This window comes from Mesorhizobium sp. M0478 (genome assembly GCF_040321305.1).
Taxonomy (GTDB): domain Bacteria; phylum Pseudomonadota; class Alphaproteobacteria; order Rhizobiales; family Rhizobiaceae; genus Mesorhizobium.
This window is the reverse complement of the sequence record NZ_JAMYRH010000009.1, coordinates 57,672-253,964: the sequence shown is the minus strand read 5'-3', so window position 1 is coordinate 253,964 and position 196,293 is coordinate 57,672. Positions and strand designations below refer to the sequence as shown.

The window sequence follows — 196,293 nt, the reverse complement described above, 5'->3', positions numbered from 1 at the left end:
GCCGCGCCAACCAATCCGCTTGGCGCTGCGGCGGACGCATAGGGGGAGAGAAGTGTCACCTATGTATCCGGTTCAAAGTGTTACCCATCTATCGGCTGGACACCGGCAGGCGGACGAGGAGCAGCGCCAGCCTCTGAAATGATTGCCTTGTTGCCTAAGCCCTTGCGCCCTGTGCAGCGCGGCATACCTATAGAGGATACTGCCCACGCATATCTGCCAGGATGACCGCATGCCGATCGATCCCGTTTCCCCGCTCTTGCGCTCCGTCGTTGGCGTGCGCGCCATGGTTCCCGACGATGCCTTCACGGCCAATGCCCTGGGCACGCGCCGGGAAGGCAGCGGCGTCGTCATCCGCGGCGACGGGCTGGTGCTCACCATCGGCTATCTCATCACCGAGGCCGAGGAGGTCTGGCTGACCGACCAGGACGGCCGCGTCGTGCCGGCGCATGCGCTGGCCTATGACCAGGAGACAGGCTTCGGCCTAGTGCAGGCGCTGGCGCCGCTCGGCCTGCCGGCGGTGGCGCTGGGTGACGCCTCGAAGGCGAAGATCGGCGACCCCGTGGTGTTTGCCGACGGCACCGGCCGCTCGGTCAAGGCACACATCGTCACCAAGCAGGAATTCGCCGGCTATTGGGAATATCTGCTCGACGAGGCGATCTTCATTGCCCCGGCGCATCCGTCCTGGGGCGGCGCGGCGCTCATCGGCCAGGATGGCAGCCTGCTCGGCATCGGTTCGCTGCTTTTGCAGATGAGCCGCAACGGCGAGGTCGCCGACATCAACATGGTCGTGCCGATCAACCTTCTGACCCCGATCCTCGACGATCTCCTGACGCGCGGCCAGGTGGCGAAGCCGCCGCGCCCATGGCTCGGCGCCTTCTCGGCCGAGTCGAACGGTGCGGTCGTGGTGATGAGCGTCGCCGAAGGCGGCCCCGCCGCCAAGGCCGGCCTGCGCCAGGGCGACATCATCTCCGACGTGCGCGATGGCGAGGTCGACGGTCTCGCCGATTTCTACCGCAAGCTATGGCAGAATCCGGCGGGTTCGGAGATTCCTCTCAGGGTCGTGCGTGACGGTCGTGAGACTTGGCTGCGAGTGAAATCCGCCGACCGAAACAGCTTTTTGAAGAAACCGCATCTGCAGTGAAGCCAATCTCCCCCCAAGTGGGGGAGATGCCCGGCAGGGCAGAGGGGGGCGCGAAGGATCGCGACCTCTCAATCTATATTTTCTGACAAGAATCGCGGGATAAACGTGGCTGACACTGGCCGGTGCGTTGGCGGGACAGCGGCCCCCCTGCCGGCCATCTCCCCCACGAGGGGGGAGATTGGCTGCCCCCTCAATCCCCGCATACCCTAAAAGGCGTCCCCGTGTCCCACTCCGCGAAGGGCACGACCTGGCCTTCGACAGACACGATACTGTTCACCTTGCTGTCATCATCCTGCGTCTGCATACTTTTGCCCTTGCCGGTCAGCACGTCGTAGTCGCAGCTGCTGTAGACGACAACGGACTGGTATTTGTAATGGTCATAGGCAACGCCGGCGACGACGAAGGCCTCGTTGCGCCAGGCGATGGTCAGCGTCATGTCGGTCCGCTCGCCGGGGCCGATCAGCCCCGGCAGATAGATCTTGATCGAGCCGTTGGGCAGCAAGGTCAACTCCGGTTCGATGCCGGAGCCCTCATAATGCGGCTGGTCGTAGTCGTTCCATTCGCCGTAGACCTGCTCATGCACGACGCCGGCGGGTTTCAGAAAATTGTACTTTTTGTCCCTCAGGAAGAAATGCATGTCCATGGTATCGTCTTCGGGCTCGGTCTCGACGATCATCGCCAGATCGGCGGCGCCGTCCCCATTGAAGTCGCCGGTCAGCGCGGTGATGATCTTCTGGGTTTCGATGGGTTCGGCGAGCGCCGAGGCCGGCAGCAGAAGGATGAGGCCGAGTAACATCGATCGCATGGCATTTCCCCCGAATTGCAGTCTGCCTTGCCCGGCTCGACCAGCCGGGAAACTGCCATGAGCGCCGGCTTGGGCGCAAGCCGGCTCGCAATAGGCTAGGGGGTATCGACGCCGCTGACGGAAACTGGCATCGACAGCCGATACAGCCGGCCCGGCAACAACGAGGTGATGATGGCGCCGTTCAAGGTCGATCCCGACAAGGTTCATGAATTCCCCGATCCCGACAGTTTTTACGCCTGGCTGCGCGAAAATCATGCCGGCGAGAGCGAGGTCTGGATCAAGGTCCACAAGGTCGGCTCGGGCCTCGCCTCGATCACGCCGAAGCAGGCCATCGACGTGGCGCTGTGCTTCGGCTGGATCGACGCCATACGCAAGCCGCTCGACGACAAGAGCTTTCTGCAGCGCTACACGCCGCGCGGCAAGAAGAGCATCTGGAGCAAGATCAACATCGACAATGTCGCCCGCCTGGTCGAGGAGGGCCGCATGACCGAACACGGGCTGAAACAGGTCGAGGCGGCCAAGGCCGACGGCCGCTGGGACCGCGCCTATGCCTCAGGCAAGGACATGAAGATCCCTGACGATCTGCAGGCCGCCATCGACGCCGAGCCGAAGGCGAAGGAGATGCTGGCAAAGCTTTCCGCCCAGAACCGGTTCGCGCTGGCGTTTCGAACGCACAACATGAAGACGGAGGCGGGGCGCAGGAAGAAGATCGAGGCTTTTGTCGAGATGCTGAAGCGCGGCGAGACGATCTATCCGCAGAAGCGGTGAGGCGACGGCAAGCGGCTGCCATGGCGCGCGCAGCTAAAAACCCGCGTGTGAGGTTCTGGCCTCCCTTTCTCGGACATAACCTATTGTTTTTACGGTATTTTCCACTCGGCGTGTGGGTGATAGATGCGATAGTGGAAAAAACATAGCAACTTATTGTTAATTAAGAGTTTTCCACTATGTTAACTTGATCCTGGCTTAAGAGTGGAAAACGATGCTGAGAGAGTTGACCGGCGAGCAGCGGCGCCAACTCATAGATACGCAACAGGTCTACGAGGCCTGGCAGCGTGCTGATGACCAGCGCCAAAGGCGCTTTGCAGGCAGCATGCGCTGGGTTGAGCGCAGCGGTGCTGAATACCTGCTGCGGAAGGTCCGGCAGGTCGAGAATTCACTCGGGCCGAAAAGCAGCCAGACGGAGAAGGCGTTCGCTGCGTTTTCCGAGGGCAGGGTGCAGAACAAGGATCTGCTGGCAGGTCTGGCCGATCGCCTGAACGGCCTGGCGAAAGTCAATGTGGCAATGGGGTTGGGCAGGGTACCGGCCATCGCCGCACGGATATTGCGGCGGTGCGCCGAAACAGACCCGCTGGGCAAGCAGTTGCTGGTCGTCGGCACGAATGCGCTGTTCGCTTACGAGGCTCTGGCGGGCGTCCAGATCACCAGCGGTCTCACGGCAACCGGCGACATCGACCTGCTCTTCGATTCCCGACGCCGCATCAGCTTCGTGACCGGCGAGAGGGTAAGCCAGTCCGGCCTGATAGGCGTGTTGCGTAAAGTGGACAGGTCCTTCAAGCCGCTCCAGCCCCGGGCCTTCAGGGCAGCGAACCGTGATGGCTATCTGGTCGACCTGATCCGTCCGCGGGCAAGACATGTCCTCAAGGACAACGCCACTACCTCGATTACACAGCTTGCCGACGACCTCGACAGCGCACCCATGAAGGGGCTGCAATGGCTCATCAACGCCCCGAAGGTGGAGGCTGTGGCGATCGATGAGCGTGGCTATCCCGTAAGCATGCCGACGGTCGACCCTCGAATGTTCGCTCTGCACAAGGCTTGGCTGGCCACGCGGCCTGATCGGTCTGCGGTCAAGGCAATGAGAGATCGTGAACAGGCGGAAGCGGCTGCACGCATTGCCACGGGCTATCTTGCGCTTCCGCTGGACAGCGAGCATCTCAAAGGGCTTCCGGGGGCACTGCTGGACGCTGCGGCCGCAACGCTCTCTCTGCCTGGCCCGAGCGGCTTTTCCGAAGACTCTCCAATTGAGCCCGACTGGTAGCGGCCGCGCTAGCACGCCATGCTACGAAAATAGCATTCTCGCCTCGCGAAATGTGATGCTACGGTTCCCGGCGCACCCAGGGCGGAGGGGTTGCCAAGAGGAGAAGTGGCGGGCGCTGGCCCGGATTTCAGCGAGAACCGGACGGAGTTGTTGAACCATTGCAAGGCCGCCGCGTTTTCCAGCGTCGGCCACAAGGGAGGAACCACCTGTGAAAGCATCCTATCTCGTCTCAGCCGTGCTGCTTGCGGCGACTGCGATGCCGGCGGCGGCCGGCGAAATTTCCGACGGCAAGGTCAAGATCGGCATCCTCAACGACCAGTCGGGCGTCTATGCCGATTTCGGCGGCAAATGGTCGGTCGAGGCCGCCAGGATGGCGGTCGAGGATTTTGGCGGCAAGGTGCAGGGCGCGCCAATCGAGATCGTCAACGCCGATCACCAGAACAAGCCCGACATTGCCTCCAACATTGCGCGCCAGTGGTACGACACCGAGCAGGTCGACGCGATCATGGAACTGACGACATCCTCGGTGGCGCTCGCCGTCCAGGGGTTGTCCAAGGAAAAGAAGAAGATCGACATCGTTACCGGAGCGGCATCGGCCGACCTGACCGGCAAGCAATGCTCGCCCTACGGTTTCCACTGGGCTTACGATACCCACTCGCAGGCGGTCGGCACCGGCGGCGCGCTTGTGCAGCAGGGCGGCGACAGCTGGTATTTCATCACCGTCGACTATGCCTTCGGCTATTCGCTGAAGGAGCAGACCTCAAAGGTTGTTGAGGCAAGCGGCGGCAAAGTGCTGGGCGAGGTGCGTTACCCCTTGGGATCGACGGATTATTCCTCCTTCCTGCTGCAGGCGCAGTCCTCCGGCGCCAAGGTTATCGGCCTTGCCAATGCCGGCCTCGACACCTCCAATACCATCAAGCAGGCGGCCGAGTTCGGCATCGTCGCCGGCGGCCAGCGGCTGGCAGCACTTCTGTTCACGCTTGCCGAGGTGCACGGCCTCGGACTGCAGGCGGCGCAGGGCGTGGTGCTCACCGAAGGGTTTTACTGGGACCGCGACGACAAGAGCCGCGACTTCGCCGGGCGCTTCTTCAAGCGCACCAACCGCATGCCCAACATGATCCAGGCCGGCACCTATTCGGCGGTGCTGCAATATCTCAAGGCCATCGACAAGGCCGGCACCGACGAGACCGAGGCGGTCGCCAAGCAACTCCATGAAATGCCCGTCGACGACATCATCAACGCCAACGGCAAGGTACAGGCCGACGGCTCGATGGTGCACGACATGTATCTCTATCAGGTCAAAAAGCCCGAGGAGTCGAAGAAGGACTGGGACTACTACACCTACCTTGCGACCATTCCGGGCGACAAGGCCTTCATCAAGGCTGAAGACAGCGGCTGCCCGCTCGTCACCAAGTGACGCTGGCGCAAGCCGTGGCCGTCCAGCCGGACGGTGCCGAAATCAAGCCGCGGGTGGTGCTCTCCGCCCGCGGCCTGCGGCGCGATTTTGCCGGTTTCGTCGCCGTCAACAATGTCGACCTCGACGTCCATCACGGCCAGATCCATGCACTGATCGGGCCGAACGGCGCCGGCAAGACGACGATCTTCAACCTCTTGACCAAGTTCCTGCAGCCGAGCAGCGGCAGGATCGAACTGTTGGGCAACGACATCACCCGCACCGCGCCGGCCAGGGTGGCGCGCATGGGTCTCGTCCGCTCGTTCCAGATATCGGCGATCTTTCCGCATCTGAGCGTGCTCGACAATGTCCGCGTCGCCTTGCAGCGGCCGAGCGGGCTCGGCTTCCAGTTCTGGCGCTCGCTGGCCGCGCTTGACCAACTGACTCCACGGGCGCGCGAACTGCTTGCCGTCGTCGGTCTCGACGATGTCGCGCATCGTCCGGCCGGCGATCTCTCCTATGGCCGAAAGCGCGTGCTCGAGATCGCCACCACGCTGGCGCTCGACCCGAAAGTGCTGCTGCTCGATGAGCCGATGGCCGGCATGGGGCACGAGGATGTCGGCGTCATTTCCGGCATCATCCGCTCGCTGGCAACGGACCGCGCCGTGCTGATGGTCGAGCACAATCTCACCGTCGTCGCCGACCTCTGCGACTGGATCACCGTCATGCAGCGCGGCCAGGTGCTCGCCGCCGGCGACTACGCGACGGTGAGCAACGATGAGCGCGTCAGGGTCGCCTACATGGGGACCGAGCAGGGGGACCGAGCATGAGTGAGCCGCTGCTTGCCGTACGCGATCTCCATGCCTGGTATGGCGAGGGCCATGCGCTGCATGGCGTCAACCTCGACGTTTTTCGCGGTGAGACCGTGACGCTGCTCGGCCGCAACGGCGTCGGCAAGACCACAACGCTGCGCGCCATCATGGGGCTGGTCCGCAAGCGCAGCGGCAGCGTCGCCTTCGATGGCAGCGACCTGATGCGCCTGCCGCTGCATCGTGTTGCCCATCGCGGCATCGGCTTCGTGCCGGAGGAACGCGGCATCTTCGCCACGCTCACCGTCGACGAGAACCTGATCCTGCCGCCGGTGGTGGCCAAGGGCGGCATGAGCGTCGACGAGATCTTCGATCTCTTTCCCAACCTCAAGGAGCGCCGCAACAGCCCCGGCACCAAACTCTCCGGCGGCGAACAGCAGATGCTGGCCATCGCCCGCATCCTGCGGACGGGCGTGCAGATGCTGCTGCTCGACGAGCCGACCGAGGGCCTGGCGCCGGTCATCGTCCAGCGCATCGGCGAACTGCTGGCGACCTTGAAAAAGCGCGGCATGACCATCCTGCTCGTCGAGCAGAATTTCCGCTTCGCCGCCCGCATCGCCGACCGCTTCTATCTGATGGAGCATGGCAAGGTGGTGGAGGGTTTTGCCGTAAGCGAGCTTGCCGCTCACACGCAACAGCTGCACGAGGTGTTGGGGGTATGATGACGACAGCCCACGGCAGTACCCCCACCCCGCTGCTGCGCAGCGACCCTCCCCACAAGGGGGAGGGTGGAGGGCCACCGCCCTACCTCCCCCTTGTAGGGAGGTCGGACCGAAGGTCCGGGTGGGGTACGTGCCGCACAGACGCATCCCGCTTGCAACACCCTCGGTGACGCCATGACCATGATCTTCGGCATCCCCGTCCAGGCCTTGCTCGGCCAGATGCTGGTCGGGCTGATCAACGGCTCCTTCTACGCCATGCTGAGCCTCGGCCTGGCCGTCATCTTCGGCCTGCTGCGGATCATCAATTTCGCCCATGGCGCACTCTATATGCTCGGCGCCTTCATCGGTTACCTGCTGCTCGTCCATCTCGGCATCGGCTACTGGCCGGCGCTGCTCCTGGTTCCGCTCATCGTCGGCGTCTTCGGCATGGCGGTCGAGCGCGTGGCGCTGTCGCGGCTCTATCGCCTGGATCCGCTCTACGGGCTGCTGTTCACCTTCGGCCTGGCGCTGGTCATCGAAGGCGTGTTCCGTTTCTACTACGGCGTGTCGGGCAACCCTTATGCCGTTCCGGCGCAGCTTGCCGGCGGCACCAATCTCGGCTTCATGTTCCTGCCCAACTATCGCGGCTGGGTGGTGGTGGCCTCGCTCATTATCTGCATCGGCACCTGGCTCCTGATCGAAAAGACCAGGCTCGGCTCCTATCTGCGCGCCGCGACCGAAAATCCCGAGCTGGTGCAGGCCTTCGGCGTCAACGTGCCGCTGCTGCTGACGCTCACCTATGGGCTCGGCGCGGCGCTCGCCGGCCTTGCCGGTATTCTCGCCGCGCCCGTCTACCAGGTCAGTCCGCTGATGGGCTCCGATATCATCATCGTCGTCTTTGCCGTCGTCGTGGTCGGCGGCATGGGTTCGATCCTCGGGGCCATCGTCACCGGCTATATGCTTGGCCTCGCCGAGGGCCTGACCAAGGTGTTCTATCCCGAGGCGTCGAACCTCGTCGTCTTCGTCATCATGGCGGTCGTGCTGCTCCTGCGCCCCGCCGGCCTGTTCGGAAGGGACGCCTGAGATGAGCGAGGCAACCCTTCACCAACAGCGCACCGCCGCCTCCGTGCGGCTGGAGCGGGTATTGCTGGCATTGGCCATACTGGCGCTGATAGCCGCGCCCTTCTTCGTCTATCCGATCTTCCTGATGAAGATGCTGTGCTTCGCGCTGTTTGCCTGCGCCTTCAACCTGCTGCTCGGCTACACCGGGCTGTTGTCGTTCGGCCACGCCACCTTCTACGGCGCCGCCGCCTATTTCTGCGCCTACGCCGTCAAGGCATGGGGCTGGCCGCCCGAGGCCGGCATCCTGCTCGGCACCGCCGGAGCGGCCGTGCTCGGCCTGGTCATGGGCTTCCTCGCCATCCGCCGGCAAGGCATCTATTTCTCGATGATCACGCTGGCGCTGGCGCAGATGTTTTATTTCTTCTGTGTCCAGGCGCCGTTCACCGAAGGCGAGGACGGCATACAGGGCGTGCCGCGCGGGCATCTGTTCGGCATCGTCGATCTCAACGTCACGCTCAACATGTATTTCGTCGTGCTTGCCGTCTTCCTCATCGGCGTCTTCGCCGTCTGGCGCATCGTCAACTCGCCCTTCGGCATGATCCTGCGTTCGATCCGCGAGAACGAGAACCGCGCCATCTCGCTGGGCTATTCGGTCGGCCGCTACAAGCTCGCCGCCTTCGTCATGTCGGCAGCCCTTGCTGGGCTTGCCGGCGCCACCAAGGCGATCGTCTTCCAGTTCGCGACGCTGACCGATGTCACCTGGCAGATGTCGGGCGAGGTGATCCTGATGACACTGCTCGGCGGCATCGGCACCATGGTCGGTCCTGTAGTCGGCGCCGGCCTGGTAGTCGGGCTGGAAAACACCCTCGCCACCTCCGGCTTCCCGGTGACCATCGCCACCGGCCTGATCTTCATGATCTGCGTGCTGGTCTTTCGCCGCGGCATCGTCGGCGAGATTTACGCGCGCTGGCTGGCGCCGGCCAACGGCGAGGAGGGCCGCGATCAATAGGTGATGGTCACCACCACCGTGTCGGTGTAGACGCCGGCCGAGGGCGTCGTCTGCGGCGGCACGCGGCCATAGACGGTGAGCGCCTGGGCCGTACCGGTTCCGGTGCCGGCCACCGTGCTTCCCGGCGTTCCGGCATCACCCCAGGGCTGCGCGCGCGCAATGTCCTTGTAGAGGCCGTAGGTGACCCGCTCGCCGCCCTTCGACATTTTGCGATTGGTCGGCGTGCCGCCTGTCGTGCCGCCATTCAGGGAGACCGTATAGGCGGTCGACGGCGTGCAGGTGACCGAGACCTGGCCGGTGGCATCGGCATTGGCGTCGAGCACGCCCTTGGAGCCGAAATCGATGTTCTGGGTGGCGACCAGGCAGTTTGCCGCGACCGTGGCGTTGATGGTGAAGGTCGGACTGGTGCCCAAGTTGCCCGCGCCGGTGTTGCAGCTGCTGCTCAACAGGGTTGTCCGGGAGCGGAACTCGAGTTGCCCGCCCGAAAATGTCGACAGATAAGTGCCCGGCGGAACGGTCGCCTGGCCGCCGGGAACCCGGCCATAGAGCGTCAGGGTGTCGATTGAGTTGCCGAAGAGATTGGGGCTCAGCAGCAGCGGTGGCGGGCGCGAGGCATAGGCCCAGTTATAGGTGCCCCAGACAACGCTCATTGCGGGGTCTGAATAGAGTTGATAGTTGAGGCTGTTGACGCCGCTCGCCATCTGCCGGGCCGCCGCCGAGGTTGCACCGCCGGTGCCGGCGGCAATATGCGGACAGACCAGGACGGGCAGCAGCAATGGCAAACTGCCGCTGCAAGTCGCGGTGAAGGTGGCTGTCGATGTCGCCGCGGTGCCCGACAGCGTGTCGATGAGGCCGAAATTCAAACTGGTGACGGTGTAACTGCAGCTCTGCGCCCGGGCGAGCGACGGGAGCAGCACCAGCAGCAGGGCGATGATTACGGCGCGCAGCATTTTTCCTCCAGCTCTCATTGGCACACCACGTTCCCGATCACCACTTGCCGGCCGCGCGCCGCCTCGAAGGGAAACTCTGCCCGGCATGAACCGCCGTCAGCGCGCTCGACCTGCACTGAATTCTGCTTGCCGAGGCCCTTGATGTAGGCCTGCCCGTCATAGCCGACGACAAAGTCTTCAGTGCCGCCATCGACGCGTCCCGACAGTCCGGCTTCGAGCGGCGTTCCGCTCGAGTCGACCAGCGTCACCAGCGCGGCCTGCGCCGCCTCGGACACGCCGAACTTCAGCACGACGCCGTTGCGGTCGGCTGGGACGACGGTCTCCTTGGTAGCCGGGACATCCGCGTCGACTGGTAGATTCTTCGGGTCGATGGAGACCGTGTTCAGCTCATAGGAGTTGAGCCCGGTGACCAGGATGCGGCCTTTGCTGTCGGTCCTGCCTACCGGCCGGTTCTGATGCAAGACCTCGACATCAGGCGTGCCGACATCGACAACGGCAAAGGCATCGTCGATGCGGTTGGTGGCGAACACCCCGCCGCCTGCGACCGCAATGGCGCCGTCCATCTGGCCGGTCACGCGAAAGTCCTTGTCGAATTGCTGGGCGCCGGCCTCGAAACGCGCAAACGGCGCGCGGTAGCTGACCGCTGCCGAACGATTGGGGACCTCGCCCTCCGAGGTGCGCAGCCGCCAGCCGATGCTGCCGTCCTCGGCCCGCTCCGATTTGGCGAGGTCGGCAGTGACATTGAGGCCCTCAGGGCCTTGCTCGACGCCTGTCGACGCCGAGATCTCGTCGTTGAACGGGATCGAAATCCCGGCGAACACGCCATAGCTGCTGTCGTCGTCGAGATCGGCGAAGGCGGTGGCATAGAGCGTGCTGCGCTTGAAGATCGCCTGGCTGTAGGACAGGCCGACGATCTGGCTGTTTTCGCCCTCGGCGCTCTTCAAATGCGTATAGGACAGGTTAAGGCTGGAGAAATCGATCGGCATCGGCACGCTGAGCGTCACCTGGTCGACCGAGCGCGGCACGCCAGCGCTGAAACGGGTGAAGTCGTCGGGGTCGAGAACCGGCTCCGCCGTCACCGAGGCGATGTCTTCATAGCCGCCAAAGGCCCGCTGCATGTGGGCGTTGATCGCCCAGCCGTCATAGCCGAATTCGACACTGGCATCGACCAGCGAGCCGGTGCGCCGGTCATGATGGCTGCCGGCGACCGCCAGCGAAGCCGCGCCATATGCCCCGAGCGGGAAGGCAGCACCTATGCCGCCATTGATCAGATCGGCGCCGCCCTCGGCATGGGCTTCCAATGTCAGCCGGTCGGTCACGCCGTAACGCGCGCTGGCGACCCCCATGACGCGGCCGTCATAATCGTCGGAGGAGATGCCGAAATTGCGCCGCGCCATCCCTGCCTCGACGGAAAAGTCGAGCAGTCCCTGGCGCAGCAGCATGCTGGAGGCATAGAACGGCAAGGTGGCCGTGGTCTCGCGGCCGAGGCTGTCGCGCAGCACCACCTGCGCCTGTCCGGCGCCCGTGAACACCGGCAGATTGGTGACCTGGAACGGCCCGGGCTGGATGTCGCCGGAATAGGTGCGCACGTTCTGCGTGTAGACCTCGAGCGTCGACGGCACCGCCGCCGTGCCGCCGAAGGAGGGCAGGGGTAGCGTCACCAGGTCCGATCGCAGGTGGAAGTTGCGTTGCGCCTGGATGCCGCCGAGATAGATCGGACGCGTCCACGACAATCCACCGGAGATGAAGTCGCCGGCGCGGTAGGTCATCAGCCGGTCGGGGTCGGAATAGCTCCATGTCGTGTTGAGCCGCGTGAAGCCGCCCAGCCTGCCGTCGGAATAGCCGGCGATGAAGGATTGGCTGAGCGTTCCATAGGGGCTGAACGCGCGCGCATCGAAGCCGCCGGAAACGCCTTGGAACAGCTCGACGTCCTTGTCGAACAATGTGTTGGAGCTGGCAAACAGCGAATAGTTGAGAACCGCGCCCAAGCCCGATTGCGGCGCCGGCCGGTCCTGCAAGCGCAAGCCGAGATCCACCATGCGCGCCTCGCGGCTGTCATTGGCGGCGGTGACGTAGAGGCGCTGGGCTACCTCATCGATCCGAAACGAAACGTCGGCCAACTGGTCGAGCCTGACCAGGCCGCCGGCGTCGGCTATGTCCTCCGGCGGTTTCAGGCCGACCTCCTTCAGCTCTTGGGGCGCCGCCGCCAGCCCACCATCCGGCATCTCGATAAAATTGCCGACCAGCTTGGTCGAAACGTCGTTGATGAACACCTCGAGATAGAGGCTGCGGCCCGCTGGTAAAACGGAAGCCGGCTGTTCGAGGTTCGTCACGGCCGGAAATTCCTGCGAACGCACCGCCAAGCAAGGTGTGAAAGTCGCAACCGCGACGATGACAGCGACGCTACTTGCCCTTGACGGCAACGTTGGCATCGAAGGGTCCAAGATCGCTCTGTGCCTTCAAAAGCACGGAGCCCGCGGACAGTGATTTGCCGCTGCCGATCGGCCACTGCATGGTCGCGCCGCCCAGGACATAACCGACGAGCCCGTTTCGGTTGCCGAGCTTTTTGCCGTTCTGGGTCAGGGATAGGTTGGACAAGCGGAGACGACTTTCACCGGTATTGCTGGCTGTCAGCACAAGACTGCCGCCCTTGCGCGAAACACTCCAGGCGACTGCCGGCGCGGCCGCATCGGCGTCGCGGAAAAACACCGGCACGGAGTAGCGCAGCGCGAGCGCGACCGTACCGGCCTTCTTGCGCGACGGGTCGGGTAACTCGTCGACGATGACGCGGTAGCTTTCCTCGGCCCGCACCGGCGCCTTGCTGACGCGCACGACGCGAACCACGTATTGGGCATTGGGTCCGAGTTTGGTCGATGGCGGGCTGGCGACGACGTCGGTAGTCGGCGTCAGCGTCTCGATCCCGCCAGCCTGGCTCCAGGCGAAGACGCGTATCTGCACATTGATCGGCCGCTTGGGGTCATCGTTGCTGAGGTTGAGAACCGCCGAGGCGTCGGGCGAGATCAGCTCGAGACCTGTCGGCGCCACCCTGAGCGAAGCGGCTTGTGAGAGACCGGCGCACAGCAACAGAACAGCCGTGGCTCCGATGCATGAAAGCATGGATCGCATGATCGTCCTCGTGTTGGTATCGATTGTCAGTACGTTATGGTGATCGCAACGGTGTCGGTGTAGAGGCCCGCCGCCGGTGTCGTCTGCGGTGGAACACGCCCGTAGACCGTCAGCGGCTGAATGGCGCCGTTGCCGGTTCCGCCGACCGTGTCGGTGGGGATCGTGGTGCCCCAAAGCTGCGTCCGGGTGCTTTCCCTGTAGATGGTGTAGTCGATCGTCGCCGACGCCGGCCCGGTCATCTTGCGAACAGCAACCGTTGCGCCCGCGCCCGCTCCGGCGCTCAGACCAACATTGTAGGACTTGCCGGTCGTGCATTGCACGTTGATGGTGCTGGTCTGGTCGACATTCGCATCAATGACACCGTGCGAGCCGAAATCGAGATCGCTCGCCGTCTGCACCTTGCATTCGTCGGTAATCGTGATGCGGACATTCATGCTGCCCGTCGCGGTCGCGGCGATCGCGGGCAGGATGGGAAGCAGCGACGCTCCCGCCAGCAGCGCATATTTCAGCAATCTCATGCGTGTTTCCTCCGTCGGGCAGACCGTTCCTCGCAACACAGTCTTGACCCGGATTTCACTCCTACAGCTCCTCCGCTGCATGCTTCGCAAGACATCAACGATACAGTAATGTCAGAAGCGAACTGTGCAATGATTATTACAACTTAGATTCGGATTACGACAGCGAATAACTTCGGTATGTATTGGATAATTTTGGTTAATATTTGGTTAACAGAGATGAAATGGACATTTTTCCGAAGTGAAAGTTCGTCTGTCGAAAATTTATTTTGCTTCTCGTGCCGAAAAGGCGAAAATATCCGGCGAATCATCTTGATTTTGTAGAGTCTCACCTGTCGTCCTTTATTATCGATATTTCCCGGCGTGCACCGGCGCCAAGCAGCCATCGCCATATAGCCGCGCGGGTGGCTGTTCCCGCCTGTCCAAGCCTTGCGATCATGCTGACAGGGCCGCATTCGCCAAAACCGTGTTCCGCCCGGCCCAAGCATGGCCGTCCCGGCTGAGATAAATCCACCGCCGTCGGATCGCGGCTATGCGAATCATTCTTGCCACGCTGACCCCGATTTCTTCGGCGGCGCATCGGCCGGACGGGAGATGCGCCTGTTGTCCCTTGGAGCCATGATCGTACGGCCGGTAGCCGCGCGGACCGGCTGCCAGACGTCAGAAAAGGAAGAACGATGAAGAAGACCTATGAAAAGCCAAAGCTCGAAAAGCGCCAGAAGCTGTCGCGCGTGACGGCTGTCGCCGGCCCATCAGTGACCAGTGAGAGCTGACGCCGTCGACCGGCATCGAACCACCAGCGGACAAGGAGAGCAGTCATGGATCAGCATGCGAACCCGTCACCCGGCTTCAGGCGCAATCCGGGCAAGGTGATCACCGTCGAGCCCTTCAACGGGCGTGTCGTCGTGTTTGCAAGCGGCAACATCATCGCTTCCTCGGCAAAAGCCAAAATGGTGACCGAGCCGCCCCATCCCTTCTCCTTCTACATCCCGTTCGAGGACATCGACTTCCGCAAGCTCAAGAAGACGGAGCGGTCGACGCTGTGCCCCTACAAGGGTGACGCCAGCTACTGGAACGTGCTGCCGGCGGGTGAAACCGGCAACGACGCGATGTGGGCCTATGAGCAGCCTTTCGACGAGATGACTGAAATTCGCGACCACGGCGCCTTCTACCCACACCGGGTCACCATCGACGCCGCGCCGCGCTGAGCGCCTCATGCCTGTCGCCCAAAAGTGCCCAGCGTTTTTGGAGCCGACGACAGGCATGAACAGAGGAATTTTTCAGATCAGCCAAAGCTGTCCTCACCCGGGGGCGCAGCGGTTTTGCGGCAACGGCATGCCGAAACGAAGACAAAAGGTCATGGACGAAAAGCAGAGAGCAATTCTCGACGAAATCCCGCGCCTGCGCCGCTATGCGCGCTCGCTGCTGCGCGACCGCGATTCCGCCGACGATCTCGTCCAGGACTGCCTGGAGCGGGCGCTGCTGCGGCTGGACAACTGGCAGACGGGAGAGAGCCCGCGAAAATGGCTGTTCACGATCATGCATCATCTGTTCATCGACCAGATGCGCAAGGTGAACCGGCGAGGCGAGGCCTCGATGCTGCCGCTGGAGGCCGGCGAGGTGCAGGCCTCTCCCGCCGACCAGCTGGAGAATGTCGCGGCCCGCGAGATCATCGACGCGCTGCAGGCGATCAGCCCCGACCGCCGTGCCGCGCTGACCATGGTCGCCATCGAGGGCTTCTCCTATGCCGAGGCCGCCGAGATGCTCGGCGTGCCGGCCGGCACGCTGATGTCGCGCATCGCGCGCGGCCGTGAGGAACTGCGCGGCCTGCTTGAGGACAATGCGCGCCGCCGCGCGATAAGGATCGTCGAGCCAGGCCCGGGCAGGGCGGTTCCAATCAGGGCGCCAATGGCATGACGAGCCCCAATCGCATGATGACGCCTTACGGCATGGTCCGGCACGATTGCAGGCCTTGTCCGCACTGTGGGCGCGGCGCACCCGGTAACGCTTTCTTCTCTGCTTGCGTGCATAGTGGCGGCGACGGAGTGAGCGAAACCAGGGCATGGCTGAAGAGAAAATACGCAACGGCGAATTCTGGGCGCTTGCGCTCGAACGCGCTCATCTCGGCGTATGGGACTGGGATATTTTGAGCGGCGACTGTTTCTATTCGCCAACCTGGTCGCACATGCTGGGTTATGAGGATGGCGAGCTTGCCAACAGCGACGACCTCTGGCTGAAGCTGACGCATCCCGACGACCGCCAGCGGGCGCTGGCCAGCGGAGAGCGGCACATTTCCGGCCTGACCGCCTCGATCGAGACCGAGCTACGCCTCAAGCACAAGGACGGCCACTGGATCTGGGTGCTGGACCGCGGCGGCATTGTCGAGCGTGACGAGACGGGCAGGCCGGTCAGGCTGATGGGCGTGCAGACCGACATCAGCCGGCAGAAAGAGGCGGAAGCCGAACTGGAGCGGGTCAATGTGCGCTTTCGCCTGGCGCTGGCGGCCAGCGGCACCGGCATCTGGCATCACGATATCGACGCCAACAAGAGCTATTGGGACGCCCGCACCAGGGAGATATTCGGCCTGGTCGCCGACACCGACGAGGTGGCCGCCGACCTCTGGCATTCCTATCTGCACCCCGACGACAAGGATGCCGCAGAGCGCGCCCATCTGGCGCCGCTTTCGACCGACGGCGTCGTCGCCGCGCAATACCGCATCGTCAGGCGCGACGGCGAAATCCGCCATGTCGAATCGCTGGTGCGCTTCATCGCGGCGCCTGAGACAGCGGGCCAGATTCTCGGCACCGTGCGCGATATCACCGAGGACAAGAAACGCGAGCGGGAACTCGCCTACGCCGCTCACCACGATGCGCTGACGGGCCTCTTGAACCGTGCCGCCTTCGACCGGCTGCTGGCCGTGCACATCGCCACCGAGCGGGCTTTGCCGCTGGCGGTGTTTTACGTCGATCTCGACTACTTCAAGGCGCTCAACGACTTCGCCGGCCACGCCGCCGGCGACCTGGCGCTGAAGGGTGTGGCCGCCGGTATTCTGGGCTGCCTGCCGGCATCGGCGCGTGCCGCGCGCCTCGGTGGCGACGAGTTCGCGCTGCTGGTGCCCAATTGCCAATCGGCCAAGGCCGAGGCGCTGGCCGGCGCGATTCTTGCGGCGGTCCGTGACGCCGACCTCGGACTGCCGGCGACCTCGCGAAAACTCGCGGCCAGCATCGGCATCGCCTTCGTCGAGGACACCACCACCACGGTTGCCGATGCGTTGGCCTGCGCCGACGACGCCTGCTATGCCGCCAAGGCGGCCGGGCGCAATCGCTTCGCGGTGTTTTCGGCCGATGCGGCGTCGGGCTCCGGCGGCCTCAACGCTGCGCGTGTCGCCGCCGACACGGTCGACGCCATGGATGAAGGGCGGCTGAAACTGTTCGGCCAGGAAATCCATCTGCTCGGCCAGCCCTGGCAGGAGAGCCGCCATGTCGAGGTGCTGGCGCGGCTTGCCGGGCGCAATGGCAAGCTGATCCCGCCCAACGAATTCATTCCGGTCGCCGAGCGCTTCGGCATTGCCTCGCGGCTGGACCGCTGGATCATCAGGACAGCGCTTTCGCAGCATGGCGAGGCGATGCGCTCAGGCGCCATCTTGCTCGGCTTCAACCTGTCGGCGCAGACGCTGAGCGATCCGCTGCTATGGGATTTCGTCGACGCCGTCATCGCCGAGACCGGGGCGCCGCATTCCGGCATCGGCTTCGAGATCACCGAGACCGCGGCCGTAACCAATTTCGACGCCGCCGAGCAGTTCGTGCGCAAGGCGCGCGAGCGGCAATGCCGTGTCAGCCTCGACGATTTCGGCGCCGGCATGAGCTCGTTCGAATATTTGCGGCGCTTTCCGGTCGATCAGATCAAGATCGACGGCTCGTTCATCGAGAATATCGCGGAAAGCCGTTTCGACCGCGAGATCGTCTCGGCCATAGCGGGCATCGCCAAAAGTCTCGGCTGCGCGGTGGTGGCCGAAAAGATCGAGCAGCAGGAAGCGCTCGACATTCTGCGCGGCATGGGCGTGGCCTATGGCCAGGGTTTTCTGCTGCACCGGCCGGAGCCGCTTGAGGCGATCGTCGCGCGGGCCGGCGAACAGTCACCATCCAGCGGACAGTCACCGGAAAAGCGCTTCGGCTGACGGCTTGTCATCGCCCGAGCTGGCGACTTGTCCGGCTAACCGGCGTCGGCCTTTTCCTGCTTTCGCTGCGCCGCCTCCTTCTTGCGGCGCAACACCTCGTCGGTGCCGACAAGGTCCTTCGAGCCGCCGGAAATGGCGGTCGAGACGACGGCGGGCGGATCGCTGGCCGGAAAACTGTCTTCGAGGCCTGATTGCAACTGCTCCTCGAGCGTCTGCGGGTTCTCGGAGCGGCCTTCGGCGCGGCGCTCGCCAACGGCTTCGACATCGCTCTTGGTGTCGGGGTGAGCGCGGGCTTCCGATATCGTCGACACCACCAGCTCGATGGCGAACTCTTTCATCGCCTCGGCTTGCGGCCCATCGACATCAGAGTCTTCGATCAGGCGGATGAGCGACTTTTCCAGGGCGCCCAGTTCCTTGACGCCCTGACACCGCGCCAGACGCTTGGTGAGCGAACCGAGCAGCGCCGGGGCAAAGGTCGAATAGGCAAGCCTGCGTGTGTCGTCGACCTGCTCGGGATGAAGCTTTTGCAAGGACATAGATGCCTCCAGTCAATCAGCCGTGCAGCTTCTGCCGCTGGCCCCTCCTTAGGAAACAGAGGGGAGGGCAAGAGGTTCCATACAGTCCTCGACAGGGTCGACGAGTTCAACTCCACAGCGACGCCATGGTCAGCGACGCTTCGAATATCTGCTCCCTGTTCTCGTTCAGCATCTTGACGGTGATCCGCCGGTGGTCGCCCTCCGGTATCTCGTCGCGCGCCACATCGTGCAATATGCGTAGCGCTTCGGCTCCCGCGCGCTCCCGGCTGGGAAAAAGCTGCCCCTCTTCGTCAATCTGGGTCTCGGCGTTGTACAAGTCGAAGTAGAACCGTTCCATGTGTGCAAGGATCCCTGCGTGAGAACGCTAAGGCGCATCGCGGTTGAAAGGACAGGCGACGCGCTTCAGGTCTGTGTTTTTATGCATGTCGTTGTCTCAAAATCGGGGCCATTTTTGAGCGACATGGATTAAATCCCAACCCGCACCCATGGTTCCATGCGACTGTGTCCTGAGCAGATTTCCTGCCAGGAGCCGTCGCCGTGCCGGCCGATTGCAACCGCACCCGATCTCCGGCGTTGGGCTAGGCCACGAATGTCCACGAAATCTCGAACTGGATCCTCGATGCTAGAACCGCTTTATCTCAACCTTGGCCAGCATGACGCTTTGTCCGAGCAGGAAAAGGGGCTGCTGGCCGCCGCCATGACCATCGAGATGGATTTTGCCACCGGTCAGGACATCGTTTCCGAGGGATCGAGGCCAGGCTACAGCACGCTCATCATCGAGGGTCTGGCGGCGCGCTACAAAGTGCTGGAGGATGGCGGGCGCCAGTTCACCTCGTTGCAGGTGCCAGGCGATTTTGTCGATTTGCACGCCTTCCTGCTCAAGACAATGGACCATGGCATTATAGCTTTGTCGCCATGCCGGGTGATCGCCGCCGACCACAGTCGGCTAAGGACGATCACCGAACAGGCGCCTCATCTCAGCCGCTTGCTTTGGCTGGACACGCTCGTCGATGGCGCCATCCATCGGGAATGGATCGTGGCCATGGGCCGGCGGTCCAAGACTTCGCATCTGGCGCATCTTGTGTGCGAGCTGTTCGTGCGGCTCCAGGTCGTCAAGCAGACCAACGGCATGAGTTTCCGGCTTCCCCTGTCGCAGGCGGAACTGGCCGATGTGCTTGGGCTTTCGGTCGTCCACATGAACCGGGTCATCGGCGCGCTGCGCAAGATCGGTGTGATCGGCTGGGCGAATTACATGGTGACCATTCTGGACTGGCAGCAACTGGTGGAAATCGCCGAGTTCGACCCGACTTATCTCAGCATGAACCGCGAGCCGAGATAGGCTATCCGGCGTTCGCCATGACATCGCCGGCAATCCGTCAGCCGGTCTTTCAACGATGCCCATCCAGCGACGCCAATTCGTCGAGCATGGCAAGGGCGGCACTTGGCTTGGCCGGCTTCAGCAAGCCCTGTTGGGCGGCGGCATTCTGGAAAGCGGCAAAGGCGATGTCCGGGCGGCAAATGCCGTTCAACGCGTCGTCCACCAGCCTGTCGGCCGCCTTGTAGGCCGCCGTCTGCTTGTTCTTCCATGTTCCGCCTAGCGCCCTCCTGGCGTCGGCGATCGACGACACCGTCATCGCGCTTCCGTCCACGAATCTGATCGTCAGGGGCAGAAAACGGCTCATGCGCTCACCATCCAAACCATTCGCGTCTCGCCCGGATCGATCTCATCACTTGCCTCCTTGAAAACGGGATCGCCATAAACGAGGAAATCACAAACTGGTTGCAGCCCGGCGAGCTACATGTTGCTTGCCGGCCAGATCGGCCGATGCGGACGATAAGGCGGCCGCGGCGCCGGCTTCAACGGGATGTCGGCGAGCGAGTTGCGGATCGGCCTGTACAGTATCGGCGAAGACGCGGCGCGGCGGTGCAGTACCGCGGCAGACAGTTTGGCAATCAGATTTCGAACGTCCATGGGACACCTCGAGCGCGTTGAGAGTCCCCCCATGGCGATCACCTACCACCTCACCCCCACCATCCGCATTTAACTTTGATATAGGCCGGACGAATACGCGCCGCGCGCAATGTCTGCCGCCGAGATTCTGCCGATCCTCGGCGGCGGCTATTGAGGGCGGCGCCAGGCTGGCGGTCACGCATCCCAGCAGCGACGTCGCAGACGCTGCTGCAACCGGATGAATTTTCGTGCATTCTTGTGCATGGCCACAATGCTTCGAACCGACACGCCGGCAAAATGCTGCTCCTATTGCGGTTCGCGAGAGCATGACTACGAGGATTGTCCGAAGCGCAAAGCAGAGGCGGAGCGGCAGTGGGAAGGCCAGGCAAAGCCCGGCGCCGAATCCGAGGCGACGGCCGAAGTCTAGCTTGGCTCGAACAGCTCGATCACGTTGCCGGACGGGTCTTCACAAAGAATCTGTCGCCCGCCCGGACCTTCGACGATCTGGTTGCGGAACCCCACGCCGGCCTCGCCCATCTCAGTCACGATTGCCGGCAATTGCTCGACCTCGAGCACGAAGCGGTTCCATCCGCCCGGCTCGGGTGTCCGGCCGTCCGGCATCGGCCTGGCTGCCGACGCCAAGGGACCGGCGAGCCAGAGCGAGAGGTCGCCGCGCGTCAGGATGGCCATCGCCGGACCGAATTGCTGCTTCAGCGCGAAGCCCAGATGGCTCGTATAAAACGCGATGGACAGATCGACATCGCGGACCAGATATCGGACGGACACCATTCGCAGGCTCCCTCACAAACGCCCCTCCCGAGAGATAGCTGGCGGGACAAGTCGGGGCAAGCCCGCGCGCACGCTTCGGGCGCCTACGGTGCGATTGCGTGGTCGGCCTGTCTGTCTCTCACGAAGGCCGTCAGCAGCTCCATTCCCGCCGGCCAGTCGCCCAGCCCGCTATTGCTGTTGATGTGACCAAGCGGCCCGGCGATGTGCAGTTCGCTGCCCCATTGTGTGGCTTTCTCACCGGCATAGCCGTTCGGATCATAGGGATCGTCGGTGCTGGCCACGATCAGCGAGGGGAAGCGAAGCGGCCCGCGCGGCGTATCGGCGAAGGGAATTCCGTAAGCGGGATAGACCGGCGAGGCCGGGTCGGGAACCGCAACCAGAAACGCCCCGCCGATCCGACGGCTCGACACCGCCTGCCAATGCGCGACCAGCAGGCAGCTGAGACTGTGGGCGACGAGCACCGGCGGGGTCTTTGCCTGTGACACCGCGACGTCCAGCGCCGCCACCCAGTCGTCGAAATCCGGCAGCTCCCAGCTTGCCGGGCTGAAGCGGCGCATCGCCGGGTTGGCCTGCTGCCAGCGTGTCTGCCAGTGGGCCTCGCCCGATCCGCCGCTGCCCGGCAGAATGATGAAGTCGGTCATGGAAAATCCTGTTTCTTCGCCGCAGATGATGCCCTAATCCTAGGGCTTCTCCTTGTTCGCGGAATGAGAGATCATCGGAAAGCGACGAAGAATTCCGATGGATTGAAGGTGTTCATGGCAAACGGCGATTACCGGCCACGGCTCGACCCGACCGACATGGCGATCATCGAGATCATGCAGGAGGACGGCCGCATCGGCATTTCCGAACTCGGCCGCCGCGTCGGCCTGTCCCAGCCCGCGACGTCGGAGCGGGTGAAGCGGCTGGAGGAGCGCGGCATCATCGCCGGCTACCGGGCCGCGATCGATCCCACCGCCCTTGGTCTCGGCACCATGGCCATGATCCGCCTGCGCACCACGCATGAGCACATCCAGACCTGCCTGAAGAAATTCGCGGCCATGCCGGAAGTGGTTGAGGTGCTGCGGGTGACCGGCGAGGATTGTTTTCTGGTCAAGGTGGTCGTCCCGTCGCCGCCCGACCTCGAAAGCATCGTCGACGCCATCGGCCGCTACGGCGCGGTGACGACCAATGTGGTGCTTCGGGCCGAGCCGCCGAAGCGGCTGGGGCGGGAACTGATGGCGAAGCTCTGAGCGGCCACGCGCGGCAAGAGGATTGCAAGCGCCTCCTTTTGCGAGGTCCGGCTTTGCCGGGAAAGAATTTCGCGGGCTGGTGTAGGATCGGAGGCGTGGCGCCCGTCCTTGGGACGAACCCGTTGCAAACCTTTGGAGAACATCATGGAAGCCGTTCAATCGCCGTGGCAGACCGCGGCCATTCTCATCGCCCGCCTGACCCTGGCCGCCATGTTCGCGATGGGGGCAGCGTTCAAGTTCATGGATATGAACATGACCGCCGGCTACATCGCCGCCGCCGGCTTCCCGTTCCCGCTGTTTCTGGCCTGGTGCGCCGCGATCCTCGAAACGCTGCTGGTGATCGCCTTGCTGACCGGAGCGTTCTTCACGCCGGCCGCCGTGGTCGCCGCCGTCTACGTGGTCTTCCTAGGCTTTGCCTTCCACGGTCCGTCGCACTGGGCCGGCAACCAGGCCGAGTTCGGCGCCTTCATGTCCCATTTCCCGTTCGCCGCCGGCCTGCTGTTTGCCGCCGTGCATGGACCGGGCAGCGTGCTTGCCTCGAAACTTGGCCGAGGGTGAGGCCCCGCGTCGGCAGACCGCCTCACATCTGGTCGTTGTAGGGTTCCTTCATCTGGCCGACCATGCGGGCCAGTTTCGAGAAGGACGGCATGTCCGCCTCCGGCTGGCATTGATTGGCCAGTTCCAGCAGTCTGATCGGAAAGTTGACGGCGTCGCGGTTGGACTCCGACATGCCGTCGGACCGCTCCTCGCCGGTTTCGATGGCCTCGGCCTTGCGCAGCGCGATGTCGATATCCTCGACCGTGAGCAGGCCCTTGCGCACCAGCACCTGATTGATCGAAGCGACGGCCATCAGCAGGCCTTCGAGTTGCAGATTGGCGACGTTCATTGCTGTTGCTCCCATTTGGCTCACGCTCAACGCATGAGCCGCTGTTACGATCCGGACGGGGATGCAAGCGATAGGCGTCGGCCGATGGCCTGCGCTACTCTTCCATCCAGCGGCGGCCATATTCGGCCCACAGCGCCTTGACCTCCCGGCTGCCGAGGCGCGGGGCCGAGCCGTCGCCATAGGCGATCGAAACGCCGCTGATGTCGTAATGGGGATGGGCGTCGATGACGAAGCGGATCGCCTCGCCGAGCGGCCTTCTGCCGATGACCGGATCGGCCTGGCCTTGGCCGACGCTGCGAACGCCCGAAACAGTGGCTGGCGCTTGCCGCATCCTGAACACGGATGCCATGGCTGGTTTGTCCATCCCGCTCTCCCCCGAGTTGGAGTGGAATGATTCCATAAGAGCCAGCTAATGACCAGTCGCTAGACGGCCTGTCGAAGGCTGCGTCTTGTATCCTGCAGCCGGTTGAAGGACTGTTCAGGCCAGCGGATCCGCCGCCGGCGGCCTGGCGGGAAGGCCGAGCCTTGTCCGCTCGTCGTCGGCAAACTCCTCGGCCGCTTCCTGGGCCATGAACAGATGCTGGGTCACCGTGCCATTCTCGGCAACCAGCACCGCCCATTGGCGGCGGTCGACACGTTCCACGCGAACGTCATTGGGCTCTCCGGCCACCACGATCGTCCTCCAGCAGGCGTACGGCACGGAGGGGGCGTGCCTTTACGCCTTGGTCTTGCTCTTGGCCGGCGCCTTGGCGGCCGGCGCCTCGGGTGTCCTGATGCCGAGCCCGAACTCCTTTGCCAGCTCCGATCGCTTGGCGGCGTAGCTGGGCGCCGTCATCGGATAGTCGCCGGGCAGGTCCCATTTGGCGCGATAGGCTTCCGGCGTCATGCCATGGGCGGAGCCGAGATGACGCCGCAGCGACCTGAACTTCTTGCCATCCTCGAGGCAGTAAATGAAATTCGGCGTTACCGAGCGCTTGCGGTTGACCGCGGGCTCAGGCGCAGGTTGCGGCGGAGCAACGGGATTGTCCACGGCCGCGAGCGCTGCATTGACGCTCTCGATCAACGCCGGCAGGCTATCCGGAGGCACTGAATTGTTGCGCACGAATGCCGCGACGATGTCGGCGGTCAGATTTATATTTCGGATTTTGTCCTCAGACATGGCTTCTTTTGCCCCCTTGATGCCAAAGGGCAAATTATCAGACAACATCCGCCGACGGCATGGCACTTTAGAACATATGCATATGACTTGACGCCGGATGTGGTAGCGCTAGCATCGCCGAGTCTCCGATCGATGTCGATGTAGGAATTATTTCCTGACATATCTTGACCGGTGAGGGCAGCTATGCTATAATTTTTTCATGGTGCTGATTTGCGCCAGCAACCCGCCGCCGAGGCGGGTTTTTGTTTCATGCCGGCTTGGAAACAATAACGGCCAGTGAGGCGAGTTTTCCCTCGCTCAGGCTGCTTATGTAGTTGTTTCGCCGACGCACGAACTCGGCGCCGAGCACGATCTCATTGGCCTGCTGCTGGGCGGGCGAGGGCACGATGCCGGAATTTGCCCGTTTCAACGCCAGCTCGACGTGATCGCCGGTTTCGTCGATGACATCGTCGACCCGGAATCCGGCTGAAGCAAACAGAGCCTTCAGGGTCTCGCCGTCGACAAGATGGCTGGCCGCCGACGACACCGCCCAAGGCAAGGGATAGTGAGGCTCGCCGTCCGCCAGCACCGCCTCGGTCCAGACAAGCCTGGCTTTCGGCTTCAGCACGCGCCACGCTTGCCCGATGACCGCCGCCTTGTCGGCGATATTCATGCCGACATAGAAGCAGATTGCCGCGTCGAATGTGTCGTCTGCAAAAGGCAGCCTTGTCGCATCGGCCTCATGGAAACGCACTTTGTCACTGAGGCCGCAGAACTCGGTCAATCGGCGGGATGCCTCGACGAACACCTGCGTCAGGTCGACGCCGTCGACGCTGCACCCATAGGTCTCGGCAAGGAACCGGGCCGGGCCGCCAATGCCGCTGCCGATGTCCAGAACCCGATCAGAAGCGGAGGGCGCAAGACGCGCGGCATGGTCCTGCGTGGCGATCAGCTCGCGGCCATGAAGCTGGTCGAACGGATAGAGTTGTTCGGCCGCGAGGCTGCCGGCCCTGGCGTCCGGCACAGCCGACAGGATGCGCTCGACGATGCCGCCGCTGCCATAGTGACTGGTCACATTGCTCATTGCGCTCTCCGACGAGACGCAGCATCCCATCGATGCTGCCCTTGCGCAATGCGCGGCCGCGCCAAGACGCGGCTTTGACCGAAGTAGGAATTAGTTCCTTTTTTGCATTGACGGGTGAGGGCAGCTTTGCTATGATTTGTCCATGGTGCTGATTTGCGCCACCGACCCGCCCACGAGGCGGGTTTTGTTTTCCTGATGCCCACAACGTGCGGATATCGGATGTCGGCGGGACAGCACCCCCCTCTGGCCTGCCGGCCATCTCCCCCTCAAGGGGGGAGATCGGACTGCCGCCTTGCTTTCGCCAATCGTCAGCGCTGCAAATTGGTCGCGACCCTGGAGCTGCCAATCTCCCCCCTTGAGGGGGAGATGTCCGGCAGGACAGAGGGGGGCGTGAAGGAACGCTATCCTCGGTTCATTCTGCCTTATCCGCGAGGCCTCCCTTGTCCAACCGCTATGCCACCATCATCACCGACGATGACGGCCGCGAGGTCGTCAGCGCCATTGGCGTGTTCGAGGGCGCTGCCCCGCAGGCGCGCATCGGCCGTATCGAGCCGGTCGTGCCGGGCGTGCTGATCGGCATGGTTCGCGGTGGTCCTGTCGATGCCATCGGCGGCTTCGGCTTTCCGAGCGGCGCGCACGACGCAAGGGCGATCGCCAGGGCAAGCCTGAAAGCCGCGTCTGCCGGAAAGCGCCACGCGCCGGCCGCTGATGCAGCCCGCAAGGCCGCCCCAAAACGGTCAGGGCCAAAATCGGCACGGCGCAAGTCCGGCAAGATCAAGTCCGGCAAGATCAAGCGGGCAAGGCCGGCAAAGCAGGCGAAGCAGGCAGCGACCGCCGAGCCCGCCGGGATCTCGGATCATGGCTGACCGGACGGCGCCGCGTTCTCGTCCTGGCCGCAAGGCGACTGCCGCCGCTGCCAAGCCGAAGCGGACGAAGAAGACGCTTGGCGATGATTTCCTCGACGCGGTTCGCGCCGATTTCCGCGCCCATGGCGCCGGCGTGATTGCCGCGGTCCGGGCCGACAAGCCCGACCAGTATCTGAAGATCGTGCAATCGGTGCTGCCCAAGGATCTGGCCAAGGATTTGCATGTTTTATCTGACAATCTGGAAGCCCTGAGCGATGACGAGATCCGCCGCCGCATCCGTGGCCTCGAAGCCGTCCTCGGGCCGTTTGGCGACCAGCCTGAAGACGCGCCGCCACTATCTGGCGCTGCTGCAGGAGCTGGACCGCAGGCGCAGGACTAACCAGCTTGCCGCCTACCGGCCTTATCCCAGGCAGGCGCAGTTTCACGCCGCCGGCGCGCAGAACCGGGAACGTCTGTTCATGGCCGGCAACCAGCTGGGCAAGACCAGGGCCGGCGGCGCCGAATGGGCCATGCATCTCACCGGCCGCTATCCCGCGTGGTGGCAGGGCAAGACCTTCGACGCCGCCGTCAGGCTATGGGCTGCCGGCGTGACGGGCGAGGGCACGCGCGACAACCCGCAGCGCGTGCTGGTCGGCCCGCCGCAGCAGCAGGCGGCATGGGGCACCGGCATGATCCCCGCCGATGCCATCCGCCAGACCACGATGGGCCGCGGCGCGCCGGGCGCGCTCGACAGCATCGTGGTGCGCTGGGGCGGCGGCGGCGATGTGCAGGCAGATGAGTCGGTGCTGTCGTTCAAGAGCTATGAGAAGGGCCGCGAAAAGTGGCAGGGCGAAACCCTGCACGGCGTCTGGTTCGACGAGGAGCCGCCGCTCGATATCTATTCCGAAGGCCTGACCCGCACCAACGCGACGGGCGGCATCACCATCGTGACGTTCACGCCGCTGCTGGGCATGAGCGACGTGGTGTTGCGGTTCTTGACGGCGCAGGAGGTTCTCCCTTCCCCCCTTGTGGGGTGAGCAGCTGGTTCGCGAAGCGAATCGTCGTGCCAGTGGCACGACGAAAGGCCGGCGAATGCCGGGACGCTGCGGAGCGGCGGGGACCCGGCAGGTTGGATCGGCCACCACCCGGCCCTTCGCAGGCTCAGGGCGTTCGAAGCTCGAAAAGCCAAGCAATTGGCTTTTCGTCCGCCACGCGGACCGCTTCTCACCCCACAAGGGGAGAAGGTAAGAACCGCCACGCCCGGCGCAAATATCGTGCGCGGACAACATCATACGACATTACTTTGAATCAGTTCGGCAGGCTCTACGTCCTGTCACGTCGCTATCTTGACCTCGAGATCAGCGGTGCCTCAGGCGATTGCCGGCAATGATGATTGCCATACGGCGTGGTGCGATATCTGGTTGTGCTCGATGCAATCGGTTGCCAGTTTGCTGATTTCAGGATCGGCGGACGCCTGCGCCCATTCGACGAACGCGTCAACAACGACCAACCTCGCCCGGCTGGCCAGCCCCAGGCCGTAACGGCGCACTACCGGCTCTGAATGGTCGAGCATCGCACGGATCATGCCTGATTCATCATCTCGCCATTGCCCGGAGATATCGGCGATCGCCGAAAACGGCGTTTGCGGCCTGAGCAACGCGGCGTGCTGACGCGCAAGCTTTAACTGCCAGTCTTTTGCAAAGCGCACAAATTTGACGGCTCCCATGCGTACACCATCGTGATAATCATCAAGGGCAAACAACGCCTGCGCGAGATGCTGACCATCGTTCCGCGTACTGCATCGCAAGATAGACTCCACGGCATCGAAGCGCGTGCGCGGGTTGCTGTCCCCAAGCAGCGCGGCCAGTTCACCCACCATCGAACTTATGTTCTGGTTTTGAAAGGTGGCAATAAACGCACCCGCCGCTCGCGTCTCAGCATTGGCAGATGTCAGCAGGAGACGAAGGCTTTCCAACGGCACCGTCTTGCCGAGCTCGCCGAGAAGGTCGTTGGCAAGCGCGCCATCGTCATCATGCGGGGACGACAGCAGCCGCTCCAGCATCTCCTGACCTGTCATGGCATTTGTCGATTTGCCGAGTGGCAGCAGGATCTTACCGCCTTCGCTGAAAAAAAGATGAGCAACCTCGCTGTCCTCGGCGGACAGGCGCATCGCCTCGAATAGATCTGTCATGGCAAAGAGTGGCTGTCCCACCCGCGTAGAGTACAGGCCGCGCAGAATGCACCAGCCCAGACGCATCGATGTCGCCGATGCACGGCAAGACCTACCGCATAAAGCGATAAAGGAAAAGATGAGAGCGAAGCTTTCCCGTTTCGGCGCGTTGCGGAATCGCGAACCGCGACTAGACTGGTGGCCAGGTTGTCGAGGAACCAAGTCCATGAACAGGCGGCAGGTATTGACAGGCGGTTTGTCGTCGCTTGTCGTGTCGCCGGCGGGTGGTGCTGAGGTATCAAAGCCCCAGGTGCCCAAATGGCGACCCTCGTTTTCACAACCCATCGATCGCATCGAGGAACGGTTCGGCTATTACTTCGACAGAGGCCGTGACTTTGCCATCCTTGAAAACGGCACCTGCGTGCTGACGGAAGCCGGCCTGTCCGATGAGGCGGCAGCCATGGCCGCCACCCAGACGCTTGCCATGATTTGCAACTATCACCCGGACATGAAGCCGTCCGACATGGATGATGGCAACGTGCTGGTCAGCTACAATCATCCAGCCTTCAATGTCGTGTTTTCCGACGTTGCGAATGCGCATTGGCAAGAGATCGAGGCCCGCCACCAGGATGGGCTGGCTACGGGCGAGGTGCTGATCACGCCGCTGGGGCAGAATGTGTTCGATGAGCTCGGCAAAAAGGCGCTGCTTGGCAGGTGCTACATGTTCATGGATGCGCAGGCGCCAAAGGTGATCCGCATCAAACCCAGTTGATAAGTCGAATCAGGGATATTTGGTGCCCGCAAGCTGCCTGGCACGACCCTCGGCGGTTGGCGATTTGCGCGTTAATGGGCCGCACAATATTTTCTCTCGACCGGTATACTGATATATATAGAGCATACAGGATTGATTGGGAGTGTCGGGGACGCAGACCTCGCGTTTGAACCCTGTTCCTGGATCGGTACGGGTTCTGCAGATTTTTTTACTCGTATCGTAAGGAACATTCGCCTGGCTGGTGCATGCCGATGCACTGGCGGCAATGGCGACAACGATTGCAATCCGAATCATGTGTTCCCCCAAGTCTTGGGTCAGCTTCGCATTGACGAGCGGTGGTATCAACGGCCACACTCTATTGGAGCATGCTTGCATGACCCGTCACGTCACCTTCATGACCATAGACGACGCCGAACACTATTCGCCGGACGAGCGCGCCGCGATCGTTGCCGCCTATCCCGAGCATGAGCGCGAGGCGCGTGCGCGCGGCGTTCCGGTGCTGGGCTCCGGCCGCATCTTTCCGATTGCCGAAGAGCTGATCGCTTGCGAGCCGTTCCGGCTGCCGCGCTACTGGCCGCGGATCGGCGCCCTCGATTTCGGCTGGGACCATCCGTCGGCCGCGGTCGAGCTGGCCTGGGATACGGAGGCCGATGTCGTCTATATCTCCAAGGCGGCGCGGGCCTCGCAGCAGACGCCGGCCATGCAGGTACTGGCCCTGAAGCCGTGGGGCGAGTGGCTGCCCTGGGCCTGGCCGCGCGACGGCCGCCGCGAGACGCTGGAAGGGGCGGGCACCGCACTTGCCAGACAATATTCCGCGCATGGGCTGAACATGCTGTCGGGCCACGCCCGCTTCGCCGACGGCTCGGTCTCGGTCGAGGCCGGGCTGATGGAGATGCTCGACCGCATGCAGTCCGGCCGCTTCAAGGTGTTCTCGTCGCTGCTGCCCTGGTTCGAGGAATTTCGGCTTTACCATCGCAAGGACGGCAAGGTGGTGAAACTGCGCGACGATTTGATGGCCGCGACGCGCTACCGCAAACTGACGCTCGCCTATGTCAGCGGCGCCGGCACTTTGCCGACGGTGGCCAACGGCATCTGGCTGATGTTCGACCGTACCGGCGACAGAGGCGCCGACGGGACGGGAGTAGGAGATTTTTTGGGGCCTGCGTCTTCGGCAACCGACAATATTGTCACTTTCGCGGGCACCACGGGCAAGGTGGGGAAGGATAGTGGGATCGCGGTGTCCAGCCTGGCGCCGAAGGCCAGCCCGACATTTACCGGGACGCCAACGGGGCCGACCGCAGCGCCTGGAACGAATACCACGCAATTGGCTACAACGGGGTTCGTCAAGGCTGGGTTTGATCTGAAACTTGATAGCCGACCTAACCTCGGTGTCGTCGCGCAGACGATCACCGATTGGAACAACGCCCTGGACAACGGCTGGTATATGGCCTCGGCGGCGGCTAATGCGCCAGACGGCGTAAATTGGTTCCTGGGGTTTGTGGAAGCGCACGGAAGCACTGGCTACCGGACGCAGACGGTGCATGATTTCGTCAACGACACTACGGTGGCAGACCAAAAGCTATGGCGGCGCAGGCAGGCTGGCGGTGCCTGGGGAGGATGGATCAAGCTGCAATGGTCGCAGGCCGAACAGGATGCACGCTATGTCCAGTCGTCCACGGCGTTGCTTCAGAAGTTTTATGAAAGCCCGCAACAGACCATCACATCCGGCGGGTCGCTGACGTTGGCTCATGGGCTGGGGGTGAAGCCGAAGCTCTATGCGGCCTTCATTCAATGTACTACGGTTAATTCGGGGTATTCGGTTGGTGACGAGATACCCATTAACCCATCTCTCAATACAACTGATGCGACCGCTCAAGCTATTAGCATCGTGCCAGATGCGACCAATTTGAATGTACGGATTGGTAATGCTGCTGGCGCACTTAAAGTCCTTAACAAGGCTGGAACAGGTTTTAACGACATAACGAACGCTAGCTGGAAACTCGTTGTGAGAGCGTGGGCCTAGCTTGCGAAATGTGAGCAACGGTCTAAACGTTGGAACATGCATATTACTATTGCAGTGCAAGGCAAAATTCCCTGTCGAGGCTATGGCGGCACCCAGCGGCAAATCGATTGGCTCGCCAGCGCACTCGCATCTCTCGGACATGAAATCACACTCATTGCCGGAGTGGGCTCCACCCATCCGCGTTGCGAGGTCCGGCAGGCCGCGTCAGTAGTGGAATGTCTGGGGGCGATCCCTATCAATACTGACATCGTGCATTTCAACGGCTGGTACGATGTAGAAAGCCCATATCGTGCGCTTTACACTCTGCACGGCTATGTTCCAAACGCCCCGAGGAAGGGGCAAAATTACAGCTTCGTCAGCGCCAGTCACGCGCATCATCATGATCGAGAAACGTTTGTTTACAACGGCTTCCCTGTGGATGCCTACCGGCTGGCAGATCGGAAAGGTGAGCGGCTGTTGTTTTTGGGCGGTATCGCGAGGGCCGGGAAGGGCCTCAACCGGGCCGTCGATCTGGCGAAGAAATTTAACTTCGCTCTCGATATTGCGGGTGGCTCGAGGTGGAAGTTGCTCGGGCGCAGCCAAACCCGGAAAGAGTCTCTGTTCTTCAAGAGCTTATCGCGGCGCTACCGCTTCCACGGCACTGTTGATGGCGAGGAAAAGCTCCGATTGCTCGGCGAGGCGTACGCCTTCCTTAACCCGATCTCCTGGGCAGAGCCGTTCGGCATGGCGGCGGTCGAAGCAATGCTGTGCGGAACGCCTGTGCTGACCACTCGGTGCGGTGCGCTTGCCGAAACGGTCGATGCAGACAGCGGGCGTTTCTTCGAAACCGATGATGAGTTTGCTCACGGTCTCAATGAGATCAACAGCATTTCCGCGCGAGCATGCCGTGAATCGGCAGCCGAAAGATTTCCGATCCAGAAAACCGCAACGGCCTACCTGGAACTCTATAAGCGCATCCTTGACGGCGAAGTGCTTCCGTGAGCCCGCTTTAGCCGCTCCATCCAAAATTCCTATCCGGTGAGGAAGCGTTATAGCTGGCCAACCGACATGCCGTCGGCACAAACAGGATCAACAGGACACTCGTCTCCTTTGCGTGATCTGTGACTGGCTAAAATCTCCGAGCTAAATTCCACAATCTCCAGAGGTTACCCATGGACCGCAACTTCGCGCGGGCGCTTGCGCTCGTCCTCAAATCGGAAGGCGGCTGGTCCGACAATCCGGCCGATCCCGGTGGCGCTACCATGAAAGGCGTTACCATCGCCAATTTCCGCCGCTACGTGAAGGCGGATGCCAGCAAGGCCGATCTGCGAGAGATCAGCAACGCTCAGGTGGCGACGGTCTATCGCCGCTTCTATTGGGACGCGGTAGCCGGCGCCGAGCTTCCCGGCGGTGTCGACTATGCTGTCTTCGACTTCGCCGTGAACAGTGGGCCGGGCAGGGCGGCTAAATATCTGCAGGCGGCAGTTGGCACCGCACAGGACGGCAGGATCGGCCCGGCCACGCTCAAAGCTGTGGGCGCCAGGCCACCGGGCGCAGTCATCGACGATCTTTGCGATGCCCGCCTGGCATTCCTGCGGCGGCTGCCGACCTGGCCGGTTTTCGGCAAGGGTTGGAGCGATCGCATCAGGTCGGTCCGTTCCCAGGCGCTGTTGATGTCGGCACTACAGCCCGCTCCGGCACCTTTGCCGGGCTCCCCGACCCTGCCATCAGCGCTCTCGCCGAAGCCCGGCAGTGCGATGCCGCCGGTGTCTACCGGCGGGCGCGTCAGCCCCGTCGAACGCCTGCCGTTCTGGCGTGCGCTGCTTCAAATCCTGAAATCGATTTTCGCAAGGAGTTCGACATGATCGCCGTCTTCATCCGCATCGGCTTGCGTTACGGCGCCGGTGTTCTGGTCGCGCGTGGCCTGCTCGGCGCCGACGACGCGGCGGCATTTTCTTCCGACCCCGACATTCAAGCTGGTCTGGAGATCGCCGCCGGTCTCGCCATCGCCTCGGTCACCGAGACCTGGCACTGGTTGGCCCGCAAATCCGGCTGGGAGCACTGACATGGAAGGGTTTCAACAACTGCTCATCGCCTATCTCGAAGCCGCGAAACCCTATGCTATCGGCTTTGCCGCCGGGCTTGTCGCCGGGTGGCTGCTGTGAGCGCGCTCCTCGCCGTCCTGCTTGGCAACAAAGCGCTGCTGGGCTTCCTGGCATCGGTCATCGCCGCCCTTTGCTGGGGCGCTCACCAGCGGCTGGCCGGCGCCAGGGCCGAGCGCGGCAAACTGGCGGCCGCTGAGGCCGCGGCGCGCGCGGTCGCTGAGCAGGTGCAGAACGACGTCGGCGCACTGCCGGCGGACGCTGTTCGAAAGGAGCTGAAATCATGGGCAAGGGACTGATGCTTGCGCTGCTTGTGGCGCTTGCCGGGTGCACGACTGCTTCGGGCGGCTTCTGCGCGATTTCGAGCCCGCTGCGCCTGTCGGCCGAAGCCGTCGACGTCCTGTCGGACGCCGAGGCGAGAGCGCTCCTGGCGCACAACCGCAAGGGACAAAAGCTCTGCGGATGGAGGCCTTAGCCGATGCACAACCTCTTCGACATGCTCGGCATCAAGGGGCCGGTCGTCGCCGCCGGGCTAGCTGGCGGCGTGCTGCGAGCACTGTCGCGCCATCGCTACAAGCTGCGCGAGATGATTGCCTCGCCGATCTGCGGGGCGCTGGCGGCTGCGTATCTGACGCTGCCTGCCGTCGCCTGGTTCAGGGCAACCGGCATGCCTATCCCCGATCCGGCCGACGACACCACGACGCTCGCCGCCGCCTTTTTGATCGGCGTCTCGGCCATGTGGATTTCCGACATCGTCTTCGAGGTCCTCGTGCGGCGGTTCGGCTCGGCCGGCAACGAGTGATGCACTTGAGATGCTGGAAGAAGCCAGCGACAATGCCTACCTAAGGAGCAATCCAATGGAGGTATGATATGGCGACGTCCACCGAACGTGCAGTCCTTGCCGGCGGCTGTTTCTGGGGCATGCAGGATTTGATCCGGCGCTGTCCCGGCGTGATCTCTACCCGCGTCGGCTATAGCGGTGGCGATGTGCCCAACGCCACGTATCGCAACCACGGCAGCCATGCCGAAGCCATCGAGATCGTTTTCGATCCGGCCAGGATCAGCTTTCGCACATTGCTCGAATCCTTTTTCCAGATCCACGATCCGACCACCAGGAACCGCCAGGGCAACGATGTCGGAATGAGCTATCGCTCGGCGATCTTCTACACCAGCGACGAGCAGAAGCGCGTCGCCGAAGACACCATCGCCGATGTCGATGCCTCTGGACTGTGGCCGGGCAAGGTCGTCACCGAGCTTGCGCCGGCGGGCGATTTCTGGGAGGCGGAGCCAGAGCATCAGGACTATCTCGAGAAATACCCCAACGGCTATACCTGCCACTTTGTCAGGCCGGGCTGGAAGCTTCCGGTCCGCGAAAAGGCTGTTTCGTAACGCAGCCGCTATCGTCTGCTTATCTGGCGGTCGAACTATTCTTCCGCGCGATCGGTATGCCGGCCGCCTCGTAGAGGTGGCCGTGCTCGGGCTGCCCATAGACGAACGCGCCGTGGACGGGTTTGTCGTCGACCTCAGAGTCTGAGAACGCGACGGCCTCGATCTTCTTTGTTCCGGTCAGGCTCTGGTTTCGAAGATAGGCGAAGGTTCGCACCGCTTCTCCAACAATTCGATCGAGAAACGGCTTTGGCCGCCTCCCGGGCCGTCGCACGAGGCTTGGAAAGCGCTCTCGTCCCGAAACAAAATGGTGCTGTGCGCAAAGCGCCGGCATGATCTGATAGATTCGGTTGAGCGAGCAGGTCATGAATCCTGGGTGAAAAAGAACGAAGTCGACCTCTCCTCTCAGATGCATGGTCCTGCGCAGCAATCTTTGCGCTGCCGATCTGGAGAGGACATAGCCTGCGGCGCCCGCGTGCAGCCCATAAAGTCTGGCAAGCGAAAACCCATCATCGAGAGCGACTTCCTTGCGTCCGACCCTCACTTTGGCAAAATGCGTTTCCAGCTTGATCACATCGGCATCGCGTGGCACCCATCGATCGGAAGCAAGCAGCGAGCCGGCGCCAGCGCCGAAAACGACGTCGTCCTCGAAAACCGCGCCATATTGATCCGCGCCGTTCGCAACGATCTCCCAACACGAGCGGTGGCTCAGGAAACAGCAAACCTCAGCAGCGCTCAGCGGGCTTTTGGCGACAGAGCAGCAATCGGGGCAATCAATGGCGGAGACACGCTCAAATGGTACTCCGATCCGGCCGAACTCGGACGCGACATGCGCCAGCCGATCGCGAGAACGATCAAGATTGATCACCAGACACCTCATCAGCGCCCCCTTTGTCCGGTGATCAGTGAATATCACGTTCCCGTTATTGCACAAAATTTGCTTACGTGCGGGGCAGTGGGTAGCGGCGTACGTGCCGCCGGTTGATTTTGGAGGTTGGGTGGACATTGACTGCATCCCCGGCGAGGCGCGAGGCTTAACCGTGCGCGGATAGACGAGTCGAGTCGCCGTAGAAGCCGAAGAATTGCCGGCCGATCATGTATCCAAGCGCGACGACCACAAGGGGAAACAGGGCGGGCGCCAGCCGACCAAGAGCGGAGGTCTTTGGCTGTTGCCTGGAGATGGTCGTGGGCGCATTGCCGAGATTCTTGGTCATCCAGAATAGTAGCAAGCGCTGATTAACGATTCCGTAACCCGGTCGAGGCCGCCGCGGCTTTTTGCGTTTCTGGCGCGACCTTGACAATGCCCAGCCCGTGACGCAACTGGGCCGTCTTGAGAGCATTGTGAGGCAAGGTCAATGCGGCCGATTCAGCGTCATGTCGATTTGGTTTGCACCGGCGCTAGGTCGTCGGCCGGCACCGGCCGCCCACAGGACGAAGTCCTGCACGCCTCGATCGATCCCGAAATGCCTCCCGTCCATTTTCGCGCGACCCCTACACTCCGCATCGTTGACGGCGAAGCGCTTCCTTGACGACCGGCGATCCAATCCTCTTCGTCGGCTTCCCCGCGGTCGGCGACTTCGTCCGTTGCCATTCCGCCATCCAGATCATCGCTGCGCGATTTCCTGATCGCCCCATAGATGTCGTCACCTCGCCTGTCGCAGCGCCGCTGGCGCGCCTGATGCCGCATGTCAGGAAGGGCTGGACGCTTGCCAAGCGTCATCAGCGCCCCGGTTTTGGCGAGCGCAGCCGCCTGGTTGGCGAGTTGCGCAAGGAAAATTACCGTACGGCCTATCTGATGACCAGCAGCACCAAGGCGGCGCTGATGGCGTTCATGGCCGGAATAGAGGAGCGCATCGGCTATCCGCAGGAGTTGCAATTCGGCCTCCTCAATCGCTTCCCCGCCGGCTGGTTGGCGCATCTATGGGCCTTCGGACCCCGCAAGACGCGGCTCTTCGAGGAGGTTTGCTCGATTGCCTCGCTTGGCGAAAAGCCGGCTGCGGGCGCAGAGTGGCCGGCGCCCCGGCTTGTGGTCGATCCGGCCGAGTTGGACGATTGGCGCCAGCACAAGAAGATCGATGCCGGCCGACCGGCCCTGGCGCTCTATACTGCCGACATTGAGAATTTCCGCTCGTGGCCCGTCGAGCGCTTCATTTCGATCGCCAGAGACCATCATGATCGCGGCTGGGCAATCTGGATTGTAGGCGGACCGCGCGAGCACGCCGGTGCCGCAAAAATCCGCGCCGCCATTCCTGAGGCAATCGACTTCACCTCGACCCCGTCGATTGCTGACGCGATGTGCCAAATCGCTGCGTCGACCATGTTCCTCGGGGTTGATGGCGGGATTTCCCACGCCGCCGCTGCCCTGAACGTCCCATGCGCGCTCATCTACGGGCTGAATCGCCCCTATGTGCATGGGCCCGTAAACAACCATGTTCGCTTTATCGAACCGCCGCTTTCGACGCCCAGCTGGGTCAAGGACACGCGGGGCATCAGCGAAACTCGGGTGAGGGAGGCTCTGGCTGACATCTCAGCCGGTATCGCCAACTGACCAATGGTCTCCCCGGCCCCAGGCGTCTGGTTAAAAACGCCCCGTGGGGGCAACCATCGCCGCGTTTCGGTTACCCCATGGCCCTGCGGCTTTCGGGCTCGTGATTGCCGACCCAATGTGCACGGATGCGGTCGCTGGCTTCAAGGTAGGCCATGTCGATGAGATAAGTCAGAAGCTTCTCGCCGTCGGCTTCGGCTTTCTGCCTAAGCTCCCGCAGTATCCCTTGCGCGAACTGCAGGTTCTCCATTTTGCTCGGCTGGTCCATCGGTGCCCCCCAACGTCTGCGTATGAACTTTGCGCTGGCTATGCTTGCATGAAGATTGCCGTGAAGTGGATATTGCACGTGCGGACCGCAATCCTGCGAAGGCGCTGGCTGCATGAAAGCCGCCCCATCCGGCTTCAAGATTCGCTACACTATGTGACGGAAACAAAATAAACAAAGCGTTCTTTTGTACAAGTCAGGAAGGTTCCTCCAGTTCACACCACGAGATACTTGGGCAGCGTAGTTGACGTAACGATATTGCGTGGTCTTAAGCTCTCGTTTCCAAACAAAACGTACCATGGTTGCAACCACAAGACGAATTCCAGCTGACCGGGCCGCTCCGTAGTCAATCGCCGCTTACAAACGGCACCGGGTCTCAGCCCAGGGCTTTGGCCAACCCATCGTTCCACGGCAGCGCAGGCCGGATGATCTACCGCCCGCCTTGGCTGACGCCAAGGCGGGCTTTTTGCGTTTGGCTTCTACCGGGTGAAATGTTGTCGGACCCGGCCCTGTCGGCATCGGGCGGTTTCGAGAACGATTTCCTGCCTGCCGGCTGTCTGCGCCGCTCGCGCTAGGCCGACTTGCGTTGCGGCAAGCTAGACGGCGTCTCGACACCGTCAGAAATCGGTTCGGCTGTCCGGTTTGTCGGCTCGTCATCGACCCGGTCGTGCTCGATTTGCCGGGCGGCAGGCAAGGGTTGCAACCAGTGCTCACGGCGATTGACCCAGAGTTCATAGCTGGGCTCCAGCCCTTCGGTGGGCACCTCATCGAGGCTGCCAATCGTCACTTCCACCTCATTCTCACGAACCAAAGGGACCCGGCCGCCGCAGGTGGGACAAAAACTTCTGTCGCCGTAGCTGTTGACGATACCCGTCGTTTCGAACGCCTCGAGCGGCCACACTGCAAACGCCGAAAAAGCCGACCCGCTAGCCTTGCGGCAGTCCTTGCAATGGCAAAGGCCAATCCGAAAGGGATCTCCCGTCACCGAAAACTGGATGCCGCCGCACAGGCAGCTGCCGCTCCGCCTTGTATCATTGGGCATGACCGCTCCTCCATCTGGTTGGGCATCACACCGCTACATCTTGCAGCGCCATGCGCACAATCAATTCACGCGCGGCGCAAGGGTTCCATGTCGCCTCGCGCAATGCATCGTCTGAACCCGGGAGCGCCATGGCAACGACCGCCGCAAGGCTGCTGGATATGTCAGTTCGGGAAATCGAACACCGGTTCCCGGCACCAATAGACACGGCACTGGCCATCACGTGTCGGAACGGAGGCAGCGACCGGCACCTCCGGCCAGTCGCACTCGTTGCCGTATTGGCGGACATAGCGATCGTAAGTATTCCGGCCGGTCGTCAACACCGCCGAGTGATGGCTCTGGATCAGGTGCTGCGTCTCCTCGCAGCTCATCGAACGCGTGTCGGGTCGGGCGTAGGCCGTGCTTGTTGCTGCAAACAACGCCGTTCCAATGATCCATGCGATTGTTTGGGATGTCATGGCGATCCTTATCCTAAAATACGGCCAGGTATTTCAACAGCGAAATGATGCCGATAATGATGACAACGATCTGCGCGATCTGCCTCGTGCGGCCATCGAGCGGCAGACGCTGGATGAGATAGAGCACCAGGATGATCACAAGGAAAGTGATCAGAACGCCGATAAGTACCGATGAAGCCATGTCCCTCACTCCGTCTGGCTACGTCTGAGAAGAGTACGCAGCGGCAAACGCTCTGGCCCTTGATTGGTTCCTGTCGATGCGAAGCCATCGGCGCAGCGTAAAGGCTGCGAAACAACGTTCCGCGGCCTTTGAAGCTGGATGCCGATCAGGGCCTGTTTGCCGCAATGTTGTCGTTTGCCATCGGCGACACAGTTCCAGGCAACTTGTTGCTGGCGTCAGGCGGGGCTAACGGGAGAACCGCCTCGGGTTGACGAGCTTCCGACAAAGACGGCCTGAGTTGCGCTTCGTTGTCGACATTTGCGCGAGCCCTGAGATCCGGCGCCGCCCGGCGGGTGATCGCCTTTTCTGAGGAGAACAATTGCCGTCCCAAGGGGACGACGGGAACCGAAACCTCGCACGTGCATCTCAGCTACCGCGGAACGGGCAAATCGAGCAGGTGGGGAATTTGGGGTAGGGGAATACGTCATCCAACATGCGGGGATTGGAATCCCAGGTGTCGGGCCCGCCAGTTTGTTGGAAGCGTTGCCCGTTGCAGCCTACACCATCGACACACAGGGCCGCATCACCTTCTACAACGAGGCCGCCGAACCTGAGTGGGACGACGCGCCGCGGTTTTGGCTCCGTCGTGCTCAAGCGGGTTGCACCACAAGCGCTTAGCGGCACCGGACAACTGGAATTTGGGGAACAAGGCGTCGTCTGGACGCTCCAGGCGCCGCTGCGCTCGGTCCAAATCTCTCTCGCGGATTTTGTCGATTGAAAGAGCGGGTCGCGCCTTAGGACAATCCCAGCAGGGGAGCGGTTTGGCCGCCTGTGGTGTCGGAATTGCCGATGCCAGACAGTTCGTGCTTATCGTCGGCAAGCGAAGTCAATCTCCCCGCCTCGACGGAGGTCAGTCCGTCCAATTCCATCACCGCGCCGTAGAGTTGGGCCGTCTGCATCACAAGCCGCTCGACATCTTCAAGGGCGACGTTCTCGTCCAGGTTACGCAATCGTATGTCCTCGGCAACCACCGCAATATTGACCATTCCGCGCGAGCGCAGCGCGCCCAGGACCCGTGAATTGAGATCCTCCCGTAGCCGAGCCGAATATCCGTAGCGCATGGAAACCTTCCTTTCAGGAGCCGGTTGTCCCGTCGTGGTCAAGATGCGCCAACGACCTTCCGATGGCAAGAAGAATATAAAATATTCTCAGGTAAATCAAGTAGTTAGCAGACTGCGCGGGTTGTGCTATCGGCGTGTCTTCCTCATCGTTGGTCTTGTATGTGAGTCACCCATCAGCCTCTCTTGACGCGCTGCACGGGGACCCCTAGCTATACTGCAATTGAGACACATACTAACTCACCATATTTTTGGTCTTGACGGTTGGAGGCGCGAATGGCCGAGCTGGAACGACCCGAGCGACTGCAGATCATGCTGACAGCCGAGGAATTGGCTGCCTTGGAAAACTGGCGCTTCGAAAAGCGCATGCCAAGCCGGTCCGCGGCGGTGCGGGAACTGCTGCGGCGCGGCCTGGATGCGGATGGATTCCTGACTGCGGGACAAGGAACTAAGTCTCAGGACTTTGGAATTCTGGGCAGCAGTGTGACTGGCGACGGCCAGTCGGGCGAGTAATCCGACGGCGGTTAGCCAACAATCGCTTTTTCTGGAAGTGCCGCTACCAATTTATTGCAGTGGCGGAAACGCAAAGCGGGTCGGCTCTCGGCAGGGTACTGGTCTCAGCAGGGTACTCTTGGCGTATGGTTGCAAAGCCCGCTCCGGTTCGCCGGAGCGGGCTTTTTGCGTTTTCCGAACAGGAAATGGTCGCGATCGCTTTCAGATACGCTCAAGGTTCTCTTCGCACTCCATGCACGTGACGCTGTGACCGGGGCACCTGAGCCGGTGTGTTCCTCCAGGGCAGCAATGGCCGTTCGAGCTCGCCCACCGGGCACAGACAAACACCTTGCGGGTTCCGTGGCATTGTGGACATTCTATCGGACGCGCCAGCAGAGCCTCGTTTTCCGAGACACGGCATTCCCTCTCAAGAACCTGGACCATCTGAAACCCCAAGGCCGAAATACGGCTAAGCTATCCATACCCGGAAAGCCTAAATTAGAATTTAATCACATAGATCACGAGCCTTCCGAGGGGGAAGTTTCGCGGATGGCGATCTCAGTCCGCCGCAGTCCGCCGCGCGTGTCTCATTCCCAATTTCGGCCGTCTCAAGATCAAGCTCCGGTTGCTCCCGGCATCGGTCGACCCGCGATTTTGCCCACCGATTTTCGCATTCGGATCGTTATAGGCTTTCGCTTTGCTGGAGCGGCGTTAAAGCTGCCCGGCAAATGCCTGAGCGGGAACAGTCCGTTCCTGCGTCGGTTCGTTTGGACAAGGATGTCTGCCAATGACATTGATGGGCGCAGCGGCACTTTTGATCCTTGTCCTGACTTATGCCGGCGTCGCAGTCGGGCGTATTCCAGGCCTCCGTCTCGACCGGGCAGGGATCGCCTTGCTGGGGGGGGCGGCGATGATCGCCATCGGCGCACTCAGTATGGAAGATGCCTATCGCGCCATCAATTTCGACACCATTACGCTGCTGCTCGGCATGATGATCGTGGTGGCGCATCTGAAGGTGTCCGGCGCCTTCCGGGCGCTTGGCGCCTACGCTATCGAGCATGCGCACGCGCCTTTCGTGCTGCTGGTGATGGTGACGCTGTTGACCGGCGTGTTGTCGGCGTTCCTGGTCAACGACGCCATCTGCCTGGTCATGGCGCCGATCGTCGTCCACGTCACCCGTGTCATCAATCGCAATCCCATTCCCTATCTGATCGCCACCGCCACCGCGTCCAACTGCGGCAGCGTCGCCACCATCACCGGCAACCCGCAGAACATGGTCATCGGCGCGCTGTCGGGAATTTCCTACCCAGCCTTTTCGGCCGCCCTGGCGCCGGTTGCCCTCTTCGGCCTCGTCGCGGTCGTCGTCATCGTGCGCATCGTCTACCGCGCCGAATTCGCCCGCCCCGCCGATCTCAACCCGGAAGTCTATCGCGGCCGCATGCTGCCGGGACAGGTGCTGAAGGCGGTGGTTGTCTGCATTGGCCTGGCCATCGCCTTCTTCGCCGGCGTTCCGGTTGCCAAGGCAGCGCTCATCGGCGGGGCCATCCTGCTGCTCACCCGCGCCATCAAGCCGGCCCGCATCTACCGCGAGATCGACGGCCCGCTGCTGTTCATGTTCGCCGGCCTGTTCATCGTTGTCGCCGGCGCCGAAAAGACGCTGCTGACGCCCGACATCATCGCCTCGGCCAAGAACCTCGGGCTGGACGACGTCTGGCGTCTATCGGGCTTCACCGCGGTGCTCTCCAACATCATGAGCAATGTTCCGGCCGTGCTGGCGCTGCGGCCATTCATACCCGGCCTTGAAAACCCCGGGCGTGCCTGGCTGGTGGTGGCGATGAGCTCGACGCTGGCGGGCAACTTCACCTTGCTCGGCTCAGTCGCCAACCTGATCGTCGCCGAACAGGCGCGGGCGGCCGGCACGCAGCTGTCCTTCTCAGCCTTCTTCAAGGTCGGCCTGCCACTGACGCTGCTGACCCTTGCCGTCGGGACGGCATGGCTGGCGGCTGGATTCTAGAGCAATTCCAGGAAAAAGTGTGAAGCGGTTTTTCGGTCCGGAATTGCGTCAAAACAAAGAGATAGCGTGTTTCGCCGTCTTCATTAAACGATGAACGCTCTAGCGGATAGTCGCCGATCCTGACCTTGCCCGAACCAGCGTTGCAGCGGCATGTCCGGCCGCCTCGACATAGTCGGGGTTGCGGTGGATCAGCATGATCGAGAACGCGCCGTCCATCAAAAGCACGATTTCGCGCGCCAGGGTCTGCGGCTCGTCGACGCCGTGGCCTGTGAGTTCGCCGGCCAGCCAGGTCTCGAAATTCTGCTTATGCCGCGCCCCCGCTTTAACGGCCGGGTGTCCGGGCATGGAAGCGAGTTCGGCTGCCGTGCGCAGAAAGCCGCAGCCTCTCCATTTCGGGTGCTTCGCCACGCGCGCCAGATTGGTGAAAATCGCCTCGACCTTGCGCTCGACATCGCCTTCGGCCGTCTCGAACCAGCCGGCCATCTGCTTGAGGTTCGGCTGGTCGCGACCGTCGAGATAGGCCGCGATCAAATCGTCCTTGCTCTTGAAATGATAGTAGAGCGTGCGCTTGGTCAGCCCGGCTTTTTCCGCCACTGCATCGACGCTGACGCGGCCGATCCCCTCGGCATAGAACAGCTTCGTTGCGGCATCGACAATGCGTTTGCGGGTGGGGTTCGGTGCTTCGCTCATAGGGCAAGTATACCGACTAGTGAATATACATACAACCGAAAGCCTGATCCTCTCCGGTCGACAAACACAGGGAAGGAAAAGACATGACCGAGCTTGTGCTCACCGAGGCCCGCGACGGGATCGCCATCCTCACACTTAATCGGCCGGAAAAGCTCAACGCCTTGAACTATGCGCTGATTGATCGCCTGCTTGCGCTCCTCGATGCCGCCGAGACCGACGATGCCATCCGCGCCATCATCCTCACTGGAGCAGGAGCGCGCGCCTTCTCCGCCGGCGCCGACATCCTTGAATTCTCAGGCAGCGTGGCCATCGGCGTCGACGTTGCCCTGCGCGACTTCGTCATGCGCGGACAGCGGCTGACTGCAAGGCTGGAGGCATTCCGCAAGCCCGTCATCGCCGCCGTCAACGGCATCGCCTTCGGCGGCGGCTGCGAGATCACCGAAGCCGTGCCGCTCGCTATCGCCAGCGACCGCGCCTTGTTCGCCAAGCCTGAGATCAACCTTGCAATGCCGCCTGCTTTCGGCGGCACGCAGCGGCTTCCGAGGCTGGCAGGGCGCAAGCGGGCGCTCGAGCTGCTGTTGACCGGCGATTGGTTCCCGCCGCCGCGCGCCCTCGAACTCGGCCTCGTCAATCAGGTGGTGCCGCATGAGGAGCTGATGCCCGCCGCAATTGATCTCGCCCGGCGCGTGACCAGGCATTCTCCTGCAGCAATTGCCTCGATCCTCACAGCAGTGGCGCGCGGCCTGAACCAGAGCATCGCGGATGGCTTGGCTGTCGAGGCCGAGCAGTTCGCCCGCATGGCTCCGACCGCTGATCTGCGCGAAGGGCTGGATGCCTGGATCGCACGCCGCCAGCCGGGCTGTCACGGCTCGTGGACGCACATCACCCGGCCGGATGAAGCCAGGCGAGCCTCAACGCAGCAGGACGGGCTTGCGGACCGCGATCAAGGCGCCGTCACGGCCAGATGACCTTTCATGTTGGGGTGGAAGCGGCAGAAATAGTCGACCGCTTCCGCCTTCTGCAGGGTCAGGCTCGCTGTTGACTTCGGCGGGATCATCACTTCCCAGCCGCCCTTGACGGTAGCCGTGTGGGCGAACACGTCATTGTTCACCCACTTGATCGTGTCGCCGACCTTCGCCTCGACGGTGGTCGGCGAAAAGACAAGCTTGTCGATGGTGACCTGGATGGTTTCGGCCTGCACGGGTGAGGTCCCGAAGACCAGCGCCAGTGCAATCCATAGCAGCCGTTTCGACATGGCCTGGTCCTTACTTCAGCATACCTGCAACATGCTCGGCGTGCTGTTCATGGCCCTGGAAAATCTTCAGGCCGGTCTGCAGCAGGCTCTTCAACTCGGCATTGCTGGCCGATGGGATCAAAAGGGTTTCAAGCGCGCCGTCGACCTGTTTGTGGTAGGCGATCTCGTTGTCGACATAGGCTTTGTCAAAGGCTGCGCCGTCGAGTTTGGCGAGCTTCGCCCGCTCCTCGGCCGCAGCCTTGGTCAGCGCCTGGCTGGTTGCGTTGTCTTCCGGCGTCACCTTCAGCTTCTTTACCAGTTCCAGTGCCTGCGCGTTGACCGCTTCGTGGTCGCGCACCATGTCGTTGGCGAAATCCACGACCTCCTTGGTCTTCGATTTCTTGATCGCCTGCTTGGCGGCTTCCACATCGATGACGCCTGCCGTGTAGGCGATGTGGGCGATCTGCGGGTCCGTCGGCTTGTCGGCGGCTTGTGCGAGCGGGGCAGCGCCAAGCAGCAGCAAGGCAGCGAGGGCGGCGGTGTGTCGGGTAAGCATGGCATCTCCTTCGCCCGGACGCGGGATCGCGCCGGGCCATGTTTTTCAGTTGACGGTCATTGGATGCGCAGCGGCGGCAAACGTTCCCGGGGAAATCGGCCAAATCAGCCGATGATCAGCTCTCCAGGCCGAGCCGCTGCATGACGGCGCTGGTCAGCCTGTCGCAGCGCCGGCCGGCAAACGGGAAGGCGTCGAGCAGCACCGGCCCGATCTGGTCGTCGAGTGCCTTACGTACCAGGGCGCGGGCGCGGTGTAGCCTTGTCTTGACGGTTTCCGGCCGCACGCCAAGCAGCTCGGCGGTCTCCTCGATACTGAGCCCCTCGATAACCCGCGCCACGAACACCGTCCGATAAACATCGGGCAGGCTGTCGGTCGCCCGTTCCACCAACTCGAGGATCTGCCGCTGCGCCATCGTCCGCTCCGGATCGTCGCTGGGATTGAGGGGGAACTGGATGATTTCGGCTTGCGGGTTTTTCGCCACCGTCCGCCGCCTTTTGCGCAGACGGCCGAGCGCCTCGTTGATGACGATGCGCGACAGCCAGGTGGCCAATGAGGACTCCCCGCGAAAGGCATCGAGATGGGCAAAGGCTCTGACATAGGCCTCCTGGACGATGTCCTCGGCTTCGGCATCGTTGCGCACCACCCCGCGAGCGATGCGATAGAGCCGCTGATTATGGGTCTTCATGATGATGCAGAAGGCGTTGCCTTCGCGTGCCAGCGCGCGGCGCACGAGAAGCATCTCGCTTGAAGCAGCCGTGGGCATTGGTACAGACATAGCAGGCATGGCCAGTTCCTCGATCCAATCCCCGTCCGAAACCTCGATCAAGACATTGGATGACATCGCCGGCAAAAGGTTCCCGGCCATTTTCGCCCGGCTCCGACGGCGCCTAGAATACTGCTTCCGCCAGCGGCTTGTCAGCAGCCTGCACTCGCGCCGTGGCCGCAAGCAGGTCGGTCTGCGTGATCAGGCCAAGGATGCGGCTGTCCCCGTCCACGATGATGACTGCATGGGTGCGGCCGTCGGTGAGCACCGGTAGCAGGGCCATGGCGGGCGTACCGGCGGCGGCGGTCGACGCTGTCGACGTAACGCTTCCGACGGCTTCGTCGGCTCGCGCCAATTCCCTCAATCCAACGGTGCCGACCAGCCTGGCGTCCTTGTCGACAACCGGCAGCGTGCGGATATTGTGGTCGAGCAGCAGATGACGCGCCCGATCGGCGGACGCGTGTTCATTGACCGAAATCACGTCGCGCGACATGATGTCCTCGCACAACATGGTTCGGTGTGCGCGCATCGTCGCTTGCAGTTCGACCTGTCGCAGCAGCTGTTCGAGATCGTTGCGGTCGATGTCGAAGGTCTCGTCGAGCGCAGCCAGCGCGGCATCGATGTCCTCGGCCCGGAAGCCGATGCGCTCCTGAGCCGGCGGATCGATGGTTCCGTGCGTGCTTTTCGGGGCAGGGGCCGGCACATGCGGGTAGCTGCGTCGCGACAGCCTGTGGAAAGCATAGCCGAGCGCGACCAGCATCATGGAGTTCAGCGCCACCGGCACGAACGGAAACAGGAAGCCCGCACCGATCACGGCCGGCCCGCCGAGCACGGCGGTCAGTGCGGCGGCTCCGCCCGGCGGATGCAGGCAGCGCGAGAACGACATGGCGGCGATCGCCATCGCCACGGCAATGCCCGTGGCGAGAACGGGCTGATGGACGAAATGGGCCACGATCACGCCGACCAGCGCCGATATTGTATTGCCGCCGATGATCGACCATGGCTGCGCCAGCGGGCTTGCAGGCACCGCAAACAGCAGCACCGCCGACGCCCCCATCGGCGCCACCAGCAGCGGCACATGCGGGCCGTTGCCAAGCACCAGCGCGCCGATCGCGCCGGTCAGCGCAATGCCGATCATCGCCCCGATGCAGGCGATGAGGCGCTCGCGCAGCGTCGCGCCGGCGAGAATGGGGACAAAGAGACGAAAGGCCATGGCAAGCTCAGTCCGGCTGGAATTGTGCGCGCAGCGCCTGCAATGGCGTTGGACCGACGATTTTGAAAGTCAAACCGATCCGAAAATGCGCGCGTTGGGGAAATAACATTGCGCTTGGTTGACCGATGAGCGGCTTTGCGAGGTCGATCGTCCTACGAAAGTCGCTCGCCAATCCTTTCAACGGGTTAAGCCGGCTAGCGGAATCAGCTTGGCAAGTTTGCTGGTGTCATGCCGCAGCGGCCGCTTCCAGCCCGCGCAGGATATCGGCCTTGAGGTCCTCGACATCCTCGAGCCCGATCTGCAGCCGGATCAGCGGGCCGTCATAGGGGCCCTTGGCGACGGTACGGTCGCCGAGGAAGACCGGCACGGCAAGGCTCTCATAGCCGCCCCAGGAATAGCCGAGACCGAAGATTTTCAACGCATCGAGGAAGGCATGCTGCTGTCTCTGGCCGCCGCCTTTGAGCACGATGGAAAAGATGCCGCTCGAGCCGGAAAAATCACGCTTCCACACCGCGTGGTCGGGGTGGCTGGGGAGCGCCGGGTGCAGCACGCGGGCCACGCCGGGCTGGCCTTCAAGCCAGACGGCAATGGCAAGCGCGCTCTTTTGATGGTGATCCAGCCGAACGCCCATCGTGCGCAGGCCGCGCAGGACTTGGTAGACGTCGTCGGGGCCGGCGCAGCAGCCCATCGTGTAGAACGTCTCGCAAAGCTGCTTCCAGCAGTTGGCATTGGCAGACACTGTGCCCAGCAGCACGTCCGAATGGCCGGCCGGATATTTCGTCGCCGCATGGATCGAGATATCGACGCCGTGGTCGAGCGGGCGGAAATAGAGCGGCGTTGCCCAGGTGTTGTCCATCATGACGATGGCGCCCGTTTCATGCGCGGCCTTGGCGATCGCCGGAACGTCCTGCACCTCGAAGGTGTTGGAGGCCGGTGATTCCGTAAACACGACTTTGGTGTTCGGCTTGATCAAGCTGGCGATGCTGGCGCCGGCATGCGGAGCGTAATACTCGACCTCGACACCCAGCCGCTTCAGCATCGTGTCGGCGAAATTGCGGGTCGGATGGTAGACGGAATCGACAATCAGGATGTGATCGCCTGCCGAGAGAAACGCCAGCAACGGGACGGTCACCGCCGCCAGGCCCGACGGCACGATTATGGTGCCGGCGGAGCCTTCCAGCGCGTCGATCGCATGCGCCAACGCATCGGTGGTCGGCGTGCCGCGTGTGCCATAGGTGTATTTCTGGCTGCGAGCCGCCATCGCCGACGCATTGGGATAGAGCACGGTCGAGGCATGCACGATCGGCGGATTGACGAAGCCGAAATAGTCGTGCGGATTGTTGCCCGAATGGGCAAGCCGCGTGTTTCTACCCATTTCGTTGCCGTCAGTCGCCATTGCTCTTCGCCTTGTGGTGAAAGCGCTAGCCATAGAGCGGCGGCATTGGCCGTGCAACAGCGGGCGCCCGCCAGGCGGTGCCCTTTGCATAGGCCAATTCCCCCATGAATAGTCTGGAATGCGTGGCGATCCAGAGCCGCGGATTTCATGAGTGGATGTGGATTAGCGTCGACGGACTTTGCCGGTTTTATTTGCGGGGCTCGCTGCTTTCCTGATGCTGTTGTCTGCAATTCAGGCATTTGCGGCAATTGGTTTTCAAAGCTGTCGTGAAACGGTCATTTCCCTTGACCTCACAGAGATAATCGCCTTCGATGCAGTTCGTGAATGGGAGGGGCCGGGCGTCGGTTACGACGCGGGGTTCCGGGAATGAGCCGGATGGGAGCCGGGTTCACGCGGGAAAAGATCAGGATTTGCCTGAGGATCAGGGTTTACCTGAAAACAGAAAAGGGTCTGTGGGTTATGAAACACATTGCAATTGGCATTCTCGGCGCCGCTGCGCTTGGATGGATGGCTTCGGCCGCGTCGGCGAGCACGCTCGACGACGTCAAGGCGAAAGGCTTCATCCAGTGCGGTACCAACACAGGTCTTGCCGGCTTCGCTGCGCCTGACGACAAGGGTGAATGGAAAGGCATCGATGTGGATTTCTGCCGCGCGGTCGCGGCCGCCGTCTTCGGCGACGGCACCAAGGTCAAGTTCACGCCGCTCAGCGCCAAGGAGCGCTTCACCGCGCTGCAGTCGGGCGAAGTCGACATCCTGTCGCGCAACACCACCTGGACCATCAATCGCGATACGGCACTTGGCCTGAACTTCGTCGGCGTCACCTATTATGACGGCCAGGGCTTCATGATCAACGCCAAGAAGCTGCCGGGCGTCAATTCGGCGCTGCAGCTTTCGGGTGCGGCAGTCTGCGTGCAGAGCGGCACCACGACCGAGCTCAACCTCGCCGACTACTTCAAGGCGAACAAGATGGAGTACAACCCGGTCGTCTTCGAAAAGCTTGAAGAGGTCAACGCCGCCTATGACGCGGGCCGTTGCGATGTCTACACCACCGACCAGTCGGGTCTCTACGGCATCCGCCTGACGCTCAGCGCGCCGGCAGACCATGTCGTGTTGCCCGAGATCATCTCCAAGGAACCGCTCGGCCCGGCCGTGCGCCAGGGGGACGACCAGTGGTACCACATTGTCAAGTGGACCTATTTCGCGCTGCTGCAGGCAGAGGAACTGGGCATCACCCAGGCCAATGTCGACGAGATGAAGACCTCGGACAACCCGGAGATCAAGCGCGTGCTCGGCCAGGAACCCGAAACCAAGATCGGCACCGATCTCGGCGTTAGCAATGACTGGGTCGTCAACATCGTCAAGGCAGTCGGCAATTACGGTGAGATGTTCGAGCGCAATGTCGGCACCGGCAGCCCGCTGAAGATCGCGCGCGGCATCAATGCGCTGTGGACCAAGGGCGGCCTGCAATACGCGCCACCGATCCGCTGATCGAAATGCGATCCGGAAGGCAGATTGTCTGCCTTCCGGTTTCTCTTTGCAGGGGATGGGCAATGGCGTCGCAGGAAGTCCTACGCGAGGAGCCGAGCCGCGGTTCCTTCATCAACGATCCAAAAGTCCGTGGAGTTGTCTTCCAGGCGGTGGTTGTCGTCTTGCTGGTGGCGAGCGTCTGGTGGATTGTCCACAACGTCATCGACAATCTGCAGCGCCTGCACATTTCTTCCGGGTTCGGCTACCTGAAAAGCCGTGCCGGCTTCGATATCTCAGTCAGTGCCATCCCTTACAACTCGGACGACACCTATGGCAAAGCCATTGTCGTCGGGCTGATCAACACCCTCATCGTCGCCGTTGCCGGCATCATCACCGCAACCATCATCGGCTTCATCGTCGGCATCGGCCGCTTGTCGCACAACTGGCTGATCCGCAAGATCTGCACGGTCTATGTCGAGATTTTCCGCAACATCCCGCCGCTGCTGGTGATCTTCTTCTGGTATTCGGGCGTGCTGGCGGTCTTGCCCGTGGTGCGCGAAAGCATCAACCTGCCATTCGGCTCTTTTCTCAACCAGCGCGGCTTCTATCTTCCTCGTGCCATCTGGGGTGATGGCTCCTGGCTGATCTTTGTCGCCTTGCTTGTCGGCATCGCCATGGCATGGTTCGTCGCCCGCACGGCGCGCCAGCGGCAGATGGCGACCGGTCAGCAGTTTCCCGTGTTCTGGACGTCCCTGGCGCTGATCGTCGGCCTGCCGCTTCTGGCCTATGCGCTGAGCGGCTTTCCCCTGACCTTCGATTTTCCGAAGCAATCGACCTTCAACCTGGCCGGCGGTTTCCACATCGGGCCGGAATTCCTTTCGCTCTATCTGGCGCTGTCCTGCTACACGGCCTCCTTTATTGCAGAGATCGTGCGTGCCGGCATTCTCGGCGTCTCGAAGGGCCAGTCGGAAGCGGCTGGTGCTCTGGGATTGCGGCCGGGATCGATCCTGCGGCTTGTCGTCGTGCCGCAAGCCATGCGCATCGTCATCCCGCCGCTGACCAGCCAGTATCTCAACCTGACCAAGAACTCATCGCTGGCCATCGCTATTGCGTACCCGGATCTGACGGCGACCGCCGGCACAGTGCTCAACCAGACGGGGCAGGCGGTCGAAAACGTGCTGATCATGATGGTCGTCTATCTCGTCATCAGCCTGGTGACGTCGGCGGTCATGAATGTGGTCAACGCCAGGATGGCGCTGGTGGAGAGGTAAGGCCATGCAGGAACACGATACCGCCTGGGTGCGGACCGAAATGGCCCTGGCGCAACAGGCGCCGGCCGGCGTGCGGGGCCCCATCGCCTGGGTCCGCAAGAACCTGATCGGTTCAGTGGGCGACACCATCCTGACCGTACTGGGCATCGCACTGGTGGTGATGATCCTGCCGCCAATCATCAACTGGGCCTTCATCAGCGCCCAGTGGGTAGGGTCCGATCGCTCGGTATGCGCCACGGCGGCGCAAGGCGGCGTTCAGCCGGATGGCTGGTCCGGCGCTTGCTGGGCGTTCGTCAACGCCAAGTTCGGCCAATTCATGCTCGGCCGCTATCCTATTGAGGAGCGCTGGCGGCCGATCCTGGTCGCCATACTGTTCGTGGCGCTGCTGGTGCCGCTGCTGATCCCGCGCGTGCCGCGCAAGGGGCTGAACGCGATCCTGCTTTTCCTGGTGCTGCCGATCGTCGCTTTCGTGCTGCTGGTCGGCGGCATGTTCGGCCTGCCGCATGTGGAGACGCAGCTATGGGGCGGCCTGCTGGTGACGCTCAGCCTGGCCTTCGTCGGCATTGCAGTGTCGCTGCCGTTCGGCATCGTGCTGGCGCTCGGTCGGCGCTCGAAGATGCCGATAGTCAAGATGCTGTGCGTTATCTTCATCGAATTCGTTCGCGGCATCCCGCTGATCACCGTCCTGTTCTTTGCCAGCGTCATGCTGCCGCTGTTCCTGCCCCCCGGCGTTTCCTTCGACAAGTTCCTCAGGGCGCTGATCGGCTTCTCGTTGTTTGCCGCCGCCTACATGGCGGAGGTGGTGCGCGGCGGTCTGCAGGCGATCCCCAAGGGCCAGTATGAGGGTGCGGATTCGCTTGGTCTCGGTTACTGGCAGAAGATGAACCTTATCGTGCTGCCGCAAGCGCTGAAGCTGGTCATACCCGGCATCGTCAACACCTTCATCGGCATGTTGAAAGACACAAGCCTGGTTATCATCATCTCGATGTTCGACCTGCTCGGTGTCGTCAAGCAGAACTTCTCCGATCCCAACTGGGCGACGCCGCAGACCACCAAGTCCGGCCTGATCTTCGCAGCCTTCGTCTTCTGGCTGTTCTGCTTCGGCATGTCGCGCTATTCGATGTATACGGAACGCCGGCTCGACACCGGCCACAAACGTTGATGCATGTCGCCCAAAAGTGTTTAGCGGTTTTGGGACAACGACATGCATCATAGCTAAAAGACAGAACAAAAAGGGGAACCTGCCATGGTCATAGAAAACGCCGTCAGCGCCGAAGAGATCAAGGTCGATGCCAAGAAGATGCACATCTCGACCACCGATGTCGCAATCGACATCATCGGCATGCACAAATGGTATGGCGAGTTCCATGTGCTGAAGGACATCAACCTCAAGGTGATGCGCGGCGAGCGCATCGTCATCTGCGGTCCTTCGGGCTCGGGCAAGTCGACCATGATCCGCTGCATCAACCGGCTGGAAGAGCACCAGAAGGGCAAGATCATCGTCGACGGCAAGGAACTCACCAACGATCTCAAGAAGATCGACGAGGTGCGCCGCGAGGTCGGCATGGTGTTCCAGCACTTCAACCTGTTCCCGCATCTGACCATCCTGGAGAACTGCACGCTGGCGCCGATCTGGGTGCGCAAGACGCCGAAGAAGCAGGCCGAGGAAATCGCGATGCACTTCCTCAAGCGCGTCAAGATCCCCGAACAGGCCAACAAATATCCGGGCCAGCTGTCGGGCGGCCAGCAGCAGCGCGTGGCGATCGCGCGTTCGCTGTGCATGAACCCGCGCATCATGCTGTTCGATGAGCCGACCTCGGCGCTCGATCCAGAAATGATCAAGGAAGTGCTGGAGACGATGGTGGGCCTGGCCGAGGAAGGCATGACCATGCTGTGCGTCACTCACGAAATGGGCTTTGCCCGCAAGGTCGCCAACCGGGTGATCTTCATGGATCAGGGCCAGATCGTCGAACAGAACACGCCGGCCGAGTTCTTCGACCATCCGCGCCACGAGCGCACGAAGCTGTTTCTGTCGCAGATCCTGCACTGAGCATTTTCATGCGAACCAAAAGAGCCCGGCCGTAATGCGGCCGGGCTCTTTTGCTATCTGGGGTCGGGGTTGATCTTCTCCATTGAAACGCCAGGGAAACACAAGGCCGCCGCCGCATGAGAAAAGACCTGCGTTTCCTGGCCATGCTGATTATCGTGGTCGCGCTCGCTGCCACGCTCGGCACGCTGGTGCCGCGTCCGCTGTGGCCGGCGTCAGCGGCGGGTGAGGGCACGCGCCATATTCTGGTGCTGGAGAATCCGATCCACACCGACATCGCCATTCCCGTCGATGACGAGGTGCGCCGGCGCTTCCATTTCCTGGTCGCTGCCGGCATCCCTGTCGACGCCCCGGAAGTGAGCTACATCGTCTTTGGCTGGGGCGGCCGGGCCTTCTATCTGGAGACGCCGAGCTGGTCGCAGCTGAAAGCAGTGCCCGTCCTCAAGGCGCTGACACTGGACGCCTCGGTCATGCATGTCGATATCGCCGGGGCCATCGCCGAGCCGCACCCTGCTGTCACCGGTTTCGACATCGATGAGGAACGTTTTGCAGCGCTGCTCGACTATATCGACGCGAGTTTCCAGCAAGGGCCGCATGGTCCGGTCGTCATCGAGAACGCCGCCTATTCCAGCTTCGACCGCTTCTTCGAGGCGAACGGCCATTTCAACGCGCTTGTCGGCTGTAACACCTGGACAGCCGCCGGCCTGCGCACCGCCGGCCTGCGCACCGGCTGGTGGAACCCGCTGCCGGCCTCGCTGGGCTTGTCGATGCGGTTTTATAACTAGCAGTCCTTCATCGCACCGCGACAGTGTTGGATCTTTTGAAGTCAGCGGGACAGCACCCCCCTCTGGCCTGCCGGCCATCGCCCCCGCAAGGGGGGAGATCAGCCGTTTTGCCCGCGGCGCTCCTGCTGCGACGCCGGCGATTTTGGCGAAGGCGACGGCGACATCCAATCTCCCCCCTTGCGGGGGAGATGTCCGGCAGGACAGAGGGCGGTGGGAAGGATCGCTAAGTCGACGATCTAGACTGCCGAGCGTCCGCTCGCCATCCATAGAGCCAGTCGAGGTCGGCGGCGAGCTTGTCGGGCGAGCGCATGGCCAGGAACAGATTGCGGGCGATCGCCACCGGGCCGGCAGCATGCCAGGCGAGGCGGTTTACGGCCCCACGACGCGCGGCCTTGGCGACACGCGGCCGCCGAAGATTTTCCCAGATTTGAAAACTTCTGGGCAGATCGCCAGGGAAATCGGCGATAGCGTCGGCAAGCGTGATGGCATCTTCTATCGCCATTGCCGCGCCCTGTGCGGCAAACGGCGTCATCGCATGCGCAGCGTCGCCGATCAGCGCGATGCCCTGCGGGCTCGTCCACCGCTGTTGTTCGACGGTGTGGATCGGAAAGGCCGTCCATGGGCCGGCCAGTGCCACAAGCTTCGTCAGGCCCGGCGCGGTGCCGCGCAGGGCAGCCGTGAGGATCGCGGGATCGGCATGGCCCGACCAACCTTCGGCCATGCGCTCACCCTTGGTGAAGGCGGCGAGATTGAAGGCCCGGCCTTTGCTGACGGGATAGGCGACCATGTGGAAGCCTGGATGCAGGAACGTGGTGACGCAGTCGGCGGCGCCGATCGCGGCAAAGGCCTCTCCGGCCGCACCGTCGCCTGCGATTGTAGCCCGCCAGGCGAGTTCGCCCGAAAAACGGCTTTTGACGAAGTCCTCGCCTGCGAGTTGCGCCCGGACCGCCGACCAGACGCCATCGGCGCCGATCAGGAGTTTGGCGCCTGCCTCGATCTCGCGGCCGTCCACTTCGGCGGTCACGGCGACATATTGCGCGTCTTTGACGATGCCGGTCACGCGGGCGCCGGTGATGAGCTCAATCTCCGGCCGTTCAGCCATTTGCGCCAACAGCGCTGCCTGCAGATCTGCGCGGTGAGCAACGAGATAAGGCGACTGCCAGCGCGCTTCGGCGGCGTGCCCGAGCGGTACCCGCGCCAGTTCGCGCAGCGTCCCGGCGTCCTTGAGCACGACCGCTTCCGGCCGCAACGCTGCGGGCAGCAGTCGGTCGAGCACGCCGAGTTTTCCAAGAATGCGTGTTGCGTTGGGCGAAAGCTGGATGCCGGCGCCGGCCGCTTCGAGGTGCTGTGCCTGTTCGATAAGCTTTACCGGATAACCCCGTCCAGCGAAGGCAAGGGCAGCGGTCAGCCCGGCGATGCCGGCCCCGGCGATTATGACCTGCCGGGACCTGATGTCTTCCATCGGGCTTGTCGCGGAAGGATCAGGCGGCCTGGTCGATATAAAGGCAACCAGCCGGCAGCGTTTCCGTCGCCCTCAGCTTCGCCGAATAGCGGTAGAGCGTCGAGCAATACGGGCAGACCTTTTCATTGTCGTCGCCCATGTCGAGGAACACATGTGGGTGGTCGAAGGGCGGGTTGGCGCCGGTGCACATGAATTCCTTGACGCCGATGTCGATTGCCGGATGGCCCGCATCGTTCTGGAAATGGGGAATGGAACCGCCTGCCATCGTCGTCTCCTTGATCTCGTCGAAAAGCATCTGGAACATAACAGGCCTGTTTGCAAGATCGATGAAATGAAACTGTCGCAAAAGCCTGTCAGAGGATACGTTGAGCCGGTTAAGTGCATGTCCCTGAAATCGGAACGGTTTTCGCCGAAGGGTCATGCGTCACAAAAGCGTGTTAGAGGCATGGCACGTCCAACGGCGCTCCAAGGGACGGTTGGCGGGGAAGAGCAGGAACCATGAACGAACTGAAGCCGGTGCAGAGCGAATTCATCAATGTCGAGGTGGCGAGCCCCGAGGGCGGCAACCCCGATCGGTTCGTCAACCGTGAGTTCTCCTGGCTGCAGTTCAACCGGCGTGTGCTCGAGGAATCGCAGAACGAGCACCATCCGCTGCTCGAACGCGTCCGTTTCCTGTCGATTTCGGCCGCCAATCTCGACGAATTCTTCATGGTCCGCGTCGCCGGCCTTGCCGGCCAGGTGCGCGAAGGCATTGCGCTCAAGAGCCCCGACGGCCGCACGCCGGAGCAGCAGCTGGAACAATTGCTGCGCGAGGTCGAGCGGCTGCAGGAGGACCAGCAGAACAGCCTTTCGGCGCTGATGCTGCTGCTCAATAAGGAAGGCATTGAGAGCATCACCCGCGACGCACTGACCAAGGATGAGAAAGTCTGGCTGGAAGACCATTTCCAGGACCAGGTTTTCCCGGTGCTGACTCCACTGTCGATCGACCCGGCGCATCCGTTTCCGTTCATTCCCAATCTCGGCTTCTCGATGGCGCTGCAATTGCGCCATCGCAAGAATGGCGAGGAGATGAGCGCGCTTCTGCGCCTGCCGGTGGCGCTGAAGCGCTTCATCCGTCTTCCCGACCGCAAGCAGCACGTTCGCTTCATTCCGCTGGAGGAGGCTGTCGGCCTCTATATCGGCAAGCTGTTCCCCGGCTATGAGGTCAAGGGTTCCGGCACCTTCCGCATCATCCGGGACAGCGATATCGAGGTCGAGGAAGAGTCGGAAGATCTCGTGCGCCTGTTCGAGACGGCGCTGAAGCGGCGCCGCCGCGGTTCGGTCATCCGCATCGAATTCGACAAGTCGATGCCCGGTGAATTGCGCGAGTTCGTCGCCGGCGAGCTTGGCGTCTCTTCGAGCCGCATCAGCGTTCTGACCGGCCCGCTGGCGCTCAGCCAGATTTCCGAGATCGTCGCCGTGCCGCGCGACGACCTGAAGTTCACCCCCTACAATCCGCGCTTTCCCGAGCGCATCCGCGAGCATGGCGGCGATTGTTTCGCGGCCATCCGCGAGAAGGACATCGTCGTCCACCACCCCTATGAATCCTTCGACGTGGTGGTCCAGTTCCTGCGCCAGGCAATGGCCGACCCGGAGGTGGTGGCAATCAAGCAGACGCTCTACCGCACCTCCAACGACAGCCCGATCGTGCGCGCCTTGGTCGACGCGGCCGAGGCCGGCAAGTCGGTGACCGCCCTGGTCGAGCTCAAGGCGCGCTTCGACGAGGAAGCCAACATCCGCTGGGCGCGCGACCTCGAACGCGCCGGCGTCCAGGTCGTGTTCGGCTTCCTCGAACTGAAAACCCATGCGAAAATGTCGCTCGTGGTGCGGCGTGAGGACGGCAAGCTGCGCAACTATGTACATCTCGGCACCGGCAACTACCATCCGGTGACCGCGCGCATCTACACCGACCTGTCCTTCTTCACCACCGATCCGACGATCGCGCGCGATGTCGCCCAGCTGTTCAACTTCATCACCGGCTACGCCGAGCCGACCGATGAGATGCGGATCGCCATCTCGCCGTTTACGCTGCGCAGCCGTATCCTCAAGCACATTGCCGACGAGGTCGCCTACGCGCTGGCTGGCCGTCCGGCGCGCATCTGGATGAAGATGAACGCGCTCGTCGATCCCAACATCATCGACGCGCTCTATGACGCCAGCCGTGCCGGCGTTGAGATCGATCTCGTCGTGCGGGGCATCTGCTGCCTGCGGCCGCAGGTGCCCGGCCTGTCGGAAAACATCAGGGTCAAGTCGATCGTCGGCCGCTTCCTCGAACACAGCCGCATCTACTGCTTCGGCAACGGCCATGGCCTGCCGTCGGACGAGGCGATCGTCTACATCGCCTCGGCCGACTTGATGCCACGCAATCTCGACCGCCGCGTCGAGACTATGGTGCCGATCACTAATCCGACGGTGCATGAACAAATCCTTGGCCAGATCATGCTGGGCAACATCATGGACAACCAGCAAAGTTTCGACGTATTGGCTGACGGAACCTCCCGGCGCGTCGTGCTGGAGGAGGGTGAGGAACCGTTCAACGCGCAGGAATATTTCATGACCAATCCGAGCCTGTCGGGACGGGGTGACGCGCTGAAGTCGCATGCGCCCAAGCGCATCGCGCAGTTCAAGCGTCGCAAGAAGAACACCGGCTGATGATTTCAACGTCCCAAGGCCGGCTGCAGGATCGCCGGCCGCTGTCCATCATCGACATCGGCTCGAACTCGATCCGCCTTGTCGTCTATGAAGGGCTGGCGCGCTCGCCTACCTTGCTGTTTAACGAAAAGATGCTGGCCGGTCTCGGCCGCGGCATCGTTTCGACCGGCAAGCTCGATCCCGAGGCGGTGACGCGCTCGATGGAGGAGTTCCGCCGTTTCCGCGCGCTCTCCGACCAGGCGGGTGCGGAGCACATGTTTGTGCTGGCAACGGCCGCGGCCCGCGAAGCGATCAACGGACCCGACTTCATCCACCGCGCCCAGGATGTGCTCAAGACCGAGATCCGCGTGCTCACTGGCCGGCAGGAGGCGCATTATTCAGCGCTTGGCGTCATTTCGGGCTTCCACCCCGCCAATGGCATTGCCGGCGATCTTGGCGGCGGCAGCCTGGAGCTTATCGACATCAATGGCGAGGCGATCGGCGACGGCATCACGCTGCCGCTGGGTGGCCTGCGGCTGCAGGACATGGCCAGGAATTCGCTCGCCCAGGCGGCAAAGATCACCCGCGACGAACTGGCGCGCGCCAAATTGTTGAAGGGCGGGCTGGGACGGCCCTTTTACGCCGTTGGCGGCACCTGGCGAAACCTTGCCCGGCTGCACATGGAAATGACCAACTACCCGCTTGGCGTCATGCACCACTATGAGATCGGTGTCGAAAGCGCCGCCAATTTCCTGAAGCAGGTGGCGAAAGGCGAGATCGAGAAGGTCAAGGGCATCGAAGGTGTGTCGAAGAACCGCCGTTCGCTGCTGCCCTATGGCGCGGTCGTGCTGCAGGAGATCATGGCGGCGATGCAGCCGTCGAAGATCATCGTCTCGGCATTGGGCGTGCGCGAAGGGTTTCTCTATTCGCTGCTCGACCCTGCCGAGCAGAAGGCCGATCCGCTGGTCTCCGCTTCGGAGGAACTGGCGCGACTGCGGTCGCGCTCGGTCACCCATGCGCATGAGCTTGTCGAATGGACGGACAAGACCTTTGCCGCCTTCGGCATCGACGAGACGGAGGATGAGGCGCGCTATCGCCACGCTGCCTGTCTGCTGGCCGATATAGGCTGGCGCGCACACCCGGAATATCGCGGCAAGCAGTCGCTCAACATCATTGCCCACGCCTCCTTCATTGGCGTCGATCACCCCGGCCGTGCCTTCCTGGCGCTGGTCGGCCTGTTCCGCCACGAAGGCGTGTTCAACGATGCGGCGCCGGAAATCCGCGGCCTGGCGACGCCGCGCTATCTCGAGCGCGCCCGCATCCTGGCGGCGGTGCTGCGCGTCGTCTATCTGCTGACTGCGGCCATGCCCGGCGTCATGCCGCGGCTGAAATGGGAAAACCGCGGCAATGGCACGTTGGCGCTGGTGCTGCCGGCCTCACTTTCCGATCTTTACGGCGAACGCCCGGCCGGACGGCTGGCGCAACTGGCGCGGATCACCAACCGCCGGCTGGTGCTGGCGGTCGAGGGTGGGCAGAGCGTGTCGGTGAAGTAGGCGCGGCCTGACAGCAAAACCATGTCGTCGTCGAACTCGCGTTCGAGGACCGGCTTCCTCAGTCCGTCGCTGCTTCGCAGCGCCACCTTCCCCTCCGGAGGGAAAGGAAGGGAGCCTCGTTGGAAAGCGTTGGCGGCAATAGGCTCGCGCCCTTCCTCTACCCCGTCGATCGGGGGAGAGGTGGCTCGGCGAAGCCGAGACGGAGTGGGGGTCGACCTGCCTCGGGCATCGATGGTTCAACCGGGACGATATTTGACGATATCAGACCGCGGCGCGGCGCCCGTCGATCGACCAGGCCCCGGCGCCGGCCATGGCTAGCGCCAGGAATCCACCGGCGATAGCAATATCCTTCATCAGCATCTGCTGGTGCAGGAAGGTGAGCATCGGGTCATCGCCGCCCTGGCCGTAGTGGCCGATGGAGCCCGCAACGATGCAGAAAGCGGCAAGAAGTATCGCAACGACCGGCGTCTGAAAGCCGACCAGTATCAAGAGACCGGCAATCAACTCGAACAGCCCGGTGCCCCAGGCGGCAAGCGTCGGCAATGGCATGCCGAGGCCGGCGAAATAGCCGGTCGTCCCGGCAATGTCGGCGAGCGCGTGGTAGCCGGAGGGAACGAGCAGGGCGGCGAGCAGCAGCCGGGAAATCAGAAGCAATGCATCGCGGGGCATGGTGATCTCCGTTGTCTGTCCGCCGGCTGTTTCGAGACCGATCCTAGCAGGGATGGGACGAGCGTGCGCTTGGGCAGACAACGAAAAAGCGGCGTGGAAAATTCCACGCCGCTTTTTTCAGGCTTGGGAAGGGAAAGCTCAGCCGCGCTTGGCATCGATCGAGTAGGCGCCAGGGCCCGAGGAAGCCAGCAGCAGGAAACCGCCGGTGATGGCGACGTTCTTCAGGAAATGGATCATCTGGTTCTGGTCGGCCCAGCCGGTATGGGCGACAAAGGCCGAGGCGATGGTGAAGACCGCGAGCACCCAGGCGGCGATGCGGGTCTGAAAGCCAACGAGCACGGCAAGGCCGCCGAGCAATTCGATCAGGCCGACGACAATGGCCGTTACGGTCGGCACCGGCAGGCCCATGGCGCCGAAATAGCCGGCGGTGCCCGAAATGGCGGTGAGCTTGCCGAAGCCGGAAAGCAGGAAGATGGCGGCGAGCAGGATGCGGCCGAGCAGGATGGTGGTGGAACTGTTGGACGCGATGCCGGCGCCGGCAGCGGAAGTGTTGATGGACATGGTGGCTCTCCGAAAAGGGTTGATGTCCCGTCAGATAGACCAAGCCGACTGTTCACCAAAGCCGCCAGTCCGGCGACACATTGTTCACAGGACGTACATTTCGGGATCGTTCGACCGACGCAAAATTCTTGTCGCGGCCAGCAGCGGCGGGAGCAAATTGTCCCGCCACAAATTCGGATTTCTAGTTGACGCAATCCCCAAGAAGAGGGCTGCGCGCTTCCCGAGGAAACGCAAGGCACTTTCCCTGGAATGGCTTAACCCGGATGCGTCATGTCCTCCGGCCGCACCAGCCGGTCGTAGTCTGCCTCGCTGACCAGCCCGGTGGCCAGTGCTTCCTCGCGCAAGGTGGTGCCCTTCTTGTGCGCGGTCTTGGCGATCTTGGCGGCATTGTCGTACCCGATCGTCGGCGCCAGCGCGGTCACCAGCATCAGCGAGCGGTCGAGCGCGGCTTTGATGTTGTCTTCGCGAGCCTCGATGCCGACGACGCAATTGTCGGTGAAGGAGATCGAGGCGTCGGCCAACAACTGCACCGACTGCAGGAAGTTGTAGGCCATCAGCGGGTTGTAGACGTTGAGCTCGAAATGGCCCTGGCTGCCGGCGAAGGTCAGCGAGGCGTTGTTGCCGAACACCTGCACGCAGACCTGCGTCAGAGCCTCGCATTGGGTCGGGTTGACCTTGCCCGGCATGATCGAGGAACCCGGCTCGTTTTCCGGCAGCGACAGTTCGCCGAGGCCCGAGCGCGGGCCGGAGCCGAGGAAGCGGATGTCGTTGGCGATCTTGAAGAGGGCGGCGGCCGCCGCGTTGATGGCGCCATGCGAGAACACCATGGAATCGTGCGCGGCGAGCGCCTCGAACTTGTTCGGCGCGGTGACGAAGGCAATGCCGGTAATGTCGGCGATGCGCGCCGCCACCTTTTCCGCAAAGCCGACCGGCGCGTTGAGGCCGGTGCCGACGGCGGTGCCGCCCTGCGCCAGTTCCTGCAGGCCGGGCAGCGTCATCTCGATGCGCTTGATCGAAGAGGCCACCTGCGCGGCGTAGCCGGAAAATTCCTGGCCCAGCGTGAGGGGTGTCGCGTCCTGCGTATGGGTGCGGCCGATCTTGATGATGTGGGCGAAGGCCTTCGTCTTGACCTCGAGCGCAGCGTGCAGATGCTTCAGCGCCGGCAGCAGATCGTGCACGATGCGCTCGGCGCACGCGATGTGCATGGCTGTCGGGTAGGTGTCGTTCGACGACTGGCTCATATTGACGTGGTCGTTAGGGTGCACCGGCTTCTTCGAGCCCATGACGCCGCCCAGAAGTTCGATGGCCCGGTTGGAGATCACCTCGTTGGCGTTCATGTTGGACTGCGTGCCCGAGCCGGTCTGCCAGACGACCAGCGGGAAATGATCGTTCAGCTTGCCGTCGATCACCTCTTGCGCCGCCTCGATGATCGCCTTGCCGACTGCCGGATCGAGCCGCTTCAACTCCATATTGGCTTCCGCCGCCGCTCGCTTGACGATGCCGAGCGCACGCACGATCGAGGCCGGCTGCTTTTCCCAGCCTATCCTGAAATTGCCGAGGGAACGCTGCGCCTGCGCGCCCCAGTAACGGTCGGCGGCAACCTCGATGGGGCCGAACGTGTCGGTTTCGGTTCTGGTCCTGGCAGCGGTCACTTGTCTCTCCGACGATCGAATTCGGCAACGGCGTATCGCGTTGCACAATGGCCTTCAAGCAGAGATTGCGGCCGGCAGGCAGTAAATCGGTTGAAGCAGTAGCGCCGCCCTTCGGAATCCTGCACCCTCCACTTTCGTGTGAAGGAAATTGCTCCTCAGTGCGGCTTGATCCCATAAAGTGGACGGAAACTTGCGGATTTAGCTCGATGAGATCATGTCGAGCTGGCGGATTGCTCTACGCAAACTTCCCCGAGGATCAGCAATGCGCAATTCACGTCTACCTACTCTACCTACGAGCGACGCTGCCACACAAACTACCATCCGTGCCGGCGTCTCACTGGCAACAGCAGCGATGAGGTAGCTTATGCACTTGTCCTTCTGTTCAGTTTCCGTCCAAAATCCGGCATCGCATCCGGATCGAGCTTCGGATCGCGAAGCGAGAATTTCAAGTCCACCCTGGGAGCGCCTCCACATGGCCTCGGAGTTTTCCAAGATGCATGGTGGCAAGGTCGAAGCCGTCTCGACGTCGCAAGTGACGCTCTTTGTCCTCCGTATTTTGCTGAAAGCGCGCCTGATCGCGGACCGTCAGCTCGGAACCTTTTTCCTCCAACGGCGCAGCTTTGTCCTGAGATAGGATCTATAGCCGAACGGAAGTGTTCGCCGTCCGGAAGGCGTGCTTGTCCGCGCCTCCAGACGCTGGCGCACGACGCTCATCAGTCTGCAGAACGCGGGTGTTTCCAATGATTGCACCCGTTTGACGAGATTGTCGGGCAATGGCTTTGAGCGCCAGTCGAAATAAGCCTCGTAGTCTTGCGGCGTTGCGATCAGGTGCTGGAGATAGGCTGCAAGATCGCTGGCGCTGGCGAAGGCACTGGCGTCAATAAAGGAGTGCTCCGGAACGAACTCGTCCACATTGGGAGCGCCAAGGTAGATCGGCACCGTGCCCGCCATGAACGCGTCATAGATTTTCTCGGTGACATAGTCGGCCTCGATCGAGTTCTCCATGGCCAGGCAGAATTTGTGCCGCGCAATGGTTTCGATCTTGGTCTTCGAGCCCAGATCGGGGCCAGAGACCGATCGGTTGTGGCGATATCGGCCATAAGAATCGATCTTGATGTGGCGCGCCAGTTCGTTCGCCAAATCGACACGGCCGCTATAATTCAGGCCGGCCGACTGGAAGAGTGCGACCGGCGCTTCTTCCGTTTTCGGCACGATTGGTCTGGCCAGCGCATCTTTCCACCACACCGCACGCGGAAGGTAGGGTACCCAGACATCGGACCGGGATTCATGCGTCATGATGATATCGAAGTGCCGCATGAATTTGGGGTCGGCAAGTCGCTTGTAGTTTTGGCCGCATTCCATCGACCAGGCGACCCAATATTGACCAGGGTATTTGTAGGCATCGCCAACTTCGCGAAAGTTCGGAATATGGAAGACGACTGCCGCGGCCTCGGAAATCCGTCGTTTGTCCAGTGTCCACCGCCCGGGCATTTCGCACTGTATCGACGCGATATCGACGGGTTTGCTGAAGAACGTTGTGTAGAAGAGGATCAGTGGATCGATAGACGGCATGGCACCACGAATGTCTGAAGCATTGCTCAATCTGCAGACAGACGCGGTATCGGAAGTTTGGTCAAGTGCTCCGCTTGTTCGAGGCCGAGGGCCGTCCAAACGGTCACCCCGCCGTATACCCGCCATCGATCGCGAAAATGCCGCCGCTGGTCCACGCCGCCTCGTCGCTGGCGAGATAGACGGCGATGCCGGCAAGATCGCTGGTCTGGCCGATGCGGCCGAGCGGGTAGCTGCGCTCGACATAGGTTTTCAGCTCGGCTTGCGCTGCCGCCGGCAGGTTGTCGATCGACTTGCGCCGCATGGCGGTGTCGACCGTGCCGGGCGCAATCGCATTGACCCTGATGCCGCGCGGACCAAGCTCGAAGGCCAGCGACTTGGTCAGCGAATTCAGCGCGCCCTTGGACAAGGAATACAGGCTCGACGGCCGCTTCGGGATCATCTTGTCGGCGAAGTAGGACGAGATATTGATGACGGAGGCGTTGGCGCCGAGATGCGGCAGCAGCCGCTGGGTAAGGAAGAACGCCGCCGTCACATTGAGCGCGAAGGATTGCTGGAATTGGTGCTCGGTGACGGTCTCGAAAGGCACCAGATAAGCGACGCCGGCATTGTTGACGAGGATGTCGAGCGGGCCGGTTGCTTTCGCGCGATCGACCACGGCATCGATGCCGGACGAGGTCGAGAGATCGGCCGACTGGGTGCCGACGTTGCCCGCCGCCGCAAGTGTCTCGCGGGCGGTCTCGAGCTTGCTGGTGTCGCGACCGACGATCAGCACGTCGGCGCCCTCGCGCAAGAAAGCTTCCGATATCGCCAGGCCGATGCCGTCCGAGCCGCCGGTCACCAGTGCTCGCTTGCCAGAAAGTCTCATTGAAGGCCAAGTCGCATCGAATGCTCTCGCTGTTGCCCGCGTCACGAAGGCAATGCCGATCGGCGAGGGCGGTCAAGCCGCCGGCCTATCGCTCAGTATGAACTTCGGTTGGCCGCGTGCCGATCCGGTTACCGCAGCAGCGACTGCGACGTCGGCGTCAGGCGCAAGGTTTCGGTCCGCCAGGTCACATCGGCCGCTTGCCATTGGGGCGAAGCGGCAACTGCGGCTTCGTAACTGGCATGCGCCTCGGGACTGTCGAAACCCGTCACCGCGATAAAGACGTTTTCGCTCAAGCGCACCGGCAGGCGGGGAAAGCTGTTTTCAGCGTGCTCGGTGATGAAGGCGCCAAGCAACCGTCCGCCGGCGCCGATAAGGACCGGAACGGCGTCCGTTTCGAAATTGCCGGCGAAATCGGCTTCGGCGCCAGACCGCAGATGATGAATCTGGATGACAACAACACCGGTCAAGCCATTGTCTGCGCTCAACTTTCCATCCGCCGGCATGGCGCCTCGCTGCGAGCCTGACAGATCGAAGCCGGCGCCTGGCCATGCCGGCTTCAAGAGCAGTACATCGTCGGAATCGATCATCGTCGCATTGGCGGCGTCGCGGTGCGCCGTCCACACCGGCCCGTCATAGAAGGCGGTGAGCGCCTGCTTCCGCGCTTCCATGCCACCGAAGCCGCGCAGCCAGACGAACATGTCGGGGCGGTCGAGGTCGCGGAACTGTCCGATGATGGTCATGCCGGCGTGTTCCTGGCCTTCGATGAACCGACTGTCGAAGATGTCGATCAGCGTCTCGCGCCGGCCCGGCTTCAGCGTGTACTGCCGCAACTCGACGACAGGCGAAGCGAGCAGTTTTGCCGCCGCAGGCGCATTCAGGGGTACGGTCATTGTGTCGTCTCCAAAAAACAGGATGATCATCCGGTTTATAAAACAGACCGGTTGTCCTGTTTTGTCAATCTGCTATCGTTGGCAAATGTCAGCAGAGATTGCTCGGGCTCCGAAAGGGCCGCCGCGAAAACGCACCAACGATCCCGAAGGGCTGCGCAACAAGGTGCTCGATATCGCCGAAGCGTCGTTCCAGGCGCGTGGCTATCATGCATCCGCCCTTGGCGAGCTGATGACGACCGCAGGCGTCAGCGGCGGCGCGCTGCATCATCATTTCCCGACGAAGAAGGCGCTCGCTCTGGCGGTGATCGAGGAGCGCGTGGCAGCGGCCCTCGATGAAACCTGGATCAACCCTGTACGGGCGGCAGGCTCGGCGCGCGAAGGCGTGCGCGCGGTGTTCGAGGCGGTGGCGACCGAGCTTGAGCAGCAAGGCTTCGTGCGCGGCTGTCCGCTCAACAATCTGGCGCATGAACTGTCGCTCGCTGACCCGGATTTCCGCGCCGCTCTGGACGATATCTTTGCCGGATGGCGTCAGGCGGTTGCCGACAAGGTGCGAGCCGACCAGCAGTCGGGGAGGGAGCAGGGCACCGACCCCGAGCGCTTTGCGGCACTCGCCATCGCCGCCTATTCCGGCGCCATGTCGATGGCCAAGGCGGCACAGGATGCCAGCGTGCTGCGCGATTGCCTGGCCGAACTTCAGGGTAGCTCAACGCCGCCATTCCCGAGCAGAGCGAAGCGGCGTAGCAGGATCCTGCTGCGGCCGGGAAAACCTTGAGGCCGGAACTGCGCTGTTCTAGTTGGAAAGCGGCTTGATCGTCTCGTAACCGTTCACCGATTCCGCGCTGGTCCCTTCGTCGTAGCGCCGGGCGAGGGACGCTTGCAGATCAGGCGCATAAAGCGCGGTAAATGTGTCCAGCGTTTCGCCGGCGCCGTTCTTGAAGGTCTCCGTGACCGCCAGCACGTTGTATTTGCAGCCGCCGACACTGAACGTCTCCTTGCCCTTGACGACCAGGCTCAGCGTCTTGGTGCTCTTCGGCTGCTTGTTCGGCGACAGCTCGACGAATTCGATCGTGCTCTTGGCTCCCGTCTTCAGCGGAAACAGTTTTCGCAGATCGGAAAACGGGATCGTCGCCACCCGTCCGGTATCGCTGTCGCGAAACACTTCGACCAGGCCGGCAAACAGGAACTGTGTCTGCGGCGATTGCGATTCGTAGGTGTTGGCAACGGAGACCATGCCGCCGGCCACCGGCCGAAACTCGCTGCGGACGCCGGGCATTTCCAGAACGAAGCCGGCCTTGGCCGATTTTGCGTCGACACAATCGGCGGCATGCACCGCAGCCGCCGGCAGCAACCCAGCCAGCACCACGCCTATCGAAACGGCTCTCATGAAATCCTCCCCTCTGCTTGTATTTGCTGCGCGCCAGCATGACCCAAGAAATGCCAGAGCCTCAGTGCCGTGTCGACCTGCCATTCCTGGCAACTGGACGGTGGGGCGCCGGCTGTGCTGAATTTCAGGTCATGAATCGCAAGCTCGTCCTCTCCCGTCGCAATTTCCTCGCACAGGCAGCCGGCCTTGCCATGGCTGGCATGCTGCCGCGCGCCGCGCTTGGCCAGACCGGCAAGCGCATCCAGCCCATCGACGCCACCTTTCTGTTCATCGCCGATGTCCATGCCTGCCGCATGTCGAGCGGCCTCAGCCCCAACTGCCTGGAGGAAGGCAAGACCGATGCCGCGCTGTTGCGCAATGTCGCTGTCCTCAATGGCTTGGCCGGCCGGCAATGGCCAGTCGAGATCGATGGCGTTGCAACCCGCCTGCGTTCGGCCGGCAGCCGCATCGATGCGCCGCTCGGCCTCGTTGTCGGCGGCGACATCACCGACGATGGCGGCGGCCAGATCACCGAGCCCAGCGAAGGCACGCAACTGTTGCAGTTCAGCCAGCGCTATCAACAAGGCGTCGGCCCGGACCGCGTGCACATGCCGGTCTATGTCGGCCTCGGCAACCACGATCTCGACCAGAACGGCTCGCCGCCCCATGTCGACTGGTATCGGCGTGAACTGCGCGACTATGTCGAGGTCAACCACCGCCCCGGCGTGTTCTTCAAGCCGCCGGTGCCGGCCACCGAATACGATGTCGACACCGACTGCTATTCCTGGGACTGGGGCGGCCTGCATCTCGTCCAGACCCACCGCTTTGCCGGCGACACCGGCCACGGCGCGGTGAGCAGCCTGCCGTGGCTGAAGCAGGATCTGGCGACCTACGCGGCGGATGGCCGTCCCGTCATCCTGTTCCAGCACTATGGCTGGGACACTTTCTCGGTCGAGCGCTGGGACCCGGCCAAGCGCACCTATGACGATGACGGCGCAGGCGCGCCGCACTGGTGGAGCGAGGCCGACCGCCAGGCGATGCTGGCGGCGCTGAAGGGCTACAATGTCATCGCCATCTTCCATGGCCATCAGCACGAAGTGCCTATGATCTACAAAAGCGATGGCCTCGACCTGTTCAAGCCGAAGGCTGCCTATATGGGTGGCTTCGCGCTGGTGAGGGTAACCGGGGACGGCATGGACGTGGTGCTGGGCGAGGCGGCGGGCGACCGGGGCGGGGTCAAGTTCACCAGCGCCTTCAGCAAGAGCCTCAGCCTCTGACAAGAAAAAGGCGGCCTTGAGCCGCCTTCCTCATTGCCTGCAAGATCGAATCAGAGCGCCTTTTTGATCTTGTCCTTCACGTCGCCATAGACCTTCTGCACCTTGCCGGCGGTCTTGTCGGCCGTGCCTTCGGCCTGGGTCTGCCTGTTGCCGGTCGCCTTGCCGCCGACCTCCTTGACCGAGCCCTTGACCTGCTTGGCCACGCCGGCAACCTGATCCTTGTTCACCATCTTTGCATCTCCTGGGATTCCGGGGATTCATTCGCAGGAGGCAAACGGGCCGGCTTGGCTTAGGTTCCCTGGGCGGCGATCATCGTCGCATCTGGTCGCTTATATGGTCGCCGAAACGCTTTGCCGCGTCGTATCGTGTGACTAATGTGACGAAATTTTGGGGAGACCGCCTTGGCTGTATTTACGCTCATCATCGCCAACAAGTGCTTTTCGTCCTGGTCGCTGAGGCCATGGGTGGCGATGAAGCATCTGGAGATCCCGTTCGAGGAAGGTTTCGTGCGCCTGCGCACGCCCGAGACTTTTGCCGCTCTGGCGAAAGTCTCGCCCACCGGCCTTGTGCCAGTGTTGAATCACAATGGCAGGATTGTCTGGGAAACCCTTGCCATCCTTGAATATCTGGCCGACCTGTTTCCGGAGAAAAAACTTTGGCCGCAGGATATCGGCGCCCGCGCCTTGGCTCGCTCGGTGGCGACCGAGATGCATTCCGGCTTTCGCGAGGTGCGCTATGGCTGGCCGATGAATTTGCGCCGGCCGAAGGGCCACAAGCCGCTCGACGCCGAAGGCGAAATGCAGCGCGCGCGCATCGAAACGATCTGGCGCCAGTGCCGGGAACAATACGGCAAAGGCGGCCCCTTCCTGTTCGGTCATTTCACCGCGGCCGATGCCATGTATGCACCTGTCGTCACCCGCTTCGACACCTATGGCGGCAAGCTCGCGCCCGACACGCGCGCCTACGTCGACGCCGTGTTGGCAACGCCGGCGATGCGGCACTGGTATGCGGAAGCAGCGAAGGAGACTTGGCCGGAACCCGGCCCGGACGAATAGGACCACTAATGACATCACGGTGAGTGACCGATGGCCAGCAATGATGGACCGCGTGAGACTACCGCGCCAACAATCTTCCACTGCCGGCTGATCCCGCCTCGGCCGGACTTCGCCTTCACCCTGACGGAGGAGGAGAGGGAGTTGATGGGCCGGCATGCCGACTATCTGCGCGGCAAGCTTGCCGAGGGCGCCATGATCCTGGCCGGGCCGGTCGCCGACCCGGCCGGCCCTTGGGGTCTGCTGATCCTGCGTGTCGGCAGCGAAGCCGAGGCAAGAGCGGTCACCGACGGCGATCCGGTGTCGAGCTCCGGCCGCGGTTTCCGCTACGAGATCCTGCCGCTGATCAGCGCGATCCTGTAGGCGAGCGTAAGTTTAAGGAAAAGTGTGCAAACGGTTTTCCCTTGGGAATTGTGTCAGACAACGGCACATACAAGAACGCCTCTCGCACCGTTTAATGTGCGGGAGGCGTCCTTTTGCCAGCATTACCGAGATTGCTCTCTGAATTGCTGACACCACGGAAATGCGCCGGCTTGCGATTGGTTCCGGGGCGTGAAATATTTTTTGGGAACGCCTTGCGCTCCGCCACCTCGTCAGTTGAGGCTTATGCCTCAGGCATCCTCAGGTTGAATTTGGGCTGCGGCCAAACCAGAAATTGACTCGGCGCTAAGAGAAGTCTATAAGAAATATGTCGATATTTGTTTGACCGACTTTTGTTATCCGCGCATGATGCGCGCCTTTGACGAACTTCCCCATCAAAAATCGAGACAAAACGCTGTTGTGCAGTCGCACGATGGTGAACGAATATTTGCCAGGGAAAGGGTTCTTCATGGCCACCGGCACAGTGAAATGGTTCAACGCCACCAAAGGTTTTGGTTTTATTCAGCCTGACGACGGCTCCGCCGACGTTTTCGTCCACATCTCGGCCGTAGAGCGCGCCGGCATGCGTGACATCGTCGAGGGCCAGAAGCTTGGCTACGAGATGACCCGCGACAACAAGTCGGGCAAGATGTCCGCCGACCAGTTGAAGGCGGCCTGATAAGGAATTCGGCCTTCCGGTGACCACGGATGTACTGGCACCGATGAAAGGCTGAAAGGAGCGCCTTGCGCATCCAACTGGATGCGCGGCGCTTTCATGGAAGGTCAGGCGGTGCCTGGCCTTTTTCATTTTGTGCGTCGTGCCGCTAAAAGTGCGCCGCACGCCGGCCGGAACGTGCTAAGGGACGCTCCAGCAATCTGAACCGCCCATACTGCCCCGCTGCCGTATTGCTTTGGTCGTAATCGAAGACCGCTCTCGCTCTATCGGCACCAGGCTCCCGACAGGAGAAAGTTTTGACCACTCAATCCAAGACCGCCGACCAGGCCGGCTCGCTGTTCAGCAAGACGCAAACCCAGTCGATGTCACTCAACCGCATCCTGTCCGAGCGTGATGCCGTCAGCGAGGCGCGCGAAGCCAAGACCGCGCGCTTGCGCGAACTGCGCAAGGAAAAGGAAGCCGACGACATGGCAGCGGCCGCAGTCCTTGCGGCGCTGCCGAAGCGGGCAGGCAAACGCTGATGGCCACCAAGCGCGTACCGCCGACGCCGATCGATGCCGATGCGACCATAGCGTCCATGGTCCCGGGCCTGGACAAGCCGGTCGAATATGTCCGCCGTGTGCTGGAAAAGCTCGAGCGCTGCAAGCGCGCGCATGGCGATGCCCAGGTGCGCGTCGGCGTGCGCGGCCGTGCCGAAGCCCCGAACTATCTGGTCGAATATGTCCGCGAGGACAAAAGGACCCAGGAGCGCGTGACCTACCAGGATGCCGCCTATAGCGGCAGCACGCATCGCGAACTGGCGGCGCACCACATTGCCGAGGCGAGGAACTGGTCGCCCGAGGAAATGAACATCACAGCGGTCTCGGCGCTGATCGGCCGCTTGCGCAATCCGCGCGCACCATCATCCCGCTTTTCCGACGAGGACTGACATGGCCATAAAGTTTTCCACCAAGGACCAGCCGGCAGCGCCGGCTGCTGCCACTGCAAAGCAGGCCAAGCCCGCTGCCGCGCCGAAGGCCGCCGAACCGTCGGCAACCGATCTGTTCGAGGCGCCAGCCGCCACGCCCAAGGGCAAGGCAGGCAAGAAGAAATAGCGCCTTGCCGCACCAAGCCGATCGCAATCTCGCAGCACCTGGGCTGGTCGCGTTGGCCGCCAGGGATATCCGGTCGTCAAAACAGGACGACCAGCCGGTTTTCGATTGCCAGAGCTGCGGCGCCTGCTGTTCCTACTCGGCCGAATGGCCGCGCTTCTCGACCGAGGACGATGCGCAACTTGACCGGATTCCGGAAAAGTTCGTGTCCGCCGACCTGTCCGGGATGCGCTGCGAGGGCGTGCGCTGTTCGGCGCTTACGGGCGAGATCGGCAAGCACACGGCCTGCGGCATCTACGAGATCCGCCCGGACGTCTGCCACGCCTGCATGCCTGGCGGCGACGATTGCCTGATGGCGCGCAAGGCGCACGGGATGCCAACGATCTAGCCGACGCCCACCTTGCCTGATCCCACATCCCCCGATAGCTTCCACTACGGGCAGGGCGTTGGAGGAACCATGAGCATCGAATTCCTGTTGACGTCGCTGATCGTCGTGGCTTCGCCCGGCACCGGCGTTCTCTACACGCTGAGCGCCGGGCTTTCGCGAGGCACGCGCGCCTCGATCACTGCTGCATTCGGCTGCACGCTTGGCATCATCCCACATATGGCCGCCGCCATCACCGGCCTGGCGGCGCTGCTGCACACAAGTGCTGTCGCCTTCGAGACGCTGAAATATCTCGGCGTCGCCTATCTCCTCTACATGGCCTGGAACACGCTGAAGGAGAAGGGCGGCCTGAGCGTCGATGAAAACGCGGCACCCCGCTCGGCAGCCAAGGTCATCACCTCCGGCATCCTGATCAACATCCTGAACCCGAAGCTGTCGATCTTCTTCTTTGCCTTCCTGCCGCAATTCGTCAGCACGACCGAACCGAACGCATTTGCCAAGATGCTGGAGCTCTCGAGCGTCTTCATGCTGCTGACCTTCGTCGTCTTCGTCGCTTACGGCATCTTTGCCGCCTCGATCCGCAGCCATGTCGTGTCGCGGCCGATGGTGCTGACCTGGATGCGCCGCACCTTCGCCGGCGCCTTTGTCATGCTCGGCGCCAAGCTGGCGCTGGCTGATCGATAGAACAGGAGCTGCCAGGCCTCGGCCTACTCTTCGTCGGTTCCGGATCCGGTCCGGATGCCTAGACGCCAGGCCGAGGGCGGAAGGCCGATCATCTTCTTGAAGGCGCGGCTGAACGCTGCCTCGGATTCGTAGCCGATTTCAGCGGCGATGCTGGCCATGTTGCTGGAGCCGGCGCTGAGCAGCTCCGAGGCGATCTGCATGCGCCATTTGGCGAGATAATGCATTGGCGGCATGCCGACCAGCCTGGTGAAGCGTTCGGCGAGCACGCTGCGCGACAGCGCGGAGTCCTTCGCCAGCGCCTCCACCGTCCAGTTATGCGCCGGCCGGTCGTGGATCAGCGCCAGTGCCCTCGCCAGGTGCGGATCGCGCAGGCCAGCCAGCCATCCCGTGGTTTGTGGCGGCAGCGATTCCAAGTAGCGGCGCAACACGTCGACAAACATCAGTTCGCTCAGTTTGGTGAGCACCGTTTCACTGCCTGCGCGCTTTTGCGCCACCTCCGTGACAGCCAGGTTGATGAACTGGCTGAGCCAGCCGCCATCGCCTTTGGCATCTCCGGCCTTGATCACCGACGGCAAAGCCTCGAGCAGTGGATTGAAAGGCTGTGCATCACAGGCGAGATAGCCGCAAACCAGCCTGGCCGAGGCCGCGCCGTCGCCGGCGCAGTTGATGTAAACCGGCATCCGGCCGGCTGTTGCGATGTCGAGAACGTCGGCTGTCGGCGGATCGGCGCGCAACGCCGGATTGCTTAATGTGCGGGTCGCTCCTGGTGAAGACGACGACTTCGCCGGCCTCCAGCGCGATCGCTTCCTGGCCGACGATGCGCGCGAAGCAGCGACCGGCCGTTACCACATGGTAGGAGATCAGATGGTCCGCACCGGGCAGGATCTTCGGCCGGATGGACGATGGCGCCGGCGAGCAGACGGCCCACGGCTCGTGGCCCTCAATGTCAAAAAACGTCGCGCCGGTAAGGCGTACCGTCCTCAACAGGTCAGACAGAGCATCCCCGGCCATTCCGTTTCGTCCCGCACCCGGCTAGCCGGTGAGCCATCCCTTTCGAGTTCCGGACGCGCTGTCAAGCGAGGCGGACGCCGTATCATTCAGTTCGCGGCCAGAACTCCTAAACCTGCACCGGTGCTCAAGCGCTGCCGAGAGTGGGCGCTGAGTGCTGTCGAAACCAACCAGGGACAAAAGTCATGACGGTACATAAGGGCGGGTGTTTTTGCGGCGCCGTGGAAATCGAAGTGCACGGAGCCGCCGAGGCAATGGGCTATTGCCATTGCGGTTCTTGTCGATCGTGGTCGGCGTCTCCCGTGAACGCATTCACGCTGTGGAAGCCTCAGAACGTCAAGGTCACCGGGGGCGCGGAGTTCCTGTCCGGGTTCGAGAAGACCGAAATGAGCGATCGCCAGTTCTGCACGAAATGCGGTGGTCATCTGATGACCGTTCATCCGCCGCTCGGCCTGGTCGATGTCTATGCGGCAACGATACCAGGCGTGAAATTCACGCCTGGGGTTCACGTCAACTACGCTGAGACCGTGCTGCCGATGAAGGACGGGCTGCCCAAGCTCAGGGACTTTCCGGCTGAGCTCGGCGGCTCCGGCATCGCGGTGCCGGAATAAGGGCCCGGCCACTGCTCGCCATTTTTGACAACGACAATTCAAGACAGGAGATTGTTCATGGAAATCGCAACATTTCGCGCCACGCAGGAGCCGATCAAGGATCTCTATCGCAGGGATGCGAAGGCCGCGTTCCTCACCTTGAAGGCCAAAGGCGTCGCCGACGCGTCCACCGTCACCTGCCAGGTCGAGACCGGACGCGGGCTGGCGCTTGCCGGCATCCATCCGATGGCCGGGGGCAGCGGCCAGGAACTGTGCTCCGGCGACATGCTGCTGGAGGCGCTGATCGCATGCGCCGGTGTCTCGATGCGCGCGGCGGCGGCCGTGCTCGAAATTCCGATCAGGTCCGCCGAAGTTTCCGCGGAAGGTGACGTCGATCTTCGCGGCACGCTCGGCGTGACTGCGGGTGTTCCAGTGGGCTTCAAGGAAATCCGCTTGCGGTTCGACATCGACACCGACGCTCCCCAAAGTCAGCTCGACCAACTGCTCGAACTCACGGATCGCTATTGCGTGATCTTCCAGACCATCCAGAACAGTCCCAGCACCACGGTGAAGCTGCACCGCGTCATCCAGTGACCAGAAAACCGGCCCGGAAACTCGACTTGAGCGAGATTCCGGGCTGGGAACGGTAGTGCCGTATCGGGCAACGCTTCTATCCCTTGACGTAACCCATCGCCTCGACGATCAGCCCGTCCGCGACACGCATCAGGTTGACGCCGCGGATGGAGTTGCCGTCGGCCATGAAGTAGCGCCAGCGGATCGTCGCCCGTTCGCCGGCGACGAAGGTTTCCTCGAGGTCGAAGCGCGTGCCGGGCTGGGTAGCGATCGCCGACCATAGGTCAATGCACGCCTCTTTGCCGGCATGGCGGGCGCCGTCCGGCGCCGGCACGGTGTTTTCGATAACGCAATCCTGCGCCACCAACTCGGCAAGCGCGGACGGATCGTGCAGCTGGAACACATCGTTGAAGCGATGCATGATCTCGGCCGTCTGCCGGGACAAATCATTCCCGGCTGCGTCCATGATAAGCTCCTGTTTCATCATATTCTCCCGGTTTCATTGATCTTTGACGGCTTTGACCAGCACGGCCTTTAGGGCGATCTGAGGCACGCCGGCCAAGGCGCGCGAGACGAGGCAAGTCGCCTTGGCCGACTGCGCCAGGCGTTCGAACTCGTCTTCGGCGAGATCCGTGACCTCCGCCTCCGTTTCGAGCTCGATGCGGGTGATCGTCGGCCCGGCGGCGGTCGCGCCGAGATGCACCTTGGCGACGGTGCGGATGGTGCGGGCGACGTGGCCTTCCTGGCCGAGGATGAAGGTCAGCGCCATCGAGAAGCAGCCGGCATGTGCTGCCCCGATCAGCTCTTCGGGATTGGTGCCCGGACCGTTCTCGAACCGCGACGGAAAGGAATAGGCGCCTTCGAAGACGCCGCTGCCAAGCCGCAGACGGCCGCCGCCTTCCTTCAGCGTGCCTTGCCATTCTGCGGAAGCTTCACGGATGGTCATGGTCGTTCTCCTGGTTCGGGGTTGAAAAGCGGGCAATTGGGTCAGGCGCAGTCGATGACAACCTTCCCGAACACGTCGCCCTGCTGGAAGTGGCGGTACGCTTCGGGGGCTTCGGCAAAGGGGAAGACCCTGTCGACAACGGGCTTGAGGCGATGCTGCGACACGGCGCGCAGCATGGCCTCGAGATTGCTGCGGCTGCCGACGAACAGGCGGCTGATGGTGGCGAGGCTGCGCTGATAAAGCGCTGCCGGCATCTCGATCGATCTGCCACTGGCGTCCTGCAGCGTCAGCAGCACGATGTGTCCATAAAGCGTGCTGGCAATCAGCGACTGCGCGAAGGTGGCCGGGCCGCCGGTTTCGACGACGAGGTCGATGCCGCCTGTCTGCTCGCGCGCCCAGCCGCCCCATTCCGGTATGTCGGTGCTGGAGACAACGAGGTCGGCGCCCAGCGCCCGCAGCCTGTCGGCCTTCTCCGCGCGCGATGTGATGGCGACAACCCGGCAGCCGAGCAACTTGGCGAACTGCAGAGCAAACAGCGAAACGCCACCCGAACCGATGGTGAGAACCCATTGACCAGGCTTCGGAATCCGGGTCCCGGTCACCGCGTTCCAGGCCGTCACGCCGGCGCAGGTCAGCGTCGCCGCTTCGTGCCAGCTCAGATGATCGGGCAGTCGCGCCGCCCATTGTTCGTCGAGCACGGCAAACTCAGTCAGCATGCCGTCAAGCGTACAGCCGAGCTGGTCGATCAGACCGGCATTGATGCGGCCATCGATCCAGCGGGCGAAGTAGCTGCCGGTGACGCGGTCGCCGACGGCAAAACGGGTGACGGCATCGCCGATTGCGACGACGTCACCGGCTCCGTCGCTCAGCGGCACGATGCCTTGCCGCGCCGGCAAGGGATAGGTGCCGCCAAGGATCATCGTGTCGCGCCGATTGAGCGAGGCGGCGCGGACTCGCACCACGATCTCATGCGGTTTCGGTTCCGTCCGCGCCTCGTCGCGCATCGCCAGGGATTCGGTTCCACCAAACCCTTCGAGACGGTAGCTGCGCATGTCACTCCCCTTAATAGTATATAGACTGATCCACATATTATATAGACCGATTGTCATATTCTTGGCAAGGCCTATAATGCGTCACTGCTGACAGAGGTTGACATGGCCAACGACACCCGCACCCGCATACTCGAGACCACAGGCTTGTTGCTCAGGCAGCGCGGCTATCACGGCACCTCGCTCAACGACATTCTGGGCGCCAGCGGGGCGCCGCGCGGCTCGCTCTATTTTCATTTCCCAGGCGGCAAGGACCAACTGGTCATCGAGGTGACGCGCAACAGCGTTGCCGACGTCACGAAAAGGCTGGGCGAAGCACTGGCAGCCGAGAGCGATCCTGCAGTGGCCGTCCATCACATCTACCAGTCGGTCGGGCGCATGCTGGAGGACAATGATTTTTCGCTGGGTTGCCCCATCGCGCCGGTGGTGCTGGATTCACCCACCGATGTGCCGGAACTGGCGGAACTCTGCCGATCGGCTTTCGAGCAATGGATCGGCTTGCTGCGACAGGCCTTTGTCAGGGCAGGAGTGCCCGAACGCCGGGCGCATGCCCTGGCACTGCTGGTCGAATCCTCGCTGGAAGGGCTGATGGTGATTGCGAGGGCCACCCGCGATCGTGGCCCGGTGCTGGTGGTGGCCGACGAGGTGGCGGCGCTTGTCGAGCAGGCGGTGCTTGCAGGCAAGGTTGCGCGGCAGGCGGACAGCGCCGCCTAACCATCCGCTTTCCAAAACAAAAAGGGCGCCTCTCGGCGCCCTTTCCGTATGCATAAGCCGGATAGCTTGGATTAGAAATCCATGCCGCCCATGCCGCCCATGCCGCCGCCGCCCATGCCGCCAGGCATGCCGCCGCCAGCAGACTCCTTCTTGGGAGCCTCCGCGATCATGGCTTCGGTGGTGACGAGCAGGCCGGCGACCGAAGCCGCGTCCTGGAGAGCGGTACGAACGACCTTGACCGGGTCGACGATGCCCATGGCGATCATGTCGCCATACTCGCCGGTCTGGGCGTTGTAGCCGTAGGTCGCGCCCTTGTTGTCGAGGATCTTGCCGGCAACGATCGAAGCTTCAGCACCTGCGTTCGAAGCGATCTGACGGGCCGGAGCCTGCAGTGCACGACGAACGATGTTGATGCCGGCAGCCTGGTCGGCATTGACGCCGGTGACCTTGATGTTGGCCGAAGCGCGCAGGAGAGCGACGCCGCCGCCTGCAACGATGCCTTCTTCCACGGCCGCACGGGTCGCGTTGAGGGCGTCATCGACGCGGTCCTTCTTTTCCTTGACTTCGACTTCCGTCGCGCCGCCGACACGGATCACCGCAACGCCGCCGGCGAGCTTCGCCAGACGTTCCTGCAGCTTCTCCTTGTCGTAGTCCGACGTGGTCTCTTCGATCTGCTGCTTGATCTGGGCAACGCGGCCCTGGATCTCGGCCTTCTTGCCGGCGCCGTCGACGATGGTGGTGTTCTCCTTGGAGATCGACACCTTCTTGGCGCGGCCGAGCATGTTGAGGCCGACATTCTCGAGCTTGATGCCGAGGTCTTCCGAGATGACCTGGCCACCGGTCAGGATGGCGATGTCTTCCAGCATGGCCTTGCGGCGATCACCGAAGCCTGGCGCCTTGACGGCGGCGATCTTCAGGCCGCCGCGCAGCTTGTTGACGACCAGCGTGGCCAGAGCCTCGCCTTCGACGTCTTCCGAGATGATAAGAAGCGGCTTGGAGGTCTGCACGACGGCTTCGAGAACCGGCAGCATGGCCTGGAGGTTGGACAGCTTCTTCTCGTGCAGGAGGATGTAGACGTCCTCGAGCTCGGCAACCATCTTGTCGGCGTTGGTGACGAAGTAGGGCGAGAGATAGCCGCGGTCGAACTGCATGCCTTCGACGACTTCCAGCTCGGTCTCGGCGGTCTTGGCTTCCTCAACCGTGATGACGCCTTCATTGCCGACCTTCTGCATCGCTTCGGCGATCATGGCGCCGACCGACTCGTCGCCATTGGCCGAGATCGTGCCGACCTGGGCAACTTCCTCGGAGGTCTTGATCTTCTTGGCAGCCTTGCCGAGAGCCGCAACGACTTCGGTGACGGCCAGATCGATGCCGCGCTTCAGATCCATCGGGTTCATGCCGGCGGCAACGGCCTTGTGGCCTTCCTGGACGATCGACTGCGCCAGAACGGTCGCGGTCGTGGTGCCGTCGCCGGCGATGTCGTTGGTCTTCGAAGCAACTTCGCGGACCATCTGCGCGCCCATGTTTTCGAACTTGTCTTCAAGCTCGATTTCCTTGGCGACGGTGACGCCGTCCTTGGTGATGCGCGGTGCGCCGAACGACTTGTCGATGACGACGTTGCGGCCCTTGGGGCCGAGCGTGACCTTCACTGCGTCGGCGAGGATGTTGACGCCGCGCAGCATGCGCTCGCGGGCGTCGCGGGAGAATTTTACGTCTTTAGCAGCCATTTTTTAGCTCCTGGCAGGGGGCTTGCGATCAAGCCCGAAATTAGTTGACGGTGAGGCCGATGATCAGCCGATGATGCCCATAATGTCGGATTCCTTCATGATCAGAAGGTCTTCGCCATTGAGCTTGACTTCGGTGCCCGACCACTTGCCGAACAGGATGCGGTCGCCGGCCTTGACGTCCAGCGGGACCAGCTTGCCGGCTTCGTCGCGAGCGCCGGAGCCGACGGCGATGATCTCGCCTTCCTGCGGCTTTTCCTTTGCCGTATCCGGGATGATGATCCCGCCGGCGGTCTTGGATTCGGATTCGACCCGGCGTACGACCACGCGGTCATGAAGCGGGCGGAACTTCGACTTTGCCATTTTTTCTTCCTCGAATGAGAACGGTGAGAGCTGTTCCTCGATCCGGCGGTGCCGGATGTGCGTTAGCACTCACCTGGGGAGAGTGCTAACGTGCGCTGAAATAAGCGCGTGGCTTTCGAGAGTCAAGGCGAACGGTGAGCACAATTGTGCCAATTGGAGCCGTGCCGCGATCCGACGGCAGACCCTACCGGCGCCGCGGCGATTTAAGCACCAGAAGCGGGCATCGTTCCGCCAGCCCATAACCCCCTGTCGGCGCGAGGCGGACACTGTCAAAAAACCGGCTCGCCTCTTCGACCAGCGTCGCCGCCGGGGCGAAACTGTAGACAGTCTGCGAATTCGCATAGACATCGATGGTGCCGATGACCGGCATCTCCCATCCGGTCGTCGCGGCAAGGGCCTCCCGGTCGGCAAACAGCGCATCGAAGGCGTCGAGGATCGCCCGCACCGGAATGGCGCGGTCGGGATCGCCGCCGGCACAAGCCATGGCAATGCGCCATTTGAGTTCGTGGAAGGTCGCGACACCACCGGACAGCGTCAGCGCCCGGACCTCCTGCAGATCGTCCGGCACCTGAGGGCTTGCATAGGCGCGCAATGCAGCCCGCCCACCGGACTTCAGCACACGCGCGATCTCGGCAAGCAGCGCCTGCCGTGCAACCGAGGAGTCCAGCGCCGACAGGCAGCCGTCGCCGATCACCGCCCCGGCGCTTTCGTCGCCCAGCGGCAACTCCAGCCAGTTGCCGATCACCGCCTTGCGTGAGGCGGTATCGCCCGGCCAGATGCCCGATATCATGGCAGTGGACTCGTCGATCGCGAGCATGGTCCTTCCGAGGCCGGCAAGCTCCGGCGTGACCCCGAGCAGCACCACATCGACTGATTGCAGGCTAAGTTCGCGCTCATAGGCGGCGACAGCTTCCGGGGGCGGACACAGCGGCGACCCGAGAAGCCGCCAATGACGGCGAATTGCGTCCCAATGCTCAGTCATGCGGAACGGTTTGGGGAAAGGCTGGACATATTTCCTTCCAGGCTGTTGGTTGCCTTGCGAGTTACCTCATGCAGGAAAGGCCATGGCCCGCATTGCCGTCATAACGCATGAATTTGACCGCTTCCAGAGCCGGCGGGGCCTCCTGCTGCGCCAGGACAGCCCCTACATGCTGTTCGACGTCCTGGCGGAGCTGAAACGGCGCGGTCACTCCGTGCAGATCATGCGTGGACCCTCGGCAAGTCATAACGCCGATATTGCCGTCCTGCATGTCGACGCGACAGTGACGCCATCGGACTATGTCGACTACGCGCGCGGATTTCCGATTTGTCTCAATCTTGGTGCAACCGACATTTCCAAGCGCCGCATCAGCGGTGCGATCCTCGAGGAGGGTGCCAACTGGAGCGGCCAGGTCATCGTCAAGAGCAACCTCAATCATTGGGGGACGCCCGAGGAGCAGCTCAACCGAAAATCCGTTCGCGCCGGCAAGGCAGTGCCTTTCCCGGGCGCGCAGACCTTCGACCGTTATCAGGTGCATGCCTCGCTGGCCGATGTGGCGCCGGAGATTTTCAGGCGTGCCGACCTGATCGTGGAAAAATTCATTCCCGAAATCGAGCCCGACGGGTTTGCGGCGCGGTTCTGGATATTCTGCGGCGATCGGGAGCGCTGCACCCGCTATGTCTCGCCGCAGCGCCTGGTCAAGGGCGACGACACCGTCCGCCGGCAGCCGGTTGCGGTTCCCGACGAACTGCGCGCCTTGCGTCGGAAGCTGGGCTTCGACTATGGCAAATTCGACTTTGTCGTGCATGAGGGCAGGGCCGTGCTGCTCGATGCCAACAAGACCCCAGGTCGCGCCAGGAACCTGTCGAAGATTGTTGCCGCCGGCACAGCCAACCTGGCCGACGGCTTCGAAAACCTCATCCACCAGACCGGACGGGGTCGAATCGGGCGCTAGAGAAACAGTCCCAACTGCGTATGGATGATCGACCGGTAGTCCTCGATGGTGTGGCGGCTTTCCTCCTGGTTCTGGGTCAGCGCCATGCGCACGACGCTGCCGGCCAGCTGGAAGATCAGGAAAACCATACGGCCGAACTCATTGCGTCGCTCTGGCGCGAGAAAGGGGCCGACATGGTCGCAGAACATCGTCGCCTGGCGCCGGGTTTCGGCGATGTCGAGATTCTTCAGCGCCTTGTCAGCCTGGATGGCGTTTTGCAGGTCCTGAATGGCGGGGTCGCCGGCGACGCGCTCATAGTAGTCGTCGAGCAGCCGGTCGGCCGCAGCGATAACGTCGCTCAGCCCGCCGACGTCGGCAACGATCGCGGCAAGCCGGGCGCGGCTCACTTCGGAGAATCGCTCGTAGAGCATTGCCAGGATCGCCGACTTGTTGGGGAAGTAATGATAGACGGTGGCGATCGGCCCGCCGGCCTGTGCGCCGACTTCCTTCATGGTGACGGCGTCGATGCCTTTCTCTCCGATCAGCCGCATGGTCGTCGACAGGATGGCGTCGATGCGCTCGCGGCTGCGCTCCTGTTTGGGCCTGCGCCTCGGTTCGGTCGTCATCTGCACTGCTTCGTTCATGCCGCCATCCTCTCGATCGCCCAGACCATTCGATCGCCAAGACCATCCCCAGCCTTGTTGGTGCCAAGTCCCGCTACTGATTGACAAACGAATATGATCGAGTATCAGTTTCTAAATGCTGACAGACTGTCAGTTTTTTTGCCGTCAGGCAAGGACGTTGGGAGGCGACCGTGACTTCTGCTGGTAACGCGGATGCCGGGAACGGCGACTGGCTGGTCGGCAACCCCACTGGGGCGCAACTCGCCTCGGCATTGTGGATCGGCTCGGTCGGGCTGCTCATTCTCGGGCTGCAGCCGGTGCTTCTCGGCGCGCTCTACACCGAAGGGCATGTCAGCGGTGACGAACTCGCGCTGGTCGCCACGGCGGAGATGATCGCCATCGGCATCGGATCGGCGGCCATCGCCATGATGCTGTCCGCCCACAATATGCGCTTGAAAAGTGCCGTCCTTCTGCTCTTGCTGGCGCTGGCGAACGGGGCGACCGCCCATGCGCTGACCTCGACCTCGCTGATTGCCGCCCGCGCGGTGGCGGGCCTCGCCGAGGGTGGGCTGGTGGCGGTCGCCACGGAACTGATCGCCCGTTCGCGCCGGGCCGAGCGCATCGGCGGCTTCTTCGTCACCCTTCAGACCCTGGCGCAATGCGCCCTTGCCCTGCTGCTGGCGCTTTACGTCATCCCGGCCGCCGGATCGGCAGGCGGCTTCATCGTCCTTGCCGTCGTCTGCATCGCTTCGGTGGCGGTCGCCTTCATCGTCCCCGATAGCTATGCCGACCTGCCCAAGGAGGAACAGTTCAGCAATGTGCTGACCGTTCCTTCGCTTGCCGCTTTGCTGTGCGTCTTCTGCTACTTTATGTTCTTCGGCTCGGTCTGGGCGTTTCTCGAGCCGCTTGGCGCACAATACGGCATCGATGGCCGCAGCGTCGGCCTGATCGTCTCGGCCAGCCTGGCATTGCAGGTGCTGGGCGCAATGACGGCTACCGTCTTCGAGGCGCGTATCGACTACCGCTTCGCCATCGTGGCGATCGGCGTGGTCGCCGTCGCCAGTTCCGTGGTGCTCGCCGGCAGCCCCGGCCTGACGGTTTTCTGGGTCGCGGCCTTGATCATGGGCTTCATCCTTCTGTTCATCGTGCCCTATCAGATCCGGCTGGCGATCACCGCCGACGAGACGCGCACGGCCGTGCTTCTGGTGCCGGCGGCCCAGCTTTTCGGTCTGGCGATCGGCCCGGTCGCGGCATCGCTGCTGATCGACGGCAAGGATTTTCGGCCGGTGCCGGAATTTGCCGCCGCCAGTGCTGCGGCCAGCGTTGTGCTGCTCGGCCTGTTCGTCCTGATCGCACGGCGCCGCCCGCCATCGCCTGAGACACGACCGGGGGAGCATCTCCTCGATACTTGACTAAGTCAAATAAATGACCGATCGTTGATGGGCAGGAGGCTTCCCATGACGATCCATCATCAACACGGCAAGGAACGCATCGACGCGGTGCGGGCTTTCAACCGCTTCTACACCCGCCAGATAGGTCTGCTCGACGAAGGCCTGCTGAAAAGCGCCTTCTCGCTGACCGAGGCGCGGGTGCTCTACGAACTGGCGCATCGCGATGGCCTGACCGCCAGCGATCTCATCCGCGATCTCGGCCTCGACGCCGGTTATGTCAGCCGGCTCCTGAAGAAGTTCGAGCACCTGCAGCTGATTGCGCGCGCGCCGCTGGCGTCGGATGCGCGGCAGTCGTCGATCACGCTGACGCCGGTGGGCCGGCAGGCCTTCGCGCCGCTGAACCGGGCTTCGCACGACCAGGTCGCGGCCTTGCTGGAGCGGCTTCCTGCTGCCGAACAGGACCGGCTGGTCAAGGCCATGCAGACGGTGCAGCAACTCCTGGGCGACAGCCCGGAGTCCAAAGTGCCGTATATGCTGCGCCCCTTGCAGGTCGGCGACATCGGCTGGGTGGTGCGCCGCCAAGGACAGATCTACGCACAGGACTATGGCTGGGACGAAACCTACGAGGCGCTGGTCGCCGAAATCCTCGGCGCCTTCGTAAAATCCTTCGATCCAGAATGGGAACGCAGCTGGATTGCCGAACGGCAAGGGGAGGTGGTCGGCTCGGTCTTCGTCGTGCGCAAATCCGACGCGGTGGCGAAGCTGCGCCTGCTCTATGTCGAACCATCGGCGCGCGGCCTCGGCATCGGCAAGCGGCTGGTTCAGGAGTGCATCGGCTTTGCTCGTGCCAAGGGCTACACGACGCTGACCCTATGGACCAACGACATCCTGACCGCCGCCCGCCACATCTACGAGAGTGCCGGCTTCAGGCTGGTGGACGAAGAGCGCCATCACGCCTTCGGCAAGGATCTGGTCGGCCAGAACTGGAACCTGGAGCTGTAGCGCCTTTTCACCGGAAGAAGGCAAGATCGCGCGCAAACGCTCTCACACTCTAACCGGAATCCATATCTCCAGCCCGCCATTGCCACTGCGCGGATCGAACTCCGGGCCGTAGCGTTCGAATTCGGGGCCGTCGGCTATATCGTGCCCCGAGGCCGGCAGCCATTTGTTCCAGATCGTGTTGACGGTGCGGCGGATCGTGGAGATGTGCTCGGCATGGGTGAACACGGCGTATTTCTGCGCCGGCACGCGCACCCGGGAAAGCTCCTTCGGCAGGTCGGAGAAATCCAGCACTTCGACGCCGGCGATGTAATCGAAATTGCCGGCATCGTCGCCGTTGACGCAGACGCCATAGGCGACGTCGCCGGTCTCGCCCGGAATGTTGCCGATATAGGGACCGAAACGCTGCCACTGCATCGGAATGGCAGCGCTGGTCTCGCAGCTGTAGCGTTCACCGAGCCCGGCAATGAGGAAGGGGCGGCCGGTCTCGAAGCGCGGCGGCGGCAGTGAGGCGAGGAAGGACTGGTCCATCAGGATCGGCTCCACGAGGTCGAGATTGCTGAGGCTGCCCTGCGCGCGCACCAGTTCCGGCGTCGTGCCGAACTGGTCGCGGAAGGCACGGGTGAAGGCTTCGTGCGAGGCGTAACCGGCATCGAGCGCGACCGCGAGGATGTCGGGCGCGCCGGAGGCCAGCTTGCGCGCCGCTTCGGTCAGCCGGCGCGCGCGCATATAGCCCATCACCGAACGGCCGGTGGCGGCGCTAAAGGCGCGCGTCACATGAAAGCGCGAGACGCCGCTGCTTTGCGCGACATCTTCAAGCGAGATCGCTTCCGGCAGATGGCTCTCGACAAACCACAGCGCTTTCTCGGTCGGGTTCATAGGTCTCCTCGCATTTGACGGCACATTTTGTCGGCTTTTTGCGAGGCCAGTTTGATCGAAATTGCGCCTGTCGTAAAATCGAAGGGCGCTGGTCGACTGTGGCAGGTCACCATCGTGGAAAGCCGTTGCTGGGCGGCCTCGGCCTGGCTCGCTGGGACAATATCTGGGCGCGCTAGGTGCGGGCACCACCCTTGCCTATGCGCTGTGGAACCACCGCCGGCTCGATGCCTTCGCCGCCGGCGAAATGCCGCCGAAAGCCTAGGTGTGCCGGTGGCGAGGACGCGCAAGACGACCTTTCTTCTCACGGCGTTCTCGACGGCAATTCACGTCTCGGTCGGGAGGTCATCCGCAACCGTTATTGACTGTGCCATGACCGCATCTGCATGGCTGCCATCCCTCTTTTTCGGCTCTGGTGCAATGCGGCGCCTTGAATGGTAAGCACGCTTATAATATATACCGCTCATGGTTTCCGACGGCATAGATAGATTGGGCTTTTTGATCCACGACGTGCAGCGCCTTATGCGCAAGCGCTTCGAGGCGCGCGCCAGCGGACTTGGCCTTTCCTCGGCACAATGGCGGCTTCTGGTTCGCGTTGCCAAGGAGGCGGGCGTCGCCCAGGCTCGCCTCGCCGAACTTCTCGAAATCGAGCCGATCAGCGTTTCACGCCTCGTCGACCGGATGGAGGAGGGCGGCTGGATCGAGCGGCGCTCCGACGCAACTGACCGGCGCGTGCGTATGATCTTCCCGACAGCCAAGGCGAACGCGGCCTATGCCGAGGTCAAAAGCCTTGCTGGCGAAGTTTATGAGGAATCGCTGGTCGGCGTTTCGCCGGACGACCGCCGCGTCCTTATCCGGGCGCTGGACACCATCGTGCAAAACCTGGCGGACGGCGAGACGTCGTCCTTGAAGAGTACGGAAGGGGCAGCAGCATGAACGCGGCAGCCAAGCTAGACGAGAATGTAACCAAGATCGAGACGCCGGCAAAGCCGGCCGCCGAAGCGCCTGCACAGCCGGCCGCAGCACCTGTCGCGGTGGCTCCCCCGGTTCAACCCGCTCCGGCTCCGGTCAAGAAGCGCCGCCTCGGCCGCTTGCTGCTGATGGTCGCCCTGCCGGCCGCGCTGGCCATTGGTGGCGGTTATGTCTGGGTGACCGGCGGCCGCTATCAGGAAACCGAGAACGCCAATTTGCAGCAGGCCAAGGTGTCGATCGCCTCGGACACCGCCGGCCGCATCGTTCAGGTCGGCATCTCGGACAATCAGCAGGTCAAGCAGGGCGATGTGCTGTTTGCCATCGACCCCGAGCCCTACCGGATCGCGTTAGCCCAGGCCGACGCGGCGGTCGCAGTCGCACGCGTCGGAATCGAACAGCTGCGCGCCGCCTACAGCCAGGCACTGGCGCAGGAAAAGTCCGATGCCAGCCAGGTCGACTACGCGCAGTCGCAGTATGACCGCGCCGCCGACCTTGCCCAGAAGGGCATCAACGCCAAATCGTCGCTGGACGAGGCCAAGAACGATCTCGACAAGGCCAGGCAGCAACTGGCCGTTGCCGAGCAAGGCATCATCAGCGCCAAGGCGGCTCTCGCCGGCAATCCCGATATCGAGACCGACAAGCATCCGACGGTGATGGCCGCACTCGCCGCGCGCGACAAGGCCGCCTACGATCTGGCGCAGACCACGGTCAAGGCGCCGGCCGACGGCGTCATCAGCCAGGCCTCCTCGTTCAAGGTCGGCCAGTATGTCGGTTCCGGCACGCCGCTGTTTGCGTTGGTCGAGACCGGCGACACCTGGATCGATGCCAATTTCAAGGAAACCCAGCTTACCCACATGAAGCCTGGCCAGAAGGCCGAGATCGTCGTCGACACCTATCCGGGCAGAACTTTCGAGGCCACCGTCAAGGCGATCGGCGCCGGCACCGGCGCGGAGTTTTCGCTGCTGCCAGCTCAAAACGCGACCGGCAACTGGGTCAAGGTCACGCAGCGCATTCCGGTGCGCCTGGAGCTGACCGATGCCGACGCCAAAATGGCGCTGCGCACCGGCATGAGCGCCTCGGTTACGGTGGATACCGGCGTTGCCCGCGGCTTCCCCGCTATCTTCGGCCACGCCACCGCAGGCGAAGCACAATAGACTGTGAATGGACCGTGATCTCGAAAAGCAGGAACACGGCCCGGCAGAACGCCCGCCGCAGGCGAGGTGAAGTTGAGATGACAGGATCGGTCCGACGGCAGGTTGAACGAGGGGTGGATTGGACCGGGCCGCATCGCGGCCTGCCCAGAACCTGGACCATCTCGGCGCCCATCCTTCGGACCTTGGATTTCCGGGCGGCAAGCGCCTGATGTGTCGAGACCTTCGATCGATGTAACCCCCACATCGATAGATCGCGTCCCACCGCGATGAGGGTCTCTTCACCAGAGAAGGCCTCGCCGCCCGGAAACCTAATGTACACGTTTTTGTTACCTGTCGGAAGTTCCGCATCATGACCACACCAGAACCTTTCAAGGAAGTGCCGCATCGCGGCCTGATCACTGTGGCGCTGATGCTGGCGACGGTCATGCAGGCGCTCGACACCACGATTGCCAATGTCGCGCTGCCGACCATGACCGGCGACCTCGGCGCGTCGCCCGACAACATCAACTGGGTGTTGACCTCCTACATCGTTGCCGCCGCGATCATGACGCCGGTGACCGGCTGGCTGGCCGACCGCTTCGGCCGCAAGGAACTGTTCCTGGCGGCGGTTGTCGGCTTCACCGTGTTCTCGATGCTGTGCGGCATTGCCTGGAGCCTGGAGAGCATTGTGTTCTTCCGGCTGATGCAGGGCGTGTTCGGCGCAGCCATCGTGCCGCTGTCGCAGACCTTCCTGCTCGACATCAACCCCAGGGAACGCCACGGCCAGGCGATGGCCATCTGGGGCGCCGGCATCATGCTAGGGCCGATCCTGGGTCCGACGCTGGGCGGTTGGCTGACCGAGAATTTCAACTGGCGCTGGGTGTTCTTCATCAACTTGCCGGTCGGCATCATCGCCTTCCTCGGCATGGCAGCCTATTTGCCGGTCGTTGCCCGGCGGATACGCAGCTTCGATTTCTTCGGTTTCGCCATGATTTCGCTCGGCGTCGGCGCACTGCAGCTGCTGCTCGACCGCGGCGGCGAGGTCGACTGGTTTTCCTCGGTCGAAATCTGGATCGAGCTTGCTCTTTCGATCACCGGCTTCTGGGTGTTCATCATCCACACACTGACGGCGGAACGTCCTTTCATCGACCCCAAGATCTTCCTCGACCGCAATTTCGTCACCGGTCTGGCCTTCATCTTCGTCATGGGCGTGCTGATCCTGGCCTCGATGTCGCTGCTGCCGCCGATGCTGTCGACCATCTTCGGCTATCCGACCGTCACCATCGGCGTCGTCCTGGGGCCGCGCGGTGTCGGCACGATGATTTCGATGCTTGTCGTTGGACGGCTCATGAGCAGGATCGACGCCCGCATCCTCGTCGTCATCGGCTTTCTGCTCACCGCGCAGTCGCTCTACACCATGTCCTCCTTCACGCCGCAGATGGACAATTGGCTGATCCTCAGCTCCGGCGTCATCCAGGGCCTGGGCATGGGCATGGTGTTCGTGCCGCTGTCCACGGTGGCCTTCGCCACGCTCGACGTGCGCTTCCGCACCGACGCCACGGCCCTGTTCAGCCTGGTTCGAAATCTCGGTTCGTCGATCGGCGTGTCGGTGGTGACGGTTCTCATGGTGCGCAACACGCAGGTCAATCACACCGAACTGTCGGCTTTCATCAACCCGTTCAACCCCAATTTGTGGGCGGCCTCGCCGGCGGCAGCAGGCGGCGATCCGACGGCACTTTCGCAGGTGGACCGCATGGTCAACATCCAGGCGATGATGATCTCCTACGTCAACGACTTCAAACTGCTGATGGTGATGACGCTGGTTGCCATTCCGTTTGTCTTCCTGCTGCGCAAGCCGAAGACCGCTCCGGCCGGCGCGGCCGCTCCTGCCGCGCATATGGATTGAGGCGGGCGCCGGTAGCGCTGGCAGCAAGCTGGTTGCCCCTGATGATTTGTTGCTCGGATGATCGTCAAAACCCGCGTGTGCAAAAGAATATCGATAATGAGCCGTTGGAAGTTGATTTGAAATGACATTTGCACCTTTGGTATCTTGTTGCTGACGCCTCCAATTCCGTTACAGTTCATCTTGAATTAGCACATCTGTAACATTGTCAGTCGACTTTCATTTGGCACGACAGAGGCCCTTTCTTGTTTCAGGTGCCAAACCGGAGGAGGTCTGTTTGGTCACGAAGTCATCCAGAAGATCCGTCGGGGCGCGCGGGCGGGTGGGCGTAGCCGCATTGGCAAGACTGGCTGACGTTTCCTACAATACGCTCGAGGGAGAACTTCGCACGACCATTGCGGGTCTCGAAGGGCAGACCCTGCGCTTCGAGACTGCGATCGAGAATATTTCGCAAGGCATCTGCTTTTTCGATGCCGATGAACGGCTGATCCTGAGCAACCGGCGCTATGCGGAAATCTACCGCATTGCGCCCGAGGAATTGCGGCCTGGCGTGACACTGAGCGAAATAGTCGAACGCCGCGTCGCCGCTGGCACGGCGGCGACGGCCGCCGACACCTATCTCGCAACGGCTCGCTCGATCAATTCGGGCAAGGCTTCGCGGCTCTGGACCGCCAAACTTGTCGATGGTCGCACAATCCAGATCCGTAACCAGCCCATGCCCGATGGCAGTTGGATCGCCACGCATGAGGACATCACTGAACTCCTCGCCAATCGGCAGATCGTCGACGAGCGCATTTCGCTGCAGGCGCTGATCGACTGGGTGCCCGATTATCTCTGGGTCAAGGATACGCAAAGCCGTTTCGTCGTGGTCAACAGCGCCCTTGCGACCGATAGCGGCCGCAACAAGACCAGCGACATGATCGGTTTGACCGATTTTGATCTCCACCCCCCGGAAGTTGCGCGGAAATTTCGCCTGGTCGAGCAGCGCCTGCTCAAGAGCGGACAACCAGTGATCGACGCGGAAGAGTTTGTCGTCGATGCGTCGGGGAACGGCAAATGGCTTTCGTCGACGAAGGTGCCGTTGCGCAATCGCCAAAATGAAATCTTCGGCCTGGTTGGCATCGCCCACGACATCACCGCCCGCAAGCAGGCGGATGTCCTTCGCAGCGGGCAGGCGCAGATCCTCGAAATGATTGCCACGAGCGCGCCGCTGGAGGACGTGCTCGACCGCCTCATGCGCTTCGTCGAGGCTCAGTTGAAGGGGATATTCGGTTCCGTCCTGCTGCTCGACAAGGACGGCATTCATTTGCGTCACGGTGCGGCGCCGGGCCTGGCGAAAGCCTATACGAGCGCCATCGATGGGGCGGCCATCGGTCCCAAGGTGGGATCCTGCGGAACCGCCATCTACCGGCGGGAACCGGTCATTGTTACCGATATTCTGCAGGATCCGCTTTGGGACGATTACCGCGAACTGGCGGCACCCCATGGCTATCGTTCGTGCTGGTCAACCCCGATCCTGTCGCATCGGGGCGTCGTGTTGGGCGCCTTTGCCATGTATTCGATGACCGTGCGCGAACCCACCCATGCCGAGACCCGCCTGATCGAATTCACCACACACATTGCCGGCATCGCGATCGAGCGCAAACTGGCGGAAGACCAGATCCACTTCATGGCCAACCATGATGCGCTGACCGGCCTGCCCAATCGCGCTTTGCTGGAGGATCGGCTTTCCCAGGCGGTCCTCTACGCGCAGCGATACAATCGCTGGATGACGGTGGTGTTCATCGATCTCGACAATTTCAAACTGGTGAACGATACGTTTGGCCACAATGCCGGCGACGAACTCCTCAAGACCGTCGCCAGCCGTTTGGTTGGATGCGTGAAGGCCACCGACACCGTCGTGCGGCTTGGCGGCGACGAATTTGTCATCGTCCTGTTCGACCAAACCACCAATGTCGATGTGGTCTCGGAAACCCTGCAGACGATCAGGGATGCGATCGCGGAACCGGTTCTTGTCGGAGAGCATCGGCTGAGAACGACGGCCAGCATCGGCATCGCAAATTACCCGAAGGACGGGACCAGCCCGGATACGCTGTTGGCCAATGCCGACGCCGCCATGTATCGCGCCAAGGAATTCGGCCGCGACAATTTCCAGTTCTATGCCCCGGAGTTCAACTCAACGGCACATGAAAAATTCCTGCTTCAGGAGGAATTGCGAAACGCGCTCGCCCGGTCGGAATTCGCTCTGCATTATCAGCCACAGGTGGATCTGCGATCGGGGCAGGTTTTCGCCGTCGAAGCGCTGGTGCGCTGGAACCACCCGACGCGAGGCCTGGTTTCGCCGGCGATGTTCATCCCGACCGCCGAGGAGACCGGGCTGATCGTGCCGCTCGGCGACTGGATCCTGCACGAAGCCTGCCGGCAGAACAAAGCCTGGCAGCGCGCCGGTCTGTCGCCCGTAACCGTCTGCGTCAACGTGTCGGCGCGGCAGTTCCGGGAGAAGAACCTGATCGACCGCGTCGTCAACGCATTGAAGGAAAGCGGCCTGGAGGCGAGGTATCTCGAGCTCGAAGTGACGGAAAGCCTGATCATGCAGGATTTCGAGCTGGCGGTCGCAACGATGAACGGACTGCAAAAGCTCGGCGTGCAGATATCGATCGACGATTTCGGAACAGGCTATTCCAGTCTCAGCGCCCTCAAGACGTTTCCGGTGGCGCGGCTGAAGATCGACAAGTCCTTCATCAACGATCTCGCGACCGACGAGAACGATCAGGCGGTCACTGGCGCCGTGATTTCCCTGGGGCAGAAGTTGAACCTTCGGGTGCTGGCCGAAGGTGTCGAAACGGAAGACCAGGTCGCCTTCCTGCGCAAGAACAATTGTGACGAGGTGCAGGGCAATTATTTCAGCAAACCCCTGTCGGCTGGGGATATCGGCGAGCTGATCGCGAAAGGCTGACGGCTGGCTCGCGCCGTAACCGCTGGCTGCTATTTTCCGAGCACCAGGCTCCAGTAGCGGATGGCGCTGTCGCGTCCGTCGCGTACATAGGCGAGGCCGAAGCGGCTGAAATCCGGATCGAGCATGTTGCGGCGGTGGCCAGCCGAATGCATCCAGATGTCGAACAGTTTCTGCTGGTCGAAGCGGCCCTCGGCGATGTTCTCGGCGGCGGCGCCCCGCACGCCATTGTCCTTCATCCGCGACGCGAAATCCTTTCCCCAGCCCGTCGTGTGGCTCATGCGTTCGCGTGAGGCCATATAGCCGGCCTGCTGCCGAGCGGCCTGCTCGAGCTGGGCGTCCGGCACCAGCGCCGGCAGCCCGGCCGAAGCTCGGATGCCGGCCAGCGTCGCGGTGGCGGAGGACGAGACACCGGCGCCTTCGCCGGTCGGCACCGAGACCGTGCTGCAAGCAGCGAGGCCGGCCATGGCTGCAAGGCCGATCAGCAGCAGGCGCCTGTTTGGTTTTGGACTTGCTGCGCCAGAGCGGGTTTGCGCGAGCGGGTGATTGGTGGTGCAGATCATTGTCATGCCTGCCTGACTTAGCGGCGATCATGGCTTTTGCCGGGCAGGGCTGCGAAAATCTCAATCGCTGGCCTCCGTGCAGGTTCGGCCGGCCGATTCGAATGGGAAGGTCGGCGGCCGATGTAGTCTCGGCGCGCTGCGTCCGATCAGCGTTGCGCGTCGGTCGCCATTTTAAGCGCCAGCGCGGCAAGCACCGTGCCCATCATCCAGCGCTGGATGACCATCCATAGCGGCCGTCCGGCAAGAAAGGTGGCGATCGAACCGGCCGTTACCGCGATGATGGCATTGACGGTCAGGCTGATCGAGATCTGCGTGGCGCCGAGCACCAGAAGCTGCGACAGCACATGGCCCTTGCCCAGCGAGATGAACTGCGGCAGCAGCGACAGATAAAGCACCGCCACCTTGGGGTTGAGGAGATTGGTCATCAGGCCCATCGCGAACAGCTTGCGCGGCCTGTCCTTCGGCAGTTCGCGCACCTGGAATGGTGAGCGCCCGCCGGGCCGCACTGCTTGCCAGGCGAGGCATAGCAGATAGAGCGCGCCGGCAATGCGCAGTGCGTAATAGGCAAACGGCACGGCAAGCAGCAGCGCGGTGATGCCCAGCGCAGCCGATACGACATAGAACAGAAAGCCGGCCGCCACGCCGCCGAGCGAGATCAGCCCGGCCTTGGGGCCTTGCGACAGCGAGCGCGAGATCAGGTAGATCATGTTCGGCCCGGGCGTCAGCACCATGCCCAGGCAGACCAGCGCGAAGGCTAGATGGTTGGCGGTTTCGGGCACGGGCAATCTCCGGGAAGCGGTGACGATACCGAGCACGCGTTTTGACTCACCGCAAGAGCATGATGGCCGGAGACTTTGCGCCAGCGTCGAAAATTGGCGAAAGCGGCGAAGCCGCCAATTTCCCCCGCAAGGGGGAAGATCAGCAGCTTCAACCCTCAGCTCACCACGCGCAGGTTCGAGAGCTCGTTGGCGATTTCCTTGAAATTGTCGGACAGCGTGGCGCCGGTCGCGTTCCAGAACAGTTTTGCAGGCTTGCTCGGGTCGGTCGGATCCTTGCGGAAGCGCGAGTCCGACGAGCACGTCTTCAGTGCCTCCATCGCGCTCTTGTCGCCGGCGTCGGTCGTCGACATATCGAGCGCCACCGTCATCACCATGATGTTGGCCGCCTTGGCGTTGTTGCACAGCGTCGCCATCTGCTCGTTGAGCGCGGCGGTGTAGTTGCTCGACGAATAGTTGAGCTGGCCGATGGCGCTCGACGTGCCGCCGAACAGGCGGGTGACCGCAGTGCCGTTGTAGCCAACGCCGGTATAGCCATAGCCGGCATAGGTCGACTTGTTGCCGGCGGGGTCGGAACTCACCGTCGAATAGGTGTTCTCGCCGTCGGTGAGCACGATGACCACCTTGTCATTGCCTCGTTCCGTCTCAGGACGTCCTCCTGTGAAAGGCTCCGTGCTGGAGACGGTGCGCCAGCCCCAGGCCATGCCTTCCGGCACATTGGTGTTGCCGTTGGGCGCCATCAGGTCGATTGCTGCCTTGATCTTGGTCAGCCCGGCGGCGTTGGCGACGTCGGTCAGCGGTGTGATCGGCGTGGTGGTGCAGCTGTAATTCGGACCTGCACCCGTCCCCAGCACCGGAGCATTGATCGGCCGTGGCTGGAAATACTTGGCCATGTTGGACTGCCTGGTCTTGCCGGTGGTGCTCGCCGGATCGTCGTTCCACCAGCTGTTGGCTGCGCCATAGGTCTTGGGGGCCACCTCGTCGGGGTCCTGCGTTATGTACCAATGATTGCCCGGCTCGTCCGGCGCGAACATCGGCACGAACATGGTCGCGGGATCGCCGACGCCGGTGCCGGTGTTGTTCGGTCCGCCGGAGGCCGGCGCGTCGGTGACATTATAGGGGTAGGGACGGACCTCGACGCAGCCCTGCCAGCTGGCGAACGGTCCGTATGTGTCGTTGTAGTCGTATTCGTTGTGGCTGTCCGAGCATGTATGATTGGCACGATATTTGTCGCAGACCACGCGTTTGCTGCCGACGATGCGCTCGTGGCTGGTGACCACTTTCATGTCGCGGTAGAGCGAGAAGCGGGTCAGCATCTGCCCCTCCTGCTCACCCCAGCCAGTGCCTTTCTTGTACCAGATGCCGCCGATCTTCTGGGCATATTTGTCGGCTGCGTTAAGGGTGGACCAGGCGAAATTCTCATTGTGGATGGGCGACAGCCCGTAGGCGTCGATCCACGACGCGTTGTCGTTGCTGGCGCCGACATTGACCGAGGCGGCGAACGGCACAAGGCTGAACTGGACCGGCTTGTCGATCTGCTTGATCATCGCGGCCTGCAAGGCAAGCGTGTCGACGAGCTGCTTGGCGGCTTGCTTGAGAAGGTCGATGCGCTTTTGTCCGGCACCCGTGCCCGTGTTCGACATCGACCCCGAATTGTCGAGCACCATGGCCACTTCCAGCGTGTTCTTCAGCCGGACTTGCGAACACACGGAGTAGGTGACGTTTTCCGACGTCCTGCCGATCAGCATCGCCGCTGCCGGCAGGAAATAGGGCTTGTAGACCAGGCTGGCGCACAGCTTGACGATGCCGCCGCCGGTCGTGCTGCTGGGCAGCGTAACGCTGAGCGTCGTGTCGGCGGGATCGACGTCGTTGAGGTTTGCCTTGAAGAAGTCGAGCGCATAGGCCCGCAACTGGTCGTCGGTGGCGCCTTCCACCAGCCGGCGCGCGGTGGCGAAGTTGGCGGCGTCGAGCGCGTTGACCACCCTCTGCTTCTCGCTGACCACGCCGGTGTAGTCGACGGCCATGGCCACGCCGCCCATCAGTGGCACCATCGCCACAACGGTCATCAGAGCGTAATTGCCGCGGCGGTCACGCCAGAAGTCACGCCGGAATGTGCGCCAGAGTTCACGCATGTGATGTAAGCGGCCCCGCCTGCGGATTCTTCAATGCCGCCACAGTTTCACAAAACGTTGAAGGACGGGTTTGGGAAACTGCTCGATTGCGCGGATAGCGCTTCACCAGGCGCTAACCAAATGCGCCAGCTGCCGAACGCAAAACGCCCCGCCGAGGCGGAGCGCCTTGTTCGAAAGATCGCGCCGATCAGCTGACGATGCGCAGGTTCGACAGTTCGTCGGCGATTTCCTTGAAGCTTTGCGACAAGGTGGCGCCGGTCGCGTTCCAGTACAGCTTCGCCGGTTTGCTCGGGTCGGTCGGATCCTTGCGGAAGCGCGAATCCGAGGAGCATTTCTTGAGCGCATCTATGGCAGTCTTTTCCGCCGGCTTGGAACTAACAAGGTCGAGCGAGACGGTCATCAAGAGAATGTTCGAATTCTTCGCATTGGCGCAAAGGGTTTGCATCTGCTCGTCAAGCGCGGCCGTGTAGTTGGTCGCCGTATAGGTTGTCTTGGCGACGGTCGTGTTGACGAACAGGCGGGTCGCAGGCTCCACTGGCTTCGGAAAATTAGGGCCGGTGTAGCCATAGGCGGCGTAGGTCGATCCATTCTTGGCGTAGTTGCTGGTCATGTCGTTGCTGGGGCCGATGCTATAGGTGTTTGCGCCGTCGGTCAGGACGATGACCACTTTGTCGTTGCCTCTTTCGGTGTTCGGCCGGCCTTGCGTAAAAGGCTCGTTGCTCGACACCGTCCGCCAGCCCCAGGCCAGCCCTTCCGGCACGTTGGTGTTGCCCGTCGGGGCCATGGCATTGATGGCATCCGTCAGGATTTTCTTGCCATCGGTGGTGGTTATGTCCTGCAACGGCGTGATCGCGGCGGTCGTGCATGCCGAATTGGGTCCATCATCGGCCGCAGCGGCTGCTGCGTCCCAGGGCTTTGTCAGAAAATACTTGCGCATATCCGCCTGGCGTTTGGGGACAGTCAGCGTGTCGGAATAATCGATCCACCAATTGTTGGCGTAACCCCACGTCGATGTGCTGGTGCGAGTTGTGTCGGTCCAGAAATTGCCAGCTTCGTCCGGCGCGAACATCGGCACGAACATGGTGGCGGGCGTGCCAGTGGTCGGCGACGTGTCGTCGTCATTATAGGGATACGGCCTCGCCTCCACGCAGCCCTTCCAGGCTTCGTATTTGGCGACGACGGAGGTCTTGCAAGTGCCGTTCGAGTTTTTCTTCGTACAGGTCGTTGCCATCATGTCCTGATAGAGGGTGAAACGCGTCATCTCCTTGTCTTTGTCAGTGCCCCAGCCCGTGCCGCGCTGGTAATAAACGCTGCCTACTTTTTCGATCCATTTGGTGGCATTTGCCGCCGCTGTCATCGTCGACCAATCGAAGTTCTGATGATGGATCGGGGAAATGCCGGTCGTGTCCAGCCACGTCGGCAATGGAGCCGGGGGGATCGGAGCGCCGACATTGACCGACGCAGAAAACGGGACCAGCGAGAACTGCACCGGCTTGGTCACCTGCTTCATTTGTGCGGCCTGGAGCGCCATTGTATTGACAAGCTCGGTCGCGGCCTTCTTGAGCAAATCTATTCGCGGCTGGCCGGTGCCGGAGCCGTTGATGCTCATAGAGCCGGAATTGTCGAGCACGAGAGACACTTCCAGCGTGTTTTTGAGGCGGATCTCCGAGCATGCCGATGTTGTGACGTCGGCGGCGGTTCTTCCGATCATCATGGCCGCTGCCGGCAGGAAATAGGGGTGGTACGTCAATTCGGCGCACAGCTTCAGCGTGCCACCACCTGCGTTGTTGTTGGGAAGCGTCACCGTCAGGGCCGTATTGGCTGCTTTGACGCGGCCGAGATTGGCTTCGAAGAAATCCTTCGCATAGGCCTTGACTGCCGTGTCGGTCGCCCCGGTGACGATCTGCTGTGCCGTGGCAATCCCGGCGGCATCCAGCGCGTTCAGCATGTTCTGCTTTTGGCGCAAGAGATCGGTGTAGTCGATGGCAAGCGCCAGCGCGCCCATCAAGGGCACCATGGTGATCACTGTCATCAAGGCATAGTTGCCGCGTCTGTCGTTCAGAAATCTGCGGATCATGCCTTCAGCACCCCTGCCAGGACCCCAATATCGGTCCGAAGATGCCCACAAAATCGTTAAATTTCAGGTTGCTGAAATGCGTTCAACATGGGCCCATCTTTTCAAGGCTCGTTAACCACTCGGCCCTGGTGATCAGCGGTGCGACATTGTTTCGATAGACCGAAGCTCGGAGAAGGGTGGTTCCTGCCTGTGCAACCTTCGATCAGCCGTTGCGCAACAGCCTGGCAAGTGCCGAAAAGCTGGTGACAGGATGAAATGCTTCGGTTAATGCGGGGCCGGTTGCGGCGGACCGTCGGCTGCAGCTCTCGCAATGATCGTCACAGCAGGTAAACGGCATGGCGGATTCGCCTGATATCATCGGCTCGCTCGCGGATTTGTCGGGCGCCTACTCGGCCATCCTGTGCGATGTCTGGGGCGTGATCCACAATGGCGAATGGCATTTTCCGGCGGCTGCCGAAGCGCTTGCCGCCGCGCGTGCGGCGAAGGTCCCGGTCGTCCTGATCACCAACTCGCCGCGCCGCAATGCCGATGTGGTGGCGCAGATGAATGCGATCGGCGTTCCCGCCGCCGCCTACGACCGCGTCGTGACCTCAGGCGATGTGACCCGCGACCTTATCGCCGAAGGCCCACGAAAAATCTTCCATATCGGCGCCGACCGCGATTTCACCCTCTATGACGGTCTGGACGTCGAGCTCGTCGAGGAGTTCGAGGCCTCCGGCGCGGTCTGCACCGGGCTGTTCGACGACGAGGTGGAAACGCCTGAGGATTACGCCGATCTGCTGCGCCGGCTGCGCGCCAGGAACCTGCCTTTCATCTGCGCCAATCCCGACATCGTGGTCGAACGCGGCGAGCGCATGATCTGGTGCGCCGGCGCCTTGGCGCGCGACTATGCCCAGCTTGGCGGCCGCACGCTGATCGCCGGAAAACCTTATGCGCCGGTCTATGACGTAGCGCTGCGGGAGGTCGCCGTGCTTCTCGGCCGAGACGTCGCGCGCACCGAGGTGCTGGCCATCGGCGACGGCATGATGACCGACGTCAAGGGCGCCGCCGACAACGGCATCGACGTGCTTTACGTCTCGGGCGGCATTCACGCGCGCGACTATGGCGATCCCATGCAGCCGGACCCCGCCAGGCTTGCAGCCTTTCTGCAAAAGCACGGCTACCGGCCGGTCGCCGTCATTCCGAGACTGCGGTAGGGTTGCTGCATGAGCGCAGCTTTCGAACACATTTCAGCAACCGCGCCGCTGCCGCCGCATTTGCGCGGCGGCGTGGTGGCGATCGGCAATTTCGACGGCGTCCATCGCGGCCACCAGGCGGTGCTCGATCGCGCGCTTGCCGAAGCCGGGCGGCGCGGCGTGCCGGCGCTAGTGCTGACCTTCGACCCGCATCCGCGCAAGGTGTTCAGGCCCGATATGCCGCTGTTCGTATTGACGCCGCCGCCGATGAAGGCGCGGCTGCTGTCGCATCTGGGCTTTGCCGCACTCGTCGAACAGCCGTTCACGCGCGCCTTTGCCGGCCTGTCGGCCGAGGCTTTCGTGACCGATGTGCTGGAGACGAACCTCGGCATCACCCATGCCGTCACCGGCTTCGATTTTCACTTCGGCAAGGACCGGCAGGGCGGTCCTGCGTTTCTGATGGCGGCAGGCGAGCGCCATGGTTTCGGCGTCACCCTGGTCGACGCCTTTCGCGACGAGGGCGCCGAGGTGGTGTCGTCGAGCCGTATCCGCGAGCTGCTCTGCGAGGGAGAGGTCGCCGAGGCCGCAGGCCTGCTCGGCTACCGCTTCACCGTCGAAAGCGAAGTGATCGGCGGCCAGCAGCTCGGCCGCACGCTCGGCTTCCCGACAGCCAACATGAGGCTTTCGCCGGAAACGACTCTGAAGGAAGGGATTTATGCCGTCCGCTTTCGCCGCGCCGACGGCACGCTCTATGATGGTGTCGCCAGCTTCGGGCGTCGCCCGACTGTCGACGACAATGGCGCGCCGCTGCTCGAAACCTTCGTCTTCGACTTTGCCGGCGATCTCTATGGCGAGATCTGCGACGTATCGCTCTTCGGCTTTTTGCGTCCCGAGGTGAAGTTCGATGGGCTCGATGGGCTGGTGGCACAAATGAAGCGCGACGAGGCGGAGGCGCGCGCGCTGCTGGCCGGCGTCAGGCCGCTTTCGGATCTGGACGGCGCCATCGCTTTTTGAGCCTTCCGGCCGCTTACCTCTTCAAGCCCCTACTTCTTCAACGCCAGTCCGAGAGCGATGAAGCTCCAGCCCTGGAAGATCAGGTCGATGGCCAGGAACAGGCCGAGCACCCACAGGCTGTTGACCGGCCAGCCCATGGCGATGGTCAGCCCCGCCAGCACGCTGATCAGGCCCGCCGCGACGACCCAGCCCCAGCCCTTTTCCGGTCGGTGGCTATAGCCGACCCAGGCCCTGAGCGCGCCTGAAGCGACCAGCGCCACCGCCAGCAGCAAGGTCAGCACCGTCGAGGCCAGCAGCGGATTGTCGAAGGCAAAGAAACCGGCAACGGCATAAAGTAGGCCGCTGAGCAGCCAATAGAAGAAGCGACTCCAGGTCTTCACGCCGAAGGCATGCACGATCTCGATGATGCCGGCCATCAGCATCAGCCAGCCCACGACATAGACCGAGGCGACGGTGGCGATGAACAGATTGCCGAAGGCAATGCCGCCGAAGATGAGCAGCAGCACGCCGAGCGCGACGAACCACCCCCATTTGTCCCGTGTCCGGCCGATCGCATCTTTGAGGGTATCACCGTGCAGGGTCATGGCTGCATCTCCTCGAAATCGCCTGGCACCTTGCCGGGAGGTTAGCCCCGGCTGTAGCGGACGTCCAGCCGATGGCGACGGCTAGCAAAACAAACAAAGCGTCGGTGGCTTGAGGTTCGCGCGTACGTGTCAATTTATGGCAGCCCACCCAGTCACAAGGACGAGGACAAGCGTGACGATCGCTCCAGAGACGTAGACGATCGTTCTGACACTGCCACCCTTGGCGGCATTGCCGCCGCGTAGGTAAACCCCCAGGTGAAGCAGGCGTATCGCCACATGAACCCAGACAATGGTCGCCAACGTGGCCGACCCAACGCCAACCATCATGGCCAGCACCGCCGGGACGACAAAAGGCGCCAGCGCCTCGACCGAGTTCATATGCACGCGGTCGATCCTGTAGAGGAGATTGGCGTCGTCGGCCGGGATCACCGGACCGGAAAGCGCTCCGGCAAATCCCTTGGACGAACCCGAGTAAACCGCCAGCGCGACTGACAAAAGACAGAGGATCAGTACACCGAGGATGCTTAGCCAATAGGGTTCCATAATTGTGCTCCTTCAGGTCACCTTGCTGGCAAAAAGATCTTGGAATCGCCTGAGATACAGCGGCCAGCCTCGATCACCGTCAATCCCAAAGCGCACGCCTTCCCAGCCTTCGCCATGACGTTCGAGATTGCGATGCTCGATCTCGACGCGGGTCCGGCTATTCGTCTCCGCCGTAAACCGGACTTCCCACTCGCTGGTCATGTCCGGATTGGTCTCGATCTGCCATTGAGGGCTGATATCCCAACTCAGAAGCAGTCGGTTCGGCGGCTCGTAGGCCAGCACCCGTGCCCAGCGGCACTCGCTGCCATCCACACCGCGGTCGTAGACGTGACCGCCAACGCGGGGTTCGAAGATCGTCTCCGCGATCGGCACCGCAAGCAGGTTATGCTCTTTGGGTTTGAAACTGCCGAAGTCCTCGGTGAAGACCTTGAAGGCATGTGCGATCGGAGCCTCGACAAGGATGGAGTGCCTCACGGGCGGTTGATGTGTGCTCATTCCTGCTCCTTCAAGGGCTGTTCGACGACCACTTTGTAGGCGGCCAAGGTCTTGCTCCAGAACCGGTCGAGTTCGGCGCGCAGGCTGGCCAAGCCTTCCGGTTCGACCCGGTAGATGCGTTGCTTGCCTAGCCGTGTGTTGGCCACGAGGCCGGCGTCCTTGAGCACCTTCAGGTGCTGCGAGACCGCCGGCCGGGTGACAGGAAGCGCACGAGCCAATTCCCCGACCGAACAGGGTTGTTCGACCAGCAGTTCGAAGATCGTCCGCCTGGTCGGGTCGCCAAGCGCGGTCCATCTGTTCATGTTAGTCTGCACTAACGCGAATTTAGGCAACCTCGCTATTTCTGTCAACTCGCCACAGGCCCGGCGGCGCCCTGTTCAAATGGGCCACAGCGCAAAAAACAGGGTCGCAGTTGCCGCCACTGCTGTAGATTTTAAGTCAAATTTTACCGAACCGGCGCCATGGCTCTGGCTGCCGGGTGTTCTCTCCGTTTGTTTCGCGTATGGGGTGATGATGCGTATTGTCTGGACGATTCCGCTGTTTCTCGCCTCGGCGCTGCTCACTGTGTCCACCGCCAATGCGGGCGAGGGTGCCTTCGGCTGGATGTCCGGCGACTGGTACCTGACGCTTGGCGCCACCGGCATGGTCGCGCCGAAATTCGAGGGCTCCAACAGCTATCTGCTCAGCGCATCGCCGATCATCTCGCTGGGCAAGGCCGGCCCGGCCGCGCGCTTTACCTCGCGCAACGACAACATCTCGCTGGCGCTGGTCGACGATGGCGGCGTCCGCGCCGGCCTGACCGGAAAATTCCTGTTTTCCCGCGACAGCAAGGATGAGCTCAAGGGCCTCGACCCGGTGCGCTGGGGCGGTGAGGTCGGCGGCTTCTTCGAAATCTATCCGACGGACTGGCTGCGCGCCCGCGCCGAACTGCGCCATGGCATTCGTGCCCATGATGGCTTTGTCGCCGACATCGCCGCCGATGCTTTCTACGACGTGACGCCGACTGTCAGAATTTCGGGCGGACCACGCGTGTCCTTTGCCTCGTCGGGCTATTTCGACTCTTATTATGGTGTCAACGCCAAGGAGGCTGCGGCCTCGGACCTGAGCGAATACCATCCTGGCGGCGGCCTGAAATCGACCGGCCTTGGTGGCGCCATCACCTGGAAGGTGACCGATCCGATGACCGCCAGCCTGTTCGGCGAATATGCGCGCCTGATGGGCCCGGCCGCCGATTCCAGCCTGGTCAAGGAGCGCGGCGACCGTAACCAGTTCACGGTCGGCGTCTCGACCACCTATCGCTTCGACTTCGCGATGTAAGTGAATCGAACAAGAGACGCTTTATTCCTGCGGCTTTCTCGGCTAAAAGCCCGGCAATGACGAGCTTTTCACGCCTTCGCGCGCTGACGATACGAATTACAGGCCCGGTGTTCCGGGCGGCCTGAGCGCCGCCGGAGCCGCCGGGAGTTTTGCGCGCGCCCTCGCGCTTTTTCCAAATCATGATAGTTCACGCCCGAGCTTTTACGCCCGCCGGGCAATGCACATGGCAGACCAATGACCGACACTGTTGAAACGATCGACTATTCCAAGACGCTTTACCTGCCGCAGACGGATTTCCCGATGCGCGCCGGCTTGCCTGAAAAAGAGCCGCTGCTGGTCAAGCGCTGGCAGGACATGGACCTCTATCGCAAGCTGCGCGAGGAGGCGGCCGGCCGCGAAAAATACGTGCTGCATGACGGCCCGCCCTACGCCAACGGCAACATCCATATCGGCCATGCGCTGAACAAGATCCTCAAGGACGTCATCACCCGCTCGTTCCAGATGCGCGGCTATGACGCCAATTATGTGCCGGGCTGGGATTGCCACGGCCTGCCGATCGAATGGAAGATCGAGGAACAGTACCGCGCCAAGGGCAAGAACAAGGACGAGGTGCCGGTCAACGAATTCCGCAACGAATGCCGCGAGTTCGCCGCGAACTGGATCTCCGTGCAGGGCGCGGAGTTTCAGCGACTGGGCGTCATCGGCGACTTCAAGAACCCCTATACGACGATGGCTTTCCATTCGGAGTCACGCATCGCCGGGGAGTTGTTGAAGTTCGCCATGTCCGGCCAGCTCTATCGTGGCTCCAAGCCCGTGATGTGGAGTGTGGTCGAGCGCACCGCGTTGGCCGAGGCCGAGATCGAGTACCAGGATTATGAGTCGGATACGATCTGGGTGAAGTTTCCAGTTGTGTCAGGATTTTGGAGCGTTGAGCACTTTGTATCAGACGCTGCACCGTCCATGCGCGTTCCGGAAAGCGTTGCACTTTTGGACAACGCCCACGTCGTCATCTGGACGACAACCCCGTGGACGATCCCCGGCAACCGTGCCGTCAATTATTCGTCACGGATCGGCTACGGCCTTTATGAAGTTACCGCAGCCGAAAATTCGTTCGGTCCACAGCCCGGTGAAAAGCTGATCTTTGCAGATGCGCTTGCCGAAGACTCCTCGGCCAAGGCCAAGGTCACCTTGAATCGGCTTCGCAGCGTTTCGGTCGAAGAGCTTGGAAGCCTTACACTTTCACATCCCTTCAAAGGTCTCGGCGGCGGCTACGAATTCGCCGTGCCGATGCTGGCCGGCGATCATGTCACCGACGACGCCGGCACCGGCTTCGTCCACACCGCGCCCGGCCATGGCCGCGAGGACTTTGATGCCTGGATGGATGCGGCATCGGATTTGCGCGCACGCGGCATCGACCCTGCCATCCCCTTCACTGTAGATGATGCTGGCTTCTTCACCAGGGACGCGCCGGGTTTTGGCCCGGATCGCGAAGGCGGGGCGGCGCGCGTGATCGACGACAACGGCAAGAAGGGCAATGCCAACCAGGCGGTCATCGACGAGCTGATCAAGCGCAACGCACTGTTCGCGCGCGGCCGGCTGAAGCACAGCTATCCGCACTCGTGGCGGTCGAAGAAGCCGATCATCTTCCGCAACACGCCGCAATGGTTCGTCTATATGGACAAGGACCTCGGCGACGGCACGACGCTGCGCAGCCGTGCGCTGAAGGCGATCGATGACACACGCTTCGTGCCGGCGGCCGGCCAGAACCGTATCCGCGCCATGATCGAGGAACGCCCGGATTGGGTCTTGTCGCGCCAGCGCGCCTGGGGCGTGCCGATCGCCGTCTTTGCCGACGAGGACGGCAATGTGCTGAAGGACGAAGCCGTCAACCAGCGCATCATGGACGCATTCGAGAGGGAAGGCGCCGACGCCTGGTTCGCTGCCGACGCCAAGGAGCGTTTCCTCGGCAATCACGAGGCCTCCAAATGGAAGCAGGTGATGGACATCCTCGACGTCTGGTTCGATTCGGGCTCGACGCATGTCTTCACGCTGGAAGACCGTCCGGACCTGAAATGGCCGGCCGACGTCTATCTCGAAGGCTCCGACCAGCATCGCGGCTGGTTCCACTCCTCGCTGCTCGAAAGCTGCGGCACCAGGGGCAGGGCACCTTACGACACCGTCGTCACCCATGGCTTCACCATGGATGAGGAGGGGCGAAAGATGTCGAAATCGCTCGGCAACACCGTCGTGCCGCAAGACGTCATCAAGCAGTCCGGCGCCGACATTCTGCGGCTATGGGTGGTGACGACGGATTATTGGGAAGACCAGCGTCTCGGCAAGAACGTGCTGCAGACCAACATCGACGCCTACCGCAAGCTCCGCAACACCATCCGCTGGATGCTGGGCACGCTCGCCCATGACGATGGCGAGGAGGTGCCGCTGGACAAGATGCCGGAACTGGAGCGGCTGATGCTGCATCGGCTGGCCGAGCTCGATGAGGTCGTGCGCTCGGGCTACGACGCGTTCGAGTTCAAACGCATCACCCGCACTTTGCTCGACTTCATGGTGGTCGAGCTGTCGGCCTTCTATTTCGACATCAGGAAGGACGCGCTCTATTGCGAAGGACCCGCCAGCGTGAAGCGCAAGGCCTCGGTACAAGTGGTGCGCCACCTCTTCGACTGCCTGGTGAAATGGCTGGCCCCGATGCTGCCCTTCACCACGGAAGAAGCCTGGCTCGACCGTCATCCGGATGCTGTCTCGCTGCATCTCGACCAGTTCCCCGAGATTCCGGCCGACTGGAAGAACGAGGCACTGGCGGAAAAATGGCGCAAGGTGCGGCAGGTCCGCCGTGTCGTCACCGGCGCGCTCGAGATCGCACGCGCTCAGAAGGTCATCGGTGCCTCGCTGGAAGCCGTGCCGGTCGTGAGCCTCGACGATGCCACGCTTGAAGCCGCGATCGCCGATGTCGACATGGCTGAAATGGCGATCACCAGCGATCTCGTCATCGCCCATGGCAAGGCGCCGGAAGGCGCCTTTGCGCTCGACGATGTCAAAGGTGTCGCGGTGGTGGTCGAAAAGGCCGAGGACCGCGGCTTGGTCAAATGCGCGCGTTCGTGGCGCTATACCGCCGATGTCGGGCAGGACGTGGAATTCCCCGACGTGTCTGCCCGCGATGCCGCCGTGCTGCATGAACTCAAGGCTCTGGGACGTTTGTGACTGCTCATAAGCCGGAGCACAAATGCCATGCCGCGTGGGCGAAAACCGCCCGCGCGTTGCCCTTAACGAGTGGTTGAGATAAACACGCGAAACTCCGGAAGACAAATTGTCGCCGGAATTCCGTCGCAAGAGCGTGGACGATGGGGACCGGGCCTTTGGCCGGTGACGATCGAGAGGCTGTCTAGAGTGGGACTTTTTGGCATGACCAAGAGAACTTATGCGCGCGTTGCGCTGCTGGCGCCGCTTGTCGCGTCCGGCCTCGCTCTGTCCGGTTGCATGGGCTCGCCTACCTACGGCACCGACAAGACGGCTGGCGAGCAGCTTGCCGGAGACCTTTCCGGCGCCTTCGCGATCACGCCCAAGCACAAGGAACAGATCGACTACAGGCCGCGTCCGGAGCTGGTAAAGCCGGCGCCGGGGCAGAAGGAAGTGCTGCCGCCGCCGCAGGAAAGCATCGAGACGGCGAGCACCGATTGGCCCGAATCGCCCGAGCAGCGCCGCGCCCGCCTGCGTGCCGACGCCACTGCCCACCAGGACGACCCGTCCTATCAGTCGGGGATCGTCGATGACGTGCAGACCGATCCGGCTTCCGTGAAGAAGGCGCTGGCGGATTCGGGCTCCAGCCACCCGCCGGCCTGGTCGCCGAAGGATTCAGACAAGGGCCGCGCCGCCGAGATCCAGCGCCGCACCGCAGAGCAAAAGCAGGGCGACCCCAACACTCGCAGATATCTGAGCGAGCCGCCTCTGGCCTATCGAGCTGCCTCCGACACGGCGCCGCAGGGCGAACTCGGCGAGGATGAATACAAGAAGGAACGCCGCCTCAAGAAGGAAGCGGCCGCCAAGGGCAAGAGCGGCGGGCTCTTCGACTGGCTGCCCTCCTGGTAGGAACCGTCGCCTTCGGTAGCTGAAGGCTCTACGTTTCGCGTCTTTCCCGAAAGAATTCCCTGAGCAGCAGCGCCGCATCGGCCTCGGCCATGCCCGGATAGATGTCGGGCGTATGGTGGCAGGTCGGCGAAGCGAAGAAGCGCACGCCGTTGACCACCGCGCCGCCCTTCTCGTCGGCCGCGCCGAAATAGAGCCGGCGCAGCCTGGCGAAGGAAATGGCGCCGGCGCACATGGCGCAGGGTTCCAGGGTCACATAGAGGTCGTGGCCGGTCAGCCGCTCGCTCGAGAGCGTTTGGCAGGCCGCGCGGATCGCCAGCATTTCGGCATGCGCCGTCGGATCGGCAAGTTCGCGGGTGCGGTTACCGGCGGATGCCACCACCGTGTCGCCGCTGGCGATGACGGCGCCAACCGGAACTTCTCCGCGCAAGGCGGCGGCTTGCGCCTCTTTCAGCGCCAGCGCCATGAAATCCGGCCGCTTCACGCGGTTTCCATTCCGATTATCTCCTCGCCACTTGGCGGTGATCCTGTTATGGAGCGCGTCAACCCGAATATCGGAACAGATTTTCGGAAATGATCATGCGCCAAATCAAAGTGCTATAGCGTCCTTTGCGCGTCCGAAAGGATGCGCCACGCTGTAGCAGCGCAACAAGGCAAAGGCCACATGGACGACAACGACAAGAAATCTCCGCGCCACAAAGGCCCGGGCAAAAGCGGCCCTGGAGCCGCGGGGCCGCGCCGCGATGGCGCCGCCGGCAAAAGCGGCAAACCCTCCTTCGGGGCCAAGAAACCCTATTCACCGCGCGGCGCCCGGCCCGCAGCGGCTGAGGGCGAGCGGCCCAAGCGCGATTTCAAAAGTGGCGACCGGCCATTCAGCAAAGGTCCGCGTTCCGAAGGCAAGCCCTTCGAAAAGCGCGAGGGACCGCGCAAGCCATATGCACCACGCGGTGACCGGCCGATGGCAGCCGAAGGCGAGCGCAAGCCGTATGAAAAGCGCGAAGGGCCGCGCAAACCCTATGCGCCGCGTGGGGATCGCGCTATGCCGGCCGAGGGTGAACGCAAGCCGTATGAAAAGCGCGAGGGGCCGCGCAAGCCTTATGCACCGCGCGGCGATCGGCCGGTTGCGGCCGATGGCGAGCGGCCAAAGCGCGATTTCAAGGGCGGCGATCGGCCATTCAGCAAGGGGCCGCGTCCCGAAGGCAAGCCTTTCGAAAAGCGTGAAGGGCCGCGCAAGCCCTACGCACCGCGTGGCGATCGGCCTGCTTCCGCCGAGGGCGAAAAGCGTTTTGACCGGCCAAAGAGCGATTTTGGCGATCGCCCGCAGCGCGACGCCGGAGATCGTCCCAAGCGTGACTTCAGCGATCGCCCCAAGCGCGATTTCGGTGGTGACCGGCCGCAAGCATCTGGCGGCGCCTTCAAGCCGCGCCCGCGTCCGGCAGATGCGGAAGAAGCCGGCGAGCGTATCGCCAAGCGGCTGGCCCGCGCCGGCCTGGCGTCGCGCCGCGACGCCGAAGACCTGATCGCGGCGGGCCGTGTCAAGGTCAACAACCGGGCTTTGACCTCGCCGGCCTTCAACGTCATGCCGGGCGACATCATCCATCTCGACGGCATGGAGATCCCGCCGATCGAGCGCACCCGCCTGTTCCTGTTTCACAAGCCGGCCGGCGTCGTTACCACCAACCGCGACCCCGAGGGCCGCAAGACCGTGTTCGACGTGCTGCCGGCCGAATTGCCGCGGCTGATGACCATCGGCCGCCTCGACATCAACACCGAAGGCCTGCTGCTGCTCACCAATGATGGCGGTCTGTCGCGCGTGCTCGAACTGCCTGCCACTGGCTGGCTGCGCCGTTACCGCGTGCGCGTCCATGGCAAGGTCGAGGAAAGCATGCTCGCAGGCCTGCGTGAAGGCATTGCCGTCGACGGCGTCTTCTACGGCGCCATCGAAGCGACGCTCGACCGTGAGCAAGGCACCAACGCCTGGCTGACGATCGGCCTGCGCGAAGGCAAGAACCGCGAAGTGAAGAACATCCTTGGATCGCTCGGCCTCGACGTGACGCGGCTGATCCGTATCTCCTACGGACCGTTCCAGCTCGACGATCTCGCCGAAGGCCATGTGCTGGAGATCAAGGGCCGCGTCTTGCGCGACCAGCTCGGCGAGCGACTGGTCGAGGAATCCGGCGCCAATTTCGACGCCGAGATCATCAAGCCGTTTTCCAACCAGCCGGTGCGGCGAGAGCGTGACGCGGAGCCGGAACGGCCGAAAGTCACCCGCGAGGGTGACCATCGGCCGATCGGCGAGGGCGGTCTGATCAAGAACCGCAAGCGCCGCGAAGGCAGCCGCGACGAAGCGCTCGGCAAGCTGTCGACCAGTCCCGAAAGGGGCGCGAGGCCGGAAAAGAGCTTTGGCGAACGCGGCCCGAGACCCGAGCGCAGCGAGTTTTCGGACAAGCCGCGCAGCGAGTTTCGCGAAAAGCCGCGCGGCGATTTTGGCGACAAGCCCCGTGGAGGCTTCGGCGACAAGCCGCGCGGCGCCTTTGGTGACAAACCGCGCGGCGGCAAGAAGCCCGAGCGCGAGCAGCGGCCGATCGATCCGCCGGGCCAGCGCAAGGCTAATGTCTGGATGGCGCCGGGCGCGCGTCCGATCGGCAAGGGCAGGGCGGAAGCCGATGCCGCCAAGGCGGCCGAGGCCAAGGCGCGCAAGGCGTCATTCAAGCCGTCCTATGGCAAGCCGGCCTATGGCAAGCCGGGCGGAGCCAAGCCGTTCGGCAAGCCGGGTGGCGAGCGTCCGGATGGCGGTCGGGGCGGCGAGCGGCCACGCAACGGTCCCAAGGGCCCGAGGACCAGATGATGCCGGGACTTAAATGAGATCCGGCCTTAAATGAGACCCGGGCATAAATGAGAATCGTCGGCGGCCAATTTCGCGGGCGTCCGCTGGCGACGCCGCGCGACCATGCCATCCGCCCGACGACCGACCGCGCCCGCGAGGCCGTCTTCAACGTGCTGGCGCACCGCTTTGCCGACAAGCTCGACGGCGCGCGTGTGCTCGACCTTTTCGCCGGCACCGGCGCTCTCGGCCTCGAAGCGCTGTCGCGCGGCGCTTCCTATGGCGTCTTTATCGAAGAATCGGCCGAAGGACGCGGCCTGATCCGCACCAATGTCGAAGCTTTTGGCCTTACCGGCCGCACCAAGATCTTCCGCCGCGACGCGACCGCCCTGGGTGAGGCCGGTACGCTTGCGGCATTCGGCCTGGTCTTCGCCGATCCGCCCTATGGCAAGGGCCTTGGCGAGCGCGCCCTGCGCTCGGCCAGGGATGGCGGCTGGTTGCTGCCCGGCGCGCTCTGCGTGGTCGAGGAAGCCGCCTCGGCGCCCTTCGAGATTGGGCCGGAATTCTCGGTGGTTGATGAACGAAACTACGGCGAGACGGTGGTCCGGTTCATCGAGCTTGCGTAAGGGTGGAGCGACCGGCGCCTTCAAAATGACGCACAATTCACTTTGCCTCCGCGGCTAACCTTGCCTATCGTCGCGCGATAACAACCGGAGCCATCAATGACATTTCATACTGAATGGCTGCGGAGAGCCTTGCTCGCCACCGAGCTGACTATGGCCGGCCCGGCCCTGGCCGCGGATGATGGCAAGGTGGCCAACTTCCTGCTCGACAATGGAATGGAGGTGGTGGTCGTTCCCGATCATCGCGCCCCCATCGTCACCCATATGGTGTGGTACAAGATCGGCAGCGCCGACGAGCCGCCAGGCAAGTCCGGCATAGCGCACTTCTTCGAACACCTGATGTTCAAGGCCACGACCAACCACGCCGCGGGCGAGTTCGACCGCGCCATATCGGCCATCGGCGGCTCCAACAACGCCTTCACCTCATATGACTACACTGCCTTCCACGAGACGGTGGCGCCCTCGGCACTTGGTGAGATGATGAGCTTCGAGGCCGATCGCATGCGCAACCTCATCTTGACCGACGAGGTCATCAAGACCGAGCGCGACGTGATCCTGGAAGAGCGCCGCGCGCGCATCGACAGCAATCCGCAGGCGGTGCTCGACGAAGAGGTCGACGCGACGCTCTGGCAGAACCAGCCCTACCGCATTCCGGTGATCGGCTGGATGCAGGAGATGGAGCAGTTGAACCGCACCGATGCGGTTGCCTTCTATGACAAATACTACCGCCCCAACAATGCGGTGCTGATCGTGGCCGGCGATGTCGAGCCGGAGGTCGTGAAGGCGCTGGCCGAAAAAACCTATGGCAAGGTCGCGCGCGGTCCCGACCTGCCCCCGCGCATCCGCCCGGTCGAGCCGGAGCAGAACACCAAGCGCACGGTGACGCTCACCGATGGGCGCGTTTCGGTGCCGAGCTTTTCGACGCAATGGGTGGTTCCGTCCTACCACACGGCAAAACCCGGCGAGGCCGAGGCGCTCGACTTGCTGGGAGAGATCCTTGGCGGCGGCAGCCGCAGCAGGCTCTACCAGCAACTCGTGGTCAAGCAAGGCATCGCATCGGCGACCGGCGCCTTCTTCCAGGGTACGATGCTCGACGCCACCAATTTCACCGTCTATGGCGCGCCGCGCGGCGACGCCAAGCTGAGCGACGTCGAGGCGGCCGTCGAGGCCGAGATCGCCCGCATCGTCAAGGACGGCGTCACCGCGGACGAGCTGGAGAAGGCCAAGGCCCGCTATATCAGGGCCATGATCTTCGCCCGCGACAAGCAGGACGAGATGGCCAATCTCTACGGCGCCGAGCTCGCCACCGGCGGCAACGTCAGGGATATCGAGGAATGGCCGGACCGCATTCGCAAGGTCACCGCCGATGAGATCAAGGCGGTCGCCGCACGCTATCTGCTGCTCGATCGTACGACGACCGGCTATCTCTTGCCGCAGCAACAGGCTGGGAATTGATGATGACAAGATTGAGCGTTGGCGCTGCCCCTCACCTGCCTGCCGGCATCCTCTCTCCGTATAGTGACGGGGAGAGGGGCGCTGTCATCGCCGATTTCGCCAACCATCAGCGTCGTAAGAAGAGCGCCAGCGTCGCGGCGAGACCCCTTCTCCCCGTCACTATACGGGGAGAAGTGCCCGGCAGCGCGATGAGGGGCGGAGCTGACCTTGGCGATCAATGGCCTTATGCGATTACTCATAGGCGCATCGCGGTTCTCCACGCCCTCGCCACACTGTTCCTCGGCATCTTCTTCCTCATCCTGCCGGCGCTTGCCGCGCACGCGATGGACATCCAACCGGTGACCTCGTCAAAGGGCGTCAATGCCTGGCTGGTCGAGGACCACTCCATTCCGATCATCGCCATCCGCTTCGTCTTCGATGGCGGCTCGACGCAGGATCCGGCGGGGCGGGAAGGGTTGGTCAATCTGATGACCGGCCTGTTCGACGAGGGCGCCGGCGACCTCGACAGCGAGGCCTTCCAGATCAAGCTTGACGATGCCGGCGCAGAGATGGGCTTCGAAGCGGCGCGCGACGGCACCTATGGCGCGATGCGGATGCTGGCCGAGCAGAAGGATGCGGCCTTCGACCTGCTCAGGCTGGCGGTCACCAGCCCGCGCTTCGACCAGGCGCCGATCGACCGCATCCGCGCCCAGATCCTGTCCGGCATCATCGCCAATGAGCGTGACCCCAACACCGTCGCGCAAACCAAATGGCTGCGCGCCATCTATGGCGAACATCCGTATTCCAGGCCCGACCAGGGCACCAAGGACAGCATCGCCACCATCACGGCGGCGGATCTGGCTGCCTTCCACAAGGCCAATTTCGCCCGCAGCGGCCTGCATGTTGCGGTGGTCGGCGACATAGATGCCGCGACGCTGAAACGGAAGCTCGATGAGGTCTTCGGCGATCTGCCGGAAAAGCAGGTGCTGCAACCGGTTGCCGATACCGAGCTGAAGCTCGGCCAGCAGCTCGAGGTCGACTACGACCTGCCGCAGACCTCGCTGCAGTTTGCCTACCCCGGTGTGAAGCGCGATGCGCCGGATTTCTTCCCTGCGGTGCTGATGAACCAGATTCTCGGCGGCGGCACGTTCACCTCGCGCCTCTATGACGAGGTGCGGGAAAAGCGCGGCCTGGCCTATTCCGTCGATTCCAACCTGGTCGATCACCAGCATTCCAACGCGCTGATCATCACCACGGCGACGCGTTCCGACCGCGCCGCCGAGACGCTCGCCATCGTCAAGGACGTGGTCAAGAAGATGGCGCAGGAGGGGCCGACCGAGGCCGAGCTGGACGCGACCAAGAAATACATGGTCGGCTCCTATGCGATCAGCAATCTGGATTCTTCCAGCGCCATTGCCGCGACCCTGGTGGAATTGCAGCTCGACAATCTCGGCATCGACTACGTGCAGCGCCGCGCGGCGCTCATCAACGGTGTGACGCTCGATCAGGTCAAGGCAGCGGCGAAGAAGCTGCTGACGCCGGCGCCCGCGATCATGAGCATCGGGCCGAAGCTGGAGGCCAAATGACAGGTCCGACTTTCGGTATCGCCTTTGGCGGCGGCGGCGCGCGCGGCCTCGCCCATATCCACATCGTCGAGGCGCTGGACGAGCTCGGCATCAAGCCGGTGGCCATCGCCGGCTCCTCGATCGGCGCCATCATGGGCGCCGGCATGGCCTCGGGCATGAGCGGCAAGGACATCGAGGACTACGCCCGCTCGATCCTCGGCCGCCGCGCCGAGGTGGCGGCGCGCATGTGGCGCTCGCGTCCCGGCACCATCGCCGAGGCGATGCAGGGCGGCATCCGCGTCAGCCAGTTCAACATAGAGCGCATCTTGAAGGCGTTCCTGCCGGAAGCCATCCCGGAAACCTTCGCCGAGCTGATGATCCCGCTCAAGGTGACGGCGACGGACTATTTCGGTCACAAGCTGGCCGTCTTCGACGAGGGCGACCTGCATTCGGCGCTCGCCGCCTCGGCTGCCATTCCCGCCGTGTTCCGCCCGGTGACGCGCGACGACCGCGTGCTGATCGACGGCGGCATCTACAATCCGGTGCCGTTCGACCTCATCGAAGACGCCGCCGACATCATCATCGCGATCGACGTCGTCGGCGCGCCGAGCGAGGCCGAGCGCAAGCACCCGACCACGGTCGACCTGATGTATGGCGCGACGCAATTGATGATGCAGTCGATCATCGCCCACAAGCTGAACCAGCGCCCACCAGACATATTGATCCGCCCGCCAGTGTCGAAATACCGCGTGCTCGATTTCATGAAGATCGACACGCTGATGGCCGAGACGCAGGAGGTCAAGGACGAACTGAAGCGCGAGGTGGAAAGAGTGGTCGAGGCGCGTGCCAAGGGCAAGCGGGGGAAGAAAGTAGGGTGAGCTGCCGATCTCCCCCCTCGAGGGGGAGATGGCCGGCAGGCCAGAGGGGGTCGTCTCGCGTGAAGCTAGACCTCCTACTGTCGATAGGAGGTTGCGTCAGGACGGACCGACCGCCTCTGTCGCCTTCGGCGACATCTCCCCTCAAGGGGAGATTACCCCACCAGCGTCTCACACCCTCCCAGCCGCATATTCCAGCGCCACCACGCCATTGCTGAACTGTACGGTCGAGATCGGCTCCAACGCCACCGGCATATCGGGCGGGAACAGCTTCTTGCCCTCCCCGACGGAGCCAGGGTAGCTCAGCAGCCTGACGCGATCGACCAGACCATGGCGCAGCAATTCCCGCGCGACGCTCAGGCTGCCATGCACATAGATGTTGCCGCCGCTGCCTTGCTTCAGCGCCCGAACCGCTTCCGGCAACACACCCTTCAGCAACTCGGCCGGTTTCCAGTCGAGTGCCTTCGGGCTTGTCGACGCGACATATTTCGGCAGCGCATTGAACCGGTCGGCGAAGTCTCCGGTTTCCTTGGGCCAAGAGCCGGCAAAAATCCCGTAGGTCGTGCGCCCCAGAAGCATGGCCCCGCTGTCGGCAAGCTCGTCCTCCTTGAACCTTTGCATCTCATCGTTCCAGGTCACGCTGGGCAGCTTCTCGACCTCGGCGATGCCATCGATGCTGATGAACTCGGTGATAATAAGGTTTCTCATGGCGCTCTCCTTCTTCTGTCAAAGGACGAACCGTGTGAGCCTTTTGCGACCGCTCTGCGAAAAAAAGCGCTTTATTGAGCAGGCGTTGCTGTCGGGCGCTGGCCCATCGCGCTTAAAGGGGGGCGCTTCGGACACCATCGACAAACGCCAGAACGACCACACACGGAGCAACGCAGTAAACCAGTCTCGCTCTGCGGCCCGTCTTCGTCACAGCGTCGCTTGCGTCGAGATCGACGGTGATGTCCTCATAGCCCAGCACTTCGCCATCAAGCGGGTAGGCGGCCTTGTAGACAGCTTCCTTGGCGGCAAAAAGGATGCGACCGGCAAGATACGGGTCGGTTGCGTCGATCCGGTCAGCGGGGACTGCAACCAGCGCGAAGATGTCGTCGGGCAGGGGCAAAGCGGGCTCGATATCGATGCCGAGCGAGGCGACGTGGGAGAGCGGCGCGACGGCCGCCACGGCTATCTCGTCGTCGTGAGCCAGCGACCCCGTTACTCCATGAGGCCATACCGGTGCGCCGGAGGAGCCGCGGAGGATAGCGACGTCGTTCAAGCCCATATCCGCCAGCAGCTCGTGCGCGATCCACCGCGCCGCGCCACTCGCCCGCCGGATCAGCGGCAGGCGTGACGGGATGGAGCGTGCTTCCTGCGGCAGCAAATGGTTCTCATCGCCTTCGCGGATCGTGCGGCATCCGATCCGAACGCCGGCCGGCGTCATGGCGGCCATCGCCGCCAGCAGATGCGCCGACAGGCTGGCGCCGGCATCGAGCGACCGTGTCATGGCTGGCCGCCCGGCAGAGCGAGTTCGGCGATCATTTCCCCGTCCTCGTCCAGTCCCTCTTCGACGAAACCGGCAGCGCGATAGAGGCGGCGTGCCGCTTCATTCCCAGGTTCGTAGCAGATCGAAACGTGGCTGATGTGGCCGAGCCCCATGATTTCATCCAGCACTTCGCGCAAAGCGGCCTTGCCGAAGCCTTGGCCCTGATGAACGCGATCGATCATGAAGCGGTAGATCCGCGCCTCGTCGTCGTCCTGCGGCGCCTCATACATCAGGAAACCGACGACGCGATCCCCTGCCATGACGACGCGCGGCCGTGCGTCCCCGTCGGTTTCGGCTTCGTCCAGCGACTCCGCATTGCTGGCGACAAAATCCATCTGATCCGCGGCCAGTTCCAGAGCCGCGACCAGGGCCCGGTTGGCCGCAGTCACCGAAACGAGGCGGATGTCTGCGCTCATCAAGCCGTTGCCTTGACGCTATCCTCCGGCACCGGCGTGACGAAGCGATGCAGCTTGGCCGGGTTGCCCCGCCAGATCGAGTTGGGCTCCAGCTCTTCGCCCTTCATCACGAAGGAGTCCGCGTCGACCATCGAGCCTTTGCCCATCACCACGCCGTAGTGGACAAAGGCGGAAGGTCCGAGCGTGCAACCATCGCCGATGCGGATGAAATCGGACTTGAACGCGCCTTCTTCCAGCGAATGGGCCTGGATCACGCAGCCCTCGTTGAGCGTGACGTCGTCGCCGATCTCGACCAGCGAACGCTCGGTCAAATTGCTGCCGCCGTCATAGACCCGCCTGCCGACCTTGACGCCGAGCAGGCGCAGGATCATCGGCCGGAACGGCGTGCCGGCGAACAGGCGCACGATGGGCGAATCCGCCAGCTTCCAGTGGCGTTCGTGGCGCCAGAAGGCGACGTCGTAGATCGTCGTCATCTGCGGCTTCAGCCGGCCAAAGCCAAGGCTTGCCCGCTCGACCAGAATGTAGAACGGAATGGTGATCGCCGAGGTCAAAAGCACAGCGGCGAACAGGGCGACCTCCGCCCATTCCGTATAGTAGTTCAGCGCCCGGTCCCAGATCGCCAGCGTGACGAACAGCATGACCCATTGCGTTGCCAGGAACAGAAGAATGGTCACCAGGTTGTGGCGGTTCTTGTGCGGGATGCGCCGGCGCCGGTCGGCCTCGTCGACGCCGGCGATAAGCTCCTTGTCGCGGTTCACCATGCGCGGGATTTCAAAGGCGGGCGAACCGAGAAGGCCGACATTCTGGCGCACCGGCCCGTCGATGGGGATCATCACCTTGGTGCCGAGCAGCACGTTGTCGCCGGTGCGGCCGTCCGGCGGATAGTAGATGTTGTTGCCGAGATAGTTGCGTTCGCCGATGCGCGTCGGCTCGAGCCTGAAGGCCGAGGCGGATTTGTGCATGTTGATCATGAACAGCCCGTCCGAGACCATGGTCTCGGTGCCGATCTCGCACAGAAGCGGGTTTTCGTGCTGCTGGTTGGAGCCGAAATTGGAGCCGGTCTGCACCACTCTGTTGAGGTTCCAGCCGATGGCGCGCATGTAGTGCACGATTGCCGAGCTGTCGCCGGCCAGGAGCCCGAGCACGCGGGAATTGCTGGCGAATTCGGCGACGGTCTGCAGCCAGTAGCGGAAACCGTAAAGCGTGTAGGTGCGGCCCGGCTTCAAGATCAGGCTCGTCAGGCGCGGCACCAGCGTCGCTGCCAGGAAAGCCGCCGCGATATAGCCGAAAAGCGTGACCGTGGTGCCGATTGCGACAAGGCCGATCGTCTCCTGATAGTCGTCGCCGACATATTCCCAGTAGCTGTGGAACAGGAGCGGCAGCGGGGTGACGAGGCCAAACAGGCCGACCAGCTGCAGCGCTTCATAGAGGAAGCGCCGGACTTGGTAAGGATTGACATTGCGCACCTTGCAATAGTCCGCCGTGGTCGGCACTGCCGGCGATCCATGCCAGTGCTCGCCGTCCGGAATGCTTTGCCCGCGATGCAGCGAGGACGAATGGCCGAGCTGGGCACGGTCGCCGATGCTGGTGTCGATGTCGAGCGTGGAGCCGACGCCGACGAAGGCATCGCGGCCGATGGTAAGCGGTCCGGTATGGATGTAGCCGGCCTCGGCCCTGAAGCCGAGGATCATCGATTCCTTGCGCAGGATGGTGTTGGCGCCGATGGAAATAAGATCCGTGCAGACGGGCACGGACTTCGATTCGATGACGGCGTTTTTCCCGAGCTTGGTGCCGAGCAGCTGCAGATAGAGGCTGTAGAGCGGGCTGCCGCGGAACAGCACGACGGGCGCGGTGCGGATCAATGTCTTGACCACCCAGAAGCGGAAGTAGCGCACGCCCCAGATCGGAAACGCCTCGGCCTTCCAGCGGCCGATGAGCAGCCATTTCGCCAGGACGGCAAAGCCCGACATGCCGAAGAACACGGCGGCCGAGAGCGCCACGCACCGGATATAGAGCTGCAGCGGATCGTCGAGCGCGTCATACATCCAGTTGAGGCCGTCATTGATCGCCCAGAGCGCCACGTAGCTGTAGAGGCCGTAGAACGAAAGCTGCGCCGCGCCGCAGGTCCAGTAGGCGAAATTCGAGGCCCGGCGGGTGAGGACCGGCTCGTTGGTTGCCGTCGTCATCTCCTCCGCTACCCCCAGATGCAGCGCCAGGCGCGCCACTGTGGGATAGAGATAGATGTCGCGCATCGACGTCGTCGCCCATTCCTTCCTGGTGCGCACGCGCGCGCAGAAATGCGCCATCAGCAAGGAGTTGGCGCCGAGATCGTCGAAGAAGTGATCCTCGACCGACACCGCGTCGAATTTCAGCACCGTGGCCAGCGCTTCCGCCAGGAAACGCTCGTCCTCATTGGCGGGCGGCACCATCGTGCGATCGGCCGAAAGCCGGATGCTCGTCGGCTTCGGCAGCTGGCGCAGGTCTACCTTGTTGGAGACGGTCATCGGGATGGCAGGCAGTTCCTCCAGATAGGCGGGCACCATGTAGTCGGGCAGCCGCCGCTTCATCGTCTGGGCGAGATCCGCACGGGAAACCGCCGCTACGCCGGTTTTAAGCGCGTAATAGGCAACGAGTTCGACGCGGCCGGGCTCGATCTCCCAGGTGGTCACGGCGGCCTGGGCGATCTCGGGCTGGTCGAGCAGCACCGCCTCGATCTCGCCGAGTTCGATGCGATATCCGCGAATCTTCACCTGCGTGTCGATGCGCCCGGCATACTCGATCTCGCCGCTATCGTTGATCCGGCCAAGATCGCCGGTGCGGTAGATGCGCTGCGACGGGTTGTTCGGCAGGCCGACGAAATCGGCGATGAATTTCTGGTCGGTCAGGTCCGGCCGGTTCAGATAACCGACGGCGAGCCCGATGCCGGCAATGCCGATCTCGCCCAGTTCACCGGGCTCGGCAAGTTGCGGCAGCGAAGCGTCGAGAATGACGATCGAGTAAGTCGGCAACGGCGCGCCGATTGTGACGGGACGGTCCGGCGTCAGCGCCCCCATCGTTGCGGTGACGGTCGCCTCGGTCGGCCCGTAGGTGTTGAGGATCTGCCGGCCCGGCTTCGACCAGCGCACCACCAGATTGTGCGGGCAGGCCTCGCCGCCCACCAAAAGCGTGCGCAGGCTGGGAACGTCCGATGTCATCGATGACAACAATGTCGGGCTGCAGGCCATGCAGGTGATGTCATGGAGGCGCAGGAAATCCGCCAGTTCCTCGCCCACCAGCGGCATCTGGCCAGGTGCCGGCACCACCGTCGCGCCGGCGACGAACGGCACCCAGATCTCTTCGGAGGAAAAGTCGAAGGCAATGGTCATGCCCTGATACGCCCGGTCGCCCGGCCGGTAGCCGTAGGAGGCGGCCGCGACGTGTATGAAATTGACGAAGCTCTGGTGCGTGATGACCACGCCCTTGGGCTTGCCAGTGGTGCCCGAGGTATAGAGGATGTAGCAAATGTCGTCGGCCGCCTGCGGCTTCAGCGGCGCGGGCGACTGCGCGGAAATCTCGGCGGCGGCGCTGTCGATCAGCACATGCGGAACGGGCAGTTGACCGGCGCGCGACGCATAGGCGGCGATGGTGACGATCATGCTGACGGCGGCGTCTTCGATGATCAGCGCCATCCGCTCCTGCGGAAACGCGGTGGCCAGCGGCACGAAGGCAGCCCCCGCCTTCATCACCGCCAGCAACGCGACATAGGTTTCCGCCGATCGGTCGAGAATGAGCCCGACCCGGTGGCCCGGCCGCACGCCGTGCTTGATCAGCATGCGGGCGAACTGGTTGGCGCGGCTGTTCAGCTCCTGATAGGTCCACACGCGCCCTTCGGAGATCACCGCCGGCAGTGCGGCAAACGTTACGGCGAGCTGCTCGAACACCGTATCGAGCCGCTCACCCGGCTGCCGGGCAAAGTCGGCGCCCGTCAGGACCTGGCCGTTCCTTGTCGGGCCGCGAGCGATCCGTGCCAGCGCATCGATGCCTGGCAGGCCGCCGATCGGTGTTGCCGCGTCGCTGTCCAGTTCGGCGATATCGTAGTCCATGTCCATACTTTCTCGTCCTCGCCGGGCATTGCCCGGCTGTTCATGCCGCCGCTGGAGGAGGCACTGCGCCGCCGCTGCGATTTTGTTGGTGGAGGGCTTCCAAAAAGGAAGAACCCGGAATCCGGGAAGCTTATGCCACCCGATCTTTTCGCCGGTTTTTCCGAACTGTTGAATTTTGTTTCTGGAGTGTGTCTGGGCGGGGATTTGCCGGGGCCTCGTTGACCCTTGCGGGGAGGGGTTCAGCCTCCGTGGCGACCCGGAAAGAGACTATGAGCGAACCTCATGCAGACGGCGCCGGCGAGCTGTCTATAATGGAGCGCTACGGCGACCCAGCAGCAGAGCGATGCCCAACGCCGGAAGCGTTGCCGCCGCGACGGCGAAGAAGACGAATTGCAGCCCCGTCGACGCGGCGACCAGGCCGAGCGCCGGACTGCCGAAGCCGAGCGCCACGTCGAGGAAGACGGTGTAGAGTCCCATGGCCAGGCCGCGGCTGCGCGACGGAAGATGGCCTACGGCCTCGGCGCCGAGGCCGGGATAGACCAGCGAGTAGCCGAGGCCAGTCAGGCCCGCTCCGATCGCGGCGACAACAGGCCCGGTCGCAAGCCAGATCAGCATCAGCCCTGCCGCCTCGACCACAACGAAGATCACAGCGACGCGTGCGCCCCCGAGCCTGTCGGGCAGGTGGCCGAAGCACAGCCTTGCCACGATCAGCGACGCGGCATAGGCCGTGAACGGAAGCCATACCGGCTGCCAGCCCCGCTCGGCGAAGAGCAGGGCGCCGAAGCCCAGAATAGCACCATAGCCGAGGCTGCTGAAAGCAGCTCCGACGCCAGGAAGCCAGACCGCTTTCGCCACGCTCCTCCATGACTGCGGCACGCTGCCCGCGGCGGCGCCGGTGCCGCGCATCGGCAGGATGGCAAGCAGCGTCGCCAGCGGCAGGAGGATCGTCGCGAGCGCGATCGCGGTGAAACCGCTCGCTGCATAAAGCGCAGATCCGGCCGGCGCTCCCAGCGCGAGCGCCGCAAACATCGCCGTGCCCACCCAGGCTATGACTTTTCCTGAGTTCTGTCCGCCCGCAACGGAGAGGCCCCAGGCGACGCCGCCGGTGATGATGAAGCTCTCGGACGCGCCCAGTACCGCCCGTCCGGCGAACAGCGCCGATGCGGACGCTACCGGCCGGTCGAGCAATGCCAGCGAGCCGAGGTAAAATAGCCCGGCAAGGGCAGCGGCAACGAGGCCGACGATGACGGCGCGCTTGCCGCCGCGTCCATCGGCATAGTTTCCAGCCCCGATGCGCGACAGCATCGAGGCGACGAACTGGCTGCCCGTCACCAGCCCGACTGCGAAGGGGCCGAAGCCGAGCTGCTGGTGAAGATGCAGCGGCAGGACGGGTAGCGCCAGTCCGATCAGCAGGAAGCCGGCGAAGACAGCCGCCATGATTGGCACCAGTTCCGCGATGACGCCATTTCGGTCTGACATCCGCGCCATTTTGGCCATCGGTAACCCAACTGTTCGGATCAGTAGCGTTCGTAGGTTACGCGCCAGCCTTCGGCCGGGTTGTCCGGCGTGAGGACCAGTTTGTTGTCCGAGACCTCGAATTTGCGTTTCATGCTCTTCCCGACAAGGTTGCGGACCAGGGAGGACTCGATTGTGATGACGAAGGTCTTGTCCTGGTCGTTGATGGCGACCGGCCCGTAATAGGCTTCGTAGCCATTCGCCGTGTAAGGCGTGTCCGGCGCCTTGGGGTCGGGGTTCTGCGCCTGCACCGAGAGGGTGCCGGCCTCGGTGAAGATGACCTGGCCGGAATAGGGCACGGGCTTGAGGTTTCCCTCGCCGGCCTCGAGCGAAATCATGCGCCATGCGCCGATGATCGCGGACTCTTGCGAGAGAGCCGGCGTGGCGACCGAAAGCGCAAGCGCAAGGGCGGCAATCTTCAATCTCATCGTCATATGTCGTTGTTCCTTTTCTGAGTTGTGGGTACGCACAGGCGGTCCTCGATCTTTGCTCACACCGAAAGCATGACCTTGATGGCGCGACGCTCGTCCATGGCGCGGTAGCCTTCAGCGACCTCGGCCAGCGGCAGCTTGAGGTCGAAGACCTTGCCGGGCTTGATCCGACCTTGCAGCACACGGTCCATCAGGTCGGGCAGGAAGCGGCGCACCGGCGCCGGGCCGCCCAGCATGCGTTTTTGGCCGAAGAATAGTTTTTGGCCGTCGAAGTTCACGCCGTGCGGCACGCCGACATAGCCGATGGTGCCGCCGGGGCGGGAGCAGGCCAGCGCCTGGTCGAAGGATTCTCCCGTGCCGACGCATTCCAGCACGGAGTCCGCGCCGACGCCCTTGGTGAGTTCCTTGATGAGGGCCACGCCTTCCTCGCCGCGCTCGGCGACGATGTCGGTGGCGCCGAAGTCGCGGGCGAGCTTTTGGCGGCTGGCGTGCCGGCTCATGGCGATGATGCGCTCGGCGCCCATTTCCTTGGCCGCAAGCACGCCCATCAGGCCGACCGCACCATCGCCGACCACGACCACCGTCGATCCTTCGCGGACCTCGGCTGCGTCGGCCGCATACCAGCCGGTGCCGAGCACATCGGACACCGCCAGCAGGTCAGGGATGAGGTCGGCCGGCGGCACCTCGGCGGTGGCGACCAGTGTGCCATCGGCCAAGGGTACGCGAGCGTAAGGCGCCTGCGCGCCCGACATGAACTCGCGCTGCACGCAAGACGACTGGAAGCCGAAGCGGCAATGCGGGCAGGTATTGTCCGAGAGGCAGAATGACCCGACGACGAACTGGCCGGGGCGGACCGTGCGCACCTCTGCGCCGACCTCGACGACGATGCCGCAATATTCGTGGCCCATATGCATCGGCCCGGCGACCGGCTGCAGCCCGCGATAGGGCCACAGGTCCGAGCCGCAGATGCAGCTTGCCGACAGCTTGATGATGGCGTCCGTCGGCCGCATGATTTTCGGATCGGCGATTTCCTCGCAGCGTATGTCGCCCGGTTTGTGAAGAACGGTTGCAAGCATGTTGGTTCCTTCCGAGGGGAGAAGATCAGCCGCCGTAGTCGGCGTCGCTGACATGTTCCAGCCAGTCCACGACCTTGCCGTCCTTGACCTCCTGGAGGGCGATGTGGGTCATGGCGGTCCGAGGCGACGCGCCGTGCCAGTGCTTTTCGCCGGGAGCGAACCAGACGACATCGCCCGGATGGATTTCCTCGACCGGGCCACCTTCGCGCTGCACGCGACCGAGGCCGGAGACGACGATCAGCGTCTGGCCGAGCGGATGCGTGTGCCAGGCGGTGCGGGCGCCGGGCTCGAAGGTCACCTGTGCGCCTTGAACCCGCTCGGCGTCGAAGGGATTGAAGAGCGGATCGATCCGCACCGTTCCGGTGAACCAGTCAGGCGGTCCCTTGCCGGAAGGCCTGGTGCCGGCGCGAAGAATGTCCATGGTGATCTCCTTTGCGTCCTCAAATGCGTTCGATGCGAAGCGGGAATTTGCCGCGAATGTGCAGGGCCTGCTCGCCCTCGTCGAAGCGGCCAAGCCTGATCAGCCCCGGATGGCGGTAGTCGGCGTAGAACATGGCCAGGTTGCCCCACGGCATGAAATAGCACAGGTCATAGGGCTGCTCGTCGGCGAACGGACCGCTTCCCTCCTCGGTCAGCTTGCGCGGCAGATAGGCGATCTTCTCGTTATGGGCGTAGTCCTCGATTTCGAGGTCGAGCGGCAGCATGGAGAAGAAGTCGTGCGCCGACGGATTGTCGTAGAGCGTGGCGGTCATGGTGCGGCCGTTGAAAACCATCCTGATCTTGATGTCGGTGGGCTCCTGGCTGACGGGAGATTGGCCTTCCTGGCCGGCGGCTGTGCGAGGCAGGGCCGCCGCCGCGAGCGCGGCGCCGAGCAATGTCCGGCGGCTGAGCGGCGCATGTTCGTTCGTCACGGCAAAGACCTCCGGGCCATATGCGCTGCGGCAAGGGCGGCGACCGCCGATCCGCAGAGCAGCACCGCGCCCAGAGTGAACGGTCCCCACCAGCCCACCGTATCGAACAGCGTGCCGCCGATCGCGGCGCCGCCGGTGATGGCGAACTGGATGACGGCTACCTGCAACCCGCCGCCGGCCTCCGCGTCGTTCGGCAATGTTCGGCTGAGCCACGTGCCCCAACCGACCGGCGCGGCCATGCCGAAGAAGCCCCAGGCAACGAGCAGCAGCGCTGTGGGACCCGGGAGTGCACCGAGGGCGATGAGCGCGGCGGCCAGCGCAGCCATGACCAGCGGGATGACGGTGAGGATGCTGAACAGACGCGTGCGCAAAAGCCGGCCGACGCACCATGTGCCGAGCACCCCGGCCAGCCCCATCGCCAGCAGGACCGCCGAGAGGGCGGCGATGTCGAGCCGGGTGACGTTCTCGAGGAAGGGCCGCAGATAGGTGAAGAGCGCGAACTGGCCCATGAACAGCATCATGATCGACGCCATGCCGGTGGCGACGGGAAGACGGCCGAGCAGCGCCAGCGGATTGCCGGCACGCTTCCTGCGGCGCGGCGGCAGCGGCGGCAGGCTTGTCCACTGCCAGGCCAGCGCCAGGAGACCAAACGGCACGACGAGGAAGAAAGCGCCGCGCCAGCCGACATAGGCGCCAAAAAACTGCCCAGCGGCGCGGCGATGGTGGCCGCAATGGCATTGCCGGCGTTCAGCATGGCGAGACCCTTCGGAACCATGTCTTGCGGCACGAGGCGCATGACGATCGCGGTCGACATCGACCAGAACCCGCCGATCGCGATACCGAGCAGCGCCCGGCCGACCATGAGCAACGCGTAGTTCGGCGCGAAGGTGACAGCCAGACCGGACACGATGAGGAGGAGGGTAAAGCCGGTCACGACCAGTCGGCGGTCGATGTGGCGCGTGAGGCCGGCGACCAGCAGGCTGGTCACGACGGCGAAAGCGCCCGAAATCGAGATCGCCTGTCCCGCCCGGCCCTCGGTGATGCCGAGATCGGCCGCTAGCGGCGACAGCAGGCTGACCGGCATGAATTCCGACGCGATGAGCACGAAAACACACAGCGCCATCGACAACACCGCGCCCCATGCGGCGCGGTTTTCAACAAGCCTTGTGTCGTACGTGGTTTCCATGATTGGCATCCTGGCAAAGCGACCGGACGGATCAGCCGCCAATCCCCATCGCTGCCAGAAGATATTGCAGGGGAACCCATTTAAGTAGACTAAGCAATCCGCATGGACTTATCTGCTCATGATATGAATGTCCGATGGGAGGTGCCCTGTGCAACGCGATGGCATGAAGGATCTGCTCTGGTTCGTGGCGGTCGCCCGGGAGCGCAGCTTCACCAGGGCGGCGGCCAAGCTCGGAACCTCGCAGTCGACCCTGAGTTCGACAATCAAGGAGCTTGAAGCTCGTCTTGGCGTCCGCCTGCTGACGCGTACGACACGGAGCGTCTCTCCGACCGAGGCCGGCGAGCGACTTTTCCAATCGCTCGTTCCGCGCTTCGAGGAAATCGAATCCGACCTCGCAAGCCTGGTGGCGTTTCGCGACAAGCCCTCCGGAACGGTCCGTATCACCCTGTCCGACCATGCGCTCCAGACGACCGTCTGGCCGAAGCTGCAGCCCTTGCTCAGCGACAATCCCGACGTGCGCGTCGAGCTCTACAGCGACAACGGCATGAAGAACATTGTGGAGGAGCGCTTCGACGCAGGCGTGCGGCTTGGTGAGAGCATCGACAGGGATATGATCGCAGTGCGCATCGGACCCGATTGGAGGCTCGTGGCCGTGGCTTCGCCGGACTACTTTTCCCGCCATCCGGTTCCGACCGCGCCCCAGGACCTGGTCGACCATGACTGCATCAATATGCGGCAGGCGACGTTCGGCGGATTATATGCCTGGGAATTCGCCAGGGATGGCCGCGACCTTCGTGTGCGGGTGGAAGGCCAACTCACCTTCAATTCGTCCATTCCCATGATCGAGGCTGCGACAAGCGGTTTTGGGATCGCCTATGTTCCGGAAAACCTCGTCAGCCACCACATCGCCAAGGGACGCCTCAGGCTCGTGCTTGACGACTGGTGTCCGCCATTTGCCGGCTATCACCTCTACTATCCGAGCAGGCGACAGCTTTCCCCTGCGATGGCGGTGATCATTGAGGCGCTCCGCCATCGCATCTGACCGAAGGGACTGTTTGGATCATGAAGCTGAGCTTGGTAGATGGCAGGTTCTACCTGAGCATCGCCCGGCTGTTGATGCCGCCGCTGGAGCAGGCGCTGCGCCGCCGCTGCGATTTTGTTGGTGGAGGGCTTCCAAAAAGGAAGAACCGGAATCCCGACCGGGAAGCTTATGCCACCCGATCTTTTCGCCGGTTTTTCCGAACTGTTGAATTTTGTTTCTGGAGTGTGTCTGGGGGGATGCTGGCCGGCCGCTTGTTGGCCCTTGCGGGGGAGGGCTCATGCGGACGGCACTGGCGATGCTGTCCTCTGGCGGTAGCGCCGACTTTCGCGCTGATAGCGCTGCTGACCTGTGTTTTCAAGGGCGATGTGCTCTGCATGAACGGGCAGGGCGCTTGGCCACTCAGCGGCATGGTGCCGATGTATTTGCTGATGAGCGCCTTTCATTTGGCGCCTTGGCGGAGGCTTCGCCGACAAGGCGCCGCCTGGCACCCTTGCAACCAACCCGAAAGCATTCGGGTGGTCTTGCAAACAGACTTTAGCTTTCAGGTGCATAGCACTATAAGGCACACGCTTTGTGCTGGTCCCCGCCGGGGATCGGAAAAATCAGGGGCGCGCCTATGCCAAGACTGAATGCACTCGTTGTAGGAAACGCCAAATACGATGACGGCAATAACCTGAAGAACCCAACCAACGATGCCGATGATATTGCTGAAGTGCTCGCCAATGGCGGGTTCAGTGTCACCAAGTTACTAAATGCCACCTACAAAGAAATGAAGAAAGCGATCAAGGCGTTCGAAAAGGTTTCGGATAACGGCGGAGCGGTGTCCGTCTTCTTCTTTGCGGGCCATGGTGTAGAGGTCGATGGGGTTAACTACCTAATCGCAAAGGATACCGAAGCCGACGACAAGACGGATATCGAAAGCGGAGCTCTCTCGCTGAACGAGGTGCTGAGTCGTATGGAGCCCAAAGGCGGTGCCACTCGGACTAGCATTGTCATCCTTGACGCATGTCGGGAGAATCCTTTCGAGCGAAAATGGCGTAGCTCCTCGCGGGGATTGGCTCCGGTCTATGCGCCGCGCGGAACCTTGGTCGCGTTCGCAACTTCGCCAGGTCAGCTATCCGGCGACGGCGTCGGTCGGAATGGTCGCTACACCGGTGCCTTGCTTAAGCACATCGAGGAACCGGATTTGCCCGTCGAAGCCATGTTCAAACGTGTGCGCAATACGTTGGGAGCCGCCACCAAACAGAAGCAAATCTCGTGGGAGCACACCTCTTTGGCTGGCGAGTTCTATTTCAACCTTAGCGCCGCAGCTAGCATCGAAAACTATAGCGCCAGCGCTATTAAGGACAGCACGTTTGTGCTCGATGAAAGCAAGCGCTCGCATAGGGTCGTTCGCGCTCTTAAGAGCCAAAACTGGTACACACAGAATCCTGCCCTTGAGGCCGTCAAAGTGGACCAGCTTGATGGTGCTAGCGCTGATAGCCTGTTCGTCCTCGGTCGCAACATTTTGCAAGCTGCCAGCGGATCAGCGAATGCGGCAGTAGATTGGGTTCGAAACTTCCGAGACCGTACGAGAGGAATGAAGGCAGCAAAGCGCAAGGCCTTGCTCGATGGTATCTTGTTTGAAATTTTTTTCGATTCCGATGGCGAACTCCGCAGGCGGCCCAAGGCGAACTATTTCAGCGAGGCGTTCGAATTGGAGCAATTTCCGGAGTTTAAAGACAGCTTCGACTTTATCGCCGGCGCTCTTTCATCCCACGCGCGTGACTACTTCGCTCTACCAGGGAAGAGCCAGAAGGTCACCGTCGATGTTCATGTTGATAGCCAGGCGCAGGTGACCGGAGTTTTTGTCGGTGGCAGGAACTATCTTCTAAGAGAAGACGATGTATTCGATGTCGATGATGATGATGATGACAACCTAGTTTATCGGAGGTGCGATCGCGAACGCTTTGAGGACGATCTCGTCGGGCAGATGCTTGTGCCTAAGCGCTTGCTAAAGATCGTCTACAACAAGCCGATTAAGGGCCTGGACACGCTTAAGTTCCCGTACGGGTTTGACGTTCACCGGCCGGGCACTGCCCGCTCGTGATTGTTAGAGGCGGCAATGTCGACGAGGTTTGATTGCCATGCGCGCCGTCCTGAAAAAAGTCTCTTCTTTAGAATTCAGTGCCCGAAACTGCCATTCGGCCTCCGGCCCACAGGGCTGCCGGCAGGGTATGTGCCTCAATCGGCCGTTCCTCGCCAGTCAGCGTTTCGTGAGGTCGATGTTGAGCCGGTCTTTGTAGACGCTGATCCGCTTGCGAGCGCGATCAACCACATCCTCGAAAAACAGCATCTCCTCGTAAAGCTCGCCGAGAACCCGATCGTTTTCCGGGTCTTGTAAAGGGCTGGACCGGAAATAGCCTTTGCCGGTCGGAAATCGGGTGTAGCCGGTCATCCTAAGTCGGTTGACAGTGTCGCCTATGAGGTAGCCGTAGAATTTCTTCAGCCGACCCTTCGACTTCGCAGCTAAGAGATGAGCATACTCGGATAGATCACCGATATGCTCGTCCATGCTGACTCCCGGCGCCTTGAACTCGACGATGATCGCCGAGCCCTCTTTGCTAAAGATCGCGATGTCCGGCCGCAGCGCTCCATTTGCGTCAGTCCTCTCCGTCAGTATCCGCTCGAAATCCTCGTCTATGCCATCCTCGAAAAGTTTTTCGGCATCGGACCACTCGATCTGCGAAAGCAGTTTATCCGAGGCAATGTAGTCGTAGTATTGGTATTCTTCGCTCAGCAGCCAGATATCGTGGTCTGACACCTCGCTGCTGTCCTTCCTCATAGGAAAGAAGATGCTGTGAATGATGCGCTCGTCCTCGCGCCGCCCCACAACTCCGGTTTGCACGTCGAGCCTCTTGTCGCAGGCAAGCGACAAGATTTCGACGATTGCCGCGCGACGAACCACGAGCTGGGACAAATTGGCCATGTCGAAGGTCTTGAGCGACGAAGTGTAGCGCCACGACAACTCGTGGACCTTCTGGCGGAAGTCAGCTGAGTGAGGTTCGGCCCGTGCGATCTCGTCCTTCAGGTCAAAGATCTCCGCCGTGTCGGCGATGATGCGGTCCTGATACTTCTTCAGGACGCGCTCCGCGACGGACTTGGCTGTGTCGCCATAGACCACCCGCGTGTCGGTGTCGGTCAGCATCGGTGGCGACACGCCGAACTTTTCTGCTGCATGAGCGATGACATCGTCGCGGCTCCAGCCCTTAGGCGTGACGAATTGGTCGATAATCGGGTCGATCTGTTCGTATAGCGCGGCGTAGGACACGGTTTCGTTGGTGAACATGTCCTCCGTGGGAAGCTCTTCGGGAATGCCTTCGAAGTCGTCACGCTGCTCGTTCACGCGCCGGTCTAGCAGCGCACCTTCAATGAGGACGATGTGGTGAAACCCGCTCACTGCGCTGTTCTGCTCGGTCTTGGTCCGGAGATAGCGCGACGTGATGTCCTTGGCCGGTGATGATTTCGCGCAGAGTGAGATGGCGTTTCGTGGAAGGTCATACTGCGCCGCGTCCAGTTTGTAATGGGAAAGCTGAAAGCTTTCGGAGCGCCCCAGCGCCTGGCCGGTCCGTGGGTCGCACTCCTCTACCTCCACCGCGCGGACATTCGAAACGGGGGGCAGGTCGCGTGCGCGCAGAGTTTCCGTCTCCTCGACGCCGTCGGGGGAGGTGGTCCTGAAGACCATCTCGAAGTCGCCCAATTCAGTCTTCAGGCTCACCAGTCTCTGCAGGAAGGCCATGAGGATGTGTCGCCTAATGTTTGCCGCAGAGAAGGTGCTAGTAATCGTGTCGATTGCGTAGACGCGCTCGCGCGTCGAAAACTTCAATCCAGACAGGGTAATCGTGGTGCCAATGTCGTTGATGACACCCTCCGCAATCGCGAAGTTGTCGAGTTCGAGCTTCTTCCGCCCGTCCGTGGGAAGAAGCGTCCGCTGAAGCACGCGCTCGCCTTCGCGGTAGGTGCTCCTAATGCCGACGCTCGCGAAGTGATGGAAAAACTGGATTCGACCTGATCCCTTGCATTTTCCGATCCCCGCGATCGCGAGATCGTCCTTGTAGGACGTATCCTTTGTGAGGAATGCGTTCGTTTGCTCGTCCCCCATGCCGCAGCCATTGTCCGTGCAGGAAATGGAAAGGTCGATCTCTTGCTTCAGCAGGTCAGTCGCGAAGAGATTGACGGATAGAGTAACTCGAAGACTTGCGTCGGTGGGATCAATGCTCCGTCGAATCAGGAAGGCGTCAATCGAATTCGAGATCAACTCCTCTACTACCACGTACCGGTTGGAGCTGAGCTTGGTGTTCTTCAGGCTTCCGCGAATGTCTAGCGTCATCATCTAATCCGTTGGAAGCCTTCCGCGACCGTGACGGGGTCGTGGCCTCGAAGTCAAGGGCACTCGACGCCGTCCTATAGCGTGATGGCAAAATCTACTTTTGCACGGCTTGGCCTAAGCCGCCATTTCCGGAAACGGCCCAAAGGCGACTTCAGAATACTGCTCGTCAATGACCGCTTCTAGCGCAAAACGGTCAGAACAACCATGTTGATCGATTCGCCACCCCGCCACCCCCTTGCCATCTCTAAATTCTCATCCTAATCTCGCTGAGAAAACGTTTTCCCAAAACCTCGCAGCATCCACCACCCACCCACATCAACACGCCGCAGCCCAGTAAGAGAAAACCTTTTCTCAAACCGAGGACCGACACCCGAAATATGCCCCCCGACACCTCGCCAACACCCGCCAAACAACCCGTCACCCTGCGTGAGGTCGCGGCGATGGCTGGTGTCAGTGTGGCCACGGCGTCGAAGGCGCTGAACGGGCAGGGGCGGATGACTGCCGAGACGCGGCAGCGCATTCGCGAGACGGCGCAGCGGCTGGGATTTCGCCCCAACAGCCTGGCGCAGAGCCTGCTGCGGCGGCGCTCCTTTACCGTCGGCCTGTTGACCAACGACACCTATGGCCGCTTTTCGCTGCCGGTCATGTCGGGCATTTCGGATGCGCTGGTCGATGCCGGCGTTTCGGTGTTCATGTGCAATGTCGAGGATGACCCGCGGCTGGCGCAACTGCATGTCGAGGCGATGCTGGACAAGCGCATCGACGGCATCATCGCCAGCGGCAAGCGCATCGACCGCCACCTGCCGGTCGACCTCGCCAATCTCGGCGTGCCCGTCATCTACGCCTTCAGCCAACCCGATCCCGGCGCCATCGCTTTCGTCTCCGACGATGCCGGCGGCGCACGGCTGGCGGTCGAGCATTTTTGCCGGCTCGGGCGGCGGCGCATCGCCCATGTCAGCGGTCCCTCAAGCTTCGCCGTGGTGCATGAGCGGGCCCAGGCTTTTCGCGATGTGCTGGCCGAGCACGGCCTGCCGGTCACCGGGCCCTTGCTCGGCTCGTGGTCGGAAGCCTGGGGGCATGAAGCCGTCGGAAAGCTGTTCGACGGCCCAATGCTCTTCGACAAGAAGGGGGAGAAACCCGACGCCGTGTTCTGCGGCAACGACCAGATCGCGCGCGGCGTCATCGATGCGCTGCGCGAGCGCGGCTTGGGTGTGCCCGGCGATGTCGGCGTCATCGGCTTCGACAATTGGGAGATCGTGGCCGAGGCAACCCGCCCGCCGCTGACCTCGGTCGACATGAACCTGGCAGCGCTCGGCCGCGAGGCCGGCCTCACACTGCTTTCGCTCGTCGGCGGCCAACCCGCCGCGCCGGGCATTCGAAAACTGCCGTGCCGGCTGGTGGTGCGTCAGTCATGCGGCCGTCCGCCGGACGGCTAGGAGAACGCGCGGCGCCATCTAAGGGAGCGCCGCAACAGGGAGGAGAACAGAACCATGAGGAGGAAAACCATGAAGACCGTGATTACCGGGTTCGCGCTCGCCGCGAGCATCATTGCCTTGCCTGCAATGGCCGCCGACACCGCCAATATCTGGGTTCGCGCCGACGGCTCGAACTTCATGCCGCGCATCGTCGACGCCTTCAACAAGGGCCATGAGAACCAGGTCAAGCTGGACATCATTCCCAATGCCGAGATCATCCCGAAATATGGCGCCGCCGCCGCCGGTGGCACGGCGCCCGACGCGCTGTCGCTCGACTTGATCTACACGCCGTCCTTTGCCGCCGCCGGCCAGCTCGAGGACATCACCGACTGGGCGAAATCGCTGCCCTATTTCGCCAGCCTGTCGCCGGCGCACGTCAAGACCGGCACCTACAAGGACCACATCTACGGGCTGCCGTTCTCGGCCGACGCCTCGGTGCTGATCTGGAACAAGAAACTGTTCAAGCAGGCGGGTCTCGATCCCGACAAGGGGCCGGCCAACTGGGCCGAGATCGAGGCCGACGCCGAAAAGGTCAACGCGCTTGGCGGCGACATCAAGGGCTTCTACTTCTCCGGCAATTGCGGCGGCTGCAATATCTTCACCTTCACGCCGCTGGTGTGGGCCTCGGGCGGCGACATCCTCTCCGAGGACGGGTCGAAGGCGACGCTGGACAGCCCGCAGCTGCGCGGCGCCATCGACCTCTACCGCTCGATGGTCAAGAAGGACCTGGTGCCGGCCGGCGCGCAGACCGACACCGGCGCCAACTTCTTTGCCGCCTTCGCCACCGGCAATATCGGCATTTCGCCGTCCGGCGCCTTCGCCATCGGCGCGCTCAACACGCAGTATCCGGATATCGACTATGGCGTCACCTTCCTGCCGGGCAAGGACAGCGGCTGGTCTTCGTTTGCCGGCGGCGACAATTTCGTCGTCACCAAGGGCACCAAGAAGCTCGCCGTGGTGAAGGAGTTTCTCGACTTCGCCTATTCGCTCGAAGGCCAGACCATCCTGGCCAAATACGGCAGCCTGCCGGTGCGCGGCGACATCGCCAAGGAGGCGCTGAAGGATCTCGATCCGCGCTACCAGATCGCCGCCGAAGCCATGGCCAAGGGCCGCACGCCCTATTCCGTGGTGTTCAACGACCTGATCAACTCGGCCAACGGTCCGTGGACGCAGATGATCAACGAGGTCGTCTTCGGCGACGACGTCGATGGCGCCATCGCCAATGCACAAGAGACCATGCAGTCGATCATCGACCAGGCGCCGCAAAAGTAAGCGCCGCCCCTACCTCCCCCTCGAGGGGAGGTCGGACCGCAGGTCCGGGTGGGGTCGTTCCGGCAGTGCTCGACGTTCTTTTTCGTCGGCGCACTGCGCGGAGGACCCCACCCCCGGCCTGCGGCCGGACCCTCCCCTCGAGGGGGAGGGGGATCACCGCACCCGGAGCCCACGTATGACCACCACCACCACCCCGCCACGCGCCAGAAAACTGGTCGGCGCCGGCCGCCGGCAGTGGATCGGCCTGCTCTATGTCGCGCCGGCCGTGGCGCTGGTCGTCGTATTCTTCATCATCCCGCTCGGCATGACGGCCTGGATGTCGCTGCACAACTGGCCGCTGATGGGCGAGCATTTTTACATCGGTTTCGACAATTACCGGGCGATCCTGCGCGACAACCGTTTTTGGAACGCGCTGAGCTTCACCGCCTACTACACCGTGATCGTCACCATCGTGATCTTCGCCGTCGCCTTTCCGCTGGCGCTGTTCATCGAAAAGCCCAGGCGGCTGACCGGCTTTTACCGGACATCCTTCTTCATGCCGGCGGTCGTCGGCTTCGCCTCGGCCAGCCTGCTGTGGTCGTGGCTGCTCAATGTCGATTCCGGCCTGTTCAGCCCTGCCGCCTACGACCTCGGCCTGACGGCGAAAAAGTTCAACCTGCTGGCGACCTTCCAGCCGGCCTTCTGGTCGATCATCGCCATGGTCGTCTGGAAGGTGGCGGGCTTCACCATGATCATCCTGATGACCGGCCTGCAGTCGATCCCGACCGACCTGCAGGAAGCCGCGATGATCGACGGGGCAGGGCCGTTCGCGCGCTTTCGCGCCATCACCCTGCCGCTGATGCGCCGCACGCTGGCGCTGGCGCTGATCCTGTCGATCGCCGGTTCGATCCTCGCCTTCGACCAGTTCTACATCATCCTGCGCGGCGGCCCGCGCAACCAGACGCTGACCGCCGTCTACTGGATCTTCAACCAGTCTTTCGTCTCGTTCAAGCTCGGCTATGGCGCAGCTTTGTCGATGATCCTGCTGGCCATACTGGTGGCGCTCAGCCTGGTTCAGCTGTGGCTACTGCGCAAGCCGGAGGGCATCGACTGATGGCGCAGGCAAGAAGCCGCAGCAGCCGCCTCTGGCTCAGGATCGCCGAGCATTCGACCGGCATGATCGCGTCCGCGCTGTTCATCGCGCCGATCGTCTGGGCCGTGCTGTCGACCTTCAAGCCGGCGCAGGAGGCGCGCCAGCCGCCGCTGCCGCCATGGCCGACGACAGGGTTTTCGGTCGAGAACTACCGCACGCTCAACACCTTTGGCGACGGCCTCTGGCTGCCGGCGCAAAACAGCCTCTATGTCGCGTCGATGACGGTGATCCTGTCGGTCATCGTCAGCGTGCTCGCCGGCTACGGCTTTTCGCGCTTCCGCTTTCCCATGAAGGACACGCTGTTCATCGTCATCCTGTCGACGATCATGATCCCGTTCCAGTCGATCCTGACGCCGATCTTCCTGGTGCTGACCAAGGTCGGCCTGCACAACACGCTGACCGGGCTGGTCCTGGTCTACACCACGCTGCAGCTGCCGTTCTCGATCTTCATGATGCGCAACGCCTTCGACGCGGTGCCGCGCGAGATCGAGGAAGCCGCGCGCATGGACGGCGCCAACAACGTCACCATGCTGTTGAAGGTGATGTTGCCGCTGGTCTGGCCGGGCATCGTCACCATCGCGCTGTTCGCCTTCCTCGGCGCCTGGAACGAGTTCCTGGCAGCACTCGTGCTGATGACCGACCAGTCCAAATTCACGCTGCCGATCATGATGACCGCACTTCAGTCCGGTCGCTTCGGCGCCATCGACTGGGGCGCGGTGCAGGCGGGCGTCACCGTGATGATGGTGCCGTGCCTGGTGCTCTTCCTGTTGCTGCAGCGCTTCTACATCCGCGGCCTGATGGCCGGCGCGGTGAAATGACCCGCCGTGAAATGACCAATATCCAACGGAGTGACACGATGACCGTTCAACCATCCGCCAAGCCCGGCAAACTCGCCTTCCGCCCACTGCCGGTGCCGCAGGTCGATGTCCGCGGCTTCTGGGGCGACCGTGTCGATGCCGTGGCGTCGCGCACCGCCGACATCCTCTACGAGCGCTGCGTCGAGGCGCGCATGCTGGAGCAGATCGACCCGGACCGGCCCTCGCCGGGCGTCGTCATTCCGTTCCATTCGCCGTCGCCCGACGAGGCTGCCAGCCCCGGCTTCACCGGCTCGACGGTGACGACGCAGATGTTCTGGGACTCCGATTGGGGCAAGACCATCGAGACCGCGGCCTATTCGCTCTACCGGCGCAAGAACGCGGCGCTCGAGAAGAAGATCGATGCCGTCATCGACCTCTACGGCAGACTGCAGCAGGAAGACGGTTATCTCTCCAGCTGGTACCAGCGTATCCAGCCCGGCAAGCGCTGGACCAATCTGCGCGATTGCCACGAGCTCTATTGCGCCGGCCATCTGATCGAAGGCGCGGTCGCCTACTACCAGGCCACCGGCAAGCGCAAGCTGCTGGATATCATGTGCCGCTACGTCGACCATATCGCCGACACCTTCGGTCCGGAGCCGGGCAAGAAGAAGGGCTATTGCGGCCATGAGGAGATCGAGCTGGCGCTGGTCAAGCTGGCGCGGGCGACCGGCGAGCAGAAATACATGGACCTGGCCAGGTATTTCATCGACCAGCGCGGGCAACAGCCGCATTATTTCGACGAGGAGGCGCGTGCGCGCGGCGCCGACCCGAAGGCCTATCATTTCAAGACCTATGAGTACAACCAGTCGCACAAGCCGGTGCGCGAGCAGGACAAGGTCGTCGGCCATGCGGTCAGGGCGATGTACCTCTATTCCGGCATGGCCGACATCGCCACCGAATATGGCGACGACACGCTCAGGGTAGCGCTCGACCGTCTGTGGAACGATCTCACCACCAAGAACCTCTATGTCACCGGCGGCCTCGGGCCATCGGCGCACAATGAGGGCTTTACCAGCGACTACGACCTGCCCAACGAAACCGCCTATGCCGAGACCTGTGCCTCGGTCGGCCTCGTGTTCTGGGCCAGCCGCATGCTCGGCATGGGTCCCAACGCCCGCTACGCCGACATGATGGAGCGGGCACTCTACAACGGCTCGATCTCCGGCCTGTCGCTCGACGGCTCGCTGTTTTTCTACGAGAACCCGTTGGAGAGCCGGGGCAGGCACAATCGCTGGAAATGGCATCGCTGCCCCTGTTGCCCGCCGAATATCGGCCGCATGGTCGCCTCCATCGGCAGCTATTTCTACAGCCTGTCGGACGACGCGCTCGCCGTTCATCTCTACGGCGACAGCACCGCGCGCTTCGACATATCGAACCGGGCGGTCAGTCTGATTCAGACCAGCAATTATCCTTGGGATGGCGCGGTCTCGATCCGGATCGAAGCCGACGCTCCGGTGGCATTCACCTTGCACCTGCGCGTCCCCTCCTGGTGCGGCAAGGCGGCGCTCAAGGTTAACGGCGCCGCGGTCGATCTGGATGACATCACCAGCGACGGCTATGCCGCGATCCGGCGCGAGTGGCGCCAGGGCGACCGGGTCGAACTCGATCTCGAAATGTCGATCGCCCGTCTGTTCGCCAATCCGGAGGTGCGTCAGGACATCGGCCGCGTCGCACTTGCGCGCGGTCCGCTGATCTATTGCGTCGAGGAGACCGACAATGCCGGCCAGTTGCATCGGATCGCTCTGCCGCGAACGGCAACAATCGAGGCGCATGCCGAGCCGAACCTGCTCGGCGGCATCGTCACGCTTTCGGCACTTGCCAGCAAGGAAGCCCAGGAAAACTGGGAAACCGGGCTCTATCGCACCGATCCGCCGGCGGTGAGCGAAACGAAAATCACCGCCGTCCCGTACTTTGCCTGGGACAACCGTGAACCCGGTGAGATGCTGGTCTGGCTGCGGGACGGATGAGTTACAGGCTGACGAACGCCGTCAGCGGCAAATGATCCGACGCAACCCGCGACAGCGGCGTGTCATGGGCTTCCACCGACGAGACCATGCCGTGCCGGTTGGCCATGATCCGGTCGAGCGCCAGCACCGGCAGGCCTGAGGGGAAAGTCGGCACCGCCGCCGGCGTGAAACCAAAGGTGGCGTGCAGCGTCTTGAGCGCCGAGCGGTTGCCCAGCCGCCATTCGTTGAGGTCGCCGAGCAGCAAGGTCGGCCTTTCATCCTGGTTGCTCATGATGTCGAGCACGACGCGGGCCTGCTCCGAACGCGAGCGGCGCAACAGGCCGAGATGCGCGGCGATGACGCGCAGAGTGCGCGTTTCGTCGAGGTCGATCTCGGCAACCAGCGCGCCGCGGGGCTCCAGTCCCGGAAGCTTGATCTGATGGACGTCGCGCACGGTGCCGCGCTTGAACAAAAGCACGTTGCCGCGCCAGCCATGGCCCTTGCCGCTTCCGGAAACCGGCACCGGCACAAGCCCGGTTTCGTGTTCGATCCGGGCAAGATCGAGCAGCCCGGCGCGATCGCCGAAGCGGTTGTCGGCCTCCTGCAGCGCGATGACGTCGGGGCCGATCTCGCGGATGACGCGGGCGGTGCGTTCGGGGTCGAACCTGCGGTCGGTGCCGATGCATTTGTGGACGTTGTAGGAGGCGACCACCATCTGGGCGCCTTCAATGTGCTTGCGCGGCGTCGCGTTCGCCTTGCGCGCTTTCCTGCCGCGGATCGACAGGAGCACTGTTTCAGGAAGGCTGCGTCCGTTTATGTCCATAGGCCTGCTATTCGATGTCCTGATTCTTTGTTCTATGCATATCGTTCTCTCACAACCGGGACCACTTCGAGGCCGTATGCATTAGAGATAGGGCGATCCCAGCCATAACAACCGGTCAAAAACCCGGATGAGAAATGGCCGCGCTTTCAAGGTTGCGAGTGTGACGGGTTTGGCGGAAGCGATTGCCGCTCCGATGCGCCCTTCGATCTCGGCGGCAAAGCCGGTATCCAGCACCTCCAGGTCGATTTCGAAATTCAGCCGCAGCGACCGGGCGTCGAGGTTGGAAGAGCCGACATAGGCCCAGACGCCATCGACCGACAACAGCTTCGAATGGTCGAATGACCCTTCATGACGCCAGACGCGGCAATAGTGCTTCAGCACCTGGTCGTACTGCGCCGTCATGGCGCGGCCGACCAGGAAGAGATTGTTGACCGCGGGCACGACGATGTCGATCTCGACGCCGCGCCGGGCAGCCGTGACCAGCGCGCTGACAAATTCCCGGTCCGGCAGGAAATAGGGCGACATGATGCGGATCGATTTGCGGGCGACGGAAAATGCCCCCGTCAGCAATTTGTGGTTGGTTTCGATGCTGGCGTCCGGCCCCGACGCCACCGCCCGCACCAGGATCGGCTGACCGGGAGGCGGCGAGGGCTTTGCCACGTGCCAGACCTCGTCCTTGAGGGCCTCGTTGCCGGCAAAACGCCAGTCCTCGGCGGCAACCGCGAACAGGTCGGCCACGACCGGCCCCGTGACCTGGAAATGCGTATCCGCCGAGCTGGCGCTGCCGGCGAATTCAGCCGAGAACCCCTTGCGGATGTTCATGCCTCCGGTGAATGCCACCGCGCCGTCGACGATCAGGATTTTCCTGTGCGTCCTCAAATTCGCATAGGGAAGTCTCAGGCCCATGACGATGTTGCCGTTGAACAGATCGACGGTGACGCCGGCTTCCCGGAGTGTCCCAAGAATGCTGGGCACGGAATAGCGCACGCCCACCGCATCGATCAGCACGCGAACCGTCACACCGCGCCGGACCGCTCCGGCCAGCGATCCGACAAAACGTCGTCCGATCTCGTCATTGTCGAAGATGTAGGTCTCGAGCAGAATGCTGCGCCGTGCGCCGTCGATCGCCCCGCACATTGCCGCGTAGGCTTCGTCGCCGGTCCTCAGGATGGTGATTGCATTTCCCGAAAGCAGGCCGCGCCGCGCCACCCTGTCGCCTAGCGTCTTCAGGCCGGCAAAGCGCTGGCCGAATTCGGCTGAAATGAGTGCTTCGAGCGCAATGTCGTGGTCGTGTTTGGCTGTCTCGGCTTCACCGGCGACGGGCCGCATGGCGCTGATGGTGGCGCGGCGGATGCGGTTGATGCCGGCAATGGCATAGATGATCGCGCCAAGGAACGGCGACAAGATCATCACGCCGACCCAGCCGGTGGCGGCGCGCACGTCTTCCTTGGTCATGATTGCGTGGACGATGCCGATGGCGGCCATCAGCATCGGAATGATCACAAGGATCAGAGGCCAGTAGGTCACAAAGGTCTGCCACATCGGCAGGACTATCGAGCCAGCGGCCGCAGAAGGCAATGCAACGGATCAACCAGGACGGAGGCGCTCGCGCGTCAGTCCTTCGCCCGCTCCACATAAGCGCCATCGGCCGTCATCACCACCACGCGGGTGCCCGGCGCGATGTGCGGCGGCACCAGCGTGCGCACGCCGTTGGAAAGCACGGCCGGCTTGTATGACGAGGACGCCGTCTGGCCTTTGGTCGTCGGCTCCGTCTCGACCACTTCGAAAGTAGCGCGCTGCGGCAGCACCAGGGCTATGGCGATGCCGTTGAACTGCGAAATCTGCACCGCCATGCCTTCGAGCAGGTAGGGCGCCATGTCGCCGACCACGCTTTCCGGCACCGCGACCTGATCGTAGCTTTCCGGGTTCATGAAGTGATACCCCTCGGCGTCGGCGTAGAGGAAGGTGTGCTCGCGCTCCTCGACATAGGCGCGCTCGACCTGCTCGGTGGTGCGGTAGCGCTCCGAAACCTTCACCCCGTCGGAGATGCGGCGCATGTCGAGCTGGGTGACCGGCGTACCCTTGCCAGGGTGGATGTTTTCGGCAAAGAGGATCACGTAAAGCTTGCCGTCCTTGTCGACGACATTGCCTTTACGGAGCGAACTGGCGATGACCTTCACCACGGTTTTCAATCCTAGACTTCGTTGGCCTGAAACGATCGTTCGGCGCAAATCGGCTGCGAGAGCCGTCGCCGTAGCGCATCTTGGCCCGAACCGCCAGCCCTGTCAGCAATTCCGTTGCCCGGCAAACCCATGACTGGCGCTTCGCCCTGGTGGACGCCGGATGTTCACGCCGACCGCCGGCCGCGGCTGATGGCGCGTAACGCCATAGCTGCCGCAATGCGCAGCTGGTTTGGCGAGCGCGACTTCATCGAGGTCGAGACGGCGGCATTGCAGATTTCGCCCGGCAACGAGGCCCATCTCTCAGCCTTCGCCACCGAGGCGATCGGCGTCGACGGCGCGCGCCGGCCGCTTTACCTCCACACCTCACCGGAATTCGCCTGCAAGAAGCTGCTGGCCGCCGGTGAGCGGCGCATCTTCAGCCTGGGCGCCGTCTGGCGCAACCGCGAGCGCGGCCCCTTGCACCATCCCGAATTCACCATGCTGGAATGGTATCGGGTCGGCGAAACCTATGACAGCCTGATGGCCGATTGCGCCGAACTGCTGAAGCTGGCAGCCGAGCGGGCCGGCGCCAAAACCTTCCGCTTTTGCGGCCGCGAGGCCGATCCGTTCGCCGAACCGGAACGCGTGAGCGTGGCGGAAGCTTTTGCGCGTTACGCCGGCATCGATCTTCTTGCCACCGTTTCTGCCGATGGCGGCACAGACCGCGCCGCACTCCATGATGCTCTGGTCAAGGCCGGCCTGCGCACGGCCGACGATGACAACTGGGCCGATTTGTTCAGCCGGGTAATGGTCGAGAAGGTCGAACCGGTGCTGGGGCAGGGGCGGGCCACCATCTTGTACGGCTATCCGATCTCGGAAGCGGCGCTCGCCCGGCCGAGCGCGGAGGACCAGCGCGTGGCCGAGCGCTTCGAGCTCTATTGCTGCGGCGTCGAGCTCGCCAATGCTTTTGGCGAACTGACCGATCCGGCCGAGCAGCGCCGGCGCTTTGCCGCCGAGATGGACGAGAAGGAGCGCGTCTATGGCGAGCGCTATCCGCTGGATGAGGATTTTCTCGCCGCCCTCGCCATCATGCCGCAAGCCAGCGGCTCGGCGCTCGGCTTCGACCGGCTGGTGATGCTGGCAACGGGCGCGACGAGGATCGATGACGTGATCTGGACGCCGGTCGCCTGAGGAGCGAGCTCGGTTAGGCGTTCGCGCTCGGCCGCCTTTGGCTGTGTCAGGCCAGAAGAGTGATATGCTAGGCACCTTCTGAGGGCTGTTGGGCCGAAAAGGTAATTACAAAAGTCACAGGCGACACAGAAAAGTTCGAAACGCCGATTCTTTCGGCGCGCTGCGGTCACTGTTGGTAAATGCAATAGGCAACTATAGGAAAAAAACTAATCAAACTTCACCTTTTATTTGAAGTATGGTTGCAGTAAATTTAACGTGACACCGGCAATATTATATAACTATGCAACAGTCGCGGCGTATAGCACTTGTAAGTCATATAGTACTTCTAAAAAGTTGCTACCTAGAAGGTAGGAGAGTTATGTCACCTATGAATATTCCTCTTGACTTTCGGAGAATATAAATGCCGGATAGGGCGGGTAGGGGAATAAAAAATGTTGCCTTTGGCGCGTCTGAAAAGACGCCTTGGCGCAGACGTAGAAGTTATGTCCGCGTTTCCGGCGTTTTATTTTAAATTTGCCCTATTGATTTCCGCTGTTGGCATCGCAGGATGCACACCATTTCTTCAGGGCCCTGAGCGGCTATACGCTGTGAGCGCCGAAACAGCCGAAATAAAAAATCAAGTTGGGCAGCCAGATTTCAATTTTTATAAGACAAATTCTCTTGAGGGGCGGCGCTCATACCGTAACAACTATGTAACTGCCAGAATGTATGCGATCGACTTGGCGTACACCGACTATGAAACATCACTTACCACCGGGCGTCAGGGGTCTGCATTTCTCGCAACTGCTACCAGCATCGCCTTGAATACAACTTCGACTCTGGTATCGCCGGTAGGTACAAAAGATGTTTTGTCCGGCATAGCAGGTGGTTTGACCGGGGCTAAATCTGCCTATAACGACGAAGTTTTGCTTAAGAGTACAGTTCAGCTTTTACAAACACAAATGAGGACAAACCGTGCGATAGTGTCATCCAGGATATTAAGGAGATTGGGTGACGATGATGCCTCATATCCATTGCCATTGGCTCTATCTGACCTCGAAGAGTACTATCGAGCAGGAACGTTGACGGGCGCAATGCTCAAGGCGCAGGCAGTTGTGAGTGCCGATGAACAGGCCGCTCAGGTGGCTAAGCAAAGCGTTATCTCATACAATCTGAGCACAAGTCCGGGGCAAGTTGCGCTAGCCAACGCGCTGACTGTGGGTGGGCAGGTCGACCGCGCATTGCTGGCGCGATTGGCCGCCAAATCGAACGGCGTAACCATCGATAGGTTGTTGAGTGATCCACAATATGCGGCCTTGGCCGACAAGATCGCTCGTGATCTAGGGTACATCAACTAAGCGGACGGGGGGAAATCGTGAAAGCTCCAGTGGTTGTTCATCATCTGACGGCAGCGCAGGCGCAGCAGATGAAGTTGATCTTTGAGATCTATGCTTCAGTTACCTTGGTGCCGGACGAAGCCGGAACGTTTACATTGGTCGCGATATATCCGGATGATCCCGCAGCTGACGCTATCGCAGTGCCCAAGGAAAATACTCCTGCCCCGGTCGCCACCGTCCCCGCCACTCCTGCGCCGCCACAGACGGCAACGGCAGTCGCTGACTTGGCGGACCAGCCCGCTGCTGTCCACGACGCATTTGTGCAAAACACCATAGCCTGGGGCAAAGTTCTCAGCTCAGAACTGAGGGCAACCATAGTCAACCTCGCAACCCGGCTGGATTGCGATCCAAGCCACCTGACCGCGTGCATGGCTTTTGAAACGGGAGAAACCTTTTCGCCCACGAAGCAAAATTCGGTGAGCGGAGCTACCGGTCTTATCCAATTCATGCCTCAGACAGCTCAATCTTTGGGGACGTCTATCGCGCAACTCTTGGGGATGACCGCCGTTCAGCAGATGGCATATGTCGAGAAGTATTTTCTACCATACTCTGGCCGCCTCAAAGGCCTCTCGGACGTCTACATGGCCATTCTTTGGCCCAGCGCTATTGGAAAACCAGACTCGTCTGCCTTGTTCGTCCAGGGGAGCAAATATTATTCCCAGAATGCGGGCCTCGACGTCAATAAAGATGGCGTTGTTACCAAAGGGGAGGCCGCGTCCAAGCCTCAAGGCAAGCTTAATAGGGGCCTTACCCAAGGCCTAGTCGGATAGCCATTGAAAGGAATGTGTCATGCCGACTTTTGTTGCATCTCTAGCTGACGACAATCCCGGGTTGCATGCAGGTGATGTGGAGCCGGATGAGGCGGCCAGCGCTGGCGGGCAAATCGCAGACGATGCTGCGGTGCCGATGGATGGTTCGCCAATTGTCGGCGGGGCGGTTCCCGCTAACAACAATGTCGGAACGGCGGCGCCAGTTGACAGCAGCGACGACACGCCGGGCGCAGCCGCCCACGACGCGCTAGGCAGTGCGGGCGCCGCCTTGGGTGCCAACACTAGTCAGATTGAACCTCAGCCAACCGCTGAGAGTGCAGCTCTCCAAGCACTAAGGATGAGGGAGGATTTCCGCTTCAAGGTCGGCACCGTCAAATGGTTCGGAATTCTTTGCGCTGTCGTCATCGTCGCGATGATTGGACTTGGCTTTTGGTATCTGGATAGGATTGTCGATGTCTCACAAGCTCTTCAATCAGATATGAATTTCAGCAAGGTTCTGGATGCCCCTCAATCCGACTCGCAGATCGTTTTGCTCGGGCTCGAGCATGACGGTCTTGGTATGCGCAACAAGCGATCGGTCTCGGCGCTTTACATGCGCGCATACACACAGTTTCTTGCGATCATTTCTGGTACTGTTCTGGCGCTTCTTGGCGCGGTCTTTGTGCTTGCGCGTGTCGATAGTTTGGAGACACGCGGCAATGGCACATGGGGCGGGATAACCATGGCCCTGTCTTCCAGTTCGCCGGGTGTTGTCGTGGCGATCGTCGGCACATTACTGGTGGGAAGTGTAGTCTACCTTGCCAGTGACCCTATCAAGGTCACCGATGCACCTGTATTTCTCGGGCGCGGAACATTGGGTGGCGCATTGGCGGGTAGTGCTGCCGATACCGTATCCTTAGACGAGCAAATGAGGAAACGTCTAGAAGACCTTCGTTAAGGAGCAGGTTATGATCAAGATACTTCTAGCCACATCTGCGATCACAGTGGCGAACCTCGCCCCAACTCACGCCGACCCTTTGGAGGAGGCCTATAAGCGAGGCTACGAGGATGGCTTTAAGTCCGGGTCAACACTCGCTTGGAGTGGGAGCACCACTGTGCTGGGTGGCCCTGATTTCAGCGCTATAATCGCACCGGTACCCGGAACGAATTTCCAGGTGGGGCAAGATAGCGCTGTTGCCATCGTCCCAAAGGATGCGCTCGCGCAGTTCAAAGACAAGCTTGGCAAGGATTTCATCTATGACAATAAAATACTGATGAATGATGCTGCCACGGCAAAGTAGCCACGGCAGTTGAGCTTTGCCTAGGTGCTCTGGTGGCGCGCTAGCTGCTTCAGCTGTCAGCAAGCACCAAGCAAAGCAACTACGCTCCCGCGCCAATTTGATGCGCAAGGCCACCGCGGCCTGACCGGTTATGGTGCGTGGTGCCTGACCAGGCGCTCCCGTGGATTCGTATCCCGATCAATGCGCGAAAATTTGCTCTGCGCGCGAAAGCCCTTAAATTCCAGCGCATTGCCTGAGGGTCGCGGATGAACAGCGTCGCCTGTTCGCCGGGTTCGCCCTTGAAGCGCACCATCGGCCGTTCCAACCAGTCGATGTCGGCGCGCGCTTCCAGTCGTGCGGCCAGCCGCTGCCATTCGTCAATCAGCAACACGGCGTCAAAATGCGGTATCGGCACGACGATGCCGTCGACCTTGCCGTCGCTGGCAGCCTTGGCCACCTGCGCCCGCAAATGCGCCGACATCTGGTGACCGAAAAGATCGAAATCGACCCAGGTCGACGATGAGCGGCCGATAGCACAGCCAAGCGCCTCGCCATAGAAAGCGCGGATTTCATCGAAATCACGGACCGGAAAGGCAAAGTGGAACGGCGCCATGGCGAACGCTCCGAACAGGCTGCTAATGCATCTTGATTGCCGCTTCTCCCATTGCGCAAGCGGCAGTGGAACAATAGATGGTGCATCAGCGGCTCGTCCCAAAGCCTGCTGAAAAAAACAGGACCATGCGCATGACCGATACACCAGAGGCAGCGAAATTGACCGACCGCGTCGCGGCACTGGTCGAGGCTGCCAAGCGGGCCGGCGCCGACGCCGCCGACGCGGTTGCCGTGCGCGGCCGCTCGATCGGCGTGTCGGTGCGGCTGGGCAAGGTCGAGAACACTGAGGCGTCCGAGGGCGACGATGTCTCGCTGCGCGTCTTCGTCGGCAACCGGGTGGCGAGCGTCTCGGCGACGGCGGCATCGGACCCCAAGGCATTGGCCGAGCGCGCCGTGGCCATGGCCAAAGTCTCGCCCGAGGACCCCTATCAGGGTCTCGCCGATCCGGCTTTGCTGGTCGGCAAGGTGCGCGACCTCGATCTGTTCGACGCCACCGAGGTTTCGGCCGATCAGTTGAAGGAAGCGGCCCTGGCCGCCGAGGAAGCGGCCCTTGCAGTCAAGGGCGTCACCAATTCGGCCGGCAGCGGCGCCAGCGCAGGCCTCGGCGGGCTGGTGCTTGCCACGTCGAACGGCTTCGTCGGCCACTATGTCGCGTCGCGCTTTTCGCGTTCGGCCAGCGTGATTGCGGGCGAAGGCACCGGCATGGAGCGCGACTACGAATACTCTTCGAACCAGCATTTTTCCGATCTGGACGCACCGGAATTGATCGGCCGCAAGGCCGGCGAGCGCGCCGTGCGCCGCCTCGGCGCCCGCAAGGCGGCGACCGGTCCGGTCAACGTGGTGTTCGATCCGCGCGTCGCGCGCGGCATTGCCGGTCATCTCGCCGGCGCCATCAACGGCGCTTCGGTGGCGCGCAAGACGAGTTTTTTGCGCGAGATGATGGGCAAGCAGGTTGCGTCGGCTGCCATCACCGTCACCGACGAGCCGCTACGGCGTCGCGGCCAGGCCTCGCGCCCGTTCGACGGCGAAGGCGTCGAGGGCGAAAAGCTGTTGATGGTCGAGAACGGCGTGCTGAAGCACTGGTTCCTGTCGACGTCCGCCGCGCGGGAATTGGGGCTGACCACCAACGGACGCGGCGCGCGCAGCGGCTCGTCGGTATCGCCGTCTTCGACCAATCTCGCCATCGAGCCGGGCGACAGGACGCCGGAAGACCTGATCAGGTCGCTGAAATCCGGCTTTTATGTCACTGAAGTGTTCGGCCAGGGCGTCGACATGGTGACCGGCGAATACAGCCGTGGCGCATCCGGCTTCTGGATCGACAATGGTGAGCTTGCCTATCCGGTGGCCGAGGTGACCATCGCCTCCAATTTGAAGACGATGTTCCTCAATATGGTTCCGGCGAGCGATCTTGACCGCGATTTCGGCACTGCCGCACCGACGCTGCTGATCGAAGGAATGACCCTTGCCGGAGCGTGACCCGGTCATATCGGCCGGGGCCTCGGAAGACCTCGATCTGCTGCGCGACGCCGCCCGCGAGGCGGGCGCGATCGCCATGCGCTATTTCGGCAAGAACCCGCAAGTGTGGATGAAAGGCGGCACCTCGCCGGTCAGCGAAGCCGACCACGCGGCGGACGCCTATCTTCGCGAGACCCTGCTGGCGGCGCGGCCGGACTATGGCTGGCTGTCGGAGGAAACGACTGACGATCCGGCACGGCTTCTGGCGCGGCGCACCTTTGTCGTCGACCCCATAGACGGCACCCGCGGCTTCCTCGAAGGTCTGCGCTCGTGGTGCGTCAGCGTCGCGGTGGTCGAGAATGGCCGCACGCTCACCGGTGTGCTCGAATGTCCGGCCAAGGGCGAAACCTATTGGGCGCTGCCTGGCCATGGAGCTTTCCGCAACGGCAAGCCGATTGCCGTGCGCGGCCTGGGTAAGACGGTCGAGATCGGCGGGCTGAAGCAGTTGATCGACCTGATGCCGGCGCAATGGCAAAGCCGGGTGCGGCGCGCGGCGCACATTCCCTCTCTCGCCTACCGGCTGGCGATGGTCGCCAACGGCACGCTCGACGCAACCTTCGTCAAGCCCAACGCGCATGACTGGGATATCGCCGCCGCCGATCTCATCTTGCGCGAGGCTGGCGGCGCCGTGCTCGACGGCCATGGCCGCGCGCCGCTTTATGCCGGGGAGATCATCCGTCACGGCGCGCTGGTCGCCGGCAGCGGGCAGCTGCTGACCGTGCTTGCCGGCGTCATTGCCGATACGGAAGCGTGATCGAAGGTTCCAAAGTCGGCAGCTTTGGGCTAGACCTGTCGCAAACTCACAATATGTGAAGGACCGAAATGGCCGCGGAAGACGGAAAGAAACAGCTTTTGCACCTGGTGTTCGGCGGCGAGCTGAAGCAACTGGGAGGCACCGAGTTCCGCGATCTCGACGCGCTCGACATCGTTGGCGTCTATCCGGACTATCAAACCGCGCACACCGCGTGGAAGGCCAAGGCGCAAGCCAGCGTGGACAATGCCCATATGCGCTATTTCGTCGTCCATCTGCACCGGCTGCTCGACCCTGAAAGCAAGGCCGCCGGTTGACAGTGATGGAGCATGAAGCGGTGAAAGGGCAGCCCACCGGCGCCGCGGTCCGAAGAAGACGCGGCGGCAGTTCGAAGACGTTCTGGCGCAAGATCCGCGAGCCGTTGGCGCAGTCGCGAATCGTCAAGAGCATCATCGTCAGCCTGCTCGCCCAGTTCGTCCGCCTGGTGCGCCTGACCAACCGCGTGGTCGAAGGCTCGGCTAAATTTTCAGGCGGCGACTACGCCGAATTCGAACCCGGCATCATCGCGCTCTGGCATGGCCAGCATCTGCTGACCCCAGCCTATTATCCCAAGGGACGGCCGCTGGTCGCCATGGTCTCGCGCAGCGCCGACGCCGAACTCAACGCGCTGATGATCGAAAAATTCGGCATCGAGGCGGTGCGCGGCTCCGGCGGGCGTGAAAGCACGAAGCATCTCGACAAGGGCGGCGCCAAGGCGCTCATCGCCCTGAAAAAGTCACTCGTCGCCGGCAAGAACGTCGCCATGATCGCCGACATTCCCCACGGCACGCCGCGCGACGCGGGGCTTGGTATCGTTCTGCTGGCACGCCTTTCCGGCCGGCCGATCATGCCTGCCGCCATCGCCACCAGCCGCCGCAAGGTGCTGGAAAGAAGCTGGGACAAGACCACCATCAACCTGCCGTTCGGCCGCTCCTCGATCGTCATCGGAACGCCGGTTTTCGTGCCGGCCAATGCCGACGAGGCCGAAATGGAGCGCAAGCGCCAGGAAGTCACGGCCGCGCTCAATGCCGCGACCGCCGAGGCCTATCGGCTCGTGGACGGCAGGCCATGAGCGTCGGCTGGGCGCGCGCCTTCCTGGCGGCGTACCGCCTTGCCGGTGCCGCCGCCTATCCGCTGATGGGTCCCTATGTCGCCTGGCGCACATCGCAGGGCAAGGAAGACCGCAGCCGCAGCCGTGAGCGCTACGGCGTTGCCGGGCGGCCGCGCCCTGAAGGGCCGGTGATCTGGATCCATGCGGCAAGCGTCGGCGAGACCCTTGCGGTCGTGCCGCTGGTGCAAAGCATCCTCGACTACGGTGTCAACATCGTGCTGACGACGGGCACCGTCACTTCGGCGCAGGTTGCCGACGAACGGCTGGGCGACCGCATCATCCACCAATATGTTCCGCTCGACCTGAAGCCGGCCGTCAGCCGCTTTCTCGATCACTGGCGGCCGGACCTGGCGATCATCGCCGAATCCGAGATATGGCCGATGACCATCCTCGAGCTCGGCGCCCGACACGTGCCGCAGGTGCTGGTCAACGGCCGGCTGTCCGACCGTTCGTTCAAATCCTGGAAGAAGCGCGCCAACATCGCCGAGGCGCTGTTCGAGAACCTCGCACATGTCGTTGCCCAGTCGGATGTCGACGGCGAACGGTTTCGCGCGCTTGGCGCCCGGCCGGTCACCGTGTCCGGCAACCTCAAGGTCGACACCTTGCCGCCGCCCGTCGACGAACGGGCGCTGGCGACGCTGAAGCGCCAGATCGCCGGCCGCCCGACCTGGGCGGCAATTTCGACCCATGACGGCGAGGAGGTGGTCGCGGCGGAAGTCCACGCCACGCTCTACAAGCGCCACCATGGCCTGCTGACAATCATCGTCCCGCGCCATCCCGACCGCGCCGAAGCGCTGGCAGCACAGATTTCCGGCATGGGCCTGAAGCTGGCGCGGCGCAGCAAGGGGGACCGGATCACCGCCGACACCGATATCCTCCTTGGCGATACGATCGGCGAGATGGGGCTTTATCTCCGGCTGACGGAAATCGCCTTTGTCGGCCGCTCGCTGACCTCGGAAGGCGGCCAGAATCCGCTGGAGCCGGCCATGCTCGACACCGCTGTGCTGGCCGGCCGCAACGTCCAGAATTTTCGCGAGGCCTATCAGCGCCTGCTCGACAGTGGCGGCGCCAAGCTGGTGCGCGACCGCGACATGCTGGCCGGCGCCGTCAATTTCCTGCTGAGCAATGAAGTTGCGCGCCATGAGATGATGGCGGCCGGTGCCGCCACAGTCGACCAGATGCGCGGTGCGCTGGCGCACACGCTGAAGTCGCTCGAGCCTTATATCCAGCCATTGATCGTCAAGTCGCGCCTGAAGGGCGCCGACGGGCGATAGGTGGCGTCGGAAGCACCACCTTTCTGGTGGGAAGCGCCGGACTGGCGGGTCTTTGCGCTGTCGCCGCTATCAGCGGTCTATGGCATGGTCGCCGGCCGCCATATGCATCGGGCGATACGTCAAAAGATCGACGCGCCAGTGCTTTGCGTCGGCAACTTCACCGTCGGCGGCAGCGGCAAGACGCCGGTCGCCATCGCGCTGGCCAAGCAGGCCAGGCGCATGCAGCTCAATCCCGGATTCCTGTCGCGCGGCCATGGCGGCTCGTTTGCGCAGCCGCATGTCGTCGATGCCAGTCACGACGCCGCCAAGCATGTCGGCGACGAGCCGCTGCTTCTGGCCGAGCACGCGCCGGTTGCGGTAAGCCCGAACCGCGCCGCCGGCGCCAAGCTGCTCATGGAAGCCCATGGCTGCGATTTCCTGATCATGGATGACGGTTTTCAGAGCGCGCGCATCCATATTGATTATGCGCTGGTCGTCGTCGACGCCCGCTACGGCATCGGCAATGGCCGCGTCATTCCGGGTGGGCCGCTGCGCGCCAACGTCGTCGACCAACTGGTGTTCACCGATGGGCTGTTGAAGATGGGCGAGGGCACCGCCGCCGACCAGGTCGTGCGCCAGGCGGCGCGCGCCGGCCGGCCGATCTTCGAGGCGCATGCTGAACCGGGCGGCAAGGAGCGGTTCGCCGGCCGGCGGTTCCTCGCCTTTGCCGGCATCGGCCATCCCGAAAAATTCTTCGAGACGCTGCGCGGCACGGGCGCGGAAGTGGCGCTGAGCCGGTCGTTTCCGGACCATCATTTTTATGCCCCCGACGAACTCGCCGAACTGGCGGCAACCGCGCGCCGTGAGGGACTGGGCCTCGTGACCACCGCCAAGGACGCAGCCCGGCTGCGCCATGGCGCAGCCTCGGCTGAATTCCTTGGTCAACTCGACGTGCTGGAGATAGACGCCACGTTCGAACTCGACAATGTGCCGGAGCGGATCATCGATGAGACGCTGGATGCCTGGAGACAGCGCCGGCTGCGAGGGTAGGGCGCTCCCGCGTTGACACAGGATATTTCTCGCCGCTTATCACAATTATAAGTCAGACCGGCTTCAGCGCGGGGGGTGGAATGGTTAGGTTGCGGGCACTCTTTGTGGGCTTTGTTCTTGTGGCGATGGCGAACCCATCTTCGGCGCAGGCACCCACCGCGACCGACAGCGAATTTCTGGTCTCGGTCACCGAAGCGGACGGTGCTACCCACGTTCGGCCCTCAAACATTGTACCGCTTATCCCCGATAGCGCCTGCTTTGAATGGCGCGTACGTCTGGCGCAAGGCGACAGACTGGTATCGGTCACCGAGGTGTTCGCGCTTCCCGCGGAGCCCAGGCAGTGGGGTGGTATCGACGGAAACGAATACAGCTTGAGCAAGCTATCGGGCGATCGAAGGGTCTCCGAGACCACCATGTTCTACAAACCGCAGGACGGATGGATCTCGCATGGGTGGTGCATGGCCGAGGGTGATCCGATCGGGCCGTATTCCATCAAAGTGCTTGTCGGAGATCGGCTTGTTCATAAATTCGACTTTTCGGTCGAAAACGCGCCGGCATCCTCAAAGCCATAGTCCTGCAGGCGTTCCAGGAAAATCAGATCGACGGTGAGCCTTGCTTTCCGGTGTGCCGATCTAGCCCCGGCTGCGCAGGTCCGGATGCGTTTCGATCTCGCGGCGCAGCGAGGCGGCGGCGCTGACATAGGGCTCCTGCCTGGCGACGCTCCAATATTTGAGCTCGTCCAGCGGAATGCTCTCACCGGTCACAGCGCAGCGCACGAATGCGCCGGGGCTGGTGACCTGGAAGTCGCCGTCGAGATAGCGGATCCGGGCTTCCTTGCCGCCAGGGCCTTCGAAGCGGTTCATCATGGGGTGGTGCCAGAGTTCATGCTGATTTCATCGCCATAAATTGCCGGCAAGGTCAAGCTTGACGCAATGCTGAGGCGCTATTGTCGGCTCCAAACCATTCTTATGGGACCGGCATGGACATTTCATCCGCCCGCCTGACTGCGCTGCTGCGCGAGGCCATGATATTGGCAGCGGTGCCGTCGGCGAAGGCCGATCCGGCGAAAGCAGCACTTATAAAGGCGCTGGTGCAGCCGCCGACGCCATCCGGTGCGCCTTTGCAGCCGGCAGCGGCGCCGGCGCTGCAGGCGCTGTTGTCCGCAGCCGTCGCAAAGGGGCAGCAGACGGGTTCAGCCGAGATCCTGCAGGCCTATCTGGCGCTTGCCGAACCGGGTGACGCGGCGCCCGACGATTTCGGGCCGACAACGGCTGCGACAGGCAAGGCGACGCCAGCCAACGACGATGCACAGCGCGGTCTGCCGGTGCCGCCGGCCAGGGCCGATGATGGCGCTGCCGCAAAGCCGGCAGGACTGCCCTGGTTTGCGCTTCTCGCACCGGGGGTTTCGCCGCCGCGCCGCGCCTCCGCCACCGACGCGGCGGCGAAGCGGGGGCAGGCGATGTCTGGGTCGAATGACACGGTCCAGCCCGAAGGCCGGCAGCAGATGCGTGTCGGCCTGATGGCGCTGGCAGCCGGGTTTCTGGCCGTCGCCATTGTCGGGCTCGCCTTGCTGGTGCTTGGCTGAGCACCGAACGATCGCCGCTATCGCTCGGCTTCGAGGAAAGCTTCCATCTTGTCCATCGCCAGCCCCGCCTCGACAGCGATACGGCGTGAAAGTTCGGCGGCAGCCGTACGCGGCCGCCCCAGCGGCCGGTCCAGCCAGTACGACACCGGGTTCAGCGCCGTGCGCTCGTCGACGGCGACGATGCGGCCTGCCTCCAACTGGTGTCCGGTCAGCGGCGGCCGCGCCAGCGCGATGCCGAGCCCGTAAGCTGCGGCGTCGAGCACCAGATTGTAGTCCTCGAAGCGGCGATCCTGCGGGCGCGGGCGGTAGTCCATCCCTTGCGCGGCAAACCAGGCACGCCAACCCGAAGCGTCGGAATCGTTGATCAGTGGAAACCTCAGCAGCCGGGCCGGGTCGCCGCGGCCGATCTCGCGGGCAAGGCCGGGCGCGGCGACGGGAAAGACATGTTCCTCGAACAGCTTCACCGAGATGCGGCCCGGAATGCCCCCGCGGCCGCAGCGGACCGACAGGTCGATGCCTTCATCGGCAAGGTCGCCCTGGCGGATGTCGACGTCGAGCACGATGCGCAGCTTGGTTGGATTGTTCTCCAGCGCCGCCATGCGTGGCATCAGCCACAGCCCGCTGACGGAGGGTATCGAGGTCAGCCGCACCACGGCGGTGCCGCGCGGCTCGACCCAGCGGTCGGAATGGCTGGAGATCAGCGCAAAGGCTTCCGCCGTGCGCAGATGCAGGCGGTTGCCCTCGATGGTCAGCGAGACGCCGCGCGCGCCGCGGTCGAACACTTTCAAGCCCAGCCAGTCCTCCAGCTTGGCGATCTGCCGGCTGACGGCGCCGTGGGTGATGTTGAGCTTCTCGGCCGCGGCCGAAAAGCTCCCCGTTCGCGCCGCCGCATCGAAGGCGCGCAGGGTCTCGAGCGGCACCATTGTGTCTGAGCTGTGATCCATAGTCACAGGTGATCCTCGATTTGATCGTTTGTCAACGGCGCCGAAAAGGCGCTTTCTGCCTTTCAACACTCTGGGAACCCGAGGACAGGCAGATGAGCGCAACGACCAGCACGTCGAATCCGACACAGCGGATGGACACCACGGCGGCCATCGCCGTGGCCTTGACGGTGGTCGGCTGGGCCTCGGCCTTTCCCGCGATCCGTGCCGGCCTCGCCGCTTTCGGGCCGCTGGAACTCGGTGCGTTGCGCTTTGCCATTGCCGCGGTGCCGGCGGCGATCTTTCTTGCCGTCAAGCGCCCGGCGCTGCCGAGGCTCGACGAAGTGTGGCGCCTGGTCTTTGGCGGCGCCATCTTCGTCGCGCTCTACACTGTCATGCTCAATTTCGGCGAATTGACGGTTTCGGCGGGTGCCGCCGGTTTCATCATCAATGTCAGCCCGATCTTCACCGCCATCATGGCAATGGCATTGCTCGGCGAGCGCTTCTCAAGCTGGGCCTGGTTCGGCACGGCGATTTCTTTCGCCGGCATCGGCATCATCGCTGTGGCTGACGGCAATGGCTTGAGTTTCGACACCGGCGCGCTGCTGGTTCTTGGCTCCGCGCTGTGCTCGGCCGTCAACACGATCGTCCAGAAGCCGCTCTTTGCCCGCCATCACCCGCTGACCATTTCGGCCTCGAACATGATTCTTGGCGCTCTTTGCCTGGCACCCTTTCTGCCGAGCGGCTTTGCGCAGGCCGCGGTCGCCAACACGGCCGGTATCGGCGCCGTGATCTTTCTTGGCATCGTGCCCAGCCTGATCGCCTATGCCGCCTGGGCAACCGCACTGTCGCGTCTTCCGGCAGCGCGCGCGTCGAACTTCCTCTATCTGGTCTCGCCCATGTCAGCCCTGATCGGCTTCTTCTGGCTGGGCGAAGTGCCGACGCTACTTGGTATCCTCGGCGGCGCACTGGCGCTGGGCGGCGTGATCGTGGTGAATTTAAAGCGTTAAAACAAATGATTTGAGCTGTTTTCGGACTCAAACCGGGAACCGCATTCCATCAGAATGCAGACACCCAGAGGAAGGACAGCTGTGGTATGCTGCCTTCACTGGGGGACGGAATGGGAAGACTGTTCATATCGGCAATTTTTTGCGTTTTGCTGCTGACCGGGAAAGCCGCTGCGGGCTGGTATCAGGTCGAAAACTACGAAGGCTCCATCGGACCTAACCCCGTCCACCTATCGCTGCAGAGATATGACAGTTTCGGCAGCGGGATTACGGTCGAGGGGAGCTATTTCTACGACGCGAAGCAAAGCCCGATAGCGGTGTACGGCAAGATCAGTGGCACCAGCCTCTTCCTTTGCGAGATTGCGGACGACAGGGAGTTCGACAGGTTGCTGGTCATGGGATCGAAAACGCCCGTTGGCACCGCCGGATGTCCGTTTTCTCTTGACCTTGGCGAAAGCGGCGCAACAGGGACTTGGAGCAAGGGCTCGGACAAGTTCCCGATCACGCTGAAGAAGGTCGCAAGCCTCGACGATACCAGTGAGGCGAAGGTTGACGGCACCGTCGAGATTCCCTTCTGGGCGCAGACAGCCACCCACAGATTTGCCGGGGTCTACGAGAAAGCGGGCTTTCTCGTCTGCATGAATAAGCTGCGGGTCATCGATAAGAAGAAAAAGAAGGTCGTTCAGGAGATCGCTTTCGATGACGACGATTGTGATGCCGGCATGCTGATGACTCCCATCTACATGAATGTTCAAAAACAGGTTGGGAGAAGCTTCGAGATAATCTCCGTGAATTTTCGCGGCGGTAGCGCCGGTTACTCAAGGGATTACGTTTTCTCTCATAGGTTCAAGGATTATCGCCTGTTGGTGAATTGAGCGTGTGCCCTGACCTGGCTTGTGCTCACCGCCGCCCAAACAGCCGCTCTATATCGGCGAGCTTGAGTTCGATATAGGTCGGGCGGCCGTGGTTGCAGGTGCCGGAGCCCGGCGTTGCTTCCATCTGGCGCAGCAGCGCGTTCATCTCCTCAGGCTTGAGCAGGCGGCCGGAGCGGACCGAGCCGTGGCAGGCCATGGTGGCGGCGATCTTGTCCAGTCGTTCCTTCAGCGTCTCGATCGTGTCGTTGTCGGCGATCTCGTCGGCAAGATCACGCACCAATTGCTGGACATTGGTTTCGCCGAGCATCGACGGCGTCTCGCGCACCGCCACCGCGCCGGGACCGAAACGCTCAATGCCGAGGCCGAACCGGGCCAGCGTTTCGGAATGCATGGCCAGCCGCTCGGCGTCCTCCTCCGGCAGGTCGACGATCTCCGGCAGAAGCAGCATCTGCGAGGGCACCGCGCGCGAGTGCAGGGCATTCTTCAGCGCCTCGTAGACCAGCCGCTCATGCGCCGCGTGCTGGTCGACGATGACAAGCGAATCCCTGGTCTGGGCGACGATGTAGTTCTCGTGGACCTGCGCGCGGGCGGCGCCCAGCGCGGTGCCGAGCAGCGTCTCGGCCGGCTCGGCTAAGCCGGCACGCGCATCGGCGCTGGCGAGCGGACCGGCGTCGAATGCAGCCTGGTCGTTTTCGCGGAAGCCGGCGCCGTCAAATCCCATATCCAGCGGCCGCTGTGGCGAGCGGTCAAAGCCCGAAAAGCCCGAGGCCCGGTAGGCCGCGTCAAAACTGCGATGACCGTTGGCAGGACCCGCATGGGCGTAGGAGGCGGCTCCCGGCCGGAACGCCGCCACCATCCCGGCGGCCCCGCTGGTGGCGGCTCGGATGCCGGCATTGGCCAGAGCCTCGCGGATGGCGCCGACGATCAGCCCGCGCACCAGGCCGGGGTCGCGAAAGCGCACATCGGCCTTGGCCGGGTGGACGTTGACGTCGACGGTCGCCGGATCGAGCGTCAGGAACAGCACGGTCACCGCGTGCCGGTCGCGCGGCAGCACATCGGCGAAAGCGCCGCGAATGGCGCCGGCAATCAGCTTGTCGCGCACCGGACGGCCGTTGACATAGGCATATTGCTGCAGCGCGTTGGCGCGGGTGAAGGACGGGATCGAGACGTGGCCGGTCAGGTGCACGCCGTCCCGGCTGGCGTCGATAGCGATGGAATTGTCGGGAAACTCGGCGCCCATCACCTGGGCGACGCGGCGCAGGCTGCCCTCGGTACTGTCATCGGTCGCCGGCAATTCCAGCGTCGAGCGGTCCGAGCCGGCCAGCGTGAAGCGCACGGCGGGGAAGGCGATGGCGATGCGCTTGACCACGTCGCTGGTGGCCGAGCTTTCGGCCCGCTCGCCCTTCATGAATTTGAGCCGCGCCGGCGTGGCAAAGAACAGGTCGCGCACCTCGACCGTTGTGCCGCGATTGGCCGCCGCCGGTTTGACCGCCGAAACGCGGCCGCCTTCGATGGCGATCTCGGCGGCAGCGTCGCCTGCGGTCGTGCGCGAACGGATCGACAGCCGCGCCACCGAACCGATCGACGGCAGCGCCTCGCCACGGAAGCCGAGCGAGCCGATATCATGAATGTTGTCGGCAAGTTTCGAGGTGCAGTGGCGCGCAATGGCCAGCGCCAGTTCCTGTTCGGGGATACCGGAGCCGTCATCGGTGACGCGGATCAGGTTCAGCCCGCCGCCGGCAGTGACGACCTCGACGCGGGAGGCGCCGGCGTCGAGCGCGTTTTCGACCAGTTCCTTCACCACGCTCGCCGGACGCTCGATGACTTCGCCGGCGGCGATCTGGTTGATCATCGTTTCGGAAAGCTGGCGAATGGGCATGGGGGTATTATAGGCGGATTCGAAGGGTGTGCGGAAGGCTTCAATGAATGCCGGACATTGGAGACGCCAGCGGGACAGCACCCCCCTCTGGCCTGCCGGCCATCTCCCCCGCAAGGAGGGAGATCAGATGTCACGACGGCTTTCGCCAATCTTCAATGCTTGAAGGGTGACGCGACATATGAACTGCCAATCTCCCCCCTTGCGGGGGAGATGTCCGGCAGGACAGAGGGGGGTGTGAAGGAACTCCGCGATAGTGACTACGCTGCAACCGATTTCAAGCCTGCGCCGCCAGCCAGTCCCTGACTTTCCGTGCATTCTCGCTCAACTCCCGGTTCTTCGGCCAAACCACATAGAACGCCTTGCCGGTTCTCAGCACATGGTCGGTCACCGGCACCAGCAGCCCCGACGCCAGGAGCCGTTCGGCCAGATGCCGCCAGCCGAGCGCTATGCCCTGGCCCTCCATGACGCCCTGGATCACGAGGCCGTAATCGTTGATGCGCAGGCCGCGCGCGGTGTTGTCGAGCCTGCCGCCCGCAGACTGGAACCATTCGTCCCAGCTAGCCGCCTCGCGGTAGGGCTCCTCGAGGTGGATCAGGCGATGCGTCGCCAGCTCCGCGACGCTCCTTGGCATGCCGAATTTCGCGAGATAGCTGGCGCCAACCACCGGAAAAATCTCCTCGTCGGCCAGCGGCAGCGAATGATAATCGGCCCAGTCGCGCGGTTCGCCGCCGCGAACGGCGAGCGGGATGCCCTCGGCGATGATGTCGAGATCACGGTCGGCGGTCTGGATGCGCAAGTCGATGCCCGGCAGTTCGTCGCGGAACTGCTGCAGGCGCGGCATCATCCAGAACGAGCCGAAGGCGGTCGACGCCGCCAGCGTGACATGGCCGCCGCTCGCCTGCAGGCGCAGATCCTCGGCCGATTTGCGGATATGCGACAGACCGAGCGAGACGTCGGCATGGAAGCGTTCGCCCGCTTCTGTCAGGACGACCTGGCGGTGGCGGCGCTGGAACAGCTGCGCGCTAAGCTGTTCCTCCAACCCGCGCACCGCATAAGAGACGGCGGCCTGCGTCATGCCGAGCTCGCGCCCGGCAGCGGTGAAGCTCGACAGCCGGCCCGCCGCCTCGAAGACGATCAGGCTGCCGGCCGAGGGCAGGAGGTGGCGCAGGCTTCGCATAAGCTGAGCTTATACAAGAGATCAGGATTTTCCAGCATCACATCCATATTTCCTCTCGCTAACTTGGTTGGACGGAATGAGGAGGCTCCATGAACGCACCGGCCACTGAACTGACCGAGCAAACCCACCGCCGCGGCGGCGGTCGCCTCGGACGCAAGGCGCTGAGGAGCGCCCCCGTCACCTCGTTCCCGACGCTGGTCCGCGAGATCCCCACCTACCAGATGGTCCCGGACGAGGCGGTGGAACTGATCCACCAGGAGTCACTCGCCATCCTCGAAGAGGTCGGTTGCGAGTTCCGCGACGACGAGGCGATCGCCATGTGGAAGGCGGCGGGCGCCGACGTGTCCGAGACACGCGTCCGCATCGACCGCGGCCTGCTGATGGAACTGGTCGCGAAGGTTCCGTCCGAATTCACCCTCAATGCGCGTAATCCCGAGCGCACCGTGCGCGTCGGCGGCAAGAACTCCATCTTCGCGCCGATGTATGGCGCGCCTTACGTGCGCGACCTCGACAACAACCGGCGCTATGGCACGCTCGAAGACCTCAACAATTTCCACAAGCTCGCCTACATGGCGCCGGCGCTGCATTCGTCGAGTTCGATCATCTGCGAGCCGATGGAGATCGCGGTGCCGAAACGGCATCTCCACATCATCCATTCGGCGCTGAAGCACTCCGACAAGCCGTTCATGGGCATCGTTACTTCCAAAGACCGCGCCGAAGACACGATGGCGATGGCGGGCATCGTCTTTGGCGAAGATTTCGTTCGCGACAACCCGGTGCTGGTGTCCATTACCAACTGCAACTCGCCGCTGGTGTGGGACGCCACCATGCTGGACGCGATGAAGGTCTATGCGCGCAGCAATCAGCCGCTGATCCTGGCTCCCTTTGCGCTGTGCGGCGCATCGACTTCGGCCTCGGCCGTCGGCGCGGTGGCGCAGGTCAATGCCGAAGCATTGGCCGGCGTCGCTTTCACCCAACTGCTGCGCCCGGGTTCGCCGCAAATCTACGGCCAGTTCATGGTGACGGTCGACATGAAGACCGGCGCGCCGATGGGCGGCACGCCGGAAGCCGCCCAGATGATGTATCTGATGGGCGCGCTGGCGCGGAAATACAAACTGCCCTGGCGAACCTCCGGCTTCCATGTCGGCTCCAAACTCAACGACGCCCAGGCCGGCTATGAATCCAACATGCTGATGCATGCCGCCATCCTCGCCGGCGCCAATTATATCTGGCACTCCGCCGGCTGGTTGGAGGCCGGGCTGACATGCGGCTATTCGAAATTCGCCACCGACTGCGAGCAGCTTGTCGGCTGGTATAAATATGCCGGCGGCCTGCCGTTCGACGATTTCAAGGAGGCCATGGCGGCGATCCGCGAAGTCGGGCCGCAGGGCCATTTCCTCGGCACCCAGCACACGCTCGATCATTACGAGTCGGCATTCTTCATGCCCACCATCATGGATTTCAACTCCTACGAACAATGGAAGGCTGGAGGGGCGAAGGACCACGACACGCGCGGCCGCGAGAAAGCCCGCAACATGCTGGCCGACTATGAAGAGCCGAAGCTCGATGAGGGCATTGCCGAGGGCCTCAGGGACTTTATCGCGCAGCGCGAAGAGAGGCTGCCCGACAGCGTTAGCTAAGAGAACGACGAATGAGTTGATAACGGGCGAAGACCCGATGGGAACCGCAAGGGAGAAAGACATGACACTTTTCAAAAGCAATGGCGATCGCGTGCCAACGGCCATCGAGGCGATGGCGCAAGAGACGCGTGCTGGCCGTATGGACCGGCGCGAGTTTCTTGCATTGGCAAGTGCGTTCGGCGCATCGACGGCGCTGGCCTACGGCATGATCGGCCTTGCCGCGCCGGGACAGGCTTTTGCCGAGGAGCCGAAGAAGGGCGGCACGCTGCACATATCGATGTCGGTCAAGGCCCAAAAAGATCCGCGCACCTATGACTGGGTGGAACTCGCCAACATCTCGCGCTGCTGGCTGGAGCCGCTGGTCCGCTACACCAGGGAATTCACCTTCGAGCCAGTGCTGCTCGAAAGCTGGGACATCAATGACGACGCCACGGAATACACGTTGCATGTGCGCAAGGGCATCACCTGGAACAATGGCGATGCTTTCAACGCCGATGACGTGGTCTTCAATGTTACCCGCTGGTGCGAGAAAAAGGTCGCCGGCAACTCCATGGCCGCTCGCGTCGGCGGGCTGATCGACGAAAAGTCGGGCAAGGCCAGGGAAGGCGCGATCGCCAAGGTCGACGACAATACGGTCAAGCTGACGCTCAGCGCGCCCGACATTTCGCTGATCCCGAACCTCACCGATTATCCCGCGCTCGTCGTCCACCGCAATTTCGACGCCGAAGGCGCCGACCCGGTCAAGAAGCCGATCGGCACGGGCCCGTTCGAACTGGTCTCCTACGATGTCGGCCAGAAGGCGGTGGTCAAGCGTCGTGAAAACGGCAAGTGGTGGGGTGGTGAAGCGCCGCTCGACAGCGTCGAGTTCATCGACTACGGCACCGACTTCAACGCTTCGATCAACGCCTTCGAATCCGGCGAGATAGACCTCAATTTCGAGACGCCGGCCGACTTCATCGACATCCTGGATAAGATGGGGCTGGAGAAGTCCGAGGTTGCGACGGCAACCACGCTGGTTGCCCGCACGAACGTTACCCACAAGCCCTATGACGACCAGCGGGTGCGCAACGCGCTGCAGATGGCGGTCGACAACAATGCGGTGCTGGAACTCGGCTATGCCGGGCGAGGGACGGTCGGTGAAAACCACCATGTCAGCCCTATCCATCCTGAATATTTCGCGCTGCCCAAGAAGACGCGCGACGCGGCCGGCGCCAAGAAACTGATGGCCGACGCTGGGCAGGCCGATTTCGAGCACGAGCTGATCACCGTCGAGGACGATTGGCAGAAGAACACCGGCGACGCGATTGCCGGCCAACTGCGCGACGCCGGCATCAAGGTCAAGCGCACGGTGCTGCCGGGCTCGACCTTCTGGAACGACTGGACGAAATATCCCTATTCGATGACCATCTGGTACATGCGCCCGCTTGGCGTCCAGGTCCTGGCGCTTGGTTATCGCACCGGCGAGGCCTGGAATGAATCGGCCTATTCCAACCCGGACTTCGACGCCAAGCTGAAGCAGGCGCTGTCGCTGATCGATGTGGAGAAGCGGCGTGAGGTGATGAAGGATGTCGAGCAGATCCTGCAGGATTCCGGCGTCATCATTCAACCCTTCTGGCAGAAGCTCTACAGCCACATGAACAAGAAGGTGAAGAACTACGGCGTCCACCAGACCTTCGAGATGGACCTGCAGAACGTCTGGCTTGATGGCTGAGACGGTGCAGCCGGGGCTTCATGAGCCGCAAAAAAACCGATATGCAGGATGTCTGGTATTGCACCTTGCCGCCAAACGTCCGGAGATCCTGCATGAAACCGATGGTGCTTGCCGCTGTCTTTTCGATTGCCTTGCCAGCGACAGTGCTGGCCGGGCCGGCTTCCAACGCCGTGAAGTTCTTTTATGTGCCCGAGGTGAAATTCGAGGGAGATGCAAAGTACCGCGACCGCTTCACCGAGCCGGTGTCCAAGCTGTTCGATCTCAACGACCAGGCAACGAAGAACAAGCCCGACGAAGTCGCCTGCCTCGACTTCGATCCCGGCCTTGACGCCCAGGATTTCGACCAGAAGTCGATTGCCAAGACATTGAAGCTGGCCGAGACCGTCAATGGCGATACGGCCGAAGTCACCGCCACCTTCAGCCTTTTTGCGGAAGGCGATGATTCTAAACGCGAAATGCTGTGGTCGCTGAAGAAAATCGACGGCAAATGGAAGGTCGCCGACATCACCTCCAAGACCAGCAACTGGACGCTGAGCGCGCTGGAATGCATGCCCGACAAAGCGCCGGAGTGATCCCGACGCGCTGTTCCGGCGTCGCGGCTCGCCAGCATATTGGCAGCATTCAGACATAATCGCCGCCGCCGGATCCAGGCGAGGGTGTATTCGGCCCATGACAGCCGCAATTGTCGCGGCTTGCCGAATCGTGCAACGGTCAGCACCCAGGGTCAGTGATTGTTTTCATGCTGTAACGGCGGTTTCTCAGCGCGACAGCCATAAAATTGCTAAGCAAAATATCGTAACATCCTTTGTGATGGTCGCTATATTTTGCGACGATTCAGCAATATTTGCCGGTTGCAGAAAAGCCGGATTTGGAACAGTTGCATCCGCAGGGCTGGTCACATCAGTAGTTGCTTTTTTAGATGTAGCGGGGTATGTTTCCTTGCTCGGCTGCAAGTATTAACTTGCTCAAAATTTGGAGGGTGGGCATATGAAATCGGTCACATATCTATTGTCATCAATTCTAGTTGCAATTGTAGTGGCTTGTCTTGCCACGCCGGCGTCCGCACAGGCGACCCGGACATGGGTTTCCGGTGTTGGCGACGACGCCAATCCGTGCAGCCGTACCGCACCTTGCAAGACCTTCGCCGGTGCGATCCCGAAAACCGCCGCCGGCGGCGAAATCAATTGCATCGATCCAGGCGGCTTCGGCGGGGTAACCATCACCAAATCCATGACGATCGCCTGCGAGGACGTTGAGGCGGGCGTGTTGAATGCGTCGGTGAATGGCATCATCGTCAACGCGTTGGCGACCGACATCATCGTTCTGCGCGGTCTCGATATCGACAGCGCGACGGCTGGGCCAGGTCTCAATGGAATCCGGTTTCTTGCCGGCGCCGCCTTGCATGTCGAGGATTGCGTCATTCGCGACAACACGGCTGCGGCGCCGAACGGCAACGGCATTTTGTTCGCACCGTCGGGCGCAGCCGAACTTTATGTCAGCAACTCGTTCATCACCGGCAACAATGACGGCATTCATATCCAGCCGACCGCCGGCGGCGTTGCCAAGGTCATCATTGAGAACTCGACCATTGAGAACAACAACCTGGCCGGTGTGAAGGCTGACGGCACAAGCAACACGGGCGGCTCCAACACGACGATCGTGAACAGCAGCGTGTCGGGCAACACCAACGCCGGCATCAGCATATTCAATCCGGCTGGTGGGCCGGTGATCAGCATGATGGTTGACGGCGTTGCCGTCGCCAATAACGGCGTGGTCGGCGGGCTGCGTGTCGATGGCGCCAACGCAACCATCCGCGTCGGCCGCTCGACGATCTCCGGCAATGGCACCGGCACGGTCATCGTCAACGGCGGCTTGATCTCGTCCTACGGCACCAACCAGCTCAACGGCAACACTGCTGACGGTCCCAATCCGCCAACCATCGCGCTGAAATAGCTGCAGGGGTTAACTGTTGATAGCAACGCTTGGCGCGGCAACACCGCGCCAAGTGCATTTTATGGCTGGACGCGCAACCAGTTTGAATGACCGGGCGGGTCCCGGAGTACTGCCACCAGTCCTCTCTGTCGTTGTCGACTGCCAGTCCTGATGACATGATCTCGAGGCAGGACCACGCGAAGTAGGGCGTGGCTGACAGCCAGATTACAAGACGACCGAAATCGATGTCTTGCCAAGGGCGCCCGATTTGTCGGTCCGCTCCACCGGGCTGTCAGTGAGACCATCGCAATCTTCGCGGGGATCGCTTTTGCCGGCCGAGAAACAGAGCCGATTTCAGATTGAATTGTGGTCTAGTTGCTCTTTTGGCTGTGGTGTGTTAGATTACTATTGCATGTCTGCAATAGTAGTTGTTTTCCATTGAGGGGGTGAGAAGATGAATAAAATTGTATACATGGTATCTTCTATTTTAATCGCCATGGTGATGACTTGTCTTGCCACGCCGGCGTCCGCGCAGGCGCCCCGGACGTGGGTTTCCGGCGTTGGCGACGACGTCAATCCGTGCAGCCGCACCGCACCTTGCAAGACTTTCGCCGGCGCGATTTCGAAAACGGCTGCCGGCGGCGAAATCAATTGCGTCGACCCGGGCGGCTTTGGCGCGGTGACGATCACCAAGTCGATAACGATCGCTTGCGAGGACGTCGAGGCAGGCATATCGAATGCGGGGACGCAAGTGACCATCAACGCGTTGGCGACCGACGTCGTCGTTCTGCGCGGTCTCGATATCGACACAGCGACGGCATCGCCTGGAATCAATGGCGTCCGCTTTCTCGTCGGCGCCGCCTTGCACATCGAGGATTGCGTCATTCGTGGCAACAGCTCTGCGGCGCCGAACGGCAACGGCATCCTGTTCGCACCGTCGGGCGCGTCCGAACTCTATATCACCAACAGCTTCATCACCGGCAACGGCGCGGACGGCGTTCATATCCAGCCGACCGCAGCCGGCGTTGCCAAGGTCATCATCGAGAACTCGACGATCGAGAACAACAACCTGGCCGGCGTGAAGGCTGACGGCACCAGCAACACGGGCGGCTCCAACACGACGATCGTCGATAGCAGCGTGTCGGGCAACACGAATGCCGGCATCAGCATCCTGAATCCGGTCGGCGGGCCTGCGATCAACATCATGGTTGACGGCGTTGCCGTGGCCAACAACGGAGCGGCAGGCGGCCTGCGTGCCGACGGCGCCAACGCGACCATCCGGGTCGGCAGATCGACGATCTCCGGTAATACGACGGGCACGGCCATCGTTAATGGCGGTGTCATATCGTCCTATGGCACCAATCAGCTCAACGGCAACACGGCTGACGGTCCGAACCCGCCAACCATTGCGCAGAAATAGGGTTTGCGGATTGCAGCGCTTCGCGCGGGAACCACCCGGGCGAAGCAAGCAATCGAGGGCTTGTTAGCTTCCTCAAAGTCTGCATCTTTGCCGCCAGGCGCCGATGACATGGCTGAACGTTTCGGCCGGTATGTGACTGATCGGGCCTGGAGTGATGCGTGATGGCCCATAGCCGTCTTCCGACTTTGTTGACTGTATGCCTGCTGGCAGGATTGAACACGGCTGCCGCTCAAGGGCTGCTCGGTCCGCCACCTGCAAATGCCCCGGCCGAGATAGTGCCGGGCGGCGCAGCACCGCCGGCAAATCCACCCGGGACAGCGGTGGAACCGGCGACACCGCCGGTTGGGTGGCCGCCGGCCGAGCCGGCCGCGCCCGTCCTGGCGGGCTCGCCGACGGCTGTGGTCAAGCCGTTCTACGAACATCTCGGACTGGAGCTCGATCCGACCCAGCGCAAGAACTTCGTCGACCCGGCCAAGACCGTACTCGACAAGAGCGACGCGTTGCGCAAATCCGGGCAGGGCGAATGCCTCGACCCCAACATGGCGCTCGACAATGCCGATTACGACAAGCTTGCGATCGACAAGAGCCTGAAGAGCATCGAGGCCGTCAATGGTGATCAGGCCAAGGTGGTGGTCGCCTTCGTCGTCGAAGGCAACCAGCACCGGCTGGAGTGGAAGCTGAAGAAGGTCGACGGCGACTGGAAGATATCCGATCTGCTTTCGGTGACCGGTGAATGGGCGCTCAGCCAGTATCAGTGCGAATAAGCCGCCGATTGTTTCCGGGTGGTCGGCAATGAAGCTTCGTGTTTTGCTCGCGATCGCGTTGGTCGGGTTGGGCGCTGCCGGCTGCGGCCTCGACTGGCACATCGGCACGATGCTGATCGCCCGCGCGCCTTGGCAAGCTTTGGCGGCTCCCGGCGATTTGCCCGTCGAGCGCGTCGTGCTCGACCAGCCCGGCGCTCCTGATCTGGTCGGCTGGGCGGCTGATCGAAAGGGCAGCTGCGGCGCGGTCGTACTGCTGCATGGGCGCGGCGCCAAGCCGCCTATGGCTGACGTCAGTTCAGCCACGGCCGCGATAGGGAGCAACGGCGGTGTCGGGCAACCAGGCGCCTTCGGGCGGAGCGCCGGTCTGCCAGAAGACATCGATCGGAATGCCGCCGCGCGGATACCAATAGCCGCCTATGCGCAACCACAGCGGCTTCGTTGCCGCCACAATGCGGCGGCCGATCATCACCGTGCAGTCTTCATGGAAAGCGCCATGGTTGCGAAACGAAGTCAAAAACAGTTTGAGCGACTTCGATTCCACAAGGGTGGCATCGGGTGCGTAGTCGATGACGATATGAGCGAAATCCGGCTGTCCGGTTACCGGGCAGAGCGAGGTGAATTCCGGGCAGGTGAAGCGCACCATCGCCGGCGGTCCGTCGCCGCGCTGGAACGGCACGGTCTCCAGGACCGCGGTCTCCGGGCTCTGTGGCGTCTCGACGTGGGCGCCGAGCTGGGTGAGGGTTTTGGTATCGATCATCGTGGTTTTCCTGGGGATTTCCGCGCTCATTAGCATCGGATCAAAAAGTGTGCAGCGATTTTCGGATAAATTCGATGCTCAAGACAAGAACTGGAGCAGCGCGCGCTGCTCCGACACAAACTGGAATGGCAGGAAGATGATGACCAGCAACGACCCGCTTCTCCAGCCTTACCAGCTCAAACACCTGACGCTGAAGAACAGGGTGATGTCGACCAGCCACGAGCCGGCCTATTCAGAGGACGGCATGCCGAAACAGCGCTACCGGCTCTACCATGCCGAAAAGGCCAAGGGCGGCATGGCGCTGACCATGACGGCGGGCTCGGCCATCGTCTCGCGCGACAGCCCGGCCGCCTTTGGCAATCTGCATGTCTATGACGACCGCATCGTGCCGTGGCTGGCCGAACTGGCGGACGCCTGCCACGAGCATGACTGCAAGGTGATGATCCAGATCACCCATCTTGGTCGCCGCACCGGCTGGAACAAGGCCGACTGGCTGCCGGTGCTGTCGGCCTCGCCGGTGCGTGAGCCGGCGCACCGCGCGTTCCCGAAAACCATCGAGGACTGGGACATCGAGCGCATCGTCGCCGACTATGCGTCCGCTGCGCAGCGCTGCCAGGCGGCCGGCCTCGACGGCATCGAGTTCGAATCCTACGGCCATCTGATGGACGGCTTCTGGTCGCCGGCCACAAACCATCGCGACGACGAGTTCGGCGGTTCGCTCGACAACCGGCTGCGCTTCACCGACATGGTGCTGGACGCCGTGCGGGCTGCCGTCGATGAAAAGTTCATCGTCGGCATCCGCATGGTCGCCGATGAGGACTTTGACAAAGGCCTGTCGAAGGCCGAGGGCGTCGAGATCGCGAGACGGCTCGCCAATTCTGGCAAGGTCGATTTCCTGAACATCATCCGCGGCTCGATCGAAAGCGACGCGGCGCTCACCAAGGTTATCCCGGTGACCGGCATGCGCTCTTCGCCGCATCTCGATTTCGCCGGCGAGGTGAGGGCGGCAACAAAATTTCCGACCTTCCATGCGGCGCGGATTTCCGATGTCGCCACGGCGCGCCACGCCATCGCGACCGGCAAGCTCGATATGGTCGGCATGACCCGCGCCCATATCGCCGACCCGCACATCATCAAGAAGGTCATGGAAGGTCGCGAGCACGAGATCCGGCCTTGCGTCGGCGCCACCTATTGCCTCGATCGTATCTATGAAGGCGGCGAGGCGCTGTGCGTCCACAATGCCGCGACCGGCCGCGAGGCCGAGATTCCGCATATCATCCTGAAGACCGAAGGGCCCAGGCGGAACGTCGTTGTCGTTGGCGCTGGCGCTGGCGGGCTCGAGGCAGCTCGCGTGATGGCCGAACGCGGCCATCATGTCACGGTGCTTGAAGCCTCCGGTCAGGCCGGCGGCCAGGTTCGGCTGGCAACGCAGAACCCGCGCCGCAAGGAGTTGATCGGCATCATCGACTGGCGGCTGGCCGAACTCGACCGGCTCGGCGTCGGGATCCGCTACGATACATGGGCCGAGCAGGACGATGTGCTGGCGCTGTCGCCCGATGTGGTGGTGATCGCCACCGGCGGCCTGCCGCAGAACCCGCCGCTGACATCAGGCGACAATCTCGTCACGTCGAGCTGGGACATCATGGCCGGCAGCGTCAAGCCGGCGGAGAACGTGCTGCTCTTCGACGACAATGGCGGCCATCAGGGCATGGGCGCGGCGGAGCTGATCGCCAATGCCGGTTCGAAGCTGGAGCTGGTTTCGCCGGAGCGCTTCTTCGCCCCCGAAATGGGCGGCATGAACCACGTGCCCTATATGCGCGCCTTCCAGGAGAAGGGCGTCACCATCACCATCAACACCAGGCTGCGCTCGGTACGGCGCGAGGGCAACCAGCTGGTCGCCGAACTCGCCTCCGACTTTGCCGATGGCTGGCGTGGCGAAAGGCGGGTCGACCAGGTGGTGGTCGAGCACGGCACGGCGCCGCTCGACGATCTCTATCTCCAGCTGAAACCGCTGTCGAAGAATGGTGGCGCGGTCGACTATGAGCGGCTGGTCGGCGGCGGCGATATTTTTCCTTCACGCAATCCCGAAGGCGGCTTCGTGCTGTTGCGCATCGGCGATGCGGTCGCCTCGCGCAACATCCATGCCGCCATCTATGACGGCATCAGGTTCGGCTTGCGGGTTTGAGCCTACAAGCCGGCCTACGGCTTGTTCCAAAGCTCGATCTCACCCTTCCGGCGGGCGCAACTCGATCGATCAAAGTGATGGGTGGCGCGCAGCCAAACCTCTGTGCGGAGAGCCACCTTGCACATCCGTCCGAACTGCGCGCCGCGTACGCTACCAGCCGAGAGCCAGGCGACGCACGATGCGGAATGGTCTTCAACCGGGAGGCGACGTGCGGCAGGGCTCAAATCATCCTGGCGGTCGCCATGCAAAGCACGGTGAGCACCAGCAGCCAGGCGGCGATGCGCTCGCCGCGTGCCATTTGGCTGCGCAGCGCCGCTTCCGTTGCGACGTCCGCGCCGGCAAGCTGCCGGCTGGTCTTGCGGACGACGACGCTGAGAACGCCGGCAGCGGCGAAGGCGGCCAGGATGCCTAGCGCCAGCACCATTTCCATCGAGCCGAAATAGGCGCCGTGGAAGAAATACCAGAGCAGGGCGCCGGTCACGAACACCATGCCGGCCGAGCCCATTTGCGGTCCGATAAAGCGCTCCGCCCTGATCTCGGGGTCGCGGGCAAGCGTGATGGTGGTGCCGGCCCAGAACACACCGGCCATGACGTGAAGGCCGATAACGACGATGTAGACATATTGCATGACCGCTTCCTCCTTGCCCGCCGCCCGTCCTCGGATCCCTGTCGAATGCAGGATGATACGAACTCGGTAGATCGACACGCATGATAGTTAGGTATCAAATGGTTCGATGTCAATGTATAATGCCGCGTTCCATCGCTCGGCGCCTTGTTCTACTGTCGGCGCATGACTCCCTTTGACCGTCCGCCAATCGGCATGAATCTCGCGCGCACCTCCAAGCTGGTGGCGCAGGCATTTGACGCCGCTTTGGTCGAGGCCGGGGGCACGCTGCCGGTGTGGCTGACCTTGCTTTCGGTCAAGTCGAGCGAGCTTGCCAACCAACGCGAACTTGCCGGCATGATCGGCATCCAGGGCGCCACGCTCACCCACCATCTCAACGCCATGGAGGCGCAAGGCTTGCTGACGCGCCGCCGCGATCCGGACAACCGCCGGGTTCATCTGGTCGAACTGACGCAGGCGGGCGAAACGATGTTCCTGAAGCTGCGGGCGGCGGCTCTCATCTTCGACAAGCGGCTGCGCGCGGGATTGCCGGACGACAGGCTGGCGGAGTTCGCCGAGGTGCTGGCGGCATTGCGGGCGAATGTCGCGCCGGCCAAATGACCGGCACCGGTGGGCAATAGTCTAGGCTAAATTGCCCTGAAGCACCTTCAGCTTGGCTTTCTTCGGGCTGCGCGCCAGCAGCCATTCGCGCGCTTTGTCCTGCGGCATCGGGAAGGCGATGGAATAGCCCTGCACCTGATCGCAGCCGATTGCCATAAGCGAATCGAGCTCGGCTTCGGTTTCCGCGCCCTCGGCGACGATCGAAATGCCGAGACCGCGCGCCAGCTCGGTGATGGCGCGCACGATCTTGGTGTTGTCGCCATTCTCGTTGATGTTCTGGACGAAGCGGCGGTCGATCTTCAGCCGGTCGATCTCGTTGGGATTGACGTGGCTGAGCGAGGCATAGCCGGTGCCGAAATCGTCGAGCTCAAGATGGACGCCAGCAGCGCGGATGTGGCGCAGCTTCGCCGCGATGCCCGTCTTCTCGTCGTCGAGAATGACGGATTCGACGATTTCAAGCGACAGTTTCTGCGGCGCCAGGCCGGCCTTTTCCAGCGTCGCGAACAGGAAGCGGTCGAAGTCGGGTTCGCGCAGCTCGGTGCCGGACACGTTGACGGCGAGCCGGCCGAAGGCAATGCCGGCGCGATCCCATTCGGCTGCTTGCTCGATCGCCTTCGTAAAGACTATGCGGCCGATCTCGGGCATGAAGCCGCATTTTTCGGCGACCGGAATGAACTCGCCCGGCGCAATCATGCCGCGCTCGGCATGCTTCCAGCGCACCAGCGCCTCGATGCCGCTGATGGCGCCGTTGCTCAGCGACACCTGCGGCTGGAAATAGACCTGGAAGGCGTTCTCCGAAATGGCGACCTTGATGTCGTGCTCGAGCTGCTTGCGGTAATCGAGTTCGCGCCTGAGTTCCTCGGAGAAGAACGAGAAGCTGCCGCCGCCGAGCTTCTTGGCGGAATAGAGCGCGAGGTCGGCGTGGACGAGCAGATCCTCGGCATTGTCGGCGTCGATGGGATAGACGGCAATGCCGGCGCTGGCCCCCGGAAGGATGGTCGTGCCCTGGAAGGTAATCGGCTCGTTGATCTCCTCCAGGATGCGACGGGCCAGCATGTTGATGTCCTCGGGGCCGCCGGCGCCATTGAGGATCATCACGAATTCGTCGCCGCCAAGGCGCGCGCACAGATCCGACGCGCGGCAGGAATCACGCATGCGCTGCGCGGTGACGACCAGAACATAGTCGCCTGCGGCGTGGCCGAGCGTGTCGTTGATCTGCTTGAACCGGTCGAGGTCGAGCTGGATCACCGCCAGCCTCTCACGCCGGCGATGCGCGCCCTTGATCAGCGTTTCGAAGTGATCGGTCAGGAAGGTGCGGTTGTGCAGGCCGGTCAGCCCGTCATGTACGGCGATGAAGGCCATCGAGTTGCGGGCATCGACAAGCTCATGGGTCTTGCGCAGGATCGCCTTCGACATCGGCCGGAAGATGAAAAGCGCCACCAGCACGATGACGCCGATGGTGGCGTAGAACAAGGTGCGGTGGAGATCGAGGAGCTTTTCCGACCGCTCGTCGGCGAATGCGGCGATGCGTTGGCCGAGCGCGGCATAACCCGACAGCGTCGCATTGGCTACGGAAGCATCGAGATTGACGCGCTCGCCGCCGCCCTTGTAGGCGGCATTGCCGGAGAGCTGGGATTCGAAGGACGAGATCAGCCTTTCGCCATTGGCGACCAGCCCGACCGAGAAATAGTCGAGGTGGAACGGCTTGCCGTAGAGCACGCTCTCGATCGACCTTGGGTCGGACAATGCCGGCGACAGCGGGTCGGCTCCCGTCTGTTTGAGGAGCAGGTCGTAGTTCGTCTCGAACTCGGCGGTCGCCTGTTTCAGCGCGGCAACTAGGGCCGGCTGCTTGTCACGCGCGGCGGAGCCGGTTGCGCTGGTCAAAAAGACGATGCGCTGCGACAGCGCCTTCTGGGTGCTGACGATGTCGAGCAGAGTATGGTTGTGCTGTTGCGCCGCCATCATCTGCTGCAGCAGGATGAAGGAGGCCATCACCATGGCGGCGATGATCAGCAGCGCCAGCCAATAGCCGCTCTTGATCAGCAGGATGAGTTTGCCCGAGACGGTTTGCGCCGGCTGCTGCGACATATTCTAGGTGACCCCTCGGTCGAACTGATTCTGCCACCGATTCGTGGCGAGAAGACCATTGGCTTGAAAGGGTTAACAGGTCTGGAAGCCGGCGGAACTGTTGCTTCGGCAGTAAACGAAAGCTGCCGAGATGGTTATCATGTTCTTTCGCGGCATAGCCGTATTCGCGTGCCTGCTACTCCAGCATGCGGGCCATGCGATCGGGTCGCGCCAGGGTTGAGCCCGCCGTGCCACCGAAACGGTCGCTTTTGCGATGGATTTTTAGTGCGCGTAGCGCGACAGTCGCGCCAATCTCAACAGGACCTGATCCATGAGCGCGGCATTTCTCTCCCATATCGACAACGAACTGCAAGGGCTGAAATCCGCCGGGCTCTACAAATCCGAGCGGGTGATCACCTCGACCCAGTCGGCTGAGATCGAAGTCGGCGGCGACAAGGTGCTGAATTTCTGCGCCAACAACTATCTCGGCCTCGCCGACAGCTCAGAATTGCGCGATGCAGCCAAAGGCGCGCTGGACCGCTACGGTTACGGCATGGCCTCGGTGCGCTTCATCTGCGGCACGCAGGAAGAGCACAAGCAGCTTGAATCAACGATTTCATCATTCCTCGGCATGGACGACACCATCCTCTACGGCTCCTGCTTCGACGCCAATGGCGGCCTGTTCGAGACACTGCTCGGCGAGGAGGATGCGATCATTTCCGATGCGCTGAACCATGCCTCGATCATCGACGGTGTGCGGCTGTCGAAGGCCAAGCGTTTCCGCTACGCCAACAACGACATGGCCGATCTCGAAGCCCGGCTGAAGGAGGCGAAAGACTGCCGCTTCCGCCTGATCGCCACCGACGGTGTGTTCTCCATGGATGGCATCATCGCCAATCTTAAAGGCGTCTGCGACCTCGCGGAAAAATACGACGCCATGGTCATGGTCGACGACAGCCATGCCGTCGGCTTCGTCGGCAAGAACGGCCGCGGCTCGGCCGAGCATTGCGGCGTCGAGGGCAGGGTGGATATCATCACCGGCACGCTCGGCAAGGCGCTCGGCGGCGCCTCCGGCGGCTACACCTCCGGCAAAAGCCAGGTCGTCGACTGGCTGCGCCAGCGTTCGCGGCCTTATCTCTTCTCCAACACGCTGATGCCGGCGATTGCCGGCGCTTCCATCAAGGTGTTCGAGCTGATCCGCAATGGCGACGCCCTGCGCGAACGCCTCTATGCCAATGCGGCGCGCTTTCGCTCCGAAATGGGCAAGCTCGGCTTCACGCTGGCCGGCGCCGATCATCCGATCATTCCGGTGATGCTGGGCGATGCCAGCCTGGCGCAGGAAATGGCGGCGCGCATGCTGAAGCGCGGCATCTATGTCATCGGCTTTTCCTTCCCGGTGGTGCCGAAAGGCCAGGCGCGCATCCGCACGCAGATGTCGGCAGCGCATTCCAGCGCCGACATCGACCGCGCCGTGGCAGCGTCCGCGGCGGTGGGAAAAGAGTTGGGCGTCATTTCCTGATCGCCAAAAGCGATTCCGGATCAAGGGATTCAAGGGACAAAAGCATGTCGAACATGATGAAGGCGCTGGTGAAGGCCAAGGCCGAACCGGGCATCTGGATGGAAGAGGTACCGGTGCCGGAGATCGGCCCCAACGACGTGCTGATCAAGGTCAAGAAGACGGCGATCTGCGGCACCGACGTCCACATCTACAATTGGGACCAGTGGGCGCAGAAGACCGTGCCGGTGCCGATGGTGACCGGCCATGAATTCGTCGGCACGGTGGCCGATTTCGGCGCTGCGGTCACCGAATACAAGGTCGGCCAGCGTGTCTCCGGCGAAGGTCACATCGTCTGCGGCCATTGCCGCAATTGCCGCGCCGGCAGGGGGCATCTCTGCCGTAACACGCTCGGCGTCGGCGTCAACCGCCCCGGCGCCTTCGGCGAATATCTGGCGATCCCGCAGCACAATGTCGTGCCGATCCCCGACGATGTGCCCGACGAGATCGCCGCGATCTTCGATCCCCTGGGCAATGCCGTCCACACCGCTCTGTCCTTCGACCTGGTCGGTGAAGACGTTCTGGTCACCGGCGCCGGGCCGATCGGCATCATGGGCGCGCTCGTTGCCCAATGTGTGGGGGCGCGAAAAGTCGTCATCACCGACATCAACCCGGTGCGGCTGGCGCTGGCCAAAAAGCTCGGCGTCCAGCATGTCGTCGATGCCTCGAAGGAAAAACTGCGCGACGTTATGCCGGCGCTGGGCATGACCGAGGGTTTTGACGTCGGCCTCGAAATGTCGGGCGCCGCGCCCGCCTTTCGCGACATGATCGACACCATGAACAACGGCGGCAAGATCGCCATTCTGGGCATCGCGCCGACCGGCTTCGAAATCGACTGGAACAAGGTCATCTTCAAGATGCTGCACTTGAAGGGCATCTACGGCCGCGAAATGTTCGAGACCTGGTACAAGATGATCGCCCTGGTGCAGGGGCCGCTGGATGTGTCGGGTCTGATTACGCACCGCATTGGGATCGACGATTTCCAGACGGGGTTTGACGCGATGCGGAGCGGCAGTTCGGGCAAGGTGGTGATGGATTGGTGAGGCACGTGTGGGTGCAAGATGGCGGACAATGAGCACGGTCGTATCATTGCCTCGCAGGCAAAGCTCGTACTGAAGCCGGCCGGATTTCGACGCAAAGGGCAGTCCCGAATCTGGGTCGCCGATCGCGGCTTCTGGCTAAGTGTAGTCGAGTTCCAGCCCAGTTCCTGGTCCAAGGGCACTTACCTTAACGTAGCAGTCCACTGGCTCTGGGGTTCGCTTCCGGAAACGATTACCTTCGATCGCGTTGAGCGCATTGGACAGTTCGTTCCGTTCGAGAGCCCGCCACAGTTTCTTCTCGCGGTTGATCAAATGGCCAAGAAGGTCGTCGAAATCGATCAGGTTCACCGATCGATGTTCCCTTCCGTCCAAACCACAGCGAAAATCCTCGTGAGTGAATTGCAGCCGGGCGCCTACGGCGAGTGGGCGGCCTTCCACACCGGGGTGGCGGCTGGTTTGGCCGGTGATTTTGAAACGGCAAGGCGACTGTTTGAAAGCGCTCAAAGACACGCGGCTTCGCAAGCGCAGGCGCTTCTAGCCTACATTGATGATCCGGCGGCATTTCGAAGCCGTGTCAGAGGCTTCATTGAAGCCGAACGCGCCTATTACGGTCTAGGGGCGTTGCCTGCCGCATTCGCGATCTGATTTCAGCGACGGTCGAACTTATGGGAAGATCTCAACCCAAGGTGAGTTTTGCCTCCAGCGCCGCCACGCCGCTCACAATCGCTGTCCGCTCCTCTGTGCTCAACCTCTCCAGCAACTCCCGTTCGAACGCCTTCGCCAGCGGCACCATTTCGCCATAGGCCGCCAGCCCCGCCTTCGTCAGCGCCAGGTGCTCCACACGTCGATCATTCTCGTCAGTTGTGCGTACCAGCCAGCGCCTTCGCTCCAGTTCCGCCACGGCGCGCGACACCTTGGTCTTGTGCATGGCCGACTGTTCGCCAAGCGCTGTCGCCGTCATGGTGCCGCGCTGTCCGAGCCCTGACAGGGCGCGCCATTCCGGCCGCGTCAGACCGTGACGGTCGCGGTAGATTTTTGAAAATTCGCGGCTGACGGCATCGGCCAGCCGGTAGAGCCGGTAGGGCAGGAAATTTTCGAGTTCGAGGGTTTCCATATGCGCACCGTGGATGCGGCATCAGCCGTTGATAGTTACATTTTCGATGGTTACAAATGAAACCAGTTTGGTCAACATAGCCGGCAGGCCTCGCTTCGCGGCGGTCGGGATCAGGGAGGATCGGATGGAATTTTCCTACATGCCGGGCTTCGGCAATGATTTTGAGACCGAAACGCTGCCCGGCTCGCTGCCGCAAGGGCGCAATTCCCCGCAGCGACCGGCTTACGGACTTTATGCCGAGCAGCTCTCGGGCTCGCCCTTCACCGCCCCGCGCGGCACCAATGAGCGCTCCTGGCTCTACCGCATCCGGCCGAGCGTAAAACACACCGGCCGCTTCAAGGCGGCGAGCTATCCCCTGTGGAAGACCGCTCCCAATGTCGGCGACCACGAGCTGGCGCTCGGCCAGTACCGCTGGAACCCGGTGCCGATGCCGAAGGAGCCGACCGATTTCATTCAAGGGATGCGCACCATCACCAGCGCCGGAGATGTGCTGGGCCAAAGCGGCATGGCCGCGCATGTCTATGTCGCCAACCGATCGATGGTCGACGACCATTTCTTCAATGCCGATGGCGAGTTGCTGATCGTCCCCCAGGTCGGCGCCTTGCGCTTCGTCACCGAGATGGGCGTCATCGAGCTGCGGCCCGGCGAGATCGCCGTTTTGCCGCGCGGGCTGGTGTTCAAGGTCGAGCTCATCGACAAGGAAGTGCGCGGCTATGTCTGCGAAAACTATGGTGCCAAGCTGACGCTGCCCGACCGCGGTCCGATCGGCGCCAATTGCCTCGCCAATCCGCGCGACTTCAAGACGCCCTGCGCCTGGTTCGAGGAGAAGGAGACGCCGTGCCGGCTGACGGTGAAATGGTGCGGCAATTTCAACGTCACCGAGATCGGCCATTCGCCGCTCGACGTCGTCGCCTGGCACGGCAATTATGCGCCCTACAAATATGATCTGGCGACGTTTTCTCCGGTCGGCGCCATCCTGTTCGACCATCCCGATCCGTCGATCTTCACCGTGCTGACGGCGCCGAGCGGCGAGGAGGGCACCGCCAACATCGACTTCGTCATCTTCCCGCCGCGCTGGCTGGTGGCGGAGGATACGTTCCGCCCGCCCTGGTACCACCGAAACATCATGAGCGAGTTCATGGGCCTGATCCACGGCCAGTACGACGCCAAGGAAGAAGGTTTTGTCCCGGGCGGCATCAGCCTGCACAATCTGATGCTGGCCCACGGCCCAGACGCGCCTGGCTTCGAAAAGGCCTCGCGCTCGGAGCTGAAACCGGTCAAGCTCGACAACACCATGGCCTTCATGTTCGAGACCCGATTCCCGCAAATGCTCACCCGCTACGGCGCCGAGCTTGAAACGAGGCAGGACAATTACATCGATTGCTGGACCGATCTGAAGAAGCGTTTCAACGGCACGCCGGAGGGCGACTGGTCTTGAGATCAGCCCAATGAACGACCGGCTGGTGCTTCTCGGCTCAAAGGGCGGCCCGGCGCTGCGGCCGGGCGGGCCGTGGCCGAGTTCGTCGCTGCTGGAACTGGGCGGGCGAACCATCGTCGTCGATTGCGGGCTCGGCGTCACGCGCGGCCTGGTCGATGCCGCCGTCAGCCTGAAGGCGCTCGACCTGGTCTTCATCACCCATCTGCATTCCGACCATGTGCTGGAACTGGGCCCGTTGCTCCACACCGCCTGGACCGCCGGCCTCGCCAGCCCGGTGACGCTGTTCGGACCGCCCGGCACCGGCCAATACTGGCGCCGTTTCTGCCAGGCGATGGAGTTCGACATCGAAATTCGCATCGTCGATGAGGGCAGGCCGGACATTCGCGAAATGGTTTCGATCGTGGAATTCGGCGAGGGCGAGATTTTTGCGCAGCGCGGCCTGAAGGTCTCGGCACTGCGCGTCGACCATCCGCCGGTGACCGACTGTTTCGCGCTGCGCTTCGAGCATGGTGCGAATAGCGTCGTGTTCTCGGCCGACACAGCCTTCTTTCCGCCGCTCGCAGGCTTTGCCCGAAATGCCGACATTCTCGTCCATGAGGCCATGCTGGAAGAAGGCATCGAGCGGCTGGTCGCCAGGACCGGCAATGGCGCGCGGCTGAAAGAGCATCTGCTTGCCAGCCACTCATTTGCCGAGCAGGCAGGCCGCATCGCCAGCGATGCCGGGGTGAAGAGGCTGGTGCTCAACCACCTCATTCCGGCCGATGATCCCGAGATCGGCGAGGCCGACTGGGAGGCTGCTGTCAGGAAATCATGGGTGGGTGACTTGACGATTGCCCGCGACGGCCTTGTTGTGAAATTAGACGGCGCCAAAGCCGCATCAGGAGAGGAAACCGCATGAAGCTTGCCACATTGAGGGACGGAACGCGCGACGGAAAGCTTGTCGTCGTCTCGCGCGACCTGACGCGCTTCACCGACGCCTCGTTCCTGGCGCGCACGCTGCAGGCCGCACTCGACGACTGGCAGCGGATTTCGCCGCACCTGGCGACGATCGCCGAATCGCTGGAGAACAATGCGGTGCCGTCGGCACGCTTCCATGAGCATGACGCCCATTCGCCGCTGCCGCGCGCCTATCAATGGGCCGATGGTTCTGCCTATGTGAACCACGTCGAGCTGGTGCGCAAAGCCCGCGGCGCCGAGATGCCGGCAAGCTTCTGGACCGATCCGCTGATCTACCAGGGTGGCTCGGATTCCTTTATCGCGCCGCGCGAGCCGATCCGCGCGGCGGACGAAGCCTTCGGCATCGACATGGAGGCGGAGGTCGCCGTCGTCGTCGACGATGTGCCGATGGGCGCCAGCCTCGACCAGGCGCGCGCCGCCATCCGGCTGGTCATGCTGGTCAATGATGTGACGCTGCGCGCGCTCACCGGACCCGAGCTCGCCAAGGGGTTTGGCTTCTTCCAGTCGAAGCCGTCCTCGGCTTTTTCGCCGGTGGCGGTGACGCCGGACGAACTCGGCGACGCCTGGGATGGCGGCAAGGTCAACCTGCCTCTGCTCGCCGACGTCAACGGCAAGCCGTTCGGCCGTGCTAATGCCGGCGTCGACATGACCTTCGACTTCCCGGCGCTGATTGCCCATGCCGCAAAGACACGGCCGCTGGTTGCCGGCACCATCATCGGCTCCGGCACCGTCTCCAACAAGCTGGATGGCGGGCCGGGCAAACCGGTGGCGGCCGGCGGCGCCGGCTATTCCTGCATCGCTGAACTGCGCATGATCGAGACCATTGAGTCTGGCGAGCCCAAGGCGCCGTTCCTGCGCTTTGGCGATACGGTGCGTATCGAGATGAAGAATAAAAGCGGAAACTCGATCTTCGGCGCCATCGAGCAGAAGGTCGAGAAGTCCCAGGCATAAGAGGGGGCAATGCAATGACGGGCGAGGCGTTCTACCTGCTGGCCGGCGTCTGGGCGTTGGCCATTCTGATGGTCTTCATCCAGGCGATCCGGCTGAGCTACCGCATCGAGGCGCGCTCGCCCGATCTGACCAACCGCAGCGGCTACCCGCGCAAGGCGATGATGTTCCACACCATCACCAACACCAATGTGGCGCGGGACGAGGAGACGCAGGCGATGCGGCGGCGCATGAACCGGCTGCTGCTGATCGTTGTCGCCGGCTTCGCGGTGATGGCGGCTGGCATTGGCCTGATCAGACGAATGAACGCGTGACCCTGCTCGAGCATTTCAGCCGCATGGCCGGCAACAATCTCTGGTCGAACGACCGGCTCTATCGCGCCGTGCTGCAGCTAAAGCCCGGCGAATTCGAAGCCGAGCGCACAAGCTTCTTCCCGTCGATCAAGGCGACGCTCAACCACATCCTCGCGGTCGATCATCTCTATCTCGATTTTCTCGAAGAAGGCGGCGTCGGTGCGGCCGCTTATGACGACTACGTGCCGTTCGATGTGCCGCAGGCGCTGTTTGCCGCCCAGGTCGCAGCAGATCGACGCCTAATCGCCTTTTGCGAGAAGCTGTCGGAGGCGGATCTCGACCGTCAGGTCATCACCGACCGGCGCGAGGACGGCATGATCCCCGAAAAGATCGGCGACATTCTCGCCCATGTCTTCCTGCACGACATCCACCATCGCGGCCAGGTTCACGCGATGCTCTCGGGCAGCTCGGTCGCGCCGCCGCAGCTGGACGAGTTTTTGCTCGATTATGATTTGAAGGTGAGGAAAGAAGAGGTCGAGCGGTTGGGCCTCTGACCTTTATCTGGTGTACTCGTTCCATTCAGGGCCGAGTGTCGAAATCGTCAGAAATCCAAATCTTGCCCTTCAGGGCACCTATGCGCGACAACAAGTCTTCTCGAACTTGTGGCACGAGCCGCGCCGCGATCTTGCCGTGACGAGTGATGACTATCTCCTCGCCGGCCTCCGCGCGGCCGACGAGTTCCGTTAGTTTGGCCTTTGCTTCGGTTATGGAGACGTTCACGGTTCACGCCGCCTTGCCATCGACCTTGATCACGCCGCGCTTGATCTGGTCCTGCTCGATCGACTCGAACAGCGCGCGGAAATTGCCTTCGCCAAAACCTTCGTCGCCCTTCCTCTGGATGAATTCGAAGAAGATCGGGCCGATCACGGTTTTGGAGAATATCTGCAGCAGGATCTTGGTCATGCCGCCGTCGACCACGCCTTCGCCGTCGATCAGGATGCCGTGCTTCTTCATCCGCTCGATCGGCTCGTCATGCCCGTTCACCCTGTTGTACGACATGTCGTAGTAGGTCTCCGGCGGACCGGGCATGAACTTCAGCCCGTTGTCGGCAAGCTTGTCGGTGGCGGCGTAGATGTCGTCGGTGCCGACAGCGATATGCTGGATGCCTTCGCCATTGTACTTCTTCAGATACTCGGCGATCTGGCTGGTGTCGTCCTTGGACTCGTTCAGCGGGATACGGATCTTGCCGCAGGGCGAGGTGATGGCGCGGCTGACGAGGCCGGTGATCTTGCCGTCGATGTCGAAGAAATGGATCTGCTTGAAGCCGAACAGCTCGCGATAAAAGTCCCACCATTTGTCCATCTGGCCGCGATAGACATTGTGGGTGAGGTGGTCGAGGAAATAGAAGCCGACGCCTTGCGGCCGCGGGTCGCGTTCGCCCAGCCACTCGAACTCGGCATCATAGGCCGAGCCCTTCTTGCCATAGGCTTCGATGAAATAGAGCAGCGAGCCGCCAATGCCGACAATGGCCGGCACGTCGAGCGCCTTGTCGTTGCCGTCGTAGGGCGTGGCGCCTTTCGATACCGCATGCTCGAATGCGTGCTTGGCATCGACAACACGCCAGGCCATCGAGGCGGCGCAAGGGCCGTGTTTGTCGACGAACTTCATCGCATGCGAGCCCGGTTCGGCATTGACGACATAGTTGATATCGCCCTGGCGCCAGACGGTGATGTCCTTCGTGCGGTGCTTGGCCACCGCGACATAGCCCATGCGGGTGAACAGTTCTGCTAGCTTCTGCGGCTCCGCATGCGCGAACTCGACGAACTCGAAACCGTCGGTGCCGGCGGGGTTTTCCTTGCTGATCTTTGCGGGCGGGGCGTCGTGCGGGAAGGGACCCATGGCATTCCTCCAAACGGATGGTGGCCGCATCGGACCACGAGATGACGCATGATAGTGCGAAGTGACCGCACGGTGCTTGCATTCAAACGCTTGAAATGATCATCTCGTGCGTAATTCATGCATGATTGGAGATGAATCGATGAATGAAGCGCGCATCGATCAATTTGACCGCAAGATAATGGCTCTCTTGCAGGGCGACGCGCGGCTCACCAACAACGATCTCTCGCAGCGCGTGAACCTGTCGGCATCGCAATGCTCACGCCGCCGCCAGCGGCTGGAGGAAGACGGCTACATCAAGGGCTATCGCGCCGTGCTCGACCGCGACAAGCTCGGCTTCTCGCTGGTCAACGTCATCTCGGTGACGCTCGCCACCCATAACCGCGACAATGCCAGGCGCTTTGGCGAACTGCTGGCCCGGCTGCCCGAGGTGCAGGAGGCGCACGCGTTGACCGGCGAGATGGATTACATCCTGAAAGTGGTGACACCCGATCTCAAATCATTGTCGGAGTTCGTCAACGGCGTGCTCCTGCCGCATGAATCGGTACAGCATGTAAAGACGGCGATCGTGCTGGAGACGTTGAAGGAAACCGGCGCGCTGCCGATCTAGTTTGAGAGAGTTTCAGTTGATACGTCGGCGGGACAGCACCCCCCTCTGGCCTGCCGGCCATCTCCCCCGCAAGGAGGGAGATCAGCAGCTTTGTCGATAGCGCTCATCCTGCAACGTCGGCGATTGGCGAAAAGCGAAGGCGACATCCGATCTCCCCCCTTGCGGGGGAGATGATGTCCGGCAGGACAGAGGGGGGTGTGAGGGATCGCCAGCGCCTCAGATGCTCACCCCTTGGACTGCTGAATCAGCCCGTAGAGATTGGTGCAGCGCGCGCCCGAGCGGCAATAAGCAAACACCGGGCCTTCGAGCGCGTCGAGCGCTTCGGCCTGATCTTCGACATTCTCGGCTGTGATCTGGCCGCTGATTACCGGGATGTAGCGGAAGGCCAGCCCCGCGGCTTCGACCGCCGCCTTGACGCTGTCGGCCGAAGGCTGGTCGGGCTGCTCGTCATCCGGCCGGTTGCAGATCACGCTCTTGAAACCGGCTTCCTTGATGGCGGCGGCATCTTCGGGCTGGATCTGGCCCGAGACCGAATAGTCCTCGCTGATTTCTCGATATTCCATGGCTCTCATCCTCTCAACCTGGTTTGGCGCGAAGTCTTGCCACTCTCACACGAGGTCGGCAATCCGCGCCGGAAAGAAATACCTCGGCGCAGATAGACATTTGCGGCCCAAGATCCAACCCAGGCTCAAGAGGTTTCGCGCTGTTGGCCTTGCCCGGAGGCGGCAGCGACTCTAAACAGGCGCACCGACAAACGAAGGAACCATCCCATGAGCATTCGTCGCATCGATGTTGGCCCGCGCATGAGCCAGATCGTCATCCACGGCAACACCGTCTATCTCGCCGGCCAGGTCGGAACGCCCGGCGCCAGCGTTGGCGAACAGACCAGGTCGATCCTCGCATCTATCGACGAACTGCTGGCCAAGGCCGGCACCGACAAGACCAAGATCCTGCAGGCGATCATCTGGCTGGCCGATATGGGCACCTTCGCCGAGATGAACAAGGAATGGGACAAGTGGGTCCCGCAAGGCAACACGCCCGCCCGCGCCACGGGCGAGGCCAAGCTTGCAGGGCCGGAATATGTGGTCGAGATTATTGTTACGGCGGCGATTTAAAGTGCAGCCTTCTACCTCCCCCTTGTGGGGAGGTCGGACCGAAGGTCCGGGTGGGGGGCTTGGCGCCGACCCCCACCCCGCTGCTTCGCAGCGACCCTCCCCACAAGGGGGAGGGTAAAGGAGCTACCCCTGCGAAGGCCTGAACCGCGCCACCAGCGTGTGGCTCTCCGCGGCGTAGGTGAACCTCACCTGCGTCACTGGGTGCTCGGCGCTCCAGGTCCGGCGCTCGACCACCAGGCAGGGCGCGCCGGTTGCGATGTCGAGCGCTTCGGCAATATGCCTGTCGGCCGCCACCGCGCGGATACGGTGCTCTGCCTCGCTCCATGGCACGCGGCCGATCAGCCAAGGGCCGGGGGCGATGTCGAGAAACTCCTCCTCGGCGGCTTCCGCGACGGCGGCGAGATTGATCAGCCGCTGTTCGTGCGCGAACGGCCGCTTGCCGGCGAAATGCCGGCATTCCAGCGCCAGCACCTGTCCAGCCGCTCCCAATTCCAGCAAGGCGCGATCCTCGGCGCTGCTGCGCCTTTTCTGCCGCGCCACGCGCTCGTAGCGATAGGCCAGCCCAAGCGCCTCGACCTCGATCCTGATGTCGTGGATTTCCAGCACCGCGGCCTGCGATTGCGGCTGGCGCACGAAACTGCCCGAACGGCGGCGGCGCTCGATCAGCCCGGCCTTGGCCAGTTGCGACAGCGCCTTGTTCACCGTCATGCGCGAGCAATGATACTGCGCCGTCAGCTCGTGCTCGAACGGGATGCGGTGGCCCGGCGCCCAGGCGCCGGACATTATTTTCTCGCTGATGTCGGACAGGATGCGCTGGTGCAGCGAGCCGCCTTCTACCACCGCTGTCTCTGAAATGCTCATGCCGAAAGCGCTGTCATCACCTGACGAAAGCGCTCGGCGATCGTCTCACGCGCTACATGCCGGCCGCCGCTGACTTGTTTTTTTCCGTGCACCCAGACGCAATCGACCTTGCCGCCATTGGCAAAGATCCAGGCGTCGAGGATCGCATCGCCACTTTTTCCGGCCAGCGAAGGATGGTTTTCGTCGAGGGAGACGAAATCAGCCGCGGCGCCGGCGGCGATCCGCGACGGGCCGGTGCCGAGTGCGGTGCTGCCGCCATCGAGGGCGGCGTCGAACAGAGCCCGCCCGGTCGAGCCGCCGGCCACCGCCAGCACATTGCGGGCGCGGTGTGCGAGGCGCTGCGAATATTCGAGCTGGCGCAATTCATCCGGCAGGCCGATCAGCACGTTGGAATCCGAGCCGACGCCGAAGCGGCCGCCATGTTCGATGAACAGAGGTGCTGAAAAGGTGCCGTCGCCGAGATTGGCCTCGGTGATCGGGCAAAGCCCGGCAATGGCGCCGCTTCTGGCCATGCCGGTTGTCTCAGCCTCGGTCATGTGGGTGGCGTGGATCAGGGACCAACGCTTGTCGATCCCGGCATTGGCGAGCAGCCATTCGACCGGTCGCGCACCCGACCACGCCAGGCAATCCTCGACCTCCTTCACCTGCTCGGCGACGTGGATGTGGATCGGTCCGTCCGGCGCAATGGCGGCAACAGCGCTGAGTTCCTCCGGCGTCGCGGCGCGCAGGCTGTGCGGGGCGACGCCAACGACAGCCTGATTCAACGCACGAACCGATTCGCGGCTTTTCTCAAGCAAGCGTTCGAACCGATTCACATCGTTGATGAATCGCCGCTGGCCTTCGTTGGGCGCAGCGCCGCTGAAGGAGGAATGGGCATAAAACACCGGCAGCAGCGTCAGGCCGATCCCGGTTTCGCCGGCGGCCGCGGCAATACGTTCGGCCATCTCGGCAAGGTTGGCATAGGGTTTTCCGTCGCGATCGTGGTGGAGATAATGAAATTCGCCGACGCGCGAGAATCCGGCCTCCAGCATTTCGACATAAAGCTGGGCGGCGACCGCCTCGACCTGGTCCGGCGTCATCGACAGCGCAAAGCGGTACATCACCTCGCGCCAGCTCCAGAAGCTGTCGGCGGAGGGACCGCGCAGTTCGGCAAGCCCGGCCATGCCGCGCTGGAAGGCGTGGCTGTGCAGGTTCGGCATGCCGGGCACCAGAATGGCGTGGCGTTCGTCACCGCTCCGCGGCGAAGAACCTGGCTCCACCTTCGCGATCTGACCGCCGCTCAGCGAGATCCGCACCTTGTCATGCCAGCCATCGGCCAGCAGCGCCTGTTCCGCAAAGATCGCCGTCACGTTTTTCTCCGCATTCCATCAACAATGCACTTGCAGCGCGTTTCAATATGTATATACATAATCGCCATCCAAGCAACGGAAAAAGATGATGGCGGCACAAGACAAAAGCCGGGCAGGGGGCCTTCAGCTTTGGCGCGATGCGCGCCTGGCGACCATGGCCGAAGGCGTTGCCGGAGTTGGCATCGTCGAAAAGGGCGCGATCGTCGCCCGTGACGGCGTCATCGTCTATGCCGGTCCGGAAGCCGACATGCCGTCAGCGTTGGCTCAGGGCGGCGAGACTACCGATTGCGAAGGCCGCTGGATCACGCCCGGCCTGATCGACTGCCACACCCATCTCATCCATGCCGGCAACCGTGCCAACGAGTTCGAGATGCGGCTGGCCGGCGCCACCTATGAAGAAGTCGCCCGTGCCGGCGGCGGCATCGTCTCCTCGGTCAAATCCCTGCGTGCCGCGAGCGAAGACGCACTGGTTGCGCAGACGCTGCCACGCCTCAATGCGCTGATGGCCGAGGGTGTCACCACGGTAGAGGTAAAGTCGGGTTACGGGCTCGATCTCGAAAATGAACAGAAGTCGCTTCGCGCCGCGCGGCAGCTGGACAAGCAACGCCCGGTCACGGTCCGCACCACCTTCCTCGGCGCGCATGCGCTGCCGCCGGAAGCAAAAGGCGACAAGGACGCTTTTGTCGATCTCGTCGCCAACACGATCCTGCCCGCAATCGCCGCCGAGGGCCTGGCTGACGCCGTAGACGGCTTTTGCGAGGGCATTGCCTTTTCGCCGGAACAGATTGCCCGCGTCTTCGACAAGGCTAAGGCGCTTGGCCTGCCGGTCAAACTCCATGCCGACCAGCTGTCCAATTTGCATGGCGCCGAACTCGCCGCCCGCTATGGCGCGCTGTCGGCCGACCATCTCGAATACACCGACGAGGCCGGCGCCGCAGCGATGGCCAAGGCCGGCACCGTGGCGACCATTCTGCCCGGCGCCTACTATTTCATCCGCGAAACCAGGAAGCCGCCGGTCGGCCTGTTCCGCCAGCACGGCGTCAAGATGGCGGTCGCCACCGACAACAATCCCGGGACGTCGCCGCTGACCTCGCTGTTGCTGACCATGAACATGGCGGCGACGCTTTTCGGCCTGACCGTCGAGGAATGCCTGGCCGGCACCACTCGCGAGGCTGCCCGCGCGCTTGGGCTGCTTGGCAAGACCGGCACGCTTGAGGCAGGAAAATCCGCCGACCTGGCGATCTGGGACATCGAGCGTCCGGCCGAACTCGTCTACCGCATGGGCTTCAACCCGCTCCATGCCCGCATCTGGAGAGGACAATGACCGAACTTAACCTGAAGCCCGGCAATGCGACGCTGGCCGACTGGCGCGCTATCTATCGTGGCGCCATGCCGAAGCTCGACGCCTCCTGCCGGCCAAAAATCAAGGCCAGCGCCGAGGCTGTCGCCCGCATCGTCGCCAAGGGTGAGCCGGTCTATGGCATCAACACCGGCTTCGGCAAACTGGCCAGCGTCCGCATTCCGGCCGAGGATCTAGAGACCCTGCAACGCAACATCGTTTTGTCGCATGCCGCCGGCGTCGGCGAGCCGATGCCGGTCGCTGTGGTTCGGTTGATGATGGCGCTGAAGCTCGCCAGCCTGGCGCAGGGTGCGTCGGGCGTGCGGCCGCAAACCATCGAATTGCTGGAAGCGATGCTGGCCAACGACGTCATCCCCGTCGTGCCGGCGCAGGGCTCGGTCGGCGCCTCCGGAGATCTCGCGCCGCTGTCGCACATGACTGCGGTGATGATCGGCGTTGGCGAATGCATTACACCGCATGGCCGCTTCCCGGCCAAGGTCGCTTTCGTCTCGCACGGCCTGGAGCCGGTGACGCTTGGCGCCAAGGAAGGTCTGGCGCTGCTCAACGGGACGCAGTTTTCCACCGCCTACGCGCTGGCCGCTCTGTTCGAAGCCGAAGTGCTGTATCAGTCGGCGCTGGTCGCCGGGGCGCTGTCGACCGACGCTGCCAAGGGCTCCGATGCACCCTTCGATCCGCGCATCCATCTCCTCAGAAAACACCCGGGCCAGATCGAGACGGCGGCAGCGCTGCGCAATCTGATGGCCGGCAGCGCTATCCGTGAATCGCACCGCGTCGGCGATGAGCGCGTGCAGGATCCGTACTGCCTGCGCTGCCAGCCGCAGGTGATGGGTGCGGCGCTCAGCGTGCTGCGCCAGGCCGCCGATACGCTCGGCACCGAGGCCAATGGCGTCACCGACAATCCGCTGATCTTCGCCGAGGACGATACTGCGCTTTCAGGCGGCAATTTCCACGCCGAGCCGGTGGCTTTCGCAGCCGACATGATCGCGCTCGCCGTCTGCGAGATCGGCTCGCTGTCGGAACGCCGCATCGCCATGCTCGTGGACCCGGCGCTGTCCGGCATGCCGGCATTCCTGACGCCGAAGCCCGGCCTGAACTCCGGCTTCATGATCCCGCAGGTGACGGCGGCGGCACTCGTTTCCGAAAACAAGCAGAAGGCCTATCCCGCGAGCGTCGATTCCATCCCGACCTCGGCCAACCAGGAAGACCACGTCTCGATGGCCGCACATGGCGCGCGCCGGCTGATCGGCATGGTCGAGAATGCTACAGCCGTCATCGGCATCGAACTCTTGGCCGCCGCGCAGGGCTGCGATTTCCATGCACCGCTGGCGTCGAGCGCGGCCCTTGAAGCCGTGCGCAAACTGGTCCGCGCAGAAGTGCCGCATCTCGACAACGACCGACATTTCCATCCCGATATGGAAAAGGCCATCGCCATGGTGCGCAGCGGCGCTGCCATCAAGGCTGCCGGCGCGGTGACACTGCCTTCGATTTCGGGAGTCTGACATGACCGACTGGCTGACAGTAACGGAAGGCACGGCACCCCTGTTGGTGTCGATCCCCCACACGGGTATCGATCTCGCCGGCATCGACAATCGGCTGGTCTCGCCCTGGCTCGGCCGCCGCGATTGCGACTGGTGGATCGACAATCTCTACGATTTTGCCGCCGGCCTTGGCGCGACTGTCGTGCACACGTCGATCTCGCGCACCGTCATCGACGTCAACCGCGATCCCTCCGGCGCCTCGCTCTATCCCGGGCAGACGACAACGACGCTATGCCCGACCGAGACCTTCGACGGCGATCCGCTGTATCTGCCCGGCGCGGAACCGACGCCGTCGGAGATAGACCAGCGCCGCATAGCGTATTTCGTGCCCTACCATGAAATGCTGGCGGCCCAGGCCGTCAGGCTGCGCGGCCTGCATGAGAAGGTCGTCATTTACGATTGCCACTCGATCCGTTCGGTGCTGCCGCGGCTGTTCTATGGCACGCTGCCGGTGTTCAATCTCGGCACCAATGACGGCCAGACCGCGGATCCTACGCTGCAGGCGCTGGTTGGCCAGATCATGGCCGAGAGAGGTGAAAGCAATGTCATCAACGGCCGTTTCAAGGGCGGCTGGATCACCCGCTATTTCGGCAATCCGCAAGGCGGCTACCATGCGCTGCAGATGGAACTTGCCGATCGCGGCTATTTGCGCGAGCCCGAGGGCAAGGGCGAACCGGACAATTGGCCGGTGCCTTATGATGCCGAGTTCGCCGCGCCGATGCGCGCCACACTGACGAAAATCCTCCAATCCGCCATTGACTGGGCCGGGCGCTGAGACGCCGCCTTACTCCAAAGGGACAATGATGAACAATCCTCGCCACAACATCCGCGAAGTGCGCGCGCCCCGCGGCGACAAGCTCAACGCCAAATACTGGACGACCGAAGCGCCGCTGCGCATGCTGATGAACAACCTCGATCCCGATGTCGCCGAAAACCCCAATGAGCTCGTCGTCTATGGCGGCATCGGCCGGGCCGCGCGCACCTGGAACGATTTCGACAGCATCGTCGCCTCGTTGAAGACCCTCAATGAAGACGAGACGCTGCTGGTCCAGTCCGGCAAGCCGGTCGGCGTCTTCCGGACGCACACCGATGCGCCGCGCGTGCTGATCGCCAACTCCAACATCGTGCCGCATTGGGCGACCTGGGATAAATTCAACGAGCTCGATAAAAAAGGCCTGATGATGTACGGCCAGATGACGGCCGGCTCCTGGATCTATATCGGCACGCAAGGCATCGTGCAGGGCACCTACGAGACCTTCGTCGAGGCCGGCCGCCAGCACTACAATGGCAACCTTACGGGCAAATGGATCCTGACCGGCGGCCTCGGCGGCATGGGCGGCGCCCAGCCGCTTGCCGCCGTCATGGCCGGCGCCTGCTGCCTCGCCATCGAATGCAATCCGGACTCGATCGATTTCCGGCTGCGCACCCGCTATGTCGACGAGAAGGCCGAGACGCTCGACGAAGCGATGGAAATGATCGAGCGCTGGACCAAGGCCGGCGAGGCGAAGTCGGTCGGCCTGCTCGGCAATGCGGCCGACATCGTGCCGGAAATGTTCAAGCGGGGCATCCGCCCCGACATGGTCACCGACCAGACCTCGGCGCATGACCCGATTAACGGCTATCTGCCCAAGGGCTGGACGATGGCTGAGTGGCGCGAGAAGCGCGTCTCCGATCCCAAGGCTGTCGAGAAGGCCGCCCGCGCCTCAATGCGCGAGCATGTCGAGGCGATGGTCGCGTTCTGGAATGCCGGCGTGCCGACGCTCGACTATGGCAACAACATCCGCCAGGTCGCCAAGGACGAAGGCTTCGAGAACGCCTTTGCTTTCCCGGGTTTCGTGCCGGCCTATATAAGGCCGCTGTTCTGCCGTGGCATCGGCCCGTTCCGCTGGGCTGCTCTTTCGGGCGATCCCAAGGATATCTACAAGACGGACGCCAAGGTGCGCGAACTCACCCCCGGCAACACCCATCTGCACAACTGGCTGGACATGGCACGTGAGCGCATCGCCTTCCAGGGCCTGCCGGCGCGCATCTGCTGGGTCGGCCTCGGCGACCGCCACAGGCTGGGCCTCGCCTTCAACGAAATGGTGGCCAGGGGCGAACTGAAGGCGCCCGTCGTCATCGGCCGCGACCACCTCGATTCCGGCTCGGTCGCTTCGCCGAACCGCGAGACGGAAGCGATGAAGGACGGCTCCGACGCCGTCTCCGACTGGCCGCTGCTCAATGCGTTGCTCAACACCGCGTCGGGCGCGACCTGGGTGTCGCTGCATCATGGCGGCGGCGTCGGCATGGGCTTCTCGCAGCATGCCGGCATGGTCATCGTCGCCGACGGCACGCCGGACGCCGCAAGGCGCCTGGAGCGCGTGTTGTGGAACGATCCGGCGACCGGCGTCATGCGCCACGCCGATGCCGGCTACGACATCGCCATCGAGTGCGCGAAGGAGCACCAGCTCAATCTGCCCGGTATTTTAGGCTGATTGGCTTAAATGATGCGCATCCTACGGGCCGCCGACTACCGCGTCATGCCGTGGAAGAATGGCGGCGGCACGACCACCGAGATCGCCGTCTCGCCGGACGGCGTCGGGCTGGACGATTTCGACTGGCGCGTTTCCATGGCGCGAGTCGAGGGCAGCGGCCCGTTCTCGGGGTTTGCCGGCGTCGACCGCACGCTTGCCGTGCTGGAAGGCGAGGGTATCGTGCTTGATATTGCCGGCCGTCCGCCGGCCGAAGTGACGGCGGCTTCCGCCCCGCTGTCCTTCCCGGCCGATGTGCCGACCTCGGCGGCGCTGATCTCCGGTCCGATCACCGATCTCAACGTCATGACCCGCCGCGGGCGGGCCACGCACTCGGTCGAGCGTCTGATGGTTTCGGTTCCGACCGATATCCGGCCGACCAGCGCTATGACCCTGATCCTGCCGTTCGACGGCGAGGTCGGCCTCAGCGGCCCGACATCGTCTCGTCTTGGACCCCTCGACACGCTGTTGCTCGGTCCGCAGGCGAAACTACGGGTTGAACCGGTACGGCCGACGACCGTGTTCGTCATCCGGATAGCCAGGCTGGGCCAGCCGCACCGCCAGCACAACGATTAACGCCTGTTGCCAAACATGATCGCACGCCGGAGAAATCTGGCGTAAGCTGTTGTCTGGATCACGAAAAAGCCCGAATCCTTCCGTCGTTCCAAGGCGGACGGGAGGGCAGGGGTGCTCGTCCTTAAGTTGTCGAAAGCCCCACTTAAAATGTCGAAGGGATAACGCCTCTGGCGTGGTGCGAAGCAAAACTTTCGGCCAGTGTAATCATGCAACCAATTGCATTTGAATCGGTTTTAGGGACATTGCCGTGGCGGTGGCGCCGCATCGCGTCCCCCATGCGGAATTTTCAATGAATATCCAGACAAATCCTGCCCATATCGAAAAGTCCAGCGCCGGCTTCCCGGTCATCACCGAAGAGCCGATACGCTCCAATTTCCTGCCCGAAGAGCGGCTGCGCGCGCTGGGCGAAAGCCTTGCCAAGGGCGACATCAAGGACCTGTTCGGCCTGACGCAGTTCGATTTCCAGGCCCGCATCCGCGACAGCGCCAAGAAAATCCTCGAAGTCTACCGCTCGACCAATGCCGCCCAGGCCAAGGGCGAAACCATCACGCCTGCCGCGCAATGGCTGCTCGACAACAATTATCTCGTCGAGGAGACCATTTTTCAGGTCAAGCGCGACCTGCCGCGCCGTTTCTACCGGCAGTTGCCGACCCTGGAAGTGGCCGATCGCGCCGCGGTGCCGCGCGCGCTGGCCCTGGCCTGGAGCTATGTCGCCCATTCCGACAGTTCGGTTTCGGCGACCATGTTCAAATCCATCGTCGAGGGTTTTCAGTCGGTCGAGCCGCTCAAGATCGGCGAATTGTGGGCGCTGCCGTCGCTGCTGCGCTTCGTTTTGATCGAGAATCTGCGCCGCATCGCCGTGCGCGTCGACCGCACCAGGCAGATGCGCCATATCGCCAACGAGGTCGCCGACCGCGTGCTGGCGACCGACGACAATGCAGACCGCCGGAAGATCCTGTCGGGCTACGGCGCGCATGCGCAGGACACCACCTTCGCCACCCAGTTGCTCTACCGCCTGCGCGACGGCTCGCAGAATGCCGGCAGGGCGCTGGAATGGCTGGAGGTCGAGCTCGAGAAAACCGGCTCCGACGCCGAGGAAATCATCATTTCCGAGCATCGCACGCTGTCCAGCGGCAATGTCACCACCGGCAACATCATCCGCGGCCTGCGCCTCATCAACGACGTCGACTGGACGGTGTGGTTCGAGGGCGTCAGCCGCATCGACACGCTGTTGCGCGAGCGCACCGATTTCGCCGCGCTCGATTTCTTTTCGCGCGACCAGTACCGCACGTCGATCGAGCAACTGGCGCGCCGTTCCGACCTGTCCGAATTCCGTGTCGCCGAAAAGGCCATCGAGCTGGCCAGCCATGTTCCCGGGGTCACCGATGCCTCCGGCGTGCCGGATGCATCAGCCGATCCGGCCATGCATACCGATGTCGGCTTCTTCCTGGTCGGCCCGCGCCGGCCGGATCTGGAAAAGGCGATCGGCTATCGGCCGCCCTTCCATGTGACCTTCAAGCGCGCCTTCACCGCCACGGGCTGGCTCGGCATCGTTGTGCCGGTCTTCCTGCTGACGGTGCTACTGCTGGTTGTCTCCGGCAATGCGCTTGCCCATCTCGGCCTGTCGGTGGAATCCATCACGCTGATGCTGGCGCTGTTTGCGGTGCCTGCCAGCGAAGGCGCGCTCGCCTTCTTCAACACCGTTGTTTCACTGTTCCTGAAGCCGACGCGGCTCGTCGGCTATGATTACAAGCACGGCATTCCGGCGGCATCACGCACCTTGGTCGTGGTGCCGTCGCTGATCGGCTCGCGCGATGATGTCGAGGAAAACATCCGCAACATCGAGGTGCATCACCTCGCCAACACGGCCGAAGAAATCCATTTCGCGCTGCTGTCCGACTGGCCGGATTCCAAGACCGAGATCGACGCCGCCGACATCGAGATCCTGCAATATGCGCGCGACGAGATCGCCAGGCTCAATGCCCGTTATCCCTCGGAAGGCGCGCCGCGTTTCTATATCCTGCATCGCCGCCGGCTCTACAACCAGGCGCAGGGCGCCTGGATGGGCTGGGAGCGCAAGCGCGGCAAGCTGCATGAGCTGAACCTTCTCTTGCGCGGCGACAGCGACACCACCTTCCTGCCGCTCGACGTGCCGCTGCCGGAAAAGGTCGTCTATGTCATGACGCTCGACGCCGACACGCGCACCACGCGCGACGCCGTGTCGTCACTGGTCGGCAAGCTCGCCCATCCGCTCAACCGCCCGCATTTCGACGCGACAAAGCGCGTCGTTACCGCCGGCTACACCATTCTGCAGCCGCGCATCACAGCCTCGCTCACCAGCGGCGACGACGCTTCTTTCTTCCAGCGCGTCTTCTCGTCCAACAGCGGTCTCGATCCTTACGTCTTTGCCGTCTCGGATCTCTACCAGGACGTCTTCAGCGACGGCTCCTTCACCGGCAAGGGCCTTTATCACGTCGACGCTTTCGAGGCGGCGCTGCAGGGCCGCATCGAGGAAAACACCGTCCTCAGCCACGATCTGCTCGAAGGTGCGCTGGCGCGCGCAGCACTTGTCACCGACGTCGAACTGGTCGAGGACTATCCTACCCGCTACTCGGTCGACGCCTCGCGCCACCACCGCTGGGCGCGCGGCGACTGGCAGCTGCTGCGCTTCATCTTCTCGCCGCGTTCCGGCGTGCCGGCGCTGTCGCGCTGGAAGATGGTCGACAATCTGCGCCGCTCGCTGACCCCGATCTTCTGGGTGATGGCGGCGATCGCCGGCTGGACGCTGCTGCCCTTCACGCAGGCCGCGCAGTGGCAGGCGCTGCTGATCCTGTCGCTGTTCATGGCGCCGACCTTCGATGTCGTCAACGCCATCCTGCCCAAGAGCGGCGACCAGACGCCGCGCGGCCATTTCTCCGCACTGGCGCACGACACCGTCTTCGGCACGGCCCTTGTGGCGCTGAAAGTGCTGTTGATGGCGCACAATGCCTGGATGATGGGCGACGCCATCGTGCGCACGCTCTACCGCCTGTTCGTCAGCCGCCAGAACCTGCTGGAATGGCGCACCGCGTCGCAGGCGCACAAGGGCGGCGACAACGATATCGGCTCCTATTACAGCATGATGTATGGCGCCGTGATCATCGGCGTCGTCGGTCTCGCTATCCCCGTGCTGGCCGATTCCACCGGTGCCTTCGTCGCCTTCTTCTTCGCTCTGTTCTGGATCGGTTCGCCGGCGGTTGCCTGCTGGATCAGCCGCTCGGCCGAGACCGAGGACCGCCTGCGCATATCGCAAGCCGACATCCACGCGCTGCGCACCGTGGCGCGCCGCACCTGGCATTATTTCGAAACCTTCGTCACGGCCGAGCACCACAATCTGCCGCCCGACAATTTCCAGGAAAGCCCGGCGCCGGTTGTGGCGCCGCGGACGTCGCCGACCAATATCGGCGTCTACCTGCTGTCGGTGGTGTCGGCACGCGATTTCGGCTGGATTGCGCTCTCCGACGCCATCACTCGCATCGACGCCACGATGACGACCATCGAGAGCATGCCGCGCAACCGCGGCCACCTCTTCAACTGGTACGACACCACGACGCTCAAGCCGCTCTATCCGCTCTACATCTCGGCCGTCGACAGCGGCAATCTGGCCGGACATCTGGTCGCGGTGGCGGCGGCCTGTGCCGAGTGGGCGGAAGCCCCGTCCGTTCACCTGCAGGGCGATTTCGAAGGCGTCCTCGACACGGTGAGTATCCTCGACGAGAGCCTCGAGGAATTGCCTGACGACCGCCGGCAACTGCGGCCGTTGCGCCAGCGTCTGGCCGATCGCCTCGATGGCATGCGGCGCGCCGTCATGACCATCAAGGCGCAGCCGGAGATGGCCTCGATCCGCACCATTAACCTGGCCGTGCTTGCCGGCGAGATCCGCAAGCTCGCCACCGCCATCCACACCGAGGCCGGATCGCAGCGCAGCGACATTATCGCCGACTGGGCGGCACGGCTGGAAGCGACCTGCGAGGCGCATGTGCATGACTCGCACAGCGACGAAAACGCCGTCGAAGCCTTGCGCGCCAAGCTGCTGGCGCTGCGCGAACGCTGCCGCCGCTATG

The 196,293-nt window shown here is 62.7% G+C and carries 201 protein-coding genes and 3 pseudogenes (1 of these 204 cut by a window edge); 117 read left to right on the top strand and 87 right to left on the bottom strand.

Annotated elements, in window-relative coordinates; all coding sequences use genetic code 11:
- Positions 1-229: 229 nt before the first annotated feature.
- The gene (locus NKI64_RS22160; protein WP_023671416.1) at positions 230-1,141 is read left to right on the top strand and encodes a S1C family serine protease; all 912 of its coding nucleotides are present in this window, start codon (positions 230-232) and stop codon (positions 1,139-1,141) included.
- Between the two features lie 190 nt (positions 1,142-1,331).
- Here NKI64_RS22160 and NKI64_RS22155 read toward each other — a convergent pair whose 3' ends face one another.
- Positions 1,332-1,946, bottom strand: coding sequence for a hypothetical protein (locus NKI64_RS22155; RefSeq protein ID WP_023715162.1), 615 nt, complete (start codon positions 1,944-1,946; stop codon positions 1,332-1,334).
- A gap of 171 nt (positions 1,947-2,117) precedes the next feature.
- On the opposite strand from NKI64_RS22155, the gene NKI64_RS22150 reads away from it, so the two are divergent.
- The 7 genes from NKI64_RS22150 to NKI64_RS22120 all read left to right on the top strand — a co-directional run bounded on the left by NKI64_RS22150 (position 2,118) and on the right by NKI64_RS22120 (position 8,958).
- Positions 2,118-2,714 carry a YdeI/OmpD-associated family protein gene (locus tag NKI64_RS22150; RefSeq protein ID WP_023693762.1) on the top strand — a complete coding sequence of 199 codons (597 nt, stop codon included), beginning with the start codon at positions 2,118-2,120 and terminating at the stop codon, positions 2,712-2,714.
- 211 nt (positions 2,715-2,925) lie between these two features.
- Positions 2,926-3,984, top strand: coding sequence for a GSU2403 family nucleotidyltransferase fold protein (locus NKI64_RS22145; RefSeq protein WP_023685929.1), 1,059 nt, complete (start codon positions 2,926-2,928; stop codon positions 3,982-3,984).
- A 208-nt stretch (positions 3,985-4,192) separates the two neighbouring features.
- Complete coding sequence (locus tag NKI64_RS22140) at positions 4,193-5,401, top strand: ABC transporter substrate-binding protein (protein ID WP_023685930.1); 1,209 nt, start codon at positions 4,193-4,195, stop codon at positions 5,399-5,401.
- Positions 5,402-5,415: 14 nt separating this feature from the next.
- Complete coding sequence (locus NKI64_RS22135) at positions 5,416-6,207, top strand: ABC transporter ATP-binding protein (RefSeq protein ID WP_352460554.1); 792 nt, start codon at positions 5,416-5,418, stop codon at positions 6,205-6,207.
- On the top strand, positions 6,204-6,908 hold the full coding sequence (locus NKI64_RS22130; RefSeq protein WP_023671422.1) for an ABC transporter ATP-binding protein: 705 nt from the start codon (positions 6,204-6,206) through the stop codon (positions 6,906-6,908). Before NKI64_RS22135 ends, NKI64_RS22130 begins: the two co-directional genes overlap by 4 nt.
- A 174-nt stretch (positions 6,909-7,082) precedes the next feature.
- Entirely contained in the window at positions 7,083-7,970 is an 888-nt protein-coding gene (locus NKI64_RS22125) for a branched-chain amino acid ABC transporter permease (protein WP_023671423.1), read from the top strand.
- Between the two features lies 1 nt (position 7,971).
- Positions 7,972-8,958, top strand: coding sequence for a branched-chain amino acid ABC transporter permease (locus NKI64_RS22120; protein WP_023689850.1), 987 nt, complete (start codon positions 7,972-7,974; stop codon positions 8,956-8,958).
- Here the strand turns inward: NKI64_RS22120 and NKI64_RS22115 are convergent.
- Genes NKI64_RS22115 through NKI64_RS22100 form a run of 4 tightly spaced genes read right to left on the bottom strand, consistent with a single transcriptional unit; the run spans position 8,952 to position 13,552 of the window.
- Positions 8,952-9,908 carry a Csu type fimbrial protein gene (locus tag NKI64_RS22115; RefSeq protein WP_023689851.1) on the bottom strand — a complete coding sequence of 319 codons (957 nt, stop codon included), beginning with the start codon at positions 9,906-9,908 and terminating at the stop codon, positions 8,952-8,954. The two genes, NKI64_RS22120 and NKI64_RS22115, sit on opposite strands and share 7 nt — an antisense overlap.
- A 14-nt stretch (positions 9,909-9,922) precedes the next feature.
- Positions 9,923-12,340, bottom strand: coding sequence for a fimbria/pilus outer membrane usher protein (locus tag NKI64_RS22110; RefSeq protein WP_352669966.1), 2,418 nt, complete (start codon positions 12,338-12,340; stop codon positions 9,923-9,925).
- Positions 12,312-13,034, bottom strand: coding sequence for a fimbrial biogenesis chaperone (locus tag NKI64_RS22105; RefSeq protein WP_023819045.1), 723 nt, complete (start codon positions 13,032-13,034; stop codon positions 12,312-12,314). The genes NKI64_RS22110 and NKI64_RS22105 overlap by 29 nt, the downstream gene beginning before the upstream one ends.
- A gap of 26 nt (positions 13,035-13,060) precedes the next feature.
- Positions 13,061-13,552, bottom strand: coding sequence for a Csu type fimbrial protein (locus NKI64_RS22100; protein ID WP_023685937.1), 492 nt, complete (start codon positions 13,550-13,552; stop codon positions 13,061-13,063).
- An 815-nt stretch (positions 13,553-14,367) separates the two neighbouring features.
- Here NKI64_RS22100 and NKI64_RS22095 point away from each other — a divergent pair.
- From NKI64_RS22095 to NKI64_RS22085, 3 genes are all read left to right on the top strand, one after another.
- Positions 14,368-14,757, top strand: coding sequence for a DUF427 domain-containing protein (locus tag NKI64_RS22095; protein WP_023740028.1), 390 nt, complete (start codon positions 14,368-14,370; stop codon positions 14,755-14,757).
- 151 nt (positions 14,758-14,908) lie between these two features.
- A complete protein-coding gene (locus NKI64_RS22090; protein ID WP_023693751.1) occupies positions 14,909-15,466 on the top strand; it encodes an RNA polymerase sigma factor in 558 nt (185 codons plus the stop codon).
- 145 nt (positions 15,467-15,611) lie between these two features.
- On the top strand, positions 15,612-17,726 hold the full coding sequence (locus NKI64_RS22085) for an EAL domain-containing protein (RefSeq protein ID WP_023715168.1): 2,115 nt from the start codon (positions 15,612-15,614) through the stop codon (positions 17,724-17,726).
- A gap of 35 nt (positions 17,727-17,761) precedes the next feature.
- On the opposite strand, the gene NKI64_RS22080 is transcribed toward NKI64_RS22085, so the two are convergent.
- Together NKI64_RS22080 and NKI64_RS22075 are read right to left on the bottom strand one after the other, a co-directional pair.
- A complete protein-coding gene (locus tag NKI64_RS22080) occupies positions 17,762-18,262 on the bottom strand; it encodes a hypothetical protein (protein WP_502901389.1) in 501 nt (166 codons plus the stop codon).
- 106 nt (positions 18,263-18,368) lie between these two features.
- A complete protein-coding gene (locus NKI64_RS22075; protein WP_023671435.1) occupies positions 18,369-18,599 on the bottom strand; it encodes a DUF6894 family protein in 231 nt (76 codons plus the stop codon).
- Between the two features lie 282 nt (positions 18,600-18,881).
- On the opposite strand from NKI64_RS22075, the gene NKI64_RS22070 reads away from it, so the two are divergent.
- On the top strand, positions 18,882-19,601 hold the full coding sequence (locus NKI64_RS22070; protein ID WP_023671436.1) for a Crp/Fnr family transcriptional regulator: 720 nt from the start codon (positions 18,882-18,884) through the stop codon (positions 19,599-19,601).
- 49 nt (positions 19,602-19,650) lie between these two features.
- Here the strand turns inward: NKI64_RS22070 and NKI64_RS22065 are convergent, their stop codons facing one another.
- Both NKI64_RS22065 and NKI64_RS22060 read right to left on the bottom strand, forming a co-directional pair.
- A complete protein-coding gene (locus tag NKI64_RS22065) occupies positions 19,651-19,944 on the bottom strand; it encodes a DUF982 domain-containing protein (RefSeq protein ID WP_023685943.1) in 294 nt (97 codons plus the stop codon).
- Positions 19,945-20,057: 113 nt separating this feature from the next.
- Positions 20,058-20,234: a hypothetical protein gene (locus NKI64_RS22060; protein WP_023693747.1), complete on the bottom strand. Its 177-nt coding sequence runs from the start codon at positions 20,232-20,234 to the stop codon at positions 20,058-20,060.
- A gap of 241 nt (positions 20,235-20,475) precedes the next feature.
- Between NKI64_RS22060 and NKI64_RS22055 the strand changes: the two genes are divergently transcribed.
- On the top strand, positions 20,476-20,640 hold the full coding sequence (locus NKI64_RS22055) for a hypothetical protein (protein WP_023685945.1): 165 nt from the start codon (positions 20,476-20,478) through the stop codon (positions 20,638-20,640).
- Here NKI64_RS22055 and NKI64_RS22050 read toward each other — a convergent pair.
- Together NKI64_RS22050 and NKI64_RS22045 are read right to left on the bottom strand one after the other, a co-directional pair.
- On the bottom strand, positions 20,637-21,002 hold the full coding sequence (locus tag NKI64_RS22050; protein WP_023712566.1) for a VOC family protein: 366 nt from the start codon (positions 21,000-21,002) through the stop codon (positions 20,637-20,639). The genes NKI64_RS22055 and NKI64_RS22050 overlap by 4 nt on opposite strands.
- A gap of 83 nt (positions 21,003-21,085) precedes the next feature.
- A complete protein-coding gene (locus tag NKI64_RS22045) occupies positions 21,086-21,643 on the bottom strand; it encodes an RBBP9/YdeN family alpha/beta hydrolase (protein ID WP_023693745.1) in 558 nt (185 codons plus the stop codon).
- Between the two features lie 114 nt (positions 21,644-21,757).
- Between NKI64_RS22045 and NKI64_RS22040 the strand changes: the two genes are divergently transcribed.
- Together NKI64_RS22040 and NKI64_RS22035 are read left to right on the top strand one after the other, a co-directional pair.
- Positions 21,758-22,231: an Lrp/AsnC family transcriptional regulator gene (locus NKI64_RS22040; protein WP_023693744.1), complete on the top strand. Its 474-nt coding sequence runs from the start codon at positions 21,758-21,760 to the stop codon at positions 22,229-22,231.
- A gap of 144 nt (positions 22,232-22,375) precedes the next feature.
- On the top strand, positions 22,376-22,789 hold the full coding sequence (locus tag NKI64_RS22035) for a DoxX family protein (protein WP_023693743.1): 414 nt from the start codon (positions 22,376-22,378) through the stop codon (positions 22,787-22,789).
- Between the two features lie 22 nt (positions 22,790-22,811).
- On the opposite strand, the gene NKI64_RS22030 is transcribed toward NKI64_RS22035, so the two are convergent.
- From NKI64_RS22030 to NKI64_RS22010, 5 genes are all read right to left on the bottom strand, one after another.
- Positions 22,812-23,117: a hypothetical protein gene (locus NKI64_RS22030; protein WP_023671444.1), complete on the bottom strand. Its 306-nt coding sequence runs from the start codon at positions 23,115-23,117 to the stop codon at positions 22,812-22,814.
- A gap of 94 nt (positions 23,118-23,211) precedes the next feature.
- Positions 23,212-23,481, bottom strand: coding sequence for a hypothetical protein (locus tag NKI64_RS22025; RefSeq protein ID WP_023697755.1), 270 nt, complete (start codon positions 23,479-23,481; stop codon positions 23,212-23,214).
- A 114-nt stretch (positions 23,482-23,595) separates the two neighbouring features.
- On the bottom strand, positions 23,596-23,790 hold the full coding sequence (locus tag NKI64_RS22020) for a hypothetical protein (protein WP_352669960.1): 195 nt from the start codon (positions 23,788-23,790) through the stop codon (positions 23,596-23,598).
- Between the two features lie 42 nt (positions 23,791-23,832).
- Entirely contained in the window at positions 23,833-24,276 is a 444-nt protein-coding gene (locus tag NKI64_RS22015) for a Ros/MucR family transcriptional regulator (RefSeq protein ID WP_023671447.1), read from the bottom strand.
- Between the two features lie 247 nt (positions 24,277-24,523).
- Positions 24,524-25,339 (bottom strand): class I SAM-dependent methyltransferase, encoded by an 816-nt coding sequence (locus NKI64_RS22010; RefSeq protein ID WP_352669957.1) that lies wholly within the window; start codon positions 25,337-25,339, stop codon positions 24,524-24,526.
- Positions 25,340-25,779: 440 nt separating this feature from the next.
- On the opposite strand from NKI64_RS22010, the gene NKI64_RS22005 reads away from it, so the two are divergent.
- Genes NKI64_RS22005 through NKI64_RS21995 form a run of 3 tightly spaced genes read left to right on the top strand, consistent with a single transcriptional unit; the run spans position 25,780 to position 27,221 of the window.
- Positions 25,780-26,205, top strand: coding sequence for a hypothetical protein (locus NKI64_RS22005; protein ID WP_352669954.1), 426 nt, complete (start codon positions 25,780-25,782; stop codon positions 26,203-26,205).
- Entirely contained in the window at positions 26,198-26,584 is a 387-nt protein-coding gene (locus tag NKI64_RS22000) for a hypothetical protein (RefSeq protein ID WP_023821209.1), read from the top strand. Before NKI64_RS22005 ends, NKI64_RS22000 begins: the two co-directional genes overlap by 8 nt.
- Positions 26,484-27,221, top strand: coding sequence for a terminase large subunit domain-containing protein (locus tag NKI64_RS21995; protein WP_245274234.1), 738 nt, complete (start codon positions 26,484-26,486; stop codon positions 27,219-27,221). The genes NKI64_RS22000 and NKI64_RS21995 overlap by 101 nt, the downstream gene beginning before the upstream one ends.
- A 332-nt stretch (positions 27,222-27,553) precedes the next feature.
- On the opposite strand, the gene NKI64_RS21990 is transcribed toward NKI64_RS21995, so the two are convergent.
- Positions 27,554-28,375 carry a HEAT repeat domain-containing protein gene (locus NKI64_RS21990; RefSeq protein ID WP_352669951.1) on the bottom strand — a complete coding sequence of 274 codons (822 nt, stop codon included), beginning with the start codon at positions 28,373-28,375 and terminating at the stop codon, positions 27,554-27,556.
- On the opposite strand from NKI64_RS21990, the gene NKI64_RS21985 reads away from it, so the two are divergent.
- The 9 genes from NKI64_RS21985 (at position 28,374) to msrA (ending at position 34,619) form a co-directional block, all read left to right on the top strand.
- Positions 28,374-29,126: a hypothetical protein gene (locus NKI64_RS21985; RefSeq protein WP_352669948.1), complete on the top strand. Its 753-nt coding sequence runs from the start codon at positions 28,374-28,376 to the stop codon at positions 29,124-29,126. The genes NKI64_RS21990 and NKI64_RS21985 overlap by 2 nt on opposite strands.
- A gap of 241 nt (positions 29,127-29,367) precedes the next feature.
- Entirely contained in the window at positions 29,368-31,149 is a 1,782-nt protein-coding gene (locus tag NKI64_RS21980) for a phage terminase large subunit family protein (RefSeq protein ID WP_352669945.1), read from the top strand.
- Positions 31,150-31,185: 36 nt separating this feature from the next.
- The gene (locus NKI64_RS21975) at positions 31,186-32,130 is read left to right on the top strand and encodes a glycosyltransferase (protein ID WP_023814807.1); all 945 of its coding nucleotides are present in this window, start codon (positions 31,186-31,188) and stop codon (positions 32,128-32,130) included.
- 170 nt (positions 32,131-32,300) lie between these two features.
- Positions 32,301-32,993, top strand: a complete 693-nt coding sequence (locus NKI64_RS21970; protein ID WP_023814806.1) for a glycoside hydrolase family 108 protein — start codon at positions 32,301-32,303, stop codon at positions 32,991-32,993.
- Positions 32,990-33,193 carry a Pam3-gp28 family putative phage holin gene (locus tag NKI64_RS21965; RefSeq protein WP_023689878.1) on the top strand — a complete coding sequence of 68 codons (204 nt, stop codon included), beginning with the start codon at positions 32,990-32,992 and terminating at the stop codon, positions 33,191-33,193. The genes NKI64_RS21970 and NKI64_RS21965 overlap by 4 nt, the downstream gene beginning before the upstream one ends.
- 96 nt (positions 33,194-33,289) lie before the next feature.
- Positions 33,290-33,529: a hypothetical protein gene (locus tag NKI64_RS21960; RefSeq protein WP_023684348.1), complete on the top strand. Its 240-nt coding sequence runs from the start codon at positions 33,290-33,292 to the stop codon at positions 33,527-33,529.
- Positions 33,514-33,705, top strand: coding sequence for a hypothetical protein (locus NKI64_RS21955; RefSeq protein ID WP_023671459.1), 192 nt, complete (start codon positions 33,514-33,516; stop codon positions 33,703-33,705). Before NKI64_RS21960 ends, NKI64_RS21955 begins: the two co-directional genes overlap by 16 nt.
- Positions 33,706-33,708: 3 nt before the next feature.
- Positions 33,709-34,032 (top strand): hypothetical protein, encoded by a 324-nt coding sequence (locus tag NKI64_RS21950; protein WP_023814804.1) that lies wholly within the window; start codon positions 33,709-33,711, stop codon positions 34,030-34,032.
- Positions 34,033-34,100: 68 nt separating this feature from the next.
- A complete protein-coding gene (gene msrA / locus NKI64_RS21945) occupies positions 34,101-34,619 on the top strand; it encodes a peptide-methionine (S)-S-oxide reductase MsrA (protein ID WP_023814803.1) in 519 nt (172 codons plus the stop codon).
- Positions 34,620-34,638: 19 nt separating this feature from the next.
- On the opposite strand, the gene NKI64_RS21940 is transcribed toward msrA, so the two are convergent.
- Positions 34,639-35,622, bottom strand: a complete 984-nt coding sequence (locus NKI64_RS21940; RefSeq protein WP_352669939.1) for a glycosyltransferase family 25 protein — start codon at positions 35,620-35,622, stop codon at positions 34,639-34,641.
- Positions 35,623-36,141: 519 nt separating this feature from the next.
- Here NKI64_RS21940 and waaF point away from each other — a divergent pair.
- Entirely contained in the window at positions 36,142-37,164 is a 1,023-nt protein-coding gene (gene waaF / locus NKI64_RS21935; RefSeq protein WP_023814800.1) for a lipopolysaccharide heptosyltransferase II, read from the top strand.
- A 70-nt stretch (positions 37,165-37,234) separates the two neighbouring features.
- Here the strand turns inward: waaF and NKI64_RS21930 are convergent, their stop codons facing one another.
- From NKI64_RS21930 to NKI64_RS21910, 5 genes are all read right to left on the bottom strand, one after another.
- Entirely contained in the window at positions 37,235-37,429 is a 195-nt protein-coding gene (locus tag NKI64_RS21930; RefSeq protein ID WP_023684343.1) for a hypothetical protein, read from the bottom strand.
- Positions 37,430-37,997: 568 nt separating this feature from the next.
- Positions 37,998-38,468 (bottom strand): GFA family protein, encoded by a 471-nt coding sequence (locus NKI64_RS21925; RefSeq protein ID WP_023814799.1) that lies wholly within the window; start codon positions 38,466-38,468, stop codon positions 37,998-38,000.
- Positions 38,469-38,629: 161 nt separating this feature from the next.
- Positions 38,630-38,923, bottom strand: coding sequence for a hypothetical protein (locus NKI64_RS21920; RefSeq protein WP_023814798.1), 294 nt, complete (start codon positions 38,921-38,923; stop codon positions 38,630-38,632).
- Positions 38,924-38,936: 13 nt separating this feature from the next.
- Complete coding sequence (locus NKI64_RS21915; RefSeq protein ID WP_352669934.1) at positions 38,937-39,104, bottom strand: Thivi_2564 family membrane protein; 168 nt, start codon at positions 39,102-39,104, stop codon at positions 38,937-38,939.
- A 773-nt stretch (positions 39,105-39,877) separates the two neighbouring features.
- Positions 39,878-40,204, bottom strand: a complete 327-nt coding sequence (locus NKI64_RS21910; RefSeq protein ID WP_023727873.1) for a hypothetical protein — start codon at positions 40,202-40,204, stop codon at positions 39,878-39,880.
- Positions 40,205-40,477: 273 nt separating this feature from the next.
- Between NKI64_RS21910 and NKI64_RS21905 the strand changes: the two genes are divergently transcribed.
- Positions 40,478-40,714: a hypothetical protein gene (locus NKI64_RS21905; RefSeq protein WP_023671471.1), complete on the top strand. Its 237-nt coding sequence runs from the start codon at positions 40,478-40,480 to the stop codon at positions 40,712-40,714.
- Between the two features lie 766 nt (positions 40,715-41,480).
- Complete coding sequence (locus NKI64_RS21900; RefSeq protein ID WP_031194071.1) at positions 41,481-42,707, top strand: anion transporter; 1,227 nt, start codon at positions 41,481-41,483, stop codon at positions 42,705-42,707.
- Positions 42,708-42,806: 99 nt separating this feature from the next.
- Here the strand turns inward: NKI64_RS21900 and NKI64_RS21895 are convergent, their stop codons facing one another.
- Positions 42,807-43,397: a TetR/AcrR family transcriptional regulator gene (locus tag NKI64_RS21895; protein WP_023727874.1), complete on the bottom strand. Its 591-nt coding sequence runs from the start codon at positions 43,395-43,397 to the stop codon at positions 42,807-42,809.
- An 83-nt stretch (positions 43,398-43,480) separates the two neighbouring features.
- On the opposite strand from NKI64_RS21895, the gene NKI64_RS21890 reads away from it, so the two are divergent.
- On the top strand, positions 43,481-44,365 hold the full coding sequence (locus NKI64_RS21890; protein ID WP_023743016.1) for a crotonase/enoyl-CoA hydratase family protein: 885 nt from the start codon (positions 43,481-43,483) through the stop codon (positions 44,363-44,365).
- Here NKI64_RS21890 and NKI64_RS21885 read toward each other — a convergent pair.
- The 5 genes from NKI64_RS21885 to NKI64_RS21865 all read right to left on the bottom strand — a co-directional run bounded on the left by NKI64_RS21885 (position 44,341) and on the right by NKI64_RS21865 (position 48,559).
- Entirely contained in the window at positions 44,341-44,652 is a 312-nt protein-coding gene (locus NKI64_RS21885) for a cupredoxin domain-containing protein (protein WP_023743015.1), read from the bottom strand. The genes NKI64_RS21890 and NKI64_RS21885 overlap by 25 nt on opposite strands.
- 10 nt (positions 44,653-44,662) lie before the next feature.
- The gene (locus NKI64_RS21880) at positions 44,663-45,187 is read right to left on the bottom strand and encodes a DUF4142 domain-containing protein (RefSeq protein ID WP_023697729.1); all 525 of its coding nucleotides are present in this window, start codon (positions 45,185-45,187) and stop codon (positions 44,663-44,665) included.
- A 115-nt stretch (positions 45,188-45,302) separates the two neighbouring features.
- Positions 45,303-45,971 (bottom strand): RNA polymerase sigma factor, encoded by a 669-nt coding sequence (locus tag NKI64_RS21875; RefSeq protein ID WP_023730437.1) that lies wholly within the window; start codon positions 45,969-45,971, stop codon positions 45,303-45,305.
- Positions 45,972-46,074: 103 nt separating this feature from the next.
- Complete coding sequence (locus tag NKI64_RS21870) at positions 46,075-47,163, bottom strand: HPP family protein (protein WP_352669929.1); 1,089 nt, start codon at positions 47,161-47,163, stop codon at positions 46,075-46,077.
- 226 nt (positions 47,164-47,389) lie between these two features.
- Positions 47,390-48,559, bottom strand: a complete 1,170-nt coding sequence (locus tag NKI64_RS21865) for a cystathionine beta-lyase (RefSeq protein WP_352669926.1) — start codon at positions 48,557-48,559, stop codon at positions 47,390-47,392.
- Positions 48,560-49,018: 459 nt separating this feature from the next.
- Between NKI64_RS21865 and NKI64_RS21860 the strand changes: the two genes are divergently transcribed.
- The 5 genes from NKI64_RS21860 to NKI64_RS21840 all read left to right on the top strand — a co-directional run bounded on the left by NKI64_RS21860 (position 49,019) and on the right by NKI64_RS21840 (position 54,129).
- Positions 49,019-50,047 carry an amino acid ABC transporter substrate-binding protein gene (locus NKI64_RS21860; RefSeq protein ID WP_023684327.1) on the top strand — a complete coding sequence of 343 codons (1,029 nt, stop codon included), beginning with the start codon at positions 49,019-49,021 and terminating at the stop codon, positions 50,045-50,047.
- 62 nt (positions 50,048-50,109) lie between these two features.
- On the top strand, positions 50,110-51,297 hold the full coding sequence (locus tag NKI64_RS21855; RefSeq protein WP_023689901.1) for an amino acid ABC transporter permease: 1,188 nt from the start codon (positions 50,110-50,112) through the stop codon (positions 51,295-51,297).
- A gap of 4 nt (positions 51,298-51,301) precedes the next feature.
- A complete protein-coding gene (locus NKI64_RS21850) occupies positions 51,302-52,459 on the top strand; it encodes an amino acid ABC transporter permease (RefSeq protein WP_023684325.1) in 1,158 nt (385 codons plus the stop codon).
- 84 nt (positions 52,460-52,543) lie between these two features.
- The gene (locus tag NKI64_RS21845) at positions 52,544-53,347 is read left to right on the top strand and encodes an amino acid ABC transporter ATP-binding protein (protein ID WP_023671483.1); all 804 of its coding nucleotides are present in this window, start codon (positions 52,544-52,546) and stop codon (positions 53,345-53,347) included.
- 116 nt (positions 53,348-53,463) lie between these two features.
- Positions 53,464-54,129 (top strand): TIGR02117 family protein, encoded by a 666-nt coding sequence (locus NKI64_RS21840; RefSeq protein WP_352669921.1) that lies wholly within the window; start codon positions 53,464-53,466, stop codon positions 54,127-54,129.
- A 223-nt stretch (positions 54,130-54,352) separates the two neighbouring features.
- On the opposite strand, the gene NKI64_RS21835 is transcribed toward NKI64_RS21840, so the two are convergent.
- Both NKI64_RS21835 and NKI64_RS21830 read right to left on the bottom strand, forming a co-directional pair.
- Positions 54,353-55,591: an FAD-dependent monooxygenase gene (locus NKI64_RS21835; RefSeq protein WP_352669918.1), complete on the bottom strand. Its 1,239-nt coding sequence runs from the start codon at positions 55,589-55,591 to the stop codon at positions 54,353-54,355.
- 19 nt (positions 55,592-55,610) lie between these two features.
- Positions 55,611-55,856: a zinc-finger domain-containing protein gene (locus tag NKI64_RS21830; protein WP_023705697.1), complete on the bottom strand. Its 246-nt coding sequence runs from the start codon at positions 55,854-55,856 to the stop codon at positions 55,611-55,613.
- Between the two features lie 233 nt (positions 55,857-56,089).
- Here NKI64_RS21830 and NKI64_RS21825 point away from each other — a divergent pair, with 233 nt between their 5' ends.
- Both NKI64_RS21825 and ppx read left to right on the top strand, forming a co-directional pair.
- Positions 56,090-58,282, top strand: a complete 2,193-nt coding sequence (locus NKI64_RS21825; RefSeq protein ID WP_023700662.1) for an RNA degradosome polyphosphate kinase — start codon at positions 56,090-56,092, stop codon at positions 58,280-58,282.
- Entirely contained in the window at positions 58,282-59,814 is a 1,533-nt protein-coding gene (gene ppx / locus NKI64_RS21820) for an exopolyphosphatase (RefSeq protein ID WP_023697723.1), read from the top strand. Before NKI64_RS21825 ends, ppx begins: the two co-directional genes overlap by 1 nt.
- Positions 59,815-60,075: 261 nt before the next feature.
- On the opposite strand, the gene NKI64_RS21815 is transcribed toward ppx, so the two are convergent.
- The 6 genes from NKI64_RS21815 to NKI64_RS21790 all read right to left on the bottom strand — a co-directional run bounded on the left by NKI64_RS21815 (position 60,076) and on the right by NKI64_RS21790 (position 66,023).
- Positions 60,076-60,483, bottom strand: a complete 408-nt coding sequence (locus NKI64_RS21815; protein WP_023712732.1) for a DoxX family protein — start codon at positions 60,481-60,483, stop codon at positions 60,076-60,078.
- Positions 60,484-60,621: 138 nt separating this feature from the next.
- A complete protein-coding gene (locus NKI64_RS21810; RefSeq protein ID WP_023694684.1) occupies positions 60,622-61,044 on the bottom strand; it encodes a DoxX family protein in 423 nt (140 codons plus the stop codon).
- Positions 61,045-61,298: 254 nt separating this feature from the next.
- Entirely contained in the window at positions 61,299-62,696 is a 1,398-nt protein-coding gene (gene fumC, locus NKI64_RS21805; protein WP_023712733.1) for a class II fumarate hydratase, read from the bottom strand.
- A 585-nt stretch (positions 62,697-63,281) separates the two neighbouring features.
- The gene (locus tag NKI64_RS21800) at positions 63,282-64,367 is read right to left on the bottom strand and encodes a glycosyltransferase family 10 domain-containing protein (protein WP_245260232.1); all 1,086 of its coding nucleotides are present in this window, start codon (positions 64,365-64,367) and stop codon (positions 63,282-63,284) included.
- Positions 64,368-64,371: 4 nt separating this feature from the next.
- Positions 64,372-65,133, bottom strand: a complete 762-nt coding sequence (locus NKI64_RS21795; protein WP_023697718.1) for an SDR family NAD(P)-dependent oxidoreductase — start codon at positions 65,131-65,133, stop codon at positions 64,372-64,374.
- Between the two features lie 128 nt (positions 65,134-65,261).
- Entirely contained in the window at positions 65,262-66,023 is a 762-nt protein-coding gene (locus NKI64_RS21790; protein WP_031204161.1) for an NIPSNAP family protein, read from the bottom strand.
- 85 nt (positions 66,024-66,108) lie between these two features.
- Here NKI64_RS21790 and NKI64_RS21785 point away from each other — a divergent pair, with 85 nt between their 5' ends.
- On the top strand, positions 66,109-66,795 hold the full coding sequence (locus NKI64_RS21785) for a TetR/AcrR family transcriptional regulator (protein WP_023755902.1): 687 nt from the start codon (positions 66,109-66,111) through the stop codon (positions 66,793-66,795).
- 18 nt (positions 66,796-66,813) lie between these two features.
- Here the strand turns inward: NKI64_RS21785 and NKI64_RS21780 are convergent, their stop codons facing one another.
- A complete protein-coding gene (locus NKI64_RS21780; RefSeq protein ID WP_023671496.1) occupies positions 66,814-67,407 on the bottom strand; it encodes a hypothetical protein in 594 nt (197 codons plus the stop codon).
- A 131-nt stretch (positions 67,408-67,538) separates the two neighbouring features.
- Between NKI64_RS21780 and NKI64_RS21775 the strand changes: the two genes are divergently transcribed.
- On the top strand, positions 67,539-68,663 hold the full coding sequence (locus NKI64_RS21775) for a metallophosphoesterase (protein WP_023700653.1): 1,125 nt from the start codon (positions 67,539-67,541) through the stop codon (positions 68,661-68,663).
- Between the two features lie 50 nt (positions 68,664-68,713).
- Here the strand turns inward: NKI64_RS21775 and NKI64_RS21770 are convergent, their stop codons facing one another.
- On the bottom strand, positions 68,714-68,893 hold the full coding sequence (locus tag NKI64_RS21770) for a CsbD family protein (RefSeq protein WP_023694693.1): 180 nt from the start codon (positions 68,891-68,893) through the stop codon (positions 68,714-68,716).
- A gap of 171 nt (positions 68,894-69,064) precedes the next feature.
- Between NKI64_RS21770 and NKI64_RS21765 the strand changes: the two genes are divergently transcribed.
- From NKI64_RS21765 to NKI64_RS21730, 8 genes are all read left to right on the top strand, one after another.
- Positions 69,065-69,718: a glutathione S-transferase family protein gene (locus NKI64_RS21765; RefSeq protein WP_352520957.1), complete on the top strand. Its 654-nt coding sequence runs from the start codon at positions 69,065-69,067 to the stop codon at positions 69,716-69,718.
- A 30-nt stretch (positions 69,719-69,748) separates the two neighbouring features.
- Complete coding sequence (locus tag NKI64_RS21760) at positions 69,749-70,078, top strand: YciI family protein (RefSeq protein WP_050589967.1); 330 nt, start codon at positions 69,749-69,751, stop codon at positions 70,076-70,078.
- A gap of 466 nt (positions 70,079-70,544) precedes the next feature.
- Entirely contained in the window at positions 70,545-70,754 is a 210-nt protein-coding gene (locus NKI64_RS21755; protein WP_023671502.1) for a cold-shock protein, read from the top strand.
- 293 nt (positions 70,755-71,047) lie between these two features.
- Positions 71,048-71,272 (top strand): hypothetical protein, encoded by a 225-nt coding sequence (locus NKI64_RS21750; RefSeq protein ID WP_023689917.1) that lies wholly within the window; start codon positions 71,048-71,050, stop codon positions 71,270-71,272.
- On the top strand, positions 71,272-71,679 hold the full coding sequence (locus tag NKI64_RS21745; RefSeq protein WP_023814785.1) for a hypothetical protein: 408 nt from the start codon (positions 71,272-71,274) through the stop codon (positions 71,677-71,679). The genes NKI64_RS21750 and NKI64_RS21745 overlap by 1 nt, the downstream gene beginning before the upstream one ends.
- 1 nt (position 71,680) lies before the next feature.
- Positions 71,681-71,845, top strand: a complete 165-nt coding sequence (locus NKI64_RS21740; RefSeq protein WP_023671505.1) for a hypothetical protein — start codon at positions 71,681-71,683, stop codon at positions 71,843-71,845.
- Positions 71,846-71,897: 52 nt separating this feature from the next.
- Positions 71,898-72,230 carry a YkgJ family cysteine cluster protein gene (locus NKI64_RS21735; RefSeq protein WP_023671506.1) on the top strand — a complete coding sequence of 111 codons (333 nt, stop codon included), beginning with the start codon at positions 71,898-71,900 and terminating at the stop codon, positions 72,228-72,230.
- Positions 72,231-72,299: 69 nt separating this feature from the next.
- Complete coding sequence (locus tag NKI64_RS21730) at positions 72,300-72,911, top strand: LysE family translocator (protein ID WP_352520956.1); 612 nt, start codon at positions 72,300-72,302, stop codon at positions 72,909-72,911.
- Positions 72,912-72,934: 23 nt separating this feature from the next.
- Here NKI64_RS21730 and NKI64_RS21725 read toward each other — a convergent pair whose 3' ends face one another.
- Positions 72,935-73,351, bottom strand: a complete 417-nt coding sequence (locus tag NKI64_RS21725) for a helix-turn-helix transcriptional regulator (protein WP_352669976.1) — start codon at positions 73,349-73,351, stop codon at positions 72,935-72,937.
- Positions 73,352-73,378: 27 nt separating this feature from the next.
- Positions 73,379-73,922: pseudogene (locus NKI64_RS21720) on the bottom strand (cupin domain-containing protein); the annotation flags it as partial.
- A 182-nt stretch (positions 73,923-74,104) separates the two neighbouring features.
- On the opposite strand from NKI64_RS21720, the gene NKI64_RS21715 reads away from it, so the two are divergent.
- Together NKI64_RS21715 and NKI64_RS21710 are read left to right on the top strand one after the other, a co-directional pair.
- On the top strand, positions 74,105-74,530 hold the full coding sequence (locus NKI64_RS21715) for a GFA family protein (protein WP_023715197.1): 426 nt from the start codon (positions 74,105-74,107) through the stop codon (positions 74,528-74,530).
- Between the two features lie 57 nt (positions 74,531-74,587).
- Positions 74,588-75,103, top strand: coding sequence for an OsmC family protein (locus tag NKI64_RS21710; RefSeq protein WP_023684308.1), 516 nt, complete (start codon positions 74,588-74,590; stop codon positions 75,101-75,103).
- Positions 75,104-75,179: 76 nt separating this feature from the next.
- On the opposite strand, the gene NKI64_RS21705 is transcribed toward NKI64_RS21710, so the two are convergent.
- Genes NKI64_RS21705 through NKI64_RS21695 form a run of 3 tightly spaced genes read right to left on the bottom strand, consistent with a single transcriptional unit; the run spans position 75,180 to position 77,080 of the window.
- Positions 75,180-75,566, bottom strand: a complete 387-nt coding sequence (locus tag NKI64_RS21705) for a nuclear transport factor 2 family protein (protein WP_023752084.1) — start codon at positions 75,564-75,566, stop codon at positions 75,180-75,182.
- Positions 75,567-75,581: 15 nt separating this feature from the next.
- Positions 75,582-76,028: an OsmC family peroxiredoxin gene (locus NKI64_RS21700; protein WP_352447945.1), complete on the bottom strand. Its 447-nt coding sequence runs from the start codon at positions 76,026-76,028 to the stop codon at positions 75,582-75,584.
- 41 nt (positions 76,029-76,069) lie between these two features.
- The gene (locus NKI64_RS21695; RefSeq protein WP_023689923.1) at positions 76,070-77,080 is read right to left on the bottom strand and encodes a zinc-dependent alcohol dehydrogenase family protein; all 1,011 of its coding nucleotides are present in this window, start codon (positions 77,078-77,080) and stop codon (positions 76,070-76,072) included.
- Positions 77,081-77,182: 102 nt separating this feature from the next.
- Here NKI64_RS21695 and NKI64_RS21690 point away from each other — a divergent pair, with 102 nt between their 5' ends.
- Entirely contained in the window at positions 77,183-77,791 is a 609-nt protein-coding gene (locus NKI64_RS21690; RefSeq protein WP_023697706.1) for a TetR/AcrR family transcriptional regulator, read from the top strand.
- Positions 77,792-77,862: 71 nt separating this feature from the next.
- Here NKI64_RS21690 and groL read toward each other — a convergent pair whose 3' ends face one another.
- From groL to NKI64_RS21675, 3 genes are all read right to left on the bottom strand, one after another.
- The gene (gene groL, locus NKI64_RS21685; RefSeq protein WP_023709705.1) at positions 77,863-79,518 is read right to left on the bottom strand and encodes a chaperonin GroEL; all 1,656 of its coding nucleotides are present in this window, start codon (positions 79,516-79,518) and stop codon (positions 77,863-77,865) included.
- Between the two features lie 63 nt (positions 79,519-79,581).
- A complete protein-coding gene (groES, locus tag NKI64_RS21680; RefSeq protein ID WP_006203049.1) occupies positions 79,582-79,878 on the bottom strand; it encodes a co-chaperone GroES in 297 nt (98 codons plus the stop codon).
- A 184-nt stretch (positions 79,879-80,062) separates the two neighbouring features.
- A complete protein-coding gene (locus NKI64_RS21675; RefSeq protein ID WP_023819996.1) occupies positions 80,063-80,860 on the bottom strand; it encodes a class I SAM-dependent methyltransferase in 798 nt (265 codons plus the stop codon).
- A gap of 82 nt (positions 80,861-80,942) precedes the next feature.
- Here NKI64_RS21675 and NKI64_RS21670 point away from each other — a divergent pair, with 82 nt between their 5' ends.
- The gene (locus tag NKI64_RS21670) at positions 80,943-81,812 is read left to right on the top strand and encodes a hypothetical protein (RefSeq protein ID WP_023715203.1); all 870 of its coding nucleotides are present in this window, start codon (positions 80,943-80,945) and stop codon (positions 81,810-81,812) included.
- On the opposite strand, the gene NKI64_RS21665 is transcribed toward NKI64_RS21670, so the two are convergent.
- Positions 81,809-82,435, bottom strand: a complete 627-nt coding sequence (locus NKI64_RS21665; RefSeq protein WP_352669904.1) for a TetR/AcrR family transcriptional regulator — start codon at positions 82,433-82,435, stop codon at positions 81,809-81,811. The two genes, NKI64_RS21670 and NKI64_RS21665, sit on opposite strands and share 4 nt — an antisense overlap.
- Before the next feature lie 170 nt (positions 82,436-82,605).
- Here NKI64_RS21665 and NKI64_RS21660 point away from each other — a divergent pair, with 170 nt between their 5' ends.
- Together NKI64_RS21660 and NKI64_RS21655 are read left to right on the top strand one after the other, a co-directional pair.
- Positions 82,606-83,826 carry an MFS transporter gene (locus tag NKI64_RS21660; protein WP_352669901.1) on the top strand — a complete coding sequence of 407 codons (1,221 nt, stop codon included), beginning with the start codon at positions 82,606-82,608 and terminating at the stop codon, positions 83,824-83,826.
- A gap of 45 nt (positions 83,827-83,871) precedes the next feature.
- Positions 83,872-84,807, top strand: a complete 936-nt coding sequence (locus NKI64_RS21655) for a bifunctional helix-turn-helix transcriptional regulator/GNAT family N-acetyltransferase (protein WP_352669899.1) — start codon at positions 83,872-83,874, stop codon at positions 84,805-84,807.
- A 42-nt stretch (positions 84,808-84,849) separates the two neighbouring features.
- On the opposite strand, the gene NKI64_RS21650 is transcribed toward NKI64_RS21655, so the two are convergent.
- Positions 84,850-85,683 carry an AraC family transcriptional regulator gene (locus NKI64_RS21650; protein ID WP_023682983.1) on the bottom strand — a complete coding sequence of 278 codons (834 nt, stop codon included), beginning with the start codon at positions 85,681-85,683 and terminating at the stop codon, positions 84,850-84,852.
- 128 nt (positions 85,684-85,811) lie between these two features.
- Here NKI64_RS21650 and NKI64_RS21645 point away from each other — a divergent pair.
- From NKI64_RS21645 to NKI64_RS21625, 5 genes and pseudogenes are all read left to right on the top strand, one after another.
- Positions 85,812-86,019, top strand: a pseudogene (locus tag NKI64_RS21645) (iron chelate uptake ABC transporter family permease subunit); the annotation flags it as partial.
- A gap of 126 nt (positions 86,020-86,145) precedes the next feature.
- Positions 86,146-86,616 carry a MarR family winged helix-turn-helix transcriptional regulator gene (locus tag NKI64_RS21640; RefSeq protein ID WP_023705728.1) on the top strand — a complete coding sequence of 157 codons (471 nt, stop codon included), beginning with the start codon at positions 86,146-86,148 and terminating at the stop codon, positions 86,614-86,616.
- Positions 86,613-87,806 (top strand): HlyD family secretion protein, encoded by a 1,194-nt coding sequence (locus tag NKI64_RS21635; RefSeq protein WP_352638807.1) that lies wholly within the window; start codon positions 86,613-86,615, stop codon positions 87,804-87,806. The genes NKI64_RS21640 and NKI64_RS21635 overlap by 4 nt, the downstream gene beginning before the upstream one ends.
- A 349-nt stretch (positions 87,807-88,155) precedes the next feature.
- Complete coding sequence (locus NKI64_RS21630; protein WP_023671527.1) at positions 88,156-89,691, top strand: DHA2 family efflux MFS transporter permease subunit; 1,536 nt, start codon at positions 88,156-88,158, stop codon at positions 89,689-89,691.
- Between the two features lie 334 nt (positions 89,692-90,025).
- Complete coding sequence (locus NKI64_RS21625; protein ID WP_352669896.1) at positions 90,026-92,644, top strand: EAL domain-containing protein; 2,619 nt, start codon at positions 90,026-90,028, stop codon at positions 92,642-92,644.
- 29 nt (positions 92,645-92,673) lie between these two features.
- Here NKI64_RS21625 and NKI64_RS21620 read toward each other — a convergent pair whose 3' ends face one another.
- The 4 genes from NKI64_RS21620 to NKI64_RS21605 all read right to left on the bottom strand — a co-directional run bounded on the left by NKI64_RS21620 (position 92,674) and on the right by NKI64_RS21605 (position 98,189).
- Positions 92,674-93,204, bottom strand: coding sequence for a CAP domain-containing protein (locus NKI64_RS21620; RefSeq protein WP_023671529.1), 531 nt, complete (start codon positions 93,202-93,204; stop codon positions 92,674-92,676).
- 146 nt (positions 93,205-93,350) lie between these two features.
- Entirely contained in the window at positions 93,351-93,983 is a 633-nt protein-coding gene (locus NKI64_RS21615; RefSeq protein WP_352669893.1) for a LysE family translocator, read from the bottom strand.
- A 155-nt stretch (positions 93,984-94,138) separates the two neighbouring features.
- Positions 94,139-96,112, bottom strand: a complete 1,974-nt coding sequence (locus NKI64_RS21610; protein ID WP_023705732.1) for a pilus assembly protein — start codon at positions 96,110-96,112, stop codon at positions 94,139-94,141.
- Between the two features lie 187 nt (positions 96,113-96,299).
- Positions 96,300-98,189, bottom strand: a complete 1,890-nt coding sequence (locus NKI64_RS21605) for a pilus assembly protein (protein ID WP_023694757.1) — start codon at positions 98,187-98,189, stop codon at positions 96,300-96,302.
- 335 nt (positions 98,190-98,524) lie between these two features.
- On the opposite strand from NKI64_RS21605, the gene NKI64_RS21600 reads away from it, so the two are divergent.
- A complete protein-coding gene (locus NKI64_RS21600; RefSeq protein ID WP_023671533.1) occupies positions 98,525-99,385 on the top strand; it encodes a TIGR01459 family HAD-type hydrolase in 861 nt (286 codons plus the stop codon).
- A gap of 9 nt (positions 99,386-99,394) precedes the next feature.
- Positions 99,395-100,378, top strand: coding sequence for a bifunctional riboflavin kinase/FAD synthetase (locus tag NKI64_RS21595; RefSeq protein WP_023682976.1), 984 nt, complete (start codon positions 99,395-99,397; stop codon positions 100,376-100,378).
- A 29-nt stretch (positions 100,379-100,407) separates the two neighbouring features.
- Here NKI64_RS21595 and NKI64_RS21590 read toward each other — a convergent pair whose 3' ends face one another.
- The 4 genes from NKI64_RS21590 to NKI64_RS21575 form a co-directional block, all read right to left on the bottom strand.
- Positions 100,408-100,962 carry an HdeD family acid-resistance protein gene (locus NKI64_RS21590; protein ID WP_023671535.1) on the bottom strand — a complete coding sequence of 185 codons (555 nt, stop codon included), beginning with the start codon at positions 100,960-100,962 and terminating at the stop codon, positions 100,408-100,410.
- A gap of 129 nt (positions 100,963-101,091) precedes the next feature.
- Complete coding sequence (locus tag NKI64_RS21585) at positions 101,092-101,505, bottom strand: MAPEG family protein (RefSeq protein WP_023671536.1); 414 nt, start codon at positions 101,503-101,505, stop codon at positions 101,092-101,094.
- Positions 101,506-101,517: 12 nt separating this feature from the next.
- A complete protein-coding gene (locus NKI64_RS21580) occupies positions 101,518-102,000 on the bottom strand; it encodes an SRPBCC family protein (RefSeq protein ID WP_023819986.1) in 483 nt (160 codons plus the stop codon).
- Positions 101,997-102,302 (bottom strand): ArsR/SmtB family transcription factor, encoded by a 306-nt coding sequence (locus tag NKI64_RS21575; protein ID WP_023689559.1) that lies wholly within the window; start codon positions 102,300-102,302, stop codon positions 101,997-101,999. The genes NKI64_RS21580 and NKI64_RS21575 overlap by 4 nt, the downstream gene beginning before the upstream one ends.
- 211 nt (positions 102,303-102,513) lie before the next feature.
- On the opposite strand from NKI64_RS21575, the gene NKI64_RS21570 reads away from it, so the two are divergent.
- The 3 genes from NKI64_RS21570 to NKI64_RS21560 all read left to right on the top strand — a co-directional run bounded on the left by NKI64_RS21570 (position 102,514) and on the right by NKI64_RS21560 (position 107,418).
- A complete protein-coding gene (locus NKI64_RS21570; RefSeq protein WP_031194051.1) occupies positions 102,514-103,317 on the top strand; it encodes a MipA/OmpV family protein in 804 nt (267 codons plus the stop codon).
- 234 nt (positions 103,318-103,551) lie between these two features.
- Positions 103,552-106,533, top strand: a complete 2,982-nt coding sequence (gene ileS / locus NKI64_RS21565) for an isoleucine--tRNA ligase (protein WP_023819984.1) — start codon at positions 103,552-103,554, stop codon at positions 106,531-106,533.
- Positions 106,534-106,734: 201 nt separating this feature from the next.
- Positions 106,735-107,418 (top strand): hypothetical protein, encoded by a 684-nt coding sequence (locus tag NKI64_RS21560; RefSeq protein ID WP_023671541.1) that lies wholly within the window; start codon positions 106,735-106,737, stop codon positions 107,416-107,418.
- 28 nt (positions 107,419-107,446) lie between these two features.
- On the opposite strand, the gene NKI64_RS21555 is transcribed toward NKI64_RS21560, so the two are convergent.
- The gene (locus NKI64_RS21555) at positions 107,447-107,899 is read right to left on the bottom strand and encodes a nucleoside deaminase (RefSeq protein WP_023694762.1); all 453 of its coding nucleotides are present in this window, start codon (positions 107,897-107,899) and stop codon (positions 107,447-107,449) included.
- Between the two features lie 180 nt (positions 107,900-108,079).
- On the opposite strand from NKI64_RS21555, the gene NKI64_RS21550 reads away from it, so the two are divergent.
- The 5 genes from NKI64_RS21550 to NKI64_RS21530 all read left to right on the top strand — a co-directional run bounded on the left by NKI64_RS21550 (position 108,080) and on the right by NKI64_RS21530 (position 114,739).
- The gene (locus NKI64_RS21550) at positions 108,080-110,263 is read left to right on the top strand and encodes a pseudouridine synthase (protein ID WP_352669886.1); all 2,184 of its coding nucleotides are present in this window, start codon (positions 108,080-108,082) and stop codon (positions 110,261-110,263) included.
- Between the two features lie 47 nt (positions 110,264-110,310).
- Positions 110,311-110,865 carry a 16S rRNA (guanine(966)-N(2))-methyltransferase RsmD gene (gene rsmD / locus NKI64_RS21545; protein ID WP_023671544.1) on the top strand — a complete coding sequence of 185 codons (555 nt, stop codon included), beginning with the start codon at positions 110,311-110,313 and terminating at the stop codon, positions 110,863-110,865.
- A gap of 96 nt (positions 110,866-110,961) precedes the next feature.
- Positions 110,962-112,317, top strand: a complete 1,356-nt coding sequence (locus NKI64_RS21540; RefSeq protein WP_352669883.1) for a M16 family metallopeptidase — start codon at positions 110,962-110,964, stop codon at positions 112,315-112,317.
- 188 nt (positions 112,318-112,505) lie between these two features.
- Complete coding sequence (locus NKI64_RS21535) at positions 112,506-113,882, top strand: M16 family metallopeptidase (protein WP_352669880.1); 1,377 nt, start codon at positions 112,506-112,508, stop codon at positions 113,880-113,882.
- Complete coding sequence (locus NKI64_RS21530) at positions 113,879-114,739, top strand: patatin-like phospholipase family protein (protein WP_352669877.1); 861 nt, start codon at positions 113,879-113,881, stop codon at positions 114,737-114,739. The genes NKI64_RS21535 and NKI64_RS21530 overlap by 4 nt, the downstream gene beginning before the upstream one ends.
- A gap of 168 nt (positions 114,740-114,907) precedes the next feature.
- On the opposite strand, the gene NKI64_RS21525 is transcribed toward NKI64_RS21530, so the two are convergent.
- The 10 genes and pseudogenes from NKI64_RS21525 to NKI64_RS21480 all read right to left on the bottom strand — a co-directional run bounded on the left by NKI64_RS21525 (position 114,908) and on the right by NKI64_RS21480 (position 125,881).
- Entirely contained in the window at positions 114,908-115,444 is a 537-nt protein-coding gene (locus tag NKI64_RS21525; RefSeq protein WP_352669874.1) for a dihydrofolate reductase family protein, read from the bottom strand.
- Between the two features lie 112 nt (positions 115,445-115,556).
- Entirely contained in the window at positions 115,557-116,225 is a 669-nt protein-coding gene (locus NKI64_RS21520) for a 4'-phosphopantetheinyl transferase family protein (protein ID WP_352669871.1), read from the bottom strand.
- Positions 116,222-116,680, bottom strand: coding sequence for a GNAT family N-acetyltransferase (locus NKI64_RS21515; protein WP_352669868.1), 459 nt, complete (start codon positions 116,678-116,680; stop codon positions 116,222-116,224). The genes NKI64_RS21520 and NKI64_RS21515 overlap by 4 nt, the downstream gene beginning before the upstream one ends.
- Positions 116,680-120,768, bottom strand: a complete 4,089-nt coding sequence (locus NKI64_RS21510; protein ID WP_352669865.1) for a Pls/PosA family non-ribosomal peptide synthetase — start codon at positions 120,766-120,768, stop codon at positions 116,680-116,682. The genes NKI64_RS21515 and NKI64_RS21510 overlap by 1 nt, the downstream gene beginning before the upstream one ends.
- Before the next feature lie 300 nt (positions 120,769-121,068).
- On the bottom strand, positions 121,069-122,241 hold the full coding sequence (locus tag NKI64_RS21505) for an arabinose transporter (RefSeq protein WP_352669862.1): 1,173 nt from the start codon (positions 122,239-122,241) through the stop codon (positions 121,069-121,071).
- A gap of 38 nt (positions 122,242-122,279) precedes the next feature.
- On the bottom strand, positions 122,280-122,711 hold the full coding sequence (locus NKI64_RS21500) for a lipocalin-like domain-containing protein (RefSeq protein ID WP_352669859.1): 432 nt from the start codon (positions 122,709-122,711) through the stop codon (positions 122,280-122,282).
- 56 nt (positions 122,712-122,767) lie between these two features.
- Positions 122,768-123,784 (bottom strand): zinc-dependent alcohol dehydrogenase family protein, encoded by a 1,017-nt coding sequence (locus tag NKI64_RS21495; protein ID WP_352626812.1) that lies wholly within the window; start codon positions 123,782-123,784, stop codon positions 122,768-122,770.
- Between the two features lie 25 nt (positions 123,785-123,809).
- The gene (locus tag NKI64_RS21490; protein WP_023682960.1) at positions 123,810-124,205 is read right to left on the bottom strand and encodes a (R)-mandelonitrile lyase; all 396 of its coding nucleotides are present in this window, start codon (positions 124,203-124,205) and stop codon (positions 123,810-123,812) included.
- Between the two features lie 19 nt (positions 124,206-124,224).
- The gene (locus NKI64_RS21485; RefSeq protein ID WP_023682959.1) at positions 124,225-124,695 is read right to left on the bottom strand and encodes a cyclophilin-like fold protein; all 471 of its coding nucleotides are present in this window, start codon (positions 124,693-124,695) and stop codon (positions 124,225-124,227) included.
- A pseudogene (locus tag NKI64_RS21480) lies at positions 124,692-125,881 on the bottom strand (MFS transporter). The gene NKI64_RS21485 and the pseudogene NKI64_RS21480 overlap by 4 nt, the downstream one beginning before the upstream one ends.
- 163 nt (positions 125,882-126,044) lie before the next feature.
- On the opposite strand from NKI64_RS21480, the gene NKI64_RS21475 reads away from it, so the two are divergent.
- Genes NKI64_RS21475 through NKI64_RS21465 form a run of 3 tightly spaced genes read left to right on the top strand, consistent with a single transcriptional unit; the run spans position 126,045 to position 129,012 of the window.
- Positions 126,045-126,923 carry a LysR family transcriptional regulator gene (locus NKI64_RS21475; RefSeq protein WP_502901390.1) on the top strand — a complete coding sequence of 293 codons (879 nt, stop codon included), beginning with the start codon at positions 126,045-126,047 and terminating at the stop codon, positions 126,921-126,923.
- A gap of 20 nt (positions 126,924-126,943) precedes the next feature.
- Positions 126,944-127,552 (top strand): hypothetical protein, encoded by a 609-nt coding sequence (locus NKI64_RS21470; RefSeq protein ID WP_352519224.1) that lies wholly within the window; start codon positions 126,944-126,946, stop codon positions 127,550-127,552.
- Positions 127,540-129,012: a caspase family protein gene (locus NKI64_RS21465; RefSeq protein ID WP_352519202.1), complete on the top strand. Its 1,473-nt coding sequence runs from the start codon at positions 127,540-127,542 to the stop codon at positions 129,010-129,012. The genes NKI64_RS21470 and NKI64_RS21465 overlap by 13 nt, the downstream gene beginning before the upstream one ends.
- Positions 129,013-129,168: 156 nt before the next feature.
- Here NKI64_RS21465 and NKI64_RS21460 read toward each other — a convergent pair whose 3' ends face one another.
- Positions 129,169-131,292 carry a hypothetical protein gene (locus NKI64_RS21460; protein WP_031247165.1) on the bottom strand — a complete coding sequence of 708 codons (2,124 nt, stop codon included), beginning with the start codon at positions 131,290-131,292 and terminating at the stop codon, positions 129,169-129,171.
- A 377-nt stretch (positions 131,293-131,669) separates the two neighbouring features.
- Here NKI64_RS21460 and NKI64_RS21455 point away from each other — a divergent pair, with 377 nt between their 5' ends.
- From NKI64_RS21455 to NKI64_RS21435, 5 genes are all read left to right on the top strand, one after another.
- A complete protein-coding gene (locus NKI64_RS21455; protein WP_352669853.1) occupies positions 131,670-132,728 on the top strand; it encodes a LacI family DNA-binding transcriptional regulator in 1,059 nt (352 codons plus the stop codon).
- Positions 132,729-132,797: 69 nt separating this feature from the next.
- Positions 132,798-134,039 carry an ABC transporter substrate-binding protein gene (locus tag NKI64_RS21450; RefSeq protein ID WP_023752063.1) on the top strand — a complete coding sequence of 414 codons (1,242 nt, stop codon included), beginning with the start codon at positions 132,798-132,800 and terminating at the stop codon, positions 134,037-134,039.
- 175 nt (positions 134,040-134,214) lie between these two features.
- Complete coding sequence (locus NKI64_RS21445) at positions 134,215-135,132, top strand: carbohydrate ABC transporter permease (RefSeq protein WP_352499216.1); 918 nt, start codon at positions 134,215-134,217, stop codon at positions 135,130-135,132.
- On the top strand, positions 135,132-135,989 hold the full coding sequence (locus NKI64_RS21440; RefSeq protein WP_023734238.1) for a carbohydrate ABC transporter permease: 858 nt from the start codon (positions 135,132-135,134) through the stop codon (positions 135,987-135,989). The genes NKI64_RS21445 and NKI64_RS21440 overlap by 1 nt, the downstream gene beginning before the upstream one ends.
- Before the next feature lie 38 nt (positions 135,990-136,027).
- Positions 136,028-137,995, top strand: a complete 1,968-nt coding sequence (locus NKI64_RS21435) for a glycoside hydrolase family 127 protein (protein WP_023752061.1) — start codon at positions 136,028-136,030, stop codon at positions 137,993-137,995.
- Position 137,996: 1 nt separating this feature from the next.
- Here the strand turns inward: NKI64_RS21435 and NKI64_RS21430 are convergent, their stop codons facing one another.
- The 3 genes from NKI64_RS21430 to efp form a co-directional block, all read right to left on the bottom strand.
- Positions 137,997-138,797, bottom strand: a complete 801-nt coding sequence (locus NKI64_RS21430) for an endonuclease/exonuclease/phosphatase family protein (RefSeq protein ID WP_023671569.1) — start codon at positions 138,795-138,797, stop codon at positions 137,997-137,999.
- Between the two features lie 81 nt (positions 138,798-138,878).
- The gene (locus tag NKI64_RS21425; protein ID WP_352669848.1) at positions 138,879-140,339 is read right to left on the bottom strand and encodes a phospholipase D-like domain-containing protein; all 1,461 of its coding nucleotides are present in this window, start codon (positions 140,337-140,339) and stop codon (positions 138,879-138,881) included.
- A 71-nt stretch (positions 140,340-140,410) separates the two neighbouring features.
- Entirely contained in the window at positions 140,411-140,980 is a 570-nt protein-coding gene (gene efp, locus NKI64_RS21420; protein ID WP_023682947.1) for an elongation factor P, read from the bottom strand.
- 129 nt (positions 140,981-141,109) lie between these two features.
- On the opposite strand from efp, the gene epmA reads away from it, so the two are divergent.
- From epmA to NKI64_RS21395, 5 genes are all read left to right on the top strand, one after another.
- Positions 141,110-142,150: an EF-P lysine aminoacylase EpmA gene (gene epmA, locus NKI64_RS21415; RefSeq protein ID WP_352669845.1), complete on the top strand. Its 1,041-nt coding sequence runs from the start codon at positions 141,110-141,112 to the stop codon at positions 142,148-142,150.
- A 431-nt stretch (positions 142,151-142,581) separates the two neighbouring features.
- Positions 142,582-143,487, top strand: a complete 906-nt coding sequence (locus tag NKI64_RS21410; protein WP_352669842.1) for a hypothetical protein — start codon at positions 142,582-142,584, stop codon at positions 143,485-143,487.
- Between the two features lie 17 nt (positions 143,488-143,504).
- Positions 143,505-144,296: a hypothetical protein gene (locus NKI64_RS21405; RefSeq protein WP_352669839.1), complete on the top strand. Its 792-nt coding sequence runs from the start codon at positions 143,505-143,507 to the stop codon at positions 144,294-144,296.
- Between the two features lie 19 nt (positions 144,297-144,315).
- A complete protein-coding gene (locus NKI64_RS21400) occupies positions 144,316-145,233 on the top strand; it encodes a hypothetical protein (protein ID WP_352669837.1) in 918 nt (305 codons plus the stop codon).
- A 10-nt stretch (positions 145,234-145,243) separates the two neighbouring features.
- A complete protein-coding gene (locus NKI64_RS21395) occupies positions 145,244-145,576 on the top strand; it encodes a hypothetical protein (RefSeq protein WP_352669834.1) in 333 nt (110 codons plus the stop codon).
- 79 nt (positions 145,577-145,655) lie between these two features.
- Here the strand turns inward: NKI64_RS21395 and NKI64_RS21390 are convergent, their stop codons facing one another.
- Positions 145,656-146,168 (bottom strand): VOC family protein, encoded by a 513-nt coding sequence (locus NKI64_RS21390; protein ID WP_502901388.1) that lies wholly within the window; start codon positions 146,166-146,168, stop codon positions 145,656-145,658.
- A gap of 131 nt (positions 146,169-146,299) precedes the next feature.
- On the opposite strand from NKI64_RS21390, the gene NKI64_RS21385 reads away from it, so the two are divergent.
- The 7 genes from NKI64_RS21385 (at position 146,300) to NKI64_RS21355 (ending at position 152,458) form a co-directional block, all read left to right on the top strand.
- Positions 146,300-147,643, top strand: coding sequence for a TldD/PmbA family protein (locus tag NKI64_RS21385; RefSeq protein WP_023816274.1), 1,344 nt, complete (start codon positions 146,300-146,302; stop codon positions 147,641-147,643).
- On the top strand, positions 147,630-148,436 hold the full coding sequence (locus tag NKI64_RS21380) for a 3'(2'),5'-bisphosphate nucleotidase CysQ (RefSeq protein ID WP_023671574.1): 807 nt from the start codon (positions 147,630-147,632) through the stop codon (positions 148,434-148,436). Before NKI64_RS21385 ends, NKI64_RS21380 begins: the two co-directional genes overlap by 14 nt.
- A 68-nt stretch (positions 148,437-148,504) precedes the next feature.
- Positions 148,505-148,750 (top strand): DUF4170 domain-containing protein, encoded by a 246-nt coding sequence (locus tag NKI64_RS21375; protein ID WP_023671575.1) that lies wholly within the window; start codon positions 148,505-148,507, stop codon positions 148,748-148,750.
- Between the two features lie 5 nt (positions 148,751-148,755).
- Entirely contained in the window at positions 148,756-149,544 is a 789-nt protein-coding gene (locus tag NKI64_RS21370; RefSeq protein ID WP_023671576.1) for a lysophospholipid acyltransferase family protein, read from the top strand.
- Positions 149,541-150,857, top strand: a complete 1,317-nt coding sequence (waaA, locus tag NKI64_RS21365) for a lipid IV(A) 3-deoxy-D-manno-octulosonic acid transferase (protein ID WP_023671577.1) — start codon at positions 149,541-149,543, stop codon at positions 150,855-150,857. The genes NKI64_RS21370 and waaA overlap by 4 nt, the downstream gene beginning before the upstream one ends.
- On the top strand, positions 150,858-151,886 hold the full coding sequence (lpxK, locus tag NKI64_RS21360) for a tetraacyldisaccharide 4'-kinase (protein ID WP_023671578.1): 1,029 nt from the start codon (positions 150,858-150,860) through the stop codon (positions 151,884-151,886). It begins immediately after the preceding gene.
- An 89-nt stretch (positions 151,887-151,975) separates the two neighbouring features.
- Positions 151,976-152,458, top strand: coding sequence for a PM0630 family protein (locus NKI64_RS21355; RefSeq protein WP_155922435.1), 483 nt, complete (start codon positions 151,976-151,978; stop codon positions 152,456-152,458).
- Between the two features lie 60 nt (positions 152,459-152,518).
- On the opposite strand, the gene NKI64_RS21350 is transcribed toward NKI64_RS21355, so the two are convergent.
- A complete protein-coding gene (locus NKI64_RS21350) occupies positions 152,519-152,752 on the bottom strand; it encodes a DUF2093 domain-containing protein (RefSeq protein ID WP_023671580.1) in 234 nt (77 codons plus the stop codon).
- Between the two features lie 113 nt (positions 152,753-152,865).
- On the opposite strand from NKI64_RS21350, the gene NKI64_RS21345 reads away from it, so the two are divergent.
- Positions 152,866-153,471, top strand: a complete 606-nt coding sequence (locus tag NKI64_RS21345; RefSeq protein WP_023671581.1) for a hypothetical protein — start codon at positions 152,866-152,868, stop codon at positions 153,469-153,471.
- A gap of 17 nt (positions 153,472-153,488) precedes the next feature.
- Here the strand turns inward: NKI64_RS21345 and NKI64_RS21340 are convergent, their stop codons facing one another.
- Complete coding sequence (locus NKI64_RS21340) at positions 153,489-154,415, bottom strand: LysR family transcriptional regulator (RefSeq protein ID WP_023705759.1); 927 nt, start codon at positions 154,413-154,415, stop codon at positions 153,489-153,491.
- Between the two features lie 92 nt (positions 154,416-154,507).
- Between NKI64_RS21340 and NKI64_RS21335 the strand changes: the two genes are divergently transcribed.
- A complete protein-coding gene (locus NKI64_RS21335; protein ID WP_023671583.1) occupies positions 154,508-155,401 on the top strand; it encodes a DMT family transporter in 894 nt (297 codons plus the stop codon).
- Positions 155,402-155,511: 110 nt separating this feature from the next.
- On the top strand, positions 155,512-156,273 hold the full coding sequence (locus NKI64_RS21330; RefSeq protein ID WP_050593853.1) for a hypothetical protein: 762 nt from the start codon (positions 155,512-155,514) through the stop codon (positions 156,271-156,273).
- Between the two features lie 25 nt (positions 156,274-156,298).
- On the opposite strand, the gene mutL is transcribed toward NKI64_RS21330, so the two are convergent.
- Together mutL and NKI64_RS21320 are read right to left on the bottom strand one after the other, a co-directional pair.
- A complete protein-coding gene (gene mutL, locus NKI64_RS21325; RefSeq protein WP_023705761.1) occupies positions 156,299-158,152 on the bottom strand; it encodes a DNA mismatch repair endonuclease MutL in 1,854 nt (617 codons plus the stop codon).
- Positions 158,153-158,426: 274 nt separating this feature from the next.
- Entirely contained in the window at positions 158,427-159,329 is a 903-nt protein-coding gene (locus NKI64_RS21320) for a LysR substrate-binding domain-containing protein (protein WP_023671586.1), read from the bottom strand.
- An 89-nt stretch (positions 159,330-159,418) separates the two neighbouring features.
- Between NKI64_RS21320 and NKI64_RS21315 the strand changes: the two genes are divergently transcribed.
- The 7 genes from NKI64_RS21315 to NKI64_RS21285 all read left to right on the top strand — a co-directional run bounded on the left by NKI64_RS21315 (position 159,419) and on the right by NKI64_RS21285 (position 166,796).
- Positions 159,419-160,969 (top strand): trimethylamine methyltransferase family protein, encoded by a 1,551-nt coding sequence (locus NKI64_RS21315; protein ID WP_023694427.1) that lies wholly within the window; start codon positions 159,419-159,421, stop codon positions 160,967-160,969.
- 61 nt (positions 160,970-161,030) lie between these two features.
- Positions 161,031-162,680: an ABC transporter substrate-binding protein gene (locus NKI64_RS21310; protein WP_023682934.1), complete on the top strand. Its 1,650-nt coding sequence runs from the start codon at positions 161,031-161,033 to the stop codon at positions 162,678-162,680.
- Between the two features lie 92 nt (positions 162,681-162,772).
- Entirely contained in the window at positions 162,773-163,252 is a 480-nt protein-coding gene (locus NKI64_RS21305; RefSeq protein ID WP_352669825.1) for a DUF3828 domain-containing protein, read from the top strand.
- Positions 163,253-163,349: 97 nt separating this feature from the next.
- Positions 163,350-163,640 carry a hypothetical protein gene (locus NKI64_RS21300; protein ID WP_352669822.1) on the top strand — a complete coding sequence of 97 codons (291 nt, stop codon included), beginning with the start codon at positions 163,350-163,352 and terminating at the stop codon, positions 163,638-163,640.
- Between the two features lie 75 nt (positions 163,641-163,715).
- On the top strand, positions 163,716-164,633 hold the full coding sequence (locus NKI64_RS21295) for a right-handed parallel beta-helix repeat-containing protein (protein WP_352669819.1): 918 nt from the start codon (positions 163,716-163,718) through the stop codon (positions 164,631-164,633).
- 433 nt (positions 164,634-165,066) lie between these two features.
- Positions 165,067-166,032, top strand: a complete 966-nt coding sequence (locus tag NKI64_RS21290) for a right-handed parallel beta-helix repeat-containing protein (RefSeq protein ID WP_352669816.1) — start codon at positions 165,067-165,069, stop codon at positions 166,030-166,032.
- 161 nt (positions 166,033-166,193) lie between these two features.
- Entirely contained in the window at positions 166,194-166,796 is a 603-nt protein-coding gene (locus NKI64_RS21285) for a YqhG/Tai3 family protein (protein WP_023736395.1), read from the top strand.
- Here the strand turns inward: NKI64_RS21285 and NKI64_RS21280 are convergent.
- Positions 166,774-167,055, bottom strand: a complete 282-nt coding sequence (locus NKI64_RS21280) for a hypothetical protein (protein WP_352669813.1) — start codon at positions 167,053-167,055, stop codon at positions 166,774-166,776. The genes NKI64_RS21285 and NKI64_RS21280 overlap by 23 nt on opposite strands.
- A 36-nt stretch (positions 167,056-167,091) precedes the next feature.
- Positions 167,092-167,553 carry a preQ(1) synthase gene (gene queF, locus NKI64_RS21275; protein WP_023736396.1) on the bottom strand — a complete coding sequence of 154 codons (462 nt, stop codon included), beginning with the start codon at positions 167,551-167,553 and terminating at the stop codon, positions 167,092-167,094.
- 139 nt (positions 167,554-167,692) lie between these two features.
- Here queF and NKI64_RS21270 point away from each other — a divergent pair, with 139 nt between their 5' ends.
- Entirely contained in the window at positions 167,693-169,738 is a 2,046-nt protein-coding gene (locus tag NKI64_RS21270; RefSeq protein WP_023730498.1) for an oxidoreductase, read from the top strand.
- 220 nt (positions 169,739-169,958) lie between these two features.
- Here the strand turns inward: NKI64_RS21270 and NKI64_RS21265 are convergent, their stop codons facing one another.
- Positions 169,959-170,366: a hypothetical protein gene (locus NKI64_RS21265; protein WP_352669810.1), complete on the bottom strand. Its 408-nt coding sequence runs from the start codon at positions 170,364-170,366 to the stop codon at positions 169,959-169,961.
- A gap of 192 nt (positions 170,367-170,558) precedes the next feature.
- Here NKI64_RS21265 and NKI64_RS21260 point away from each other — a divergent pair, with 192 nt between their 5' ends.
- On the top strand, positions 170,559-170,963 hold the full coding sequence (locus NKI64_RS21260) for a MarR family winged helix-turn-helix transcriptional regulator (protein WP_023672921.1): 405 nt from the start codon (positions 170,559-170,561) through the stop codon (positions 170,961-170,963).
- Between the two features lie 21 nt (positions 170,964-170,984).
- On the opposite strand, the gene NKI64_RS21255 is transcribed toward NKI64_RS21260, so the two are convergent.
- Positions 170,985-173,051 carry a putative bifunctional diguanylate cyclase/phosphodiesterase gene (locus tag NKI64_RS21255; protein ID WP_023724848.1) on the bottom strand — a complete coding sequence of 689 codons (2,067 nt, stop codon included), beginning with the start codon at positions 173,049-173,051 and terminating at the stop codon, positions 170,985-170,987.
- A gap of 310 nt (positions 173,052-173,361) precedes the next feature.
- Here NKI64_RS21255 and NKI64_RS21250 point away from each other — a divergent pair, with 310 nt between their 5' ends.
- The 3 genes from NKI64_RS21250 to NKI64_RS21240 are packed head-to-tail and all read left to right on the top strand — an operon-like array spanning position 173,362 to position 176,270.
- A complete protein-coding gene (locus tag NKI64_RS21250) occupies positions 173,362-174,549 on the top strand; it encodes a glycine C-acetyltransferase (RefSeq protein WP_352669806.1) in 1,188 nt (395 codons plus the stop codon).
- A 44-nt stretch (positions 174,550-174,593) separates the two neighbouring features.
- Positions 174,594-175,628 carry an L-threonine 3-dehydrogenase gene (gene tdh, locus NKI64_RS21245; RefSeq protein WP_023672918.1) on the top strand — a complete coding sequence of 345 codons (1,035 nt, stop codon included), beginning with the start codon at positions 174,594-174,596 and terminating at the stop codon, positions 175,626-175,628.
- A gap of 18 nt (positions 175,629-175,646) precedes the next feature.
- Positions 175,647-176,270, top strand: coding sequence for a DUF4304 domain-containing protein (locus NKI64_RS21240; RefSeq protein WP_352669803.1), 624 nt, complete (start codon positions 175,647-175,649; stop codon positions 176,268-176,270).
- Between the two features lie 31 nt (positions 176,271-176,301).
- Here NKI64_RS21240 and NKI64_RS21235 read toward each other — a convergent pair whose 3' ends face one another.
- Complete coding sequence (locus NKI64_RS21235) at positions 176,302-176,739, bottom strand: MarR family winged helix-turn-helix transcriptional regulator (RefSeq protein ID WP_023705769.1); 438 nt, start codon at positions 176,737-176,739, stop codon at positions 176,302-176,304.
- Positions 176,740-176,863: 124 nt separating this feature from the next.
- Between NKI64_RS21235 and hmgA the strand changes: the two genes are divergently transcribed.
- Genes hmgA through NKI64_RS21210 form a run of 5 tightly spaced genes read left to right on the top strand, consistent with a single transcriptional unit; the run spans position 176,864 to position 180,929 of the window.
- On the top strand, positions 176,864-178,177 hold the full coding sequence (gene hmgA / locus NKI64_RS21230; protein ID WP_023705770.1) for a homogentisate 1,2-dioxygenase: 1,314 nt from the start codon (positions 176,864-176,866) through the stop codon (positions 178,175-178,177).
- A 10-nt stretch (positions 178,178-178,187) separates the two neighbouring features.
- Positions 178,188-179,075 (top strand): MBL fold metallo-hydrolase, encoded by an 888-nt coding sequence (locus tag NKI64_RS21225; protein ID WP_023705771.1) that lies wholly within the window; start codon positions 178,188-178,190, stop codon positions 179,073-179,075.
- A complete protein-coding gene (locus NKI64_RS21220) occupies positions 179,072-180,085 on the top strand; it encodes a fumarylacetoacetate hydrolase family protein (RefSeq protein WP_023705772.1) in 1,014 nt (337 codons plus the stop codon). The genes NKI64_RS21225 and NKI64_RS21220 overlap by 4 nt, the downstream gene beginning before the upstream one ends.
- 14 nt (positions 180,086-180,099) lie before the next feature.
- Positions 180,100-180,396 carry a hypothetical protein gene (locus NKI64_RS21215; RefSeq protein WP_023705773.1) on the top strand — a complete coding sequence of 99 codons (297 nt, stop codon included), beginning with the start codon at positions 180,100-180,102 and terminating at the stop codon, positions 180,394-180,396.
- Positions 180,393-180,929: a DinB family protein gene (locus NKI64_RS21210; protein WP_023694414.1), complete on the top strand. Its 537-nt coding sequence runs from the start codon at positions 180,393-180,395 to the stop codon at positions 180,927-180,929. The genes NKI64_RS21215 and NKI64_RS21210 overlap by 4 nt, the downstream gene beginning before the upstream one ends.
- A gap of 25 nt (positions 180,930-180,954) precedes the next feature.
- On the opposite strand, the gene NKI64_RS21205 is transcribed toward NKI64_RS21210, so the two are convergent.
- Positions 180,955-181,155: a type II toxin-antitoxin system prevent-host-death family antitoxin gene (locus NKI64_RS21205; protein WP_084565901.1), complete on the bottom strand. Its 201-nt coding sequence runs from the start codon at positions 181,153-181,155 to the stop codon at positions 180,955-180,957.
- A gap of 3 nt (positions 181,156-181,158) precedes the next feature.
- On the bottom strand, positions 181,159-182,274 hold the full coding sequence (hppD, locus tag NKI64_RS21200; RefSeq protein WP_023694412.1) for a 4-hydroxyphenylpyruvate dioxygenase: 1,116 nt from the start codon (positions 182,272-182,274) through the stop codon (positions 181,159-181,161).
- A 139-nt stretch (positions 182,275-182,413) separates the two neighbouring features.
- On the opposite strand from hppD, the gene NKI64_RS21195 reads away from it, so the two are divergent.
- A complete protein-coding gene (locus tag NKI64_RS21195) occupies positions 182,414-182,881 on the top strand; it encodes an Lrp/AsnC family transcriptional regulator (protein WP_023705774.1) in 468 nt (155 codons plus the stop codon).
- A 224-nt stretch (positions 182,882-183,105) separates the two neighbouring features.
- On the opposite strand, the gene NKI64_RS21190 is transcribed toward NKI64_RS21195, so the two are convergent.
- The gene (locus NKI64_RS21190) at positions 183,106-183,444 is read right to left on the bottom strand and encodes a protein tyrosine phosphatase family protein (RefSeq protein ID WP_023672907.1); all 339 of its coding nucleotides are present in this window, start codon (positions 183,442-183,444) and stop codon (positions 183,106-183,108) included.
- Between the two features lie 207 nt (positions 183,445-183,651).
- Here NKI64_RS21190 and NKI64_RS21185 point away from each other — a divergent pair, with 207 nt between their 5' ends.
- Entirely contained in the window at positions 183,652-183,996 is a 345-nt protein-coding gene (locus NKI64_RS21185) for a RidA family protein (protein ID WP_023682919.1), read from the top strand.
- A 123-nt stretch (positions 183,997-184,119) separates the two neighbouring features.
- On the opposite strand, the gene hutC is transcribed toward NKI64_RS21185, so the two are convergent.
- Both hutC and NKI64_RS21175 read right to left on the bottom strand, forming a co-directional pair.
- Positions 184,120-184,857, bottom strand: coding sequence for a histidine utilization transcriptional repressor HutC (gene hutC, locus NKI64_RS21180; protein WP_023682918.1), 738 nt, complete (start codon positions 184,855-184,857; stop codon positions 184,120-184,122).
- On the bottom strand, positions 184,854-186,206 hold the full coding sequence (locus NKI64_RS21175) for a formimidoylglutamate deiminase (protein WP_023682917.1): 1,353 nt from the start codon (positions 186,204-186,206) through the stop codon (positions 184,854-184,856). Before NKI64_RS21175 ends, hutC begins: the two co-directional genes overlap by 4 nt.
- A gap of 88 nt (positions 186,207-186,294) precedes the next feature.
- Here NKI64_RS21175 and hutI point away from each other — a divergent pair, with 88 nt between their 5' ends.
- The 6 genes from hutI to NKI64_RS21145 form a co-directional block, all read left to right on the top strand.
- Entirely contained in the window at positions 186,295-187,530 is a 1,236-nt protein-coding gene (gene hutI, locus NKI64_RS21170) for an imidazolonepropionase (RefSeq protein WP_352669794.1), read from the top strand.
- The gene (gene hutH, locus NKI64_RS21165) at positions 187,527-189,065 is read left to right on the top strand and encodes a histidine ammonia-lyase (RefSeq protein WP_023682915.1); all 1,539 of its coding nucleotides are present in this window, start codon (positions 187,527-187,529) and stop codon (positions 189,063-189,065) included. Before hutI ends, hutH begins: the two co-directional genes overlap by 4 nt.
- A gap of 1 nt (position 189,066) precedes the next feature.
- Positions 189,067-189,879, top strand: coding sequence for an N-formylglutamate deformylase (gene hutG / locus NKI64_RS21160; RefSeq protein WP_352669791.1), 813 nt, complete (start codon positions 189,067-189,069; stop codon positions 189,877-189,879).
- Between the two features lie 28 nt (positions 189,880-189,907).
- A complete protein-coding gene (hutU, locus tag NKI64_RS21155) occupies positions 189,908-191,578 on the top strand; it encodes a urocanate hydratase (protein ID WP_023734210.1) in 1,671 nt (556 codons plus the stop codon).
- A 12-nt stretch (positions 191,579-191,590) separates the two neighbouring features.
- Positions 191,591-192,190, top strand: coding sequence for a HutD/Ves family protein (locus tag NKI64_RS21150; protein WP_023736404.1), 600 nt, complete (start codon positions 191,591-191,593; stop codon positions 192,188-192,190).
- Positions 192,191-192,479: 289 nt separating this feature from the next.
- On the top strand, positions 192,480-196,293 hold the beginning of the coding sequence (locus NKI64_RS21145) for a glycoside hydrolase family 94 protein (RefSeq protein ID WP_352669788.1). 4,766 nt of this gene lie beyond the right edge of the window; 3,814 of the gene's 8,580 nt are visible here — the first part of the coding sequence; it begins with the start codon at positions 192,480-192,482; its stop codon lies off the right edge, out of view.

Coding starts and splice junctions, on each gene's coding strand:
- NKI64_RS22160 (WP_023671416.1), top strand. CDS start 230: ATGCCGATCGATCCCGTTTCCCCGCTCTTGCGCTCCGTCGTTGGCGTG.
- NKI64_RS22155 (WP_023715162.1), bottom strand. CDS start 1,946: ATGCGATCGATGTTACTCGGCCTCATCCTTCTGCTGCCGGCCTCGGCG.
- NKI64_RS22150 (WP_023693762.1), top strand. CDS start 2,118: ATGGCGCCGTTCAAGGTCGATCCCGACAAGGTTCATGAATTCCCCGAT.
- NKI64_RS22145 (WP_023685929.1), top strand. CDS start 2,926: ATGCTGAGAGAGTTGACCGGCGAGCAGCGGCGCCAACTCATAGATACG.
- NKI64_RS22130 (WP_023671422.1), top strand. CDS start 6,204: ATGAGTGAGCCGCTGCTTGCCGTACGCGATCTCCATGCCTGGTATGGC.
- NKI64_RS22125 (WP_023671423.1), top strand. CDS start 7,083: ATGACCATGATCTTCGGCATCCCCGTCCAGGCCTTGCTCGGCCAGATG.
- NKI64_RS22120 (WP_023689850.1), top strand. CDS start 7,972: ATGAGCGAGGCAACCCTTCACCAACAGCGCACCGCCGCCTCCGTGCGG.
- NKI64_RS22115 (WP_023689851.1), bottom strand. CDS start 9,908: ATGCTGCGCGCCGTAATCATCGCCCTGCTGCTGGTGCTGCTCCCGTCG.
- NKI64_RS22110 (WP_352669966.1), bottom strand. CDS start 12,340: ATGCCAACGTTGCCGTCAAGGGCAAGTAGCGTCGCTGTCATCGTCGCG.
- NKI64_RS22105 (WP_023819045.1), bottom strand. CDS start 13,034: ATGCGATCCATGCTTTCATGCATCGGAGCCACGGCTGTTCTGTTGCTG.
- NKI64_RS22100 (WP_023685937.1), bottom strand. CDS start 13,552: ATGAGATTGCTGAAATATGCGCTGCTGGCGGGAGCGTCGCTGCTTCCC.
- NKI64_RS22095 (WP_023740028.1), top strand. CDS start 14,368: ATGGATCAGCATGCGAACCCGTCACCCGGCTTCAGGCGCAATCCGGGC.
- NKI64_RS22090 (WP_023693751.1), top strand. CDS start 14,909: ATGGACGAAAAGCAGAGAGCAATTCTCGACGAAATCCCGCGCCTGCGC.
- NKI64_RS22085 (WP_023715168.1), top strand. CDS start 15,612: ATGGCTGAAGAGAAAATACGCAACGGCGAATTCTGGGCGCTTGCGCTC.
- NKI64_RS22080 (WP_502901389.1), bottom strand. CDS start 18,262: ATGTCCTTGCAAAAGCTTCATCCCGAGCAGGTCGACGACACACGCAGG.
- NKI64_RS22075 (WP_023671435.1), bottom strand. CDS start 18,599: ATGGAACGGTTCTACTTCGACTTGTACAACGCCGAGACCCAGATTGAC.
- NKI64_RS22070 (WP_023671436.1), top strand. CDS start 18,882: ATGCTAGAACCGCTTTATCTCAACCTTGGCCAGCATGACGCTTTGTCC.
- NKI64_RS22065 (WP_023685943.1), bottom strand. CDS start 19,944: ATGAGCCGTTTTCTGCCCCTGACGATCAGATTCGTGGACGGAAGCGCG.
- NKI64_RS22060 (WP_023693747.1), bottom strand. CDS start 20,234: ATGGACGTTCGAAATCTGATTGCCAAACTGTCTGCCGCGGTACTGCAC.
- NKI64_RS22055 (WP_023685945.1), top strand. CDS start 20,476: ATGGCCACAATGCTTCGAACCGACACGCCGGCAAAATGCTGCTCCTAT.
- NKI64_RS22050 (WP_023712566.1), bottom strand. CDS start 21,002: ATGGTGTCCGTCCGATATCTGGTCCGCGATGTCGATCTGTCCATCGCG.
- NKI64_RS22045 (WP_023693745.1), bottom strand. CDS start 21,643: ATGACCGACTTCATCATTCTGCCGGGCAGCGGCGGATCGGGCGAGGCC.
- NKI64_RS22040 (WP_023693744.1), top strand. CDS start 21,758: ATGGCAAACGGCGATTACCGGCCACGGCTCGACCCGACCGACATGGCG.
- NKI64_RS22035 (WP_023693743.1), top strand. CDS start 22,376: ATGGAAGCCGTTCAATCGCCGTGGCAGACCGCGGCCATTCTCATCGCC.
- NKI64_RS22030 (WP_023671444.1), bottom strand. CDS start 23,117: ATGAACGTCGCCAATCTGCAACTCGAAGGCCTGCTGATGGCCGTCGCT.
- NKI64_RS22025 (WP_023697755.1), bottom strand. CDS start 23,481: ATGGACAAACCAGCCATGGCATCCGTGTTCAGGATGCGGCAAGCGCCA.
- NKI64_RS22015 (WP_023671447.1), bottom strand. CDS start 24,276: ATGTCTGAGGACAAAATCCGAAATATAAATCTGACCGCCGACATCGTC.
- NKI64_RS22010 (WP_352669957.1), bottom strand. CDS start 25,339: ATGAGCAATGTGACCAGTCACTATGGCAGCGGCGGCATCGTCGAGCGC.
- NKI64_RS22000 (WP_023821209.1), top strand. CDS start 26,198: ATGGCTGACCGGACGGCGCCGCGTTCTCGTCCTGGCCGCAAGGCGACT.
- NKI64_RS21985 (WP_352669948.1), top strand. CDS start 28,374: ATGGCAAAGAGTGGCTGTCCCACCCGCGTAGAGTACAGGCCGCGCAGA.
- NKI64_RS21990 (WP_352669951.1), bottom strand. CDS start 28,375: ATGACAGATCTATTCGAGGCGATGCGCCTGTCCGCCGAGGACAGCGAG.
- NKI64_RS21975 (WP_023814807.1), top strand. CDS start 31,186: ATGCATATTACTATTGCAGTGCAAGGCAAAATTCCCTGTCGAGGCTAT.
- NKI64_RS21970 (WP_023814806.1), top strand. CDS start 32,301: ATGGACCGCAACTTCGCGCGGGCGCTTGCGCTCGTCCTCAAATCGGAA.
- NKI64_RS21965 (WP_023689878.1), top strand. CDS start 32,990: ATGATCGCCGTCTTCATCCGCATCGGCTTGCGTTACGGCGCCGGTGTT.
- NKI64_RS21955 (WP_023671459.1), top strand. CDS start 33,514: ATGGGCAAGGGACTGATGCTTGCGCTGCTTGTGGCGCTTGCCGGGTGC.
- NKI64_RS21950 (WP_023814804.1), top strand. CDS start 33,709: ATGCACAACCTCTTCGACATGCTCGGCATCAAGGGGCCGGTCGTCGCC.
- msrA (WP_023814803.1), top strand. CDS start 34,101: ATGGCGACGTCCACCGAACGTGCAGTCCTTGCCGGCGGCTGTTTCTGG.
- NKI64_RS21940 (WP_352669939.1), bottom strand. CDS start 35,622: ATGTCCACCCAACCTCCAAAATCAACCGGCGGCACGTACGCCGCTACC.
- NKI64_RS21930 (WP_023684343.1), bottom strand. CDS start 37,429: ATGGACCAGCCGAGCAAAATGGAGAACCTGCAGTTCGCGCAAGGGATA.
- NKI64_RS21925 (WP_023814799.1), bottom strand. CDS start 38,468: ATGCCCAATGATACAAGGCGGAGCGGCAGCTGCCTGTGCGGCGGCATC.
- NKI64_RS21920 (WP_023814798.1), bottom strand. CDS start 38,923: ATGACATCCCAAACAATCGCATGGATCATTGGAACGGCGTTGTTTGCA.
- NKI64_RS21915 (WP_352669934.1), bottom strand. CDS start 39,104: ATGGCTTCATCGGTACTTATCGGCGTTCTGATCACTTTCCTTGTGATC.
- NKI64_RS21910 (WP_023727873.1), bottom strand. CDS start 40,204: ATGCGCTACGGATATTCGGCTCGGCTACGGGAGGATCTCAATTCACGG.
- NKI64_RS21905 (WP_023671471.1), top strand. CDS start 40,478: ATGGCCGAGCTGGAACGACCCGAGCGACTGCAGATCATGCTGACAGCC.
- NKI64_RS21900 (WP_031194071.1), top strand. CDS start 41,481: ATGACATTGATGGGCGCAGCGGCACTTTTGATCCTTGTCCTGACTTAT.
- NKI64_RS21895 (WP_023727874.1), bottom strand. CDS start 43,397: ATGAGCGAAGCACCGAACCCCACCCGCAAACGCATTGTCGATGCCGCA.
- NKI64_RS21890 (WP_023743016.1), top strand. CDS start 43,481: ATGACCGAGCTTGTGCTCACCGAGGCCCGCGACGGGATCGCCATCCTC.
- NKI64_RS21885 (WP_023743015.1), bottom strand. CDS start 44,652: ATGTCGAAACGGCTGCTATGGATTGCACTGGCGCTGGTCTTCGGGACC.
- NKI64_RS21880 (WP_023697729.1), bottom strand. CDS start 45,187: ATGCTTACCCGACACACCGCCGCCCTCGCTGCCTTGCTGCTGCTTGGC.
- NKI64_RS21875 (WP_023730437.1), bottom strand. CDS start 45,971: ATGCCTGCTATGTCTGTACCAATGCCCACGGCTGCTTCAAGCGAGATG.
- NKI64_RS21870 (WP_352669929.1), bottom strand. CDS start 47,163: ATGGCCTTTCGTCTCTTTGTCCCCATTCTCGCCGGCGCGACGCTGCGC.
- NKI64_RS21865 (WP_352669926.1), bottom strand. CDS start 48,559: ATGGCGACTGACGGCAACGAAATGGGTAGAAACACGCGGCTTGCCCAT.
- NKI64_RS21860 (WP_023684327.1), top strand. CDS start 49,019: ATGAAACACATTGCAATTGGCATTCTCGGCGCCGCTGCGCTTGGATGG.
- NKI64_RS21855 (WP_023689901.1), top strand. CDS start 50,110: ATGGCGTCGCAGGAAGTCCTACGCGAGGAGCCGAGCCGCGGTTCCTTC.
- NKI64_RS21850 (WP_023684325.1), top strand. CDS start 51,302: ATGCAGGAACACGATACCGCCTGGGTGCGGACCGAAATGGCCCTGGCG.
- NKI64_RS21845 (WP_023671483.1), top strand. CDS start 52,544: ATGGTCATAGAAAACGCCGTCAGCGCCGAAGAGATCAAGGTCGATGCC.
- NKI64_RS21840 (WP_352669921.1), top strand. CDS start 53,464: ATGAGAAAAGACCTGCGTTTCCTGGCCATGCTGATTATCGTGGTCGCG.
- NKI64_RS21835 (WP_352669918.1), bottom strand. CDS start 55,591: ATGGAAGACATCAGGTCCCGGCAGGTCATAATCGCCGGGGCCGGCATC.
- NKI64_RS21830 (WP_023705697.1), bottom strand. CDS start 55,856: ATGGCAGGCGGTTCCATTCCCCATTTCCAGAACGATGCGGGCCATCCG.
- NKI64_RS21825 (WP_023700662.1), top strand. CDS start 56,090: ATGAACGAACTGAAGCCGGTGCAGAGCGAATTCATCAATGTCGAGGTG.
- ppx (WP_023697723.1), top strand. CDS start 58,282: ATGATTTCAACGTCCCAAGGCCGGCTGCAGGATCGCCGGCCGCTGTCC.
- NKI64_RS21815 (WP_023712732.1), bottom strand. CDS start 60,483: ATGCCCCGCGATGCATTGCTTCTGATTTCCCGGCTGCTGCTCGCCGCC.
- NKI64_RS21810 (WP_023694684.1), bottom strand. CDS start 61,044: ATGTCCATCAACACTTCCGCTGCCGGCGCCGGCATCGCGTCCAACAGT.
- NKI64_RS21795 (WP_023697718.1), bottom strand. CDS start 65,133: ATGAGACTTTCTGGCAAGCGAGCACTGGTGACCGGCGGCTCGGACGGC.
- NKI64_RS21790 (WP_031204161.1), bottom strand. CDS start 66,023: ATGACCGTACCCCTGAATGCGCCTGCGGCGGCAAAACTGCTCGCTTCG.
- NKI64_RS21785 (WP_023755902.1), top strand. CDS start 66,109: ATGTCAGCAGAGATTGCTCGGGCTCCGAAAGGGCCGCCGCGAAAACGC.
- NKI64_RS21780 (WP_023671496.1), bottom strand. CDS start 67,407: ATGAGAGCCGTTTCGATAGGCGTGGTGCTGGCTGGGTTGCTGCCGGCG.
- NKI64_RS21775 (WP_023700653.1), top strand. CDS start 67,539: ATGAATCGCAAGCTCGTCCTCTCCCGTCGCAATTTCCTCGCACAGGCA.
- NKI64_RS21770 (WP_023694693.1), bottom strand. CDS start 68,893: ATGGTGAACAAGGATCAGGTTGCCGGCGTGGCCAAGCAGGTCAAGGGC.
- NKI64_RS21760 (WP_050589967.1), top strand. CDS start 69,749: ATGGCCAGCAATGATGGACCGCGTGAGACTACCGCGCCAACAATCTTC.
- NKI64_RS21755 (WP_023671502.1), top strand. CDS start 70,545: ATGGCCACCGGCACAGTGAAATGGTTCAACGCCACCAAAGGTTTTGGT.
- NKI64_RS21745 (WP_023814785.1), top strand. CDS start 71,272: ATGGCCACCAAGCGCGTACCGCCGACGCCGATCGATGCCGATGCGACC.
- NKI64_RS21740 (WP_023671505.1), top strand. CDS start 71,681: ATGGCCATAAAGTTTTCCACCAAGGACCAGCCGGCAGCGCCGGCTGCT.
- NKI64_RS21730 (WP_352520956.1), top strand. CDS start 72,300: ATGAGCATCGAATTCCTGTTGACGTCGCTGATCGTCGTGGCTTCGCCC.
- NKI64_RS21725 (WP_352669976.1), bottom strand. CDS start 73,351: ATGTTTGTCGACGTGTTGCGCCGCTACTTGGAATCGCTGCCGCCACAA.
- NKI64_RS21715 (WP_023715197.1), top strand. CDS start 74,105: ATGACGGTACATAAGGGCGGGTGTTTTTGCGGCGCCGTGGAAATCGAA.
- NKI64_RS21710 (WP_023684308.1), top strand. CDS start 74,588: ATGGAAATCGCAACATTTCGCGCCACGCAGGAGCCGATCAAGGATCTC.
- NKI64_RS21705 (WP_023752084.1), bottom strand. CDS start 75,566: ATGAAACAGGAGCTTATCATGGACGCAGCCGGGAATGATTTGTCCCGG.
- NKI64_RS21700 (WP_352447945.1), bottom strand. CDS start 76,028: ATGACCATCCGTGAAGCTTCCGCAGAATGGCAAGGCACGCTGAAGGAA.
- NKI64_RS21695 (WP_023689923.1), bottom strand. CDS start 77,080: ATGCGCAGCTACCGTCTCGAAGGGTTTGGTGGAACCGAATCCCTGGCG.
- NKI64_RS21690 (WP_023697706.1), top strand. CDS start 77,183: ATGGCCAACGACACCCGCACCCGCATACTCGAGACCACAGGCTTGTTG.
- groL (WP_023709705.1), bottom strand. CDS start 79,518: ATGGCTGCTAAAGACGTAAAATTCTCCCGCGACGCCCGCGAGCGCATG.
- groES (WP_006203049.1), bottom strand. CDS start 79,878: ATGGCAAAGTCGAAGTTCCGCCCGCTTCATGACCGCGTGGTCGTACGC.
- NKI64_RS21675 (WP_023819996.1), bottom strand. CDS start 80,860: ATGACTGAGCATTGGGACGCAATTCGCCGTCATTGGCGGCTTCTCGGG.
- NKI64_RS21670 (WP_023715203.1), top strand. CDS start 80,943: ATGGCCCGCATTGCCGTCATAACGCATGAATTTGACCGCTTCCAGAGC.
- NKI64_RS21665 (WP_352669904.1), bottom strand. CDS start 82,435: ATGAACGAAGCAGTGCAGATGACGACCGAACCGAGGCGCAGGCCCAAA.
- NKI64_RS21655 (WP_352669899.1), top strand. CDS start 83,872: ATGACGATCCATCATCAACACGGCAAGGAACGCATCGACGCGGTGCGG.
- NKI64_RS21650 (WP_023682983.1), bottom strand. CDS start 85,683: ATGAACCCGACCGAGAAAGCGCTGTGGTTTGTCGAGAGCCATCTGCCG.
- NKI64_RS21640 (WP_023705728.1), top strand. CDS start 86,146: ATGGTTTCCGACGGCATAGATAGATTGGGCTTTTTGATCCACGACGTG.
- NKI64_RS21635 (WP_352638807.1), top strand. CDS start 86,613: ATGAACGCGGCAGCCAAGCTAGACGAGAATGTAACCAAGATCGAGACG.
- NKI64_RS21630 (WP_023671527.1), top strand. CDS start 88,156: ATGACCACACCAGAACCTTTCAAGGAAGTGCCGCATCGCGGCCTGATC.
- NKI64_RS21620 (WP_023671529.1), bottom strand. CDS start 93,204: ATGATCTGCACCACCAATCACCCGCTCGCGCAAACCCGCTCTGGCGCA.
- NKI64_RS21610 (WP_023705732.1), bottom strand. CDS start 96,112: ATGCGTGAACTCTGGCGCACATTCCGGCGTGACTTCTGGCGTGACCGC.
- NKI64_RS21605 (WP_023694757.1), bottom strand. CDS start 98,189: ATGATCCGCAGATTTCTGAACGACAGACGCGGCAACTATGCCTTGATG.
- NKI64_RS21600 (WP_023671533.1), top strand. CDS start 98,525: ATGGCGGATTCGCCTGATATCATCGGCTCGCTCGCGGATTTGTCGGGC.
- NKI64_RS21595 (WP_023682976.1), top strand. CDS start 99,395: ATGAGCGCAGCTTTCGAACACATTTCAGCAACCGCGCCGCTGCCGCCG.
- NKI64_RS21590 (WP_023671535.1), bottom strand. CDS start 100,962: ATGACCCTGCACGGTGATACCCTCAAAGATGCGATCGGCCGGACACGG.
- NKI64_RS21585 (WP_023671536.1), bottom strand. CDS start 101,505: ATGGAACCCTATTGGCTAAGCATCCTCGGTGTACTGATCCTCTGTCTT.
- NKI64_RS21580 (WP_023819986.1), bottom strand. CDS start 102,000: ATGAGCACACATCAACCGCCCGTGAGGCACTCCATCCTTGTCGAGGCT.
- NKI64_RS21575 (WP_023689559.1), bottom strand. CDS start 102,302: ATGAACAGATGGACCGCGCTTGGCGACCCGACCAGGCGGACGATCTTC.
- NKI64_RS21570 (WP_031194051.1), top strand. CDS start 102,514: ATGCGTATTGTCTGGACGATTCCGCTGTTTCTCGCCTCGGCGCTGCTC.
- ileS (WP_023819984.1), top strand. CDS start 103,552: ATGACCGACACTGTTGAAACGATCGACTATTCCAAGACGCTTTACCTG.
- NKI64_RS21560 (WP_023671541.1), top strand. CDS start 106,735: ATGACCAAGAGAACTTATGCGCGCGTTGCGCTGCTGGCGCCGCTTGTC.
- NKI64_RS21550 (WP_352669886.1), top strand. CDS start 108,080: ATGGACGACAACGACAAGAAATCTCCGCGCCACAAAGGCCCGGGCAAA.
- rsmD (WP_023671544.1), top strand. CDS start 110,311: ATGAGAATCGTCGGCGGCCAATTTCGCGGGCGTCCGCTGGCGACGCCG.
- NKI64_RS21540 (WP_352669883.1), top strand. CDS start 110,962: ATGACATTTCATACTGAATGGCTGCGGAGAGCCTTGCTCGCCACCGAG.
- NKI64_RS21535 (WP_352669880.1), top strand. CDS start 112,506: ATGAGGGGCGGAGCTGACCTTGGCGATCAATGGCCTTATGCGATTACT.
- NKI64_RS21530 (WP_352669877.1), top strand. CDS start 113,879: ATGACAGGTCCGACTTTCGGTATCGCCTTTGGCGGCGGCGGCGCGCGC.
- NKI64_RS21525 (WP_352669874.1), bottom strand. CDS start 115,444: ATGAGAAACCTTATTATCACCGAGTTCATCAGCATCGATGGCATCGCC.
- NKI64_RS21520 (WP_352669871.1), bottom strand. CDS start 116,225: ATGACACGGTCGCTCGATGCCGGCGCCAGCCTGTCGGCGCATCTGCTG.
- NKI64_RS21515 (WP_352669868.1), bottom strand. CDS start 116,680: ATGAGCGCAGACATCCGCCTCGTTTCGGTGACTGCGGCCAACCGGGCC.
- NKI64_RS21510 (WP_352669865.1), bottom strand. CDS start 120,768: ATGGACATGGACTACGATATCGCCGAACTGGACAGCGACGCGGCAACA.
- NKI64_RS21505 (WP_352669862.1), bottom strand. CDS start 122,241: ATGTCAGACCGAAATGGCGTCATCGCGGAACTGGTGCCAATCATGGCG.
- NKI64_RS21500 (WP_352669859.1), bottom strand. CDS start 122,711: ATGACGATGAGATTGAAGATTGCCGCCCTTGCGCTTGCGCTTTCGGTC.
- NKI64_RS21495 (WP_352626812.1), bottom strand. CDS start 123,784: ATGCTTGCAACCGTTCTTCACAAACCGGGCGACATACGCTGCGAGGAA.
- NKI64_RS21490 (WP_023682960.1), bottom strand. CDS start 124,205: ATGGACATTCTTCGCGCCGGCACCAGGCCTTCCGGCAAGGGACCGCCT.
- NKI64_RS21475 (WP_502901390.1), top strand. CDS start 126,045: ATGAAGGATCTGCTCTGGTTCGTGGCGGTCGCCCGGGAGCGCAGCTTC.
- NKI64_RS21470 (WP_352519224.1), top strand. CDS start 126,944: ATGAAGCTGAGCTTGGTAGATGGCAGGTTCTACCTGAGCATCGCCCGG.
- NKI64_RS21465 (WP_352519202.1), top strand. CDS start 127,540: ATGCCAAGACTGAATGCACTCGTTGTAGGAAACGCCAAATACGATGAC.
- NKI64_RS21460 (WP_031247165.1), bottom strand. CDS start 131,292: ATGACGCTAGACATTCGCGGAAGCCTGAAGAACACCAAGCTCAGCTCC.
- NKI64_RS21455 (WP_352669853.1), top strand. CDS start 131,670: ATGCCCCCCGACACCTCGCCAACACCCGCCAAACAACCCGTCACCCTG.
- NKI64_RS21450 (WP_023752063.1), top strand. CDS start 132,798: ATGAAGACCGTGATTACCGGGTTCGCGCTCGCCGCGAGCATCATTGCC.
- NKI64_RS21445 (WP_352499216.1), top strand. CDS start 134,215: ATGACCACCACCACCACCCCGCCACGCGCCAGAAAACTGGTCGGCGCC.
- NKI64_RS21440 (WP_023734238.1), top strand. CDS start 135,132: ATGGCGCAGGCAAGAAGCCGCAGCAGCCGCCTCTGGCTCAGGATCGCC.
- NKI64_RS21435 (WP_023752061.1), top strand. CDS start 136,028: ATGACCGTTCAACCATCCGCCAAGCCCGGCAAACTCGCCTTCCGCCCA.
- NKI64_RS21430 (WP_023671569.1), bottom strand. CDS start 138,797: ATGGACATAAACGGACGCAGCCTTCCTGAAACAGTGCTCCTGTCGATC.
- NKI64_RS21425 (WP_352669848.1), bottom strand. CDS start 140,339: ATGTGGCAGACCTTTGTGACCTACTGGCCTCTGATCCTTGTGATCATT.
- epmA (WP_352669845.1), top strand. CDS start 141,110: ATGACTGGCGCTTCGCCCTGGTGGACGCCGGATGTTCACGCCGACCGC.
- NKI64_RS21410 (WP_352669842.1), top strand. CDS start 142,582: ATGTTGCCTTTGGCGCGTCTGAAAAGACGCCTTGGCGCAGACGTAGAA.
- NKI64_RS21400 (WP_352669837.1), top strand. CDS start 144,316: ATGCCGACTTTTGTTGCATCTCTAGCTGACGACAATCCCGGGTTGCAT.
- NKI64_RS21395 (WP_352669834.1), top strand. CDS start 145,244: ATGATCAAGATACTTCTAGCCACATCTGCGATCACAGTGGCGAACCTC.
- NKI64_RS21390 (WP_502901388.1), bottom strand. CDS start 146,168: ATGGCGCCGTTCCACTTTGCCTTTCCGGTCCGTGATTTCGATGAAATC.
- NKI64_RS21385 (WP_023816274.1), top strand. CDS start 146,300: ATGACCGATACACCAGAGGCAGCGAAATTGACCGACCGCGTCGCGGCA.
- NKI64_RS21375 (WP_023671575.1), top strand. CDS start 148,505: ATGGCCGCGGAAGACGGAAAGAAACAGCTTTTGCACCTGGTGTTCGGC.
- NKI64_RS21370 (WP_023671576.1), top strand. CDS start 148,756: ATGGAGCATGAAGCGGTGAAAGGGCAGCCCACCGGCGCCGCGGTCCGA.
- waaA (WP_023671577.1), top strand. CDS start 149,541: ATGAGCGTCGGCTGGGCGCGCGCCTTCCTGGCGGCGTACCGCCTTGCC.
- NKI64_RS21350 (WP_023671580.1), bottom strand. CDS start 152,752: ATGATGAACCGCTTCGAAGGCCCTGGCGGCAAGGAAGCCCGGATCCGC.
- NKI64_RS21345 (WP_023671581.1), top strand. CDS start 152,866: ATGGACATTTCATCCGCCCGCCTGACTGCGCTGCTGCGCGAGGCCATG.
- NKI64_RS21340 (WP_023705759.1), bottom strand. CDS start 154,415: ATGGATCACAGCTCAGACACAATGGTGCCGCTCGAGACCCTGCGCGCC.
- NKI64_RS21335 (WP_023671583.1), top strand. CDS start 154,508: ATGAGCGCAACGACCAGCACGTCGAATCCGACACAGCGGATGGACACC.
- NKI64_RS21330 (WP_050593853.1), top strand. CDS start 155,512: ATGGGAAGACTGTTCATATCGGCAATTTTTTGCGTTTTGCTGCTGACC.
- mutL (WP_023705761.1), bottom strand. CDS start 158,152: ATGCCCATTCGCCAGCTTTCCGAAACGATGATCAACCAGATCGCCGCC.
- NKI64_RS21320 (WP_023671586.1), bottom strand. CDS start 159,329: ATGCGAAGCCTGCGCCACCTCCTGCCCTCGGCCGGCAGCCTGATCGTC.
- NKI64_RS21315 (WP_023694427.1), top strand. CDS start 159,419: ATGAACGCACCGGCCACTGAACTGACCGAGCAAACCCACCGCCGCGGC.
- NKI64_RS21310 (WP_023682934.1), top strand. CDS start 161,031: ATGACACTTTTCAAAAGCAATGGCGATCGCGTGCCAACGGCCATCGAG.
- NKI64_RS21305 (WP_352669825.1), top strand. CDS start 162,773: ATGAAACCGATGGTGCTTGCCGCTGTCTTTTCGATTGCCTTGCCAGCG.
- NKI64_RS21300 (WP_352669822.1), top strand. CDS start 163,350: ATGACAGCCGCAATTGTCGCGGCTTGCCGAATCGTGCAACGGTCAGCA.
- NKI64_RS21290 (WP_352669816.1), top strand. CDS start 165,067: ATGAATAAAATTGTATACATGGTATCTTCTATTTTAATCGCCATGGTG.
- NKI64_RS21285 (WP_023736395.1), top strand. CDS start 166,194: ATGGCCCATAGCCGTCTTCCGACTTTGTTGACTGTATGCCTGCTGGCA.
- NKI64_RS21280 (WP_352669813.1), bottom strand. CDS start 167,055: ATGCAGCAGTACGACCGCGCCGCAGCTGCCCTTTCGATCAGCCGCCCA.
- queF (WP_023736396.1), bottom strand. CDS start 167,553: ATGATCGATACCAAAACCCTCACCCAGCTCGGCGCCCACGTCGAGACG.
- NKI64_RS21270 (WP_023730498.1), top strand. CDS start 167,693: ATGACCAGCAACGACCCGCTTCTCCAGCCTTACCAGCTCAAACACCTG.
- NKI64_RS21265 (WP_352669810.1), bottom strand. CDS start 170,366: ATGCAATATGTCTACATCGTCGTTATCGGCCTTCACGTCATGGCCGGT.
- NKI64_RS21260 (WP_023672921.1), top strand. CDS start 170,559: ATGAATCTCGCGCGCACCTCCAAGCTGGTGGCGCAGGCATTTGACGCC.
- NKI64_RS21255 (WP_023724848.1), bottom strand. CDS start 173,051: ATGTCGCAGCAGCCGGCGCAAACCGTCTCGGGCAAACTCATCCTGCTG.
- NKI64_RS21250 (WP_352669806.1), top strand. CDS start 173,362: ATGAGCGCGGCATTTCTCTCCCATATCGACAACGAACTGCAAGGGCTG.
- tdh (WP_023672918.1), top strand. CDS start 174,594: ATGTCGAACATGATGAAGGCGCTGGTGAAGGCCAAGGCCGAACCGGGC.
- NKI64_RS21240 (WP_352669803.1), top strand. CDS start 175,647: ATGGCGGACAATGAGCACGGTCGTATCATTGCCTCGCAGGCAAAGCTC.
- NKI64_RS21235 (WP_023705769.1), bottom strand. CDS start 176,739: ATGGAAACCCTCGAACTCGAAAATTTCCTGCCCTACCGGCTCTACCGG.
- hmgA (WP_023705770.1), top strand. CDS start 176,864: ATGGAATTTTCCTACATGCCGGGCTTCGGCAATGATTTTGAGACCGAA.
- NKI64_RS21225 (WP_023705771.1), top strand. CDS start 178,188: ATGAACGACCGGCTGGTGCTTCTCGGCTCAAAGGGCGGCCCGGCGCTG.
- NKI64_RS21220 (WP_023705772.1), top strand. CDS start 179,072: ATGAAGCTTGCCACATTGAGGGACGGAACGCGCGACGGAAAGCTTGTC.
- NKI64_RS21215 (WP_023705773.1), top strand. CDS start 180,100: ATGACGGGCGAGGCGTTCTACCTGCTGGCCGGCGTCTGGGCGTTGGCC.
- hppD (WP_023694412.1), bottom strand. CDS start 182,274: ATGGGTCCCTTCCCGCACGACGCCCCGCCCGCAAAGATCAGCAAGGAA.
- NKI64_RS21195 (WP_023705774.1), top strand. CDS start 182,414: ATGAATGAAGCGCGCATCGATCAATTTGACCGCAAGATAATGGCTCTC.
- NKI64_RS21190 (WP_023672907.1), bottom strand. CDS start 183,444: ATGGAATATCGAGAAATCAGCGAGGACTATTCGGTCTCGGGCCAGATC.
- NKI64_RS21185 (WP_023682919.1), top strand. CDS start 183,652: ATGAGCATTCGTCGCATCGATGTTGGCCCGCGCATGAGCCAGATCGTC.
- hutC (WP_023682918.1), bottom strand. CDS start 184,857: ATGAGCATTTCAGAGACAGCGGTGGTAGAAGGCGGCTCGCTGCACCAG.
- hutI (WP_352669794.1), top strand. CDS start 186,295: ATGGCGGCACAAGACAAAAGCCGGGCAGGGGGCCTTCAGCTTTGGCGC.
- hutH (WP_023682915.1), top strand. CDS start 187,527: ATGACCGAACTTAACCTGAAGCCCGGCAATGCGACGCTGGCCGACTGG.
- hutG (WP_352669791.1), top strand. CDS start 189,067: ATGACCGACTGGCTGACAGTAACGGAAGGCACGGCACCCCTGTTGGTG.
- hutU (WP_023734210.1), top strand. CDS start 189,908: ATGAACAATCCTCGCCACAACATCCGCGAAGTGCGCGCGCCCCGCGGC.
- NKI64_RS21150 (WP_023736404.1), top strand. CDS start 191,591: ATGCGCATCCTACGGGCCGCCGACTACCGCGTCATGCCGTGGAAGAAT.